This is a genomic window from Ruegeria sp. CDSC045 (genome assembly GCF_059610725.1).
The window spans coordinates 225,735-452,813 of record NZ_JBXWOE010000001.1 but is presented as its reverse complement, the minus strand read 5'-3'; the positions used below and the strand labels follow the sequence as shown (position 1 = coordinate 452,813).

Here is a 227,079-nt window from a genome sequence, read left to right as displayed (position 1 = left end):
ACCGGACTTCTGGGCATTAAGGCCTTCGCCGCTGCGGTCATTGGCGGATTCGGAAGTTTACCTGGAGCATTGGCTGGAGGTTTGATCGTTGGCGTAATCGAACCGTTTGCCAGTCGCTATATCGCTGCTGGGTACAGTCAGATTGCACCTTATGCGCTGTTGTTGGCTGTCCTAATCTTTCGCCCCAATGGGCTGTTCAGCCAAGTTAGGGTCAAAAAGGTTTAAGCCATGCGGATCATTTTCAAGACCAGTTACATGCAAGATATCCGGCCTTGGAAAGACCGGTATCAACTGAGCCTATACCTGATCCTTCTAGGCGTCGTGATCGCCGCTCCATGGTGGTTGGACGCATTCTATCTGGGTGAGCTGACAAATGTTTTGATCTGGGCGATTGCAGGTCTTGGGTTGATGATACTGACCGGCCATACCGGACAGGTCAGCCTTGGGCATGCGGCTTTTATGGCTTTTGGGTGCTATGCGAATATCATCTTGATAGAGGCAGGCTTGCCATTCCTGCTGGCCTTCCCGATCGCCGGTATCCTGACCGGGATAGCAGGGGTGACCGTTGCTATCCCGGCCCTGCGCCTTCACGGTATCTACCTGGCAATCTTTACCATGGCCCTATCGATCCTGATGGATGACGTGATTGTCCTGGCCGAGCCGATCACCGGCGGGGTCGCCGGTAAATATATCGGCGGGGTCGAGATATTTGGATTCATGGTCGATCGCTGGGCTACGCCGGTCCAATTCTTCTGGCTGGTGCTTGCAGTCGCGGTTCTGGTCACTCTGGGCTATATCAACCTGCTGCGCGCACCGCTTGGGCGCAGTTTCATCGCCGTGCGAGATTCTGAGGTCTCGGCCCAGGCGATGGGTGTTGATATTGCGCAAACCAAGATGATCTCATTTGCCCTGTCCTGCGCTGTGACCGGCTGGGCAGGTGCTCTGATGGGTATGTTCTCGGGCGCGTTCAATAACGAGACATTCAGCGTCCTAATCTCAATTCAGTTGCTGATGATGATCGTGATCGGTGGTCTGGGCTCAATCCACGGGGCATTTCTGGGCGCTGTCGTCATAGGGTTTCTGCCGCAATTTTTGTCGATCGCAAAAGAGTATGTCGGCGCAGTTTTCGGGGGCAGCACCGTCGCAATTCCGGGATTGGAATTTGGAATCTTCGGCATGATCCTGATCGCCTTTATCCTGTTTGAGCCCATGGGGATGTATGGACGTTGGCTGAAAATCCGGACATGGTTCGAACTGTTTCCCTTCTATCGCAAGGACATGTTCAAACGTCAGAAATCCTATCTCAAGACGGAGCGTCTGAGATGAGCCTGCTTAAATTTAAGAATGTCACCTTGAAATTTGGTGGCGTCACGGCTGTGAACGACCTGTCCTTTTCAGTCGAAGACGGCGAGGTTTTTGCCATAGTCGGCCCCAATGGCGCGGGTAAATCGACCGTTTTCAATCTGATCTCGCGCTTTTATGAACCAATAGAGGGTTCAATCCGGTATGACGGGCATGACTTGCTGCAGGTGAAACCGTCCGGCGTTGCAGCTTTTGGTGTTGCGCGGACGTTTCAGAATATCGAACTGTTCGAACACGCCACTGTTCTGCAGAACCTGCTGGTCGGGCGTCATCGGCACCGCAAGACAAAACTTTTATCCGAGGTGCTGTTCCTGCCGTCGGCCCGGCGGCAAGAGATCGAAAACCGTGAAAAGGTTGAAGAAATCATCGATTTTCTTGATCTGCAGGCCTATCGCGACAAGATGATATCAGGCCTACCTTACGGTGTGCGCAAAGTGGTTGAAGTTGCCCGCGCCCTGGCCACCGATCCCAAGTTGTTACTGCTGGATGAACCGGCCTCGGGGCTGTCGGTCGAGGAAACGACCGATATGCGCTGGTGGATAGATGATATCCGGCGGCAGATGGGGATTACGGTGCTGATGGTCGAACATGACATGGCTTTGGTCTCGGGCGTCTCGGATCGGGTCCTTGCAATGGCGGATGGGGCAATGCTCGCACTGGGAACCCCTGCGCAGGTGCAGTCACACCCGGCAGTGGTTGAGGCCTATCTGGGGAAAGTGTCATGAGCGATCCGATCCTGACCATTCGCAATGTCGAAAGTTTTTACGGGCCAATCATGGCAATCCGGGGCGTGTCGCTGGATGTGCATCCTGGTAAAATCGTGTCGATCCTTGGGGCCAATGGGGCCGGCAAGACCACATTGATGAAAACCGTGTCCGGCGTAATGGACCCGGAAAAGGGCAAGATCAGCTTTGACGGGGTCGAAATTCAAGGGGCTGAGCCACATAAAGTTGTGCAGAAAGGCGTCGTCCACGTACCCGAAGGGCGCGAAGTATTCCCCCTTTTGACCGTGGATGAGAACCTGAGTCTCGGGGCCTATACCTCGTCGGACCGGGGACAAATTGATCATGATCGCGATCTGGTTTTTTCATACTTCCCGATCCTGAAAGAACGCCGCAATCAAGAGGCGGGGACCTTATCCGGAGGCCAACAACAGATGTTGGCAATCGGGAGGGGGTTGATGGCAAATCCAAGGATCATGTTGCTGGACGAGCCGTCTCTGGGCCTGTCCCCTTTGCTTGTGCAAGAGATTTTCGGCATCCTGAAGCGCCTGAATGATGAGCAGAACATGACGATGATGCTGGTTGAACAGAATGCCAATGCTGCGCTGGAACTGGCGCATCACGGCTATGTCATGGAGGTCGGGCGCATCGTCATGGATGGCCCCGCGGATGAGCTGATGCAGTCTGAAGACATCCAGAACTTCTATCTGGGCGTGCAGGAAGAAGGTGCGCGTGAAAACCGCCGCTGGAAACGCAAGAAGACGTGGAGGTGAGCGCATGAATATAAGCACCCTGCCCTCTCAGATCATGATTAATGGTGTTCAGTACAACGCAAACCCCGGTCAGCGACCTGTCTATGTGGATGAATGCACAACCATCGGCCAGCTGTTTCAAAAGCGCTGCGCCGATTTGGGCACGCGTACTGCACATCGTGAGAAAGATTTCGGTATCTGGAAATCCTATTCATGGGCAGATTACTGGCAGCACGCAAAATGGATCGGCCTCGCCCTGCAAAAACTGGGGTTGAAACGTGGTGAAGTCGTTTCGATCCTGTCCGAGGACCGAAAAGAATGGGCTTGGTTCGATATGGGCATTCAGGGCGTCGGTGGGATCGCCTCGGGCATCTACACGACGGATGCGGCCGCCCAGGTGAAATACCTGATCAATGACAGTGACAGCCGGTTTCTGGTGGTCGAAAACGAAGAACAGCTGGACAAGTTCCTTGAGGTCGAAGTGGATTTGCAGACCCTTTTGAAGGTCATCATCCTCGAGGATGAAGGTCTGCATGATCTGGACCATGACCGCTGCATGATGATCAGCGATCTTTATGAGCTGGGTCAACAAGTCGAGATGGAAGAGCCCGACCGTTTTGATGCGGAAATCGCGCTGGCATCCCCGCAGGATACCGCCCTGCTGGTCTATACATCGGGCACCACGGGCAAGCCAAAAGGCGCAATGCTGAGCCATGAGAACATCCTTGCCGCAATCGAGGCCGGGGCCCATGCTCTGCCCGCATTGGAAACTGATGAGCAGCTGTGCTTTTTGCCGCTCTGCCATATCCTCGAACGCGATGTTTCCATCTATTTCCCGCTGGCGACGAAATCCGTCGTCAACTTTGCCGAAAGCCCCGAGACGGTGTTCGCCAATCTGCAAGAGGTCTCGCCCTCGACGTTCACGGCGGTTCCGCGGGTCTGGGAGAAGATCTATTCGCAGGTTCAGATCCTGAGCCAGGACGCCACCGCAACCGGGCGCGTGGCCTTTGGACTGGCGGTCAAGGCGGGGCTGGCACGGGCCGAATACATTCTGGCGGGCAAGCCGGTTCCGGCAGGTGTTGCCGCGCAATACTGGCTTTGGGACCGTCTGGTTCTGCGCAATCTGCGCCGGATGCTGGGGTTGGACAACATGCGACGCGGTGGCAGCGGCGCGGCCCCGATCTCGGCTGATTTGCTGAAATGGTATTGGGCCATTGGCGTGCCTCTGGTCGAAGGGTTCGGTATGACCGAAACCTCGGGTCTGGCGACGCTGAATACGCTCGGCAATAACAGGATCGGAACCATTGGAAAGGCTGTGCCCGTTAATGACGTCCGTATTTCCGAAGGCGGAGAGATTCAGCTTAAAGGGCTGAACATCTTTCAGGGCTACTGGCGCAACAACGCCAAAACAGCCGAGACTTTCACTGCCGATGGTTGGTTGCGTACTGGTGATATGGGCCAGATCGACCAAGACGGTTTCGTGACCATTACGGGTCGCCTCAAAGATCTTATCATCACGGCGGGCGGCAAAAATATCGCCCCGGCCGAGATTGAAAGCCGTCTCAAGTTCAGCCCCTTTATCTCGGACGCAGTTGTAATTGGCGATAAGCGCAAGTTCCTGACTGCACTAATCATGATTGATCAGGAAAACGTGGAGAAATTTGCGCAGGATCGAAAGGTCCCCTTCTCGAATTTCGCCTCTCTTTGTGCCTCCGCCGAGGTTCGGGACCAGATCAAAGACGAAGTGGGTGCCGCAAACAAGGATTTCGCAAGGGTTGAGCAGATCAAGGATTTCCGCCTGATAGATGTTCTGCTGACGGCAGATGATGACGAACTGACGGCCACAATGAAGCTCAAGCGCAGCTTTGTGGAAAAGAAACACGAACATCTTATTGAAGACATGTACAATTAGACAAAACGTTATCCAAAGGGAGGATTGTAATGAGGAATCTGATTAAACGGCTGTCCGCTGCCACAGTTTTGACGGCTGTCGCGACACTCTCCAGCGCCCAGACACAGGGTGTTACGGATGATGAGATCGTAATCGGCTCGGTAAATGATCTGAGCGGTATCTTCGCCGCTGTTGGTGTCCCAGCCACCAAAGGCGCCAATGTGGTGTTCGACCGCGTGAACGCTGCAGGTGGTGTTCACGGTCGGACCATCCGTTTTGTGGTTGAGGATAATGGCTATCAGATGCCGCGCGCGATGCAGGGCTACAACAAGTTGCTGAACCGCGACAAGGTGTTTGCGATGTTGCAATCTCTGGGTACGCCGATGAACCTGGCCGGATTCAAACTGCTGGATCCCAAGGGCATTCCGAATGTCGCGCCTTTGACGTCGTCGCAGAAAATGCTGCAAGAACCAGTGCGCAACAAATTCACGTCCTTTTCCACCTATTTCGATCAGGCGCGTGTCGGCGTGAACTATCTGGCCAGCGAATTCGGATCGCAAACAGTCTGCACCATGTATCTGCCCACCGATTTCGGCGAGGAGATTCTGGAAGGCAGCAAGGCGGGTGCCGAAGAGGCTGGGATCGGTTTTGGCACAGAAACCACCCACAAGCCCGATGAGACCGATTTCGTGGGCTCTCTGAGCAAGCTCAGAGATGAAGGCTGCGACATCGTCACCATGGCCCTTGGGGTTCGGCAGGCGATCACTGTGGTTGGCACCGCCAAAAAGATGGGTCTAACGGATATGAAATTCTTGGGAACATCAGCCAGCTTCCTGACCGTCGTTGCCCAGGTGCCGGGTGGCGTGACGGATGGTTTTTATGCCGCCGCCTCATGGCTGGACTTGTGGGCCCGCGCGGATCAACCGGCCCCTGCAGCCTTCATCGAAGAGTATAAGGCTGCAACAGGCGAAGACCCCGTTGGATTTGCGATGTTGGGCTATTCTGCGGCTGAAATGATGGTTAAGGCGCTGGACGCCGCCGGCCCCGATCTGACTCATGACAGCTTTATCGCTGCGATGGAGACACTCGACTACAACGACGAACTGGTTGGAAATCACATCTCGTTTTCTCCGGACGACCACCAAGGTGCTGACACGGTGTTTGTGAGCGTTGTTGAAAACGGTGCTTGGAAGCTGGTCCACGAAGAGTAACGTCTGAAAAACAGAGTTTGATCAGCATTCAGGCGTTAGAAACCACGAGCCGTCCGTTCCAATACGGACGGCTTTTTCATTTTGTTTTGGGCTATCCACCTGCGGATAATTGGTTCCAATGCAAAACCGCTATAGTTAGGCGAAATGGAAAAAACTCGAATCGAAAATCTGTTGTCGTTGAAAGATCGTAAGATCATCGCGCAGGGTAATCGGCAATTTGTCTATCAACACCCTGATCTGCCGGACACTCTTCTGAAGATCCCGCAACCTCAGACGATAGATGACGAAGCTCATCTTGTGACGGATACCTGGTTTGATCGGATGTTTCGACGCTCGACGGCGTTCAAAGGATTTCTGCGCGAGTTTCACGAGTCGTTTGATCTTATGGTGCGTCACCAGAAATCCGCTGCTCCTATCCCCGTATGTGAGGTGCGAGGTGTGGTTCAGACGGACCTTGGTCTGGCGCTCATGTACGAGCGGATTTCCGAGCCTGACGGACAGCTATCGCCCAGCCTTATTGGTTTGGTCCAAAGCCGTCGCCTTATGCCGCATCACTTGGATTCTTTGAACGCGCATTTTGACATTTTGGTCAAAGAGAACGTTTTGGTCAGTAACCAGAACCCCGGCAACATCGTCTATCAGACGTTGGCCGACGGCTCAGGACGATGGGTCTGGATAGACAGTTTCGGAAATAAGCAGGCGATCCCAGTTCGCAGGTGGTTCCCAAGCCTGAACAAACGAAAGATCGACCAGACTCGGCAGAAATTCCTTGCTTTGGCTCAACAGGCTTTAGGACGTGAAGCGGACTGACAAATCCGTGTTGGAGTGACTTTCTTTTCGTCTCACGCTTGACGTGTGCGGGCTGTTAATCTCAACATTCAGAAATGTTTTTTGTGCGTCCTCGTCATTACAACGATAACGGGACCAATTCGGTAAATGGTATTCTAGGTAGTTAGATAAAAAATGCGGTCAAAAATTCTGAACTTTCTGATCATCGTGATGATCTCTGCAACGCTTCTTGCTGGTGTGGAGCTGGGCATCCGTTGGCTGTCACCACAAGGCGTTCTGACAACATATCCAGAGGGTGGTCCACTTGGATTAAAGGACCCGGTCGTCGGGCATACGAACAGGCCAAACACTGTCGTCGCCATCAATGCACCAGAGTTCACGGTCGAGTATAAAGTCGACGAAAACGGGTTTCGTGAAACCCGCTTTCCAGCCAGTGCATTAGACGATGGAAAAACCATCAAGATCCTGTTGCTGGGAGATTCCTTTACCTTCGGCGCATCAAATGAGCTGGGCGATATCTGGCCAGAACTCTTGGCCCAGAAGTTCCTGGATCAAGGCATGCCTGTTCAGCTGATCAACGCAGGTGTTCCGGGATATAACACATCTCAACAGGCGCTGTATCTCGAGCGGTTAAGCGAAAAATATGACCCTGATATCGTGCTGGTTACCTTTCTTCCCAATGATATGTTCGCAAATGAGCCCATTCGGACCGTTGATGGCGTTGATGTCGCCTTTAGCGATGTCAGCTCGGTTGTAGGCTCGGGGAATATCAAGAAATCCTCGCTACACTCGGTTACGCTGTTAAAGCGAATGCTGATGGCGAACGATCAGACCTATACCCAACTGTACCTGATGACGCCGCGAAAGGCCTTTTTCACCACCCCGATGAGCGATCTGTTTCAAGCCAAAGTCGAGACGACAAAGCAGGTGTTTTCCCGCATGGCAGCCTTCACTCAGTCGCAGGGATCCGAGCTTGTGGTCGTGTCTGTCCCACAGTTGTTTCAGGTTCTTCAGGCCGCGAAAACATCTTCCGATCCCGAGGTCGATCCCGGCCTACCCGACCGCCTAATGGAGGGTGTGGTGGCCGAGCAAGGATTTCAGTGGCACGAAGCGCTGCCCTACCTCGCCGAGGAATACGGCACCAAGGGTGAAGACCTGTATTTCCGATACGATGGCCATCTGAATGCGGACGGCAACAGGGTTCTGTCCGAATTCATGTTCCAGATTCTGGCCCCGCTGATCGAAACCAAAACAGCCGGCTGAGTTCGACAACAGATTCGGCACCCCAAATCCTTATCAACAAAAGAAAAACGGCCGCAACATTGTGCGGCCGTTTGAAACAGTCTTAAAAGTTCGTACGAGCGATTAACGCTTGGAGAACTGGAACGAACGACGCGCTTTGCGCTTACCGTATTTCTTACGTTCCACAACGCGGCTGTCGCGGGTCAGGAAGCCAGCGGCTTTCAGTGCGCCACGCAGGCTGGGATCGTACAGCTGCAGCGCTTTCGACACGCCGTGCTTGACCGCACCGGCCTGACCGGTCAGGCCACCGCCTTTGACGGTTGCGACAACGTCGAACTCACCTTCTACGCCGGCAACCTGGAACGGCTGGCGCAGGATCAGCTGCAGAACGGGGCGTGCAAAATATACGTCCTGGTCTTTGCCGTTCACGGTGACCTTACCGGAACCCGGCTTGATCCAAACACGGGCAACAGCGTCTTTACGCTTGCCGGTGGCATAGGCACGACCCAGTTCGTCGCGTACGGGTTCACGCACGATGACTTCTTCGGCCACAACTTCAACGCCTGCTACGGCGCTCAGCTCTTCGAGAGTATTGATCTGATCAGCCATGGTCATTAGCTCCGGGTGTTTTTCTTGTTCATGGATGCAACATCCAGAACTTCGGGCGCTTGCGCCTCATGGGGATGCTCGGCACCGGCATAAACACGCAGGTTGGTCATAACCTGACGCGATAGGCGGTTGCCCGGCAGCATGCGCTTGACCGCCTGGGTCACGACGCGCTCGGGGTATTTGCCCTCGAGGATCTGCTGCTTGGTGCGCGACTTGATGCCGCCCGGGTGGCCAGTGTGCCAGTAGAAGTTCTCTTCGCGCTTCTTGCCGGTCATCTGGATTTTGTCAGCGTTGATCACGATGACATTGTCGCCCATGTCCATGTTCGGGGTGAACGACGCTTTGTGCTTGCCACGCAGACGCATGGCGACGATCGAGGCAAGACGGCCCAGAACAACGCCCTCGGCGTCGATCAGGATCCATTTCTTGTCGATGTCTGCAGGTGTTGCAGAAAAGGTTTTCATGGCAGGATAGTCCTGTTTGATGTGAAAGACCGCCCCCATACGGAGCGGTCCGAATTCGATGGATGGGGTTTAAACCCACGCGAAAGGCGGGTCAATACACGCAAATCAGTTTTAACTTAGCAAAAACAATGTATTACAAAATAGGTATTATTTTACCCCATGTTTTTGCCAATCTTTTTCCGTCAATACCCAACGCATCCACTGCCCAGCCCCGGTACCAAGAACAAGTTGCTGGGTATCAACGTACCGCGCCCCAAGTTTCGCGGTCCCTTTTTGTGATCGCAAGTTGGTTGGGTCGATATGAAACCAGACCTCATCCAGTTCGCCGAACACCTGATTTACCATCAGCGATTTGATCGCCCGATTGCTGGCTCCGCCCCAGTGATCACGGGTGATAAAGCTGTATCCGATGCCGATGCCCCCGGGAACTTCGGGAGGCTCATAATAGCGAGAGCACCCGATGACCCGGCCTGTCGCCTCTTCGCGTACTGTCACTGACCCACCTGCGCTCAACAGAAAATCGAAATAAGGGGCGAAAACTTCTTTCTGATGGCGGGATTTGGCGGGATGCCCGGCCCAAATCAACGGATCGCTGGCTGCAAGGTGCAGGTCTTCGAAGTCACTTTTGAGCATCGGTGTGACGACAAATCCCCTGCCCCGCATTTCCCGAATATCCATTAAGCGTCCCCTTACACCGAAATCTGTTCGGGTGGATTATCCAGCAGACGCCTGAGACGCTGCATCGCGTCCTCGAATTGATCCAACGATACATGCCCGTTCATGGCTATGCGAACCGCATTGGGTGCGCGCCCGTCACGCAAAGCAAACTCATCGGCAGACCGCAGTTGAATTCCCTCTCGCTCGGCTGCGCGGCTGAACGCAGCTGCTCGCCAACCAGAAGGCAAGTTCAGCCAGACAAAAGGTACATCTGAGGCCCAGTTCAGGTCGAACCCACCCAGGGCGTTTACGGCCACGCGCACATATTCCCCCATCCGGGTCCGGACATCTTTTGCGATTTGGCGCGTCCGCGGATCAGACAACATCAGCCGCGCCAGTTCGGCAAGCGGCTGAGCAAGGCCAAAATAGCCATATTCCGCTGAACGGCGCAGATCAACGCTGCGCTCGCGCGGCGCTATGGCAAACCCGACACGCAGTGCGGGCGTCAAGATCTTCGAGATCGACGACACATGCCATCCCCTTTCCGGCGCCAGGGCGCGATAGCTGGGCGCTCTTGCATCACCCATGCGGTAGCAGTCGTCCTCGATTATCTGGACGCCGAACCGCCGCGCGATTTCCACAACTTCTTTGCGGCGTTCCAGCGGTGTATGTGAGCCGGTCGGATTTTGAACCTCGGGTGAGACACATATGGCCTGCGCCGCCGACTGGCGAAGGACATGCTCCATAGCGTTTGGATCCACGCCCCATTTGTCCATCTTTACGCCAATGACCTCTGCACGCATCAACTCACCGGCGCGTCGGAACCCTGCGTATGACAGATCCTCGACCAGAACGATCGGCTTTGGTCCTCGTAATATGGTCTGAAATACAAGGCAAAGGCCGTTTTGTCCGCCGTGGGTCAGAACGATATCGTCCTGCGAAATTGGTCCCAATGGCAAATCGGAAAGCCAATCTACAACAGCCTGTCGCATAGGTTTATACGCATCGCGAGTTGGATAGTTCATAAACAGGCGTGGATCGGATTGTGCCACTTTCTGCATACATTCGCGGATCAGGGCCACCTGCCCCATATCGGCAAGCCTCGGGCTGAACAGGCTGACATTGGCGTCATATTTGTCATCTCTGAGATGAAGTTGCCGAGCCCAGACATCATCGAGCAGAGGCGCCTTGGGCGGGGCCACAAATGTACCACGTCCTACTTCGGCACTGAGCAGACCTTCGTCTGTGAGTATCGTATAGGCGCGCGCAACGGTGCCCGGTGTGATTTGTAACCTATAGGCAAGTTCCCGCACCGGCGGCAGCTTTGTACCGACTTCCAAAATATTGTTATCTATAGCTTTTCGAATTGTATCGGCGACCAGTGTATATTTTGGCCCTTTGGATTTAGGCAGTGACTCTGGCCAAATTGTATCCATTACAATTCTTCCTTTGATTGCAGCACAATTCTGAATGTATCAAGTGTTCATACCGAACATATTACGTTTGTGTCAATACAATTTGAAAGGAACCCGAAGATGACACGCGCAATGCACAACCCCGCCCTGATAGCGCTTAACGACAGCCCCCGGCTGCCGCTGATTGCCGCACTGGCCGTGCGGTTTGCGGCGACGGTCACAAAATGGGAGCGGCAACGCCGCAGCCGAATTAACTTGTCCAATCTCGATGACAGGCTGCTGAAGGATGTGGGCCTGACTAATTATCAGGCCAGACGAGAGATCGAACGCCCTTTTTGGCAGGGCTAGGTAATCCCCAGTCCCTATATGGGACCTCTTCCTTGGCCGGGTTTATCCCGGCCATTTTTTCACCCAAAAGCTGCCGCAGCTGACCCCTCTGGTGGTAAAGAATAGGTCATCGTTGCGCGAGCGACGGGTTTGTCTGACCCTTCCGAAAATATTAGAACGTCACCTACGGCAAGGGTTTTTCCTAGCTTCAGCAAGGTGCAGCGCGCAATCAAATCTGCATTTCCATCCGGTTTACGCATGAAGTCCATTGAACAACCGGTTGTCACGGCCAGAGATTGCTGGCCCCTGCGCGCCAGGATCAGTGCGTAAACGCTTACATCAGCTAATCCAAACATAGACGGCCCCGAGACAGTCCCACCGGGGCGCAAATGACGATCGCCAACGGCAAGTCTCATGACGATGGACTCTTCGGTCAGATCCTGGACCGAATAGTCCTGACTGACCTGGGGGAAGATTTGGCTCATATAATCCTCCAGTTCCTCCCGATTCATTGCCAATGACATACTTCCCCTCCTGGATTTGCCGACCTAGAGTTGGCCTCACATCAGATCGGAGGGCAAGATGGGAATTCTGGAACGAAATGACGCAGACGCCGTGGCTAGGCTTACAATGAATGCGCCAGACCGACTCAATGCCCTAAGTGACGAAATGCTGGCTGCGCTACAGACTGAACTTGATGCCCTGCGCGAAGACAGTTCCATCCGGGCGGTGATCCTTTCTGGTAAAGGCAAAGCTTTTTGTGCGGGTCATGATCTGAAACAGATGACAGCTGGGCGCCAATCTGAAGACGGCGGCAAAGCCTATTTTCAGGACCTTTTCAATCGCTGTGCGAAAATGATGCTTTCAATTCAGTCGCTTCCGCAGCCGGTTATAGCCCAGGTGCACGGCATTGCTACGGCGGCCGGATGCCAGTTGGTTGCAACCTGCGATCTTGCTGTAGCTGCTGAAGGGACGCGGTTTGGCGTAAACGGTGTGAATATCGGGCTGTTCTGTTCGACCCCAATGGTTGCTCTTAGCCGAAACATTCCACGCAAACACGCCTTCGAGATGTTGACGACCGGGGATTTCATTCCGGCGTCACGAGCTGCTGAGCTGGGTCTTGTCAATCGCGTGGTGCCAGAAATGCTGTTGGAGCATGAGGCTGTTTCACTGGCCGAGCAGCTTGCCTCCAAACTGGGATCTGCCGTGAAAGTCGGAAAACAGGCCTTCTACCGCCAGTTGGATATGCCATTGGATCAGGCCTATTCCTATACCGGCGAGGTAATGGCTCAGAATATGATGCATCGGGATACCGAAGAAGGAATATCTGCATTTATCGGAAAAAGAGATCCAAATTGGAGCCAATAAGGAATTTGTCATGCATATTTTTCCGCAATGTCGCCATTTTTGGACTTTTCAAATGGGCGTTACTGTGGCAATGCTGAGACGAGGCTAAGGCCTTGAACACTTTTTGGGTCGCCGTGGGCGGAAGGTCCCTCCGAGCTGGTTTCTCTCACTGGCGCAGACATTCCCGCATCGGCGACCCCAAAAATCCCTTGAAAACATGATTTCCCGTGCGCCATCGCTGCTGTGTTGCGTTGCGATCTTCTGTGCCCTATGTGGCAGCTTATGACACAGAAATTGCATATCGTGGGCGGCGGCATGGCCGGGTCCGAGGCTGCCTGGCAGGCAGCGGAAATGGGCGTCGAGGTCGTGATTCACGAAATGCGCCCAAAAGTCGGAACTTTTGCGCATCAAACCGGCAACTTGGCCGAGATGGTCTGCTCGAACTCATTCCGGTCGGATGATGACGAACAGAACGCCGTTGGACTGCTGCATTGGGAAATGCGCGAGGCCGAAGGGTTGATCTTGAAAACGGCAGATGCGCACCGACTTCCGGCCGGGGGCGCATTGGCTGTAGATCGCGATCCGTTTGCGGAATCTGTGACGGCCAGGTTAAAGGCTCACCCCCTTGTCGAAATCACTGGCGAAGAAGTGACCGCCCTGCCCGATGACGGCCAGTGGATATTTGCCACCGGCCCGCTGACCTCTGCCGCTTTGGGTGACGCAATCCGCGCGGAAACCGGCGCCGAGTCGTTGGCGTTCTTTGATGCCATTGCACCAATCGTATATGCAGACAGCATCGACATGAGCAAAGCGTGGATGCAATCGCGGTATGACAAGGGCGAAACCGAAGAAGAGCGGACCGCTTATCTGAATTGCCCGATGGACAAAGACCAGTACGACGCCTTCATCGACGCCCTGCTGGCCGCCGATAAGACCGAGTTCCATGAGGGCGAAACCGCTGGTTACTTCGACGGCTGCTTGCCGATTGAGGTTATGTCGGAGCGCGGGCGTGAAACGCTGCGCCACGGGCCGATGAAGCCGGTTGGCCTGACGAACCCGCATCAGCCCGAGGTGAAACCCCATGCGGTGGTGCAGCTGCGCAGGGATAACGCCTTGGGAACATTGTTCAACATTGTCGGCTTTCAGACCAAGATGAAATACGGAGCGCAAACCGACGTGTTCCGCATGATACCCGGGCTAGAGAATGCCAGTTTCGCGCGGCTGGGCGGTATTCATCGCAATACGTTCATCAACTCTCCGACATTGCTGGATTCCCAGATGCGGCTGAAATCAAAGCCCAATATCAGGTTCGCTGGTCAGATTACCGGTGTCGAAGGTTATGTGGAAAGCGCCGCGATGGGTCTTTTGGCCGGACGCCTGGCTGCTGCCGAGTTGTTGGGCCGTACCGTTCCCGAAATTCCACAGGACAGTGCCATGGGCGCTTTGATCCACCACATCACTGGCGGTGCCGAGGCGAAGACATTCCAGCCTATGAACGTGAATTTCGGTCTGTTCCGCCCTGTCGATGGGTTGAAAGGCGGTCGGCGTGGCCGAAAAGACCGCTACAAGGCCTATACTGACCGGGCCAAGGAAGAATGGACCAAGTGGTTGGCGCATTGGTGACTGGACGGGTCCGGCCCCGACGTCCTAACATATCGGTATGAGCGATAAATTCCTAAAGGATGTCTATGGGCTGGATTCGCCTCAGGCGACCAAAGCACATTATCAAAAATGGGCCTCGTCTTATGATGATGAGGTTGGGTCAAACGGTTATGCGACCCCGGGACGTATCGCCCGGGCTCTCTGGTCGCAACTGCCCGAGCCCAAAACCCCAATTCTGGACTATGGCTGCGGTACCGGCCTGTCAGGTGTCGCGCTGAACGCGGTCGGGTTTGAGGTCGTCGATGGAATAGACCCCACCCCGCAGATGTTAGAGGGCGCCAAGGCCAAAGGGGTTTATCGCAACCTGATTAGCTTTGACATCGCAGATCCCAATCCGCTGCAGGCTGGCGCGTATAAGGTCATCACGGCGATCGGGGTTATCGGCGTCGGCGCCGCGCCACCTGAGACTTTGGATATGCTCATCAACGCTCTGCCGTCAGGTGGGGTTATTGCTTTTTCCTTTAATGATCATACACTTGAAGATCACAGCTATACCGTTCGCCTCAGTGATTGGCTGGATATGGGCGCGGCACGATTGCTATTCCGCGAATACGGCCCGCACCTTCCGGGAATGGACATGAAGTCTGACGTTTATATTGTTGAAAAAGTGTGACTTTAGTAACCAGATTTGCACCATCACCTACAGGACCGCTGCATCTTGGCCACGCTTATTCGGCAATGTTGGCCCATGATTTTGCAAAGTCGAAGGATGGCCAGTTTTTGCTGAGGATCGAGGATATCGACCGCTCACGCTCGCGTCCAGAATGGGAAACTCAGATTTACGATGATTTGCGCTGGCTTCGCCTGTCGTGGCCGGAACCGGTGCTCTGCCAATCCACGCGAGCTGCCGCCTATGATGCCGTGCTGGATAATCTGTGGTCGCGAGGGTTGCTGTACCCCTGCACCTGCAATCGAAAAGACATCGCTAACGCAGCCAGCGCCCCTCAGGAAGGGGCCCCGCTTCATGGACCAGATGGGCTTATCTATCCGGGGACCTGTCGTGTACGCTGGGGACAGCTGGGTTCAACGGAGCAACCGCGCCCTCTGGATGTTCCGTTGCGATTGGATATGGCGGCAGCTGTAGAACAAGCTAAAAGTCTGTTTCAGAACGATAATAACACCGCATCGTTTCAAGAGATCGGAGAAGGCCCGAGCGCGGAATCCGGTAAAGTCCGGTTCACCCAGGCCGAGATGTTGGACACGATCGGGGATGTCGTTCTGTCGCGTCGGGATATGGGGACGTCATATCATCTGTCGGTCGTTCTGGATGACGCTGCACAAAAAGTTACGCATGTGGTTCGCGGTCAGGATCTGTTCGAAGCCACACGTATCCACGTTCTGCTGCAGGCGTTGTTGAAGTTGCCGACGCCCATCTACCTGCATCACTGCCTGATACGCGATCAGGCCGGCAAACGGCTGGCTAAACGCGACGATGCGCGAGCCATTGCCAAGTTCCGCGAGGAAGGTGCGACGCCCGAAGATATTCGGGCGATGGTGGGGCTTTGACCGATCAAGCCATAGGGGTCATGATTTCGACCTCGTCCCCGTCTCTGACCGCTGTGTAGAAACACGACCGACGGTTGGTGTGGCAGGCCGGGCCGGTCTGGCGCACAAGGACAAGCAGGCAATCCCGGTCGCAATCCACGCGGAGATCAACCAATTCCTGCACATGGCCCGAGCTTTCACCCTTGATCCAGAACGACTGACGCGAGCGGGACCAATAGGTAACGCGTCTGGTTTCGAGCGTCTTTTCAATGGCGCTCTGGTTCATCCAGGCCATCATCAATACCTCGCCCGTATTTTCGTCCTGAGCGATGGCTGGAATCAGCCCAGCCTCGTTGAATTTCAAACTCGATGCATCGAACGCGACTGAGGAAGACATGACAAAAACCTTTTGCATCCCGGTGGATGGCCACTATGTATTGGGAACATTCAACGAGGGAAAGCCATGTCCGGCGAGAATGACCTGATAAAGCTATACTCTGGCCGAATTCTGGCCCTTGCTGCTGACATCCCACACCTATGCCGGCTTGATGATGCTGACGCTACGGTGAAAAAACGCTCGCCCCTATGCGGGTCGACCATCACGGTTGATGTCAAAGTTCAGGATGGCAGAATTTCAGAGTTCGGTCAGGACGTGAAAGCCTGCGCTTTGGGACAGGCCTCCGCTTCGGTTGTTGGCGGGGCAATCGTCGGAACAACGCGTGCTCAGGTCGAAAAGGCGCGCGAGCAACTGTCCGCGATGCTGAAAAAGGATGGATCGGCACCCGAGGCCCCATTTGATGGGCTAGAGGTTTTGATGCCCGCACGGGAATATAAGAACCGTCATGCCTCGATCCTGCTGGTTCTTGATGCAACCGCAGAGGCATTTGAACAGGCGGAACGTGCAAATTGCGCCTAAACATGGTTTTGACGGGCGAAACGTTATAGCCTTTCGGAATAAACGAAGGGAATTCCAGTTTTGAACGGTTTACTTGAGCATTTTGTCACGCTTTGGGTTGTTATTGATCCGATTGGAACAATCCCGGTCTTCATCGCTGTTACCGCAGGGCTTGGGGCCGCCGCACGCCGCAAAATGGCGCTTGTGGCCTCGCTTATCAGCGCCGGGATTCTGTTGTTTTTCCTGGTCTTCGGGCAACTGCTGATCGAGGCGCTGGATATCGGCCTGAACTCTTTTCAAGTCGCTGGCGGCATTATCCTTTTCCTGTTCGCGCTGACCATGATTTTTGGCGAGCCCAAACAGGAAGTCGAGCAGCGCGCTGCTGAGGACGACATCAAAGACGAACTCCACAAACACAACCCAGCGATCTTTCCTCTTGCCGTCCCCTCGCTTGCCTCACCAGGTGCGATGCTGGCCATCGTCATCTTGACCGATAACAACAGGTACAGTGTTGCTGATCAGGGGATCACTGCTTTGGTCATGCTGTCGGTTGTTGCGATTGCCTTTGTCCTGATGTTGCTGGCCGAACCGATCATTCGGCTGATCGGCCATTCAGGCGCCGCCATCATCAGCCGTGTCATGGGGATGATCCTGGCATCGGTCGCAGTAAACTCGGTTCTGTCGGCGTTGTTGGAAATTATGAAAACCGGCCAGCTTTAAAAAAACCGCCGCTCCTTTCGGGCGGAAAGGGCGGCGGCAGGTAATGCGTTTCTCATGTGGGGTCCGGATATCCGCGCGGGGCCGAGGCATGGCCCTTCAAGGGTATTGGGACAGGCAGGTCACCCTTGATTGAAATGGGGATGACAAGCGCGGCGTGATCGGCACGAGATCGCAGGCAGAAAGGCTTAATACGTTCCGGGAAGATGAAGTGCGACCATAAGTATGACCACTAGTGCAACCGCACCTGCTGCGTCCTGCAACAGCGTCGACTGGGAACGACTTAGGGTGGTCTTGATCTGGGTCAGCATATGGGTTCCTCCGGTCAGGGTTTTAATCCTTTGTTGACCTTTTGTTCTCATATTTTGCTGTCTTGGTAAAGAACTTTTTGAGAACATTTGTGAACTAATGTTCCCACTTTCGCCTAACCAACTGATATCAAACGAATTGCCTGATCCTGTTTCATCAGCCACAAAAGAACACGAGCCGCCTTGCCCCTTTGCGTTTCAAGTTTAGCGTCCACGCCCAGCAGAGCCCTTGCGTCAGACTGCGCAACTGCCATCAAACCGGCCTGCCTTTCCAAATCGGCGATACGGAACTTTGGCAGACCTGACTGCGCGGTACCGATCAGATCGCCCGCTCCACGCATTTGCAGATCCGTCTCTGAGATTCTGAACCCGTCTTCTGTTTCGCGCAGAACTTCCAGCCTTTTGCGCCCCCCTTCGCCGAGGGGTGGCTGATACATCAGCAGACATGTCGATTCTGCCTCGCCTCGCCCAACACGACCGCGAAGCTGATGCAGCTGCGCCAGGCCAAAAATCTCGGCCCTTTCGATGACCATGATCGAGGCATTTGGAACATTCACGCCAACCTCGATTACCGTGGTCGCCACCAGAACTTTGGTTTGCCCCTGCTGAAATGCCTTCATCGCTGCGTCTTTGTCGGCGGGCGGCATTTGGCCGTGAACCAGCCCCACTATCCCGTCCCCCAAAATGGCACGCAGCCTTTTGAACCGTTCCTCGGCAGCGGTCAGATCCGATACTTCGGATTCATCGACAAGCGGGCAGACCCAATAGCATTGGCGGCCCTCAGCAATAGCTTTTTGCAGATGCGAGACAACTTCTTGAATCCGTTCAGTGCTCACAACCGCTGTTTTGACACGTTTTCGCCCCGGCGGCTTTTCATCAAGCACGGACACGTCCATGTCACCGTATTGAGTCAGGGCCAGACTGCGTGGGATCGGCGTTGCTGTCATGACCAAAACGTCCGCCCCCCTGCCTTTTTCCGACAGCTCCATGCGTTGACGGACCCCAAATCGGTGCTGTTCGTCGACGATTGCCAGCCGTAATTCCTGAAACGCTACATCGCTTTGAAATACGGCGTGAGTGCCCACCAGAATGTGAATATCCCCCCGTTGAAGCGCCAACAGCTTGGCACGCCGATCCGCCCCCTTGTCGCGACCGGTCAGGATTTCCAGAACCACGCCCGCCTCTTCGGCGAGGGGGCGCAACCCTTCCAGATGCTGCTGAGCGAGTATCTCGGTAGGGGCCATCATGACGCCCTGCCCGCCCGCCTCGACCGCGACCAGCAGCGCCATGAACGCAACCAGAGTCTTGCCGGACCCAACATCCCCCTGAAGCAATCTGTTCATGCGCGTATCGGAGGCCATATCCCCTGCGATCTCTTGAATTGCGCGCTGTTGGGCGTTGGTGGGCTTGTATGGCAGGTTCGACAACACACGGGATTGCAGCTTGCCCGTACCAGCGCTGGCGATCCCCTTGACCCTGCGCTCTCTTTGGCGGGCCAATGCCAACGTAAGTTGATGCGCGAACAGCTCATCATAGGCCAAACGCTCATGCGCTGGAGAAAAAGACGCTACATCATCCGCACCCTGCGGATTATGCGCTGCTTGTACAGCGCTCAGCCAGTCTGGCCAGTTCTCTTTTGCGACCTGCGCGGGATCAATCCATTCCGTCAATTCCGGCGAGAGTGCAACCGCGCTACGCGCGGCCTTGAAGGCAGTTTTCTGGGTCAGCCCCTGGGTCAAATGATAGACAGGCTCAAACTCAGGGATATCCTTCGCATCCGCAGGCGGCAGCATGTGATCCGGGTGGACCATCTGAGCGATCCCGTCGAACAGCTCTAACTTGCCAGAAATCACCCTGCGCGCGCCCTGAGGGAGCACTTTTTGCAAGTAATCGCCGCGGGCATGAAAGAACACCAACTGAAATTCAGTCTGGCTGTCTTCAACATGGACACGATACGCACCTCCCTTGTTTCTAGGGGGGCGATGGATGCCAACGGTGACTTCTACGGTCAGCGTCGAGGGCAAATCGACGCCTTGAATGGTATCGCGCCTGCGCCGATCAATCACCGCATAAGGCAGCCCGAACAAGACGTCGCGCGGGGTCTCGACACCTGACTGCGCCAAGACCTGAGCCGTTTTCGGCCCCACGCCGTCAAGCGTTTCCAGCCGCGAAAACAGCGGGAACAGAGATTCGGGCCGACCACTCATTTGCCGTCGATCAGCTGCAACCAGCCATCTTCGTCGAGCGTCTCGATCCCAAGCTCAGCCGCCTTTTTCGCCTTTGATCCAGCGCCCGGTCCTGCAACCAAAAGATCGGTCTTTTTGCTCACTGACCCCGACACTTTAGCGCCCAGTGCCTCGGCACGTGCTTTGGCTTCGGCGCGGGTCATCTTTTCAAGCGTTCCCGTAAAAACCACTGTCTTTCCTGCAACAGGGCTGCCCGAGGTATCGGGCCGTTTCGCGTCTTGGACATCAAGCTGAGCCACAAGATCGTCGATGCTCTGCCGTTCGGCAGGTTGGGCGAAGGCTGAAACCAATGCGCGGGCCATAACCTCACCAACACCGTCAACGTTCAGCAGCTCATCCCATTCTGACCCGGTCTGACTATGCGCTATGGTAACCGCTTTTTCCAGCTCATCCCATGATCCGTAATGCGTTGCGATTAGGTTCGACGCTGCCTCGCCGACATGTCGAATGCCCAGTGCAAACAGCAACCGACCCAGTGGAATAACTCGTTTTTCATCAATCGCTTGCCACAGATTGGTGGCGCTCTGCGCCCCCCATCCCTTGCGATTAGCCAGCCTGTTCAGGTTTGCACTATCTCGTTGTTTCAGAGTAAAAATGTCAGCCGGGGTCCGAACTGGCAGATCGGGATCGTCATAGAACATCTCAATCTGCTTTGCTCCAAACCCTTCGATATCAAAGGCCTTGCGTGAGACGAAATGCTTCAATTTCTCAACGGCTTGTGCAGGGCAGATAACGCCGCCGGTACAGCGACGGACCGCGTCACCTTCCTCGCGGATCGCATCGCTGTGACATTCAGGGCATTTTTCCGGGAAGATGAACTTTTCGGCATCATCCGGACGTTTCGAAATGTCGACATCGGCAACCTTCGGGATCACATCGCCGGCGCGATAAACCTGAACCCAGTCGCCGATCCGAATGTCTTTGCCTTCGCGTATCTCGCCGCCTTTTGCGTCTTTACCAGAAATGTAATCTTCGTTGTGCAACGTTGCGTTCGACACGACCACACCGCCGACAGTAACCGGGTGCAGCCTGGCCACCGGGCTCAGCGCGCCGGTGCGGCCAACCTGAATGTCGATCGCTTCAAGACGGGTCCAGGCAAGCTCGGCCGGAAATTTATGCGCAATTGCCCAGCGGGGTGTGCTGGACCGGAACCCAAGCCGTGATTGCAGCGCAAGATCGTTTACCTTGTAGACCACACCATCAATGTCATATCCAAGCGTCGCACGCTGCAGCTCGATGCTGCGATAGTGATCCAGAATCTGCTTTGTATCCGCGCATAAACGGGTTAGCGGGTTGGTTGAAAATCCGAATTCCTTCAGGCGCTGTATGGCTTCGTATTGGGTGCTTGCCAAAGGCTCAGACAGCTCCCCCCAGGCATAAGCAAAAAACTTGAGGGGACGAGAACGGGTAATTGCGGAATCCAACTGACGAAGGGATCCTGCGGCGGCATTTCGCGGGTTGGCGAAGGTTTTTTCGCCTTTCTTGGACTGGCTCTCATTTAGACGATCAAAGTCGTCGTGAGACATATAGACCTCGCCGCGAACCTCAAGGATGTCTGGTGCGCCGGTGATTACCTGTGGAATATCCGAAATAGTCAGCGCATTTGCGGTAACATTTTCCCCGACTTCTCCGTCTCCCCGCGTGGCCGCCTGGACAAGCCTACCCCTCTCATACCGAAGCGAAAGGGAGAGACCGTCGATCTTGGGCTCAGCCGTATAGCTCAAACTCGTCTCGTCATCCAACCCTAGGTATTTTCGGACGGACCGATCGAAATCAGAGACGTCTTCGTCTTGAAAAGCGTTGCCCAAAGACAGCATGCGCACGGCATGTGAAATCTTGGAGAACCCATCGGCGGGGCGGGCACCAACGATATCCGATGGGCTGTCAGATCGCTTGAGTTGCGGAAATCGCGACTCGATTTCTGAGTTTCTGAGTTTCAGCGCATCATAGTCGGCATCAGAAATCTCGGGGGCGTCTTTCTGGTGATACAATGCGTTCGCATGATGTAAAAGCCCAGCCAGCCGCGCCAATTCATTGCGTGCCTGATCTTCCGTCAGGTCTGATACAGAAATGGAATTGCTCATGCCCTCGCCCCGTCAATTGTTCTTGGAGTTCAGTGATAGGGCGAGGGCATGGCTAGGTCCAGATGTGCTGTTCAGTGAGCGAGGGTGTCGCCCCGGACCCTTGGCGACGAAAAACTTGCGCGCCTAGGCGCCAACCGCAATGCGAGGTTCATCGACGCTGTTCTTCTGAGGATCGCGCAACACATACCCCCTGCCCCAGACGGTCTCGATATAATTTTCGCCGTCGGTGGCATTGCTAAGTTTTTTGCGCAATTTGCAGATAAAGACGTCAATGATCTTCAATTCGGGCTCATCCATTCCCCCATAGAGATGGTTAAGGAACATCTCTTTAGTCAGGGTTGTTCCCTTTCGAAGGCTCAGAAGTTCGAGCATTTGATATTCTTTGCCGGTCAGGTGAACGGCCTTGCCTTCCACTTCGACGGTTTTCGCATCCAGATTCACTGCAACGCGCCCGGTGTGGATTATGGATTGAGAATGCCCTTTTGAGCGGCGAATAATGGCGTGAATACGTGCAACCAATTCTTCTCTATGGAACGGTTTGGTCAGATAATCGTCAGCACCAAATCCGAAGCCTTTAATTTTACTTTCTGTATCGTCGGCCCCCGACAGGATCAGGATCGGCGTTTCCACCCGCGCAACCCGCAACTGGCGCAGCACTTCATGCCCGTTCATATCCGGAAGGTTGAGATCAAGAAGGATCAGATCGTAATCGTAAAGTTTTGCGAGGTCGATCCCTTCTTCGCCTAAATCTGTCGCATATACGTTCAGATTGGCATGTGTCAGCATCAGTTCGATGCTTTTGGACGTGGTTGGATCATCCTCGACAAGAAGTATACGCATTTACTGCTCCAATTCAGCTCAATTTACCAATTAAAATCGAGCCTGCTCAAAAATGGTTAATCTGACGTTACCGTTGAATCATTTATTCACACTCTCCTTTAGGTTGTCGATATTTTTTTATCGTGGTGACCTTTAAAGCGTCCGTTCCGTGTTCTGCGACCGCAGAAACCCAGGAATTAAATTCTTCATCGCTGAGGCCATATTGGTTTTTGGCTTCCGAAAGCGTGATCAATCCGTAAAGAACGCCACGGACTACAATCGCTTTACGGGATGCCACCCAGCGGGTTGTCTCTTTTGGCGGCAGATCAGCCCGGGATAAAACCGTTCCATCCGGCAGGGTTACCGACCTGGGCCCCTCTACTTTGTGCAAATACATCTTTCGGTCCTCTTCGTGCTGCGACAAAGCTGACACCATGCTACTTAATGTGTTGTGAAACCGCCCCTTGAGAGTATCTAGAATTTTCCTATATTCTGCCGGTCTTTCTTAACCCGTACTGGAACCGTCATGGCCCTCGACACCGAGACACCGCTGAACTCTCTTGGCTTTGCCAAGCCCCCGTCTGAAACGCGGGTGGTAGTTGCCATGTCCGGAGGCGTGGACAGCTCGGTCGTGGCCGCGCATTTGGCGGATCAGGGGTATGACGTCATCGGCGTCACCCTGCAGCTGTATGACCACGGTGCTGCGCTGGCCAAAAAGGGGGCCTGCTGTGCAGGTATCGACATTCACGATGCGCGCCGCGTGGCCGAGGAACGCGGGTTTCCGCATTACGTTCTGGATTATGAGAACATCTTCAAGGACGCCGTGATCGACGAATTCGCCGACAGCTATCTGGCCGGTGCGACGCCGGTTCCCTGCATTCGCTGTAACGAACGGGTGAAATTCAAGGACCTGCTGGAAACCGCCAAGGATCTTGAGGCTGATTGCATGGCCACCGGCCACTATATTCAGCGCAAGACAGGCCCCAACGGGCCGGAATTGCACAGCGCCGAGGATGCCAACCGCGATCAATCCTATTTCCTGTTCTCGACGACACCGGAACAGCTGGATTTCCTGCGCTTTCCGCTGGGCCACCTGCCTTCCAAGGACGCGACGCGCGAAATGGCTGCGCAATATGGGCTGGCTGTTGCCGACAAGCCCGACAGTCAGGACATCTGTTTCGTGCCCAACGGCAACTATGCCAGCGTAATCGAAAAGCTGCGCCCCGGCGCGGCGGAACCGGGTGAGATCGTTCATGCGGATGGTCGTGTGCTGGCCCAGCATAACGGGGTAATCCACTATACCATTGGTCAGCGCCGCGGGCTTGGTATCGGAGGCCTCAGCGATCCGCTTTACGTGGTGAAACTGGATGTCGACAAAAAACAGGTTGTGGTTGGCCCCAAAGAAATGTTGGCCACCCGCACCATTCCGGTGCGTGAGATCAACTGGCTGGGTGATGAGCCGTTTACGTCACGCGATGAATGGCACGTCCTGGTCAAGGTTCGCTCGACCCGCCCCCCGCGTGAGGCCATCATCCGCCCGCTTTCGGACACCACGGCAGAGGTCGAGTTGCTGACCCCGGAAGAAGGTGTGTCGCCCGGTCAGGCCTGTGTTTTCTATGCGTCCGAAGGCAGCCGCATCTTTGGCGGCGGCTGGATTTGGCGCGGATATTAAACTGCGTCAGTCCACGAGTTGCTGAGAATATAAAGGCCAGCGCAGATCATCACGTAAGGAACAAGCATCTCAAGCTTGCGCGCGATGCGACCACTGATGAGCGGAGATTTGGCGCCCAGCAGCGCCAGCGTGGCCAATCCTACCACGGCAAGCCCTGCGCCGAAGGCTCCGGCGATCCGAAAGCCTGGCGTTGAATCCGCCAATAACGGCGCCAGAACGGCCAAAGTGTCCATCGACAGGCTGGTAAACAGTAAGGTTGTCACCAAAATTGATGCTCCGGCTTCGAGATGCGCAGGAGTGTCGACGCCCTGCCCGCGCCATTGGCGGATGGCGGCCAGACAGCCCAGTGTCAGCGGGATCATCCCCAGATACCCGGCCCAGCCCGGTATTACGCCCTCGATCCCCATGGCGAACAGCAAGGACGCCGAAATCACCAAGCCCTGTGCGAACAGAAAGCCAAAGACGGCCCGCTTGTCCCCTGACACCAAGATCAGCGCCACCAAGGCGGCAAGATTATCCAGATTGGTCAGTATCAATGCCAGAAAGGCTGAAAAACCAAAGAGGATGAACTCGGCCATCAGGACGGCATTCTGGCCAACACGGCCTTTGCAGCTCTGAAACCAGGGGCGTCGCCGCCACGGCCCAGGCGCTCCATTGTCAGATCCATCGCGCTGCGCTGCGCGTCAGGTTTCAGGGCGACCTCTCGTAGCGCTACGGCAATCTTGTCCGGCAGGCAGTCATCCAGCAGGCATTCCGGGATGGAACGCGTTTCCGAGACAAGATTGACCAATGTAACCGTGTCCAGATTGACCATACGTACTGCCAGTTTCTGGGTCAGCCAGCTGAGGCGGTAGGCAATCACCATGGGTGTTGCCTGGGCTGCAAGTTCAAGCGACACGGTACCCGATGCCGCCAGAGCAAGGTCCGCTGCGGCAAAGGCTGCGCGTTTCTGCTGAACCGCCTCTTCGGTCGGAACATTGCGCGGGTCGATCACGACGGGATTGCCTGGCCATGTCTGCAGATGTTCGGTTACGGCCTCGACCATATGCGCAACCGCCGGAACAATAACCCGCGTACCCGGCCGGTCGGCTAGGAACTGCCCCAAGGCCTGACCGAATACAGGGGCCAGACGGTCAACCTCACCCTTGCGCGACCCCGGCAAGGCAAGAACCAGCGGAGCATCCCCAAGATCATAGGCGGCGCGAAACTCCTGGATATCGCGATCAGACGCGATGGGTTCGCTTGCAACCGGATGGCCAACAAAATCACATTCCATCCCGGCGCGTTCCATATAGGGCGGCTCAAACGGAAGCAACGCCAGCACATGGTCGATGACCTTGGCCATCTTATCCGCACGCCCCGGTCGCCAGGCCCAAACGCTGGGGGCCACATAGTGGACGGTTCGAGTATCGCTTGCTGCTTTGACCAACTTGGCAACGCGCAACGAGAAGTCCGGACTGTCGATGGTGATCAATATGTCAGGTTTGGTGTCCAGCACGGCCTGCGCTGTCTCAGATATCCGGCGCTTGAGGTGAAAGAATTTTGGCAATACCTCGATCAGGCCCATCACTGACAATTCGGACATCGGAAAGCGGCTGTTCAGACCCTGGGCCTGCATCAATGGTCCGCCGACCCCGTCGAATGTAACATCTGGGACAAGGGCACGTAGCCCTTCCATCAACGCGCCGCCCAATCGATCGCCCGAAGGTTCGCCGGCGACCAGAAACACCCGCATCAGTTGGTTCGCTCACGCACATAAAGGAACAAACCCAGGCGATCGCACTCAGCAATTACACGTTGTCGCTGCAATACAAGCACCCCGCCCTTTTCGATCACGATCCCGGACAAACCAGCTGCGACGGCGCTGGAAATGGTTTCAGGTCCAATAGCTGGCAGATCCGCGCGAAAGTCCTGATCAGGCTTTGGACCCTTGAAAAGCACCCCACCCCCCGCATCGGGCCGTTGAGTCAGAGACTCGAGCATCCATGCGGTGCCAAAAATCCCTTCGATCGCCAAAGCCTGCCCTTTGGAAACTGCACAGGCCTGGCCGATATCAGCTGCCCCCATGGCACGCAGGATACTGGATGCCCGATCCGCATCTGCGCGATCCGCGTCTGAGGGCTGTGCTTCTGTCAAACAACCAAGCGGAGGCAGCAGTTCAGGCGCAATCTCATGCGCGGCACGGACATTCAGGCCTGAGTTTTCGAATATCCCAATGACAGCCCGTAATGCGCCGTCATCGCCGGATTGAATCGCCTGCACCAGAATAGGCACCAACGGCATCGTCGCGGCATCAATGCGCGACGGGTCAACGGCGGGACGTTTAACCGCTCCGGCCATACAGATTTCAGTTACGCCACGGGTTTTGAGATCCGCGATGAATGATCCAAGCTGTTCCAGCGGGAAAACGATGTCAGCAGACAGAGTATCCGGGGCAAAGCCTTCCATCGCGCAGATCAAGGGCCGTTCAGCCAGACAGGAAACCACTTCGTCCGGCAACACACCTGTTCCCGCGATCAGTGCCAACATGATGTTACTTCCTCGGTGTCAGAAAGGACCGATCCGAATCGCCGGTTACGAAATTGACGATTTCGCGGACATATTCGCTTTCGGCATCTTCACCCAAGCGCTTGGCGCGGTCCATAAAAGTTCCGTCACCATCGGACAATTCGCGAAACGCTGCGCGTAAAGCTGAAATATCAGCCCGTGCGACTCCGCGCCGTTTGAGGCCAACAAGATTCAGGCCGTCCAGCTCGCCGCGAGGCGCTTGAACAAGCCCATAAGGAATCACGTCGTTGGGCACCATCGTCAGCGCGCCGATAATCGCCCCTCGGCCCACACGAACCCATTGATGCAAACCCGAAATCCCACCGACGATAACATCGTCTTCGATAATGCAATGTCCCGCGGCACCAGAATGGTTCACCATGATCACGCGATTGCCAATCTGAACGTCGTGAGCCACGTGAACACCAGCCATCAGCAAACAGTCATCGCCAATCCGGGTTACACCGCCACCGCCGTCTGTTCCAGAATTCACTGTTACATGTTCACGGATACGATTTCGTTTGCCAATTTCCAGCCGCGTATCTTCACCGCCGAACTTAAGGTCTTGCGGGATTTCACCGATGACCGAAAAATTGAAGATTATGGTGTCTTCATCCACCTCGGTGTCACCGGTAACAACAACATGCGATTTCAGTTCTACCCGGTCTTTCAACCGCACCCTTGAACCAACAAAACAAAAAGGGCCGATGACACAGCCCTCTCCGATCTGAGCACCGTCTTCGATGATTGCGCTAGGGTGAATGCCACTCATGTTGTCTTTTCCATGTCCCAATCAACATAGGCTGAGAACTCAGCTTCGGCTGCGACCTCTCCATCAACCGTGGCCCTGCCAGAGAACTTGAAAATCTTGCCACCCTTCTTGCCGCGCACAGTTTCAACATGCATCTCGAGCACGTCACCGGGCACGACTTTGCGGCGGAACTTGCACTTGTCGATATTCATGAAATAGATCAACAAGTCGCTGTCGATGACATCCATCCCAACGCCAAGCATAACACCTGCGGTCTGCGCCATTGCTTCAACAATGGTCACACCAGGCATGATCGGTGTACCAGGAAAATGGCCCTGGAAATGCGGCTCGTTCATAGTGACGTTCTTGATGCCGACCGCTGACTGATAGCCTGAAATCTCGACCACCTTGTCGACCAGCAGAAACGGATAGCGGTGCGGCAATATCCGTTGAATCAGCTGAATGTCGGCGCTTTTGGTGTCCGTGCTCATAGTTCTGATATCCTGTTCTGGATTTCTCTTTTCAATGTGGTTAGCAACACCGCGACCCGAGGGCAAGCAAACCTATTCGCCTGTACCTTCGTCAAGTGTTGTTCCATCACCAATGGCTGTATCAATTCGGGTGATGGCGGCATCTGTCACATCGGACAGATCCGAACTGAGAAACACGCTGGAGCGTTGAATAATGACCGAGGCGCCAGATTCGCGCAAAAGATCGATCAATACTGGGCGGGCGAGTTCAAAAAACATCTGTTGTGCATCTTCACTGCGACGCGCAAGGGCATCAAGCTTGGCGCGCTGCCCTTCTCGGTGGTTCTGAACCTTTCTGTCGAACGCCTCTGCGAGGGGACGAAATTCTTCAGCAGACAGAGAGGCGCGCTTTTCGGTGAGGTCCTTCTCCTCCGCGCTGAGCTCTGCAACGATCCGCTCGTTCTCGGCAGCCAGCAGAGTCCCCTCTGCTTCGATCTCACTGAGAATGCGACGTCCAAACGCCGAGTCAGAAAACAGCCGTTCGCTGGAGATTGTCAGGACGCTGGCTTGTGTCACGCCAAGCTGCTGTCCGGTAACCGGTCCTGCCAGGGTTAAGGTCAGAAAAAGACACAGGGCCCGAATGGGGCCCTGCATATAGGTTTGAAGACTACCTCGCATCCGAGATCAGAACCTCGCCTGAATGGTCAGGTCGAAATTCTGTTCCTTGTCAAAGTCCTCTTTCTTGAGCGCTTGCGAAAAGTTAAAGCGCAGTGGGCCAAACGGTGTTTCCCATAGGACTGCAACACCCAGAACATGACGGATAGACCCATCCGCACCAACAATGTTGGCACCCGAAGTGTTTACATCGTCGATATTGTACAGGTTACCGAAATCATAGAACACGCCTCCACGCAGGCCCAATTCTTCGGGCAGGCCCAGAGGAAAGTCCGACTCCAGACGCGCGACCCAATAGTAATTCCCGCCGATAGCGTCATCCTGACCATTTGACAGATCCCGTGGCCCCAAACCCGCTGGCTCGAACCCGCGGAATTTATTGGGGCCCAACACAAAGCGATCCAACGTCCGGCTGAAATCGTTGCCAGTCCAGTGCATTGCACCCATTTCAAGCGATGCACGAAGAACGACTTCTTCACTCAGAACGCGTGTTTGGGCAATCCCGCGTGCGCTGGTTTTGTAGAACTTGTTGTCCCCACCCAGCCCAGCGGCATCCAGGCCAACCTCAAACAAAACACCGGCATTGGGGTTAAGCCCACCAAGGCGGCTGTCATATACATAGGACACACCCAGAGAACTGGTCGTGCGTTCACCCTGATCAATCTCAGAGGCGATGACCGCGCCGTTTGCCTCGTTGTCCTGCTGCTTCATCTCGCTGTTTTCCCAGGCATAGCGTACGCGCAACGAAGACAGCTCTCCGATCGCATAGCTCAACTGAGGGTTAAAGAACACACGCTCGGTGTTATAGCTGGCAAAACTGGAGTCGGTCGACGCCAAACCCAGACCAAGATCAAAGCGAAGCTTGCGGCCCAAAAGATAGGGTTCGGTGAAATTCAGGGAGTACTCTTCTGAATCCTGCGCGGTCGAAATCGTAACCCCGACGGTCTGTCCACGGCCTAGGAAGTTTGACTCACTTAGGCCGATCGCAATGCCGAAACCGTCAGAGATCGAGTAGCTACCACCGAGGCTGAGCGAGCCTGTTGGCTGTTCTTCGACGTCGACATCCACGATCACTTGGCTGGGCGTCGAACCCTCGCGCGGTTCAACATCAGCGACGGCGAAATAGCCCAATGCCCGGATACGTTCAGCCGCCTGCCGGATTTCACGCGGGTTGAAAGGATCACCCTCGACGGTGTCGAATTGACGACGGATCACGCGGTCAAGCGTGGTGGTGTTGCCCTCGATGTCGATACGCTCGACAAAGATACGCGGTCCTTTGGTCAGAACGAATTCAACATCCAGCGTCAGATCACGTGCATTGCGCGTGACGCGCGGCTCAACCCGCAGAAAGTCCACCCCTTGCCGAATGCCCAAACGCTCTTGCCTGGCGATAGAGTTTTCGACCAGTGAAGGAGAATAGGTGACACCCGGCTTGACCTTGAGTGCGGCCTGATATTCGGCCGCATCCACACCGGGTATTTCGCTCACGGTGGTGATCTTGCCGAATGAGAATTTCTGACCTTCGGTTACATTCATCACCAGGAAAAACGCGTCGCGCTCACGCGTGAATTCAACATTGGCGCTGTTGACGCGGAAATCGACATAGCCACGCGACAAGTAGAAATCACGGATGACTTGTTTGTCGAACTCGATCCGGTCAGCGATAAAAGTATCGCCCCGCAGGAACGTACGCAGGAAATTGGCTTGCTTGGTTTCAAGCACACGGCGCAGACGCCGGTCGGAATAGGCCCGGTTGCCAACAAAGCTTACGCGCTCAACCTCGATCGTCGTACCTTCGGAGATTTCAAAAACGAGGTCTACCCGATTGTCGCTGCGGCGGATGATTCTGGGGATGACGGTTGCTGCAACACGTCCTTGAGCCAAATAGATTTCGGCAATCATGTCTGCGTCAGCTTCAGCGACCTGAGGTGTAAAGACCCGGCGGGGCTGAGACGAAACGGCATTGAGCAACAGCTCATCCTTAAGCCTCTTGTTACCCTCGATGCTGATCTGGTTGATCGTAGGATATTCCTGAACTTTGATGACCAAAGTGCTGCCACGAGGGGTCAAATCGACTGTTTCAAAAACACCACTGTCAAGCAGCCGTTGGAAGGCATCGTTGAGTTGTCCAGCTGTCACCGTCTGCCCAGGTTCGATTCCCGAACGTGCAATGATTGTCGATGTCTCGATGCGCCTGTTCCCCTCAACTTCGAACGAGTTGATGGTGTAGCTTTGCGCATGAGCAGCCTGCGGCAGTGACAGCAAACTAACTGTGGCAAATAAGAAAAAGAATGTTAGGGCCTGCCACAAAATCTTGTTTACCGGCTTTTGCCCCCCGCAGGATGTGCCTGCGCCTCGCCTGTCGGTCATATTTTTCTCTACCCAGAATTTTAAGACTTTAAAGCTGAGTAACGGGATTGTCTGGCCTTGTCAAAAGCCGAAAAACAGAAAGCGGCCCAATGGGCCGCTGTTCAGCAAATAAAAAGAAAGGAACAGAATCACATGGTGATCAGATAAGCGCATCCACCCATAGCCAACGCAGTCGCGCCGAAAAACAAGATCGAGTCCCAGTTCAGCGCAAGCAGGAAGCTAAAGCTGCGATATGATTTTTTGATAGCATTCGCCATGATCGCCTCTGACAGACAAAATTATGAAACGAACACATCCTATGAGGGAATTGGGGCGGAATTGCGACTAGATTGTGCAAGCTCCGCCCAAATCAACAGAACAGGTCATTTGAGACGGAAAACAGCATCAGAGCCAGAATGATTGACACTCCGATGCCCATCAAAATCCGCAGCGCTTTGTCGCTGGGTGGTTTCCCCGAGATGGCCTCATATGCGTAAAATACCAAGTGCCCTCCATCCAAAGCCGGAATCGGAAACAGGTTCAGCAAACCGACAGCAGTTGACAGAACGGCGATAAAGAAGATGAAGTTCTGCGCCCCCTGGCTGGCCATCGCACCCGAGGTTTCGGCGATTCCGATCGGGCCGGACATGTTGCAGGTGCTGATCGCTCCGGTCACCATGTGCCAGATACCTGAAAGAGACCCGTCAATGATACGCAATGTTTGTCGCACACCACCGCCGAGAGATGTCAGGAAGCCCGCCCTTTCGGTTGCAGGTTCTAGCATCATGCCGCCGACGATCCCGATCCTCCAATGCGTTACAAAACCACCATCAGACTGCGGCTCATCCGTGCGGCGTGGAGCCAGGGCAAACTCCAGTTCCGCTCCGTCACGCCAGACATTCAACAGCAGTGGCCGCCCATCAGAGCCTTCCACATGGTCCTTGAGCTGTTCAAAGGCATAAACCGGTTCGCCGTTAACCGCTGTTATGACATCCCCCTGTGCCAGGCTGATATCCATTGCTGCACTGCGCGGAACAACCTGTTGAATCAGGGGGGGGAACAGCCAAGGTGCGGAAACGTCCAATGTGTCACCGTCACGAAGAACTGTGTAATCAAGAACGGGGTCAACGGGCAAAGAGTCTACGAACTCGCTCCACGATCCTTCTTGCTCGAAATCTGGCAGGTCAATACCTGCAATCGCGAGGATTTCATCACCTTCACGCAGCTCTTGAACTGTCCCCGGCAAAGGATGCAGAGACCCAACGGTCAGAGGGTCTCTGGTTGCGCCTTGCGTAAAGAAAATTAGGGCAAAGACCAGTATCGACATTGCGAAATTAAAGATTGGCCCTGCCGCAACAGTTGCCGTCCTGGCCCAAAGTGGCGCGCCATGCATTGTGCGGCGCAGCTCCTCCGGGCTTTGCTCAGAAATTTCAGACATAGCCGCTTCGTCTTTGCCGGATGCTGCATTGGCGTCACCCAAAAACTTGACATACCCGCCAAATGGAAGCGCTGCGATCTGCCAGCGCGTTCCTCTTTTGTCGATACGGCTCCAGAGTACGGGACCGAAACCGATTGAGAACACTTCGGCGTAGATGCCGGACCAACGGCCAACGATGTAATGCCCGTATTCATGTACGGCTACGATGGCGGATAACGCGATCACAAAGGCGAATATGGTGTAAATCAAATTGCCGAACTGTGGGATCAGTGAGAGTACGTCCAATTTATTTTCCTGCTCGTTGCGCAACGGCGTTATCGACCCATATACGTGCCAGATGGTCGGTTTGCAGCACGTTATCAAGGGTCATTGGGGCGTCAATATGGTTGTCTTGTGCATCGAAACGATCCAAGACGGCGGCCACGATGTCTGCCATATCAAGAAAACCAATGCGACCTGCAATGAAATGGTCGAGTGCACATTCTTTGGCTCCGTTGAAAACCGCTCCGGACAGCCCGCCCCGCTCCATGACGTCGCGCGCTAACCGCAAAGCCGGATATCGGTTTTCGTCTGGTTCCTGAAATCGCAACTGTCCCAGCTTTGCAAGGTTCAGCCTTTCGACCGGAAGGGTCTGACGTTTTGGCCAATTCAGGGCATATCCGATCGCGTGGCGCATATCTGGCGCGCCCATATGGGCCATAACCGCTCCATCGTTAAACCCGACCATCGCATGAACGATGGATTCCGGATGCACAATCACTTCGATCATATCCGGGGATATTCCGAAGAATTCGCGTGTTTCGATCACCTCGAGCGCCTTGTTAAACATCGAAGCGCTATCAATCGTGATCCGCTGCCCCATATTCCAGTTCGGGTGGCTCGAGGCCTGCTCAACCGTGGCCGAGGCCAATTTGCTCAGTGGCCAATCCCGGAAGGCGCCGCCGCTGGCAGTGATGATGATACGCTCGACCGATGCCATATCTTCACCGACCAGAGCCTGAAAAACGGCAGAATGTTCGCTGTCCACTGGTAGCAATCGGGCATTGTGCTTTCGGGCAGTATCCAGAACCAAAGAACCCGCGCAGACAAGCGTTTCTTTATTCGCCAAAGCCAGCGTCGCGCCCTGTTCAAGCGCCGTCAGCCCTGGTTGCAACCCCGCAGCCCCAACGATGGCAGACATGACCCAGTCAGCCGGTCGCGCCGCAGCTTCGGCCAGAGCATTCGCCCCGGCGGCGACCTCGACATCAGAACCGGCCAAGGCCACTCGCAGGTCCTCAAGCCGGTCTGGATGGGCTGTAATCGCGATATCCGCCTTCAAACGTTTGGCGTCACGCGCAAGTTGTTCGATATTGGCTCCACCGGTCAGGGCGACAACATCATACGCTGATGGATTTCGGTCAATCAGATCTATCGTGTTTTGCCCGATAGAACCCGTCGCGCCAAAAACAGAGATTTTGCGCATCACATGGCTCCGGGGGAATAAATCAACCCCACAAGCAGAACGAACAGAGCGGCCCCCATCATCCCATCGAATCGATCAAGGAAGCCGCCATGGCCGGGAATCAGGTTCGAACTGTCCTTGACGCCGAATTTTCGTTTGGCCGCGCTTTCGACAATATCGCCGGCCTGGCTGGCCATTGACGCCAGAACCGAGATCACGATGAACCAAGTTCCGAAGCCGCCGTAAGCCGCAAAGGCTAAGCCAACAATGGCAGCCGCTACCCAGCCTCCTGCTGTTCCCGACCACGTCTTTTTCGGGCTGACTCGTGGCCAGAATTTTGGTCCACCCAATGCCTTTCCGACAAAATATCCGGCGACATCCGTGGCGACGACGACCGATATCAGCCAGACCATCCAGACAAATCCCATATTCGTCCGGATTGAGATAAAGCCCAGTCCCGCGGCAGCGATCCACAGCGCGAAGAGAGTATAGATACCCCGGTACCGGCTGACCTGCCCTGCCCCGACCAGCGCCGGAGCAAGCAAGAAGGGAAGTTTATAGAGTGCCGGAAGATGGTAACTCAGCACCACCGCAAAACCGGTCAATATGGCAAGCTGGATCGCAACAGCTTTCCTGCCCGGGTCGATCATACGGACCAGTTCCCAGGTCATCAGCCCGCAAGCAATGGAAATGAAGGCTTCGAACCACAGACCGCCCAGCCAGACCTCGACAGCGCCAACGGCAACAAGGACTCCCGCCGACAATACGCGGGCAGTCAGGTCGGACCAGCGCCCGTCACTCATGCCGGTACAGCTCCGAACCGTCGGTCGCGGCTGCCATAGCTCAGGCACAGGCGCTCAAGCTCAGCCGCAGTGAAATCTGGCCAGAGCGTGTCGATGAATTCGTATTCCGAATAGGCGGATTGCCATAGCAGAAAATTGGAAATTCGCGCCTCGCCGCTGGTTCGGATCACCAGATCAGGATCAGGAAGAACATGTGTGTCCAGATATTTCGGCAGCGTTTCTTCGTCTACATCATCAGGATGCAATCGCCCGTCAGCGACATCCTGTGCCAGACGTTTGGTAGCCCGCGCGACTTCATCCCGACCGCCATAGTTCAACGCAATGGTCAGGTGAACCAGATCATTTCCCTGGGTCTCGGCCTCAAGCGTATCCATCAATTCGATCAGTTTGGCATCCAACCTGACCCTGTCTCCGATGAAACGCACCCGAACACCCGAGTCTCGGAGCGTCCGGGTTTCCTTGATAATATAGCGCCGAAACAAGCTCATCAGACCGGCAACTTCGACCTGAGTGCGTTTCCAGTTCTCGGTCGAAAACGCAAAAACAGTCAGATACTTAATACCAAGCCTTGGGCAGGCCTCGACCACATCGCGCACACGTCTTGCCCCGGCGTGGTGGCCAAACAGGCGAGGTCGCCCGCGGGCCTGCGCCCAGCGACCATTGCCATCCATGATGATCGCGACATGCTGGGGCCCTCTTTCGGGCATGGTATGCGAGGAAGAGGGCATCACCCGGTCTCAGACCTGCATGATTTCTGCCTGCTTGGTCTCAAGCGCGGCATCTACTACCTTGATCATCTGGTCGGTTAGATCCTGCACTTCGCTTTCCCAGAACTTCTGGTCATCTTCGGACATACCGTCAGCCTTGGCCTTCTTGATCTGATCCATCCCGTCGCGGCGCACATTCCGGATCGAGACGCGTGCGTGTTCGGCATATTGCCCGGCGACTTTGCCCAACTCGCGACGGCGTTCTTCGTTCAGTTCCGGGATCGGTAGCATGATGATCGTTCCGTTGAGCTGAGGGTTGATGCCCAGCCCACTTTCGCGGATCGCTTTTTCCACTTTGCCGACCAGCCCTTTATCCCAGACATTGACCGTAACCATACGCGGCTCGGGCACATTGACCGTTCCCACCTGGTTGATGGGCGTCATCGAACCATAGGCATCGACCATCACCGGCTCGAGCATCGAGGCCGAGGCGCGCCCGGTGCGCAGCGATGCAAATTCGGTTCTGAGGTTTGACATTGCGCCGTCCATACGGCGCTTCAGGTCGTCTGTGTCCAGTTCGAAATCGTCAGACATTCTGCTCACTCCCCGTCTTCAGGTACTGTTTGCATGGCTCATAAGCCATTCAATTTGGGATGTATAGCAATGATGATCCGTATTTACGCCATTGACCAGAGGTGTTTGCCGGATTTTCGCGAACCTGCAGCTACAAAATTAACCGACCGCAAATCAATGCGGTCGGTCAGACATATTCATTCCGGATCAGGCGTTTACGTCTACGACAACACGACCTTTAACCTGACCTTGCAGGATATCCGCCCCTAATTGGGGCAGATCGCTCAGCTTTGCGGGATGGATCATCGCCTCAAGCTTGTCCATCGGAAGGTCGGTTGCTATCCGCTGCCAGGCCCGCAGCCGATTTTCATAAGGCTGCATCACGCTGTCGATCCCCAACAGGTTCACACCGCGTAAAAGGAACGGGATAACAGTTGCCGGAAGGCCCGCGCCGCCAGCCAACCCCACGGCCGAGACCGAGGCACCGTATTTCATCTGCCCCAGAACGCGTGCCAGCATTGCGCCGCCAACTGCGTCCACACAGCCAGACCATGCCTCGCTTTCCAGGGGGCGCTTAGTTGTCTCGTTCAACTCTTCGCGTGGCACAATGGTCGTGGCGCCCAAAGACTTCAGGTAATCGCGGGTTCCCGGTCGTCCGGTGACGGCTGCCACTTCGTATCCCAAATTGGCAAGAATCGCCGTCGCGACCGAACCAACACCACCTGCTGCCCCTGTGACCAAAACCGGACCCTGCCCCGGTTTCAGCCCATGATCCTCAAGTGCCATAACTGCCAGCATCGCGGTGAACCCAGCGGTTCCGACGGCCATGGCCTGGCGGGGCTCCAACCCATCGGGCAGCGGAACCAACCAATCGGCACGGGCATTAGCTTTTTGTGAGTACCCACCCCAATGCGCCTCACCGACACGCCAACCGGTCAGGACCACTTTGTCACCCGGTTTATATCGCTCATCCGAAGACGATTCGACCGTCCCCGCATAGTCGATGCCAGGAACATGCGGATAGCTGCGTACCAGCCCCCCGCCTTTGGGCGACAGGCAAAGACCATCCTTATAATTTACCGTTGAATACTGAACCGCCACGGTAACCTCACCCTGCGGCAGATCCCCTTCCGAAAGCTGTTGAACCGAGGGGCTGGCCAGCCCGCTTTCCTCGTCTTTTTCCATCACCAGTGCGTTGAACATCAAAATGTCCTCCTGTTTTGGACGTCAGAGTACAGCCCCGACCCCGTGTAATAACCTGTTTCTGAACCCGATACGCCGCTTGCGATCATATCCAGAATTTTTCCCTTACAGTCGCCTCACGCATACCGTCGGGCGTTTCGACCTCTATCTTCGTGCCTTCGTCCCAATGGCTGAGCTTGAGCATCCCAATGGAAACATTGGTGTTGAAATCCGGAGACCAAGCGGCAGAAGTGATTTGACCAACCCGTTTCCCCTGAGCGTATACCGACCATGGAGCAACGCAGGCACCCACCGCCGGCCCAGCGATTTCAATCGGACGGATTTGCTGGATCGGCCCTTCTTTTGCGACCCGCAACAACGCGTCCCGGCCAATGCACCCAATCGCCGTGTGTGTGTTACAGAACTTGCCCAGGCCACATTCATGTGGGGTGTTGTCGTCGGTCATATCGTTTCCGTAGGACAGCAACCCAGCCTCAATGCGTTCGATCAGGTTGGGACAACCTGCGCGTACGTTCAAATCCTCGCCTGCCGAAAACAGCGCATTCCACAGCGGCATTCCGATATCGCTGCCTTCGACATAGATCTCGAACCCGCCCTGTTTGGAATAGCCCGACCTTGCGATGGCCAGATCACGGCCCGCAAACTCGAACATGTCGAACTTGAAAAACCGGATGTCTTTGACGCGCTCGCCAAATACGCGAGACATCAGTTCATCCGCCATGGGCCCCTGTACCGCCAAGGGTGAGACGTCTGGCTCATCCACCAGAATATCCAGCCGATAGCCGTTCGCGATTCCTTTGACCCATAACAACAAATCGCTATCCGCGATTGAGATCCACCAGCGGTCCTCGGACAGTTTCACCGCAACCGGATCATTCAACATGCCACCGGTCTCATCAACGATAGGGACGTAATAGCATTGGCCGGGCAACATGCCTCTCAAATCGCGTGGCGTCAGCATTTGCATAAGGCGTGCCGCGTCGGGACCTCTGAGTTCAACCTGTCGCTCACACGAGACATCCCAGACCTGAACATGCTTTTTTAAGTGCCGGTAATCAGCCTCGACGCTGTCGAATACAGTTGGCAATAGCATCCGGTTATAAACCGTGAATGCCTTTACGCCTGCGGCTTCGACCCCTTCAGAAAAAGGTGTGCGCCGCAACCTGCGAGAGAAGGAAATATTGGCCACTCAAGCCTCCTCGGGCATAATGCCAGATCACAATTCGAAGCCTGCGGTCCCGTCAGCATCTGGTGCAACAGGCCGCGAAGGCGTGTCTGGCGATTGAAAATTAAGATCACGTATTGCGCGTAATCTTTTGTGATTTCGTATTATTTCGGCCCTTGCCAATCGATTGGGCAGATTTCGGCGGATTTTCCACCGAAATCCCAGACCCGACCGTAATCGCGGACCTTGGATTTGGTGCCGCGCGCCACGATAATGTCCGGTCCCATCCAGTATTTCGAGTTTGAGACCATCACCGGATGCTCGGGGTCTTTGCCCGCCAACATCTCGATTTCGCCCTGGATTTTCCGACCAATCATGATGCGGCGCTTGGTCCCGTCGCGTTCGATCTGAACCGGGGCACGTTCGGCCCCGATAATTTCGCTGACCAGCATGGTAAACAAGCCGGTCGTGCCCCCGGCCTGACCGCTGAATATCTGGAGCAACCCGTTATAGGCCTTACCGCTGGCCCGTTCGTCGACATAGGCGGCAACTTTCCACTGCCCCTCACCCATGCGACCCGGAATATCGACCAGAAGGCCAACATTGAGGCCCGACAGATCTTCGCCCTCGTAATGGCCCTCATCGATGACAATCCCCATCCAGGCATGACAATGACCCTCGGTCGGAGGATGCGCGCCAAGCGATACGACACAGGGGCAGAACAGATCGCACGAGCAGTTAAGGATCAGCTCTCCCTTGATCGCCCAATTCGTCGGGCTCATCTCACGCCGCTTGGGGTTGGGCATGCGGCTGTCGATACGTTGGCTGATCGGCAGGCGATCTGCCTCTGGTTTTTTGTTCTTAGCCAATAGCTTATCCTCCATAGATAAAGGGGTATACGAGCAAGGCACAGCCGCCCGCGATAAGAGCAAATCCCAGCGGCCGTGTAATCACGTGACCGATCTGGGGTAGTTTTTCGAGAACCATAAAAAAGGTCGCCAGACCCATCCACAGCAGACTCATGACGCCGCCCACAAAGCCGAGCGCCATAAAGCCCCAGCAGCATCCGACGCAGAACGCACCAAGGCCAAGCCCCATGCGAAAACCGCCTGAAAAACCGGTTTTCCAATGGCCGAGAAAATAGGTCATTGGGGCATGGCAGACCCCATGGCACAGCTCTTTGGCGCGGGTGAATTGAAAGGCGCCGACGGCGATCATCAACCCGCCCGCAACAAGCCCGGATTTCGCAATGCCCAGCATGTCGACAACGCCGCCAAACAGCAGAACCAGTTGCACCCCGGTAATGAGCGCGGCAAACCCGACCCAGACCACGAAGTAGCCAATCAAGACACCAATCCAGCCGGAGCGTGTGCCATTTGCACTGCGGATTAGATCGTCGTAGCTGCGCAGAGTTGGAATAATGGTCGGCAACATCATTGCGGCCATCATGATGGCCCACATCCAAAACAGCGGGCCGAACTCTGCCATGGGCATATACATGTCCATCCTGGGGTCCATGGCGCGCATCGCCTGCCCCATTGCTCCGGGACGGCCGATCCAATCCAGATCCATGGCGCGGTTCATCACGAACATCATCCACCACGCCCACAGGATCAGAGCGTAGAATCCCAGCCAAAACCCATTACGTAGAACTGCGCGACTCACTTGTTCCTCCCGACTCAGTCCTTGCAATTCAAATGTCAGACTTTTAAATGTCAGACAAATGAAAATTTGCCTGCGGCCCTGCTCAAAATGAAAATCGACCCCAAGAAACCTGCTGATCTTTCGGTTCAGATCGCCCAATCAATCCGAGATGCGATCATATCGGGTCGGTTGATTGTAGATGAACGCCTGCCTTCTGAGGCGGAACTGTCCGACCAGTTTCAGGTGTCCCGACCAACCGTGCGTGAGGCCCTTAAACGCCTTGCGGCACAGTCCCTGATCCGCACCCAACGTGGCGCGACGGGCGGAGCATTTGTCAACCGGCTGAGCTATCAGGATGCGTATTCCCAACAGATCACCACATCCACGTTGCTGCTGTCCATGAACGCGGTCAGTTTTGAAACGGCTTGCGAGGCTCGGTATTCGCTGGAACGCGCCTGCGCAACTTTGTCAGCCGAACGCAGGACGGCGGATCATCTGGCGACGATGCGTGCCGAGATATTTCGGCAGGCTCAACCCGGGCTGACAGACGAAGCCTTTTGCGCCTCGGATGTGACCTTTCACCGGGCATTGGTCGATGGGGCCGGCAATCCGGTGTTGTCCTATCAACTGGCCGGCGCCGTCGAGGCGATGCAGCCTTTGATGAACATGATCACGTTTACGGCGCGGTCCCGAGAAGAGATCATCGTATTGCACAACCAGATTGCCGATGCTTTGGATCGGCGGGACGCTGCTGCGGTAGATTCAGCACTGGTGGATCTCGAAGCTTATACCCGTAAGCTTGCCCTGGACGTCGCCAAACAGCGGCGCAAACCAACCGAATGAGGGTACAATGACGTCGATTTTGAATATTGCCGCGGCGGTTCTGACAATCGGTTTCGGCCTCTTTGGGTTTCTAGCACCCGCTTGGACCGCGGCCTCGCTGGACCTGGCGCCTACGAACAGCACCATGGGGTTAAGCGAATTGCGCGCTTCGGTCGGTGGGCTTTTTGTTGTCACCGGAATTGCGGTCATTTGGCTGAACACTCCCATGGCCTATGCGATGTTGGGCGTTGTTTATGCCGGCGCAGCCTTGGGCCGGTTTGTTTCCGTCATTCTGGATCACCCCCCTTTGATCAAAGCGATGACATTTGGGGGAATCGAGCTGATATTGGCGCTGTGGCTGATCCTGGCAAACATTAACCGAACAAGCTAAGACGTTATTATATAATCCGTCTTTTCGTTGAAGTATGGGGTTTGCTTTCCCCTTGTGGCTCACCTATATAAGGGATGTCCTTCGGGACTATGGACATAAACGCGCTCGTAATAAGCGGATCGGACCCGGGGGCGGTACCCGGCGGCTCCACCAACATCCTTCATTTGAGGATCGCGGGGCCGAAATAGGATCGACGAACGTCTAAAGGGGTTAGCTTTGTCTCGGCGGGGTGCCACCGTACCGGCCCAAACAGTACAATTGCAAATGACAATCGTGCTCCGGTTGCAGTTGCTGCGTAAGCAGTAGCAAGACCGAAACTTAAGCCCTTGCGCCTAGCAGCGTAAGGCGGGGTTCGCAGGTACCTGGCAACAGAAACCTGCATTTTCCCTTAAATGTCTGCTGTTTAACCCTGTCTGTGTTCACGTTCAGAGTTTGTTCACTCATTCGCGTCATGCTCGGCCCGTGAGGAAAAGGAGAGCTGGGATGTCACACGCAGATATACTCAGAGAATGGTATTCAGAGGTTTGGGAAAACGGAAATACCGATGCGATTGATCGGTATTTCGCGCCGGAAACGACAGCCGAAGGACTGATTCCGGAAATGCAGGTGGGGGCCGATGATTTTCGGGATCTGGTCATGGCGTTTCGCCACATTCTGGGCGATATCCATGTTGAGCTGCCCAAAATCATCGAAAATGGCGATTGGGTATCGGCGATATTGCAGGTCAGCACAACACGCGCCGATAACGGCGCACCACTGCAGGCCTCTGGCAGTATGATTGGCCGCATTAAAGAAGGTCGTATTGTCGAGGCGTATAACCAGTTTGACTTCATTTCCTTATTTGAACAGCTTGGTCAGTTTCCCAAGGACACCCTGCCCGTATGCATGACTGGTCAACGGCTGGACTGGGCCTAGGAAATGAGCTCGCAATCTTGACCCCGACCGGCCTGTCGCGGTAGCAAAGCCTATGGGGTAAGATTGCGAACGCCCCGTGAGGCGACAGCCCAAGTTTCGCATGTATCCGTCGATCACAGGAGACATGCCATGCCTGCGCCTAATGCTATCACACCGAAACAACTGTTACGTCTGATCGGAACGTCCCGGGCGCCTGTTCTAGTGGACATCTGCACTGACACCGATTTTGAACAGGATCCTTATCTGATACCTGGCTCGTTTCGTCATCCGGCGAAGGATCTGGATGGGCTAAAGGGGATCATAGAAAACGTTCCGTGCATCATCATTTGCCAAAAGGGCAAAAAGCTGAGTCAGGCCGTTGTTTCCTGGCTGAGGAGTGAAGGCGTGGCCGCTGAGTATCTGGAAGGCGGCATGTATGCTTGGCGCGAGACGCCCGATGCACCGCGCATCCCATTTGCAGATATACCAGCGTCTCCTTCACTCTGGGTAACGCGCCATCGGCCTAAGATTGACCGCATCGCTTGCCCCTGGTTGATCCGGCGGTTCATCGACCCCAACGCACGTTTTCTGTTTGTTGCCCCATCCGAAGTGGCAAAGGTATCCGAAGTCTTTAACGCCACCCCGTTCGATGTTGAGGGCGTCTGCTGGAGCCATCGAGGGGATAACTGCACATTTGATGCTTTGGTAAAAGATTTCCAACTCGCCACGCCCGCAATGAACAGGCTTGCGACAGTTGTCCGGGCCGCGGATACGAACAGGCATGATCTGGCGCCCGAAGCAGCCGGGCTTCTTGCGGTTTCAGTGGGGCTATCGCGCCTATATAAAGACGACCATCAGGCCATCGAGGCCGGGATGCATCTGTACGATGCCTTGTATCTCTGGGCCCGCGACGGGTTTGACGAGAAACATGATTGGCCGGCAGTCGAGAAATGAGCACACCAACATATCCTGAACTCATCCGAGTGTTTGGCCGCATTGGATTGCTGTCCTTCGGCGGCCCGGCAGCCCAAATATCATTGATGCATCAGGAACTCGTCGAAAGGCGTCCCTGGCTGGACGAAGAAACCTATCTTCGGGCTCTGTCGCTGTGCATGTTGCTGCCTGGCCCTGAAGCGATGCAGCTTGCAACCTATTCCGGCTGGCGTCTGCGCGGCGTCTCGGGCGGTATGATCGCAGGCAGCCTGTTTGTTCTGCCCGGTGCGATCATTATCTCAGCATTGGTGGTACTATACGCGGCCTATGGCGCGCTTCCTCTGGTGCAGGCCGCGTTTCTGGGCGTGAAAGCTACGGTGATCATCATCGTGCTACAGGCCCTGCGAAACCTGTCCCGCAAAGCGCTGTCGGACGTCTCACATCGTGCGATCTCGGGCCTTGCGTTTCTGGCAATCTTTCTGTTCGACCTCCCCTTCCCCGCGATCATCGCGGCGGCAGCCCTTTGGGGATATCTGAGCTTCAACGGCGTCGCCGCCCGACCGGTCGACACCCCCACCCCGCGCCTAAGCGAAGTGCTGCGGAACGCGTCGATCTGGTTGGTTCTGTGGCTTGGCCCGTTGTGGCTGTTAAGTCTTTCTGGTCAGAAACTTCTCAGCGATCTTGGCTGGTTCTTTGCCCGCCTCGCAGTTGTGACATTTGGCGGGGCCTACGCTGTTCTAGCTTACATGACGCAGACCGTTGTGGATCAGTATAACTGGATATCCACAGATCAGATGATCGACGCGCTTGGTCTGGCGGAAACGACACCGGGGCCTTTGATTTTGGTAACACAATTTGTCGCTATGCTGACCGGTCAGATCTCGGGCGGATCGATGCTGGCCATCGCCGCAGGTATCGTTGCACTTTGGGCAACATTCGTTCCCTGCTTTCTGTGGATATTCCTCACAGCCCCCTATCTTGACCACATCGCTGCGCGGCCCCGGTTATCGGCGGCCCTGCAAGGTATTACCTCTGCTGTAGTTGGGGTGATTCTCAACCTATCCGTGTGGTTTGCCCTGAATGTGCTGTTTTCAGAACTGCCAAATAAAACCTTTGGACCAATCAGCCTGCCCTGGCCTGAATTGACCTCATTGGATGTGAAAGCCGCTGTGCTGACTGTCTTCGCCGGAGCGTTGATTTTTAAACTTAAATTCGGCATGGCGCTTACGCTAATGGTTATGCTAGCTGCTGGCACCGGCCTGTTTTTTCTCTGAACAGTCAGCGTGTAACCGGCCTTTCGTTTCCAAAGGAATCCCTTATGCTGAGGGAAGCCACTTTTGAGGATGACACATGTCGCAAGACATCGACTATGGGAACCTGATGCACACCGCCATGCGCGGGCTGATCAAGACGGTTCTGACCAGCGTTTCAGAAAATGGCCTGCCGGGTGCGCACCACTTTTTCATTACGTTTGACACCAGGTGTGACGGCGTGGAAATTGCCGACTGGCTGCATGATCGTTATCCGGAAGAGATGACTGTCGTGATGCAGCATTGGTTCGAAAATCTTGAGGTCGGCGAAAGCGGATTTGCCATCACGCTCAACTTTGGCGACGCGCCGGAACCATTGTACATCCCCTATGCCTCGATCAAAACATTCGTCGACCCCTCTGTGGAATTTGGCCTGCGTTTTGAAAGCCCGGATGAAGAGGATGACTTTGATCCGATGGACGATGAGATAATCGAGGTCGAAGAAGAACCGCAACAGCATGACGCTGATGTCGTGTCGCTGGACAGCTTCAGAAAATAGTATATGCGCTCGTAAGCCTCGCGGTTTGCGGGGCTTACTCTTTCGTCAGGAACGTCTCTACGGAACGTGATTTGGTACCGTTGCGGAAACGGGAAAATGACAGGTTCAGACCGCCTTCTGCCAGCGTTCTGTCATATTGCTGCAGCTCATAGCCGCCATTTTCTGCAATGAACAACGAAAACACGGTCAGAGTTTGACCCTCAATCCGGCCCCAGACGAACGGTTCCCCCTGCATCGGGTCAAGCGGAACTTCATGGCCGAATACATTGCGCTTCATGGCCGCGGAAAAGATGTCCGATCTGTCCGAGGTCTGAAAATCAATCGAGAATGCCTGTTCCTTGACGCGGCCATTCAGTTTGTAAGTTGTCGTCTTCCAACTAACATTGAACCCGTTCTTCAATTCCTGGATTGACACACTCATATCACGAGGTGTTTCGGTCCCGTTTGCATCGACAACATTGGCAGACCCAACGTAGCTGCCAACAAAGGGCTCAATATCTGCCGCATGAAGCGGATTTACCGCCAAGGAGGCCCACAGAACGGTGGCAAAGGAATAGATAATGAATTTCAGGCAAGTGGTCGGGTGATTCAGACGCATTGCGGCCTCCGGCGTGCTCTGACTCTATAGTAGCTCACCCACCGGCGCGTACAATGGCGGTGATGGCGATTGCGACGAGAAAAATGACGCAGCTCTGCGCCTATACCTTTGTCAGGCATAAGTTTATGGTGCGCGCAACTGGCCGATTGCACCGCGACGCTGCTGACTGTAATTGGCATGCAATGGTATACATGACGGAGTGACCGATGTCTCAAACCCGCACCGAATCCGACAGCTTTGGCCCGCTGGAGGTTCCCGCAGACAAATACTGGGGTGCACAGACCCAGCGTTCGATTATGAACTTCCCGATCGGATGGGAAAAACAGCCTGTGGCCATCGTGCGGGCATTGGGTGTGATCAAAAAAGCCTGCGCCATGCAGAACAAGTCGACAGGGAAACTGGACGCGCGGATTGCGGATGCGGTGATTCAGGCCGCGGGTGAGGTTTTTGAAGGTAAGTTCGATGACAACTTTCCGCTGGTCGTCTGGCAAACAGGATCCGGCACCCAGTCGAACATGAACTCTAACGAGGTTATTGCGAACCGGGCTATCGAAATCCTGGGTGGTACAATCGGCACAAAAGACCCGGTTCATCCGAACGATCATTGCAACATGGGCCAGTCCTCGAACGACACGTTCCCGACAGCCATGCATATCGCCACAGGTATGAGCGTTCGGGACGTTCTGCTGCCGGGTCTGGAAAAGCTGGCCTCGGGGCTGGAGCAGAAGGCCGAAGAATTCAAAGACATCATCAAGATCGGCCGGACCCATACGCAGGATGCCACGCCGCTGACACTGGGTCAGGAATTTGGCGGCTACGCCCATCAAATTCGTCAGGGTATCGCACGGGTCAACGCCGCGATGCCTGGAATTTACGAGCTTGCCCAGGGCGGAACTGCTGTTGGTACTGGCCTAAACACTCAATCCGGGTGGAGCGAAGCGGTCGCTGCGAATATGGCAGATATCACCGGCCTGCCCTTTGTTACCGCTCCGAATAAGTTCGAGGCGCTCGCCGCCCATGATGCGATGGTTTTCCTATCGGGTGCTTTGGCGACCATTGCTGGCAGCTGTTATAAAATTGCAAATGATATCAGACTTTTGGGATCTGGACCGCGTTCCGGTCTGGGCGAATTGATCCTGCCTGAGAATGAGCCCGGATCGTCCATCATGCCAGGCAAGGTAAACCCAACACAAGCCGAAGCACTGACACAGGTCGCAGCACACGTCATGGGCAACGATGCCGCCATAAAATTCGCCGGCAGCCAGGGGCATTTCGAACTGAACGTCTATAACCCTATGATGTCCTACAATCTTTTGCAGTCGATCCAGTTGCTTGGTGATGCCACAGACAGCTTTACCGAGCGGATGTTGCTAGGCATTCAGGCCAACGAACCACGCATCGAAAAACTGATGAAGGAATCGCTGATGCTGGTCACCGCGCTGGCGCCAACCATTGGGTACGACAACGCAACGACTGTTGCCAAGACCGCGCATAAAAACGGCACCACCCTTAAGGAAGAGGCCATCGCGCTTGGCTTTGTCGACGCCGAAACCTTTGACGCGGTTGTGCGCCCCGAACAAATGATTGGACCCAAGGACTGATGGCAAAGCCGGTCAATCTGAACCGGTACAGAAAAGACAAGGCGCGGGCCGAGAAAAAGGCCCGCGCGGACCAAAACGCCGTGTCATTCGGGCGCAACAAAGCCGAGAAAGACGCCAGCAAAAAGCATCTGGATAAGTCGCGGCGCGATCTGGACGGACATGAGATCGACAAATGAGCGGACGTCCCATCAAACGCTCATTGACGCTTAAGGGCCATCGAACCTCGGTATCTCTTGAGGACGAGTTTTGGAAAGCCTTTCGTGCCATTGCAGCTGATAAGGATATGGCAATCAATGCCTTAGCTGCGGAAATTGATTTTAACCGTGACCCTGAGGTCGGATTGGCTTCGGCAATACGCGTTTATATTCTGAACTGGTATCGCGGCTGACTTTCCGTTCTTGATTTGGCCTCTGGAAAATGCCTATGCTCATACCAGAACAAAAAGGGAACTTAGTGATGAGCGAAACAGTTACCGGCCTAGACGGTCAACCGCGTTGTGCATGGTGTCAGTCTGCGCCAGAGTTTTTCGACTATCACGACAATGAATGGGGCTATCCGGTCAGCGACGATCAGCGTTTGTTTGAGAAGCTGTGCCTTGAAAGCTTTCAGTCCGGCCTCAGCTGGCGCACCATTCTTTCCAAACGCGAGAACTTTCGAAAAGCATTTAAACATTTTGATTACAACGCAATAGCGAAGTTTGATGAGGCCGATGTCACCCGTCTTTTGCTGGATGCAGGCATTGTCAGGCATCGCGGAAAGATCGAAGCAGTCATCAACAACGCCCGGCGCGCCCAGGAGCTGGTGGCAGCTGAGGGGTCGATTGCAGCTTATGTCTGGCGCTATGAGGCCAGTTCACCGCCAGCGCCACAAACAGCCTCAACTTCGGCTGAATCTATTGCCATGTCCAAAGACCTTAAAAAGCGGGGATGGAAGTTTGTGGGCCCGACCACGGTTTTTGCATTCATGCAGGCCATGGGTCTTGTAAACGATCATGCGACCGAGTGCTCTATGCGGGCAAAAGCGGCGCAGATGCGCCGCGATTTCACTAAACCGGAATAGCGCAGCTTAGGCAGAGGCGCGAGAAATCTTATCGATATTGCTGCCTAGGGCCGTGTTGAATTCGGCATCTGACTGCTTTTTCGACAGTCCTTCGGTCAGCGCACGAGAGAAAGACGCAATCATCTTGCTATTCTGCGCCAGCAGATCACAGGCTTGTTCGGTCGAATATCCGCCGGACAGGGCTACGACCCGCAAAACTCTGGGGTGGTCAGCCAGATCGTCATACAGATTAGCCTGGCTGGGGATGGTAAGCTTAAGCATGACATCCTGACCATCATCCAACTGATCTAGGTTCTGCAAGATTTCCGATTTTAGAATTGCTTCAGCTTCGGCTTTGGTGGTCGAGTTGATGTTCACCTCGGGCTCGACAATCGGAACCAACCCGGCGGCAACGACTTCACGCGCCACATCGAACTGCTGCGCGACAACGTTTGCGATGCCTTTGGCGTTGGCCTCATGGATCACGGAACGTTCCTTAGTGCCGAAAACGCCTTCGGCTTTAGCCAAAGTATCGGCCAGACCGGGGATCGGTTTCATGACCTGAACGCCATCGGCCTCATCCTCGAGGCCCTTGTCGATCTTCAGAAACGGAACAATGCCTTTTACGTTCCAAAGAAAATCTGCGACTTTACGGCCATCAATCTCTTCACTGAGCGTGCGTTCGAACAGGATCGCGCCGATGACTTTGTCGTTTGTGAAGCCATCCGCCAGAATGATACGCGCGCGCATCTTCTGGATTTCGCCGAACATCTCTGCGTCCGAGCCGTATTCTGACGCGTCTACCCCATAAAGCGCCAGCGCCTTGGGGGTCGAGCCGCCACTTTGGTCCAGTGCAGCAATAAAACCGGCACCGTTGGACATCTGCTCGCGCTGTTGTGTTTTGGACATATGACTTTCCCGTTCGAAATGATTCCGCGTTTTTCAACCGCATACAGCATGGAGCATGCCGATGGTAGTTTGTTAGCGCTCAACCAGGCGCAACCAAATTCCATCTTTGGATCTGACGGTCAGATGAGCCACCGGAACCGGCTCTGGCATGTCCGAGATTTCGAACCTGAACTTCCGCAGTAGTGACGACAGCAATAACGGACCTTCGACCATTGCAAATCCGGCACCGATGCAAATGCGCGACCCGGCCGAGAATGGGATGAAAGCCTCTCTGGGACAGCTTTCCTCATTGCCCTTGGCCCAGCGGGCCGGGTCGAACCCGTCGGGGTCTGCCCACAGACGTTCGTGCCGATGCAGGTGCCATGGGCTGATGACTATCTGCGAGCCCGGTTTAATCGCCCGGCCCCTGAAGTTTTCGCGGCATGTGGCCTCTCGCACCATCATCGGGACCGGAGGGTACAGGCGCAGCGTTTCGCGAAACACGTCGCGGCTGAGCTTCAACAGCGATACGGAGGTAAAATCGGATAGGTCCAGCCCTTGCGCCTCGGCCGCCAGCTTGTCCTGCCAATCCGGGTGGGTCGCCAAAAGGTACAATGCCCAAGCCAACGCAGAAGCGCTGGTCTCGTGGCCTGCCAGAAAGAAGATCGCCACCTGATCAGCCATCTCCTGCGTGTCAAAACACTTGCCGGTCTTGGGATCAGCCGTTGTCATGATCTTTGTCGCCAGATCATGCGGCGCCTGCCCGGCCTCAATCATCCTCGCGCGTTGAGCGGTCATTTCGGTGATCAGCATCCTGATTTCACGCGCGGTCTTGCGAGTTTTTCTGGAATGTAGCCGCGGCATCCATTTGGGCAGAGGCAGAAACGCCGCCAAATTCAACAGCGGTTGCTCTCTTTGATAGGTTCGGAATTTCTCAAAAACCTGAGACGCAACGCGGTCTTCAATCGGTACAGAAAAAAGCGTTCGAAAGATCACATCCGCGGCGACGTGACTGGTGACCTCTTCGCACTCGATGACAGAACCGGCCTGCCCGCGCAGACGCGCGACGCAGGCCTCTGCCGCCTGGACCATGGCCGGATAGGTATCTTTCAGGCGCCCGCCCTCAAACGCCGGGTCGATAACCCGGCGCTGGCGTTTCCAGTTTTCACCATTGGTCAGAAAGACCGAATTCCCCAGCAACGGCCGCAGACCCTCGCCAATACGGTCTGATTTCGGAAAATCATCGGGGCGTTTTTTCAGAACGGTTTCAACAAGTTCTGGTTGGTTCGTCAGATATGATCGAAAGAACGGCGTCTTAAACTCGGCCATCCATGCGCGGTACAATCGCTGCGGCTGTGCCGAGAGGATGTCCTTGCGAAACAACCTGAAATAGCGCCACAGCGAAACCCTGTCTGGCCGCGATGTGGGCTTTGGCGGGGTCATGCTTGCACCGAAACATACTTGGATACAGATCGCACAATCCGTGATCCCGAGGGTTTACGCCCTGCGAACCGATGCCCAAGCGACAGAGACCCGGCAGTCACGCGGAAATAATCGTACCTGTCCGGGTGATCAAAGGCGCAGAGATATTGGAAATGCAGTCTGAAAAACCGCCACCTCAGGGCGCGCCACCGTTCTGCTGACAGCGTTTGCGTAAACGCAGCAGATAGCACCAAAGGCCAGCGCTGATCGGCATCCGCGACCCCGCTTACAGCGACAGGATCACACAGAGCGAATGCGCAGCCGTCCCCGGGTGCAGAAATGTCGACCCAAGCCAAGTCTTCGCGTTTCGAAAGAAACCTCAGGTCCGCGCGCAAATCATATGCGTTGGGTAGGAACGAGACCATGGGAACCACCTGCCCCAATGTCAGAAAGGACAGCTCTGGCCCGTCTGTGCCCACCCGTCCGGATCGGATCAGATCGGCCAGAACCGTGACACCCAGATGAGCGCCGGAACTGTGGCCGACGATCAGAACCTCATCCGTTTCATCGGTAAGAGCTGCGGCAATCGCATTTGTGAACTCCGATAGGCGTCCGGCCAATTCAGGAGGCGTTTTTCCGCCTGAAGCCGCTGAATAGGCGTAATCGTGCATCAGGTAATAGACGAACAGCTTGTTGTCGATTTTCCGGAACCACAGCATCAGCACATAGGCAACACCAATAGACAGAACCAACGCCACCAAAGACAGGACCGGCGCAAGCAGAACCGTCAATCCGATGACCACAGCCATTGCGACCAAAAGCTGTGCGATCAGCATCACGATCGGATAAAGCGCGGCAATCACCGGTCCTTTGCGCAATCGCATCAGGCGCCATAACACGCCGGTCGAGATATAGATCCATGCCGTACGCAGCATCTGCAGATAGGTGGCCGCAATCGAGTTCGACATGCTGGAGCGTACGATGTCGGACCAGACCAGCACCTCGACATCTGTGTGAACTTCAGCCCCGTCCTGAACCGAATGGACGTGCCATCCATACAAGCCCTCTCCGGTTTTGGGTGAGACCGAGATTTCATACCCTGAAATAGCCGCCTGTCTTGCGCTTTCACTGCGGTAAAGCTCGCGATAGCGCCGTGGGGGGATCGGGTCATATCCGGGAATATAGAATACCCTACGCCGTTTCACCCGAGGCTGATTTGTCTGACTGCTCATGGTCTTACCTTCTGCGACGCAGGTTAGCGCAGCATTACAGCCAAAGTAAGTCAGATAAGAGGGTTACCCAAAGTTTGCCAGCGCGGGGAAGGCTTCCAACAGCCACCAACTGAACTCAGTGAACAGGCCGGTGATCAGCATGATACCAACAAACAGCAACAGGCCACCCATGATCCTCTCGATCAGTGCCATATGGGGCTTTATTCGGTTCATCACCGACATGGATCGGTTCAGGAACATTGCGGCGAGCAGGAAAGGTATGCCAAGACCCGCTGCATAGACGCCCAGCAACAATGTCCCACGTGCGACGGATGCCTCGGAGGCAGCCAGCGACAGGATCGCACCCAGTTGCGGGCCGATACAGGGCGTCCAGCCAAAGGCGAACGCCAGACCCAGAATATAGGCCCCAAAGACAGACCCACCGCTGTCGCCGGCTTCGATCCGGGCCTCACGGTCAAGGAATGGGATGCGGAAAACGTTCAGGAAATGCAGGCCAAAGACTATGACAACCGCGCCCGAAATCTTGGCGAACAGCACCTGGTTCTGCAGCACGAACGCCCCAAACGCAGAGGCTGTGAAGCCAAGCAACAGAAACACCGTGGACAGCCCCATAACAAAGAACAGCGCCGAAAGTGTCGCCTTTCTGCGTGCACGGGCCTCATCCTGCATCTCGTTGATCGTGACGCCACTCATATAGGCGAGATAGGGCGGCACAATCGGCAGCACGCAGGGCGATAAAAAGCTAATCAACCCACCGAGCAATGCGATGAACATGGCGGGCAACAGCCCTGCGTCAATGATATCAATTCCGAACATGTTTCAGCACATATGTCATGAAGTCGCCCGCGTCACGGGGCCATTCGGTCACATCCTCGTGGTTGCACGCTGGACACCGTCTGAAAGTGGAAATATCTCAGGTACATGTCAAACCAAACCGAGACACTGGACGCGTTGGGGCTGCTGTGCCCGCTGCCCGTCCTGAAGGCCCGTAAACGGCTCAAGTCAATGCCCGCGGGAGCGGTCTTGAAAGTGCTAGCGGATGATCCCGCTGCAGTCATTGATGTTCCACATTTCTGCATGGAAAGTGGACATCGCTTGCTGTCACAGGAAGAATCTGATGGGCATCAGGTCTACACCATCCAGAAGTCCGTTTGAGACCTATCAAATAAAAAGGCGGGCTCTGAGGCCCGCCTTTTCAAGTTACTGGCCCAACGACCACCAACCGCGCCGTTTTGGCTTGGCAGGCTCCGATGGCGTTTCCGGTTCATCCGCAACCACTTCCAGCACAGGCTCTGTGACTTCTACTGCTGGTTCCTCAGTGGCTTCAACCGCAACAACCTCTTGAACAGGCTCTGCCGCTTCCGGCGTTTCTTCTGTTGGCACGGCAGTTTCCGAAACCGTTTCCTGTTTCGGTGCTGCTTCGGCTTCGACAGTTCCGATTTCTGCCGGAGCTTCCGTTTCAGCTTCGACCTTGGCCTCTGGTTCAGCTTTGACGACCTGTTCGGTTATCGTCTCGGCATCTTCGGCGTCCTTCTTCTTGCGACGCGGAGCCCGGCGGCGTTTAGGCTTGGCAGGCGCTTCTTCCTGTGTCTCTTCCACCGCTACTACGGCATCTGTTGCAGGCTCTTCCACAGCTTCCTCGGACGCTTCAGCTGTATCTTCATCAGCCTCTTGCCCGTTAGAATCCTGCCCCTCGGCACCACCATTGCCCTTCTTGCGACGACGCCGACGGCGCTTGCGCTTGGGTTTGGTTTCATCTTCAGCCTGCGGCGTTTCTTCCTCGACGGTCTCTTCTTCAGAGGCGTCGACCATTTCCATCAGCGTGGCATCAACCGATACAACCGGCGAACTGGCTTCTGGAACAATCCGGCTGGCGGTCTTGAACTTCTCCATCGAGAAATCAGGGCTTACCAGATGCACATCCCCTTCGATGCGAACCGACAGACCATAGCGCGCTTCAATCTGTGCGATATGCTCGCGCTTTTGGTTCATCAGGAAGTTGGCGATGCTGACCGGGCAGCGCACCAGCACCTCGCGTGAGCGACGGCGCGTGCCTTCTTCCTCGATCTGGCGCAGAATGCTCAGCGCCATGTTGTCATCCGAACGGATCAGGCCGGTGCCATGGCATGCCGGACAAGGCTGTGTCGTTGCCTCCAACATACCGGGACGCAGGCGCTGTCGGCTCATTTCCATCAGACCAAAACCAGATATACGACCAACCTGGATGCGCGCACGATCTGTTTTCAGCTTTTCTTTCAGGCGTTTTTCGACAGCGGCGTTGTTCTTCCGCTCGTCCATATCGATAAAGTCGATGACGATCAGACCGGCCAGATCACGCAGGCGCAACTGGCGAGCCACCTCTTCGGCGGCCTCAAGGTTGGTCTTCAGTGCCGTTTCCTCGATCGAACCTTCTTTGGTTGCCCGACCCGAGTTCACATCGACCGCGACAAGCGCTTCGGTTACGCCGATCACGATATAGCCACCCGATCTCAGCTGTACTGTCGGGTTGAACATCCCCGCCAGATAGCTTTCCACCTGATAGCGCGCGAACAATGGCAGCGCGTCTTCGTACCGCTGCACATTCTTGGCGTGCGACGGCATGATCATTTTCATGAAGTCCTTGGCGATGCGATATCCGCCCTCGCCTTCGACCAGAACCTCGTCGATGTCGCGATTATAGAGATCGCGGATCGACCGTTTGATCAGGTCGCCTTCTTCATAGATCTTCGCAGGCGCGATGGATTTCAACGTCAGCTCGCGGATCTGTTCCCACATACGTTGCAGATATTCGTAATCGCGCTTGATTTCGGATTTGGTGCGTTTCGCCCCGGCGGTCCGAATGATAAGACCGGCCCCTGTCGGAACGTCAATCTCAGCCGCAATTTCCTTAAGCTTTTTGCGATCAGGCGCGTTGGTAATCTTACGGCTGATGCCGCCGCCCCGCGCGGTGTTCGGCATCAAAACACAATATCGGCCAGCAAGTGACAAATAAGTGGTCAGAGCTGCACCTTTGTTGCCACGCTCTTCCTTGACGACCTGCACAAGCAGAACCTGGCGTACTTTGACGACTTCTTGAATCTTGTACCGGCGCGCGCGCGGTTTGCGCGGTGGACGGATGTCTTCGCTGTCATCTTCGTCGGCAACCGACTCAATAGTCTCGTCTTTTGCGGTGGCGTCCGTACGGGTGTTTTCTTCTTCGTCGTCGCCAACCTCGTCAGGGGCGTCATCGGCGTTGGCTTCAGCGCTTGTCGCGTCATCCGCGTCCGTCTCAGTCGCGGCGCTTTCCTGCGCCCCGGCCTCTTCGTCCGTGCCGACTTGATCAGCGCTAGCATCTGATTGGTCGACTTCTTCCGCAGGCGCGTCTTCAGTTTCTGCGGTTGCTTCTTCCGCCTCCGGTTCCTCCGTCGGCTCTTCTACCGGAGTTTCTGCCACATGATCGGCCGGAGATGTTCCTTCTTCTACAGAAGGATCATTGGCCTCATCGCTCTCATCTAGGTCAATCGTTTCCATGCCTGTGGGTTCGGACGAGACCTCGACCGATTCCACTGCATCATCCGATTTGATATCGGCGGCCTTGGCGCGCGAGCGCGAACGGCGTCTTTTGGGCTTGGTTTCCTCAGCCTCATCACGCGCACGCATTGCCTCGGCATAGGCGCGCTCTTCTTCCATCAGAGCTTCGCGATCAGCGACGGGAATCTGATAATAGTCGGGATGAATTTCGGAGAACGCCAGGAATCCGTGGCGATTTCCGCCATAGTCAACAAAAGCTGCCTGCAGCGAGGGTTCGACCCGTGTAACTTTTGCTAGATATATGTTGCCAGCAAGCTGACGTTTGTTTTCGGATTCAAAATCAAATTCCTCGACCTTGTTTCCGTCAACCACCACGACGCGGGTTTCTTCCGCGTGGGTGGCATCGATAAGCATTTTCTTAGCCATGTTTCCTTGGTGCACCGCGCCAAACGCGTTGTCCTAACCCGTCCAGGAGGACGGGTGCTTTTGGGGTGGTGTCTTGTCAGGGCGATTTCAGACGGCGCGCTGCAGGGTCTGGCACTGTGGCCCCCTGCCCGTACACTCAGTCGTTGCGCGCGCGTCATCGCGGTTCTTCTCCGACAGGCGCGAACGACCGCTGCCTGCCCATTTATTCCTTTCGCCCGCTTTTCTGCGGGCTCAGGCGTTCAATCACCCCGTTAAGGGGCACAATCGGTCTGCTTGGCCAGTGTGGGACCTGGTCTCCACCAGTGGCGTTGCAGCGAATCTCAAAGATCGGGACTTTTCGGCGTCAAATCCGCCCGGCCCGTCTGGTTACAATAAAAGCAGTCCTGTGGAAAAGACAATGGGCAAACTGCATTGAAGACCCCGACCACCGGTCGGGATCTCGTTATCCAGCTAAAAACATTACTTGGTATCACCCAAAGGGCGACAAAGGCATCGCCTCAAGCCCGTCACAGGTAATCGGAACGTTGCAGGCCATATTTGGCCATCTTCTCATTCAATGTCCGACGCGGCAGGCATAGTTCATCCATAACCGAGGCAATCGACCCCTTATGCCGCCGCATGGTATTGTCGATCAGCATCCGCTCGAATGCCTCGACATATTCCTTGAGCGGCTTGCCTTCGGTCGTCATCACGGGCTGCATTTCTTCGTGATCAGACATCAACAGGGACGCGATCGTCCCCGATCCGCGACGGGATTGCAGCACGGCACGTTCCGCGATGTTTATCAGCTGCCGTACGTTTCCGGGCCACGGCGCTTGCAAAAGCTGAGCCGCCTCTTGCGCACTGACCTGAGGTGCATCGCAGCCGTATTCTTCGGCGAATTGCTCGCTCAGCCGTGTGAACAGGGTCAGAATGTCTTCACCGCGCTGACGCAGCGGCGGCATTGTGATCCGCAATGCTGCAAGCCTGTAGAACAGATCAGGGCGCAGAACGTCCTCGCTGGTTTTCCCAGCTTCCTGCAGGTTGGAAATGGCGACGATGCGGGTTTCTGCAGGCGTGCCCTGATCATTCATGACACTCAGCAGTTTCGCCTGAAGCGTATCGCTGAGCGCCTCGACATCCTCCAGAACCAGGGTTCCACCCCGGGCTTCCTCAATCGCGGGCAACTGGCTGTCTTCTGGCATCATCGGGCCGAACAGACGCTTTCCCAAGGCCTCTTCTTCGAGGGCAGCACACGAAACCAGAACAAATTTTTTGCCTGCGCGACTGCCAACAGCGTGCAACGCATGTGCAACCAGGGTTTTCCCGGTGCCGGTTTCTCCATCGATCAGAACATGACCGTCAGCCTGCCCCAGATCCAGAATATCCTCGCGCAGGCGCTCCATCACGGGGCTGGCACCGATGAGTTTGTTCATAATCTGAGTGCCACCGGACAGCTCGCGGCGCAGGGCCCGATTGTCCAGCGTCAACCGGCGGGCATTGCTGGCACGTTTGGCCAGTTCGGACATCCGATCCGGGTTAAACGGCTTTTCGAGGAAATCAAACGCACCCACGCGCATGGCCTCAACCGCCATTGGCACGTCACCGTGGCCGGTAATCATGATGACCGGCAAGGTGCTGTCCGCGCCCATCAGCTTTTTCAACAGCTGGATCCCGTCCATACCAGGCATCTTGATGTCCGATATGACGATACCCGGATAATCCGGACCCAGAACTTTCAGTGCATCCTCGGCACTGGAAAAGGTTTCAGTGTCATATCCCGACAGTGCCAGCCATTGGCTGATCGACTGGCGCATGTCCTGTTCGTCATCAACAATGGCGATTTTCATGGCCTGTGCCATATTCATTCCTCGTTATTCAGCGGCCTCAAGGCCATCGCTTCCAAGTATCGGCAGTTGCATCTCAAACACCGCGCCACCGTGCTGGCTGTTGCGCGCGGTCAGCCGTCCCCCATGGTCGTTCACGATACCGGATGAGATGGCAAGCCCCAGACCGACTCCATCGCCGGGTTGTTTGGTCGTGTAGAACGGCTCAAACAGGTTTTCGATGTCTTCAATCCCATAGCCATTATCGCGTACAGTCAGCACCGCTTGGTCACCCGCGGCCAGTATGATTTCAACATCCGGTTCCGATACAGACTTGGTGGCGTCCAAGGCATTACGCAAGAGGTTCACCATCACCTGTTCGATCCGCATGCGGTCGCCCATGACCAATACGGTTTCTTCCGGCAGTATCTGCGTAATCTTGACGTGCCTCTGACGCAGTTGCGGCTCCATCATGGAGAGGGACGAAGCGAGCGCTTCGCCAAGGTTAACTGGTGAAAACGCATCCGCACCCTTGCGGGCATAGGACTTGAGCTGGCGTGTAATTGCGCCCATCCGTTCAATCAGGCCGTCGATGCGGCCAAAGCTGGCCAGCGCCTCTTCGGGGCGGTTCCGTCGCAGCAGCAAACGCGCGCCGGCAAGATAGGTCTTCATTGCAGCCAAAGGTTGATTCAGCTCGTGGCTGACAGCGGCCGACATCTCGCCCAAGGCGGCGAGTTTCGAGCTTTGGGCAAGCGTCTGTTCGGCCACTTCCAGCGTCTTTTCAACCCGTTCCCTCTCAGCGATTTCCCGCTGCAGCCTTGCGTTCAATGCGCGAAGCTCTGCCGACTCGCGCTGGAACAAGGCCATTCTGAACGTGGCCCTACGGCTGAGCGCATAGAAGGCAAGCGCCAACAGAATCGCAAAACCCATGATTTCCAATGCAAGAACGCTGTTTACCTTCTCACGGATCGAGGCGTAGGTCGTGAACGAGGTCATGGTCCAGCCGCGGAATGGAATGCGTGTCTCCATGCGGATCACCGCCTCGCCCTGTAAATAGGCGTCAGGGGGCAGAGCCGTCCAATCGGTCGTGGCCCTGATAGCGCGCTGGATGGCACTTTGCGGCGGCTGCCGCAGCATGGCGGCCCCCTCCTCTACTCCGCGCCATTGCGGTTCAGTCGACAGAATAATGGTGCCCGTACTGTCAGCGACCAGAACAGCATCGGAGATCCCTGCCCAGGCGCGTTCGAATTTCTGCAGATCAACCTCGACAACGATGACACCAAGGATGTCCGACGAGGCCTCCATCCGGCGCGAATAGATAAAGCTGTAACCACCGGATTCCTTTTCAATCACGGTGAAGATGGTCGAGTTTGACCGAATGGAATCTACAAAATACGGCGCGTTTCTGTGCGTCTCGCCCAACCGGTTGCGATCAGTTGCGGCAACAGATCGGCCATCCCGATCCAAAAGCATCAAGGATGCGGCGCCTATCTCTTCGACAAAAGAAATAAGTCGCTGCGTAGACAGTGTAAAATCGCTGGATTGCAACGCCGAGATCAGCGTCGGATCCCGCGCCAGCAGCTGCGGTACAATCGCATTTCTGCGCAGCTCGCTCAGCAGGTTTCCGGAATACAGCGCAAGGCGCAGCTCGGCCCGGTTTCGCGTGGATTCAGTAAACCGATCCGTCAGCAGACTGTTGGTTATCCATATCGTCGCAACCGTTGCCAGCAAAAGCACCAGAACAGCCGCGCGCAAAGGCCAGCCAAGAGGCGCAGCGCGGAGCGGTTTGAACAGTGCAGACCAGGTAGAGCGTGTGTCGGAACTCATCCCCGAAAGTTACGCGGGCTAAGATGCAAGCTCAAGTCACGCAGGTGCGACAATGCCCGACAATGCGCGAAACAATGCCGTTCCATCGGTGCCACCATGCCCTTCGTCTGCCGCTCGTTCGGGATGCGGCATCATACCAAGAACACGGCGGTTTTCAGACAGAATGCCCGCAATGTCGCCAACCGAGCCGTTCGGATTCTCGGTATAGGTGAATGCGATCCGGTCGTGATCCCTGAGCGCGGACAATGTAGCCTCATCCGCGAAATAGTTTCCATCATGATGTGCAATCGGAATGCCGATCACATCGCCAGCGTTATAGCCTTGGGTAAAGGCGCTGTCGCTGGTTGCGACCTTCAGGCCTACGGTACGACAGATATATTTCAGGTTCGCATTGCGCAGCAGAGCGCCGGGCAGAATGCCCGTTTCTGTCAGGATCTGAAAACCGTTACAGATACCAACCGCATACCCACCCCGTTCGGTGTGGTCGACCACGGCCTTGCAGATCGGGGATTGTGCGGCAATCGCTCCGCAGCGCAGGTAGTCTCCATAAGAAAACCCGCCGGGGACACCGACAATGTCCACGCCCTTGGGCAGAGCGGCATCTTTATGCCAGACCATGTCTACCTGGAACCCGGCCTGTTCAAAGGCAACGGCAAGATCCCGATCACAGTTGGAACCGGGGAAAACGATGACAGCTGCGCGCATGGCTAGCCCTCCTGCAAGCGGTTCAGACCAGTTCGATCTCGTAGCGTTCGATGACCGTGTTAGCCAACAGTTTTTCGCACATCTCGGTGACGTCCGATTCCGTCGCACCCTCGGCGAGTTCAAGATCAATCACCTTGCCCTGACGGACGCCTTCGACCTGATCAAAACCCATGGCACCCAATGCGTGGCGCACCGCTTCACCCTGCGGGTCAAGTACCCCGGTTTTCAGCATCACATGCACACGTGCTTTCATTTACTGCAACTCCAGCTGAGGGCCGGTATTTGAGGCCCGTTCCGTTGTGCGCGGGGATAGCGCGACTGTCGGCGTTCGACAACCCTTGTCAGCACCTACCCGGAACCCTTTAGCGCGGGATAATGCGTATCTATTGCGTTGAAGGTCCCTGTCAGAACCATTTCAACCGCTACGGCAACCAAAATGATGGCCATAACACGGGTGATCACATTGATCATTGTCGGCCCAAAGAACCTGGAAATAGGGTCAGCGAATAACAATCCCAGCCCAACAATAGCGCAGGCAATCAAAACGGCCGCCCCCAAAGTTACTACCTCGGCCCCGTCGGGCAAACTATGCGCGAACACAATGGTTGTCGCGATAGTGCCGGGCCCAATCGTCAACGGGATAGCCAGGGGAACAACCGCAATGTTCTTCTTCTGCGCGCCATCTTTAACGGCTTTTTGATCGCTTTCTGACCGGTCAGACGCGTTCAGCATCGACATGCCAACCCCTAGAATAATCAACCCACCGGCGATGCGAAAAGACGGAATGTCGATACCGAAAAGCGCCAGAATTTCTTCGCCGATCAGTACCGAAATCAGTGATACAATCACCACCGTGGCTGTCACAACCATTGCAACGCGTTTACGTTCTGGCGGGCTGTACCCCTCGGTCATGCTGAGGAAGATCGGGATGCCGTATAGCGGGTTGAAAATCGCCAGCAGCGCAGCGAGGAACTTTAAAAAAACTGCCTGATCAAATAGCTCGGCCATTTTTTTTCACCCGATTACGCTTGTTCAACAAACAATGCCGGACAAGCTGCGGCCCTGTCAAATACCCGATCTCAAATAAAAACGCCGCCCAATATCGGCGGCGTTTTTGCGTTGTTCTTCGGCGTTCGATCAGTTGATCAAGGTCGGTTTGGACACATTGCTTTTCGGCAGAACGCCTAGGCGACGCGCAACTTCCGAGTAGGCGTCGGTCAAGCTGCCCAGGTCGCGGCGGAATACGTCCTTGTCCAGCTTCTGGCCGGTTTCAATATCCCAAAGACGGCAGCTGTCTGGGCTGATTTCATCCGCTATGATCAGGCGCTGGAAGTCGCCTTCATAGACGCGACCGATTTCAATTTTGAAATCGACCAGACGAATGCCAACCGCCAGCATCACACCGCTCATGAAATCATTCACCCGCAATGCGAGGCTAAGAATGTCTTCCATGTCCTGCTGGCTGGCCCAGCCAAAGGCGGCGATATGTTCTTCGGTGACAAGAGGATCACCCAACGCGTCGTCCTTGTAGCAGTATTCCACTATCGGGCGCGGCAGCTGTGTCCCCTCGGCAATGCCAAGGCGTTTGGACATCGTGCCAGCCGCGAAATTGCGAACAATAACTTCAAGCGGTACGATTTCGCAGTTGCGGACCAACTGTTCGCGCATGTTCAGGCGACGGATGAAATGGGTCGGCACACCGATTTGATTCAACCCGTTCATGAAGTATTCGCTCAGGCGGTTGTTCAGCACACCTTTCCCGTCGATCACGTCCTTCTTTTCAGCGTTGAAGGCGGTGGCGTCATCCTTGAAATACTGCACGATTGTACCCGGTTCAGGGCCTTCATACAAAATCTTGGCCTTACCTTCGTAAATTTTCTTGCGACGCGCCATGAGCGACCTTTCCAGACTGTCGCGAGGGAAAAAGTTCCTTCGCCTTGGCGCTCTCTTAGTCCAACCCCCACCTTCCCGCAAGTTCCGAGGACCGAGAGGCTTTGACGCAGCGCAAATACCTTGCACCCGGATCGTCGTATCGTCATATCATTAAGGAAAGAACTACCAACCCAAGGGGTCCAACTGATGACTACGTTTGACGAGCGCGAAAATGCATTCGAAGCAAAATTCGCCCATGATGAAGAAATGCAGTTCAAAGCACAGGCGCGTTGCAACAAACTGCTTGGCCTTTGGGCGGCCGAAAAACTGGGCAAAACCGGTAATGAAGCCGATGAATACGCAAAATCCGTTGTGATTTCAGACCTGGAAGAAACCGGGCACGAGGATGTCGTGCGCAAAGTTTCCGGCGATCTCGGGGATCTGTCTTCGGATGACGATATCCGCGCAAAAATGGCCGAGTTTCTGGTCGAGGCCAAAGCACAGGTTCTCAACGAAACCAACTAAGGTCTCCCCGCAATATTCATGATCTTCATGAGATTTATGAATTTGATTTGACGCCCCGGTCATGAGACACGGGGCGTCTCGCATTTTTAGCGCGGCTCGACAGTTTCGGAATATTCTTATGACAAATGCGCTCAGCAAACTTCTGGACTCCAACACGACTCTTTTGGCGGATGGAGCAACAGGTACAAACCTATTCAACATGGGCCTGCAGTCGGGCGACGCGCCCGAGCTTTGGAACGTCGATGCACCGGATAAAATCCGCGCGCTGTATCAGGGTTCGGTGGACGCAGGCAGCGACCTTTTCCTGACCAACACATTCGGCGGGACATCTGCGCGTCTCAAACTGCACGAGGCTCAGAACCGGGTCGCTGAACTGAACCGCGCAGGCGCAGAACTTGGCCGTGAGGTTGCTGACAAAGCCAACCGTCCGGTTATCGTCGCGGGATCGGTCGGACCAACCGGCGAGATCATGCAGCCTGTTGGCGCTCTGTCCCATGCCGATGCCGTGGAAATGTTCCACGAACAGGCGCAGGCATTGAAGGACGGCGGTGTCGATGTTCTTTGGGTCGAAACAATCAGCGCCCCAGAAGAGTTCAGGGCCGCGGCAGAAGCCTTTGCGCTGGTCGATATGCCTTGGTGTGGCACGATGAGCTTTGACACGGCTGGCCGCACCATGATGGGTGTCACATCCGCCGACTTTGCTCAGTTGGTTGAAACGCTCCCTAACCCGCCGGTTGCCTTTGGCGCAAATTGCGGGACTGGCGCGTCTGATATTCTGCGCACTGTCCTTGGATTTGTCGCACAAGGTACGGAACGGCCGCTGATATCAAAAGGCAATGCCGGTATTCCGAAATATGTGGATGGACATATTCATTATGACGGCACGCCGGAACTGATGGGCCATTATGCGACCATGGCGCGAGAGGCCGGCGCAAGCATTATCGGCGGATGTTGCGGCACAATGCCCGAGCATCTGCGGCACATGAGAGCTGCGCTTGACGGTGCCCCGTCCGGTATACGCCCAACCCTTGATCAGATCACGGACGCGCTGGGCCCGTTCTCATCCGCAACTGACGGGACTGGCGAGTCCGCCCTTCCGGAACGGCGCGTGCGTAAACGCCGCCGCGCCTGAAAACCTCAACGCCCTTCGAATTTCGGGGGGCGTTTTTGCATGAAGGCAACGACGCCTTCGGAAAAGTCTCGGCTGCGGCCACATTCACCTTGCAGATGCGCCTCTGCCTCGAGCTGTTGCGGCAGAGTGTTTTCATAGGTGCCGCGAATAGCCTTTTTGATGGCGCCAAACCCTGAGGTTGGACCTTTGGCCAGATACATGGCCCGCTTGCGCCAATGCGCTTCGAATTCCGCGTCGGGAACGGCTTCCCAGATCAGGCCCCAGTCGTCGGCCTGACGAGCACTGATCTTATCGGCAAAAAGAGCAGCGCCCATGGCTTTGGCGAACCCCATCTGGCGCGGCATAAACCAGGTGCCTCCAGCGTCGGGCAACAGGCCGATACGGGCAAAAGCTTGCAGGAAGTAAGCACTCTCCGTCGCGATCACGATATCCGCGCATAGCGCCAGATTGGCCCCTGCCCCCGCAGCAGCGCCATTTACTGCGGCGATTGTTGGAACCGGGCAATTATAGATTGCTTCAAGCATGGGCTCGTATTCGTCGCGCAGCGTGCGCTCAAGATCAATCTTCCCGGTGCTTGAGGCATCACCTAAATCCTGACCCGAGCAAAAAGCGTTTCCCTTACCGGTCAAAACAATCGCGCGGGCATGGGTGGCAGCGTGTTTCATCGCGTGCGTGACTTCGGCCCGCAACTGAGCGGTCATTGCGTTCAACTTCTCTGGGCGGTTCAGTGTTACCACTGCCAGATCATCCGCAATGTCCAACAGGATCGCTTCGTATTCCATCCACCCCTCCAAGGTTCGCTGCGCCTGCGACCCTGCCTCAATTTCCAATGAAGGAAAAGGTGAACCGAAGGTCAATCTTTGAGGATTTCGCGTAATCGTTCTTTCTCGGCATCGCTAAGGAGGCCGTCACCTTCCCTTCGGTCCTGTTCCGCCGATCTTTTGCGTAAAAAGCTGAAACCAGTCGCCACAGCGATCAAAAGCATGATCGGACCGGCCAGCCACAAAAGGATGTTCGATCCTGACGTTGTTGGCCTTAGCAAAACATATTCGCCGTAGCGATCAACGATAAAGTCAATCGCCTGTCCATCTGTATCGCCGGCCACAAGGCGTTCGCGCAATAACAGGCGCAAGTCACGGGCCAATCCTGCATTGCTTTCGTCTATGCTTTCGTTTCGGCAAACCAGACAGCGCAAGCCGGCACTCAGATCCCGCGCCCTCTGTTCCAGGATCGGATCATCAAGCACCTCGTCAGGTTGGACAGCCATGCTTGGCGTTGCCAATAAAAGCAGTATCAGTAGAAACCGTTTCATTCCGCCGGAACCCCCTGCGTCGGCGTCTTGCGCGCGCCTGCCGCAACTCGAAAACGTCTGTCGCACAGGCTAAGAACGCCTCCGAGCGCCATCAGTAGGCACCCACCCCAAATCCAATTCGCTAAAGGCTTGATATAAGTCCGCACGACCCAGCCACCATTTGCCTGCTGATCTCCAATGACGACGTAAAGATCCCTGAAAAACCGATAGTCAATCGCAGCTTCAGTCGTTGGCATCCTTGAAACTGGGTAGTCGCGTTTTTCCGGATGCAGTGTTGCGATTGTTCGACCGGCCTGTTCGACCTTAACATCGGCTGTGGTTGAGAAATAGTTGGGCCCCTCGACATTCCGAACCTGTTCAAGTGTCAGGGTGAACTGGCCAACCTCGAAAGGCTGCCCCGTCTGCGCAACGCGGATATCCTCGACCTCCCATGCGGTCAGCCCGGCGATGGCAAAGATCGTAACCCCCAGTCCGGTATGGGCTGCAGCCTTGCCCCAATCGGCACCGGGCAGTCTGAACAGACGCTGCAGGTTGTTTTTTCTTCCAGTACGGCTCCAAAGGTCCACAATAGCGCCAAATGTGATCCAGGCCCCCAGAAACAGCCCTACGGGTCCCAATGCGCTGCGACCGGTCTGCATGACCCAAACGAGCAAGCCAAGCGCAACCGCCAGAAGGAATGCGAACCGCAACGAATGCGCCGCCTTGCCAAGCTTTCCACGTTTCCACGGAAGCATTGCACCAAGCGGTAATACAATCCCCAGCGCAACCATGAACGGTGTGAACGCCGCATTAAAGAACGGCGCGCCGACCGAGAGTTTGCGATCAAATGCCATCTCGGCCACCATCGGCCACAAGGTTCCGAAGAACACCACGAAACAGCTGACCGCCAGTAGAATATTGTTCAACACCAGGGCGCTTTCGCGGCTGACCATACCAAACACGCCCTTGGCCTCCATCGCTTGCGCGCGTGCCGCATAGAGTGTCAACGCACCTCCAATGAAGACCACAAGAATGATCAGGATAAACACGCCGCGTTCAGGATCATTGGCAAAGGCATGTACCGAAGTCAAAAGCCCCGATCGCACAATGAACGTCCCGATCAGCGAAAAGCCAAAGGCGATGATCGCCAGAAGGATGGTCCAGCTCTTCAGCGCTTCACGCTTTTCGACCACGATAGCAGAATGCAACAGGGCTGCCGCCAATAGCCACGGCATGAAAGAAGCGTTTTCGACCGGATCCCAGAACCAGAACCCGCCCCAGCCCAGCTCGTAGTAGGCCCACCAGGATCCAAGCGCGATCCCAATGGTCAGAAAAATCCATGCGGCCAGCGTCCAGGGACGCACCCACCTCCCCCAAGAGGCATCCACGCGCCCTTCGATCAGCGCGGCCACTGCAAAGCTGAATGCCATGCTCAGGCCGACATAGCCCAGATACAGAAACGGCGGGTGGAATGCCAAACCTGGATCTTGCAATAATGGGTTAAGGTCCCGCCCATCGAACGGGGCGATAATCAGACGGTCAAATGGGTTCGAGGTGAGCAGGATAAAAGCGTAAAACGCCACCCCTACGGCCGCCTGAACCGCCAGCACGCGCGCTTTGAGCGTCGGAGGTAACCCTGCGCCAAAAAAAGCGGCCATGGCCCCGAAAACTGCGACGATCAGGACCCACAGTAACATTGACCCTTCGTGGTTGCCCCACGTGCCGCTGATTTTATACAGCATCGGTTTGGCGGAATGGCTGTTTTCAACCACTATCCGCAATGAGAAATCAGAGGTGGTAAAGGCCCAGACCAACGCCGCGAAAGAGAAGGCGACTAACAGAAACTGTGCAATAGCGGCGGTTTCTGCGAAGGACATCCAGCCAGTCCACCGTTTCGCCGCCCCTATCAGCGGAATGACCGTCTGAACGATGGCGACGAGAAAGGCGAGTATCAGCGCGAAGTGACCAAGTTCTGTAATCATGGTCCCGCATATATTCCTGTTGAGGGACAATCACCAATCACTTTCGCCTCTGCAGGACGCACATAGTGTCGCGGGTCAGGCGGACCGACCCCGCCGCCAATCCTCGAGCGCAGGGTTGAAATCGGGCTTTAGGACCTCATCGGCTAAGCCTGCATCTGTCCCAGTATCAGCGACCCCAATCAATCGTTCCCGCATCTCTGCCAGTGTTTCGATGTTTTCCATAACTTTCGGAGTACGTGTCATCGTTGCCGAAATTTCACGCTGCAGATCCTGCACCTTGGTCTGGTGTCTTGCGCCGAAATAGAACGAGACGACCACGCCCAACAACCACCACAAGGGCTCAGGCACCAACGCAATCCCCTGCATCCGAGCGGCAAACCAAAGCGGATCTACCATAGCGGCGACAAACAGTCCCAATGTTCCCAAGGCCATGGCGGGGCGCGGCAGCCGGTTGAGCCCATCCATAAAACGGTCAAATGCACCTTTTTGAACCCGCTCGAACTCAGCCCTATACTGTTCCAGTACTCCCTGTTGTCGCGTCAGGTCGCGTTTAGCGCCCTGCTCAGCATTTTCACGAAAGACTTCGGTTGTTTCACGCACGACATTCCGACCCTCGCCAAACAAGAACGCAAATATCCCCGAGATCAGCCCCATTCAGAAACCCTCCTTTGAAATTCTGCGTCGCTAAGATGATAGGTCGGTGACAGGAATTCCTCAGCGCGTCGTATCCAGCCACCTTTTGCCCCAGACCGGGACCGAGCATATTTGCGAGAGGCTGGACGCCGTTCCGCTATCCGGAAATAATAGTTTCTCCTGGCAACGCCATAGGCATCCCGCAGCGCGACAGGGTCCGGTTCAGACGCAGCACTACAAGCCTGCGCCGTCTGCGGGCCTACAACGCCATCTACGACGACATGATACCCCATTTCACGCAGCAAATGTTGCATAATTTTAACAGCTTGAGCGCCTGAATTCACGTACATGTCGAAAACAGATGGCTGCAGAATGTTAGGCAGTAGGTGTAATCGTGGTTTTGAGAAATAGTGGCGGATAAAGATTTCAACGGCCTGCGGCCGGCTCAGCCGCCTTACATCGGATACATCAACCATCCCGTCCTGCGTCAGGTCCAGTTGCAATCTGCGCATGGTATGGATTGTTACGCCGAATTTTGTCGCTCCACCCGGATCGTCGGGGTCATCGACAAAACCACCTTCACGCGTAACTATCTGTTCCGCGATCTGCCGAACCGTCTGCATGTACTGTTCTCCAACTTGGGACAGACAGACGCTCGGACAATTCTGTTAATACAGCTAAAATAGAAAGGGCGCTGCATGTCGATCCACGCAACGCCCGAATTCCGATCTCAAAGCCTATGGCTCAGCTCTCGCCGGCCTCCTTGTAAATACCTTGTTCTTTCAACGCGTCCACAACCTCTTTTGGCATATAGGTCTCATCGTGTTTCGCAAGAATTTCTGAGGCTTCAAAGACTCCGTTTACGTAGCTTCCGGTGCCAATCATACCCTGGTTTTCCGAGAACAAATCAGGCAAAACTCCAGTGAACGTGACCGGCACACTTTCGCCTCCGTCCGTCACCACAAAACGCACGGTTTCCCCTTGCCCCCGCACGATCGAACCCTCTTCGACCAGACCACCGATCCGGAATACTTCAGTCGGTTTTGGCGGCTCTGCCATTACTTCACTGGGCGAGCGGAAGAAATTGATGCCGTCCTGCATAGCGTATCCGATCAACGCCGTAGACACTGCCAAAGCAACGATTGACAGAAGGATGATTTGAACGCGACGACGTTTCTTGAGCGTTTTCATTTGTTCCTCATGGGAAAAGTGGGGCCATCATCAGACCCGCAGTTTCAGCTTCACCTAACATCAGGTTAGCGTTCTGCAAGGCTTGGCCACTGCTACCTTTTGTCAGGTTATCCAGTGCTCCGATCACAATGGCGCGCCTCTCGATCCGGTCGCTGGCCACGCCGATATGGCAGAAATTCGAGCCGCGCACATGGTGGGTCGAGGGTGTTTCGCCAAATGGCAGCATCTGGATAAATGGTTCGCTTTCATAGGTTTTCACAAGCGCTTCATAAACGCTCGTGGGGTCACCTTTGACATATGTAGTGGCTAGGATACCACGGTTTGCTGGAACCAGATGCGGAGTGAACTGAACATTGACCGGGCGCCCTGCAAGGGCAGAAAATTCTTGATCGAATTCCCCCAAATGCCGATGCGTACCGCCAACAGCATATGCGTTATACCCTTCGCTAAGTTCGGCATGCAGCAGGTTTTCTTTCAGCGACCGCCCGGCACCAGACACCGCGCATTTGAGGTCCAGAATGATGTCATCCAGATCAATGACACCGGCCGAAATCAAGGGGCGCAAAACATATTGTCCGGTGGCGGCGTTGCAGCCTGTTCCGGCAACCAAGCGGGCCGTGCGAATTTGATCGCGATAAAACTCGGTCAGGCCGTAAACGGCCTCCTCCTGCTGCTCCAAAGCCGCATGAGGGTTGCCATACCATTTTTCATATTCCTCAGGGTCGCGTAGCCTGAAATCGGCGGACAGGTCGATGATCTTCAGGTCCTTCGGCAGATCGCGGATAACTTCCTGGCTGGTTTTATGTGGCAGCGCGCAAAAGCACAGGTCGATCCCTGAAAAGTCGATTTCCGAAATCTTGCAAAGAACCGGTAATTCCAGGTGCCGCAAATGTGGAAATACCTGCGCCATCGGCTGTCCGGCTTTCCGCTCGGCAGAAAGTGCAGCGATTTCCATATTCGGATGCTCGGCGATCAACCGAACCAGTTCAGCGCCGGTATAACCCGAAGCGCCCAGAATTGCGATTTTGTGGGTCATCTTGGACCTCTTGAAACTGTATGTCACTGTTCATGCCCGCCACTGTGACGGTCATGGGATTACGGGTTCTTTCAGGCCGCGTCTTTGACCAAAGTCAGACAGCCTCAAAAGTAATTTGTCGTCGGAGGAACTGGGTGGCGCGATCACTGACAACGCCTGGCTTACCAGTGGTCAGATAACCGCCCTTCGCCGCACCCTGCATGTTCGGGTGCCGCTGCAAATAGTCTGCCAGACTTTCGGCAACCAGATCACCCTGGCTGAACACCTCAACGTCGGGTCCCAAGGCCTTCTGAAACGCCTCAGCCATCAAGGGATAGTGCGTACAGCCCAGAATTGCGGCCTGAGGCTCTGGCATCTTGCGTTTCAGGGCGTCCACATGGCTTCGTACCAGCGCTTCGGCCAGGATCATGTCGCCTTCCTCGATTGCATCAACGACCCCACCGCAGGCCTGCGCCTCAACATCTACGCCAATCGCACGAAAGGCCAACTCGCGTTGAAACGCGCGACTGGATACGGTGGCCGGGGTCGCAAACAAAGCGACATGTTTGACCGCGACTTCACGCGGCGGGCTGTTGTCACCCCATTGCCGCTCAGTCAGCGCTTCGATCAATGGAACAAAAACGCCCAAGACGCGCTTGCCTTGAGGCACGCCCTCTTCCTGCATCCGCCGCAAAGCAGCAGCGCTGGCCGTATTGCAGGCCAGAATCACCAGATCACAACCCCGGTTCCAGAGGTCGTTCACCGCACCCCGGGTCAGCTCATAGATATTCTCTACATCACGCACCCCGTAAGGCGCATGTGCGCTGTCCGCGTAATACAGGAAATCAACGTCGGGAAGACGTTTCTGCGCGGCGTTCAGAACGGTCAGACCGCCCAAACCAGAATCAAAAATGCCTACTGCCATTTGCCCCTTTAGGCGCGATGCCGTTCCTCAAATTCATAGCCATAGTCATAAGACTTTAGTGGCTTTGGAGACAGCTCATACGTTGCTTTGCGCAAGAAATCCATCATCTTGCGCGTATCCTTGGCCAACGGGTCCAGAACGTCGCGGCCGATGGGCTCTCCGATCACCACCTGGACCGGGGTATCAACGCGTTTTTTGAATTCCTTGATCAGCAATCCCATGCGCAATGTATTGTGCAGATGGCTGGCAATCTGAAACAGGCGTGAGGTATGACCGTCAAAAAAGACCGGCACAACTGTCGCGTCTGATTTGGCAACCATCCGCGCTGTGAAGCCACGCCAGCCCGGGTCCATCGGGTACGAGAAAGGCTTTGCCCCTGTGCTGACGGTACCGCCGGGAAATATGCCAATCGCGCCGCCCTCGCCCAGATAGTTCAAAGCTTTCTTGCGGGTCTCGAGGTTCTGCTTCATCGCAGCTTTTGTATCGTCGAATGAAATCGGCAGAACGACCCGATTCAGATCCTCTGCCTTACGAAACACATGGTTGGCCAGAATACGAAAATCCCCACGCGTACTGGACAACATGTGCCCCATCATCAACCCATCCAGAATTCCATATGGGTGATTGGCAATCAAAATCAGAGGGCCATTACGGGGAATATTAGACAATGACCCGCCAACCACATCCAGAGACAAACCGTATCTCTCAACCATGACCGACCAGAAATCTCGCCCGTTGGCCACGTCTTTTTCGTACCCATCAGCACGCCTGATAAGGCGCAGGCGGCCTGTGGTGTTCTCCATAAGCTTGATGACCATCCGTCCGCTTTTGGTTTCGGCGGAATAGGCATAAGAAATGTCACGTGCAACATGGCGTCGCGAGGGCATGGAAGTCTCCGGTTTTGTACCTGCATTTTAAGTGCAAGTAACAATTTTGCCTAGCTGTCGTGACACGGTTGTGACAAATTACTCGGCGGCGGCCTGTAATTCAGGTCCTCCGTTCCGTATCGTGGTCAACAATTCCTCTCTGCGTTTGGCGGCGCTCGCCTCATTCGCCTTAAGGACGGGTCCAAAACCTTTGATATCCAAGGGCAACTTAGCGAGCGAAATTACGGCATCCTTTGTTTGGATGGAAATCAGCGGAGTGATCTCTCTGAGATCACGCTCATATTGCTTGATCAGCGCGCGCTCCATTCGACGTTCGACACTATAGCCAAAGATATCCAGCGGAGTACCTCGAAGAACTTTTAGCCGAGACATGAATTTCAGCGGCTTCAGCATCCATTCGCCGAAACTCCGTTTGCGGGGTCGGCCATCTGGTCCTTTGCCACCAAGCAGCGGTGGGGCAAGGTGGAAAGTCATTTTGAATTCGCCATCAAATTCAGCGGCGGCTTTCTCCCGACTGGACAGTAACAACCGGGCCACTTCGTATTCGTCCTTGTAAGACAACAGCTTATGATACCCTTTTGCGACAGCATCACGAATTTCTGCATCCTCAAACGAGTCAACAATTTTGCGGTAGCGTTTCGCCAAACGAGCGCTTTGATACTGGGTCAGATGATCTGCGCGGAACGCGATGACCTGCTCTGGTGATTTCGGGAGGTCGGAAACACCTGGCCGTAGAATCTCATCGACTTTTTCCGGGTGTAAAACCGCCCAACGACCGATCTCAAAGGCTCTTTTATTGCGTTCTACCGCCGTTCCGTTCAGATCAATGGCTGCAATCACCGCATCGAGGCTGACGGGTATCAGCCCGCGCTGCCATGCGGCCCCAAAAACCATCATGTTCGAATAGATTGAATCTCCCATCACTGCGCGCGCAAGCTCAGTGGCATCAAACAGGGAAACATCTTCTTTCAATCGTGCTTGCAGCGCTAGTTCTAGCCTCTCACCAGGAATCCTAAACTTAGTGTCGCGCGTGAAATCGCCGGTAACGGTTTCGTGGCTGTTGACCACCGCTCCGGTCTGACCCAAGCGTGTCAGGCCAAGTGTTTTGGCCCCGGCGGACACAACCAAATCACCACCGATCAATGTGTCGGCTTCACCCGTTGCCACACGTATTGCACTGATATCATCTGGCCGGTTGGCTATACGGCAATGAATATGAACCGCACCGCCTTTCTGAGCCAAGCCTGCCATCTCCATCATTCCGGCGCCTTTGCCGTCAATCTGGGCCGCCTGTGCCAGAATCGCTCCGAGCGTGACAACTCCGGTCCCACCGATGCCGGTAATGACAACATTATGTGTGCCTATGATTTCAGGCAGCTCGGGCATCGGAAGATCGGGCAGATCAAGTTCGGTTGTCGCTTCTTTGCGAATCTTCGCGCCTTCCAGCGTTACAAAGGAGGGGCAGAACCCACTCAGACACGAAAAATCCTTGTTACAGCTCGATTGGTCAATCGCGCGCTTCCGGCCAAGTTCGGTTTCCTTGGGAACAATCGAAACACAGTTCGATTGGATGCCGCAGTCACCGCAGCCCTCACAGACATCTGTATTGATAAAGACCCTTTTGTCCGGGTCGGGAAAGGTTCCGCGTTTACGGCGACGGCGTTTCTCAGCGGCACAGGTCTGGACATAGACGATGACCGAGACGCCCTCATAGGTGCGGAATTTCTCTTGCACAGTCATCAGTTCGGCGCGCTCAAAGCTCTCTACCCCTGCGGGTAAGGCTTTGAAGTTTACATCTTCTTTTTCGTCATAGACCAGCGCGACATGTGTGACGCCCATAGCCTTGACCTCGGCCGCGATCCTTTCGGCGGTCAGATCACCCTCATTGCCCTGCCCGCCCGTCATTGCGACTGCATCGTTGAACAGAATCTTGAAGGTGATGTTCGTACCCGCCGACAAAGCTGCCCGGATCGCCTGAACACCGGAATGGTTATAGGTGCCGTCTCCGAGGTTCTGGAACACATGATTGGTGGTCGAGAACGGCTCTTCCCCGATCCAGTTTGCCCCTTCGCCACCCATCTGAGTAAAGCCGAATGTGCTTCGATCCATCCATTGAACCATGTAATGGCATCCGATGCCTGCATAGGCCCGGCTTCCGTCTGGTACCTTGGTCGAACTGTTATGCGGGCATCCAGAACAAAAATACGGAAGGCGCGAGGCTATTTCCTCGGCATTGTCCGCCCGGCGCGCTTCGGTCAACTTGGTCAAACCTGCGCGGACCCCGTCGGTATCACGGCCTTCTTCAATCAGGATACCGCCCAGCTTTTCTGCGATCATGTTCGGATCAAGGGCACCGCGGGTGGGAAACAGCTCTTCCCGATGCAGCGTCCCAGCACCGCCCTTGTACCAGCCATAGACTCGTCGACCACGGCGGTCGTCAAAGATCGCTTCTTTGACCTGAACCTCGATCAGCTTGCGTTTTTCCTCAACGATTACGATCAGGTCCAGACCCTCTGCCCAGTCGTGAAATCCGGCCATGTCCAGTGGGAACGTCTGTCCGACCTTATAGGTCGTGATGCCAAGGCGCTCGGCTTCGGCCTCATCAATATTCAGCAGGGAAAGCGCATGGGCGAGGTCCAGCCAGTTCTTGCCAGCGGCCACCAGTCCGATCTTTGCACCGGGTTTGCCCCAGACACGTTTGTCCATCCGGTTGGCCCGTGAAAACGTTTCAGCCGCAAAACGCTTGTAATCAATAATGCGCTCTTCCTGCAGATGAGGCGTATCGCCAAGCCGGATGTTCAGCCCTCCTTCGGGCATATCAAACTCGGGCACCACGACTTTCATGCGATCGGGGTTGCCATCAACGACCGAAGTCACCTCTATCGTGTCCTTCATGGTCTTGAGGCCGACCCAGACACCGGCGAACCGACTGAGCGCGAATCCGTAAACGCCGTAGTCGAGTATCTCCTGTACTCCGGCCGGGCTGACCACTGGCATGTACATATCAACCAGCGACCACTCGGACTGATGCAGCACGGTCGAGCTTTCGCCCGTGTGATCATCCCCCATGGCCATCAGAACGCCACCATGTGCCGCCGTCCCTGCCATATTGGCATGGCGCATCACGTCGCCTGACCGATCTACACCAGGTCCTTTTCCGTACCACAGACCAAAGACGCCATCGAACTTGCCGTCACCCCTTAACCCGGCCTGCTGACTGCCCCAAAGCGCGGTTGCCGCAAGATCCTCGTTCAGACCGTATTGAAAAGTGACATCGCTTTCTGTCAGCTGTTTTTGCGCGCGCATCATCTGCTGGTCGACCGCTCCAAGAGGCGATCCGCGGTATCCCGTCACCAATCCTGCAGTGTTCAGACCCGATTTCGTGTCGCGCGCCCTTTGCATCAGCATAAGGCGCACAAGCGCCTGAGTGCCGTTCAATAAAACCGTGTTTTTGCTTAGGTCGAAACGGTCGTTCAAAGAAATTTGTGGCTTACTCATCAAACGCCTCCCCTCGTCAGATCAGTGTGCTTCATCTGCTTCCATATTAGGTCATAATAACTGACCTGCCTAGAGCTTATCCTCTGAAACGCAAGGATTTCGCCGTTTGAATGTGGAAGTTGTCACCTATTTCATATAGGCGTTCGGCAGGATAACGAAAGTTGCGGCGATGGATTGGGACAAGCTTAGGATATTTCACGCGGTTGCAGATGCGGGCAGCCTGACACATGCAGGCGATAAGCTGAACCTATCTCAATCGGCAGTCAGCAGACAAATTCGGGCATTGGAAGAGTCACTTGATTCGACGTTGTTCCATCGTCACGCCCGCGGTCTAATTCTGACCGAACAGGGTGAGCTGCTGTTCGACGCCACCTCGGCAATGTCCAAGCGACTGGACGCGGCAGCGGCGCGCATACGAGACAGCGAAGAAGAAGTCTTTGGTGTGCTACGGGTCACAACCACATTTGGGTTCGGGACCCTATGGCTCGCTCCGAGGTTGCCAAAGCTGTATGAACAATACCCGGACCTAAATATCGACCTCATGCTTGAGGAACGCGTTCTTGACCTGCCAATGCGCGAGGCCGATGTCGCCATCCGTATGAAAGAGCCTAGCCAGGCAGATCTGGTGCGCAAGCGCCTGATGACAGTACAGATGCTGCTTTATGCTACCCCGGAATATCTAAAGGAAAGCGGTCAACCTGCCTCCCTCGAAGAAATCTCGAGCCATCGACTTATCTGTCAGACCCCCTCAGCCCCCCAAGTAGGGGCCAGTGCGGCAATGGTACGGCATCTGATGACCTATAACCCGGCGTCGTTGCTGACAGTGAACAACTATTTCGGTGTCTTGCAGGGCGTACTGCACAATCTGGGAATTGGCTTGCTGCCCGATTATGTCACGCATGATTTCCCGCATCTGCTGCCGGTACTTTCAGACATCGAAACGGCTGACGTTCCTGTTTATCTCGCCTACCCCGAAGAGTTACGCCATTCCAAACGCGTGGCAGCCTTCCGCGATTTTGTGCAGGACGAGATCATCGCGCAGCGTAAACACCTGAAGAAAATGGGGAAACTATAGCTATGCGTCAACGTCATAGCGGACATGACGGACTATCACACTGAAACGCCTTGATCGTTATCAAACTGATGCCTAAATGAGCACTCGAAGGCGGTGATGCTGTAACGCTCATCATCTTCATACCTCCCTGTTGGACTACGGCCGAGCTTAGTGCTCGGCCTTTTTTTTGGTCCTGGCTTAATCGGTGACACCGAACAGCCGAAAACTGCTGGGAAATTTCCACCTCCGCGCCTATGATCCCGTAAAAGATCAAAAATTCGTGTTCGAGGGAAAATTCATGCACCATCCACTCCGCCTATTACTGGCGTTGATTTCCGCCATTCTTCTTGCGGTACCAGTATACGCACAAGACAGTGGGACCGCGTCGTCTACGGTCACAATTCCAGAGGACCTGACGCCCGATCAGGTTGATGGCTTGGTGGCACGTATGTCCGACGATCAGGTTCGCACCATTTTGCTGGAACGGCTCGACGCGGTTGCAGAAAGGCAGGCGGCAGCAAACGAAAACCATGAAGATCCGCTTACCGAAATCAGTGAAATCTGGGCCGAGATGGTTACCTCTTGGACGCAGGTTTTGACCACATTGCCAAATATTGTCAGCGCCCAGGTTGAAGCGTTCAGCAATTTCTCAGCGAAATTCGGATCTACCGGGGTGTTTGGCCTGTTTGGGCTGATCCTAGCAGTTCTGGTGGCCGGATACGCTGCTGAAAAATTGTTTGGGTTTCTCACCCGCAAATGGCACGAAGAGCCCGATGGGAATTCCGATGCTGATCTTTGGAGCGCGGTACGTTACTTGTTCCGCCGTTTCTGCCGGGAAATCGCAGGACTTGTTGTGTTCTATGTTGTTATCCGGGCGATTGGACGGGGCTTGCTGACGACAGAACAGCTTACCTATGCCGCCCCATTCGTTTTCTACCTGATTTGGATTCCGCGTCTGGGCGCAGCCGCCTCACGCTTTGTACTGGCGCCCAAAAAGCCACATTACCGGTTGGTCAACATAGACGATCATTGGGCCAAATATCTGCATCGCAACCTGATTGGCCTTCTTCTATTGATCGGCCTCACGCTCTTTATCGTACGGTTCAACTTGCTTAACGGTATCACCCCGGCCGATACGCGTATCGGTTTCTGGCTGAACGCTGGCATCCATATATACATTGGGATCATCGCCTGGACCGCGCGCGAAGGGTTGTCTCAGATGATGTTGGGCACGGACCCGGATCACACCAAATTCGATGAAAAGGTCGCTCATTACTATCCCTACTTCGCTATCGGCGTTTCGGTGGTGATATGGTTCCTGGTCGAATTCCTGATCGCACAGCGTGATCCCAGAACACTTGCCCTGCTTGGCAAAGGGCCACATTTCACGACGATGTTCTGGCTGCTGATCGCACCAGCGCTTGATACGCTGATCCGTGGCCTCGTGCGCCATCTTCAACCCCCAATGTTGGGCGACGGACCATTGGCCGAACGCGCCTATAAATCAGCCAAGCGCAGCTATATCCGGATCGGTCGCGTGCTGGCGGGCCTGTTTGTGGTCTTTATGATCGCGCGGGTCTGGCAGCTTGATCTTCGACATGTCGCCTCTGCCGGGATCGGAACCGACGTTGGCGGTACGGTTATCGAATTCCTGATGATCATCGCTGTCGGATACATCTTGAACGAGGTCGTCTCACTATGGATCAACCGTCGTCTTGCCAAGGAACAGACAACGGCAGAAGAGCTGGATGAAGAGGCCGGTGGCGAGGGTGGCGGTGCAGGCGGCTCACGTCTGGCGACGGTTCTTCCCCTGCTGCGGATCACGGCGCAAGTCACGATTGCGGTCATCTTCGGCCTGCTCGCATTGGGCGCGCTGGGCATCAACATCACCCCACTTCTGGCAGGTGCCGGTGTCCTTGGTCTTGCGATCGGTTTCGGCGCTCAGAAGCTGGTGGCTGATATCGTCGGTGGTGTCTTCTTCCTTATCGACGATGCGTTTCGCGTAGGTGAATATGTCGATGTCGGCGGCACCATGGGCACCGTCGAGAAAATCTCGATCCGTTCGATGCAGCTCCGCCATCACCGTGGGCCCGTTCACACGATCCCCTATGGCGAGATTCAGAAGCTGACCAATTTCAGCCGTGACTGGGTGATCATGAAGCTAAAGTTCACCGTGCCGTTTGACACTGATCCCAACAAGGTCAAGAAGATCTTCAAGAAGATCGGCGCCGAGATGATGGCGGACGAAACCCACAAAGAAGGCTTCTTGCAGCCCTTTAAATCGCAAGGTGTTTTCGACTTTGACGATGTTGGCATGATCATCCGCGGCAAGTTCATGGCCAAGCCGGGCAAGCAGTTCACGCTTCGCAAGGAAATCTTCAACCGGGTGAAGGCCGAGTTCAATGCCAATGGCATCGACTTTGCCCGCCGCGAAGTTCGCGTAGCAATTCCTGGTCTGGAAGAGGCCGAGAACCTTACCGAACAACAAAAAGCTGCTGTTGGGGCCGCTGCGGCGGACTCGATCAACAAGGGAGAAACCCCAGCTTAAAGACCAGATACAGACGCCACGCGGCTTTTGGGCCGCCTGGCAGGAAGTACTATAGACGGAACCGGCCACTGGCGCGGTTCCGTTTCTTTTTCTGGGTACACAAAGCGCAGAAAAGCTCGAAATTGGCATATGCCGGTTACGTTATTCGACCCTGCGCTGACTTGGCCCTTCCCACAGACGCGCCCTTGCCCTACAAGGCCCGCAATCTCGGCCACCATGGATACAGGACAAACGATGCAAGAGCCCGCCATCACACCGGATCTGATTGCCGCGCACGGGTTGAAACCCGAAGAATACGAGATGATCCTGGAGATTATCGGGCGCGAGCCAACCTTTACCGAGTTGGGCATTTTCTCGGCCATGTGGAACGAGCATTGTTCCTACAAATCCTCCAAGAAATGGCTGCGCACCCTGCCCACCTCTGGACCCCAGGTGATCTGCGGACCGGGTGAAAATGCAGGTGTGGTCGATATCGGCGATGGTCAGGCCGTGGTCTTCAAGATGGAAAGCCACAACCATCCGTCTTACATCGAACCCTATCAAGGTGCGGCCACCGGGGTTGGAGGTATCCTGCGCGACGTTTTCACCATGGGTGCGCGCCCAATCGCCTCGATGAACGCGCTGTCTTTTGGTGAACCCGGCCACCACAAGACCCGTCAGCTGGTCAATGGCGTGGTCGAAGGTATCGGCGGCTATGGCAACTGTTTCGGCGTCCCTTGCGTTGGCGGCGAAGTGCGCTTTCACCCGGCCTATAATGGCAACTGCCTTGTGAATGCCTTCGCAGCCGGGCTGGCTGACAGTGACAAGATTTTCTACTCAGCCGCATCGGGCGTCGGCATGCCGGTTGTCTATCTTGGGGCCAAGACCGGACGCGACGGCGTGGGCGGAGCCACCATGGCCAGCGCCGAATTTGACGACACGATCGAGGAAAAGCGCCCCACCGTTCAGGTTGGCGACCCGTTCACCGAAAAACGCCTGATGGAAGCGACGCTGGAGCTGATGCAGACCGGCGCGGTGATCTCGATCCAGGATATGGGCGCGGCGGGTCTGACCTGCTCGGCCGTGGAAATGGGCGACAAAGGCGGTCTGGGCGTGCGGCTTGATCTGGAAAACGTCCCCCAGCGCGAAGAGAACATGACGGCCTATGAGATGATGCTGTCGGAATCCCAGGAACGCATGCTGATGGTTCTCAAGCCCGAGCTTGAGGCCGAGGCTCGCGCCGTTTTCGATAAATGGGATCTGGATTTCGCCATCGTGGGTGAAACCGTCGCCGAAGATCGCTTTCTAATCATGCATAATGGTGAGGTCAAAGCCGATCTGGTTCTGTCCAAACTCTCCTCAACCGCGCCCGAATATGATCGCCCGTGGGAGCCTACACCGCAAGCAGAAGATCTGGCCGACGTGCCTCAGATCGACCCAATCGACGGTCTGCGCGCCCTGCTCGCTTCGCCCAACTATGCGGGCAAGCAATGGGTTTACGAGCAGTATGACACCATGGTTATGGCTGATTCCGTGCGTACGCCTGGTCTGGGCGCCGGCATGGTTCGTGTACACGGCACCGACAAGGTTCTTGCTTTCACCAGTGACGTGACCCCACGCTATGTGCGAGCTAACCCTGTTGAAGGCGGCAAGCAAGCTGTTGCCGAAGCCTACCGCAACCTGACCGCCGTCGGGGCATTGCCGCTGGCGACCACTGACAACCTGAATTTTGGCAACCCGGAAAAGCCCGAGATCATGGGCCAGTTCGTCGGTGCCATCCAAGGCATTGGTAAGGCCGTCGCAGCATTGGATATGCCCATCGTGTCCGGCAACGTGTCGCTTTACAACGAAACCGACGGTCAAGCGATCCTGCCGACTCCGACAATCGGAGCGGTCGGCCTTCTGGCGCACACGGACGAGATCATAGGTAATGAGGTCCGCGACGGCCACGTGGCTCTGGTCATCGGCGATACGCAGGGGCATCTGGGCCAATCCGCCCTTTTGGCCGAAGTGTTCAACCGCGAAGATGGCGACGCGCCGCATGTCGATCTGGACGCCGAAAAGCGCAACGGAGAGTTCATCCGCGCAAACCGAGAGATGATCAAGGCTTGCACCGATCTTGGCGATGGTGGTCTGGCATTGGCAGCCTTCGAACTGGCCGAAGCAACCGGCGTCGGCATAACGCTTGACGACGCCTCGACCGAATTCCTGTTTGGCGAGGATCAGGCCCGTTATCTGGTCGCCTGCAACTTTGACCAGGCCGAAGCCCTGATGATTGCCGCAGGTCAGGCTGGCGTTCCACTGGTATCGGTCGGGCGGTTCACGGGCGACAGCGTCCGCATCGGCTCTTCTGAGGCCTTGCTTGATGAACTGACTGCCACTTTCCGCAACAGCTTCGCCGAAGCCGTCGCCTGATTTTGGGGCCTGCGCTTCTGAAAACCTGCACTTTGACAAGTGCAGGTTTTTGTCATTTCGGGGCGTCTATCTGACCCTTGCGCGCCCCGCCCCGGCGCACTACATCTTGGGAAAGACTTTCAGGAGAAACCTACATGCCGATGAGCGCCCACGAGATTGAGAACCTGCTGCGCGACGCGTTTCCCGATGCGGACATTCAGGTCGGCGGCAGCGACGGCGTACATATGTCGGCCATGGTCGTGGATGAGAGCTTTCGTGGCAAAAACCGGGTGCAACAACAGCGAGCAGTTTATGCAGCCCTCAAAGGCAAGATGGACGGCCCGGATGGCGACTTGCACGCGCTGGCTCTGACGACGAAAGTGCCTGAGTGAGCACGACTTTCTGGATTTACGGGATTTGCTCTTTGGTGGCGCTGGTTGGGTGCATATTGGTTGTTCGATCAGCTTTTTTGCCCGGCACCAATAAGAAAGCTCGCGGAAGCGAACCCGGCCAAGGAGATCAACTAATAACTCATGGCGTGCATACGGGCGGCCCGGGCGGTGGACACCCGACTGTGGCGAGGGTGACCCGAGATCCGCAGCAATACGCTAAAGCCATGGCTCCAAAAAAATGAGTACATGGCTGGCTTGGATATCAGCAATCGCGGCTTTGATAGTTGCCGCCGCGCTGATCGAGGCCTATGTGAAGCGAAACAGAAAGCGTAAACTGGTCGACATGCGTCCAAACCCGGACAAAATCAGCAAGGTTGACGGCATCGAGAGATACGGGCTGAATCCGCTGGCCCTGGCGCAGGCCGAACACCGACGGCTGGAAAAGGAAGGATGGGTCGCCGCCCCATCACAGGATGAAACGACCGCCCCGGATGCGGATGACAAGGAAAAGTAACATGACCGACGTGAAAACCCAGATCGACGAGACCGTCAAAGCCAATGATGTGGTGCTATATATGAAAGGCACCAAGGAAATGCCGCAATGCGGATTCTCCTCGCGCGTGGCAGGCGTGCTGAACTACATGGGTGTAGAATTTGCTGACGTGAATGTACTGGCCGACGAGGGCTTGCGTCAGGGGATCAAGGACTATTCTGACTGGCCGACTGTTCCGCAACTCTATGTCAAAGGCGAGTTCGTAGGCGGATGCGACATCATCACCGAGATGACCCTGTCGGGCGAATTGGATACGCTGTTTGACGAAAACGGTGTCGGCTACAACAAGGAAGCCGCTGATAAAATCAGGGAAGCAAACGCCTGATCAGCGACTGACGCAATTTCCCAATAAGACCTGCTCGCTGGCGGCATCTGCACCTGTCGCCAGAAAGCTCACCGTGGCGTCCCAGCCTTTGGAGCGCAGGATGTAAGTGCCAGTTGTTCCGTCGGATTCATAGCGGATACCAGAGCCGCTCTGAGCTTGGTGCAAAGTCACCAGCTTATTGTCGACCATCATGGCTGCCGCGCTGGATCCATCCTCGGCATTGAAATAGGCAACCTCAAGAGGCACGCCGTTATCACAAGTAAATGTGACGGGCAGAATATCGATCCCAGCCCAGGAAACCTGCGCTGACACAGACATGAAAGTTGCAATAGCAATAGTACGCATATTTATCATTTCGTTGACTTTTCTTCTATGAATGCCGCCATTGCCTCGGCCCGAGCAGCCAATTCTGCCAAGGTGTCAGTGACCGAAGGTGGAACCACGGCAACTTCAATTCTTTCCGGCTCGGGCTGTGGCATGCTACGCAGGTTCCGAAGCTCGGCTTCGGCCTCCGCCAGCTTATTTTCCAGCGAGTTGATTTTGTCACCTGTGGCGGCGGCTTTGTCTGCCAACATCAATCCAGCCATCAAAAGCATCCGGGATTCAGGCATCCGACCGATCTGATCCGACAACACCTGCGCTTCATCATCCAGCAATTTTGCAGCAGCTTGCAGGAAAACCTCTTCGCCTTCCTGGCACGAAACCTCAAAGCCGCGCCCCCCGATTTGAATGGTCAATTCAGGCATTATTCCACCTCTCCTTCGGCCAGTTTCGCCTGAGACAGCAACGGTTCCAACCGGGCCAGCACGGCATGTGCTTCGGCCGCATCGGTGGCCTGCGCTGCGCGCGTTGCCTCAAGCTCGGCAGCTGTGGCACGGTTCAACAGATCCGCATCGGTCATTCCGTCTTCTGCAGCTGCGCGCAGCTCTTCGACCGACATTCGTAGTTGTTCGTTGGCTTTGCGCATGCGCTGCAGATCATCATCCAGACGCGACATCGCCGAGCCATGGCTACTGCGTTCGGCGCGCAGCATTTCTAACTCAGCGCTGAGTTCCGCCACGCGTTCACTATCCGCCAATTCCGAACGAAGACGGGCATTTTCGGCTTTCAGTTCTTCGACAACATCCTGATCTTCCAATGCTGCCTTTGCGCTTGCCAACTCGGCCCGTGCGGCTTCGACCGAGGTAAGCTGTGCCTTGGCATCGTCGAGTTGCTCGCGCAGCGCGGCACTTTCCTGACTATCGGACGGGGTATTACGCAAGCCTTCGATTTCTAGGCGCATGGCATCGACTTCGGAATCGTGCCTTTCTTTTAATGATCTGAGACGCTCTTCAAGTTGAGCATTCGCAACCCTCTCATCATCCAGAGCTACACGCAGAGTGTTATCTTCTCCACCGCTGCCTGCGCCAACTTCCGCCATTGTCGCAATGCCGGATCCAATCCGATCCATCGCGGCCACAATACGGCGTTGTAGTTCTTCGATCTGGCTCATGCCCCTGCCACCTTTTTATCAAGGTTCCTTGTTTCGCGAGGTTATCCGAATCAACCTTGTACGCGTCTTGGCCTAGTCTAACCCAATGGCATCGAAAATACCCACTGTTTGCTTTCAACGACTTGGGTCACATTCTTGATCCAGCAAAACCCTGCAGCACCCAGTTCTACTTGCACTTTGAGGGCTGAATGGTATTGAGCGGCCATCTGCCTGTAATCCAAAGGAACAACACCCGTGGACCTGACTGCGCTGCGCAATGCCAACCCCGAACACTGGGACAAAGCTGCGGCCATCCGCACATTGACCCTCGACGCCGTCGCCGCCGCCAATTCCGGCCATTCCGGTATGCCAATGGGCATGGCCGATGTCGCGACCGTACTGTTCGAAAAGCACCTGAAATTCGACGCCTCGGCCCCAAGCTGGCCCGACCGCGACCGGTTCATCCTGTCCGCCGGTCACGGCTCGATGCTGATCTATTCGCTGTTGTATCTCACTGGGAACGCTGACGTTACGCTGGAACAGATCAAGAATTTCCGTCAGCTGGGCGCAAAAACTGCAGGTCACCCCGAGAACTTCCTTGTCAACGGGATCGAAACCACAACCGGCCCGCTGGGTCAGGGGATCTCGAACGCTGTTGGTTTTGCCATGGCCGAGGAAATCCAGCGCGCTCATTACGGCAAGAAGATCGTAGACCACTATACATATGTCATCGCGGGCGATGGCTGCCTTATGGAAGGCGTTAGCCAAGAGGCCATCACGCTGGCCGGCCGTCACGAGCTGGGTAAGCTGATCGTGTTCTGGGACAACAACAACATCACCATCGACGGCACGGTCGACATAGCTGACCGGACCGATCAGGTGAAACGTTTTGCCGCCTCGGGCTGGCAGGTCATCGAGATTGATGGTCATGATCCGCAGGCCATCGACGAGGCCATCACCAAGGCGAAATCGTCAAACAAGCCGACCATGATCGCCTGTGAAAGCCATATTGCTTTGGGTCACGCCGCGCAGGATACCTCGAAAGGCCACGGCGCCCTGACCGATCAGGAACAGCTGAAAGCGGCCAAAGAGGCCTATGCCGCCCCGCATGGCGCCTTCGAAGTCCCGGCAAATGTCAAATCAGCCTGGGAAGCAATCGGTTCGCGCGGCGCAGCCGAGCGTTCTGCGTGGGAGGAGCGTTTCGCGCAGATCTCTGAACGCAAACAGGCCGAGTTCAACCGCTCTTATGCGTTCGAGGCACCCAAAAAGCTGGCCGGGGCCATCCGCTCGTTCAAAAAGCAGATGTCGGAAGATCAGCCCAAGTTGGCCACCCGTGCCTCGTCCGAGAAAGTTCTGAACGCGGTCAATCCGATCATGCCGGAAACTATTGGCGGCTCTGCTGACCTGACCGGTTCGAACAACACGAAATCGGCCGATATGGGCGTGTTCCTGCCGGAAAACCGCAAGGGTCGGTACATCCATTATGGTATCCGCGAACACGGCATGGCCGCCGCGATGAACGGTATGGCGCTGCATGGCGGCATCCGCCCCTATGGCGGTACCTTCATGGCGTTCACCGACTATGCGCGGCCCTCGATGCGGCTTGCAGCGCTGATGAAGATACCCACGGTCTTTGTGATGACCCATGACTCGATCGGTCTGGGCGAAGACGGCCCGACCCACCAGCCGGTCGAGCATCTGGCGATCTCACGCGCGACACCGAATACCTATGTTTTCCGCCCGGCGGATGCCGTTGAAACAGCGGAATCCTGGGAACTGGCGCTGACCTTCAAGGACAGCCCTTCGGTCTTGTCTCTGACCCGCCAAGGCGTGCCGACCGTACGCAAGGATCACAAAACCAAAAACCTGACTGCACAAGGCGGCTATGTTCTTGCCGAAGCCGAAGGCAAGCGTCAGGCAATCCTGATCGCAACCGGTTCGGAAGTGTCGCTGGCGATGGAAGCCAAGGCGATGCTCGAGGCCGAGGGCATTGGCACGCGCGTCGTGTCGATGCCATGCATGGAACTGTTCGCCGAGCAGGATGAAGCGTATCGCAAGCGGGTTCTGCCCGGTGGAGCCGTCCGTGTCGGCATCGAGGCCGCCGTCCGCGCCGGAGGCTGGGACCGCTGGCTGCTGGGGGAACGCGGCCGTGACGCCAAGGCGGGCTTCATCGGCATGTCGGGCTTTGGCGCGTCTGCGCCCGCTGATGAACTGTATAAACATTTCGGCATCACTGCAGAGGCCACAGTTGCAAAGGTCAAGGAATTGCTGGAGCTGTAATTCCCAATTTCAAACATCAAGCGAAGGGCGGCCATGCGCCGCCCTTTTCGTTTTCTGATTAATGCGTTTCAGATTTCCGAGACAAAATCGGCGCGACCACTTTGGTTGCAATCGGGATAAGCACGAACCCCCAGGCCAGTCCGAATATGCCATCCATCGTGGCTTTGGAAATCCACTCCACGGCACCTTCCCATTGCGCCGAAACCGCATGCCCGGCTGCATAGGCCATGTCATGGATTTGATGCCCCAACCAGCCAAAACCCAGAACCTCAAGCCCGTGAATGATGATCGAGCCGCCAACCCACAGCATCGCAGCTGTGCCGACAATCGACAGCACTTTCATGACAACCGGCATCGCCTTGACCAATCCACGCCCCAATCCTCGCCCGATCGGCGTTGGTGCGTTCTGCGCCAGGAAAAGGCCCACATCGTCCATCTTCACGATCAAGGCGACCGAGCCATAAACGGCCAGAGTCACACCTAGTCCAACAACGGCCAGCGTTGCCGCCTGCATCCAGATATTCGGTGCCTCGATGGCGGCCAGGGCAATTGTCATGATCTCGGCGGACAGGATGAAATCGGTTTTGATCGCACCCTTGACCTTCTGCTCTTCCAGATGGCCCGGGTCTTTGACCTTCATATCTTCGTCTATAACGTGGCTGCCATGAGGGAAAAGCAGGTGAAATATCTTTTCTGCCCCTTCGAAGCACAAATAGGACCCGCCAAGCATCAACAAGGGCGTTATCAACCAGGGTGCAAAATTGGCCAGCAACAAAGCGACTGGCAACAGCAGGATAATCTTGTTGAAAATCGAGCCGCGCGCAATGCGCCAGATGATCGGCAATTCCCGCGCCGGGGCAAAGCCCTGCACATATTTCGGAGTAACTGCTGCATCGTCGATGATCACGCCCGCAGTCTTGGCCCCGGCCTTGCCGGCGGCAGCGACCACATCGTCCACTGACGCCGCAGCAACCTTTGCTATGCCAGCAACATCATCCAACAGTGCCAACAAACCACTCATGCGTGTTTCCTCTCATCTCACCTGTCGCCAGGGGACCCTACCCGATCCGACGGCTAGCGCAAGCGTTAGCGCAACCGGCGAAGGTTTGCGCTAACACGTTAAGAATATGTCACTTTTGCCCTTTTGAGAAAGCGTCTGTGCCGCTATATGCCCCGCAGAGCAAGCGCATTTTTGGAGACGTCAGATGACCATCAAGGTCGGCATCAATGGATTTGGCCGTATCGGCCGCTGCACCCTGTCGCATATTGCGGCATCGGCCCGCAACGACATCGAAGTGATCAAGGTCAACGCGACCGGCCCATTGGAAACTACCGCCCACCTGCTGAAATACGACAGCATCCACGGCCGCTTTCCCCGCGATGTTTCGATCGAAGGCAACACCATGGATTTGGGCCGCGGCCCAATGGAGGTGTTCTCGACTTACGATATGAACGAGCTTGACTGGGAAGGTTGTGACGTCGTTTTGGAATGCACCGGAAAATTCAACGATGGCCTGAAAGCCAAAACGCATCTGGAACGCGGCGCTCAGAAGGTTCTTTTGTCTGCGCCAGGCAAGAATGTTGATAAAACCATTGTCTATGGCGTGAACCACAACAGCCTGGTTACTGAAGATAGAATGGTTTCGAATGGCTCTTGCACTACGAACTGCCTTGCTCCGCTTGCCAAGGTGCTGGACGAAGGTATCGGGATCGAACACGGTATCATGACTACGATCCATGCCTATACCGGCGACCAGCCGACACTGGATCGCCGTCATAGTGACCTGTATCGCGCGCGCGCTGCGGCAATGTCCATGATCCCAACTTCAACAGGTGCAGCCAAAGCTCTGGGCGAAGTTCTGCCGAACCTGAAGGGTCGTTTGGACGGCTCAGCTATCCGTGTACCAACACCAAACGTTTCTGCTGTCGACCTGACTTTCCATGCGGCGCGTGACGTGACTGTCGAAGATGTTAATGCCATCGTTCGTGAAGCATCACGGGGATCAATGCAGCGCGTCGTGGGCTATGAGCCTGCGCCGCTGGTCTCGACCGATTTCAATCATACCGAAGAAAGCTCGATTTTCGCACCAGACCAGACACGGGTCGTTAACAACCGCATGGTTCGTGTTCTGGCTTGGTATGACAACGAATGGGCCTTCTCGGTCCGTATGGCAGACGTCGCCGTTGCCATGGGACGGCTTAACTAAAACGCCGTAGAAATGTTGTACCTTTACACCCGCTCAGTTTATCTGGGCGGGTGTTTTCATTCGGGGCCAACATGACCAATCAAATTGCTATCTGGCTTGGCCTTCTAATACTTGGCTGTCTGCTAGTCGATTACGCAATGTTCGACTCTGAGAACCTGATCTTCCTGGGAAAGAAACTTTACACCTTCCTGGACTGGCTCGCCTTCTGGCGCTGACAGAGGTTTTTCTTGACTTTTTCCTTGATCTAGCTTTGTTAGCGCTAACTTTGCAATAACAGACACCCAGACGGAGCAGACCATGACACTCAAGTTGGCAATCAATGGATTTGGACGGATCGGGCGCGGTGTTTTGCGGGCCTTGATGGAATCTGGGCGGACCGACGTTCAGATCGTGGCCATAAACGATTTGGCCAAGCCCGAAATTAACGCGCATCTCTTTGAATTCGACAGTGTGCATGGACGTTATACAAAGCCCGTTTCCCTGACCGACGCCGGTTTGGATGTCGGTGCAGGCCCGATCCGCCTAACCAGCGAACGTGAGCCTGAGAAACTCGATTGGTCCGATATTGACGTTGTTCTCGAATGCACAGGCGTGTTCCGCACGCGCGAAGCCGCGGCGCGCCATTTTGACAACGGGGCCAAAAAAGTTTTGATTTCTGCTCCTGCCCGTGGGGATGGTGCGGTCAAAACCATCGTCTTCGGGGTAAATGACCATGAGCTGACCGTCGAGGATACGATCGTTTCGAACGCATCCTGCACGACCAACTGTTTGTCGCCCGTTGCTGCGGCGCTGGACGAGGGTTTGGGCATTGTCCACGGAAACATGACAACCGTTCATGCCTATACAGCCAGCCAACCAGTTCACGATACCGCCGGAAAAGACCCGTATCTGTCACGCGCGGCTGCGTTGTCGATGATTCCCACCACTACGGGGGCAGCCTCGGCCGTAGGTCTCGTATTGCCCCAGTTGGCAGGTAAATTGACTGGACAGGCAATCCGTGTTCCCACTCCGAACGTCTCGGTTGTGGATCTGGTGGCCGAAGTGTCGCGCCCAACAACCGAAGAAGAGGTCAACCAGTTGTTCATTGATGCCGCGGCCAATATTCCCGGTGTCCTGGCTGCGGAAAACCGCCCACTAGTGTCGATCGACTTCAATCACGACGCACACAGTTCGACCGTCTCTTTGGCTGAAACCAAGGTGACAGACGGCACGTTGGTCCGGGTGCTGGCCTGGTACGACAATGAATGGGGCTTTTCTAACCGGATGCTGGACACGGCGGCCGCGATGGGCGCGCTATCCTAGGCGCGCACGCAGCGCGTCATTTACGCGGGGCGTGACGAAATTCGACACGTCCCCGTTCAATCGCGCGATCTCTTTCACCAGTTTCGAAGCAATCGCCTGATGGCGGGCCTCAGCCATAAGGAACACCGTCTCGATCGAGTCGTCCAATGCGCGGTTCATACCGACCATCTGGAACTCATACTCGAAATCCGCAACAGCACGCAGGCCTCTGACAATGACCTGAGCACCTACGTCGCGGGCACAGTTGATAAGCAGGTTTTCAAAAGGATGGGCGACAATTTCAGTTCCGGTCTGTTCGGAAAGAAAGGAACATTCGGCTTCGATCATCTCGACCCGTTCTTCCAACGAAAATAACGGCCCCTTTTCCCGATTGATCGCCACCCCAATCACGAGCTTGTCAACCAGAGCAGCCGCGCGACGGATGATATCAATATGACCCAGGGTGATCGGATCAAATGTTCCGGGATACAATCCAACCCTCATTGCCGCCTCCTGCGCAACGAAATTTCTGCGCAAGCAAACATAACTTGGCTATGGGTGCAAGTAGTTGCGTCGCGTTTCTATGGGCTTAATGGCCCATGATCATGCCTTCCAATGCGTCTTTTTCCATTGCCAGTTCGGAAAGCTGTGCTTTTACAACGTCGCCTAGGGTAACAATGCCAACGAGGTTACCGTCCTCAACAACCGGCATATGGCGAAAGCGCCCTTCGGTCATCCGCGACATTATATCCTGGACAGTATCCTGTTGCGTCGCTGTCACCAGCTCGCGGGTCATATACGCGCTTACGGGTTTTGATAGGCATCCGCTGCCGCTTGCGGCCAGTTCGCGCACAATATCACGCTCTGATAAGATGCCTGATGCGGTCTTGCCGCCGTCTTCTGATACAACCACCGTTCCGATGCGCTTTTCCGCAAGGATTCCTGCAACCTCTGAAACTGTGCGCGAAGGAGCAACTGTCACCACGCCTCCGGTGGCTTTGGATTTCAGAATGGCCTGAACAAGCATTGACGTAACCTCCGAAATAACTTCGTGTTTTCCAAAGCGTTGCCGGAATGAAATAGCCTGTCAAGGTGAAGCTTCAGCCTCAAGCCGCTCAACTTCATCGCGAATCCCTTGGGACAGGGCCTGCGCGAATCGATTCAGCCGCTCGTTTCGTTGGTCACCTTGATGTCGGACCAGATGAAAACTGCGTGTCAAACTCACTTGATCAACCAATATTTTCTTCAACTTCGGGTGAAATGGCAGTGTGAAATCATGCGCAATGCAGATCCCTGATCCCTGCGAAACCTGCCGCAGTTGGACAGAGACCGAATTCGAGGCCAGCGCGACTCGGTCAACACCCAGATCGACCAGATAGTCCAGTTCGCGGTCGAATATCATATCAGGTATGTATCCGATCATACGATGCCCCCCTAACGTGCTGATGGAATAAACCGCAGGGTGATCGGCAAGGTATTCCTGCGTTGCGACAAGATGAAGTTTGTAATCGGTAATTTTCTGTACAAGCAGTTTTCCAGCGGTCGGTGCACTAACGGTCACGGCCATATCGGCTTCACGGCGCGAAAGGTTGATGACGCGCGGCAAGGCCAGAATTTGTATGTCCAGATTGGGATTGGCGTCACAAATCTTGCCACACACCTGCGGCAACAAGTAGTTCGCACACCCGTCCGGTGCGCCGATCCGGATTTGCCCGCTCAACCTCTCAGATGGTTCTGCCATGGCGCCTGCCGCAGCGCGCATCGCCTCTTCGGCTTTTAGACCGTGGTCCATCAAACGCTCACCAGCTGAGGTCAGCACATATCCCTGCTGCGATTTGGTGAACAGCGGCGCATCCAGAGACGCTTCCAACCGCGCAACACGGCGTCCGACCGTAGCCGGGTCAATCCGAAGTAATCGTCCCGCCGCCGAAAGGCTTTCTTCGCGGGCTACGGCCAGAAAGACCCTCATATCATCCCAATTAGGTGTCACGCTTCACCTTTGCAATTTTGCAAAACACCTTTGGGACATTGCCTCTGTTCAAGCCATTTATGCAAGCCTATTCTGCGCGCAGACCTTCGGAGGAATTCGCAATGAACGAACTGTCCCATTTCATCAACGGTGAGAATGTCGCCGGCACGTCCGGCCGATATGATGACGTGTTCAACCCCGCTACCGGCGAGGTACAGTACAAATGCCCGATGGCAAGTGCTGCCGAGACCACAGCAGCCATTGCTAGCGCCGCAGCCGCACAACCGGCCTGGGGTGCAACGAACCCGCAAAAACGCGGGCGCGTGATGATGGCGATGGTTCACCTGATGAACCGCGACATGGACAAGCTGGCCGAAGCGCTCAGCCGCGAGCACGGCAAGACGATCCCTGACGCGAAAGGCGATCTGCAGCGCGGTCTGGAAGTGATCGAATACTGCATCGGTGCGCCGCAGATGTTGAAAGGCGAATTCACCGACAGTGCGGGCCCAGGCATCGACATGTATTCTATGCGCCAGCCTTTAGGGGTTGTGGCCTCGATCATGCCGTTCAACTTCCCGGCCATGATGCCTCTGTGGCATGTGGGCCCTGCCCTGGCCTGTGGCAACGCTGTTGTTCTGAAACCGTCCGAACGCGATCCCTCAGTGCCTTTGATGCTGGCGGAACTGTTCGTTGAGGCTGGTTTGCCCAAAGGTGTGTTCCAGGTGGTCAATGGCGACAAAGAGGCCGTGGACACGCTGTTGGACAGCGAGATCATTCAGGGCGTTTCCTTTGTAGGCTCGACCCCAATCGCGCAGTACATCTATTCGCGCGCCACGGCCAACGGCAAACGCGCGCAGTGTTTCGGCGGCGCCAAGAACCACATGATCGTCATGCCCGACGCCGATCTTGACCAGGCAGCAGATGCCCTGGTTGGCGCCGGTTTCGGCGCGGCCGGCGAACGCTGCATGGCCGTATCGGTTGCCGTCCCGGTCGGAGAGGATACCGCCGACGCGCTGATCGAAAAGCTTATTCCGCGTATCGAGAAACTGAAGGTCGGCCCCTACACCGCTGGGGATGATGTCGACATGGGGCCCGTCGTGACCGGTGCCGCCAAGGAACGCATTCTGGGCCTGATCAGCTCGGGCGTGGAACAGGGCGCCAAACTGGTTGTCGATAACCGTGACTTTAGCCTGCAAGGCTATGAGGACGGTTTCTTCGTCGGCCCGCATCTGTTCGACCACGTGACGCCCGAAATGGACATCTATAAGCAAGAGATCTTTGGCCCGGTTCTGTCGACCGTCCGCGCCGGGTCCTACGAAGAGGCGATTGGCCTGGCCATGGACCACGAATACGGCAACGGCACCGCGATCTTTACCCGTGACGGCGACACCGCGCGTGATTTTGCCAGCCGGATCAATATTGGCATGGTCGGTATCAACGTTCCGATCCCGGTTCCGTTGGCCTATCACACCTTTGGCGGTTGGAAGAAATCCATGTTCGGTGACCTGAACCAGCATGGTGCGGATAGCTTCAAATTCTATACACGCACAAAAACGGTCACCGCGCGTTGGCCTTCAGGCATCAAAGAAGGCGGCGAGTTCAACTTCAAAGCCATGGACTGATCCAAACGAAAGCGGCGGATCCACACAGCCCGGCCACCACTGGCCGGGCTTTTTTCAATACACGGCCAAGTTTCGCTTGTGATGTTCGCTTCACAATAAATTCACTCAACACTCCCTAGGAAATCTGATCAGCAAAACATAAGTTACACGCAGTTTCGCGCGAGCAGTTCCTGAACCGGAGGCCAATTTGTCAGATCCCCGCATGACCCGTCGCTCTGCATTGTTAGGTGCAGCGTCTCTGTTGATGACACCTGCACTGGTGCGCGCACAAAGCAGCGCCGATGCTTTCCCGCTTGACGAAGAGGCGATCAGCACACAGCTAGCTGTGCGGCGGAATGTCTCTTCATTCTCGCACCAGAATTGGCAGGATCACTTCGATGAGTTAGGTGTCGGCTGCCTGCTGGCAGATATCACAAGCCGCGCTGTACACTATTGGGGGGCTGACGGGACGTACAAACTGTACCCCAGCTCAGTCCCTATGAGCGAAGAACTCACAAGGCGTGGTTATACCGAAGTAGTACGCAAGCGCGAAAACCCAAGCTGGACCCCGACCGCCTCAATGCGCGAGCGCGACCCGAACCTGCCCATCCGAATAGAAGGTGGCGAGTCCGGAAATCCGCTGGGTACGCGGGCGATGTATCTGGGCTGGCCAGCATATCTGGTGCACGGCACGCACGATACACGCAAGATTGGTCGCCAAAGTTCTTCTGGATGTATTGGCCTTTATAATCAGCATGTTGAAGAGTTATATCCGCTGGTTCAGGTTGGCACCAAGGTCAGATTGGTCTGACAGAATTCCCCGGCCATAACGGCCGGGGTTTTTGCTTGATCACGGTGGTTGCCAATTATTCCGGCAGGATCACCGCATCGACGACGTGGATCACGCCATTGCTGGCCTCGATATCGGCCTGTACAACCTTGGCGCCATTCACTTTGACGCCGTTTTTACCATTCACACTCAGGCGATCACCCTGCACGGTCAGAACTTTGGCGCGCTTGCCAGCGATGTCACCTGACATGACCTTTGCAGGAACCACGTGATAGGTCAGGATTGCGACCAGTTGGTCTTTGTTCTCGGGCAGTAGCAGCGATTCCACCGTCCCTTCGGGCAGTGCGGCAAAGGCCTCATCCGTGGGGGCAAAAACGGTGAACGGACCGTCCCCTTTCAGCGTATCGACCAGACCCGCCGCTTGAACCGCCGCGACCAGAGTGGTGAATGATCCGGCAGATACGGCGGTATCCACGATATCGGCGGCCTTCGCTTGAACCGGCAAGGTAAGTGCGATTGCGGCGGCGGCGCTCAGGAAAGTACGGCGAAACATATTTGAGATCTCCTATCCAGGTTGTTATGGAAAGGGGTACGGGCGTTTCGCTGCACCGGATCAATTTGGTGTCAGATTTATTTGACCTGAACCCAAATACTTTGAGCGCGCCCATCTTTCAAAAACGGTAGCGCTTCGACCGCATCTTGGCGATCCTGTTGCAAGAAGTATCCAGGCCAAAGCATTGAATATGCACTAGATTGCAACAATGCATGCAACATATATTGCTCGCCCCATCCCGGGCAGTCATAGAAGAACCGCTTGGGGTATTCGTAGGGTAGAAAAACATCGTGCACATGGATCACAACGCCCGGTTTTAAGGCCGGTATGATGCGACAGAACAGATGCGCGACATCATTGCTCATCCGGACAACATGGCTGGAATCGATGAACAGGATGTCACCCGCTTCAAGCTGTTCGAAGAGGGCTGGATCGACCTCTTCCAACCGTTTCTGTTCGAATTGATCGACTACATGCGCGATGTCCGCGCGCGGATAGGGATCAATCGCGGTGATTTGCGTCTGCAGCCCGCCATCCAATACAGCCTGCCGTGTCACGCGCGTTGAATTACCGCAGCCAACCTCAATCACCCGCTTGGGTTTGAAACGACGGACCATAAGATACAACGCATCCGCATCTGGGCTGTCATAATACCCGTTGCCGATCCTATACCCGGTTTGATTGCGGGACGGATCTTTCAATGCAGCCAAAGCGGCGGCATGTTCACCATATTCGGCTACCAGCTGCGATATGTCGAAATCGGCCATTCCCGGTGACAACGAATAAGCCGGACGGGTCAGCCCGCCTGCCCTTTCGAACGCCTCTAGCCGGGCGCGTTCGTCCCGTTCGGTAACCTTGTCGATTAGCTTGACGCCAAACCGGTCGAGAACGGCGTTTAGCCGGGGGAATTTCCTGGGTTTCACACAAAGGCTCCGGGGTTCGTCTGAACTTTGACCCGTTCCTTACCGCTGCTTGCCCAAAGACCGCAAGGACTCTGCCGGTAAACACTTGGCAAAAAGCGTATTTCCGTATTCACTGTTTCGCATAAAGCTAGAAAGAGGGCCGCCATGCAGCAGGAATACACGCTGGGCATTGAGGAAGAGTATCTTCTGGTCGACCGCGACAGCCTTGAACTTGCCCAAGCACCCGCTGCACTGATGGAAGCCTGCCAGGCCGATTTTCAGGGCCAGGTCAGCCCTGAGTTTCTGCAGTGCCAGATCGAGGTTGGCACCCGCCCCCATGCGACGATCCGCACGGCCCGAGAAGATTTGAAACGCCTGAGGGCGGGTGTGGCAGATCGGTCCGCCGAATACAATCTGGCCCCGATTGCTGTGTCCTGCCACCCCTTTGCGGACTGGAAGAAACAGCACCACACGCGCCGAGAGCGCTATGATGCCTTGCAGCATGCCCTGGGCGGTGTCGCGCGACGGATGCTGATCTGCGGGATGCATGTGCATGTCGGTGTTGAAGAACCATCCTTGCGGGCCGACCTGATGCCGCAGCTTTCCTATTTCCTGCCGCATCTGTTGGCGCTGTCCACATCCTCGCCCTATTGGAACGGAGAGGATACCGGCCTGTCTTCCTATCGCCTGACTGTATTCGACAACCTGCCCCGCACCGGATTACCACCGGTTCTGGCCAGCTGGTCGGAATATGAACGTACGACAGGCATTCTGGTCGAACTTGGCGTGATCGAGGATACCTCGAAAATCTGGTGGGATTTGCGCCCCTCGCATCGCTTTCCAACGCTTGAAACACGCATCATGGACGTGCAGCCGAGGTTGGAACACACATTGTCGCTGGCCGCCATGGTGCAGGCGCTGGTTCGAATGTTGTGCCGTCTGAAAGACCGCAATTTGCGTTGGCGGCAATATGACAGGTTCCTGATTGGTGAAAACCGGTGGCGGGCGCAGCGTTACGGTGTCGGCGAAGGCATGATTGATTTCGGGGATCGATCCATCAAGCCCATGCCGGAACTTATGGGTGAACTGATGGGGATGCTGGCCGAAGATGCCGAAGCACTGGGCACCATGACTGAACTTGCCCGGCTACAGCAAATCGCACAAAACGGCACATCTGCCACGCGGCAACGACGTGTTCACGCCGAAGCGACGGCCAAAGGTGCGGATGCAGGCAGGGCTGTGGTTCAGCATCTGATCGAAGAATTCCATCAGGATTTATGACCTGCCTCAAAGTATGATCTAATCGTTTTCGCAATATCCCTGTCAGGAATTGCTGGGCGTGCAAAATTTCTGTAAGAATCAGGAAATAAACACTCGTTCAATTCATCCGGCGACGTGGGAGGAAACCAATGGATTTTGCACCAACCGAAGAGCAAACTGCTATCTTCGATATGGCCTATGAGTTCGGGCAGGAGCATATCGCACCCTTCGCCCGTCAATGGGAAGCAGATGGCACTATTCCCAAAGACCTTTGGCCCCGTGTAGGAGAGCTTGGTTTTGGCGGTCTCTATGTGTCCGAAGATAGTGGCGGTTCCGGTCTTAGTAGGCTGGATGCGACGATGGTGTTCGAGGCCCTTTCGATGGCTTGTCCTTCAGTCGCGGCCTTCCTGACGATCCACAACATGTGCGCCAAGATGTTGGACACATTTGCCGCGGATGAGCTGAAATCGCGGATCATGCCGGATATTCTTAACCTGAACACAGTCCTCAGCTACTGCCTGACCGAACCCGGATCAGGCTCGGACGCCGCCGCGCTGAAAACTCGCGCCGAACGCACGAACGAAGGTTATACGCTGAACGGAACAAAGGCCTTCATCTCGGGCGGCGGATACTCAGATGCTTATGTCTGTATGGTGCGCACCGGACAGGATGGCCCCAAAGGGATTTCAACTCTGTATGTCGAAGATGGCACTCCAGGTCTTAGCTTTGGCGCGCTTGAACAAAAGATGGGCTGGAAAAGCCAACCAACGGCGCAGGTTCAGTTTGACGACTGCAAAGTTCCGGCGGGCAATCTTGTGGGTACAGAAGGTGACGGATTCAAATATGCGATGATGGGCCTGGATGGCGGTCGCTTGAATATTGCCTCATGTTCTTTGGGGGCGGCACAAGCAGGTCTGAACATGACGCTTCAGTATATGTCCGAGCGTCAGGCATTCGGGAAGTCGATTGATCAGTTTCAAGCGCTGCAGTTCAGGCTTGCGGATATGGAAATAGAATTGCAGGCGGCCCGGACGTTCTTGCGTCAGGCAGCCTGGAAACTGGACACGGGCGCACCGGACGCCACCAAGTTTTGTGCAATGGCCAAGAAATTCGTGACTGAAACCGGATCAAAAGTGGTCGACCAATGCCTGCAACTGCACGGCGGTTATGGGTATCTCGCCGATTACGGTATCGAAAAGCTTGTCCGCGACTTGCGCGTTCATCAAATTCTGGAAGGCACAAACGAGATCATGCGCGTCATTGTTTCTCGTCAGATGCTTGCCCAACGCTGAGACCCCGATGTCAGATATTGAAATTCACACTACCGGCCGCGCTGGACGCATCACTCTGACACGCCCCAAGTCTTTGAACGCGCTGAGTTATGACATGTGCATGGCGATAGATACGGCCATGCGCAACTGGCGCGAGGACGAGTCAGTTGACCTGATCATACTGGACGCCGTTGGCGATAAAGCATTTTGCGCCGGGGGAGATATCGCAGAGCTTTATGATACCGGGTGCAAAGGCGACTTTGCCTATGGGCAGACTTTCTGGCGCGATGAATACAGGCTGAATGCACTGATTTTCGAATACCCCAAGCCCGTGGTCAGTTTCCTACAAGGGTTTACTATGGGTGGCGGCGTCGGAATTGGGTGCCATGGAAGCCACCGCATAGTCGGTGAAACATCTCAGATTGCCCTGCCCGAGTGCTCTATCGGTTTGGTGCCGGATGTTGGTGGCTCTCTGATGCTCGCGCTGGCTCCGGGTCGACTGGGAGAATACTTGGGCACAACAGGTCACCGAATGGGCCCTGCGGACGCCATTTATGCGGGCTTTGCCGACCATTTTATCCCCATTGAAGAATGGCCCGGCCTGATCGAACTGCTCGAAGCTTCCGGGAACACAGACCTGTTGGTCGAGCATTCCCAGACGCCACCCACAGGTAACCTTGAAAAGGTCCAGGCGGAAATCGACGTGCTTTTCAATGGCGAGGGGTTGAACGACATCCTCAACGCGTTGCGCTTCTCCGAAACCCCGTTCTCTGACGCGGCGCAAAAGTTGATGGGCCGCAACTCTCCACTATCGGTGGCTTGTACCATTGAAATGATTCATCGGCTTAAGGCGCTGGATCTGTCGATCCGAAAAGCCCTGGAGATGGAGTACCGTTTTACGGCGCGCGCCATGGAACACGGAGATTTTCTGGAAGGTATCCGCGCGCAGATCATAGACAAGGATCGCTCTCCTAATTGGCGTCACCATGGCAAACCTGTTCCCGCCGTGGATATTTCCGCAATGCTGCGGCCCCTGGGCAGCGTCGCCCTGACATTCGAGGAGGATTAAAGAATGAAAATCGGGTTTATCGGCCTTGGAAACATGGGCAATCCAATGGCAGTCAATCTTGCCAATGCCGGGCATGAAGTCGCTGGGTTTGATATGGCCGAGGTGTCGGTTTCCGGTGTTACTTTGACTGGGTCAGGGGCCGACGCTGCAAAAGACGCAGACATCGTCATCACCATGCTTCCGAATGGCCAGATACTTCGATCCGTCGCAAATGAGATCATTCCAGCGATGAATGAAGGGGCCGTCTGGGTCGATTGTTCGACAGTGGATGTCGACAGCGCTCGAGCTGTTGCCGATATGGCATTGGCTGCGGGAGTTTTGGCCGTCGACGCGCCCGTCTCGGGCGGTATCGGAGGCGCCTCGGCTGGGACGCTGACATTCATGGCAGGTGGAAGCGCCGAGGCATTCGAAAAAGCCCGGCCCTTGTTCGACATCATGGGGCAAAAGGCAGTGCATTGCGGAGACGCGGGCGCGGGTCAGGCGGCCAAGATCTGCAACAACATGATTTTGGGCGTCACCATGATTGCAACCTGCGAGGCCTTCGCGCTGGCCGACAAGTTGGGGCTGGACCGGCAGAAAATGTTCGACGTTGTCAGCACCTCCTCGGGCTATAGCTGGACGATGAACGCATACTGCCCTGCCCCAGGCATCGGCCCGCAAAGCCCGGCCGACAATGGTTATCAACCCGGCTTTGCCGCCGAACTGATGTTGAAAGACCTGCGCCTCAGTCAGCAGGCGGCGGAAAGCACGGATGCCGACACCCCAATGGGGATGATGGCGACCGAGCTGTATCAGCAATTCGTCGAAAGCGAAGATGGGCTGGGGCTGGACTTCTCGGCCATGCTTCCGCGATTTGAAAAGCGCGGTCGGAACTAGGATGCCCTTGGGCGGCTTCCTGCCCATAGGGTTGACCCCTTTCCTGCCGATGTCCATCTAATGGAGAGGTTCAGCATCGATTCTTGGGGCTACGATGACGCATAATTTGGTCAAAGCGCTTACTGTTCTTGCTCTGGTCGTGACCCCGGTGGCGGCCATGGCCGGTAACGGGAAGGGAAACGGCAAGAACAAGAATAGCAATAAGGTCATCCGCATTGCGCCTCAGGGCGGTATTGTTGCAACTGGAAACGCCGTCCACTGCCCGCCGGGGCTGGCCAAGAAAAACGTACCCTGTGTCCCTCCGGGACAGGCCAAAAAGCTGTACAGAAATGGCGAGTTTATCAATGGCGACTATCGCTGGATTGATGATCCGTTTCGGTATGGGCTGAATAGGGGAAGCTATGTCCGCGCAGGCGACTACGTGTATCGAGTCGACCCAAATACACGCAAAGTTCTGAACCTGATCGGCGCGGTTGCAGACATCCTGAACTGACAAGCGCGGCCTGAATTCAAGCGGGCGAAAACCAACCTCAGTCGATTTGAGAAAGTAAGCAGGCTCGGGCATTTTCCGGCCTGTTTAAAATTTTGACGCGATCTAACATCACCATAAACCTCGCTATTTCGCGGTTTTATTATGAATACTGAATACGTGCTATTTGAACTCCGCGGCCCATGGAACGTACCGATACATTTCAGCCAAAGCCTTATTTTTCTGGTTTTGATCGTTGTTGGAATTAACGCCGATCCGGTCAACCTGCCCTATGCGCTCGCCTTCGTGGCGATTCTGTTGATTTCGATTCTTCTGCACGAGTTGGGCCACGCATGGGGCTGTCTTGTGCAGGGCGTGCCCGTCAATCGAGTCGTCCTTTATGGGGGCGGCGGATTCTGCGAACATCGCCGGTCGACCTCGGCATATGAAGACGAATTGATTGTGGCCATGGGGCCGATTGTGAACCTGACCCTGTGGACCGTGTGTTCATTGCTGGAACCGTTTCCAACTCGTCCGAAATTGGCTGGGTTCTGGTGGTGAGGGTAGAGCTAAACCTGTGGCTGGCGTGTTTAACATGCTGCCCCTGATGCCGCTGGATGGGGGGCGTCTGCTCTTTGCTTTGCTCACGCGCATTATGTCGGCGAACTCAGCCGCGCGTGTTTCCGGGATTATTGGGCTGGTTGGCGTTCTGCTATGGATCCCGATGATGATTTTTGCCCATGTCAGCTTCGGCTTCGGCTTCGTGTTACTGTTCTTTCCGCCAATACTGCGCCACTGGCAGACGCTGCGATACGCCAGATACTGAAGTTGCCGCGACGGAGGTTATTCCGCCGCGACCCGCTCGGGGTTCAGCAACTGTTTCAAATACCTGCCCGTATGGCTGCGTTCCACAGCAACAACATCTTCGGGCGTTCCCGTGGCGACAATTTCACCACCACCGTCACCGCCTTCTGGCCCGATATCAATGATGTGGTCGGCCGTTTTGACAACATCCAGATTGTGTTCAATCACAACAACCGTGTTACCCTGATCAACCAATTCATGCAGCACTTCCAACAGCTTGCGGACGTCTTCGAAATGAAGACCGGTCGTCGGCTCATCCAGAATGTAAAGCGTCCGACCAGTTGAGCGTTTGGAGAGTTCCTTTGACAGCTTCACCCGCTGCGCTTCACCGCCCGACAGGGTCGTCGCCTGTTGCCCGACCTTGATATACCCCAGACCGACCCGCGCCAGCGCGTCCATCTTATCGCGGATCGACGGCACGGCTTTGAAGAACTCTTGTGCATCTTCCACTGTCATATCAAGGACATCCGCGATGGACTTGCCTTTGAACTTGATCTCGAGCGTTTCCCGATTGTACCGCGCGCCTTTGCAGGTTTCGCAGGTTACATAGACATCGGGCAGAAAGTGCATTTCGATCTTGATGACGCCGTCGCCCTGACAAGCCTCGCACCGACCGCCCTTGACGTTAAAGCTGAACCGGCCAGGCTTGTACCCTCGCGCCTTGGACTCGGGCAGACCGGCGAACCAGTCACGGATCGGCGTGAACGCCCCCGTATACGTGGCCGGGTTCGAGCGTGGTGTACGCCCGATGGGCCGCTGGTCGATGTCGATCACCTTATCCAGATGCTCGAGCCCCTTGATCGTCTCGCACGGCGCAGGTGTCTGCCGCGCGCCGTTCAGCCGCATCGAGGCTGTCTTGAATAGGGTTTCAATCGTCAGGGTCGATTTGCCACCGCCGGATACGCCGGTCACACAGACGAACTTGCCCAGAGGGAAATCAGCGGTCACTTTCTTCAGATTGTTCCCGGTGGCCTTGACCACAGTCACTTTCTTTTTGTTCCCCTTCCGCCGCTCGGACGGCACCGGGATTTCGCGGGTGCCTGACAGGTATTGGCCGGTGATCGAGGCTGCATCGGTCGCGATCTCGGACGGGGTACCATGGCTAACCACCTGCCCACCATGCACACCCGCACCCGGACCGATGTCAAAGACATAGTCGGCCTCGCGGATGGCTTCCTCGTCATGTTCTACGACGATGACCGTGTTCCCCTGATCCCTCAGGTTTTTGAGAGTACCCAGCAAGCGGTCATTGTCGCGCTGATGCAACCCGATCGAAGGTTCGTCCAGTACATACAACACCCCGGTCAGACCCGAACCGATCTGGCTGGCCAGACGGATACGCTGACTTTCCCCGCCCGAAAGCGTTCCACTTGAACGTGACAGCGTAAGGTATTCCAAACCAACGTTATTCAGGAACCCAAGCCGCTCACGAATCTCCTTGAGTATCACCCGCGCGATTTCATTTTTCTGAGCACTCAGATGGTTTGGTGCATCCTCAACCCACGCCAGCGCCTCGCGGATCGACATCTGCACAACCTGCCCGACATGCAATCCGGCGATCTTGACGGCCAGCGCCTCGGCCCGCAGTCGATAGCCTTCGCAACTGCCGCAGGACCGGTTGTTTTGATAGCGTTCGAATTCTTCGCGTATCCAGGCGCTGTCAGTCTCGCGATAGCGGCGCTCCATATTCGGGATAACGCCTTCGAAACTGCGGGTTACCTGATATACCCGGCCACCCTCGTCATAGCGGAACTGGATTTCTTCCTCACCCGACCCGCGCAGGAAAACCTGCTGCACCTTTTCGGGCAAATCTTTCCACGGCGTGTTTTTGTCGAACTCATAATGTCGCGCGATGGCTTCGATAGTCTGCAGAAAATACGGCGACTTACCTTTGCGCCACGGAGCCAAGGCGCCGTCATACAGTTTCAGTGTCTGGTCCGGAACGACAAGGCGTTCATCAAAGAACAGCTCGACACCCAGCCCGTCGCAATCCTGACAGGCCCCAAAGGGTGCATTGAAGGAAAACAAGCGCGGTTCAATCTCGGGGATGGTGAAGCCACTGACAGGACAGGCAAAATTCTCGCTGAACGTAATCCGTTCCGAGTCGCCTTCACGCGGTGCGGTTTCCAAAATCGCAATGCCATCGGCCAAATCAAGCGCCGTGCGCAAGCTGTCCGCCAACCGCGTTTCCATACCTTCGCGCACGACCAACCGGTCGACCACAACGTCGATGTCATGGCGGAATTTCTTGTCCAGTGTCGGCGGCTCGTCCAGCTCATGAAACGCGCCATCAACCTTGACGCGTTGAAACCCCTGCTTGCGCAGCTCCAGAAACTCTTTCTTATACTCGCCCTTTCGGTCCCGAACGATCGGGGCCAGGAGATACCCTCGCGTGCCCTCCTCCATCGTCATGATCCGGTCGACCATATCCTGCACCTGCTGGGCTTCGATCGGCTTGCCCGTGGCAGGGCTGAACGGTGTACCAGCGCGGGCAAACAGCAGGCGCAGATAGTCGTAAATCTCGGTCACGGTTCCCACGGTAGACCGTGGGTTCTTTGAGGTCGTCTTCTGTTCGATGGAAATAGCCGGAGATAGACCACTGATATGGTCCACATCTGGCTTTTCCATCATATCCAGAAATTGCCGGGCATAGGCCGACAGGCTTTCGACATACCGGCGCTGCCCTTCCGCATAGATCGTGTCAAAGGCAAGCGACGACTTGCCCGAGCCTGACAGACCAGTGATGACCACAAGCTGGTCACGCGGAATATCCACGTCAATGCCTTTGAGGTTATGTTCGCGCGCGCCGCGCACCTCGATATTCTTCAGCTCAGCCATGTTTGGCCCCCAACACATAAGTGTCCTAGAGATAAGCGAGCCACACTGAGTCTCCAACAGAAAAGTTAGAACAAAATGTGAACGAGAGAGATGTTGCCGCCACCTACTGACAACAAAACCAATAGAGTCACCCGGTAAACGGTATGATTTCTGAAAACTAGTGGAAAATGGCGCGGTTGACGGGGCTCGAACCCGCGACCCCCGGCGTGACAGGCCGGTACTCTAACCAGCTGAGCTACAACCGCGCATCTATTTCGTGGCCTTTACCCTGGACCAAGGATGGCAGCGATGGCGCGGTTGACGGGGCTCGAACCCGCGACCCCCGGCGTGACAGGCCGGTACTCTAACCAACTGAGCTACAACCGCCCGCTGCCCGTTCGTTGCTGAACGTTGGGGTGTATTATGGCCACGCCCGGACATCGTCAAGCGGCGAATTGAAGTTTTTTCTCAGAACGTAATTTTTGTTAGAGATGTTTTCTCGTCACACGACGAATGGCCAAACAGAAACCAGCCGATAATTCACAACCCGCTGCCTTTGGCCAGACAAAAATATTCTGAAACCTTGAGCAGCAAATCACCTGGAATGGGTCCGCTAGATCCAGATCTCAGGACAGCCCCCAAACTCTTCCCAAAGCTTATTCTGGCATAAACCCAAAGTGAACAGTCATATCAACTTGCTGGCAGAGAGTTACCCAAAGCTTGCCGCGTTCTGCCTCATTTCAACCACAAATGGTCTGCAAGACGATTACAAACACCTCTGCCAAAAGAGACTTCATACGCTCGGTTGATCCTCGGGCCAAAACGTTGGAAATTTCTGATGCCAAAGGAAGAATTACCGATTCTAGAACCGGTCAATATATACGGCGCCAATTTTGTATTCCGGAAAAACCGGGAACAAACGGCGTGTTAGACAAGGAAGAAATTTAAGATGTCAGTTGCCAGCACAACTTCTCCGGGTGCAAATGTTACCGGCCATGTTTATGTAGACAGCCTGATTTGGGGCACGTCTTGGGACACCAGCGCCGGAGGCGTCAGTGCTCCGGGCACAATCACATACTCCTTCGATGATGGATCGTTAGGTCGCCGTGGCTTTGCCTCCTACATGAAGGAAGCAATCCGCAAAGCATTTGCAATTATCGAAACGATCATTCCGATCGAGTTCAACGAAGTCGGCTTTCTGACACCAGCAGGCGAGATTAATGACGTTAACATCACCTACGCTTTGCTGACCCAAAACGATCTTGGCGGACCCGGATCTCTTGGTGTCCATCAAGTTCCGGGTGACGACCCCCTGCTGCAGGATTCTGGCATTGACGCCCTGTTCGGCATCTTTGCCTATGATACGCCTCTGTTTAGCAAAGAGGCCTTACGCAAAGGCGGTGAAGGCTTCGCGACAATCATTCATGAGATTCTTCACGGCCTTGGCCTAGCCCACCCACATGATGAAGGCGGCAGCTCGACTATTTTTCCGGGGGTTACGCAGCCCTTCGACGACTACGGGACAGATGGGCAGAACCAGGGTGTTTACACCATCATGTCCTACAACTCGGGCTATCCCGAAGTTGTTCCTCTGAAGACATATAAGGCTGGCGGCACTGCCTCGCCTATGGCCCTTGATATAGCTGCGTTGCAGGCCATCTACGGAACGACGGACCACAACACCGACGACAACGTCTATAAAATCAAAGGAAAGAATGGCGCCGGAACATTCTGGACATCCATCTGGGATACAGATGGAATCGATACAATTTCGGCAAAGGGTGTTGATCGCAGCGTCACGATCAACCTCAATGACGCGGATCTTGATGGCAGCGATGCAGGTGGCACTCCTTCCCATGCCAAAGGCGTAACCGGTGGATTTACGATCGCAAATGGGGTCGTCATTGAGAAAGCGCAGGGCGGCAACAAGGGCGACATCATCGTCGGGAATGAAGTTGATAACCGGTTGGAAGGATTTGGCGGTAGCGATGTTATTTCTGCTGGCGAGGGTAATGACATTGTTCTTGGGGGTGGCGGCAATGACACCCTGACCGGAGGTCTTGGAAACGACGAACTGTACGGCCACAAGGGCACGGACAACTTTGTAGCCGAGGACAGCGACGGCGACGATATCATTGACGGCGGAGAGGGCCTTGATTGGTTGCGTTATATCGGCACAAGCGCCGTAACCGTTGATTTGTCTGACACCAATGCACAGGCAACCGGATACGGAACCGATACCATTACGGGTGTCGAAAACGTCGATGGGTCCGAGCAAAATGACGACATTACAGGTACGGACGGTCGAAACATCCTGCAGGGTAATGGAGGGTCTGACCGCCTGGACGGGGGCCTTGGCAAAGATACCCTGAATGGTGGCGCAGGCAGCGATACTTTGATCGGTGGTGCCGGAAGGGACACCATGACCGGCGGCGAAGGGGCCGATGAGTTTGTGTTCACGTCAACAACCGAAAGTTCGCGCAAAGCAAAATATGCCGACCGGATTACCGATTTCACTCAGGGTGAAGACAAGATCGACCTAAGTGCGATCGACGCAAGCACCGTAATTGACGGCGATGATTCATTTGTCTTCAACGGTACAACACCGGCCCAGACGTCGGACGAAGGCGAAATCTATTACGTCAAGAAAAACAACGCAGGCACCAAGAACGACTTCACACTTGTTCTTGTGGATACTGACGGCGACAAAAATCCTGAGATGGTTATCAAGATCTCTGGCTTGCACGATCTGACCCAGGACGATTTCATTCTTTGACATCAAAAAAGTGAAAGGGCGGCCCCACAAGGCCGCCCGTTTATGGGCACCTCGACTGGGCATTTGCGGGGTAATCCCCGGGGCCCAAAAGGCGCAAAGACCTCTTGCGGCTTTGCTGAACTCCTTATAAGACCCCTGCTCACGGGTGATTAGCTCAGTGGTAGAGCGCTTCGTTCACATCGAAGATGTCAGGAGTTCAAATCTCTTATCACCCACCATTTCACAATCTGCGATCCGACATGCAAAGCCAGTAATTGGCTGACTATTTGGTCTGACCAAAGAAAAAGGGCGAGGTGCTAACCCCGCCCCTAATTGTCATATTCTGACCTTTAGTGCGCCCTGGCGGACGGGGACGTGTTCTCAGCCGTTTTGGCCGCAGCCGCGGCGGCCTCTTCTGCGGCTTCGTCCCATTCGACAGGTTCAGGATCCCGAACCAGAGCGTGTTTCAGAACTTCCGAAACATGCGTGACCGGGATGATTTTCAGCCCCTCCTTCACGTTGTCAGGAATTTCGGCCAGGTCTTTCTCATTCTCTTCCGGAATCAGAACAGTCTTGATCCCGCCGCGCAGAGCCGCCAGCAGCTTTTCCTTCAAACCACCGATGGGCATCGCATTGCCGCGCAAGGAAACCTCTCCTGTCATGGCAATATCCTTGTGCACCGGGATACCCGTCAGAACCGATACGATTGAGGTCACCATTGCCAAACCGGCCGAAGGACCATCCTTGGGCGTTGCCCCGTCCGGTACGTGGACGTGGATGTCCAGGTTGTCGAATTTGGGCGGCTTCACCCCGATCTTAGGTGAGATTGACCGCACATAAGATGAGGCCGCATCGATGGATTCCTTCATCACATCGCCCAGCTTCCCCGTGGTCTTCATCCGCCCCTTACCGGGCAGTTTCAGCGCCTCAATATGCAGCAGATCGCCGCCAACGGAGGTCCAGGCCAGACCTGTTACAACCCCAACCTGATCGTCTTGTTCAGCCAAACCATAGCGGAACTTGGGCACGCCCAAGAATTCATCCAGATTGTCCGGCGTCACCGAAACCGACTCCGCCTCTTTCTTGATGATCTTGGTCAGCGACTTCCGCGCCACCTTGGCGATTTCGCGTTCAAGGTTCCGCACGCCAGCTTCTCGGGTGTAGGTGCGGATAATCGATTGCAGCGCCTCATCGGATAGTTCGAACTCTTTGGCTTTCAGACCGTGGTTCTTGATCTGCTTACTGATCAGGTGCTGCTTGGCGATCTCGCTCTTTTCATCTTCGGTGTAGCCCGCCAGAGGAATGATCTCCATCCGGTCGAGCAAAGGCCCGGGCATGTTATAGCTGTTGGAAGTAGTCAGGAACATCACGTTGGACAGGTCATATTCAACCTCAAGGTAGTGATCCATGAACGTGCTGTTCTGTTCCGGGTCCAACACTTCCAGCATGGCCGAGGCCGGATCACCGCGGAAATCCTGCCCCATCTTGTCGATTTCATCCAACAAGATCAGCGGGTTCGTGGTTTTCGCCTTTTTCAGCGCCTGGATAATCTTGCCGGGCATTGAGCCGATATAGGTCCGGCGGTGACCGCGGATCTCGGACTCGTCACGCACGCCGCCGAGGCTGATGCGAATAAACTCGCGCCCAGTGGCTTTGGCAACGGATTTACCCAGCGACGTTTTACCAACGCCCGGAGGGCCAACAAGACACAGGATCGGGCCTTTCAGCTTTTTCGAACGCTGTTGAACCGCCAGATATTCGACGATCCGTTCCTTGACCTTCTCAAGCCCATAGTGATCGTCATCCAGAATTTCCTGTGCGCGGCCCAGATCCTTTTTAACGCGGGACTTGGTGCCCCAAGGCAGGGCCAAAATCCAGTCGAGGTAATTGCGCACGACCGTGGCCTCAGCCGACATCGGGCTCATATTGCGCAGCTTCTTCAGCTCACCTTCGGCCTTTTCACGCGCCTCTTTCGACAGCTTGGTTTCGGCGATTTTCTCTTCCAGCTCGGCCACTTCGTTCGAGCCGTCTTCGCCATCGCCAAGTTCCTTCTGAATGGCTTTCATCTGCTCATTCAGATAATATTCACGCTGTGTCTTCTCCATCTGGGTTTTGACACGGGTCTTGATCTTTTTCTCGACCTGCAGAACCGACATCTCGCCCTGCATCAGGCCATAGACCTTTTCAAGCCGTTCGCTGACCGACAGTGTTTCCAGCAGTTCCTGCTTTTGCTCGACCTCGATACCTAGATGCCCCGACACAAGGTCGGCCAACTTGGCGGGTTCGGCGGTTTCGCCAACAGCGGTCAGTGCTTCTTCGGGAATGTTCTTGCGGACTTTGGCATAGCGCTCGAACTCGTCGGCAACGGTGCGAAGCAACGCTTGTGTAGTGGTCACATCACCCGGAATCTCGGTCAGATATTCTGCACGAGCCTCAAAAAACTCTTCGTTATCAAGGTATTCTGTAATCTGTACGCGCGCTTGCCCCTCGACCAGAACTTTCACGGTTCCATCTGGAAGCTTCAGCAGCTGCAGCACATTTGCCAGCACGCCCGAGCGATAGATTCCGTCGATTTCCGGATCGTCATCACCTGGATCAATCTGGCTAGACAGCAGAATTTGCTTATCGTCCTGCATCACTTCCTCAAGTGCGCGGACAGACCTTTCCCGACCCACGAACAAAGGCACGATCATATGAGGAAAAACCACAATGTCGCGTAGCGGAAGTACTGGGTATGAGGAATTCAGGGGCTCTTGCATGCTCAATCCTTATCTTTGGCAAGACGGCACTGGTCCCTCATCTAGGCAACCCCCGGCCGTCTCCTGTCTGGAAGGTAAAGGTGGTGCGCCAAGCGTCCTATTTCAACCTTACCTGTAGTGGACCTAACAATGACCGGAAGGTTGCGCCTCTGCAAGACGATAACATGATCGGTCTTGTCAAATTCTCAATTTGACCCCGCTTGGTTTCTTCGGCGATTGCCTGCCTGGAAATTCAGAAACCAACAGCAAAAGTACAACACTATCTAACAGCCAGCTGCCCAAAGCCTGCCATCATTGCAAACAATATGATTGCATACCCCAACTTCTGATCGATTACTGTGAGTCGTAGAGATGACAAATCCAAAAAATATCAATGCTGCGGAATCCGACCATCAACGGTACTTATCTGCCCGCGACTCCGATCATGCGACTCTTTTAGCGCATGCCGCCAAAAGCTCTGGGCGCTCAGTTTTACAAGTCCAACGGAGCTTCAATCAAATGGCAAAGCCTCCCAGCCGTTTGAATATGGTCGAGTATGTGCGCAATGGCCTTCATCACGAAGACCGCTTTACCGACGCCGAACGCGCGGCATACATCTCCATTGGCCCATCGCCCACAAGTGTAACCATCATGGTTGGAACAGTGCCGCAGAAGACAAGATACTGGCTTCTACTTTGCTTGAAACAGCGGGTGTACCTGTCCCGGAAACCGTTGGCGTCATCGACCGTTCGAACCGACACTACCCCGGGGTTACGAAAATCAACACTCCTGAGGCGTTGCGCGATCTCGTTTGCAACCATCTGGAAGGTGGTCTTTTTGGAAAGATCGTCGAGGGGATGGTAAGCTTTGGGGCCTTTTTGATCGAGGACGCGGATCAATCCACTATCACTTGTGCAGGCCAACCGCCGATCACCTATGAGGCATTCCTAGACGAGTTCGTTGGGCAGAATTCATATGTCGTGCAACCTTTGCTCAAAAATCACTCTGCAATCCAAGACTACGCTTCAGCCCTTGCAACGGTGCGAATGGTTACTCTGGTAAGAGAAAACGACGTCTTTTGCCCAGTCGCCGTTATTAAACTTCCGCAGGGCCCCAATATTGCGGACGCCTTCTGGAGACCGGGGAACCTTGCTTGTTCGATCAATATCGAAACCGGTGTTATCGAAACCGTCGCGCGCCGCGCCAAGATGGAAACAGAATTCCTGGATGACCATCCTGACAACCCCGGTTTAATGGGCTTGAAACTGCCTTTTTGGGACGAATTGATCGAAATAAATGACCGTGCTGCAAGAACCTTTCAGCCAATTCGATATCAGTCGACCGACATTGCTATAACCGAGTCTGGTCCGGTCGTTGTCGAGCTGAACTATGGCGGTGGCTTCGACCTGCCTCAATATGCAAGTGGCCGTGGGATGTTGACCCCAGAAGTTCGTAGCTTTTTCGAAGGGTTTGGCTACGACCTCGATGCAAAACCACAAAAGAAGCGCTGGCTGTTCGGTAAACGCAGATAAAGCGCCCTCAATCTGGTGTCTTGTTAGGTCGACTGAAAAGGCGCTGAACCTAAATCTGTTCAATATCCCCTTGCGCGCGCTGCGCATGGAAGGTCGCCTGCCAGACATCGAATGTGCCAGCAGCAATGGCATCGCGGATACCCTGCATGATTTCCTGAAAATAGTGCAGATTATGCCAGGTCAGCAGCATGCCCGAGATCATCTCGTTCGAGCGGAACACGTGGTGTAGATAGGCGCGAGAGTAGTTCGAACAAGCCGGGCATGAGCAGGCCTCATCCAGCGGGCGCGGGTCATCTGCGTGGCGGGCATTCTTTATGTTGACCACGCCGTAACGAGTGAACACCTGTCCTGTGCGACCGGACCGTGAGGGTAAGACACAATCCATCATGTCGATCCCGCGGGCGACAGCTCCGACAATGTCGTCAGGCTTTCCAACGCCCATCAAATAGCGCGGTCTGTCGGCTGGCAGAAAGTCAGGAGCGTAGTCGAGGCAACCAAACATTGCCTCCTGACCTTCGCCCACGGCCAGACCGCCAACCGCGTAACCCTCAAATCCGATCGCTTTCAGCGCCTCGGCGCTTTCTTCGCGTAAATCCTGTTCCAGCCCGCCTTGCATGATCCCAAACAACGCATGTCCAGGACGGTCGCCGAAAGCCTGTCGCGATCGATCGGCCCATCGCATCGACAAGCGCATTGATTCAGCAATTCGATCCCGATCTGCGGGTAGGGCCGGACATTCGTCAAAACACATCACGATGTCCGACCCCAACAGGCGCTGTATCTCCATCGAGCGTTCCGGGGTCAGCTCGTGCTTGGACCCATCCACGTGAGATTTGAAGGTCACGCCCTTTTCGGTCAGTTTGCGCAGACCAGCCAGGGACATGACCTGAAATCCACCGGAATCCGTTAGGATCGGGCGATCCCAGTTCATGAACTTGTGCAACCCGCCCAAACGGTCGATGCGTTCAGCCGTTGGGCGCAGCATCAGGTGATAGGTGTTTCCCAACAAGATATCGGCACCGGTTGCACGCACACTCTCCGGCATCATCGCTTTGACCGTCGCAGCAGTCCCCACTGGCATGAACGCCGGAGTACGCACCTCACCGCGCGGCGTGTGGATCACCCCGGCGCGGGCCTTGCCGTCGGTGGCCTTCAGGTCAAATGAGAAACGGTCTGTCATTGGGCATCCTCGGGTCGCTGAACCGGGCAGGATTTGCCCGATCTGTTCAGCCATTGCAAGTTGTCAGGGTAAAGAGGCAACCTGCCGGGTAAACAGATCAACAACCCCTGCCCCGTCAACATCCCGGCATACCAGCACAGCCGGTCGCGTCGAGTCCGGACGCGTAGCACCGGATTCCGTACCACCCACAATTACCTCAACCCCGGTTTCGACCATCTCGAACATCGTGCCATGGGTGCAGGCGATCACAGCAGTCGAGTCATGCAGGCCGCAGCCCTCCAACCCGCCGATATCCTTGTAGAATTTCAGGTAAAATACCGAGATGTCGCGCAGGAAAGCCCCCATATCGGGCGAGCGTTGGGCCAGACCGTCAAAATCCGCACTTTTGTACAGCGTTTTCAAGGTGACATCCAAACCAACCACAACGGTCGCCGGCGGTGCTGCAAACACTTCATTTGCGGCAAGGGCATCGTGATAGATGTTTGCTTCGGCATGTTCCGTGATGTTTCCTGGGCAGAAAACCGCCCCACCCATGATCACCAACTGTTTGATGTTCTGCGAAAACTCAGGATCCAAACGCATCGCCGCAGCAATATTAGTCAAGGGTCCGATTGCACAAACCGTCAGCTCTCCCTTGTGGCGGCGCGCCATTTTCACCAGGAATTCCGTGGCATTCAAATCATGGTTCGCCCCGATTTCCGGGATATCGGTAATATCCCCAAAACCTTCGGGACCGTGAACATGTTCGGACGGTGCGTGGTGCCCTGTTCCCTGTGGGTAGGCAGCGCCTTGGGCGACGGGAATGTCCAACCCAAGTTTATCCACCAAAAACCGTGCATTGCGGCTGGATTGATGAACGTGGGTGTTGCCAAAAACGGTCGTCAGGCCGATCAAGTCAATCTCGGGGGCTGCAGCGGCATATGCAATGGCCATCGCATCGTCGATGCCGGGGTCTGTATCAATAATCAGTTTCATCCCAGCCCGATAGCGCAAACGCGAGGGGATGCAAAGCGGTCACAATAGCAAAAACTAACCAAAATCCATGGATCAGCGTTTTGAATCCAAGCACAATCCCTCCATACCAGAGTTGAAAAAGGGCGATTCAACCCCCAAATGTATACTATCGTACACAATAAAAGAGGACAGATATGACCGAAGACCAAATCATTGGATTGCTTTCTTCGAACATAATTTACCTGCTCGCGGCGGCATTGATCGTCATCATCACGCTAAAAGGCATTAAAATCGTGCCGCAATCAGAAAAATATGTGGTCGAACGGTTCGGGCGCTTGCATTCGGTGCTTGGCCCTGGGATCAACTTTATCGTTCCTTTACTGGATGTTGCGCGGCACAAGATATCCATTCTGGAACGCCAGCTTCCCAATGCAACGCAGGATGCAATCACCAAAGATAACGTTCTGGTCCAAATCGACACTTCGGTCTTTTACCGCATCCTAGAGCCGGAAAAGACAGTCTACCGCATCCGCGATGTAGATGGTGCTATCGCGACGACCGTTGCCGGTATCGTCCGGGCGGAAATCGGCAAGATGGACCTGGACGAAGTTCAGTCGAACCGTGCTCAACTGATCACTCAGATTCAAGGAAGCGTCGAAACCGCAGTGGATGACTGGGGGATCGAAGTGACGCGCGCCGAGATTTTGGACGTTAACCTCGATCAGGCGACCCGTGACGCGATGCTGCAACAGTTGAATGCTGAACGCGCGCGCCGCGCGCAGGTAACCGAGGCCGAGGGCAAGAAACGCTCTGTTGAGCTTCAGGCCGACGCCGAACTCTATGCAGCCGAACAAACGGCCAAAGCGCGCCGCATTCAAGCCGAAGCCGAAGCCTATGCAACCAGTGTTGTTGCCCAGGCGATAAAGGAAAACGGTATCGAGGCGGCTCAGTACCAGGTTGCATTGAAACAGGTTGAGGCATTGAACACGCTGGGCACCGGCAATGGCTCGCAGACTATCGTTGTACCTGCCAATGCGCTTGAAGCTTTCGGAAACGCCTTCAACATGTTGAAAGGACGTACATAATGGCTGATCCCTTTTGGTTAACATGGTGGCTATGGCTGGCTGGCGCGTTGGCTTTGGGCATCCTCGAAATAGTCCTACCTGGGTTCATCTTTCTGGGTTTCGCCATCGGGGCCGGGCTGACGGGTATTCTGCTGGCAATCCCTGGTATAGTACCGTCGCTGCCGATCCTGCTTATGATCTTTGCGACTCTGTCGCTGATTGCCTGGCTGATCCTGCGCCGCGTCTTTGCTCTGCCCCATGGCCAGGTGAAGAAGTTCAGGCATGACATAAACGACTAAACTCGTATGGCACCCCTTAAGGGGGTGTCATTGTGCCTCTGGACGCTGCCCGAGGCTTTCCCTATATAATTCGTCAGGTAACAAACCCGAGGCACGAATGACTCATCCGAGCGAACAGTTTGAAGGCACACCTCTTATTGCCCCTTCAACGATTGAACACCCTCTTTATGAGCCGGTGGTCGACGCCTGCCGAACAGTTTATGACCCCGAAATCCCTGTAAACATCTATGATCTGGGTCTGATCTATACGATCGACATCACCCAGGAAAACGCGGTCAAGGTCATCATGACACTGACCGCGCCCGGCTGCCCGGTTGCCGGCGAAATGCCTGGGTGGATCGTCGAGGCAATCGAACCCGTGGCCGGCGTAAAAGAAGTTGACGTGGAACTGACCTGGGAGCCCCCCTGGGGCATGGAAATGATGTCAGACGAAGCACGGCTTGAACTTGGGTTCATGTAGCACAGCCCGGTAAATACCGGGCTATCGCAGACGTTATTTTATCCCACAGGTCGATTTAATCTCAGCTGACCTTTGATCGAGCTTTTCAATGTAATCACCTGATAGCATTGAGAGTCTTTCCTTTTCCTTACCCGTCACCAGCCCCAAAAGCGCCCCGGCCGGAGTGATGGCGATAACGCTTTCAGCCTGCTGTTCCTCTGCATGTTCGCGTTCTGCCGCAATCGCCCTGAGGTCGCCCTCGGCCGTTGCGCAATTCACGGGGTGCTGCTTTTCTTCGGCACTTGCCACCTGAGCAAAAATCATCGTCAGCAACGTAGACGCAATGGCAAGATTTTGTGTTTTTTCAAAAGCTGTTATCTTCACCTTAATGCCTCAGTCCCTACCTTTATGAAATCCATTTTAAGCTATGCGGATGCCCTTCCCAGTGCAACAATTTTGAGGCAGAGCCTTCAGATGTACAGATCGCGCGGAAGCAAGGGTTGATGCCAAGAGGACACAGGCGCAGTGGCGCAGGTTGGGGGATCCGGCCTATGTGGGTGACCGTAAAGCAACGAAGTAACTATGGCCTTTGAGAAAGCGGGGCGAAATTACTCTGAATCGGCCAGGCAACTGAGAATAGATCGCGCGACGGTAACTAAGAGATAGGGAACGGTGAAGTGGCGACTAGGAGCCTTGATCTTGCGGGTCACCCTTGCAATCTAAAGAAGATTCAACGCACCTCCCACTATCGTAGCAATACCCTAGCATGAAAAATAGAAGACCAACGATTCTTGGACAATGTGAGCGAAACCTAAGACATGACTAACATGAATATCTTGGTAGTGGTTATGTATATAACCTTTTTTCCGTTTCTGGTGTGGGCAGAGGTGCCGCTTCCAAGCTTCCCAAAGCAAAAGGTTCCCGATTGCGCAGTGCTTTGGGAAGAATCCGAACCTATTCCGAATGATGTAACATGCGTGGATTTGGAAGGGTTTATTATCGAGAATATAGATGGGCAGGTAATGATTGATCGCGTCGAGACGCTAGGACTTGGAGGTACACCTATCGTCGGATTGCCAACCTTTACGGTCGAGATCCCCGAACCCGTGACTTCGTTGATTGATGCAATCAAAGATTGCACTGCTAAATGCGAATGCCCGAAACTCTTTGAAGACAAAAAAGTACGAGAAATTTCGAATGTAAACTTGGAAAAAGGCAGCTGGAAATGGACGAATAACTATCGCCGGGGTTATGACCTCACGAGATCGTTCGCCTACTTTTTTGAAGCCGAGAATAGCTTAGTGGTAATCTACGGAACCGGATATGTATCTTGGGAAAACCAAGGCACCCGAGTTTTTCGTGTTTTTGTGATATCACTCGACGGCTCTTAGAGAAGCAATATCGCAGAAAGATTTATGGAAACGATCAAGTGAACGGCAAAAGGCGAAACGGCATTAGTCAGTTTCGGGATACTCTAGGATGCAGGCACACGGGGCAGATAATCTAATCCGACAGTAAAAGTTAGGTAAGAAAACCTGCTATGTCTTGAGCCTGATGCCTCGGGGCACTACATTGGCAGCAACGAACAACGACGGAGATCATGATGTTCGGCATCCCCGGCAAACAGGCCGTAACAATGACACCAAAGGCTGCAGAGCAGATTGCCCGCCTGATGACTTCGGGCGGCCATGCTGGTTTGCGTATTGGCGTCAAGAAAGGCGGCTGTGCCGGGATGGAATACACCATGGACTATGTCGACCAGCCTGACACCAATGATGAAGTGGTCGAGCAGGACGGCGCGCGGATCATGATCGCCCCGATGGCACAGATGTTCCTGTTTGGAACAGAGATCGACTATGAGGTCTCGTTGCTTGAATCCGGTTTCAAGTTCCGCAACCCGAATGTTGTAGATGCCTGCGGTTGCGGAGAATCCATCAAGTTCGACGAAAGCATTGCAACTCAGCCTTAAGACGCTGCCTGCAAGTGCATATAGGTCTCGTTGAAACGACGCGTCAAGTGCTCTCCTGCCTGGATGACATTCTCTGAATGTGGCGGGGCAACATTGGTGTCATAAGACGGGTTGAAGAACAAAGGAACCGACAGCCTTTCAGCAGATCCACCGATCACACGGTGCAGAGTTGCCTTGACCGCCCCTGCCGTCCAGAACTCCAGCATCTCCCCAAAATTGATAATGAATGTTCCGGGCTGCGCTTGGACCTGAGCCCAACTCTGGTCCGGCATCTGTACCTCTAGCCCTGCTCGACCATCGGTGGCCAGCAGGGTCAGACAGCCATAATCAGTGTGCGCTCCGATACCGAAATCCTTTTCGCCTGCCCAGACTGGCCTTTGCGGGTAATAATTGCCGCGCAACAGGGCCATGGGCGTGTCGAAGGCAGTGTCAAAGCTGTTGGCATCCTTGCCCAATGCCACCGAAATGGCGCGCAACACCCGCTTGGCAACCGAACAAGCGTCACCATAATAGGTCTCGATGATTGATCGAAACTCGGGCACAGTCTCCGGCCATTGGTTCGGGGCATAAACCGAGAGGTTCTTGCCAAAGTACCTATTGGTCTCAGCTAGCTCGTATCCGCAATCGAACACCTCTTTGAAGTCAGGATTTGCAGCTGGATCTACCTGTTCCGAGCGCGAGGCGCCCCACCCGCGGTTGGACCCGGTCACAGCCATATCAACACGCCGTTTCTCGGCCTCTGGCAGCCGGAAGAATGCGTGATATGCCGAGATGACCCGTTCCACCCGACTGGCGGAGATACCAGTATTGGACACGGTCAGAAACCCAACTTCACCGACGGCGCGGGTCAATTTGGCCAATTCCGCCGTGTCGCACCGATCCAGTTTTTCAAGATCAAGATGTTCGATCATATTGCTCATTCCTCATCGCAGCGGAAACTGCCGTTTTGCAACGGGCTCTGCAACCGGAATTGTCAGACCTGACTGGCAATGATATCCGGTCACCAGAAAACCGATTTATTTCAAGGGGACGCGATATGCGGTGCAAACTGGCGGCTGGAAACTGGAAGATGAATGGAAATGCTGCCGACTTGAGCGAGCTTCAGGCCCTTTCTCACATGCATGCTGCCCCGGCAGTTGATATTCTGATCTGCCCACCTGCCACCTTGATCCATCGGGCCAAAGAGAAGGTCCCGGGCGGAAACATCCAGATAGGCGGTCAGGATTGCCACGCGGCAAACTCGGGCGCGCATACAGGTGACATTAGTGCCCAGATGCTGGTCGACGCCGGAGCGTCAGCCGTCATTCTTGGCCATTCTGAACGCCGCGAAGACCATGGTGACCAGAATGAAGATGTTCGTGCTAAGTCTATTGCCGCTATGAACGGTGGGCTAAAGGCAATCATCTGCGTCGGTGAAAGCCTGGAACAGCGCGAGGCCGCCAATACCCTGGATATAATCGGCGGTCAGATGTCTGGCTCGATCCCGGATCAGGCAACGGGCGAAAACCTAATAGTCGCCTACGAACCGATCTGGGCCATTGGCACGGGCAAAGTGCCCACTCTGGATGAAATCGGTCAGGTGCATGACTTTATCCGCGCGCGGCTGGAACGGCGCTTTGGCGAAGGCGTTGGGCGTTCGGTCCGGCTGCTTTATGGCGGCTCGGTCAAGCCATCGAACGCCGCCGAGATTTTCGCCGTGTCGAACGTGGATGGCGCATTGGTGGGCGGGGCGAGCCTGAAGGCTGACGATTTTTCGGGCATCATTCAGGCTCTGGAACAGGCCTGATCAGGCCAGTTTCATCGTCACCATCCCGGCAATGATCAAGACTGCCGCGCAGATCCGCGTGGCGGTCAGGGCTTCGCCCAAAAACAAGATGCCGACGGTAAACGCGCCAACCGCTCCTATTCCCGTCCAGATGACATAGGCTGTTCCCAAAGGCAGCGTCCGCATTGCCAGTGCCAGCAAGGTGAACGAACCCAGCATCGAAACCGCCATCAGGGCGGTCGGCCAGAACCGGGTGAACCCGGCAGATTGTTTCATCGCCACGGCCCAGACAATTTCAAGCAGGCCGGCAAACAACAGGATAATCCAGGGCATAAAAGAGACCTCTGATCAGGCCGGGTCGTCCCGGATACTGTCCCGTGATGGGGAGGTCGTCCTCTGCCCTTTAGATAATCCCCTTGGCGCCCCGTTCAAGACGCAGAGACCGGGCAGAGATCCCCTGCCCGGTTTTTTTCTCAGCGGTTAGACCCGCTAGTTTGTTATGATCTCCGGCCCCATGAAGGTGTTGGGCAGGAAGGTGGATATCCACGGGATATAGGTCACCATGATCAGGAAGACGAACAGGACCGCCAGGAATGGCAGGGCCGCCCGGACAACGCCCATCATCGGCATGCCCGCCACGCCCGAGGTCACGAACAGGTTCAAGCCGACCGGCGGGGTAATCATCCCGATCTCCATATTTACCACCATGATGATGCCCAGGTGAATCGGGTCGATGCCCAGCTCGATTGCAATCGGGAACACCAGTGGTGCTACGATCACCAGCAGGCCCGAAGGCTCCATGAACTGGCCGCCGATCAGCAAGATCACATTGACCACGATCAGGAAAGTCACCGGTCCCAGACCTGCCGACAGCATGGCAGTTGCTATGTGCTGCGGAACCTGCTCATCGGTTAGAACATGTTTCAGGATCAAGGCGTTGGCGATAACGAACAGCAGGGTAACGGTCAGTTTCCCAGCTTCAAACAACGTCTGCTTGGTGTCGGGGTGAAAAATCGCCGTGATCAGCGCATAAGGCTTTCTGAGCAAAGAGATATTCTTTTCCTCACCCTCGGTGCTGAGGGGGCCCATGTCCTTGTAGACGAAGCTGGCAATCAAAAATGCATAGACTGCGGCCACCGCAGCGGCCTCGGTCGGGGTAAAGATACCCCCATAGATGCCACCCAGAATGATCACGATCAGGAACAGACCCCAACCTGCTTCGCGTGCAGAGACTAAGATTTCGCCCCAGCCTTTCCATTCACCCTTGGGTAGGTTCTTGACCTTGGCCATCACATAGATGGTGATCATCAACATCAGCCCAGCCAACAGGCCGGGGATCACACCGGCGAGGAACATGCGCCCGACAGAAACTTCGACAGCGGCGGCATAGACCACCATCACGATCGACGGCGGAATAAGAATACCCAGTGTTCCTGCGTTACAGATAACGCCAGCGGCGAATTCCTTGGAATAGCCAACCTGCCGCATACCAGCGATCACAATCGATCCAATGGCCACCACCGTAGCCGGAGACGACCCCGACAGGGCCGCAAATAGCATACAGGCGAACACGCCCGCAATCGCCAGACCTCCGGGCAAGTGCCCCACGCAGGCAATCGAGAAACGGATGATGCGCCGGGCCACGCCGCCCGTGGTCATGAAGGACGAGGCCAGAATGAAGAAAGGGATCGCCAGCAGGGTAAAATGCCCTTCGAAAGCCTCAAACAAGGTACCTGCGACCGAGGCGAGCGAACTGTCGGAATAGATCAGCAGAAACAGGGTCGAACTGAGCCCCAGCGCCACCGCAATCGGTACACCGATCAACAGTAAGCCTACGACCATCGAGAACAGAAGAATGACATCCATCAGTTGTGCTCTCCTTGCTGAGCGCGGACTTCTTCAATCTCGTCCTCGACTTCGTGGCTAGCGACCATCCGATCGGCTTCGCCGCGCCAAATCTGTACCGCAACCTGCGCAAAGCGGATCACCAAAAGCAGCATCGACACGGGCAGAACCAGATACGGCACCACCTTGGGCAGTTTTTCATAGCCCTCGCCATAGTTGATCAGATCCTCCAGAAACCGCAGCGGGGCAACCATCGGAATGTCGTCGACCTCATAAAAGCTCTGACTGCGCGCATCGAAGTTGAACCCGGTAGGGAACCATCGCCCCGATGTGGGCGGCAGATCCGCGAACACGGCCCAATAGTCATATGCGCCTTTTAGCATCAGCAGAGAAAACACCAGACAGCAGACTACAGCGATCAGAGCCAAAATCCGTCGAGGCGCCGGGCTGAGCATGTTCAGGATGGCGTCCACTCCCAGATGAGCGTGTTTCTTGACGGCATAAGACGCCCCAAGCAGCACCAACCAGCCGAAGGCGAATACCGTCAGCTCTAGTGCCCATAGGATATTGGAATTAAAGAAATACCTTGCGATCACATTGGCAAATGTCACAGCCGTCATCAGGCCCAGCAACGATGCGATCAAGGTTTCTTCGATATGGTCGACCAGCCCGCCTTGGCCGGATTGCGCACCAGACATCTATCTGTCCCCACATTTTTTGAGATAAGTGCTGTTTGGGCGGGCCAAATCGGCCCACCCTGCCTGCGCGTCGAATACTCCCCAGTCCCCGGACGCGCGGCGTATACCAGGATCAGAACCCGGCGTTGATAGCCTGTGCGGCGTCGATCTTTTCTTGACCCACGTCACCGGCGAACTGTTCCCAAACAGGTTTCATGGCGTCGATCCAGGCCTGACGCTGTTCTGGGTTAAGTTCACGGATGATACCGCCCGCATTTGTGATCGAGACCTTGGCTTCCTCGTTCACCGAGAAGGATTCTTTGTTCCGCTGTTCTGTCACTTCGCCCAGAATGGTCAGGAACTGTTCGCGCACCGCAGGATCCAGGCTGTCCAGCCAGTCAACCGATGTCACGACCAGATAGTCGATGACACCGTGGTTGGTTTCAGTGATACCGTCCTGAACCTCAAAGAACTTCTTGCCGTAGATGTTGGACCAAGTGTTTTCCTGTCCGTCGACGACACCTTGCTGCAACGCGCCATAAACCTCTGAGAAAGCCATTTTCTGCGGGCTTCCGCCAATCGCCTCCATCTGCGCGACCAGCACGTCAGAAGATTGGACGCGGAATTTCAGGCCATTGGCATCCGACGGATCGACCAGCGGTTTGTTGGCCGACATCTGTTTCATGCCATTGTGCCAGAATGCCAGCCCCTGCAGGCCACGGCGCTGCATGCTGTCTTTCATCGCCTGACCGTCGGCCGAAGCCTGAAATGCGTCTACCGCATCAATGTTCTTGAACATGAACGGCAGGTCGAACAGGCGGAATTGCTTGGTGAACTTCTCGAACTTGGACAATGACGGGGCCGCCAGTTGCACATCGCCCTGCAACATCGCCTCAAGGACTTTATCGTCGTTATAGAGCGTGGAGTTCGGGTAGACCTCCATGCACATCACGCCGTTCATCTCATCATTAACGCGCTGTTCCAGCAACGAGGCTGCAATACCCTTGGGATGTTTATCGGTATTGGTCACATGCGCGAATTTCACGACGATTTCGCCGTCTTCACAAGCGGCCATGCCTGCGGTTGCTGTTACGGTTAGAGCGACGGCCGTCGCTGCCGTTGTCAAAAATTTCATCAGTCGAGTTCTCCCAGATACTTCACTACGTCTCCGGACGCGCAGAAGCCGTCCCATGGCGGCGAGTGAACCGAATCGGGGTCAAGCCCTCAACTTATTGTGGGCTTCACTATCGGGTAGTATTTTATCATTTATTTACTGAGTGTTACGCACTTTCTGCCTGGTATCCATTCGAGCCATTCGGGAAGCCGTGCGAGAATCCGCACATATATATGCGCCATTGTGTGGATTTCCGCACAAATATCGATTCGCCGAACGCGAATCGTTTACCAGGCTTTGGCTCTTCCCACGGTCCGCGTCAGCGGACTGCTACACCCAACAGCTTAACCGCATGACAATGCGGGAAAAGCTGGCAGGAGCTTTCACCTACGGTAGTCTTCCGGACGAATGTGATATCGCGCCAGTTTGTCGTAAAAGGTCTTGCGAGGCAGCTTTAGCGCCTTTGCGGCTTCTGATGCTTTGCCGTTATGCCGGCCAAGGGCAGCAATCAGCAGAGATCTTTCGACCCGTGCCATCTGCTCGCTCAACCCCAGTTCTGCGGCCTGCGAGACATCTTCGGGCATTCCCAGCACAAACCTCATTGCGGCTGACATCAGCGACCGTGCATTGCCCGGCCAGTCTCTGGTCATCAGCGATGCCAGATGGTCCGACGTGATTTCCGGTTCCTTTATCCCGGCCTGTTCGGCTGCCTGTGCTACATAGTGGCGGAAGATTACAGGTATATCCTCGGGGCGCTCGGCAAGCGACGGTATGCGAACGCGCATCACATCCAAACGATAGAACAAATCCGCAAGGAACCGTCCATCCGAAGACAATTCGGCCAGGTCAGTGGTCGTGCCCGCCAGAATTCGGGCGCCTACACCCTGTTCAACCATCTCCAGTGCGGCATATTGCGTGGCCTCGGGCATGGCCGAGATTTCGTCCAGAAAAAGGGAACCACCGGCTGCATCTTCGCAGACATGAACCAGATCGCTGGTCGACAAACCGGCGGATGGACGTTTGACAAATGGGCCCTGACTTTGCGGCGACATTAGGTGAACGACCTCGGCAACTTTGGACACTCCGCTGCCAGCCGGTCCGGTGACCAAAACTTCGGCCCCTGTCTGGGCTACTGTACGAACCCTTTCCCTCAGTTCTTCGGCCTTTGATGAGAGACCGAACAGCAGGCGTGCCGCTGGATCGCCGCGTTCGAGTTCGCTTTTCATTGCGCGTTGTTGCAGGACATGTTCTCGCGCTTCGGATGCCTTGCCCAACACCTTTAGCAGATCTGCCGCGGCGCAGGGCTTTTCCAAAAAGTCGAATGCACCCTGCCCCATGGCCTGCACTGCCATTGGTATGTCGCCTTCTCCAGTCAACAGGATGACAGGCAGATCAGCATCCATATCGCGGGTGTAGGTCAACAGGTGAAACCCGTCCCGACCAGGCATCCGGATATCCGACACGATCACTCCCGCGAAATCCGCCCGGATATGATCCTTCGCCGCCACGAAGGACCCTGCTGTCACAGGTTCGTAATCGGCAAGCTCTAACGTTTGGGCCAGCGCTTCGCGCACTGCCGAGTCGTCATCGACCAAAAGCACTTTGCGGGTCATGCTGCCCCTACGTCCTTGAAATGTTCCAGTTCCACAGTGAATACCGCACCTGTCGGAGCGTTGGTGCCCCGAATATTACCACCAAAGCTTTGAACCAGACCATAAGAGATCGACAACCCCAGCCCCATGCCCTCAGACGAACCGACAGCTTTGGTGGTATAGAACGGCTCGAACAGCTTCTCCGAGTTCTCGATCCCCGGACCTGTGTCGCTGACCGTGACCGTCAGGGTCTTGTCACTGTTTATCGCGATCTTGATCATGCGTTGTTGTTGCTCACTCATGGCATCGGCGGCGTTGTTAATCAGATTTACGAACACCTGCACCAATCTCACTTCGCCACCCCAAGCATAGATAGGGACATCTGGAGCCTGCCATTCCATACGAACGTTTTCCGAATTCAGCCGGGCCTCGGTCAATTCCAACGCCGTTTCTATTACCTGAACCAGATCAACTCTGCCCATGGGCTCGTTTTCATTGCGGGCAAAAGCCCTGAGGTTCTTGATAATTCGCGCCATTCGCGCGGCCAAATCGGAAATTCTGGTGAGGTTCTCGGCGGCTTTTGACTCGTCACCTCTGGTCAGAAAAGCCGTTCCATTCTCGGCGAATTGGCGAATGGCCATCAGCGGCTGGTTCAACTCATGGCTAATGCCCGCCGACATCTGCCCGAGCGCACTCAACTTCCCGGCCTGTATAAGCTCTTCCTGCGCATGTTTCAGCGCCACCTCTGCCTCTTCCCGTTCATGGACCTCGCGCCGCAGGGCGGAGTTCGCGGCGGTAAGTGCATGGGTTCTGCGCGTCACGCGGCTTTCCAGCACCGCATTGGCCTCAGCAAGCGCGCGCCGGCGTTCGGTTGCCATAAACAAAAGCGCCCCGAAGGCCAGACAGATCGCAGCTACCGCCGCTGCTTGCAAATTCGCCAGACGGCGCGCCGGGGCCACATCCACCAGCACCTCGGCTGTCATGTCTATCACCGGTAGATCAAGTGTAAGGTGTAACGCACGCTGTGGCAGATACCGGCCCCAATTCAAGGTCCAAAGCTCGTGTCGTCCGATCAGATTCGACGAGAAATCGACCGTCTGCCCCTCGGGCGGCACCAGCCCCGGTTGACCTTCGGCCCGACGCCAGAACAACAAGTCGGAACGGTTCGAGATGAACACCACACCTTCCCCATCAATAAAGAAAATGGCCTCGGTACTGCCCCGCCAAGTCTGTTCGACATCCTGCACATCGGCTATAACCATCAATGCGCCTTCGACTATACCGGTGGGACCAAAGGCAGGAGCTGCATAGGAATAGGTTCGATCGCCGCTTGTGGACTCAACCCCGTGGGCACTGCCCATAGCACCCTGCATGGCGCGCCTGAATGCGGGATGGTCTGCCATCGTCAATTCAGGCACCGGGTGGGCGGCTGCAAGTACCCTGCCCAGACGGTCCAGATAGACAATGTTAACGGCGGCAGTTTTGTCTGCCACGTCCAGCAACACAGCCTGCGCGATGGCGCGATCGCTCGGCGTGACAAGCGTTCGAACAGCCGGGTGGCTGGCCATCAAGACAGCCAGTTCCTGATAGACCTGCATTTGTGTGCTAAGGCGGTCGGCGGCCAATTCCAGATCGGCCTCAGCCTTATCGCTCAGCGGCGACAAAGCCTGACGAAAGCCGTATGACCACACTCCAACAGAGAGCAGCCCAACAGCAATCAGAAATGTCGAAATTAACCATACCCTTTGCATGACATTGGGTCTTGCATTCAACGCGCCTCATGGCAAGTGTGCCCGCCATGAAGACTTTGCATCAATCCCCTGTTGACCCGAATTTTGTCCAGAACCCTTATCCGTTTTATGATGCGGCCCGCGCGCATGGCGACCTTGTGTATTGGGCCGACTACCGGATGCACGCTGCTGTATCCCACCGGGCGGTTCAGGCCTTGCTGAAGGACCGTCGTTTCGGTCGCGAAGTACCGGCGGAAATGCAACGTCCAGGTCCTGCGCATCTAGCCCCCTGGCTGATGGTCGAATCTCATTCGTTGTTAGAAGCAGAGCCGCCGCGCCACACCCGGCTTCGACGCCTGGTCATGCGCGCCTTTACGTCACGTGCCATTGCGGCACTGGAACCAACGATCCAAGACCTCAGCCACAAGCTGATCGACGCCTTTCCGGATGCGCCCTTCGATCTTCTGGACACCTATTGCACGCAAGTTCCGGTCGTTACGATCTGCCGCCTTCTAGGCGTTCCCGAAGAGATGTCGCCCGAGCTTTTGCGCTGGTCCCATGACATGGTGGCGATGTATCAGGCCAGCCGCACACGCCAGACCGAGGATGCGGCGGCGGCCTCGGCAAAAGAGTTCACCGACTTTCTCTCGTCTTACGTCGAAAAGCGCCGGTCTGACCCTCGGGATGACCTGATTACCCGGTTGATCGCCGCTGAAGAAGATGGTGAAAAACTGTCACGTGACGAGTTGGTTGCAACTTGCATTCTGCTGTTGAATGCCGGTCATGAGGCCACGGTTCATTCTCTGGGAAATGGGCTTAGGACCGTATTGCGACAAGGTGTAAAAGCCGATGCCTTTCAGCCTGAAACGATTGACGCCTCCGTCGAAGAAATCCTGCGCTTTGATCCCCCGCTGCATATGTTCACGCGCTATGCCTATGAAGAGATCGACCTGTTCGGGCACAGTTTTAAACGCGGTGACGAAGTCGCTTTGTTGCTTGGAGCCGCGAACCGTGATCCCCAAGTCTGGGCCGAACCTCATAAGTTCGATCCAACCCGCCCCATCCTGACCAACAGCAGCTTTGGCGCAGGTCTGCATTTCTGCGTCGGAGCACCGTTGGCCCGACTCGAAATGCGAGTAGCGCTGGCGGCACTGTTCGAACGCTGTCCCAACCTAGCGCTCAGCGCGGAACCGGAATATTCCAACAGCTACCATTTTCACGGGCTAAAGCGGTTGATGGTTCAGGTCTGACCGCTAGTTCTCGATCAGGGCATTCAGCGGCAGCATGGTCGTCGACTTGATCTCTTCCATCGACAGCAGAGCCGTCACATTGTGGACGCGCACCTCGGAAATCAGAGTCTGATAGAACACGTCATAGGCGCGCGCGTTCTTAACCCGCACCTTGAGGATATAGTCGATATCCCCCGCCAGCCGGTGCGCCTCTTGTACTTCGGGGCGGTCCCGCAGGGCTTTGAGGAACTTTCGCTGCCAATCCGCCTCGTGTTCAGAGGTGCGGATCAGCACGAAGAACGTCGCTTCAAAACCAAGCGCCTCGGCATCCAATAATACCGTCTGCTGACCGATCACCCCGGCCCCTTTCAGCTTGCGGATACGATTCCAGACAGGCGTCTTGGAACTGCCGACGCGGGCTGCTATTTCGTCCAGCGATTGGCTGGCGTCGCGCTGCAGCTCAACCAGAATTTTCCTATCCGTGTCATCAATCCGCACTGACATTCCAATTTCTTCCTCGTTTCGAAACTTTCGTATCGCTTGACCAACACAGCGAAACATTTGTTCTTATTTATGCGCACATATGGCGCAATACCGGGAATATTTCCTATATTGAGGGTCAAGTCAAACCAACCCGGACCGAAACATGCAAGTGACGCAAACATATCAGGACGCAGGCCATGTCGACTTTGTCGGCGCAGGCCCCGGTGATCCCGAATTGCTGACGCTCAAGGCCCTGCGCGCATTCGAGCGCGCGGATGTTGTCCTGCATGACCGGCTGATCAGCGCCGAGGTGCTGGCCCTTGCCGGGCAAACGGCCGACCTGGTCGATGTTGGTAAAGCCGGGTTTGGCCCCTCGTGGAAACAGGAAGACATCGACGCGCTGCTGGTAGAGCACGCCCTGAAGGGTCTACGCGTTGTACGCCTGAAATCCGGTGACCCCACCGTATTTGGTCGTTTAGACGAAGAAATCGACGCCGTCGAAGCAGCTGGCATCTCGTGGCAGATTATCCCCGGCATCACCGCAGCCTCGGCCGCAGTTGCGGGCATCGGGCAAAGCCAGACCCGCCGCGGGCGCAATTCTTCGATCCGTTTCCTGACCGGGCACGACATGAAGGGGTTCGCCGATCACGATTGGAGCGCCCTGGCGCAGCCCGGTTCGGTGGCGGCGATCTATATGGGCAAAAAGTCTGCCCGGTTTATTCAGGGCCGCCTGATCATGCACGGCGCCGACCGGGCCACACCTGTGACGCTGATCGAAAACGCGTCGCGTCCCGATCAGCGCATATTGACCACGACGCTGGATCACATGTCCGCCGATCTGAACGCCTCGGACATGGACGGCCCCACCCTTACTTTTTACGGCCTTGCCCCCCGCCAGGCAGCCAAGGCCCTGACTGAATTCAAAAAGGAGCACGCCTGATGGCCCGCGCTTTTACCCCCAAAGTGGTAACCGCCAACGATCTGTTGGAAGGTGACGTCATCTATCTGACCGAGGACGACCGCTGGTCGCGTGAATTATCCGAGGCAGAGCTGATCACAGACGAAGCCCACGCACAGATCCGCCTTCTGGATGCCGAACGTCAGGCAGGCAAGATTGTCGGTGCCTATCTGGCGGATGCCATAGCTGGCGACGAAGGCCCAGAACCAACTCATTTTCGGGAAGACTTCCGCCGGACTGGTCCGTCCAACTATGCCCACGGCAAACAGGAAACTTCCCCGCAGCCCCGGGCCTGATCCCTGGCCCTCTCTCTCCCCTACATTGGCCCCAGGATCGGGGCTGCACTTAAGGACAGCTAATCATGTATCGCTACTCCGAGTTCGACACAGCATTTTTGGCAGAACGCAACAGACAGTTTCGCGCCCAGGTCGAGCGCCGCATTGACGGATCGCTGACCGAGGATGAATTCAAGCCGCTGCGGCTGATGAACGGCCTGTATCTGCAGCTGCACGCCTATATGCTGCGGGTCGCCATTCCTTATGGCACGCTGAACAGCGCGCAGATGCGCCAACTGGCCCTGCTGGCCGAGAAGTGGGACAAGGGCTATGGCCATTTCACTACCCGTCAGAACATCCAGTACAACTGGCCCAAGCTGAATGACGTGCCGGATATGCTGGACGCGTTGGCCGAGGTTGGCATGCACGCCATCCAGACCAGCGGCAACACCATTCGTAACGTGACCGCCGACCATTTCGCCGGTGCCGCCGCAGATGAGGTCGCCGACCCGCGCCCCTATGCCGAACTGCTACGCCAATGGTCGACCGACCACCCGGAATTCCAGTTCATGCCGCGTAAATTCAAGATCGCCATCACAGGGTCAGAGAACGACCGTGCCGTTATCAAGGCGCATGACATCGGCCTGCAACTGGTCGAGCGTGACGGCGTACTGGGTGCTCGCGTCATCGTAGGCGGCGGTCTGGGCCGTACGCCCATGATCGGCAAGGAACTGTCTGACTTCGTCGCGTTTGACGACCTGCTGGCGTATCTCGAAGCCACCGTTTCTGTGTGGAACCAGATCGGTCGCCGCGACAACAAGTACAAGGCGCGCATCAAGATCACCGTGCATGAGCATGGCATCGACGCTATCCGCGCCAAGGTCAACGAACGCTTCCTGCAGGTCCGCCCGCAGTTCAAAGGCGCGGATATGAACCTGCTGGAAGAGATCAAGAGCCACTTCGCTGCACCCACCTTCCGCGAAGCGTCGGTTGCGTCGTTTGAAGGTGCATACACCAACGATCCGGTCTTCCGCTCGTGGGTCGATACCAACATCGCGCCGCACAAGAATGCAGACCACGCGATTGTCACCATCTCGATCAAGAAGCACGGCGCAACGCCGGGTGATGCAACTGCCGAACAGATGCGCGTGATGGCCGATCTGGCAGAAGAGTTCGCCTATGACGAGCTGCGCATCAGCCATGAGCAGAACGTGATCCTGCCGCATGTCCACAAATCGGACCTGCCCGCGATCCATGCCAAGCTGAAGGAATACGAACTGGCGACCGCCAATATCGGCCTGATCAGCGACATCATCGCCTGCCCCGGCATGGACTATTGCGCTCTGGCAACGGCGCGTTCGATCCCGGTTGCACAGGAAATCGCCACCCGGTTCGAAGACCTCAAACTGGAGCATGATATCGGCCACCTGAAGATCAAGATCTCGGGCTGCATCAACGCCTGTGGTCACCACCATGTCGGCCATATCGGCATTCTGGGTCTGGATCGTGCGGGCGTCGAAAACTACCAGATCACTCTGGGTGGCGACGGCACGGAAAACGCCACAATCGGCGATCGTACGGGTCCGGGCTTTGCCTATGATGAGATCGTTCCGGCCGTTGAGCGCATCGTCGAAACCTTTCTGGAGCAGCGTGAGGGCGCCGAAGAAACCTTCCTCGAGACCTATCGCCGTGTCGGAATGACTCCGTTCAAGGCGGCCCTCTACCCCGAGGCGCGAGCGAATGCCGCTTGATCTGATCCAGACTGAACTGGGCCGGGATAGACGTGAACTGACCGAACGGGTCAGTGAGTTGAACGCCCGGTTCCGCCACCACAGTGCGCATGACGTGATGCACGGAGCAATGGAAGAGATCGATGATCTGGCTCTGGTCTCAAGTTTCGGTGCGGAATCGGTGGTGTTGCTGCATATGGCGGCCGTGGTCGACAAGATGACCCCGGTGCTGTTCATCGACACGCAGATGCTGTTCACCGAAACGCTGGAGTATCAGCAGGAGGTGAGCGAGCGGTTGGGGTTGCGAAACGTCAAGATCATCCGCACGGATGAAGAGGATGTTCAACGCGACGACCCCTATGGCGCGCTGCGTCTGCGGGACATGGATGCGTGCTGTAACCTGCGCAAGACCTTCCCGCTACAACAGGCATTGTTGGGATATGATGGCTGGATCACCGGGCGCAAACGGTTTCAGGCCGGGTCCCGCGCCACGCTTGATTTCTTTGAGGTCGAGGACGGCACAGGCCGGATCAAGGTCAACCCGCTGGCCCATTGGGCGCCCGAAGATGTGCGCGCCTATATGGAAGAGAACAACTTGCCCAGGCACCCGCTGGTGGCCAAAGGATACCCTTCGATCGGCTGTGCACCCTGTACTTCGCCGGTCAAACAGGGTGAAGACCCCCGCGCCGGACGCTGGCGCGATCAGAACAAGGAAGAATGCGGCATTCATTTTGTAGATGGCAAGATGATGCGCGCCGGAGAGAACACATGAACGTTATCGTAACCGATGAGGGGTTCGCCCCCGATGATTGGACTGATGGCTATGTCACGCTGGAAGACGCGGCCAATGATGTGGTCGCGCTGGATGTCAGCTCGGACACGGATCCGGATGAACTTGCCGAACGGCTGGGCAGCGCCAAGATGGTGCGCGTCGATTTCCCGTCCTTTGCGGATGGGCGCGGCTTTACCATCGCGCGGACCCTGCGCCTGAAAGGCTATACCGGTCGCTTGCGCGCCAAAGGCCATGTCTTGGCCGACCAGTATGCCATGGCGCGGCGCAGCGGCTTTGATGAGGTCGAGATTGAAGACACTCTGGCCGATCGTCAGCCCGAAGATCAATGGGTGGCTCGCGCCAACTGGCAGGACAACAACTATCAGGCCCGCCTGCGCGGCTAAAATCGCCTTTTGCAGCCTCAAATAGGAACGTAGGGGCAAGAGCCCCCTTTTCCTGACTTGGATCAAAGATTAAACGGAGATGTCGGTTTACTCCACCGGCAGTGAAACGATGACAGAGATGAAACCCGTGACCGAAGCAACCGCCGTGAAGGCCCCCGTTCTGCCGGACGCCCAGACTGTGACAGACGTCAAGCATTGGACTGACAGCCTGTTCTCATTCAAAGTGTCGCGCCCCGCGTCCTTGCGGTTCCGCTCGGGCGAGTTTGTGATGATCGGCCTGTTGGGTGACAACGGCAAACCCTTGCTGCGCGCCTATTCCATCGCCTCACCGTCCTGGGATGAAGAGCTTGAGTTCTATTCGATCAAGGTACAGGACGGCCCGCTGACTTCGAAACTTCAGCACATCAAACCAGGCGATCAGATCATCCTGCGGCCCAAGCCGGTTGGCACGCTGGTCCATGACGCCCTGCTGCCCGGTAAGCGCCTGTGGTTCTTTGCCACCGGCACCGGCTTTGCACCCTTCGCCTCACTGCTGCGCGAACCACAGACCTATGAGGATTATGATGAGGTCATAATCACCCATACCTGCCGCGAAGTGGCCGAGCTGGAATATGGTCGTCAGCTGATCGAAGACATTCGCCAGGACGAAATGCTGGCTGAGCTGATGGGCGAAGGTTTTGCGGACAAGATTCGTTACTACCCGACCACCACACGCGAACAGAGCCCCAAGATGGGCCGCATTACCGAGCTGTTGAAAGACGGCACAGTATTTGCCGATCTGGCGATTGAGGGCGGCATCAAACCGGAAACCGACCGTGCGATGGTCTGCGGGTCTTTGGCTTTCAACCTGGATATCAAAAAAATCCTCGAGGATTTCGGACTGCGCGAAGGCGCAAATTCCGACCCCAAGGAATTCGTCATTGAAAAGGCCTTTGTTGGCTAATCCGGTTTGCCGGTCTGATATGCGACATCAGATCGGCAAAAACGCGGGAATATCATGGGAAATTCACGCTGGTGGTCACTTATGCCGCTTGAATCGTCCCGCAGCCCAGTCTAAATTCCGGGCTTGAAATTCTGCAATCATCAAAGGAATGAACCCATAGCTCGCAGACCTCACAACGCGCCGCCTCAGAGAGACACCGGCCCGCGCGTCAATGATAAGATCCGTGCCCCCGAAATTCGCCTTATCGGCGCCGAAGGTGAAAATGTCGGGGTGGTTCATCCCGCCAAAGCCATGCAACTCGCGGACGAAGCCGGCCTGGATCTGGTCGAGATTTCGCCGAATGCAAACCCTCCGGTTTGCAAAATCATGGACTTTGGTAAATTCAAATACGAAACACAGAAACGCGAGGCCGAAGCGCGCAAAAAGCAAAAAGTCATTGAGGTGAAAGAGGTCAAGTTCCGGCCCAACACCGATACTCATGACTATGAAGTCAAAATGCGCAACGTGTTCAAATTCCTTGAAAACGGCGACAAGGTAAAAGTGACTCTGCGCTTCCGTGGTCGTGAGATGGCACACCAGAATCTGGGCCGTGAGCTGCTGGAACGTGTTGCCGTGGACACCAAGGAAATCGGCAAGGTCGAGAACATGCCCAAGATGGAAGGCCGTCAGATGATCATGATGATCGGCCCGCTGCCGCAGAAGTAAGCCCTGCGACAACTGCGTTATTCGAAACCCCCTCGGATTGAGGGGGTTTTATTTTGCGCTTCGGCTTTTGAGCCAGACCCTTGCGTCATTCACATCAAATGCCAGCGAAATCAGGTCAATAACCAGTAGAAACACCAGAAATTTCGCATATTCGGTCGCCAGTTCAGCCTCGCTTGCAAATGCTGCAATCACGACGAAAACCATTGGCACCCAACATATTAGATGCGGAAATGCCATCGCTTTGCTCATCCCTCGTGTCGCCAGCATGATCGGAAGATTCAATGCCATCCCACCGATTGAGAGTGCTGCGATTAGAATACCATTTGGCTGATCCAGATACGCCAGAGGTGCCAGATTGGTCGGGATGAGCAGCACCACCAACCAGATCTGTACCCAGGCGGGCAAGTCACGAAAACTCTTCCAGATGTCGACAATCATCATCGCTCCTTCAGGAATTAACCTTTTGTCGATACCCTATTGAGTAAAAAGAGAAGGTCAGATCAAAAGAGCGTCAGATCGCGGCTTTGAGTGCAACCCCCAGCTTTTCAACCAATTCATCAATCTGTGCGTCTTCGATAATGAAAGGCGGCGCCAACAGAATATGGTCGCCACTTCGACCATCGCGCGTGCCAGACATGGGGTAACAGATCAGACCAGCGTTTAACGCCGCCTTCTTGATCTTGCCCGCGAGACCAAGTGAGGGATCAAACGGTGTTTTTCCGGCCCGATCCGAGACCAGCTCGATACCGCGGAACAGCCCGCGGCCCCGAATATCGCCGACATTAGGGTGCTCGCTGAACGCAGTTTCCAGCGCATATTGCAGTCTATGCCCCATAAAATCGGCGCGCTGGGGCAGTTGTTGGCTCGTCAATTCCTTCAGCACCGCCAATGCCGCCGCAGTTGCCACCGGATGGCCGACATAGGTATGCCCGTGCTGGAAAAACCCTGACCCATTTTGGATCGCCTTATATATCCGGCTCGTACACAACATTGAGCCGATGGGTTGATAACCCGCCCCCAAACCCTTGGCGATGCACAGAATATCCGGGGCAATTCCATCGTGATCGCAGGCAAACAAATGCCCGGTGCGCCCCATACCGCACATGACCTCATCGAGGATCAGCAAAACGCCATATTGATCACAGATTTCACGTATGCGCCTAAAATACCCTTCGACCGCCGGGACCGCCCCCAGCGTTGCCCCCACGACTGGCTCGGCCATAAACGCCATGACGGTTTCAGGGCCAAGACGCAAAATTTCGGCCTCCAACTCGTCGGCCACCCGTTGACCATAGGCGTGGCTGCTCTCACCATCTTGCTTTTCGGCATATTCGTAGCAGGGCGCTATATGGGTCATTTCGATCAGCATCGGTGCGAATTGCGCACGGCGCCAGGCATTTCCCCCCGCTGACAAGGCCCCCAAAGTGTTTCCATGATAGCTTTGGCGGCGCGCGATGACGTGGCGGCGCTCGGGCTGACCGATCTCAAGAAAATACTGCCGCGCCAGTTTGATGGCGGCCTCTGTTGCTTCGGACCCTCCGGATACGAAATAAACGCGATCCAAATCCCCGGGCGCATGATCAATCAGAAGGTCCGCAAGGGCTTCGGCAGGTTCGGACGTCATAAACCCGGTATGCGCAAAGGCGATCTTTTCAACCTGGCTTTGAACCGCCTCGATCACCGCCCGGTTTGAGTGGCCAAGACAGGACACAGCAGCATCACCGCAATCCAGATACCGCTTACCGTCAGCATCGATCAGATAGCAGCCTTCGCCGCCAACCGCGACTGGCAGCTGAGATTTCGTATGGCGTGGGAAAACGTGGCTCATGATCTATCCTCTTTCAATCTGGCGACAAGAGCCGCGACTGAGGCGGCGTTATTGTCCCAAGTGTCTCCGTTCCGATCTGCGATGCTGTTTTCAAATCCGACCCGGACATCACCGCCCAAGGACGCCGCATGTACCAGACAGTCATGCTCTTGTTTTCCAAAGGCACAGATCATCCAGGGCGAATCCCCGTCCGGAAACGCATCCAGATCCGAGGGCTTTGATTCCTGATCAGTCCGATAGCGCCCCAGAACAAGCAAACGGTCGGATTGCTGTTCGCGCACAACACCACGCTTTTGCCACCTTGTTAATAGGGCCGCATCTTCAGCGTCGTAAAGAATATGCTGAACCCGCGTCCCCTGATCCGCGCAAAGACCATAGATCCGGTCAGCCAGATCGTTATCGCGCGCGATTTCGCGGACCGAGATCGACGCCCAAGCCGGTCTAACCTTCCTCAGACATTCGAACTGGCTGCTTACATCAAAAATCCCTGCCGCCTCGGTTGTGATCTGGATGTCCAGGGCAGGAACCCTCCGCCGAAGTTCGGCAAGTGTTTCCAGATACTGTCCCGCGTCCAAAGAGTGACGGCCTTCTGTGTCCCGAATGTGCAGATGAAGACCGGCCGCACCGGCCTCATGGCATGCTCTGGCCGCTTCAAGAATTTGCGAGGTTGTGACAGGCAGGGCTGGGTGATCTGCCGCACCTCGGCGCGCACCATTGGGCGCCGCCAGAATGTAGGGTTCAGATTTCGACCGATGCTGTGACATTCCCTGCCCCCGATTACCTGTTGCCGCATCTATGCAAGCGGCCTATGTTTTACACTTCCTTCTTTCATAACATATGTTTTTTCATGACAGAGACCCAACGCCAGCTGACAGATAACTTGAGGAAAAACATCGACCAGATGCCGCCCAGACTTCAGGCGGCAGCCAAATACATCGTGGATCACCCCGCGGATTTTGGCCTCGACCCGATACGGGTAACTGCCGAGAAGATCGGTGTCAGTGCAAATGTCCTTGTCAGGCTTGCCCAGTATATGGGCTATGGTGGGTTTCAGGCCTTTCGCTCTCCGTTCCGTCAAAATCTGGCGACGGATAACGAAGAATTCCTTGGCCCTGCCTGGCAAACCCACATGCACGCTGAAGGAGCCCATGGTCAACTTCAAGCCAAGCTTGCCCGCAACGAACAGAATGTCGTTGTCAGGTCGCTGCGATTGATGAGGCCCGACACAGCGCATCTGGCCATTGAACATATACTCGGGTCCCGCCGATGCTTCGTAACAGCCACTCGTGCGAGTTACGCGCTGGCCTATTATTTCTCCTATAACGGGCGCATGGCGCACCCGGGCATTCAGTTGATCCCCCGCCACATTGGCTCGGCCACTGATGATCTGCTGGACGCGGATGACAAGGATTGCCTGCTGGCAATCACCGTAAGCCCCTATTCGGCCGAAACGATAAAATCCGTGAGGTACGCCCGGGAAAAAGGACTTCGGGTCATCCTGATCTCGGATAGCGAAGTCATTGCGCCGGGTGTCGACCCGGATGTCGTCTTTACCGTCAGCACAAGGTCACAACATCACACCTCGAGCTTTGCCGGTGTCATGGCTGTGTTGGAATGTCTCATCGGCCATTTATTTGACGCTGGTGGCAAAACAGCAGCGCACCGCGTTGAGGCCTATCAAAAGGCGCGCGAAGATACCGGGGCCTATTGGCAGCCAAACAAGCTTCCGAAAATTCGCCGAAAATAGAAAAAGCCCCGAGGGACACACCCCGGGGCTTTGCGACTAAAAGCCGATTTAATTACATGCAGGCCAGCACAGCCCGCTTGGTCATCACACTGACCAGATGCGCGCGATACGCTTTGCTGCCATGAAGATCGCCGATCATGTTGGCCGGGTTGATGTTCAGCCCCATCAACGCGTCCGGTCGGAATTCAGTATTCAGCGCCTGTTCTGCTTCGGACCAGCGGAACACCCCATCCTCGCTGGCGCCCGTGACCGCCACACGCACACCGTCGGCGAACCGGGCCAGATAGACACCCACCAACGCAAAGCGCGAGGCTGGCTGCAAGAACTTCTGATAGCTCGCGGCCTGTGGCACCGGAAAGCGGATGGAAGTGATGATCTCACCCTCATCCAGTGCGGTCGAGAACATGCCATCAAAAAACGCATCCGCCGCAATCTGACGGGCGTTGGTCACGATCGTGGCCCCGGATCCGAGCACACCCGCCGGGTAACAGGCCGCCGGATCGTTATTCGCAACCGAGCCGCCAATCGTGCCGCGGTTGCGCACCGCCGGATCACCGATCTGACCGGCCAATGCGGCCAGCGCCGGGTATGATCCCGCTGCCTCTTGAGCAACAAATGCATGCGGCGTTGCGCCACCAATAGAAACCGACCCGTCATCCCCAACACAGACGCCCTGCATTTCGGGAATTCCGCTGAGCGAGACGAGTGCCGATGGCGCCGCCAATCGTTGTTTCAGCGTCGGGATCAGGGTTTGCCCACCACCCAACGCCTGCGCATCCTCAGCCCCTAAAGCGGCAACCGCGTCGGCTATGGTCGAGGGTTTCTCAAATTCGAAATTGTACATTTCGTCTTCCTTTCCGAAAGGCGCTGATCCGCCCTTCATCTGGCTATAAATATCTCGGGGAGCGCGAGGGGTTGACCCCTCGCACCCCAACCTCTCACCCGTGCATCGCGGTCCAGACACGCGATGGACTCACCGGCATATCGATATGATCGATGGCTTTGCCGCCTGAATTCAACGCATCCAGCACCGCGTTGACCACCGCAGGTGGTGAACCGATTGCCCCGGCCTCACCACAGCCCTTCACACCCAACGGGTTATGCGTACATGGCGTCTGGCTCGAGTGGTCCACCGCATAGAACGGCACATCATCGGCACGCGGCATCGCATAGTCCATGAAGGATGCGCTCAGCAGCTGACCGTTTTCGTCATAGGCACAGTTTTCAAGCAATGCCTGACCGATGCCCTGACCGATGCCGCCATGCACCTGACCATCCACGATCATCGGGTTGACGATATTGCCAAAGTCATCAGCGGCAGTGAAGGCTTCGATGGTGACCCGGCCGGTTTCGGGGTCAACCTCGACCTCACAGGCATAGGCGCCAGCCGGGAAGGTAAAGTTGGCTGGGTCATAAAAGGCGGTCTCCTCCAGCCCGGGCTCGACCTCCAGCGGAAAGTTATGCGGCACATAGGCCGTCAGGGTGACATCACCCCAGGCCACCGACTTGTCGGTCCCTGCCACGCTGAACTGACCATCCTTCAGCTCGATATCAGCCTCGGACGCCTCCAACAGATGCGCCGCGATCTTCTTGGCCTTGTCGATCACTTTCTCAGTTGCCTTTACCATCGCCGATCCACAGACCGCCAAAGACCGCGAGCCATAGGTGCCCATGCCAAACGGAATCTTCGACGTGTCGCCATGCACGATCTCGATCATCGACTCGTCGATACCGATCATGTCCGCCACAACCTGCGGGAAGGCCGTTTCATGCCCCTGCCCGTGGCTATGGGCACCTACCATGACGCTGATCGAGCCGGTGGCATTCACCCGCACAGTCGCCGCATCATACAGACCCGCACGGGCCCCCAGCATGCCAACGATGTTCGACGGCGCGATGCCGCAAGCCTCGATATAACAGTTGACGCCCAGACCCCGCAGCTTGCCCTTGGCCTCGCTTTCAGCGCGACGCGCGGCAAAGCCCGCCAGATCAGCAGCGGACTCAAGCTTGTCCATCGTCCCATTATAATCGCCTGTGTCATAGGTCAGCGCCACCGGTGTGTCATAGGGGAACTGGGTGATGAAGTTCTGCCGTCGAAGGGCGATCGGATCGACACCCAGTTCACGCGCTGCCTTGTCCACGACCCGCTCCAACTGGAACGTCGCCTCAGGACGGCCCGCGCCGCGATAGGCATCCACCGGGACCGTATTGGTGAACATCGCCTTGACGTTGACCTGAATGACCGGCGTCTTGTAGTTGCCCGCCATCAGCGTCCCGTGCAGCCATGTCGGAACCGAGCTGGAGAAGGTCGACAGATACGCACCCATATTTGCATAGGTGTTGGTGCGCAGACCGATAAAGTTATTGTCCGCATCCAGCGCCAGTTCGATCTGTCCGACATGGTCGCGCCCATGCGCGTCAGACATGAACGCCTCGGACCGGCTCGAGGTCCATTTGACCGGGCGGTTACAAGCCTTGGCGGCGAAGGTGCAGAACGCCTCTTCGGCATAGTGGAAGATCTTGGTGCCAAAGCCGCCACCCACATCCGGCGCGACCACGCGAACCTTGTGTTCGGGCAGGCCCAGAACAAAGGCACACATCAACAGGCGGATCACATGCGGGTTCTGCGACGTGGTATAAAGTGTGTATTCTTCGGTGCCGCGGCTGTACTCGCCCACCGCCACACGCGGCTCCATCGGATTGGCAACCAGACGGTTGTTCACCAGATCCAGCGTGGTGACATGGGCCGCATTGGCAAAGACCTCATTGACCTTGGCATCATCGGTTTCGCCCAGCTGCCAATCATAGCAGATGTTGTTTTTCAGATCGTCATGGACCAGCGTCGCGCCTTCTTGCGCGGCGGCCTTCATGTCGATCACGGCGGGCAGCTCCTCGATATCAAGCTCGATCGCCTCAGCCGCGTCGCGGGCCTGTTCCAGGCTGTCGGCGACCACAGCAGCAATCGGATCGCCCACATGGCGCACTTTGCCCTGTGCCAAAATGGGATGCGGAGGTTCCTGCATCGGTGCGCCGTGCTTGTCGGTCACTTCCCAGCCACAGGGCATGCCGCCCACGCCTTCGAAATCCTTGCCGGTAAACACTTTGACCACGCCCGGCATGGCCTCGGCAGCAGAGGTGTCGATGCTTTTGATCCGGCCATGCGCGATGTCGGACCGCAGAAAATGCACATAGGCCTGGCCATGCACGTTGATATCGTCGGTGTAATTGCCTGCTCCGGTTAAAAAGCGCACGTCCTCGCGCCGTTTGGAACTGGCTCCGATGCCACTGTCTTTGGGCATTGCTTGTTCTCCTCCCTGAAAAAGAATTTTCGTCGAAAATTCTTTACGTCGGTATTACTCGGCAGCGATGCCGCTTACGTCCTGGCCCGATGCGGCCATGATCGCTTTGACAATGTTGTGATAGCCTGTGCAGCGGCACAGGTTGCCTTCCAGATACTTTCGAATCTCGGCTTCGCTCGGGCGCGGGTTCTCTTTCAGCAAGGCGGCGGCGCTCATCACCATGCCCGGCGTACAAAACCCGCATTGCAACCCGTGATGATCCTGAAACGCCTGCTGAATCACGTTCAAAGACCCATCCTCAGCGGCCTGGCCCTCAATCGTGTCGACCTCGGACCCGTCCGCTTCCAGCGCAAGCATGTTGCACGACTTCACCGCCGCGCCATTCACATGAACAACACACGCCCCACATTGCGCCGTGTCACATCCAACATGCGTTCCGGTCAGCGACAGATGATCACGTAAAAATCCAGACAACAACGTCCGACCCTCAACCTCACCGCTAACAGACCTCCCGTTCACGGTCATGGTGACCTGTGTCATAAGTTCCTCCCATGTCATATTTTTCTCTGTCGAGTTAAACACGGGACTTATTGTTTGAGAACAAAAATTTCGCAGGGCGCCGTTTAGGACAGATCACAATGCCGAACAAAGCGGCCTGATCTGGGTCTTAAATTGATGTCAAACGCCTTACCGCTTGATAGATGCGCGTGGCTGTGGCCGGGTCGGGATTTCCTTGAGCAATCCACCGACCCCCATGCCTGCAATATGCGCCGCTTTCGTTTCAATCCCGCAAGCCACGCGCGACAAAACCCAATCCGCACCGTTCAGTGCGGGAGAGCGCGCACACCCCGGCAAACCGATTACAGGTCTGGCGTCCAGCAGACCGGTGAACAACAGGTTGCCCGGATCTACTGGCATTCCAAACCGATCCACCTGACCGCCTGCAACACGAACAGCCTGCGGCGCAACATCATGCGCATCCGAAGTTGCTGAGCCCGTCAAAATCAGGATAATATCCCCTTTGACGCCCGTCAATGCAGCAGACAGCGCCTGAATCTCATGTGGCACCACCCGAATGTCATCCAAACCCATACCCAGGGCTTCGACACGCCCTCGGATTGCGGCAATACCCTTGTCGTTCGAAACACCTCCGGGGATGTCTGTGACGATCAGGCCAGCACTGCGAAACACCGGGCCAGACAGGCGCACCGCCCCTTGTGCCAGCGCCGAGGCACGCACCACATCTTCGCCGGGAACGGCATAAGAAATGACTTTGATCGTCGCCACCATCCCGCCTGATCCCATCTGTTGATATTGGGGAACTGTGGCCACGGTAATCATTGGGTTAACCAAGTTGAACGCTTCCAGCGCCTGTACGTCCAGAACAGTGACTCCGGGGCCTCTCGCCAAGAGGTTAACGCGCCCTGTGAACGGCTCGGTGACGCGCAATCCCACGGTTGCCGGGTCCGGGGCCAAAGCCTCTGCCAACCTCCGGGCAGCGTCGTTTTCGTGACAATCACCGGGTTCCAGCTGCGCAACAGTGACCGAGGTCAACCCGGCGGCGGCCATTTCATCCAGATGAGTTTGCGTGAGCAAGAGGCCCTTACGCAGCTTTGTGTCTTGGGCTTTTACTGAATGCGCCAGAATTGCACCGGCGGCCTCGCGCAGAGGAACCGAGCCAAACTTCATGCTTTGCCCCGCAACACCGCAGTCATTTCGGCCAATATTGAAATCGCAATTTCCGCGGGATCGGCGGCGCCGATATCCAAGCCTACGGGACCGTGAATCTGTGAAATCTGCTTTTCAGTAAATCCGGCTTCTTTCATCCGGGTGACGCGTTTCGCATGCGTTCGATTAGACCCCAGCGCCCCAATATAGAACACACCGGCTCTCAGGGCTGCCTCTAACGCGGGATCATCCAGTTTTGGATCATGGGTCAGCAAGACAACAGCCGTTCGCGCATCCATTCCAAGCTTTGCAACGGCCTCATCCGGCCAATCCGTCAGCACGGTTTCCTGAGGGAATCTTGCGGCGGTTGCAAACGCATCTCGCGGATCCACAATCGCAGGGTCGTACCCCGCAATTCGCGCCATCGGGACCAGGGCCTGAGCAATATGAACGGCCCCGACCACTATCAACCGCAAGGGCGGATTGTGGACCGAAACAAATGTCTTCGCATCCTCTTCGAAACCGGACCGGTCCATGCGCATGCGTTCGGGATAACGATCGCGCTGCAACGCACGATGGCCGGATTCGATATTCACCTCATAAGCCACAGGCTCGCGCTGCGCGCGTGCAGCGACCAGATCGCGCAATATGCTTTCAGGAAGGACCGATCCAATAGGTTCGACCAGTACCCGAATTGTTCCGCCACAGGCCAGCCCGACCGCAAAAGCATCTTCGTCACTGACCCCGAATTCAAGTAGGCGCGCTTCACCCTCTTCGATCGCTTCCAACGCCTCGACGACAACCGCACCTTCGACACAGCCACCCGATACTGACCCCTCAAAGCGGCCATCACCTGCTATCACAAGCTGAGCACCAACACGTCTGGGGGCACTGCCCCAGGTCTGAACAACCGTAGCCAGCGCAACTGGCTTTCCCGTTTCATACCAATCCAGAGCAGTCTCGGGGCTGTTGTCGAATCTGTCCATATCGCCCTCCTGGCGTTTCCCGCACCAACATAGGCAGGTTTGGCAGGATGAAAAGTAAGCCATCTGGCTAACTCATGGGCCTTGAAAGAAAATCCAAATGCTATGCAAAGCCCCGCGGGTTTCAGCCGAACATCCCAAGCATTGATTGCCAGCCCTCCCGATTCTGACCTAAACGCGGATCATGCGCAGCTGTGACGCAGATTATTTTCAAAAGGAGACAGAGACTTGAAACACATTATTACACTCGGATCAGTATTGGGAATGCTAGCGGCGACAGTGGCCAGCGCAGATACCTTCCTTCGCTATGGCGAAGTGGACGGATGGAAAATCTTCATCGACGAAGACAAGAAATCCTGCCTGATCGAAGCGGTCGATGACGCGGAAAACGTGGTTCAGATGGGCCTGACCGAAGACCGCGGCGTGGGATATGTTGGCGTATTCACCAAAGCTGAAACCAACATCAAGCGTGGCGAAACCGAGGCTGTGGCGATCCTGCTGGGCGAAAACCTGTATCTTGGAGAAGCCACCGGCATGAAGGGCAACATCACCAAAGGCTATTCGGGTGGCTATGTGCTGTCGGATGACCCCAAGTTTGCCGAAGACCTTGCCAAACAGAAAGTTATGGTCGTGTTCCCCGAAAAGGAATTCGCCTTCACCGTTGATCTGACCGGTACGTACAAAGCGATGGAAATGGCGCGTAAGTGCAACGAAGAACAGCTTGGTTGAGACCTACTTCGAAAGCGCGGCCATCAACCGCGCTTTCTCACCCATGTCATCCGGTTTTGAGATGACTTTGGCCAGATCTTCCAGCGACGCAATGGAATGACCGGCCCGAAAGCTGTCAACATGGGGAAGCATCGCCGCCACCCCCTGCGCTTTTGGCGCAAAGCCATCCCAACGCAACAAAGGGTTCAGCCAGATCAAACGGCGGGCTGACAGATGCAGGCGCTGGATTTCTTTTCCAAGCACCTCGGGTTCGCCCCGATCCAGACCATCCGTAATCAACAACACCACCGCACCCTGCCCCAGAACCCGACGCGACCAGTCACGGTTAAAAGCGTGCAGGCATTCCCCGATCCGCGTGCCACCCTCCCAATCTTGCGCCTCGGCCCCTGCCGCCGACAGGGCAGCATCTACATCGCGTTGGCGCAGGTGCCGGGTGATATTCGTCAACCTCGTGCCGAAGGTAAACGCATGAACCTTGGCCCACCCCGCGCCCTTGACGTTTGAAACCGCATGCAGGAAATGCAGGATGATACGAGAGTACTGGCTCATAGATCCTGAGATATCGCAGAGAACGACAAGGTTCGGCCACCGTTGTTTCGGCTTCAAATACGCGATGTCCCGCAGTTCACCACCCTGCCGCACGGATGCGCGCAGCGTGCGGGCGCGGTCGATCCGATGCCCAAGATGGCTGGCTTGGCCTCGGCGCGACTCGATTGGTTTTACCGGCAATTTGAGCTGTGCCAGAATGCGCTTGGCCAAAGCAATTTCTTCGGTGCTCATTTGCTCAAAGTCTAGATTGCGCAACCGTTCTTCCGAGGACGCGGTCCGCGACGCATCTATCTCCAGCTCAGTTTCTTCCTCGATGTCAGTGTTGTCAGGCAAGTCCCGTTCGACGCCGTCCAGCAGAGCCTCGGCCGCGCGTTTCTCTGCAGCTTCGGCCTTGCGCTCTTCCTGAACGCCGCGGATCGCGGGCAGCATCATGGACATCATGTGTTCCATGTAACGTGGGTCGCGCCAATACATGCGGAAAATCTGCGCAAATACTGCCCGATGTTCGGGTCGGGTCACGAAACAAGCGTGCAACGTCCAGTAAAAATCCCGCTTTTCCGAGAAGCCCGCAACCTGAACCGCCCGGATCGCATCCACAACCCGCCCGGTGCCAATCGGCAGCCCTGCCTTGCGCAAAGCCCGCGCGAAATGAGTGATATTCTGCGCCAGTTTTGGGTTGTCGGGGATTTCGAGAGGGAGCTGTTCAGCCATCAGGCAGGTTCCAGCGACGCCTTGGCTTCATCCAGAATGCGTTTCGCCTCGGACCCTTGCAGTTGCTGGATATCGTCCTGATATTTCAGGATCGCTCCCAGCGTGTCGCCGATCACTTCGGGGCTAAGGTTGATGACGTCCAGCGCCAGCAGGCATTTGGCCCAGTCGATCGTCTCGGCCACGCCTGGTTTCTTGAACAGATCCTCTGTGCGCAGGTGTTGGACAAAGGCGACGACCTCTCGGCTTAGCGCCTCGGCGACCTCGGGTGCGCGGGCGTTCAGAATTTCAATTTCACGGTCAAAATCCGGGTAATCGACCCAATGGTACAGGCAACGGCGTTTCAGGGCGTCATGCACCTCTCGCGTTCGGTTCGATGTAACGATGACAATCGGTGGCTCCGGCGCTTTGACAGTGCCCAATTCGGGGATGGTGACCTGAAAATCGCTGAGCGCTTCCAGCAGGAAGGCCTCAAACGGTTCATCCGTGCGGTCAAGTTCATCAATCAACAGGACGGGTGCCCCGTTTTCATCCGGACGCATGGCCTGCAACAACGGACGCTCGATCAGGTAGTCGTCAGAAAACAATTCGGTCTGCAACGAACCCCGGTCAGCGCCGCCCGAGGCTTCGGCGGTTCGGATCGCAACCATTTGCGCCGGGAAATTCCATTCGTAAACCGCCGAGGAGGCGTCCAGCCCTTCATAACACTGCAGGCGGATCAGGCGACGGTTCAGACCAGCGGCCAGTGCTTTGGCGATTTCTGTTTTTCCGACGCCTGCCTCACCTTCTAGAAATAGCGGGCGGCCCAGTTTAAGCGACAAAAACACCACTGTCGCCAAGGCCCGACCGCAAACGTAACCCTGTGAGCCCAGCATTTGCTGCACGGTATCAATGGAATCTTGCTGCGTCATGGAACCCTCTTTCTTTCGTTGCTTAACAGGTCATGCAAGCGCGGGGGCGTCAAGGCCCCGGCCCCGCCACCCAGACGCCATCGCGGCAGAGAGGTGAAGTTTTTGCACCAGATCCTCACGGTTTGGTTGGTCTTTGGCCGAGGCTGTGCTAGCGGGTGCGCATGACTGATACGCTGACCATTCGCCGCCCCGATGACTGGCATCTGCATTTGCGCGATGGCGCCATGTTGCAGGCCGTTCTGCCCGAAACCGCACGCCATTTTGCCCGTGCGATCATAATGCCGAACCTTGTTCCGCCAGTTGTGCGCGGCGATCAGGCCGCCGCATATCGCGACCGCATTCTGGCCGCCCTGCCCGAAGGCATGCCGTTCGAGCCGCTGATGACCTTGTACCTGACCGAAGACACCGACGCCGAGGATGTCGCCGCAGCCTATGCAAGCGGGCTGATCAAGGCCGTAAAGCTGTATCCCGCAGGCGCAACCACCAATTCCGCCTCGGGCGTGCGTGATTTCGACAAGGTCCGCCCGGTGCTTGAGAGAATGGCTGAGATCGGTCTGCCGATGTGTGTCCATGGTGAAGTCACCGATGCCGAGGTCGACATTTTCGACCGCGAAGAGGTTTTCATCGATACGATACTTGATCCACTGCGCCAGGCGACTCCTGGTTTGCGGGTCGTGATGGAACACATCACGACGGCTCAGGGTGCGATTTATGCGCAATCCGGTGGAGATGATCTTGCTGCAACAATCACGGCCCATCACCTGATCATCAACCGCAATCACATCCTGGTGGGCGGGATCAAACCGCATTACTTCTGCCTGCCCGTGGCCAAGCGCGAGACCCATCGCCAGGCTTTGTTGAGCGCCGCAACTTCTGGGATGTCTTGCTACTTCCTTGGCACCGACAGCGCGCCACACACAGATGCAAACAAGGAAATGGCCTGTGGCTGTGCGGGATGTTTCACCGCCACAAACACCATGTCCCTGGTGGCCGAGATGTTTGACAAAGCGGATGCGCTGGACAAGCTGGAAGGGTTCACATCATTGAACGGACCTGCGTTTTATGGCCTGCCGGTGAATAAAGAAACCATCACCCTTACCAAGGGCGACCCCGTTGAATATCCCGACAAGATCGAAACTGACGACGGCCCGGTAACAGTATTCGAACCCGGGTTCCCCTTGCACTGGCGCGTCGTCTAACGCGCCAGCATTTTCGCCAGATCACGGGTGCGGCCACCGGTACGCAGCATCGACCAGATCGCGTCTGCGTCCTCGGCACCGATCAGCTTGGCCGCCTTGCTTCTGACCCGGTCTTCCCGGTCGGCCAATGTCATAGGGCCAAGCAAATCGTGGCTGGCCTGTTTACGTGCCCCATCGCGGCGCAGCAAAGACAGATCCGCTTGAGTTTCAGACAGCGACTCATCGGCTTCGACTGAAATCCGGTCCCGCAGCGATTGCAGGCGCCTATCCGCACATACCTTATCCGAAAAACTGTCTGGCAAGGCTGTGTCATATCCCAGCGCTTGCATAGCAATAACCGTCCGGTAGGAAAACTTGGCCCCCAACTCGGTGGTCGGAGAGGTTTGATTACACACTGTCATCCAGCGCGGGTGGGTCCTGATCCTGATCTCGGCTACTTCGGGCTCTGCAATATCCAGGTCACGTGCGGCCTCTAATGCGGCGTGCAACCCATGACAGCAGGCATGAAACTTATGGCTTACATCTTTGAACAGCCACGTCTCTCCGATTCCATCCAGAGCAGCGGCCTTTTCGGACTGACCCATATGGGTTGCACCAAAACCATAGGGCCCCTCAAGCGCATCCGAGTTGGGATCAAACCCCTTGGACACCAACAGCGCAGCCTCAACCCCTGCAGCGGCAGCTAGCCCGGCATTATAGGGCTTTCCCATCGTGCCGAAATGAGCTTTCAGCCCTGCGGCGCGGGTGGCAGCCAGACCAAGAACCCGGCGCATCTTTTCCGTATCGAACCGCAGCACCCGGCCAGCGGCGACCGCCGCACCAAAGGCACCTGACGTCGCGGTCTGATGGAACCCGCCCTGGTAATGCGCACGCCCCAGCCAAAGCCCTACGCGGATCGAAACCTCCATCCCGACAAGAGCGGCCTCAAGGACATCGACAAGAATCCGGTCGTCCCAATCACAAAGGGCAAAGGCCGCAGGCATAACCGCGACCGAAGGGTGCCCGATATGCGCAAAATGCGTGTCATCATAATCCAAAGCGTGGGAAATGGTTCCGTTAACCAAACCTGCTGCTCTGACGGGAGCCAGCCCCCCACCAAACAGATGGGCCTGCGGGTTGCCTCCTTCATCCAGAACCAGTGCGCGCACGGTCTGAGATACGGGTTCGCTAACACCGACGCGGCCAACAGCCACCCAATCCAGCGCAGACAGAGAGGTTACAAGACGGGCCTCTGACGAGGTCGCAACAGGCCCCGAGGCAAAATCGGCCAATGCTGTGGTAAAATCAGTCATGTGGCGCAGTCTAGCAAGCGCCGCTTTCGGGTAAAGACTTAGCTGTACAATTCCTCTGCCCGGCCCTCGAACGCCCTCACGATCCTGTGCATCGCCTCATTGAAGACCACTCCGATGATACCCTGAAGAATGGCATTCTTGAATTCAAAATCAACATGGAACGAAACGTTGCACCCGCCTTCTGCCGCGTCCTCGAAATGCCAGTCCGACTTCATGTATTTGAAGGGCCCATCCAGATATTCCGTGTCGATCCGGCGTTGTTCGGCAAACAGGGTAACCCGGCTGCCAAAGCGTTCGCGGAACACTTTGAACGAAATGATCAGGTCAGCTTCCATCACCTGTGCCTCTCCTGCTGCATATGAGCGTCGGATACGTGCAGCCGCACACCAGGGCAAAAACTCGGGATACTTTGCTACATCGGCAACCAGATCGTACATCTGTTGCGCAGTGTAAGGCAGGTGTCGCGTTTCCGAATGTATAGGCATGGCGTCCGGTTTTTGCAGGTGACAATGGCGCGTCATGTCGTATGTTGCGCGCCAAAGATCAAGGGGGCAGTGATGAGCCAGCGCGGATATGTGATTGATGAGATGATCTCGGCAAAGGCCATTGCCGCCAGGATCGAAGAACTTTGCCGCGAAATCACTGCCGAATTCGACGGAACCGACAAGCTGGTTGTTGTCGGCCTGCTGCGTGGTAGCTTTGTCTTTATCGCCGATCTGGTGCGCGAATTGGACTTGCCCATTGAAGTGGATTTCCTTGAGGCGTCATCCTACGGGGATGCGATGGAAAGCAGCCGGGAAGTCCGCATTCTAAAAGACCTGCGCGGCGCTATTGAGGGTCGCGACGTTCTGGTAGTCGAGGATATCGTCGACACCGGGCACACGCTGAACCATGTTACTCATCTGCTGCAAAGCCGCGATCCTGGAAAACTTCGCTCGATCGCACTACTGGACAAGCCCAGCCGACGCGAAGTCGATTTCCGTTCGGACTGGATCGGGTTTGAAATTCCTGATGAGTTTGTTGTGGGTTACGGGATCGACTACGCACAGCGCAATCGCAACTTGCCATTTATTGGTAAGGTTCGTTTTATCGAAGACTGAGAAGGGTAAAAATAGACCCAGATTCCAATAGTCAAAGTTGCTGCGCACCTTTGCATTCACTTAATTGAATACCATTGGACAACGCCCTCAACAACAGATTACCCTCCAATCATCTTGGGAGGATTCTGCTTATGAAAGTAATGTCTATTGGGCTTCTGGCGACTTGCGCAGTCGTCGCAACGGTTGGTCTTGCGGACGCAAAAGACAACAAGGGCAAAGGGAAAGGTCCAGACAAGTCGAAAATCGAAAAGTCGATAAAGACCAATAATGGCGTTGGTGTACCGCCCGGACAGATCAAGCGTTATACGCGAGGTCAGAAACTCCCTAACGATCTGAATTTTGACTATCTTGATGACCTGGACGGCTGGAAGTTGAAGCCCCTACCCGCCGGTCAGCGATATATCCGCGTGGATGACGAAATCCTGTCGATATCTGATGAAACTAAGACAGTCATTGATGCCGTTGGAATAGTGAGCGATCTCGTAAACTGAAGTTTCAGCCATTAAGTGATCGAATTGCGGCAACAAATACGTCTACTCCTACCGAGATAAGTGCGTCTGGGAAATCATAGTCAGGGTTATGCAATTGCGGATGATCCTGCCCCGACCCCAGCCAGAACATGGCCGTTTTTGCGCCTTTCCCAAATTGCCCGAAATCTTCTGAGAACTTTTGCGGCGTCTCTGTTGAATGGCACGGTACTCCACGCTCGGCGCAGGCCGTTGCGATGATGCTCACCGCGTCGCTGTGATTGACGCAGGCCTCGAAGACATCGTCATAGGTGATCTCAACCTCCAGACTGTCGGCGGATGCGGCGCGGCGCGCCAGTGCCTCGGCCTCGGTCATCAGCGTCTGCATCCGGGCATCTGAAACGGTGCGCAAGGTTACCCAGATCTCGGCCTGTCCCGGAGCGACGCCGAAAGTCGGCTCTCCCAAACGGGCATGCGTCACAGTTGTCAGCGCAAAATCGGCATCCAACGCGCCGCCTGCGCCCAAACCCGCCAGTTGCAACATCAATTCAGACATTGCCCGAGCCGGAGAAACCCCATCCTGAGGCGCAGCCGCATGGGACGTCTTGCCGGTCAGGATGATTTTCATCCCGCGCGAGGCGCAGTTAGCCGAACTCTGACACAACTCAACAGCGCCAAGTTCCAACCCCGGCAGGTTGTGCAAAGAGAACACGTAATCCGGCGCGATCTTCGCGAATTGAGGGTCCGCGCGAAAGGCGATGGCGCCCTGCCCGGTTTCTTCAGCCGGTTGAAAAATCAAAACCACCCGACCCTTTTGGGGTCGGTGACGCGCCAGGTCTTCGGCAACGCCAAGCACCATCGCCATGTGCCCATCATGGCCACACAGATGCCCTTTGCCCGAAACCTTCGACACATATAGGTGCGTGCCAAGTTCTTGAATCGGCAGCCCATCCAATTCGCCTCGGATACCAACGGTTGGCCCAGCCTGCCCACTGTCAAAAACCGCGGCAACGCCATGCCCTCCCAGTCCGGTAAGCACATGGTCCGCACCGAACCCCCGCAAAAGATCTGTTATGCGGGCAGCGGTCTCACGCTCGTGCCCGGATAGTTCGGGATATTGATGCAGGTCGTGGCGCAGGCGTGTCAGCCGCGCATGCGCTTCGGGTGTCACCCCTGTTCCAGCTTTTTCTGGCGTGCCTCACGCAACCGGGCAAAATCGTCTCCGGCGTGATAGGACGACCGGGTTAGAGGTGTCGCGGACACCATCAGGAACCCTTTGCCAAATGCCGCCTTTTCATAGGCTGCAAATTCTTCGGGCGTCACAAACCGATCGACTCCGTGGTGTTTGGGCGTGGGCTGCAGATACTGACCGATGGTCAGGAAATCAATTTCAGCGGCGCGCATATCATCCATGACCTGCCGGACCTGCTGACCATCCTCACCCAAACCGACCATGATCCCGGATTTGGTAAAGACCGACGGATCCAGCTCTTTCACGCGCTGCAATAGACGCAAAGAGTGAAAATACCGCGCGCCCGGGCGCACTTCGGGATAGAGGCCGGGTACGGTTTCAAGATTATGATTAAAGACGTCTGGCTTTGCCTCAACGACAACTTCTAGAACGGACGGATCGCATTTCAGAAAGTCGGGCGTCAGAATTTCGATCGTCGTACCCGGAGACCGGTGACGCACGGCGCGAATGGTCTGCGCAAAATGCTCTGCCCCGCCATCTGCAAGGTCATCGCGGTCGACAGAGGTGATGACCACATGGTTCAACCCCAGCTTTTCAACCGCATGAGCAACGCGACCCGGTTCAAACGCATCCAGCGAATCCGGGCGACCGGTGGCGATGTTGCAAAAGGTACAGCCGCGGGTACAAATCTCGCCCATGATCATCATGGTCGCGTGGCCCTGGCTCCAACATTCACCGACATTGGGGCATCCGGCTTCTTCGCAGACCGTAACCAGATTGTTGTCACGCATGATCTTGCGCGTGTCAGCATAACCCTGACCACCGGGCGCTTTGACGCGAATCCAACTGGGCTTTTTCGGCTGCGAATTGTCGGGCCGATGAGCCTTTTCTGGGTGTCTTTGTTCGGGAATGTTCAGATCGCGCACGGCCTGTCTTTCTGACTTTGGGTCAATTCGGTTTACCCATAACATAAACTGACCTCTGCTATTACACCACCCATGCATAGCCGCTATGCATCAGGGTGAAAGACTTTGACGTCTCAGGGCCAAAATTCTAAATAATTTCCTATCATTAACTGCAACTTACGCGTTGTCAGGTAAATTCTGACGCACCTGGAACATCCGCCATTGAAGCGGATTTGGAATCCTTTTAAGTCCACGAAAACCGTACGTGATTCACAGGAGTTCGATCATGAAATCTGGCACCAAACTGCCCGAAGTGACCTTTCACACCCGCGTCCGAGACGCCTCTGTCGAAGGACCAAACCCCTTCCGCTGGGAAGACAAGACCACGGCGGACTATTTCGCAGGAAAGCGCGTGATTCTGTTCTCACTGCCTGGCGCATTCACCCCGACATGTTCGACCTATCAGTTGCCCGGTTTTGAAAACGGCCACGCAGATTTCAAAGCCGCAGGTGTGGACGAGATCTATTGCATGTCCGTGAATGACAGCTTTGTCATGAACAAATGGGCACAGGATCAAGGCCTGAAAAACGTCAAGGTCATCCCTGATGGCTCAGGCGAATTCACACGTAAAATGGGCATGTTGGTCGACAAGGACAATCTGGGCTTTGGTATGCGGTCCTGGCGCTATGCGGCCATCATCAATGACGGCGTCGTCGAAGCCTGGTTCGAAGAGCCCGGACTGATGGATAACTGCCCCGAGGACCCCTATGGCGTTTCGTCACCGGAAAACCTGATGAAACATCTGAACGAAGTCAAAGAGCCGGAACTGGCCTGAGTTCGTCCTCAACAGAAAAGCCCGCTTCAGGCGGGCTTTTTTGTGACTAGCGCGTTTGCGTGACAATGCTCTCGCCGACGGTGCGAATGGTATCCGCCAGGCTTTCGAACCAATCTTCCTGCGAAGTAGAAGATCGACGAACTAGCCCCACTGTCCTTGCGGGCTGCGGCGAGGCAAATCGCATCAGCTCAAGACCCGGTACCGCGTCGGATTCGGAACGGGCGGCAAGCTCTGGCATGAGCGTCAATCCGAACCCTTCGGCAACCAAACGGGATAATGTCGCCAAAGACGAGGCACCCATGTTAATCAGACCGCTGCTGCGGTCCTGACCACAAACCTCCAGGGCCTGATCCGTCAGGCAGTGCCCATCATCCAGTAGCATAAGCTGTGCATTTTGAAGGTCCAAAGGGCGCAAACGCTCTGTATCGCTGGAAAAATTGCGCAACCGTGCCGAACTTCCAGCCAATAAGAACCGATCCTCGAACAAGGGAAGTTCGAACAATTCGCTTCCCACGGAGGGCAGCGCGACCACACCTGCGTCGATCTCACCAGCGCGCAGCATCGTCAACAGGCGCTCTGTCCGCGCTTCGCGTATCTGCACTCTCAAAGAAACATCGGCCGCCCTTAACCCCGCCAGAACACCTGGCAGAACATAGGGCGCAATCGTCGGGATTATTCCGATCGACAAAGACCGATGCCCGCTTGAGTGATCTTTGGCAAACTGGTCGAGCCTGTCCGAGGCACCAAGTATCTGACGCGCATATTCAAGCACATCCCGCCCCAAAGGGGTAAGCAATATGTCACGGGCCTTACGCTCGAACAGGGCACCACCGAGGGTCTCTTCTAACGCCTTGATCTGAACCGATAATGCCGGTTGCGAAACGTTACACATCTGCGCCGCCCGCCCAAAGTTGCGCTGCTGCGCAACGGCGTTAAAGTATAGGAGCTGTCGAAGGGTAAAATTCATAACCCCTAGCTATCACTCCACCCTGAAACCGCAACCAAAACCGATCAAAGTGTTATCCGATCATACGGCTGCGCTCTTCCTGATCCTGGTAGTGACGTTTCAGGCGCTGTAATGCGATACGCAAAACGATTTTGCCGGACCGCGCTGACCACCCCATTCGCTTTTCCGCCAATTCCAACCCTTCCAGATAGCAACAGCAGCGCAAAGCCACGTCGCTCAGCCCCGGTCCAAGGTCAGACAATGCACGCTCTACGCGGTCGCGCGCTTCTGAAGAACCCCGGTTGCCAGTGTCGCCGCTTCCAAAATTTCCGCGCCCACCGGCAGTCAGGAAATGGTCCCAGTTCTGTGCAACCTGAGGTCCGATCTGAGCCAGTTCGAAATCCTCGCGCAGGCGCTCTCCTGCCCCGACAAGTGCTTCATCTAAAAACGGCTTTCCATCCCGATCCCGACGCCTTGCCAGGGCGATCAGCGGGCTTTCTGCGGCGCTATAGCGCATTCTTCTGGGACGTTCTGGATGGGCGCGATTTGTCGTCGCGTGAGAGGGCGCCCCATGAAACGAAGCAGGCGCGTCTGCCATTCCATGTTCGTTGCGAGACCTTGCCTGGTTCTCGAAATCGGCCATTAACTGGCTCAGTGCCGTACGGCCCGCGCTAGTAATCCGGTAGCGCGATATCCGGCCTGGGTTGTCGCAGGAAATCCAATCCTTCAACGCCAATGCCTGTGCGATTCTGCAATCAACCACTGCAGTCCTGGTCGCAGCGGCGTCGCCGGTATCGCGCACCACCACTGCTTTGTTCATTTCTTCAGCGACAGCCAGGACCGAACCGGTCTCACACAGTCTGCGCAGTACCCTTAGGGCCTCGTGGTTGAATTCCTCTTCTTTTTCGACGTGTGAATCATGACTGAACGCTGAAACCGTGCGATCAGAAGCATCATTGACCGAAAAATGTTCTTCGGCCAACGACTGCAAAGCCGCATCCACCAATGGATCGTCACGGCGCATCTCAATTCGGCGGATTTGTCTAAGAATGGTCGAAGCATGGCACCCCACAGATCGCGCAATATCGCGGATCGACTGGCCGGTTTCTGTGTGGGCCAGGTATCGTTGTGCCCCCTCAGGTACCCAAGCCGGAATGGTGAAAGCCATGTTGTTTTCCATAGTTCTGTGCCCTCATCGACGAAACAATCTGTTCTCTATCGCCCCCGGTGACTTTGTTAACCAATTCTAACTAGAGTCGCTTTCGTTACTCGTTCGTTAACTGCCGGAGGTGATGACCAGATTTCATTCAAATTCATAAACACTCATGAAGCGAGAGTTCGGGGAGAACCCGATTAAGGCAACACCCGCTTAGGTTGTGTAACAAATTGGGCAACATTAATCCGACACGTGGAGCCCAAAGATGCAGGACCTGATGACCATGATTTCCGCCCTCCGCCGCCCCCGCCTATTGGCGCGGGCAGCCAAACACGGCGCGCAGGACTATGATCGGGACCGCCACCTGCAACGCATACTTGGGTACGGATCGCTGCCTGGGTCGGGCGCGGCGCTGATGCGTTTGATGGATATTGAACGAGAGGTTAACGCGCAGAGACTGGCAGAAGATGCAGGCTATTCGCTGGTCCGTCATTTGGACCTTCTGATCGCGCTATTGGGTGAGGCGCAGCTGTACAAAGCCAGCCGCGCCTCACAGTTTTCAGTTATCAGCTGAAAGCGTCCGGCATAGAGGCCTTTTTCTTTTCAACATATTCGGTCAAAGCGCTGTGAATTCCCGGGTCGAGTTCCGGTTGCTTGTAGTTGGCAATCAAATGCTCGACCCGAGACGAGGCCAACTGCCGCGTATCGCGCGCGCCCTCGTCTTCCCAGGTTTCGTAAGGTTTGTAGTCCAGCAGGTCGGACTTCCAGAACGCCTCTTTGAAGTTTGCCTGCGTATGGGCACATCCCAGATAGTGGCCACCCGGGCCGACCTCGCGGATTGCGTCCATGGCCTGAGCGTTCTCATCATAGGCCACACCCTTGGCCAGACCGTGCAGAACGCCAAGTTGATCTGCGTCCATGACGAACTTTTCAAAGTCCGCAACCAGGCCACCTTCAAGCCAGCCGCAGGAATGCAGCATGAAGTTCACACCCGCCATCAGCCCCATGTTCAGCGAGTTCGCGGTCTCATAAGCGGCCTGCGCATCGGGCAGTTTCGAGCCACAGAACGACCCGGCTGAGCGGAACGGCAGACCCAGACGCCGCGCCAGCTGTCCCGCGCCATAGGTAACCATTGACGCCTCGGGTGTGCCAAAGGTTGGCGCGCCTGAGTTCATGTCGATCGACGAAACGAAAGCACCAAAGATAGCAGGCGCTCCCGGGCGGATGATCTGACTGTACGCGACACCGGCCAAAACTTCGGCCAGAACCTGTGTCAATGTCCCCGCTATCGAAACCGGCGCCATCGCACCACCGACGATGAACGGCGAGATGATGCAGGCCTGATTATTCCTGGCGTAGACTTCCAGCGACCCCATCATCACATCGTCGAAGGTCATCGGCGAGTTGATGTTGGTCAGCGAAGTCATGACCGTGTTTTCCTGAACAAACTCTTTGCCGAACAGGATCTCACACATTTCCACCGAATCCTGAGCGCGACTGGGATCGGTGACCGAGCCCATGAATGGCTTGTCCGATAAGGTCATATGCGCCATCAGCATGTCCAGGTGACGCTTGTTCACCGGAACGTCTGTGGGTTCGCACACAGTACCGCCCGAGTGGTGCAGCCACTTTGACATGTAAGCCAGTTTCACGAACTTGTTGAAATCGTCCATGGTCGCATAGCGACGGCCACCTTGCGCATCACGCACGAACGGAGGGCCATAGACCGGCGCCAGAACCAGATTGCGACCGCCGATGACCACGGACTTTTCAGGGTTTCTTGCGTGCTGCGTGAACTCGCTTGGCGCAGTTTTGATCAACTCGCGCGCAAGGCCGCGTGGGATGCGCACCCGTTCGCCATCCACATCGGCGCCCGCGTCTTTCCAACGTTCCAGCGCCGCAGGGTTGTCGACAAAATTGACGCCGACTTCGGCCAGAAGCGTTTCCGCATTTGTTTCGATGATCTGCAACGCTTCTTCGTTGAGAACCTCGAAATTCGGAATATTGCGTTCGATGTACTTTGCGGTCTCGATACGAACCGCTGTACGTTCGGCCCGGCGGGCAGCGCCACCGCCACCTCTCGCCCTGCGCCGGGTGTTTGCCTCTGTCATGAGAAAATCCCGTATCAGTTGTTGAATTTACATGTGTGTTACAGGAACCCGCCGCAATGGCAGTCGTGGATAACGGCGCTATAGGGGAAAAAGCGACAAAATGTCGGGGACAACCGCCACAAAATGACCCAGCACATGTTTTTGAAGTCGCGCGGCTCTTCGTCATTCGCTTCGGGACCGTCCACCAGACAAGCGGGCCCTAACCGCGACCAACTGGCGTGTCTATACCACTTGAAATCCCTTGCGCTTATCATCTTCGCAACCTAGTAGCAGACCTATGACCCAAGACACCCATGACCGCCTTCTGATCATCGACTTCGGCAGCCAGGTAACGCAACTGATTGCGCGCCGCCTGCGTGAGCTGAATGTTTATTGTGAAATCCATCCTTATCAGAATGTTACGACGGACTTTGTTCGGAAAATGGCCCCAAAGGCCGTTATTTTCTCGGGCGGTCCCGATAGCGTGACACGAGAAGGGTCTCCGCGGGTCCCGCAGGAAATCTTTGACATTGGCGTTCCTATCCTTGGTATCTGCTATGGGCAGCAAGTGATGATGCACCAGTTGGGCGGCAAGGTCGAAAGCGGCCATGGCACCGCAGAGTTCGGCCGCGCCTTTGTGACCCCCAAAAGCCAACTGGATATTCTCGATGGCTGGTTCACTGACGGCGATGAACAGGTCTGGATGAGTCACGGCGACCATGTCAGTGAAATCGCGCCGGGGTTTCAGGTTTATGGCACCTCGCCCAACGCACCGTTTGCGATCACCGCAGACACGTCCCGCCATTTCTATGCTGTACAGTTCCATCCCGAGGTGCACCACACACCAAAGGGCGCCAAGCTTTATGAGAATTTTGTAAAGCTCGCCGGGTTCAGCGGCGATTGGACCATGGGTGCCTATCGCGAGCAGATGATCGCGACGATCCGCGAACAAGTGGGCGATAAACAAGTGATTTGCGGTCTGTCCGGAGGTGTCGATAGTTCGGTCGCGGCGATCCTGATCCACGAGGCGATTGGCGACCAGCTGACCTGTGTGTTCGTTGATCACGGCCTGTTGCGCAAGAACGAGGCAGACGAAGTCGTCGGCATGTTCCGCGACAACTATAATATTCGGCTGATCCACGCGGATGAAAGCGATCTGTTCCTAGGTGAGCTTGAGGGGCAAAGCGACCCGGAAACCAAGCGCAAGATAATTGGCAAGCTGTTCATCGACGTATTCCAGAAACATGCCGACACGATCGACGGGGCGGAATTCCTGGCCCAAGGTACCCTCTACCCTGATGTGATCGAATCCGTTTCGTTCTCGGGCGGGCCTTCGGTCACGATCAAAAGCCACCACAATGTTGGTGGTCTGCCAGAGAAAATGGGCCTGAAACTGGTTGAACCGCTGCGCGAACTGTTCAAGGACGAGGTCCGCGCATTGGGACGCGAGCTGGGTCTGCCCCAAAGCTTTATCGGCCGCCACCCCTTCCCCGGCCCTGGTCTGGCAATCCGTTGCCCCGGTGAAATCACCCGCGAAAAACTAGATATCCTGCGCGAAGCCGATGCGATCTATATCGACCAGATTCGCAAACATGGGCTTTATGATGATATCTGGCAGGCCTTCGTGGCGATCCTGCCGGTTCGAACCGTCGGTGTCATGGGCGATGGCCGCACGTACGACTATGCCTGCGCCCTGCGGGCAGTTACCTCAGTCGACGGAATGACCGCCGACTATTACCCGTTCAGTCATGAATTCCTGGGCGAAACCGCCACCCGGATCATCAATGAGGTCAAAGGCATCAACCGATGCACCTATGACATCACATCGAAGCCTCCGGGCACAATCGAGTGGGAATGAAAACAAGCCGGGCCAGCGCCCGGCTTTTTTGTTTCTGCAACACAAATATTTAGTTACCAATCAACATCGTAGAACTCCTAATGCGCGGGCAACTCAATGGAAAGCAGCAAACCCCAAATCGGCAAAGCCGCGCTGTGGATGATCGGGGCAATCGCATCTTTTACGTCTATGGCCGTGGCCGGACGTGAGCTGAGCGTCACCCATGACACCTTTGAAATCATGTTTTATCGCAGCCTGGTCGGCATGTGCGTGGTCAGCCTTGTCCTGACGGTTACCGGAAAGTGGCATCAGGTATCGACCGAACGGATTGGCCTTCACGGGGTAAGAAATACCCTGCATTTCACCGGTCAGAATCTCTGGTTCTACGCTGTTTCCGTGGCACCACTGGCACAGGTCTTTGCACTTGAGTTTACGCAACCGATCTGGGTGATCCTGCTGTCCCCGATGCTGCTGGCCGAGCGGTTGACAGTCGTGCGGGTCCTTTCAGCACTTATCGGTTTTGCTGGTATCCTTATAGTCGCACGACCGGGGGCTGTTCCGTTAAGCGCAGGAATTGTCGCCGCCGCGATGTCGGCGGTGTTCTTCGCTTTGACTACAATTTCCACCAAAAAACTCACGCGTTCTGCAAGCATCGGGTGCATCATGTTCTGGCTGACCGTTATACAGGCCGGTCTTGGGCTGGCAGCCTCTGCGATCGACGGAGAACTTGCGTTACCAACGATGGCAACCGCGCCTTGGCTTTTGCTTGTAGGGCTTGCGGGCCTATTAGCGCATTTCTGCATTACGAATGCACTCTCAATCGCACCGGCTACGGTTGTGATCCCATTCGATTTTGCGCGCCTTCCTACAATCGCGATTGTCGGTTTGCTTTTCTATCATGAGGCTCTCGATCAGTGGACGCTCGTGGGGGCTGCTGTCATTTTTGTGGGTATCTTCCTCAACGTTCAGTCGGAAAACCGTAACAGTTTAGCAACAGATTCGCGCAACACTCACTAAGGGTAACGTTCAGTCACCCGTTGACCAGCTATTGTTGAGAGAGTGAAATCCACCTGTAAGAATAACTCGGTTGTGCGCAGACACCACAAATTCGCGCAACTTAGCGATATAATTGGGAGGAATGGATGAAGAAGACGCTTCTACAGGCGTGTGCTTTGTGCGTGGGCGCAACAAGCATTCAAGCCGGTGGTCTGGACCGTAGTGGACAGGGAATCAATATCATTTTCGAAGAGGGATCCGTGGTCCAACTTCGTCTTGGATATGCGTCACCCGACGTAAGCGGTGAACAAAATGGCGTAGAATCAGGTGATGTGTCGAATGCTTTCTTCTCACCGGGCCTGGCTTACAAACGTTCATTTACTGACAAACTGGACTTTGCGCTGATCTATGATGAACCATTCGGTGCGGATATTGGGTATTCCGCCGACTATCCCCTGTCGCAGAATCCAACTGCAGCGTTTGGAGGACGCAGCGGGATTCTGAGGGCCAGCGCTGATGTCGACTCCCTCACCGCATTGTTGCGCTACAAGCTTGACGGTGGCTTCAGCGCCATTGGCGGTATTCGCGCGCAACGTGCTAGCGCAAAAGTCGTTGTACCGGCAGCAGCCGGATACGAATTTGATGCGGATGCCGATACTGACTTTGGTTATCTCGTCGGGGTTGCCTGGGAAAAACCTGAAATCGCAGCTCGGGTTTCGCTGGTCTACAACTCCAAGATCACTCACGATCTGTCGTCGACCGAGTCGTTCAACGTAGTGCCGCCCGTCCCCGCCGGGTTGCAAACAATCGATGACACGACCAGGGTCGAGACACCGCAATCCATCAACCTGGATTTCCAGACCGGGGTTGCCCCAAAAACGCTGGTGTTCGGATCGATCCGCTGGGTTGACTGGCCTCAGACAGTAGTGGCACCTGCCGCCTATGTCGGGATCGTTGGGGACAACCTCGTCGACTTTGACGACGACACATTCACCTATACTCTTGGAATGGGATATCAGTTCTCAGAGGCTTTTTCTGGCGCGATATCCACATCTTACGAAAAGTCGAATGGTACCGAAGTATCAAACTTGGGGCCGACTGACGGTTTCTGGAGCATTGGCGTAGGCGGTACTTACACCGTGGAAAATGCTCAGATCTCGGGCGGTGTCCGTTATACGGACATTGGCGATGCGACAACCACCACGGGTGGTGAATTCAGCGGCAACTCTGCCTGGAGCGTCGGCCTTCAGTTGACCTACTCTCTGAACTGATCAGCGGCAAAACTGTTCACAAGGCTCCGCCCTCCGGCGGAGCCTTTTTTGCATAGATCCGCATGATCACGAATTGAGATGATGCGGTCCTGCGTGGCAAGGAACAGATATCTACTCCCATTCTGGCATAACGAAACCTGTGCCCAAGACTGTTGGTTCTAAACAACCGCTGCACGCGCGATTGACGCCGCCCCCCGCCCGTTTTAGCAAGGTCGGAAAAGGGATAGTGGACAATGATCTACAACTCGGCAAAAGACTGGCGGGAAGCCGCGCGCAAAAAGGTGCTGTTTTTTGGCATGTCAGGCCTGGGAAAGACCTATGTGTCCAACGTTCTGCGCGATTCCGGGGACTGGTTCCACTATTCGGTCGATTACCGGATCGGCACGCGATACATGGGCGAGTATATCATCGACAACGCCAAGGCCGAGGCCATGAAGGTCCCTTTCCTGCGTGACCTGCTGTTGTCTGATTCCATTTACATCGGATCAAATATCTCGTTCGAGAACTTGACCCCTGTCGCCGCTTATCTGGGAAAACCGGGCAACCCGGCACAGGGCGGCATGGAGCTGACAGAGTATAAACGCCGTCAGGAACAATTCCGTTTGGCAGAAATCCACGCTCTGCTGGATACCGAGTATTTCGTGGATCGGGCGCAGAGATTGTACCAATACCCGCATTTCATTTGCGATACTGGCGGTTCGATATGCGAATGGGTTGACCCCAATGATCCGCGGGATCAGGTCCTGACTGAGCTGTCGCGCCAAACGCTGATGATTTGGATCAAAGGTGATGACGACCACACGTCCGAGCTGGTCAGACGCTTTGACCGGGCGCCCAAGCCTATGTCCTATCAGCCCGAATTCCTGACAGGTGTCTGGGACGAATATCTGACCCAACAAGGCTGTTCCGCCGAACTGGTCGATCCCAACGCATTCATTCGCTGGACCTATGCCAAAGCTCTTGCGCACCGGCAACCGAGATACAGGGCGATGGCCGACAACTGGGGTCTTACGATCGCTGCCAGCGACATGCACAGCATTCGCGACGACGGTGATTTCGATGAGTTGATCGAACGTGCCCTTGAGACCCGGCCAAAGCACGATTAACTACGGCACTTACACTCTTAAACCAAAGGCTTGCATCCGATGCCGATCAAGATTCCCTCTGACCTGCCCGCATATGACGTTCTCACCAATGAGGGCGTCATGGTCATGTCCGAGGATCAGGCAATGCGTCAGGATATTCGCCCCCTTCGGATTGGGTTGCTGAATCTGATGCCCAAGAAGATTCAGACCGAAAACCAGTTCGCGCGACTCATCGGTGCAACCCCTCTGCAGATCGACCTGTCGCTGATCCGTATGACCGAACATCGGACCAAGAACACCGCAGCCGAGCATATGGCCGAGTTCTACCGCCCGTTTCAGGAGGTAAGGAACCAAAAATTTGACGGCCTGATCATCACCGGCGCCCCGATCGAACATCTTGAATTCGAGGATGTCACCTATTGGGAAGAAATCAGCGAAGTATTTGACTGGACCCAGACAAATGTCCATTCGACCTTTGGCGTGTGCTGGGGCGGAATGGCGATGATCAACCATTTCCATGGGGTGCGTAAGCATATGTTGGACGCCAAGGCTTTCGGATGTTTCCGGCACCGCAATCTGGCTCCCTCCTCACCGTTTCTGCGCGGGTTTTCCGATGATTGCGTAATCCCGGTCAGCCGGTGGACCGAGATGAAGCAGGCCGAAATCGACAACGCTACCGGCCTGACCACCTTGCTGGGAAGTGATGAGGCAGGCCCCTGCTTAGTCGAAGATAAGGACCATCGTGCGATCTATATCTTCAACCACTTTGAATATGACAGTGATACGCTCAAGCAGGAATATGATCGCGATATCGACAACGGCACACCGATAAACGTGCCGATGAACTACTATCCAGACGACGACCCCTCGTGCCGGCCTCAGAACAGATGGCGCAGCCATGCGCACCTGCTCTATGGCAACTGGATTAACGAAATCTATCAGACAACACCGTTCGATATGGATCAAATTGGTTCTTAAAACCATCATAGCTCTTGCCCTGCTGATTGCTGGCCTGGCCACCGTAACAACTTGGCGCGTGTCACGGAACGAAGCTGTAGCCGAAGCCAGTTTCCCACCCGAGGGTCAGCTGATCGACGTCGATGGAGTCAGCGTTCATGCCGTAGTCATGGGGCACGGGCCCGATGTCGTGCTGATCCACGGGTCCAGTGGCAACACTCGGGACATGACTTTTGCCCTCGCCCCAATTCTGGCAGAAGATTTCCGTGTCATTGTTTTTGACCGGCCCGGATTGGGGTATTCCGACAGCTTCAATCCGGACGGCGAAACCCTTGAAGAACAATCCGAAATTCTGGGTCGTGCCGCAATCAAATTGGGTGCGGACAAACCCATCGTCGTCGGTCAAAGCTATGGTGGGTCCGTGGCGCTGTCATGGGCGGTTACACAGCCCGAAAATATCTCGGCCCTGGTTTTGATTGCTCCGGCCGCAATCCCATGGGAGACGCCGCTGGACGGTTTCAACCGAATGGCCGCGACCAAGCCCGGAAATGCGCTGGTGCTGCCCCTGATCAATGCCTTTGTTCCCGATTGGTATGTCGAACAGGCGATGGATAGTGTCTTTGCTCCCCAAAAAGCGCCCGAAGGTTATGCCGAACATTTCGGTCCGGGATTGACCATGCGCCGCGCTTCGATGCATGCCAATGCCAAGCAGCGGTTTAATTTGCTGAACGAAGTTCGTGCGCTGCAGCCGCGCTATAAGTATATTTCGGTCCCGACCGAGGTTGTGCATGGCACCGCCGACACAACGGTCGGGTTGGAATGGCATGCGGAACCCCTGATCGACCAAATCCCCGGCGCTGAACTGATCGAATTGCCGGGAATTGGCCATATGCCACAGATCGTTGCCGCACCCGAAGTAGCGGCCGCAATCATCCGGGCTGCTCAGCGGGCGGGTTTGCGTTAATTCCGAGGCTAATCCATAGTAAGATATGGATTTTATCGCGAGGTGACTCATGACACGAACTGGCAAAGGCACCATCGAGGAATATTACAAAAAACGTGCACCAGAAGAAGTCCGGAACGAGATCAAAGAGGCCGATAAGGATGACATTCTGAACCCTACATACCCCTATGACGAACGCATGAAGCGTAAGGCGTATGAGAAACAAATGCAGTCCCTGCAGATCGAGCTTGTGAAAATGCAGCTTTGGGTGAAGGAAACTGGCCAGCGTGTCGCTGTTATCTTCGAAGGCCGCGATGCCGCTGGAAAAGGCGGGACAATCAAGCGGTTCCGTGAGAACCTGAACCCGCGTGGGGCTCGGAACGTTGCGCTCAGCAAGCCATCGGATCAAGAGCGCAGCCAATGGTATTTTCAGCGCTATATCCCACATCTGCCCGCAGCCGGAGAAATCGTGTTCTTTGACCGCAGCTGGTATAACCGCGGCGTGGTGGAAAATGTGTTTGGGTTCTGCAACACAGAACAGCGTGAACGCTTCTTCCGACAGGTTCTGCCGTTAGAGACCGGCCTGTGTGACGATGGTATCCGCTTGTTCAAGTTCTGGTTGAACGTCGGACGGGCCGAGCAGTTGAACCGGTTTCTTGCGCGCGAAACGGACCCGTTGAAACACTGGAAACTAAGCCCAATCGATATCGCTGGTTTGGACAAATGGGATGAATACTCTGCTTCGATTTCCGAAACCCTTACACGCAGTCACAGCGAAGCCTGCCCCTGGACCATAGTTCGTTCCGACGACAAGAAACGGGCAAGGCTGGCAGCAATCCGAACCGTGCTTCATGCGCTGGACTATGATGAAAAGGACAAAAATGCGATTGGCGATATCGACACCAAGATATGTGGCGGGCCAGATATCTGGGATGCCTGATCTTTCTTGCCGGCCAATATCATCACAAAGATTGGACGAATACGTGCTACCGGTTTATGTCTTAGTTCCTCAAGAATTGTACAAAAAAGGCGTCTGAATCAGGGATGACAAAACGCGGGTATCACCACGGCAACCTGAAACAGGCTCTGATCGACGCAGCTCTGTCCCTGATCGAGGAAAAGGGTCCGACCGGGTTCACCCTGTCAGAGGCTGCAAAAGCGGCAGGCGTCACGCCTGCAGCTGTTTATCGCCACTATCACGGGCGCGAGGACCTGATCGCCGAGGCGGCGCGTCAGGGGTTCGAGATGTTCGCCGATCTAATTCAATTCGCTTATGACAAAGGCCAGCCTTCGGCGCTGGCTGCATTCGAAGCAACCGGGCGCGCCTATCTGGCCTTTGCTCGCAAGAATCCTGGCCACTATATCGCGATGTTCGAAAGTGGGATTTCCGTCAACCGCACCCCAGAACTTGCCCTGGCTGCAAACCGGGCCAGAGATGTTCTAGAAAAAGCTGCAGCCGATCTGTCGCAACATATTCCGCCGGAAAAACGTCCGCCGGCTTCAATGTTCAGCGCACATATCTGGGCGCTGAGTCACGGTGTAGTCGAATTGTTTGCCCGTAACACCGGCGCCACCGCACCCTTCCCGCCCGAAGATCTTTTGGAAACGGGGATCGGTATTTATTTGCGGGGACTAGGGCTGGTGCCTCCGGACGAATAAGGCCGTCAGAACACCGGTTTCCGTTGCGGTATGCTGAGACCGGATGTGACATTAATCAGATCCATCTCACCCATACCCTTGATGTCCACTCGCCCGATATCAGAGACCTGAAACTCGTCAATCAGGGCGTATTTCATTTCTTCAGGCGCAACAATATTCATTGGGTTTGCAAAGACTTGTAGCCGGGAAGCGATGTTCACGGCGGGCCCGAAAACATCATAGACATATTTCTGAATACCAACCACAGATCCTACCGCTGGCCCCATACCCAGCCCCACACGTGCCTGCCACTTGTGCGGATGGCTTTCATTTCTCCGCTCAAGATAGCGAAGGAACCTGACTGCACAATGGGCAGCAGCAGTCGCATGATCTGGCGTAGCATCCGGCATGCCTGACACCGCAAGATAAGCATCGCCAATAGTCTTGATCCGCTCACATCCGAACTGTTCGACGATCCGGTCAAAGGCCGTAAAGATGTCATTCAACTCGCTTAGGGTAACCGTCGGGTCCGTCTTGGCGGCAAAATCCGTGAACCCCACAAAGTCCAGCATCACAACTGACACCTGATCGTAAAGCTGCGGCGTGACCACACCGAATGTCTTGAATTCTTCATAAACAGCGCGCGGCATCAGGTTCAGCAACAGCCTTTCAACCCGCTCCTTCTCACGCTCCAACTCGCGCGTGTTGCGTTCGACCATAGTCGAGTAGCTGTCAATCATGCTTTCAAGTTCGCGGATTTTGGTGATGTTCTGAAACTCGATGACCAGAACCTGTTCCGAAAGACCGTTTGCCAGAGAAACTGCCGTTGCGAAAACCAGTGTCCTGCGTTTCGGCTTGATCTGCAATTCGACCGAGTATCTGAGCCCAGATTGCTTTACGTCTTCAAGTTCACGCGCATCAAGGTCAGGAAAAATATCCAACAATGTCTGTCCATCAGCCGGAGGGCCAAACCATTCCTGAAAAGGGCCGTTGCAGAATACGAATGTAAGATCCGAAGCCCGAACCACTGCGACACCAACACCGATCGCGCGCAGCAGTTGTTCATTGATCGCAAGAATGCTCATGCCGCATCGCGCGTAACAATAATTGCACGTTTGGATTCGATCGCTCCCAAGGCAATCTTTACGTGCCGATCTTCCATTCCATGTAACGCCAGCGCTTCACCAAACAGATCTGCCATTTCGTCGAAATCTGCGTGCGAGATGTTCAGATTTCTGTGAACCGCTTCAATTCGATCATCACTAAAAGATGTCGGGCCACCGATCAGAGACGATACGAACTTGGTCTGGTGATCAATCAGCCTTGGCATGTCGATATCTTCGAAATGGTCACCGATCTGATCAGACTCCAGTGCCATTTCGTAAAAGGTCATAACGATCCGGCTGATCGTTTTGAAACCGCCATAATGCTCATAGATTGTCTGACCCACACCAACCCCAAACCGGAAAAACACCAACAACACTGGAAGATTATATCAATTTGACAGTTTTGTTAACGCTTATCGAGAATTACTATTTTTGCTTGGTTGGAAAGCCGTGATCAGCCCATGATATAAACTAAACCCTCAGGTCTTCGGCACAGGGGATAAATCCGACATACCCCCCGCTTTCAAGCAATCGGGCTTCGCCTCTCTGGCGCCAATACAACTTGCGTTTCGCGGCCTGCAATTCGCGACGAATGCGAAACCACAGGGGTCCCTTATCCAGACCGCTATTGGTCTTTCTGTTTTGTGAACGTTCACTGACTTTCACGGAATCTTCAGCCTGATCTTGCTGTTTCGACCAGATCATTTGAACGCCGACTGCTGGAAAACACTGATACATTTGCCAATCCGGGCGGGGGATAGATACGAAATCATCCAGGTGATCCGAGTATTTCTCGGACCACTTCAGCAATTTACGGCAGGCCGCCTGCGACAGGATATATGCGGCCGCGCTGGGTGCCATTTCCAGCATCGGGCGAACCGGTACGCCGGATATCTGCTGTTCCGGGCCAAACCTCAGCGACCGAGGGGAATAGTCCAGCTTTAGGAAGTCGAACCCTGACCCTGCTTCGAGCAATCTGGCAATCACACCGCCAGCTTGGGTCGACATTTCAACATCGTCTTCAAAGATCGCAACAGCCTTCAGGTCTTGCTGAACGGCACGCTTCCAAACGGCGCGATGGCTTTCGAAACAAGCGACTTCACTTTGTTTCAGACCCCAGCGGCTGCCAGAACCGGGAACATAACCATTTCCAACCAGAGCGCCCTCTTGTTGTGCATCGGTCGCACTAAAGCGTTTGGCCCCAATCAATCCAGTATGCGCAAACTGCGCCTCCATAAAGTTACGCCGTTCGGGTACCCGATCCAGATTGATATAGTAGACGCCCGTTCCCGGTGGCAGTTCATGATGGCCCACGGCTGTTCCTTTTTAATGCCTGCACCAGATACACATCGCACAATCGGACAATCAAGCCCACAGCCCCCACCTATCGCAGCTTTGAATTCCTGTCTAAGCTGCCGTTGAACAGCAAGAAACGGGAAACTCGCCATGTCATCACATGGGTATAGCGGTGGGCGGCTTAATCTGCCTTTCGTCGGCATTTCGACCTTCGGCAAAGCGCCGTATGTCGAGGATTGGGACAATATCGACGCGGATGTCGCAGTCATAGGGGCGCCTTTCGACTTTGGCACTCAATGGAGGTCCGGCGCGCGCTTTGGGCCGCGTGCGGTGCGCGAGGCCTCGACCCTGTTCAGCTTTGGCCATGCCGGGGCCTATGACCATGAGGATGACGCTACCTATCTGGATGGATCGGTGCGGATGGTCGATATTGGGGATGCCGATATTATCCACACCAAGACAGATGAGAGCCACGCCAATATTCAATACGGCGTCGAACGCATTCTGTCTGCAGGCGCCCTGCCCGTCACCATCGGCGGCGATCATTCGGTGAATATCCCCTGCATCAACGCCTTTGCCACAGATTGCGCGCAGAACGGTCCGATCCATGTGGTCCAGATCGACGCGCATCTGGATTTCGTTGACGAGCGTCATGGCGTCACTGCTGGCCACGGCAATCCGATGCGGCGGGCGATTGAAAAGCCTTATGTCGCCGGCATGACCCAGTTGGGGATCCGAAACGTGTCATCAACCGCCAAGGAAGGGTATGAGGATGCCCGCGCTCGCGGCTCGGACATCTTGTCCGTACGACAGGTGCGCAAACTGGGCACCGAGGGTGTATTGGAGCGCATCCCCGAGGGCGCGCGGTATTACGTTACGATTGATATCGACGCGTTTTGCCCCTCAATCGCACCTGGCACGGGTACGCCCAGCCATGGCGGGTTTTTGTATTACGATGTGCTGGAAATTCTTCAGGGGCTGGCGAAACGCGGTGACGTGGTCGGGATCGACCTTGTTGAAGTCGCCCCAAGTTACGACCCAACCGAAAGCACGCAGATTCTGGCGGCACAGCTGCTGTTGAACTTTATCGGCTTCATCTTTCACGAACGGGGCAAGAAGGGCTAATCGCCTCTCCTGCCCATGTGATCAGGCGTTGATCGTGTTGTGCTCAGGCCCATAGGGGAAGCCGGTGATGTTCTCGGCACCGGCCTCTTCGACCACCAGAATGTCGTGCTCACGGTAGCCTCCGGCGCCTTTCTGACCTTCAGGTATCCACAGCATCGGCTCGATGGACACGACCATGCCGGGTTCCAAAACCGTGTCGATATCCTCGCGCAGTTCAAGACCCGCTTCACGACCGTAGTAATGGCTGAGTATGCCGAAGGAATGGCCATAGCCAAAGGACCGGTATTGCAGCAGGCCTTCGTCGGCAAAGAAACGGTTGATCTCAGCCGTGATCCCCGAGCAGGTCGCGCCCGGTTTGATCAGGCTCAGCCCCAACTCATGCGCGGCGACGTTTGCCTTCCAGATGCGCAGGCTGTCAGCGTCGGGTTCGCCCAGAAACAAGGTGCGTTCCAGCGCAGTGTAATAGCCCGAGATCATCGGGAATGTGTTCAGCGACAGGATATCGCCCTTTTCCAGCGCCCGCTTGGTGACCGGGTTATGTGCGCCATCAGTGTTCAGGCCGGATTGGAACCAGACCCAGGTGTCGCGGTACTCGGCTTCTGGATAAGCACGAGCAATCTCGGCCTCCATCGCGTCACGGCCCGCCATGGCGATTTCGATCTCGGTTGCGCCTTCGCGGATCGCCGCGTGAATGGCTGCGCCGCCCACATCTGCAGTGTGTGCGCCGCCTTTGATAAGCGCGATCTCTTCGGCGGATTTCACCATGCGTGCGGCCATTGTGTCAGGTGCGATATCAACCAGTTCAGGCTGGCCCAGCATATCCAGTGCGGTGTCGCGCATTGCCAGGGTCATGTGATCGCCTTCGATCCCGATCCGCCGTGCAGATCCGATCAGATCAGCCACCGCGCGCCAGTAATTGTTCCGCTTCCAGTCGGTATAGATCACGTTGTCTTCAACCGAGCGACGCCAAGGCTGGCCGGCGTCGATATTGGCCGACACGGTGGTGCATTTGTCCTGAGTGACAACGCAACCGTAGGGACGCCCGAACGAGCAATACAAGAAGCCCGAGTAATAGGCGATGTTTTGCATGGAAGTAAGCAGAACTGCTGGAATATCGCGGGCGGCCATCGTGGCGCGCAAACTGGCCAGACGGCGTGCATATTCCGCCTTACTAAAGGGCAAAGGCGCCTTGTCACCGTTGTGGCAGGTAAAGAATTCGGGGCGATTGTTTAGATCATTCATCTTGGTCTCTCCTCGATGCCGGACAGGCAAAGCCCGGCCACAAGTCCCGGCGTTCAGGACAAGCGGCCTCGGGAACCGAGAGCCATGCACCCGCCTAGATGTCACGACGCCATCGTGACCGGGGTGCATGGTGAAATCGCTAAATCACCTTGTGAGTCGCGTCAAGCGGGACTGAGCCCCCGCAGGCGTTCAGACCGCCGCCGCAGCAGCTCTACCGTGGTCAACAGCGCAATCGAGATCACCACAAGGATGGTCGCTACTGCCAGAATGGTCGGGCTGATCTGTTCGCGCAGGCCGGTAAACATCTGCCATGGCAGTGTCTTCTGGCTGGCAGAGCCAACGAACAGCACCACAACCACCTCATCGAACGAGGTGATAAAGGCGAAGAGGCCGCCCGAGATCACGCCCGGCAGGATCAGGGGCATCTGAATCTTGAAAAACGTCCGCACCGGGCCCGCGCCCATATTCGCCGCCGCCCGCGTCAGAGAGCGATCAAAGCCCACCAGCGTCGCAGTCACGGTGATGATGACGAAAGGGATGCCCAGAACGGCGTGGGCAAGGACAACTTTCACATAGCCCACGAAGTTCTTGTTCATGCCCAGCGTGCCTTCCATGAAGCGACCGATATCGCTGTAGAAGAAGAACATGCCGGTGGCCGAGATGATCAACGGCACGATCATCGGCGAGATCAGGACGCCCATGATGACGCGGCGGCCGGGTACGTGGCTCTGGCTGAGGCCGATGGCCGCCAACGTGCCCAGCGAGACCGAGATGATCGTCGCAATCGGCGCGATGATCAGCGAGTTCTTGAAGCTGCGCTGCCATTCATTGTTGGTGAAGAAATCGCGGTAGTGCTTTAGCGAATACCCTTCGGGGTCCAGACTCAGCATCTCAGGGGTGAAGGTAAAGAAGTCCTGCGCGTTGAACGACAGCGGCAGAACCACAAGGATCGGGGTGATCAGGAACACGAAGATCGCACCGCAGATAACCCGAAACAGATAGTGATAGAACACCTGTTTTGGCGTCAGATAGCTGAGCAGTTTGCGGCGATACCGGCCTTCATAGAGCCAATAGATAAAGAAGATGAAAAACCAACCGCCCAATAGGCCCAGAATGCCACCCATCGGACCTGACAACAGGAAACCGATGATGCCGAAACCCAGGATATTGATCCAGCGCGCCAGTTTTTCGTTCTTCAGAACGTTGATGTAGACCCAGGCCAGCGCGGCGATCAGAGCTGCGCCACCCAGAATGCCCAAAAGGATCGAGCCGTTGCCCGCGCCGACAAAGACACCGGCGAAGGCACCCGCCAAGGCGACACTGGGCAGAACCATGGAGAGCGGTTTGCGGGATATCGGTGTAAGTGCAGCCATGTCGATTATCCCAACTTCACGTTATCAATGCCCACGATCTTGTCGTAGACCCAGTAGAGCAGCATGACGACACCCAGCAGGATCGTACCCAAGGCCGCAGCCAGTCCCCAGTTCAGCGAGGACGAGATGTGATAGGCGATCCGGTTCGAGATGAAGACACCCTTTGTGCCGCCAACGATTTCAGGCGTGATGTAGTATCCGATCGACAGAATGAATACGAGGATCGAGCCCGCTCCGATACCCGGAATGGATTGTGGGAAGTAGATGCGCCAGAACGTCGTCCAGTTGGTCGCGCCCATTGATTTCGCCGCGCGCGTGTAAGTCACCGGGATCGTCTGCATCACTGAATACATCGGCAGGATCATGAACGGCAGCAGGATATGCGTCATCGCAATGATCGTGCCGATCTGGTTATTGATGATCACCAGTCGTGCATCATCGGCCACAAGTCCAAGCCAGACCAATGTTTCATTAATCACGCCCTGCTGCTGCAACATCACTTTCCACGCCGAAGTCCGCACCAGAAGTGAGGTCCAGAAAGGCAAGAGGACAAGGATCATCAGCAGGTTCGACACCCGCATCGGTAGGGTCGCCAGCAGGTAGCTAACCGGATAGGCCAGCAGGATACAGGACACTGTAATCACCAGCGACATGAACAATGTGCGGCCAAACAGCTTGATCAGAATCTGCTTGTCTTCAGGCTGCGACTGCGCGCCTTCGGGCGTGCGGCGCATATCGACCGCGTTCAGGAAATAACCATTGGTAACCGTTGGCGAATGGGTCTTGATCACTGCCCACGTCTTAGGATCGCCCCAGCCCTCGTGAATCTCTATGATCTGGTCCTTGAAGGGTCCATCGGTTTCAGGGTCAAGCTTGCCCATTTTCCGGCCAGAGCGGCGGAACAAAGAAGACATGCCAGTCTCTTCGTAGTTCAGACGCGAGCCAAGGCGGGTGTGGGTTTTGCTATCAACGGCAACGACCATGTCGCGAACGAATGCGTCGTATACTGCTTCGTCCGGAAGCTCACCGCTTTGGGCGTCCCAGCTTTGCAGGGCTTCCACAGTAAGCGGGAGGGTCTCCGAAACCATGCTGTTTTCAACCGAGCGGAACAGCATTGAAGCAATCGGCACGATAAAGGAAAACATGACAAATAGCAGAAGCGGAGCGACGAGCATCAATGCTCGTAACTTCTGCCGCCGCAGTGAACGTGCCAGCGATTGCTTGAGCGGCGTTCCGTCCGCTGCCAGCATCGGCCCCGCATTTTGGCTTGCGTCAGTCATCTGTGCCCCTTGACTCTGCTTGGGTCTGGGGGCGGCGCACCGCCCCCGACTGTTTCATGAAATCAAACGATTATTTCGCAAGCCAAGCCTGGAATTTCGCTTCGATGTCATCGCGGTAATCCGCCCAGAACTCGTAGTTATACAGGAACGTGTTCTTGGCGTTTTCCGGATCGGTCGGCATGTGCGGCGCCATGTCGATGCCAAGCTCGGCATGCTGACCAACCAGCGGAGCCGACGAGGCACGGGCCGGACCGTACGAGATGTACTTGGCCTGATCCGCCAGACGCTGCGTGTCCGTTGCGAACATGATGTAGTCCAGCGCACGCTGCTGACGCTCTTCGCTCAGGCCGGCGGGGATGATCCAACCGTCCAGGTCAAAGATCTGCGCGTCCCACAGCATGGCAACGGGCTGCTTCTGCTCTTCGATCACGCTGAACAGACGACCGTTATAGGTCGAGCCCATGATGATCTCGCCATCGGCCAGAAGCTGCGGCGTGTCGGCACCCGCGGACCACCAGACGACGTTGTCCTTGATGGTTCCCAGTTTCGCCAACGCCTGATCCTGACCTTCTGGAGTCGCCAGAACGTCATAAACGTCATCTTTGGCGACGCCGTCACAGATCAGCGCCCATTCCATGTTGTTGATGGCGCGCTTTTCCAGTGAACGCTTGCCCGGATAGGCCTCCAGATCAAATACGGCGCAGACATCGGTCGGAGGTGTGTCACCTACCAAGTCTGTACGATAGCCGAATGTAGTCGAATACACGATCTGCGGGATAAAGCACTCGCTGACCAGCAGGTCACCGAAATCATCGGCAGCCGAAGTGCCGTCGGGCGCCGGGGCCAGCATGGTGTCGGGGTCGATCTCCATCGCCAGACCCTCGTCACACAGACGAATTGCGTCCGCAGCAACAACATCCACTACGTCCCAGGTGATGTTGCCCGCTTCGTTCATCGCGCGCAGCTTGGCAACCGCTTCGGCCGAGCTGTCATCGTTAAGGATAGTGATGCCGCTCTTTTCAGAATAGGGCTCGTGATACGCCTTCAGCTGTGACTTGGAATAGGCTCCGCCCCACGAGACAATCGTCATCTCCTCGGCCATGGCGCCTCCGGCCACGGCAACAATGGCGCTTGCCATCAAAGTGGTCTTAACTTTCATTGTTAACTCCCTGTTATACCCGTAAATTTCTGAACAGACCGGATCACGGGGCAACCCGGCCGCCATTTACCCCCCAGCGATCCACCAGGGGACGTTCTTCATCAGGCGTCAAGTGCCCGGCAATCATGGGCCAACCAACCGATTTCAACTTCCTGGCCGGGCGACAACCGAACCGCATCGGGAGCGTTTCGGGTCTTGATGATAAAGTCTTCATTGCCCGCCACAGATAGACGGAACCGGAAGACATCACCCATATAGATGAATTCTTTGACAGTCGCCTTTAGCGTATGCGCATCGGCATGCAGGCGATCTTTGTTGAACTCCACCCGTTCGGGGCGGATTGAAACTTTGGTCCGTTCACCTGCAGCGCTGACATTGACCGGTTTGGCGTCAATTTCTGATCCATCATCCAGTGCAACCACGCAGGAGTCGCCGCTGATTGATTTAACAACGCCTTCCAACGTGTTGTTTTCGCCAATGAATTGGGCAACAAAGCTGTTTTCGGGCTCTTCATAGAGCAGATCCGGCGGCGCAAGCTGCTGGATGCGTCCGTCGTCGAACACGGCCACGCGATCCGACATCGTCAGCGCCTCTGTCTGGTCGTGGGTCACGTAAACTGTCGTAATCCCCAGCTCATGCGCCAGACGGGTAATCTCGAACTGCATATGTTCACGCAGTTGCTTGTCCAGCGCGCCCAGTGGCTCGTCCATCAAGACCAGCTCGGGCTCGAACACCAAGGCACGGGCCAAGGCGATCCGCTGTTGCTGACCGCCGGACAGTTGCGCCGGACGGCGGCTGCCAAAGGCGCCCATCTGGACCATATCCAGCGCACGCTTCACTTTTTCTTCCCGATCGCTTTTGCCGATGTTGCGCACTTCAAGCGGGAACGAAAGGTTTTCAGCCACAGTCATATGCGGGAACAATGCATAGTTTTGAAACACCATGCCGATCCCGCGTTTATGAGGTGGAATATTGTTGATCGGGCGCCCGTCCAACATGATTTCGCCATGGGTAGCGGTCTCAAAACCAGCCAACATCATCAGGCAAGTCGTCTTGCCAGACCCAGAGGGGCCCAGCATTGTCAGAAACTCACCCTTTGGCATTGAGAGGTTAAGATCTTTTACAACGAGTATCTCGCCGTCATAAGATTTTTGAACACGCTGAAATTCGACGAACGCTGCGTCATTTGACATTACCAACTTGGCTCCCCTGTGCGGTCTTTGCTTGCCCGGTTCATCCGGATCTCAAAGACCAGTCCACCCTATTTAAGGACATGGGGGACCAACCACGCAACCATAAATGTGACAGCTAGGCGACAAAGAATCCTGAAATTCACTTCTGCTCAACTGATATTTCGATATTTCGCCCGCAACGCAAGGCCTTGAATCGCGTAATTAACTTGCTTCATTCGCCTCTATTCAACTTCCTAACCCACAAAATTAAAATAATATTTTTAATGGGTTATAATTACAACCTAAACCACCACATCTCACAGCCCAGACCTCGACATCGATACTGAGTTGCTGAGAGATTTGCATGTCGAAATTCCTCGACCGATTGGAAAACGCCAAAATTATCTGGTGCAATCCAATCTAAAAACCGCGCTTTGGGGGGCAATTAATCTCATTTTGATAGGGCGGAGGTGCGGATTTGCGCACCTCCCGTTTTCAGGCGCAATCGGATTCTGCCTTTGGGGGCAGTTGCACCCTCTTAGCTTGCCGCTTCCTGCGCTTATTCCGGGGCAGGATTCAGATGTTTCTTGACCTTCTTCAATCCGGCACTTCGGATAAAATGCACAGAACTTGGGCATCGCTCCCAATGTTCAGGGCCTCGCAGACATCTGCATTCATCGCTGCTGCGACGCCCGCCCCGCCCGAAGCAGTTGTCGCCAACCCAGCCTCTGCCATAGCAGGTAAATACCGCACCACGTCGTCATCCGAGAGCGTCAGAAAACAGTCTGCATCCCGCGCCAGACCATTCAGCGCGATCAGCGAGGGTTCTTTACAGTCCAGCCGCCCCATGATGCTGTCAGGCCCATCCGCAAAGACGCAGGTACCTGCTTCGATACTGGCTTGCAACGCAGGGGCCGCTTCGGGTTCCACGACAATGATCTTGGGTCCATCACCCCAGGCATGGCGCGCATAAGCTGCAACCGCCCCTGCCAACCCACCTACCCCGGCCTGCAAAATGATATGCGTGGGCGCATTTGGGCATTGGCGCACCGCTTCTGCAGCCATCTGCAGATACCCCTCCATCAGGGTGTGCGGCAGCTCGTAATACCCGTCCCACGAGCTGTCAGATAGCAATGTCCAACCGTTATCCTGCGCCGCTTTGCCAGCAGCCTCCATACTGGCAGCATAATCCGTACCTTGACGAACGACCCTGGCTTTTTGCGCACGAAGGCGTTCCGCGAAACTTTCAGGTACGGTTTCGGCGATATAGACCACTGCATCAGCCCCAAATATCCGTGCACCTGCTGCTACACTCATCCCGTGGTTACCCGCGCTAGCGGTGACATAGGTTTTCCCGCGTAAAGTAAACTCATCCGGTGTCTGCGCCAGATCAGCAGCGTGACGGGCGATGACATAGGCAGCCCCCAAAGCCTTGAATGACCCGAGGTTCATGCGCCCACGCTCATCTTTGACCCATAGATCGGCGACATTGGCCAAATCCTTGGCTTCAACCAGATTGGTTTCCGCTGCTGCAGGGCAAACTGTTAACAAATCAGCTACGCGAGCCGCGTTTATCGAAGGAAATGGAGCATTAGGAATCAATTTTTCCTTGCCGCGGTGTGGGTTTGAACTGAGTTTCAACAGTATTTCCTTCCTGAGTTGTCCATTGACGTGATCGGATTCGTAAAGTTCTGTCAACACGTCTCTAATCACGACACGAGGATCCGATGAGCCAAGTGAATCCGGCATTCATGCGGGGGGAATTTGACCGTCGGCTGTCCAAAACACGAAAAGCCGTGACCGAGGTCGGGCTGGACGCGCTGTACTTCGAAGACCCTTCGAACATGACGTGGCTAACCGGATACGAGGGGTGGTCGTTCTACGTCCATCAGGGCGTTTTGGTCTTTCATGACGCAGACCCGATCTGGTGGGGACGCAATCAGGATACGAATGGGGAACGACGTACAGTGTGGATGCCAGATTGTCAGATACGTCCACATTGAACGCCGCGCGTGCTGCGGCTATCCAGTGGGTCTGAGCTATCTCCCGGACTGGGGTGAGCGCACGATATCTCTGCGTCCCGAGGATGAGACAATCCTGGAACCTGGCAAGACGTTTCACTTTATGCCTGGCCTCTGGTTGAATGACTGGGGGTTAGAGATCACCGAGTCGATCCTGATCACCGATACCGGTCCTGCCGAATGTTACTGTAACCGCCCAAGAAAGCTGTTTGTAAAGCCATGCCCCTGCAAAGAACCCAAGATATCCTCGCCGATCTGATCGCGTTTGAAACGGTATCTGCAGACAGCAATCTTCAGATCATCAGCTATCTAAGGGACAGGTTGCAGGCCTTGGGTGCACGCTGTATCGAAACCCGAGATGATACTGGCACCAAGGCCAATGTATTTGCTTCCTTAGGCCCAGACATTCCCGGCGGCATCCTGTTATCCGGCCACACGGACGTAGTTCCCGTCGCGGATCAGAACTGGACATCAGACCCGTTTTTGATGACCGAGAAAGACGGCAGGCTTTACGGACGTGGCACCTGTGACATGAAGGGCTTCATCGCCGCCGCACTTGCACTTGCCGAAACGCTGGATGTCAGCAAGCTGACCCAACCGCTGCATTTTGCCTTCACCTATGACGAAGAAACCGGATGCCTGGGCGCGCAGAACATGGTCAACGACCTGTCTGAACGCGGCATCGTGCCGGATATTGCCATCATCGGCGAGCCCACCGAAATGCGCCTGATCGAGGGGCACAAGGGGTGCTATGAATACACTACCCGATTTATCGGGCTCGAAGGACACAGCTCGGCCCCGGATGATGGGGTGAATGCGGCGGAATACGCGGCACGCTATGTAGGAAAACTTCTGGAACTGCGCCAGATATTGAAATCCCGCGCGCCAACAAACAGCCCCTTCGAGCCACCCTGGACCACTATAAACGTGGGGTTCTTCAATAGCGGCGTCGCCCATAACGTCATTGCCAGCAAAGCCGATGTCGGCTGGGAAATGCGCCCGGTTCAGGCCAGCGATGCAGATTTCGTCAAGCAAACCCTGACTGACTATGTGACGCACAGCCTGCTGCCCGAAATGCAGGCCGTCCATAGTGAAGCCAGCATCACGCAGGATATCACGGCCGAGGTTGCAGGCCTTGAGCCCATGGAAGAAAACGCCGCCCGCAAACTGGTTGCCGAGCTGACCGGGGCGAACGGAACAGGTGTTGTGTCATTCGCCACTGAAGCTGGCCTGTTTCAGCAGCTTGGCACCCACGCGATTGTCTGCGGTCCCGGCTCGATCACACAGGCCCATAAAGCAGATGAGTACGTCGAGATCGAACAGCTCGACCTATGCTGTCGGATGCTGGACCGGCTTGGGCAACGCCTGACCTCTTAACCTGCCCCATGAGTGCGATCATAAGCAGATCGCTTGGGCTGAATATGCGCGTTTCGGATGTCTTCACCGGGGTCATAGGCTTCCATAACCAATGGATAACAGGCGGCTGCGTCCGAGGAATGCTCGGACGAGCAATCGCCCCCGGGACAAGCTGAAAGGCCGACGATCAGGTCAATCTCGGCGTAGAATTCCAGATAATCACCCGGACGCACCGGGCTTGCCTTCATGAAGTATTGGCCTGTGTCCTGCGTAAATCCGGTGCACATGAAGACGTTCAACACGTCGTGGACGTGCATTTCGGCCTCATGCAGCGGCAGGCCACAATGGCTGGCCAATGCCCGTGTCAGGTTGGAATGGCAGCAATAATGGTAGTCATCGCCAGACAGCAGTCGCCCGGTATATGGGTCACAGCGGGTCCCGATTACGTCATGCACGGATCCGCCGTATGAATCGAACCCATACCAATCCAGAGTATCCGTAACGATGGTCGCCATGGGCCGCATATTCGGAAAACTTGACCACATCCGATCCCCGGTCGACAGATGCGTGCCATGCAGCGCGCGGGTTTTGCCGGAATAGAACCGTTCGGTCAGGTCGTGCTTGTACCACATGTTAAGATCACCGACCTGCGCGCCATCGACCGACACCACCCGAATAAAGGCCCCCGCGGGCACTTCAATACAGGCCGCATCACGCGGGGCTGCTATGACTTCGGCGGTTTTCACCGCGCGCTGCCTCAGGTCAGTCAACGCAGCCAGATCAGGTTGCGGTACCGTTTCGGGCGGATAGCAAATGACCGGAGGGATCGCCCTCCGGTCATTTGCGTCTGCCGGAGGTTCAAAATTCGGATGTTTCAACTTCATGACCGCGCTCCGATATCTTCATGACAACAGACCTAGCGCATCACAAACGGGTTCGCCATCGGCTCTTGCGAGGTGCTGATCCAGGTGGTCTTGGTCCGGGTGTAATCCAGGATCGCCTCAACCCCGGCTTCACGGCCATACCCTGATTGATTGAACCCGCCAAACGGCGCGATAGGAGAGATCGCGCGATAGGTATTAACCCAACAAATCCCAGATTTGATCCGCTTGGACACCCGATGCGCCCGCGCCAGGTTCTGCGTGAACACACCTGAACCCAGCCCAAAGACTGTGCTATTGGCCAATGCGATGGCCTCTTCTTCGGTATCGAAGGGCAGCAGAGACATAACCGGGCCAAACATCTCAACTTTCAACGTCTCGGTCTCGGGCGATATGCACTCAACCAGTGTTGGGTTCATGTAATTGCCGGGCCTATCCGCAGGTTGCCCGCCGAAATGGACCACGGCCCCCTGCTCCGCTGACTTGGCCAGAGTCTCTTCGATCTTGTTCACTTGCGCCAAGGTACATAGCGGTCCGACATGGGTACCGGCCTCCAGCGGGTCACCCAGAACGATTGCACCCGCCTTTTCTTTGATGCGGCCGATCAGATCTTGCAGAACGGATCGCTGCACCAGCCCGCGCGTGCCCGCAACGCAACTTTGCCCCGACGCGCCAAAGTTTCCGGCGATCAGGCCATTTGCGGCCCCATCCAGATCCGCGTCTTCAAAAACAAGTATCGGCGACTTGCCACCAAGCTCCAGCGAAGTGACGGCGAAGTTTTCGGCGGAATTCCTGACCACATGGCGCGCTGTCTCGGGGCCACCGGTAAAGGCGATGCGATCCAGATCGGGATGGCGGGTCAGTGGAATTGCACAGTTTTCCGCATCCCCGGTGATGACCGAGACAACGCCCGCGGGGAATCCGGCCTGTTCAATCAAACGCGCGAACTCCAGCATCGGGGCCGGCGCAATTTCGGATGCCTTCAGCACGACGGTACACCCAGCCGCAAGCGCCGGGCCCAACTTAGTCGCCGTCAGGAACATTTGTGCATTCCAGGGCACAATAGCCGCGACAACACCAATGGGTTCGCGCGTGGTAAACACATGCATATCCGGCTTGTCGATGGGCAGAACCGTCCCTTCAACCTTATCCGCAAGCCCTGCGAAATAGCGGTAGTAATCCGCGACATACCCAGTTTGCGCCGAGGTTTCTGCCAGCAGTTTACCGCTGTCTGTTGTCTCAAATTCTCCAAGCCGTGCAGCGTTTTCGGCAACTAGGTCGGCCAGGCGATAAAGAAGCTTGCCGCGCGCGGTGGCCGTCATGTCGCGCCATTGCGGATCATCAAGCGCACGTTTGGCGGCGGCGACTGCCCTGTCGACATCCTCAGGTGCCGCACAGGAAAACGTAGCCCACCCCTGCCCAGTTGCGGGATTTGCAGATGTCATAACCTGAGACGTCGCCCCCTCAGACCAGGCGCCATCAATGAAAAGCTGAAAATGCGGTAGATTTCCCATAGTGTTCCTCACTGAAAGGCTGGCATGACATCGTCGATGAACCGCGCCAAAGAGGCACGTTTTCGCTCGTTCGTCATCCCGCTGTCGACCCAGAACGAAAACTCATCATAGCCCAAATCTTCATAACGTTTGATCCGGTCAATAACCTGCTGCGCTGTACCAACCGTCAGGTCGCGCGCCAGCTTATCACTTGTGTACATCTGGTTTGCATCCATCTCGTCCTGGGTGATCCGTTGGATCAACCCTTGCTCGACCGGGCGTTTATTCATGAACCAGGCACCGAAATAGTTGTAATACCGGCGCAATTCCTGAACGCCTTGCGCAACATCGTCTGCGTCTTTGCCGACATATGTGTGATGCAACAGCATGATTTTGGGGCGCGGTCCGGTATGGCTGTCGCAGGCTGCATTGAAGCGGTCCATCAGCGTTTCAATCTCTTCCATGCCCTGCCACAGGGGAGTGACCTGGATGTTAAACCCGTTGTGGACACCGAATTCATGACTATTGGGGTCCCGCGCCGCGATCCAGATCGGCGGACCGTTTTTCTGAAACGGTTTCGGCGCAGAGGTGGTGGCCGGGAAGGAATAGAACTCTCCCTCATGCGCGCAATCGCCCTGCCAGATTTGCGGAAGCAAAGGGGTTGTTTCGCGCATCCGTTGGCCCGCTTCCCAGGCATCCATCCCCGGCATCAAGCGCTCATATTCGTAGGAATATGCGCCCCGTGCGATCCCCAGTTCAATCCGGCCTTTGGTAATCTGATCTGCCGCCGCCGCCTCTCCGGCCAGTTTGATCGGATGCCAGAACGGAGCGACTACCGTACCCGTCCCCAGCCGTACATTCCGGGTGTGATGAGCCAGATCGACTAGCGAGATAAAGGGGTTGGGCGCGATGGTGAACTCCATCCCGTGATGCTCACCCGTCCAGACGGCGCGCATCCCGCCCTCGTCCGCCATTTTCACAAGGCTGACGAATTCGTCATACAGAACGTCATGCGGCTGATCTGGGGACAAACGTTCCATATGGGCAAACAGGGAAAATTCCATTGACCTGCTCCTTTATCGTAAGCTGTGAATGTCGCCCTGCGAGGCGTCACCAAGGTAGAGAGCAAAATCCCCCTCTTTGGCTTCCATCGCATAGCGGGTCATCATATGGCGGACACCGCCGGACACGTATTTCAGGTTCGGAAGGTCATCCGTTCTGATCCATTCGGCGCCCTCAAGCGGCGTTGGTCGGGGGCAGCTGGCCAGAAAATAGGTGTAATGCTGCTTTGTTTCCGCATCGTCGAATGAGGAATAGACCTGTTCGACCTGCACCTTCAGCCCGCGTTCGGACAGGCCCTGGGTCAACCGGTTTCGCTGCCCACCGCGTTCAACCCCGGCGATTTGAATGGGACGATAGGCACCGTTGCTCTGCTCAAGCAAAACGCTGTCGCCATTGCGGATGATCGCACCGCAGATCGTGGGCACCATGGCGTCTATTTCACGTTCGAGCCCCAGACTGAAATACGACCCGCCGACATATCCAAGACCCTGCCCGACCGAGTGCGAAAACTCTGCCACTTCACCGATCAATAAGGTATGATCACCGGCGGGAAGGACCCGATGGGTTTTGCAGCAAAACTGCGCCAGCGCACCGTCGATCAGGGGCAGATCATAAAGACCATTGCTGTGCGCGACCTTTGCAAACCGGTCCCCTTTATACCCAGCGAAAGTATTCGATATCTCTTGCTGTCCATCTGCAAGCACATTCACCGCAAACCGGGTGCAGTTGGCGAAAATATCGTGGCTGGACAGAAACTTCCCCGGACACACCAGCAGCAATGGCGGGTCAAGCGATACGGACGAAAACGAGTTTGCGGTGAACCCAACTGGCGCGCCCTGCGGATCCCGTGCCGTCACCACTGTCACCCCGGTCATAAAGCTGCCAAAGGCGTCACGCAAAGCTCGGGGGTCCATACTTGTCATGGCTGGCACCCCCCCACAAATTCCAACAGCTGTGCGTTTACTTCGGCGGGATGAGTCATCGGCAACATATGTGCGGCACCTGCGATGATTGCCGCTTGTCCCGAGGGAACCAAACGCGCCATGTCCCGAGACATTTCAGGCGTCGAATTCGGCTCATCCGCGCCGGTCATGAACAAGGCGGGACAAGCGATACGGGCCAGTTCATCATCGGAAGGACCGTCCGTTTCGGCAAAAGCGGTATACGCGGATTTGTAGGCCGCCGGATCAACCTCAGTCAGCCAGCGCATGCAGGCCAGTCGCTCGGCGGACGAGGCTTCGCCAAACCAACGTTGCAACGTGACAGTGGGATCATTTGGCCCCGATACGTCCAAGGCCGAGGCACGTGCGACGACGGCCTTGCGCGCGGCAGCCGGACGCCGATGGATCGCATTCAATGCCGCAACGCCAAGAACGCTATCTGGCACATCCGCCGCCAGTCGGAGCGCAATCAGGGCGCCCATTGAATGGCCGATCAAGACAGCGGGCTCTGTTAGCACGGACGCCGTGCGGTGCACGTATGCCTCCAAGCCAGTCGGATGATCAAAGCTCGACTGACCATGTCCTGACATATCCGGGCACAAGACACGATACCCCGCCGCGACCAGAGCGTCGATCTGCGCACCCCACGCCTCGGCTCGCAGACCAACCCCGTGCAGCAGAATAACCAGCGGCCCTTGGCCCTGATCAATCACCGCCAGGGTGCTGAGTTCAGACCGAGGCCGGGTTGTCCACGTCATGGCCCAAATCCTTGAGGTCCTGATAACGGTCGCCGATCCGATGATGGGGACGGCCCGAGGTTGCGCCACCCAGCACGACCACAATTTCATCCGCGCGCGGTGCGTCGGGGATTGCAAACTGCAGCGTCAGATAATGCGATCTACGCCCGGCATCATTCTTGTCCATCATGGGCACCATGATCGGAGTGTTCGCCGGACCGCGGGTATTGGTGAAGGACAGATAGGACTTGGCCCCAACCGCTTGACGATAGTAATTCCCGAAATGCAGCGTGTGGATCAGGCCCGAGGCATGTTCGACCTCGCCATCCAGCCCTACAACCGCCGCTTTGCCATAGGCTTCGATCACCTCGCCGCCACCTGCAAGCGTGACCATCCGGTCAGTCAACATTTGCCCCAGCACAGGCCCATAGGCCAGAATTTCCGGTCTCAGATCCTCGACATACCGGCCAGCCCAAGGGTTCGACACAACCGCCGCAACGGCAAACATGCGCCACGGGCGGTCGGCGGCACGAAATCCTTCAACCAGAACCTCTTCGTCGAAAGTCACTATTTTTCTGATATTTGGCTGCACTGCCGTCTCCCCAAATCTGCTTGAGGAAATATCACCGTTAGAAACATCTTTTGACAAACGAAAGAACTTGAGCCTTAGGTATTAACAACACTAATAGGTTGGTTACCGATGGCAAAAACACTCCCTCCCCTGACGTGGTTCCGGTCGTTCGAAGCAGCGGCGCGGCGGCTTAGTTCAACTGCTGCAGCGGATGAAATCGGGTTGACGCAATCCGCAGTCAGCCAACAAATCAAAGCCTTGGAAACCCGTCTGGGCGTCGTTCTGTTCCACCGCCACGCGCGCGGTCTTTCTTTGACGGATGAAGGGCGGAAGCTGCTGCCACAGGTCGAGGCAGCCTTGGACATGCTGCATTCCGCCGCCTCGCCCTATTTGGCCGAGGAAAAGGCACGCCATATCACGGTCGCAGCCTCTATCAGTATTATCGAATGGGTCATCTCTCCGGCTTTGCCGGAATTTCAGGCCCAGCACCCCGAAACCTCACTCCGATTTGTCAGCACGATCTGGCCTGACGAATACGCAGCATCGCGCGCCGATATCGAGGTCCGCTTTGGCTCGGAAAAACAAGTCGGGAAGAATGCGAAACCGTTGAAACCCAATCGCCTTGTTCCGGTGATGTCTCCAAATCTCGGCGGCGATTGGGTGGACCTGCCCCTGATCGAATCCGTCGGCACATCGGACAGTTGGGCGTCGTGGGGGGAGGCCACCGGCCAGAAACCGCGCAAACCTTCTTATTTTGTGGATTCCTATGGCCTGGCCCTGCAACTTGCCGTGTCAGGCAGCGGCGTTGCGCTGGTGAATTCTATCATCGCAGAGCAAGCCCTGAAATCGGGCAAAGTCCACCTTGCCAGCAAAGATTCCGCACCCGCCAGTGAGGGTTATTTTTTATCCGTCCTTCGCAACTCAGCCGAGGTATCGGATTTCACCGATTGGTTTTCCGGCCTTATTTCTTGTGCCTGAGGGTCTGATTCAGACACACCCATGTCGCATATGGGGATATCGCCGCGCCCGAAAATAATGAAGTTTGGAAGAAAAGGTCCGATTCATGAGATATTCCGGCTTTCGAGTTATCAAAGAGGCGTTAACCGGCCACAAAGGGTGGAAACCGGTTTGGCGTGAACCTGAACCTAAGGCCCATTACGACATCATCGTAATCGGTGGCGGCGGGCATGGTCTGGCAACCGCGCATTACCTTTCCAAAATCTACGGCCAACGAAATGTTGCCGTAATCGAGAAAGGCTGGATCGGTGGCGGAAATGTGGGCCGAAACACCACGATCATTCGCTCGAACTACCTGCTGGATGGGAATGAGCCGTTCTATGAGTTCTCGCTGAAGCTGTGGGAAGGGCTCGAGCAGGACCTGAACTATAACGCAATGGTCAGTCAGCGCGGTATCGTCAATCTGTTCCATACAGACGGACAGCGTGACGCCTATACGCGACGTGGCAATGCGATGATCCTGAACGGGGCCGATGCCGAATTGCTGGACGCAGATCAGGTGCGGCGCGAACACCCTTATCTGAATTTCGACGACGCTCGCTTTCCGATCAAGGGCGGCCTTGTTCAACGGCGCGGCGGTACCGTGCGCCATGATGCAGTGGCCTGGGGCTATGCCCGGTCAGCCGACCTGCATGGCGTCGATATTATCCAGAACTGCGAAGTTACCGGGCTGCGGATCGAAGATGGCAAATGTCTTGGGGTCGAAACGACTAAGGGCTTTATCGGCGCCTCCAAAGTCGGATGCGCCGTTGCGGGCAGTTCGGGGCGCGTTATGGGGATGGCCGGACTGCGCCTGCCTATCGAAAGCCACGTTCTACAAGCCTTTGTATCTGAGGGGCTAAAGCCTGTCCTGCCCAGTGTCATCACCTATGGCGCGGGGCATTTTTATGTCAGTCAGTCCGACAAGGGCGGGCTGGTGTTTGGTGGCGATCTTGACGGCTATAACACCTATGCCCAACGCGGCAACTTGCCCGTGGTCGAGGATGTTTGCGAAGGTGGCATGGCATTGATGCCGATGATCGGACGCGCCCGGTTGCTGCGGATGTGGGGTGGCGTGATGGACATGTCGATGGATGGCTCTCCGATCATTGACCAAACGCCGGTCGAGGGCCTCTATTTCAACGGGGGCTGGTGCTATGGCGGGTTCAAGGCAACTCCGGCTTCGGGCTATTGCTTTGCACATCTGCTTGCGAAGGACGAACCGCACCCTGTCGCAACGGCCTATCGGTTGGACCGGTTCCGCACCGGCCGGATGATCGACGAAAAAGGCGCGGGCAATCAGCCCAACCTGCATTAAAGGGGACAGCAGACATGATAATCAACCACCCCCTTCTTGGGCCTCGCGACGCATCGGAATTCACCTATCTGGGCGACGCCGCGCTGATTGACCGCCCCGATTGGCAGGCGGAAAATGCCGCCGAGGTCTTTCACGACTATGCCTATCTGCGTGACAACCCGGCAGGCGAGCACCGTGAACTTTGGTACCACGAAACAGGTGACCGATCCTGGCTGGTAGTCACGCGCAACACGCTGACCCACGAGATTTCAAAGGTGGAACTGGCCCGCGATGTGGCCCGCGAACGGGGGCGCTCCAAATGACGCAGGTGAACCGGCTGAATGGCGGACAGATCGACCGCAATACAACGCTGAACTTCCGCTTTGACGGGCGCAGCTATACCGCCCATCCCGGCGACACCTTGGCATCTGCCCTGCTGGCCAATGATGTGCGTCTGATCGGGCGGTCTTTCAAATACCACCGTCCGCGCGGATTGCTGACCGCAGGATCCGAAGAGCCGAACGGCCTGGTCGAACTGCGCTCGGGCGCCCGCAAAGAGCCCAATACCCGCGCAACAACCATCGAGATGTTCGAGGGGCTTGAGGCGCGATCACAGAACCGCTGGCCCAGCCTGAAATTCGACGCGCTGGCCGTGAATGACATGTTTTCCAACTTCCTGTCTGCGGGTTTCTACTACAAGACTTTCATGTGGCCTGCAGCCTTCTGGGAAAAGCTGTACGAGCCTACAATCCGTCGCGCAGCCGGGCTTGGATCGCTTTCGATGCAAGAGGACCCGGACGAATACGACAAGGGTTTTCGCCATTGCGATCTGCTGATCATTGGTGCCGGACCAGCCGGTCTTATGGCGGCATTGACCGCGGGTCGTGCGGGCTCGGATGTCATTCTGGCGGATGAGGATTTCGCCCTGGGCGGTCGCCTGAACAGCGAAACACTCACCATAGACGATGCTGCGGCGTCTGACTGGGCGGCGCAGGCCGTGGCCGAACTGTCCGCGCTGCCAAACGTTCGCTTGATGCCGCGCACCACAGTGATTGGCGCGTTTGACCACGGCATCTATGGCGCGGTCGAGCGTACGGGCGATCACCTGCCCAGCCTGCCCGCAGGCAAACCCCGGCAAGTCCTGTGGCGCATCTATACCCAAAAGGCGCTGCTGTGCGCAGGCGCGACCGAGCGGCCAATCGCGTTCGAAAACAATGATCGCCCCGGCATCATGACAGCCAGCGCCCTGCGGACCTATGCCAACCGGTTTGGAGCAGCGGCATCGCAGCGCGTCGCGGTCTTTACCAACAATGATGACGGCCACCGCACCGCAGCTGATCTGCACGCCAAAGGTGTCAAAATCACTGCGGTGATCGATGTGCGCAAAGACGCCCCCATCAGCCATGACTACGAAGTTCTGCAGGGTGCTCAGGTCACAAATACCAAAGGCCGACTGGAGCTGAGCTTTGTCGAAGTCGCCCTGCCCGATGGCTCAACCCGGACATTGGAATGCGGTGCCTTGGGCGTCTCGGGCGGTTGGAACCCCAACGTCCACATGACCTGCCACCAGCGCGGCCGCCCCGCATGGGATGAGACGCTGGCCGCCTTTGTTCCCGGCGCGGACCTGCCGGTAGGCATGTCCGTTGCCGGCGCGGCAAACGGCGATATGTCTACCCACGGCGCGTTGCGCTCTGGCGCCGAGGCCGCAATCGCCGCTTTGGACCTGACCAACGCCAAACCCGATCTGCCCGAGGCCGAGGACACACCCATCGCGCAGACCCCATTCTGGTACGTTCAGGGCTGCAAACGCGCATGGCTGGACCAGCAGAACGATGTGACGGTCAAGGATGTCCGTCTCAGCTATCAGGAGGGCTTCCGTTCGGTCGAGCATCTGAAACGCTATACCACGCTGGGCATGGCCACGGACCAGGGCAAGACCTCGAATATCGGCGGGCTGGCGATCATGGCCGAGCTGGCCGGTAAGTCGATCCCCGAGACCGGTACCACCATCTTCCGCCCGCCCTATACCCCCGTCCCGATTGCCACTTTCGCAGGCCGGATGAAGGGTAAAGAGTTTCACCCCACCCGCCTGACGCCCTCACACCACTGGGCCGAAGAACGCGGCGCGGTGTTTGTCGAGGTTGGCAACTGGCTGCGTGCGCAGTGGTTCCCCCTGCCCGGCGAGACCCATTGGCGCGAGAGCGTGGACCGTGAAGTGCGTCAGACGCGTGCCTCGGTCGGGGTGTGCGATTGTACGACTTTGGGCAAAATCGACGTGCAGGGCACCGATGCGGCAGCGTTCCTGAACCGCGTCTATGCCAATGCTTTCGCCAAGCTGGCAGTCGGCAAAACCCGCTATGGCCTGATGCTGCGCGAAGATGGCATAGCCATGGATGACGGCACCGCCGCGCGACTGGCCGAGGATCATTTCGTCGTCACTACCACGACCGCAAATGCCGTAGTCGTCTATCGCCACATGGAATTCGTGCGCCAGTGCCTGTGCCCGGACATGGATGTGCAGCTGATATCCACCACAGAAGGATGGGCGCAATATGCAGTTGCCGGGCCCAATTCCCGTAAGCTGCTGCGAAAAATCATCGACCCGGAATTCGACATCTCGAATGAGGCCTTCCCCTTTATGGCCTGTGGAACCATCACCGTGTGCGGCGGCCTTCGGGCGCGGCTGTTCCGGATTTCGTTCTCTGGCGAGTTGGCATTCGAAATCGCGGTTCCCTCTCGCTATGGCGACGCGCTGATGCGGCGGCTGATGACCGAGGGCGAAGAGTTCGACGTTGTCCCCTATGGCACCGAAGCACTGGGCGTCATGCGGGTCGAAAAAGGCCATGCTGCAGGCAGCGAGTTGAACGGCACCACAACCGCCCTGAACCTGGGAATGGGCCGCATGGTGTCCAAAAAGAAGGACAGCATCGGATCAACCCTGTCGGAACGCGAGGCACTGAACCAACCGGATGCACTGATGCTGGTGGGGATCAAACCGTTGGAGCCTGAAAACAAGGTAACCGCCGGTGGCCACCTGATGAACACTGACGGCCCGGTCGATGCAGCCCATGATCAGGGCTATGTCACCTCAGCCGTCTACTCACCCATTCTGAGCAGCAATATCGGGCTGGGATTGTTGAAAAACGGCGGCGACAGGCTGGGCGAGAAAATGCGCCTTGTCTCTCCGCTGACGGACCTGACGGTCGAGGTGGAAATTGTCTCGGCCCATTTCGTTGACCCGGAAGGAGAACGTCTGCGTGGATAATCTGGTTGCGATAACCGCCCTCGGCGCGGCTGACCCTCGGGTAGACACGGTTGGGCCTGTCACCTGTTCCGAGATACCGGGCGTGGCGTTGGCATCAGTCGCGGCGCGGCTCGGTCAGGAAACAGCGGCCAAAGCCGCATTGAAGAAACTGATTTGCGCTGAGGCACCAAAGGTCCAGAGGTTTGAAGGAACCGCAATCACCGCCTTTTGGGCGGGGCCGGAGCAATGGATGGTTGAAGCACCGCATGACACGCACGAGGACCTTGCTACGCAAGTAAAATCTGCCATTGGGTCTGCGGCCTCTGTCACTGAACAGACCGATGCCTGGGTGCGTTTCGACCTGGCTGGTACGAACATTCAAGCAGTGCTGGAGCTTTTGTGCCAGTTGGATCTGCGCATATTGACTAAGGGAACGGCGGCGCGCAGCTCGATCCACCATATTGGCTGTTTCGTGCTGTGTCGTGGTTCGGATCACTACAGCCTGTACGGTCCGCGCTCGTCCGCCAAATCTCTGCACCATGCGATGCTGACGGCGATGCGATCAGCGCTTTAGTCAGCGCCTAGACCGAGGGCAAAGGGGCGTTATCCTCAACCCGGAAACGGTTGATGCGGCGCCTGTCCTCGCTGGGGCTCAGGCCAAAAGCCGACCGGTAATGCGTCACCAAGGGCGCGACAGATCCATAGCCGACAGCGGCCGCGATCTGGGAAATGGGGTCTTTGGTATAAACCACCATCTGACGCGCCGCCTTCATCCGCATTGCGCGGTAATAATGGCTAGGGCTGTGTCCGGTTGCCTGTTTGAATGCCCGCTCGATCTGACGAGGCGTGACGCCCATTTGTTTCGCGACTTCGGCAATCGAGATCGCTTGACCTATATTGGCGGCAAACATTTCAACGCTGCGTGAAACAAGCGGTGGAAGGCGGTCTCCCGTTTTCGGCGCTGTCGCATTGGGCACCTGCTGACGCACTGCCGCACCGCGCATCATCGGATGTTGAAACCAGCACGCAACCTCATGCGCAATGTCACCGCCCAAGCGGTCGTGAACCAAATGCAGTGCCAGGTCGAACCCTGCCGCTGCACCGGCGGCGGTATAGCGCGTCACGGTGCGCACGATCACTTCGCTCCGGGCGTCCATATCGGGAAACTCGGCCTCAAAAGCCGCCTCATAGCACCAGTGGACCGAGACCGGCTGACCTGCCATTGCACCGGATCGCACAAGAGGGAATACGCCACCGCTGATCCCGCCCAGAACTGTTCCGTGCCTCCCAAGACCACGCAGCAAGGCATTGCCGCTAACAGCGTTGCCAAAGACCGAAGACGGGCTGCTGAGCAGGAATAAAATGTCGATATTCCTGCAGTCCGCCAACGCGCGATCTGCTTCGAACCCAACCCCTGCGCTTGACTGAACCTTTTGACCACGTTCAGAAACCAGCGACCATCTAAACGCTTGATGACCTGCGATTTCATTGGCCGCCCGCAGGGGTTCGATCACCGATGTCAAACAAGCCATCGGAAAGCCATCGAACAGCAGAAAGCCGATATCGATTCTGTCCTGATCCGTCATAGATCCGTCCTAACAAGTTCCTGGCAGCAACCCTACACCAAGTTTATGCCCAGCGGATCAGTCCAATAATGGCAGAGGTCGCATAGAACGCCTGCAACAGCAAAAACGTCCAGCGCCGATCAATCAATGCCCATGCGGCAAACAGTGCCGACGACACCAACAGTAGAGAGAATCCAAGAATCTCAGCGCCAATATTCGAAGCAATCAGCAAGGCATAAGCCATAGCCAGAACTGATCCGGTCATCTCAAACAGTGTTGTCAGGCGGCGGTTAGCTGTTCTTTCTTCCGTCATCAATTACACTTACCTTTGCCGAAAGAAGAAGACAGCGTCAGCGGGCCAGATTTGCATTCCGACTGATGTTCGAAGTCTGTGATATCCTCCGAGTATAGATTGTTCATTTCGAAGCTCCGCGTACATTGTGTTCGCGATACCTAATCTGACATTTGCCTTTGCCGCAAATGAATGATTATCATTCAATGATCAAAATCTGTCATGGAAAATCATGAACGAACGTTTGGAAATAGACGCCTTGCGCGCGCTGCTCGCAATCGCGACCTATGGTGGTGTAACCCGTGCGGCCCGACATCTGGCGCTTTCGCAATCGGCAGTCAGCCATAAGATCGGCCGTTTAGAGCGCGCACTGAATTGCAAGCTGCTGACTCGTCGCAAAGGTGCCCCCCTGTTCACAGAAGACGGGCTGCGTCTTTGTGAATACGCCCGTCGAATTACCACTCTGCATGACGAAGCGGTGGCCTCACTTGGTAACAGGCCGCTCACCGGCCACTTGCGGCTTGGCATGACCGAGGATGCGACAACCAGCGGGATCGCTCAAATTCTTGGACGTTTCACGCGGCTGTACCCCGATGTTCGCGTACGAACCCGCACTGGTCAAAGCCTGAATGTTCAGGATTGGTTGAAGGCCGGTGAATTAGACTTGGCGGTGATTCAGATATTTCGCAACGACGTGCAGCCCGAAGATCTGATCCTGTTTCAGGATTCCCTTCATTGGGTCAAATCACCCGACTATCGTCTGAATCTGTCAGAACCGGTTCCGTTTCTGTCCTTTGACACACAGTGTTTCTACCGAAGATGGGGAATGGAAGACAGTCAGCAACAGGACCACCGTTTTGACAATATCCTGGAATGTCCAAGTGCAGCAGGAATCCAGTCGGCTGTTCGATCTGGGCTGGGCATAGCGCTATTGAACGGGATGCACATTACACCAGACATGGAAGTCATCAACGATGTCTTTCCTACCCCTCCAGAGCTTGCCTATGTCGCACGGGTTCAGATGAACAACCGCAACGCCGTGACAAAAGCGCTGATTGCGGAGATAGCAAAAGAGGTCGAACGCGCGTTTCCCTTGCGCGTAGCAGTTTAGTGGTCAGGTCTTCATTAAACCAAAGCCACTCGACATCCTCTGTCGCCGACGATCGATTGACTTGCGGAACGCTGTTTCGCTGACCAGTGACAGCGGAAAAAGAACCCTCTCGCCAACGCCGTCAATCACGGTCAGCTTGCCACCTCTTTCCTGCGCACGAACGATGTTTTCGAACCCCATGTCACCCACAATGATCCGGCCGCTTTCGAGATCGTCAAACAGTTCCATCAATTCAGCATGAAGACGTTCACGTCCGGCTTGATCCTTGGCCAGCGCGACGCGTTCCGAATGCAGGGTTGGCGCAAGATCTCCGTCTGGGCCGGTCAGTTTTTCCACCACTATCGCCGGGCCCGCTGATGTTGGCGCATATCCCATGAATTGCGCCAACCTCTCGATCTCGGGGCATCCACGGTTGAGCGCCGCCAGATATTCGTTTGCTTCGCGGTTCCATTGGCGCAGATTGCCATAGCGCCATTCGGCATAACGCGGCAGAAAATGGCTACGCACAGGTTCGTCCACCCGCACTTTCAGCAGCGCCCCTTCGACCTCGGGGTGCTGATAAATCAGATAGTTGCGACTTTTTCGCAGGGGTTTGTGGTCGCTCAGGTCAATCATGTCCGGGTGTTCCAACAGGGGTTGGGGTCTGTGTCCTTGAATGCCGGACAGCCCAAGTGGGCGCATTCATAGAATTTTCTCAAACCTGTTACAACTCACCTTTTGATCAGGGCCCCAGATTGGGACGCGGCAAAAGGATAAAGGCCTGGTCACCAGTTGATGCGACAACAGGCGTCGAGACCCAGTCGCCTGGATCGAACGGAGGTGTAATCCCATCGCATCTATCGGGCTGCTTCCAGCACATGATGATCTCGGCCCCGGTCAGATAGTTTAACCGCAACCGCAGCCCCCGTTCGAATTGAACCCTGGCGTCTGCCGCACCATTCACGCCAAGAAAATGTCCATAAATATACACGGTTTCGGCCTGTTTAGGCAGGCTTTGCGCCAATGCGCGCGTTGCTTTTTGCCAAGGCGGGATGAACATAAACGATGTTTTTCCAATGAGCATCAAATTGATCATCAACACGCACATCAACAAGATACGCGAAACACTTAACCATCTTTTTGAAGACTGCAGAAACTGAACCCCACACGTGGTGAGCACGACCCCAAACAAGATCCAAAGCCAGTTCAATGCCCGGACAGGGACCTGCACCCCCGACATCATCGCCTTGAGGATAAGCGGTGCCAGGCCAGCAATTGCAGCCATCAGGATCGCGACGGCAAACAGCCGTCTTCGGGTAAACAGGAACCCCCAGGTGCCTGCAAATAGGGCCAAGAGCATCAAGCCATAGCTGATTGTCCCTCCGCCCATTGTATAGATGATGGATCGGAGGAATACTTTGACCTTGGTAAGGTTCAGCAGCAGGTCATCGACCGAATTTACTTCGTTCGGCCCACGCCATTCAGCAACCGGAATACCGAATATGCCATGGTAGAAGTAGTTCAGGGTGTAAACACACAGGAGCGCCAGAACCAGGCTGACAAAGAAAATGATCAACGTAACAGCGACGTTTGTATAGGTTTTTGGTGCCTTGTTTGACAGCAGGATCAGTGTCAGCAACAGGAACGGATAGGTCGTGTAGGCCATGAAGGATAAGGGCACTGCTAGAACCAACAGGGCCAGCGACACACGATGCGGAAGAAACAGAACTGCCAGGCTGTACAAGGTGATAACCCAGATCCCCGGCAGCAACGTGTTGAACCAGTATGAAATCAGGAATGCTGGAACCGAAAACGCAATGAATAGCGCAAGATAACCTTTGTACCAGATCGGGTCCGAACGCTCCATGATCGCGACTGCCGCCGCAGCCGAGAACAAGCCCCAGGCTATGTTATAGAGATACATGCTTATTTGTGAGGGCCATAGAAATGGCCGGAACTGCCACCAGTAGTTCAACCAACGACCTTCATCCAAGGCCTTGTGGTAGGCAATCTCGGTCCAGCCCAGCAGCGCCGGGAAATCATCATGACGTACGAAAGGGTCGAAAAGCTGTGGCCAGTTGATCAGGAACAACGCAGCGGTGCAAAGCAGGGACAGAAAAAGAAACTCCTGCCGAGGTGTTTTTTCCGTCATGATTTGTCGCCATATGACCTTGCAATAGCAGAGGCCCGGACCTGAGCGATAGCGGTGACAGCCGACCGGGGCAAGGCACGCACAACCAGCTTGCGTAGGGTCCAGCCTAAACTGCCGACCTCTTTCAACGCGCCGGGCGCGACTTTGGTATCCAGCACGTCCTGAGACAGCCGGACTTCCCCTGATTGGTTCGCATAGAGGACAGAATTATACCGATACCAGGGTTCGATCGATTGATCCCCGAACATCTCAGGCCGCAAACAATCATAGGCTGTGTATCCCCGTTCAGCGAACAAACCCTGCCAAAAGGACAGGCGCTGTTCATTTATGTGAAACTCGCCGCCCTGCCCCGGAACGGCGGCTGAGAACAGGACCAGATCGCTATGTGTGGTCAGGCTCTGAACCAGGCTGGCCGACGCGTCATGCGGCAAGTGTTCACCGACCTCAAGCGACTGAGCCAAATCAAACTGGCGTCCAAGCTCGACCGGTTCGGACAGATCTGCACCGATAAACGCCTCAGCCGGTATCGCAAGCTTGTCACGATCCACATAGTCGCCATCGACACCGGCAATATCCTTGCAACCCGCGGCCTGCCACTCGGACAGCCACACACCCCTCCCGCAGCCAAAGTCCACGACACTGTCCGCAGAGATTTTTCCTAGAAGGCAAGCAATTAGCCTGTTTGCGGACCGCCTGGCGCCCTGGTCAATATAGTCAAAGAACTCGTTTGAATAGATATGCGACATTGCCAATCTCTAGGTTGAATTCTGCGGTTTATAGACCCACAGCCGTAGGAACGCGAAGTTGATCACAGGTAGAACAACTACAACGACAGCGGCCGAGACAACTTCGCTCAGGCCAAAACGAGGGCCGGCCAGTCCGGTAATCGCAGCTGAAACCAGCAGCCCAATTCCGACCATGCAAAGAAACCGCCCAAACTGTGCAGGAACCACCAGCGCCTGCCCGAAGGTCCAGACTGTTTGCCCAATATATTGGATCAGGATTGCGGACCCAAAAGCCAATGCATTGGCGATCCAGGGCGAATGAAACACGCCCAACAGGCCCAGATAAGCCAGCATATAGTAACCAGCCACGCCTAAGCCCACGATGGCAAACCGGATTATGCGGCGCCGTTCGTTCATTTCTGCGCGGTCTTCTCTTCTACTATGGTGTCCGAAATCTCTGAGGTCTCTTGATCTACAAAATAGAGTGGTCGGTTTTTGGCCTCGATATACAGACGTCCGAGATATTCCCCCATGATTCCAAGCGTCAACAGCTGGATACCCGAGAAGAAACTGATCACCAGAACCGTCGACGCCCAACCCGCAACCGCGTTGTAAAGGATCAAGGACCAAAAGACGTAGACCGCCATCAGCGCGGCGATAATCAGTGTCAGAAAGGCCATTCGTGTGGCGATCTGCAGCGGTTTGATCGAAAAACTCGCCAGTGCATCAAGCGCAAAGCGGATCATCTTGGACATCGGGTATTTGGTCTCGCCCGCGATCCGTGGGTCGCGGATGTATTCGATCCCGATTTGACGGAAACCAACCCAAGCGAACATGCCCCGAACGAACCGCGCGCGTTCCGGCATACTCAGAACCGCATCCAGCGCCCGACGGCTGACAAGCCGGAAATCGCCCGTGTCATTTGGAATGGGTACGTCCGAAAGCCGGTTCAATATGCGGTAGAAACCATGAGCTGTTACTTTCTTAAACCAACTTTCGCCTTTTCGCTCACTCCGACGCCCGTAAACCACATCATAGCCCTGATCCATCATCGCCATCATGTCCGACAAAAGCTCCGGCGGGTCTTGCAGATCAGCATCCAACATGAAAATCCGCTGCCCTAGGGCTGCATTCAGCCCCGCTGTCAGAGCGATCTGGTGACCGCGGTTACCCGATAGCTTCAAACCGCGAATACGCGGGTGAAACTCGCTTTGGGCACAGATTGCGCGCCATGTTTCGTCATTAGACCCATCATCCACCAGAATAATCTCGGATTCGGCGTTCCACTGTTCAGTCGCAGCGATCAGGCGCTCCACCAGTAAGGGGATCGACTCCTCTTCGTTCATGCATGGAATGACGACAGACAGTAACATCTAACCTCCGGGCGCAATTTTGCTGCGCACCTATCGCAAAACGGACCAGCCAAGGAATAACGTTCACTTGGCGTTGTAGATGTATTGATATCTCAACACACGCATCAGCGAACAAGCCGGGCGCCGAGTTTTCACCTGTAGTTACCCAACCGACACAGGAATAGGCCCTAACCAACAGTTTGACTGCCTCGCATCCTGAAATTCCCTTGCCTGCAAGAAACAGTAATTCTGGGCCATCTAAATTGGATGAATTCGCTCAACATGGGTTATGTGAATCGCTTACCGAGCCTTTTTTGCTGGGGGGCTCGAAAACAATGTCTGAGATGTGAAACACCTAAGCGTCCAAGACAAGAGCTGGTGTTGTGGCGGAGAGACAGGGATTCGAACCCTGGAGACGGTCTCCCGCCTACACACTTTCCAGGCGTGCGCCTTCGACCACTCGGCCACCTCTCCGTGCGGGCGTTATTTGGACTATCGCCTGGGGATTTGCAAGGCCCGATTAGTGTAAAATTCTCTGGCTCGTTTCAGGCCCGAACTTGCCTCAGGGTTCGTCACCATCACCGTCGGAAAGATCAGCCTCGGTCAATTCGGCGGGCGAAGAGGCCGGGGGCGCTTTTGTCTCTGAAACAGGCTCAGATGGGGGCATTTGCGCGTTACCTGACGATTGAAGGGCCTCGGGGTTTCGCAGCCAGACATCACGCTGAGCAAACGGTATCTCGATCCCCTCTTCGACAAAGCGGCGATTGATCTCATGGTTCATGTCGGACTTCACCGAAAGAACCCAATTCACATCCCGCAAAATGGCGCGGATTTCAAAGTCCAGAGAATCCGCACCGAACCCCTGAAACACTACGCTGGGTGCCGGATTCGCCAATACCATCGGATGTGCGTTGGCGATTTCGCCCAGGATTGCCTCAACCACGCGGGTATCGGTACCATAGGCCACCCCGACCGGGACAATGACGCGTCCGATCGTGTTTCCACGGGTATAGTTGGTGACAACACCGCTGATCAGGTCCGAGTTCGGGACAATGACATCTGTTCGATCGAAGGTCTCAATCCGGGTCGAGCGTACCGAGATGTCGCGCACATAACCCATCATCCCGTTTACGTCGATCCAATCGCCTTTTGAGATCGGACGTTCGACCAAAAGGATAATGCCGGACACAAAGTTCGAGACAATGGTTTGCAGACCAAATCCGATCCCGACAGAGAGCGCCCCGGCCACGATGGCCAGAGATGACAGATCGAAACCCGCAACCATGATAGCGACCAAGGCTGCCAGAAAGATACCGACATACCCCGTCCCTGAAACAATCGCGTTTTGACCACCGGGATCAATGCTCGTCTTTGGCAACAAAGAGGTCCGCAACCCACCCTGCAGGGCGCGTGTCAGTCCGTATCCGATCAGGAAAACCACCAGAAAAGTAAAGAAATTACTGGGCGAGACGGTCACGCCCCCAATGTCGAACCCCAAAAGGAGCCGCGACCATGCCTCTAACAAATCGGTCTCGCGTGCGCCCCAGATCAGCGCCAGAACCGGCAGGGCCAAAATGGCCATGGCAAAGCCAATCAGAACCGAAAACAATGTGTCCCGGGCTGCCTCACCCTTGCGGGTTATCAATCCATAAACCGAAGTCAGGAATCGTTGAAGGATGATCAGTGCGGCAATCAGGATCAACGATTTTACCGCTGGAAAAACAATGGCCTCAGCCGCGTTGTTATAACCGATGGCAGCCAGAACTGGGCTGACAACTCCCAACAGGAACAATGCTCGGCGCAAGAATTCGACCAGCTGGATGACCCCGGTTCCACGGGCATTGCCATCAGGTTCTGCCTGCACCTCGGCAAGCCGTATCTGCCGCGCACGCAACAGTACCAGAGCAGTTGCAAGAATAACTGGGAAGCCCACAACCGCGCGCGTCGCATCCGAAGTATTCTCGATCTGTTCGAAAAGGTTCCCAAGATCATGCAAAATGAGAAAAACGGCAAGCAGATCCAGGTAGATTCGAAGCTCGGTGATCCGCTTTGGCGAGAGCTTTCTGAAACCCTGCGCCTGCTGCATTACATAGACCTGACGACCAATCCAGTCGTAGTACAGAACAATGGCCGCCCAGAACGGTACGTTTTGTATCAGAAGGGTTCCCCGCAATCCCAATATCCCCGTCAAGACGACGGCTTTTACCAGCAACAAAACACCCAGCCATGGCAGAATTATCCGAAACAGCGATGTCAGGAATGTCCATACGCCAGTTCCCTGCCCCCCTATGGTACGCAGATAGTTCCCAGCAGCCTCGGACCAACGTTTTCCATAGCCCAGCAAAACAATGGCCACGAAGACCAGCAAAAGAATTCCAAGCCCCTGTTTGCGAAGCTGCTCATGCACCACGTCTGTTTGGTAGTTCTGCACAGCCTCGTTGAAAAGGCTTCGGCCCGCTTCAGTCAGGTCAACCCAGGCTGGTCGCCAATAGCTGGGGTTCAGTGGCGATGGGCCGCGCTCCAACAGCTCTTTTTTCTGCCTATTTCGCAGGATCTGGTCAATTTCTGCGATCAGTCCGTTGGCGCGACTGAAGGCCTCGTCGGAAATGATATGCGGCACCCGCAGCGCGTTCAGTTGGTTTTCAAGATGTGAACGCAGCGTAGCAATGTCTTCCGGTTCGGTTGCATCACCTTCCGGTCCGGGACCCAAAGCCTTGATCTGGCTTTCAAGGGTCTGAATACGTTCGGTATTTGCACCACGCGCGCTGTTGAAAACATCTCGATAGGTATGAATTTCCGATCGCAGATTTTCCAGCGAAGCGTTCGAGGCCCGATTGGCCTCGATCACATCTTCGGCCCGATCCGCCGTTTTTACCCAACCCTGATAGTAGTCACTTTGCCGATCCGAAAGCTGGGCCGTTGCAGGGCCAGACAGAACTGCAAACAAAAGTGAAACAAGGGCCAGAAACAGGCGGACCTGCCGCAACATCATACGTCCTCGAAAACGCCCGGAATGCTACGCGGCGCCTCGGTCATCCAATCAGGAACAGGCAATTCTTTTTCGCGCAGGAATTCCGGGTTGAACAGCTTGGATTGATAGCGCGTGCCATAATCACACAGGATGGTAACAATGGTATGGCCCGGACCCAGATCCTTGGCCAGGCGCACGGCGCCAGCCATGTTGATAGCGGTCGATCCGCCCATGACCAGACCTTCGTCACGCAGAAGGCCAAAGATATAGGGCAACGCTTCGTTATCCGTCATCTGATAGGCGAAATCCGGTTTGAACCCCTCAAGGTTCTTGGTGATCCGCACCTGGCCAATACCTTCCGCGATCGAGCTTCCCTCCATCGCGATCTCACCGGTTTTGTAATAGGAATACAACCCGGCCCCCATCGGATCGACCAATGCGATCTTGACGCCTTTGGGCTGCAGGGCCTCGGCCACACCGGCCAACGTGCCACCTGAACCAACCGCACTAACAAAGCCGTCGACTTTACCGCCGGTTTGCTCCCAGATCTCGGGGCCGGTGGTCTCGACATGGCTCTGACGGTTGGCGACGTTGTCGAACTGATTGGCCCAGATTGCGCCATTGGGTTCCGTCTGCGCCAGTTCTTCAGCTAGACGGCGAGAGTAATGTACAAAGTTGTTCGGGTTGCGATACGGCGCCGCCGGGACCTGAACCAACTGTGCACCCGCAAGACGCAGCATGTCTTTCTTTTCTTCGGACTGGGTCTCCGGGATCACGATCACGGTCTTGAAGCCCATCGACGCCCCGACAAGCGCCAGACCGATACCGGTGTTTCCAGCGGTGCCTTCAACGATGGTGCCCCCCGGTTTCAGGTCGCCCCGTGCTATGGCATCGCGAATGATATAAAGAGCGGCACGGTCCTTGACCGATTGACCAGGATTCATGAACTCGGCCTTGCCAAGAATTTCACACCCGGTTTCCTCACTGATACGGCGCAGCCGGATCAACGGAGTTTTCCCTACTGCGTCGGCAAGGTCTTTCGCAATGCGCATGGCGCCCTCATTTCTTTACGTATCAACGAAGATTTACAGATGCTACGCAACAACCACAAGCCGCGATCACGCCCCACGCAACCTGTCTCTGTTCCGAGCTAGCCAATGCGCCAGTGACAATAGCGGCAAATCCTTGAACCCATGCCCGTCGACTTGATCCATGAACTGAGCATAGGGAATGATTTTGGTGCGGATATCCTCACCTTCTGAGGCCAACCCGCCATCGTCTATCGTTTTCTCAAGATCGGCCAACCCTACGTAAAGATAGACGTATTCGGTGGACGATCCGCTGGACGAATAGGCCTCTCCGGCAAATTCAAGCGACTTGAGGTTGATCTGGGCTTCTTCCATCGCCTCACGCCGCGCAGCCCGTTGCGGCGTTTCACCGGGGTCAATCATGCCTGCAACGGGTTCCCACATCCACGGCTCGGGGTCTTCGATCAGGAAAACCGGCGTCCTAAATTGTTCAACCAAAAGCACCGCATCACGCCCCGGATCATATGGCAGAACCACCACAGCACTGCCCTGCATCAATCCATTGCGGTTCAGCACCGACCCCATCGTGCCGTCATTCCTTCGGTGTTGAAGCTGAACCTCCTGCATGCCGAAATAGTCAATATAGGCATGGGTATGCTCGTGTACGATCACATCCTTCTTCGGATCACGCGCGTCACCGGTTCCGCGTTTGCGTGCAGCCAGCTTGGCCCAGGCGCGGGTTCGGATCGACGGAAAACTGCGCGCGATCTTGAGGGCATCGGCCTTGCCGTAATAGCCCATGACCTCTTGCGCGGCGGTTAGGGTCAGATCCGCCCACGCGTCTGCCCAGTCCTGCAAGGACCATAGCTCACCGGGCGACCACAGGTCAGGCTCGGGAAAGAACACGCTGACTTCGACAACAGAGCCATCGGGCAATTCAACGGGCTGCCGCTGCAGATCATAATCAAACCCCCCTTCATAGAAAATCAGTCGCCTGAAATCCTCGGGTTCGAGGCCCTGAACCAGAAGGCCATCCGCAACGCCCCCACGTTCTGGCTGGATCATCGGAAATGCCTCGTCGCGCACGCTGTAAACCGCGTGATCCTTCAGCTTGGCCTCTGACAAAGTCAGGCGTGACAGCGGACGGCCAAGCACCAGTTGCAGCAGTGGCAGATGCCGAAGCGTGCCATAGAAAAACAGATCGTTCACAAGGGTATCTCGCGTTGGTATTTGGGTGCTAGCGCCAGCGGCGGCTTGCTTCTTCCGTCGCCAAACCGGCGATAAGAGCGCCAATAGCCAAAGTCCACAGAATTTCCGGAGCTAACAACTGTTCGCCATATCCAACGCCAATCTTGAATATCGCCATAAGGGCCTCGAACGGGCCGTCATAGCGGTGGCGCATGGCCAAGCGGAACATCTCATAGGTGCCCTGAACGAAAAGACCCCAAAACACCAGCGAGGCAATGCCTGTCAATCCGTTATTGACGGCAGCGGTCCACCCTTTGCCGGTTCGCTTACCCATGATTTTCCAACCACACGCGACCCCAAGGGCCATGTTGACGACAGTGAAGTAGCCATAGCTTTTGCCTTCTTCACCATTTGCTATGATCATGCTGGAAACCAGAAATGCCACCACCGCCAGACAAAGGGCTGCGACAAGACGTGAGGCGCTGGGCATTCTAAAGGTCCGTTTACTAAGTAGGTTTCGCTATGGTGATCTGTGTCACATCACAGTTGCCGGTGTCAAAGGCCGCGCCGCAAGCGGTCAAATAATAATTCCACATGCGGCGAAAACGCTCATCAAACCCCATTCCCGAAATCTCGTCCCATTTGTCATTGAACGTCTCGTACCAGCGGCGCAGTGTCAGATCATAGCTTTTGCCGAATTCTTTTGACTTCACCACGGTCAGACCCGCATTCTCCACCTGCTCCTGCAGAATTGTCGGAGCCGGAAGCATCCCCCCCGGAAAGATATATTTCTGAATGAAATCAACACCATTCTTATACACATCCCAGCGATGATCGCCGACGGTAATGATTTGCAAGGTTGCCTGTGCGCCAGGTTTTAAGCGATCACGGATAGTGTCGAAATAGACCGGCCAATATTTCTGACCAACCGCCTCGAACATCTCAATAGAGGCGATCCCGTCATATTGGCCCCGTTCGTCACGATAATCCTGCAGCTTCAGATCAACTAAATCTGTAAGTCCTTCTTTTTCAATGCGTTGACGGGCAAAGCTCAACTGTTCCTTGCTGATCGTCAAGCCTGTGACCCGCAGGCCACGCTCTTTTGCTGCATATTCGGCGAAACCACCCCATCCGCAGCCAATTTCCAGAATATGGTCACCGGGTTTGGCACCCATTTCATCAACCAGACTGGCGTATTTAGCGGTTTGTGCCTTTTCCAAGCTTTCCTGTCCGGTTTCGAACAAGGCACTGGAATAGGTCATGGTATCATCTAGCCATAACCCATAGAATTCATTACCTAAATCGTAATGATAAGAGATATTCTTTTTAGCCTGTCGACGGTTGTTTCGATGCAACCAAAAGCGCAGGCGTTCATAGGCCTGTACCAGAAATTTCCCGGTGAAATCGTCGTACACGGTCTCGGTACCCAGATGCACTAGATCCATGAAGGCACGCAGATCTGGTGTGCTCCAATCGCCTTCCAGATATCCGTCTGAAAACCCCAGCTCACCCTCCCGGATAAGTCGTGCAAATACGTCCGGATTGTGAATATCGACCCGTGCGACAGGCCCAGGGCGTTTGCCTTCGGTTCGAAATACACGACCGTCTGGCAAGGCAATATCAAGCTGCCCCTGCTCCATCTGGTTCAGCATATTCAGAACATGTGCAAAATATCTTGGCAGGTCTGTCTGCCCTTCGATTGTAGTTAGAACCATCCGCTCTCCCCTGTGCGGTTGTTGTAGAAGGCTAAAACGAGTTTGTGTTTCTGGCAAGTTTTCAGTTCTTTACCGGCTTTTTCGGCCCTCGTAGGCCGACAAGGCGCGCGCGCGCCCTTCGGCCAAACCCACAACAGGGTTTGGGTATGGCGCGGACGGATCAAGACCCCACTTGCAGGGAATGGCTTCAAAATAATCAAGTGCGCTTGAGGGCGGGTTTGATTGTCCTTCGGCCACCCATTTCCGCACATAGTCGCAATAGGGATCATATTTTTTTTGCTGCGCCTCGGGGTTAAAAATACGGAAAAACGGGGACGCATCTGGGCCGGACCCAGCAACCCATTGCCAACCCATCGCATTTGAGGCCGGATCCCAATCGGTCAGGCAATCGGAAAACCAGCCCATACCGATTTTCCAGTGCGCCATCAGATGTTTGGTCAAATAACTGGCGACAATCATCCGTGCGCGATTGTGCATGCGACCTGTGACGTACATCTGTCGCAACCCAGCATCGACCACGGGAATGCCTGTCCTTGCCTGCTTCCAAGCAATGATCTCGGGGCTAGAGACGTTCTGGCCCCAAGGGAACTGATCCCATTCCGGTTTCCAGTTGTTGCTTAACAAATGAGGCGTATGGAACATCAAATGATAGGCAAATTCACGCCAAACCAACTGTCGCAAATAGGCTTGGGTACCGGACATGCCGAACATCTCTGCGCCCTGGAGGGCGTGCCAGACGCTACGCGGTCCAATCTCACCCAGCGATAAATATTCGGAAATGCCCGACGTTCCATCCTCGGCCAGTTGATCCCGGGCTTCGGGATACCCCGAAAGCCGTTCCAAGAACCGATGGAGCGTTTTGAACGCTGCGTCTTCCCCTGGCTGTACATAGCGGGCGCAAACTGATGCACCGCGATTCATTCCCGCGGCCATTCCCCACGACTCCAGAGTATCTGTATGCGGCCATTCCTTCGGCGGGGCCAGCGCGGCGGGTCGCGCATGTGGAAATGGAACCTCGCGTCTCTGTACCGATCGCCACATTGGTGTAAACACGCGAAAAGGCGTTCCGGTCTTGGTCTGGACGGTCCAGGGCTCAAAAAGCAGGTGCCCGGAAAACGATTTGGGCTGTACGCCCAGTTTGGTCAGAGCCGTCTTGATCCTTGTATCTCGGGCAATCGTGTCCGGATCGTAAGCCCGAGACCAATAGACCTCTGTGGATCCGGTTTCCTTGATCAGGTTTTGCAGAACCTCCAACGCATCCCCGCGTCGCAAGATCAGACGGCTTCCCAACTGCGCCAACGCACGGTCAAACACCTCGAGGCCCTTGCCGAGGCGCCATTTAGGAGCCGCACCCAAGGCCTGCCCGAGATCGTCGAAAATATAGACCGGAATGATTGGCCGCCCCGTTGCCGAAGCAGCGCTGAGTGCAGGATGGTCCGACAGTCGCAAATCCTGTCGAAACCACATAACTATCGGCGGGCTCTTGGGTCCCATGACTGCTCCGTATTGTTTACCTTTCTACGCAGCAGTGCCAGAACTGGATCACAAAACAGCGTCCAACGCATTCAAAAGCTGATCAATTTCCCGTTTCGATGTGTAATGCGTAAAGCTGACTCGCAAAACACCTTGATCCAGATCCACACCCATGGCCTGTAAAGGACGCACGGCATAGAAATCTCCGCCACCGGCCATAACCCCATGCGATGCAAGACTGGCAGCAACAGATTCAGCATTTCGGTTCAGCGCCAGCGCGACCGTTGGCGCACGCCGCGAGGCATCAGAGGTTCCGATCAGACGGACTGCATTGCGATCTTTAACCGCATCCAGAACCGGTTGTAGCAGGGCGATTTCGTGCCCGCGCATCAGGTCGTGGACAAACGCCCCCCGCGCTGCAGCACCAGTTCCGGGTCCGTCATGATGTTCGCATAAAAGATCGACGTAATCCGCCATCCCCGCACTGGCGGCGATCTGTGCGTGATCCGGCCCTGCAGGGGTAAAGCGTTGATAAAGAACATCGCCGTTGAAATAGTGCCCCTGATTGGGCAACAGCTCACCCAATGCCCGGCGGATCACCATGCATCCCTGATGAGGACCATAGGTTTTATACGCCGAAAACAGATAGATATCCGGTCCCAGATCACCGACATTCGGAAATCCATGCGGCGCGTAAGAGACACCGTCGACGCAGACAAACGCGCCTGCCGCATGTGCAATCGCAGTTATCTCGGTAACCGGATTGATTTCCCCGACCACGTTCGAACAATGCGGAAAACAGACCAGACGCACCTTTTCGTCCAGAATGTCCTCAAGATCCTGCGGGTTCAGAGACCCGGATTCGGGGTCTATCTGCCATTCGCGAACCTCTATGCCTTCATCAGCAAGACGGCGCCAAGGCCCCGAATTGGCCTCATGATCTTGATTTGTCACGACAATCGCATCACCCGGCTGCATCCACTGTCGGAATGCCTGCGCCAGAACATAGGTGTTCTGCGTGGTCGACGGGCCAAAGCTCAGTTCATCTGCATCCACACCCATGATCGCAGCCATTCGGGCGCGGGCCTCGTCCATTTCCTCTCCGGCCAGACGGCTGGCATCATAGGGGGCATAGGGCTGTACCTTGCGCTGGGTGTAATAGCGCGTCAAACGATCAAGCACCGGCTTGCAAGTATATGATCCACCAGCATTTTCGAAAAATGCCTGTCCCTGCAGGCTGGGTTCGGAAAAAGCCGGGAACTGCGACCGAACAAGATTGATATCCAGAGTGCTCATGGCACGTGCCTCCTTGATCATGCTTGCCTATCCAAGAGGTGCCCGAGCATGATTTCGGAACCCTCAGAAATCATGGCAGGTCTTCCAGCCCAGCCGACACGTTCAGGTGCCCGCAGAACCTGCGCCTTTGCCGCGCAAGTACGCCGACAAATTGCCCACAGCTTTTGCCATCGTCAAGAACACTGTGCCCTGAACCAAAGAAAAAGCCGGGCAATTATGCCCGGCCTTGAAAATGAGTACCGTTCGGGTGTCTAGCCCTGAACTTTTGTGTAGGTTCCCTCACCGGCTAGGATACCGCGGAAACCGCCCGGCTCATCCAATCCGAATACGATCAGAGGCAGGTTATTGTCGCGCGCTAGCGCAATGGCCGATGCATCCATGACTTTCAGCCGCTTTGCCAACACGTCATCGTAGCTGACCGAGTCATAACGCACCGCATCCGCATGTTCTTTGGGGTCTTTGTCATAGACACCGTCCACGCCGTTCTTACCCATAAAGATCGCCTCGCAAGCCATCTCATTGGCGCGCAGTGTCGCTGCGGTATCTGTGGTGAAATACGGATTCCCTGTTCCAGCAGCAAAGATGCAGACCCGTTTCTTTTCCAGATGCCGCACAGCGCGGCGGCGGATGTAAGGCTCGCAAACCTCATCCATACGAATGGCCGAGATCACACGAGTAAACACGCCAACCTCCTCAAGCGCCGATTGCATGCCAAGCGCATTCATGACCGTAGCCAGCATACCCATGTAATCCGCCGTAGTCCGTTCCATCCCCTGAGCTGAACCGCTGAGACCGCGAAAGATGTTGCCACCACCGATGACCATACAAATCTCGACCCCTAGATCGTGAACTGACTTTACCTCTTGCGCGATGCGCTGAACGGTGGGCGGATGCAGGCCAAAACCCTGATCTCCCATCAGCGCCTCGCCCGAAATCTTCAGCATCACTCGGCTGTATTTCGCCTTGGTTGTATCGACAGTGTCGGTTGTGGGGGAAAGGGTCATGTTGCGCTCCGGGCTGGCACGGGTTTAATTCCGGCGCAAAATGAAGCAAAAGCTCCGCGGGTTCAATGCGGATGATGAGGAATGAGGCAACCTGAATGGCCAATGCCAAGATGACGCAGTTTTGGGACAGCCTTCCCCCTATTCCTGACGACAAACCCGTCTTGATCGCCGGGCCTACCGCATCGGGGAAATCAGCATTGGCGCTGAAGATCGCCGAAACGTTCGGCGGCGTGATCGTCAATGCAGACGCAAGCCAGGTTTATGATTGCTGGCGCGTGATCTCGGCGCGTCCCTCCGCCGAGGAAGAAGCCCACGCGCCGCATCTGCTTTATGGTCATGTGCCTTATGATCAGAACTATTCGACTGGCCACTGGTTGCGCGAGGTCAAGCCATTGCTGTCCGGCGGAAAGCGCCCCATCATTGTGGGCGGTACAGGTTTGTATTTTTCTGCCCTGACCGAAGGTATGGCCGATATCCCGGCGACTCCGACCAAAGTTCGGGCTGCCGCGGATCAACTGGACCTAGCTACACTGATTGATGGGGTCGATGCCAAAACCCTGGCCGGGATTGACACCCGGAATCGCGCCCGCGTTCAACGTGCGTGGGAAGTTCAGCAAGCCACCGGGCGCAGCTTGCGGGACTGGCAAGCCGACACCCCACCTCCGGTTCTGAACCCGCAAGACGCCGTGCCCATTGTGTTTGATGTCGACAAAGAATGGCTATTGGATCGGATCAGGCGCCGGTTTGACCTGATGCTGGAAAGTGGTGCTTTGGAAGAAGTTGAGGCGATGCGAAACCGGTATGACGCCTTGCTGCCGTCTTTCAAGGCCATCGGCGTTCCCGAGTTGATAGCCTATCTTGAAGGCCGTATCACACTGGATGACGCGCGCGAGCGTGCCACAATCTCGACCCGTCAATTTGCCAAACGTCAGCGCACGTGGTTTCGCGCACGCATGAAAAACTGGATTCGCGTTGATTTATCAAAGTGATACTTAACGTAGTTACAAACCCATTTTCAGGACACCAACCGCAGATTCCAAGTGATCGAATCTGATTGGCGGTCACTATTCGAATTACCTAGAGCACAGATTAAGCATCCGCGATGACGGAAACTTCGGCCGCAACATGTCGCTTTTGTGCAGTTGATGACGATTTCCGACATTGACCTCATGGGAAATCTGGTGCCGAATGACGCCATGGGGATGCTGCATATCCAAAAAAGAACACACGAACCTGCTGCCTGGCACCAACTGGTCTGAGCGGTTCAGAGCTACTTCATCAAAATCGATGTCACAGGGAGAGACATTAATGAAACACCAAACCATTACCGGAGCGCCGATCCATCGTGCCGCGGAAATGCACGCGCAAGAGTACCGCGACGGGCAACTAAGCCGCCGCGAGTTTCTGGCGCGCGTGACGGCATTGGGGGTTACCGTCCCCGCCGCCTATGGAATGATCGGCCTGGCGTCTCCGGCACAAGCACAAGAGCCACCGCGCGGTGGAACTATCCGCTATCAGATGGAAGTGCGCGGCCTGAAAGATCCACGTACTTATGACTGGACGCAAATTGCGACCTTCACGGCTGGCTGGCTGGAATATCTGGTCGAATACAACAATGACGGTTCGTTCAAGCCGATGTTGCTGGAAAGCTGGGAATCCAACGATGACGCGACTGAGCACACGCTGAACGTTCGCAAAGGCGTCAAGTGGAACAACGGTGATGACTTCACCGCAGCGGATGTCGCCCGCAACATCGAAATGTGGTGTGACGCGGCAGTCGAGGGGAACTCGATGGCATCGCGCATGTCATCCCTGGTTGACGAGGCAACCCAGAAAGCGGGTGAAGGTGCAATCACTGTGGTCGATGATCACACGGTCAAGCTGACCTGCAACACGCCCGATATCACGATCATTCCTGGTATGGCCGACTATCCGGCAGCCATCGTGCACAGCAGCCACGATCCCAACAATATGCTGGCCAACCCGATTGGCACTGGCTTCATGATCCCTGAAAGCCACGAAGTGGGCGTAAAGGGTGTACTGGTCCGCAATGAAGAGCACGACTGGTGGGGATATGCTGCGGGCAAGGGTGGCTATATCGATCGGATCGAATTCATCGACTACGGCACCGACCCTGCGGCCTTCCTGGCTGCTTATGAGGCCGAAGAGATCGACATGAACTGGGAGTCGGTCGGCGAATTCGTAGACATCTTTGACAGCATCGGTCTGACACGCTCCGAGATCCCATCGGGCTTTACAATCGTCATCCGCCCGAACCAGCTGGCCGAAGATGCCGACGGCAACAAGATCTACGCCGACAAACGTGTGCGGCAAGCCCTGGCCATGGCCGTCGACAACGCCGTCTGCCTGGAGCTGGGCATGTCGGGATACGGCATTCCTGCCGACAACTGCCACGTTGGTCCGATGCACCCGGAATATGATTCCGCTGTGACCCGCCTGCCCTTTGATCCCGCAGCGGCCAAAGCGCTGATGGACGAGGCCGGAATGGGTGACTTCGAGCATGAGGTTCAGTCCATCGACGACGACTGGCGCCGCAACACGACCGCGGCCGTGGTCGCTCAGTTGAACGATGCCGGCATCAAGGCACGTCATACGGTTCTTCCGGGTTCGACCTTCTGGAACGACTGGACGAAATACGCCTTCTCCTCGACCAACTGGAACCACCGCCCGCTGGGCACGCAGGTTCTGGCGCTGGCCTACAAATCGGGCGTAGCCTGGAACGAGGCTGGTTTCGCCAATGACGAGTTCGACGCGCTTCTGGCCGAGGCAAACTCGATCGCGGATGTCGACAAACGTCGCGAAGTCATGGCCAAGCTGCAGGCGATCATGATCGAAGAAGGCGTGACCATCCAACCCTATTGGCGGACGGCGATGCGTCACCACCGGGACAATATGGTTGGGGTTGAAAAGCACATCGCCGACCTGCCACAAATCTATAAGTTCGGCATTCTTTCCTAAGCCGACATATACAAGCCGCGCCGATTGGGCGCGGCTTTTTCGTCCGTATCGTGGCGACCAAAAAACAGCGAAGTGTGGGGCTTTTGACACCTGCACTGGCCACCAACAGGGGCTAATATGGGACTATTCATTCTAAAGCGTGTCGGCATCATGCTCATCACAGCTTTGTGCCTGACATTCTTGGTCTTCTTCCTCACCAACCTGTATCCAAACCTCGAAAAGCTTGCGAAAACGCAGGGCAATTTTCGGATGTCCGACGAACAGGTTGAAAGCTATCTTCTGAAAAACGGGTATCTGCAGCCGACGCCGATCAAATACGGCGAGTGGTTGGGCGTGCTGCCATCCTATCGGCACACCAACGAAGACGGCAGCGTACAAGGAAGATGTATCCTGCCCGGTGAAACCGCAGAAAGCTCGCCAAGCTTCTGTGGCATCCTGCAGGGATACTGGGGATACTCGTCCGTTTTCAAAGAGGAAGTTTCGAAAGTTGTTGGCACCCGGTTGGCTCTGACCGGTCGGTTGATGCTTTGGGTTATGTTGCTGATGGTCCCTTCGGCGCTGATCCTTGGGGTGCTTGCGGGTATGAAGGAAGGATCGGCCACCGACCGGACCCTTTCAACATTCGCCATCACGACGACAGCGACCCCGGAATATGTCTCGGGCGTGATCTTTATCGCGATCTTCACTTCGTCCGCCGTTGGCCTGAAATGGTTCAAAGGCACCGCGACACAGGCGATGGAGAACCCAACCTTTGAAAACTTCTTCCTACCGGTACTGACTATTGCTCTCTACGGGATGGGCTATATCGCGCGTATGACCCGCGCCTCGATGACCGAGGTGATGACGGCGCAATATATCCGTACCGCGCGGCTCAAAGGTGTTTCCTTCCCGAATATCGTTATGAAGCACGCGCTGCGAAACGCGCTGATCGCACCGTTCACAGTCATCATGCTGCAGTTTCCCTGGCTGCTGAACGGCGTGGTGATCGTCGAGACCCTGTTTAACTATAAAGGTTTCGGCTGGGCGCTGGTTCAGGCAGCAGGCAATAACGACATCCAGCTTCTGCTGGCGATTTCGGTAGTGTCGGTCTTTGTGGTGCTAGTAACGCAGCTGATCTCGGATATCGGCTATGTCTACCTCAACCCACGCATCCGAATTTCGTAAGGAGGGACAGAACATGGAACCACTTACCTGGACCGGCTCTATCGCCATTCTGAACCCCTTGCTAATGATCGCATTGGTGGCACTAGGGGTATCAATCATCGTCTGGATCTTGGGCAGCATCGTGTTGCCCGAAACGCCGGTCGTCGTGAATATCGACGGCACAATCAATGCAGATACCGGCCTGCGCGGCCTGACGCAGATCGCGCTGAGATACAGCTTTTTCGCCTGCGTTGCGCTGTGTCTGGCATATGTGGTGCTTGGCATTTTGATGGGGACAAGCGCCGGGATTATCGGAGCGATCTCTCGGCAGTTTTTACCTGTCTGGATGTCGCTGATCATCCTGTTTGCAATGTCGATCGCCTTCAAGCGCAAGCTTGGCCTGTACGGCAAACTGTTTGACAGCCCCATCGGCATGATCGGTTTTGGCCTTGTGATGTTCTGGGTATTTACAGGCATTTTTGGTGCGCTGGACCTGATCGTCACGCATGATCCGCTGGCGCAAGTTTCAGGTATGAAGAACAAGTTGCCCGGAACTCCAATGCCCAGCACTGAGGACGGAACATATTCCTGGTATCTACTGGGTGGGGACAATCTGGCCCGCGATGTGTTCAGCCGGATGGTCAAAGGGGCATGGATCGTGGTGCAGATCGCACCGATGGCAACCATATTTGCCTTCATGGTCGGGATTACTCTGGGCCTGCCTGCGGGGTTTTATGGCGGACGTCTGGACACGTTCCTGTCCTTCCTGGCGAACCTGATCCTGGCCTTCCCAGTAATCCTGCTGTTCTATCTGCTGGTCACGCCCGAGATCGTGGCAACCGGTGTGCCGAACTATATGGCAGCCGTGTTGTTCGTCTTTCCGATCCTGTTTCTTTGCGTCCTGCTGAATTCGCGATTCTATACGCGACCCAATTTCCGCACACCTCTGCTGATCGGAGTGTTGGGCATCGCGATGTGGCTCTATCTGTCTCTGATTTCAACAGACGGCTACATCATCGAAACCAACAGCTACAACATCTGGGGACTGCCCACCTATCTGGACCTGTTCAATATCCCCGGCGGCATTCTGGTCGTGTTCGTTTCGGTGGTTTTCGTGAACTCACCCACAGTATTCCGCATCGTGCGTGGCCTGGCGTTGGACATCAAAACCCGCGACTATGTCGCCGCAGCGCAGACCCGTGGTGAGGGTCCATGGTACATCATGCTTTGGGAAATCCTTCCCAATGCGCGCGGGCCGCTGATCGTCGATTTCTGTCTGCGCATTGGCTATACGACCATCCTATTGGGAACTTTGGGATTCTTTGGCCTCGGGCTACCACCCGAAAGTCCCGATTGGGGGTCGACGATCAATGAAGGGCGCAAGCTCTTGTCGATCTATCTGCACCCTGCCCTGCCACCTGCGCTGGCGCTGTTGACACTGGTTCTTGGGTTGAACCTGTTGGCTGATGGCCTGCGCGAAGAAAGTCTGAAGGACTGATGTATGAGCGGCCGGGGGCCCTGCCCCCGGACCCCCGAGGTATTTTTGGCCAGATGAAGGGGATCCCCGGGATCTGGTGAGGAGCAACACAGATGACCAAACTTGCGTCCTATGAGGGCCCGATATTGGAGATCGACAAGCTGTCGATTTCGTTTTTCACGCGGTTGCGCGAGATCCCTGCAGTGATGGATTTTTCGGTCAGCGTGCAGCCTGGTGAAGCTGTGGGGCTGGTTGGGGAATCGGGGTGCGGGAAATCCACCGTTGCGTTGGGCGTGATGCAGGATCTGGGCAAGAACGGGCGTGTTGTTGGCGGATCCATCAAGTTCAAGGGTCGTGACCTATCCGAGATGACGGCCGAAGAACTGCGCGATATTCGCGGCAATGAAATAGCCATGATCTATCAGGAACCTATGGCCAGCCTGAATCCCGCGATGAAGATCGGTCGGCAGCTGATGGAAGTACCGATGATCCACGAGGGCGTCAGCAAGGACGAGGCCTATGCCCGTGCGCTGGAAGTGGTCACCGATGTACGCCTGCCCGACCCTGAACGGATGCTGAATTCTTTCCCCCACCAGCTGTCGGGAGGCCAGCAACAGCGCATCGTGATCGCGATGGCGCTGATGTCCAAGCCATCGTTGCTGATCCTGGACGAGCCCACCACCGCGCTTGACGTGACCGTCGAGGCCGCGGTGGTCGAGCTGGTCAAGGATCTGGGCAAGAAATACGGCACCTCTATGCTGTTCATCAGCCACAATCTGGGGCTGGTGCTGGAAACCTGCGACCGGCTGTGCGTAATGTATTCCGGCGAAGCGGTCGAGCGCGGCTCGATCAAGGATGTGTTCGACGAAATGCAGCACCCCTATACGCAGGCGCTCTTCCGGTCGATTCCACTGCCGGGTGCGGACAAGAACGCGCGCCCGCTGGTGGCCATTCCGGGCAATTTCCCCCTGCCACATGAGCGCCCTCCGGGCTGCAACTTTGGCCCACGCTGCGACTATTTCGAGGAAGGTCGCTGTGACGCGCAGAACATTCTGATGGAGGCCGTGCCAGGCAATGACCGGCATCATACCCGCTGTCTGAAATTTCAGGAGATCGACTGGAACGCGCCCATCACCCTGGCCGAGCAAAAGGAAAAAGGTGAGATTGGCCGCGTTGTTCTGAAGATGGAAAATCTCAAGAAATACTATGAGGTTGCGGCAAATGCACTGTTCGGCGGCGGCGAAGCGAAGGTAGTCAAAGCCAACGAAACGCTGAGCTTTGAGGCGCATGAATCCGAGACACTCGCCATTGTGGGCGAATCCGGCTGCGGCAAATCCACCTTTGCCAAAGTTCTTATGGGGTTGGAGACGGCAACGGACGGGCAGATCCTGCTGGACAACCGCAATATCGAGGACGTGCCCATCGAAGAGCGCGACGCCAAGACAGTGGGCGAGGTTCAGATGGTGTTCCAGAATCCGTTCGACACGTTGAATCCTTCGATGACCGTGGGCCGTCAGATCATCCGCGCTCTGGAAATCTTTGGCGTCGGTAAGTCCGAGGCCGAGCGCAAGAAGCGGATGCTCGAACTGTTGGACTTGGTGAAACTGCCCCGCGCCTTTGCCGAGCGGATGCCGCGACAGCTTTCGGGTGGTCAGAAACAGCGTGTCGGCATCGCCCGCGCCTTTGCCGGGGATGCGCGGATCGTGGTGGCGGATGAGCCGGTCTCGGCGCTGGATGTATCGGTGCAGGCGGCGGTAACCGACCTGCTGATGGAGATCCAACGCGAGCACAAAACCACACTGCTGTTCATCAGCCACGACCTTTCGATCGTGCGCTATCTCAGCGACCGGGTGATGGTGATGTATCTGGGCCATGTGGTCGAGCTGGGCACCACTGATCAGGTGTTTGCGCCGCCCTATCACCCCTATACAGAAGCCCTGCTGAGCGCGGTCCCCATCGCCGATACATCGGTCGAGAAGCAGCACATCGTCTTGGAAGGCGACATCCCATCAGCGATGAACCCGCCTCCTGGCTGTCCGTTTCAGACCCGCTGTCGCTGGAAATCCGAAGTCCCCAACGGTCTTTGCGAAAGAGATGTCCCACCCGTGAAAACCCTGGCAGACGGTCATCAGGTCAAATGCCATCTGGCAGACGACATCCTGGCACGTATGGAACCCGTCATAAAAATCGCCGCTGAGTAATGGGATTGGGTACGCAACAAGGGCGTCGGTAAGGTGGTTCCGGCGCCCTAATTAAGCGACACGACCTCGAGCAGCCTGTCACTGAACGCGCTGATTTGGCCAAGCCGCATCACCTGTTGATCCGGCAATTCAACGGGCGGCCTAACCGCCCCAAATCACCTTCACGTAATTCTGGGTTTCCTTGTAGGGTGGTACGCCACCGTGTTTTTCAACAGCCTGAGGTCCGGCATTATAGGCGGCCAGCGCAAGCCGCCAGGATTTGAACTTGCGGTATTGCCAGGACAAATACCGGGCCCCACCTTCAAGATTCTGTTTCGGGTCGCGCGGGTTTACGCCCAATAATTGCGCGGTCCCGGGCATCAACTGGGCCAGACCCAACGCGCCTTTATGTGACACGGCATGCGGATTCCATCCACTTTCCTGCTGAACAAGGCGCAGGAACAGCTCTTCGGGAACATCGTGTTTACGAGCCGCTTGCCGCGCCATCGTCAGGTACTCACCCCGATAGTTGCCGGAATATCGCTTACTGAATTGTGGTTGAGGCGTCTTAGGCTTCAACCGATCTGAATCGCGGTACTGGGTGGCCGCACGGCCGTCCAAATATTTGGATTGCTTCAGAAAAATGTCCTTACGGCTTTTGGTAGACAGCGTATCCGCCGCAGCGAGTCCACAGGTCAACGCAAAGCATAGAACCGATAAAAAACAAAATCTGAAACGCATTAATGCCTGTCCCGCACTGTCACGAACCCGAGTGAGTATATGTATTTCAGCCAATAATGAAAGCATGGTAAATTTTCTCTGTGCAAACTCCCGACCAGTTCATTTCTCATGATCCATGTTCCAACCATGGTTCTGGGCGTATAGGGTCTCAGAAATACACAGCGCCAGATTCGGGCGCACTCAAGTCAGTTAAGAACGGGGAAATACATGGCGGGTTCTGTCAACAAGGTCATTCTGGTGGGAAATCTGGGGCGCGATCCCGAGGTACGGTCGTTCCAGAACGGTGGCAAGGTCTGCAATCTGCGCATCGCCACTTCCGAGACCTGGAAAGACCGCAACACCGGCGAACGCCGCGAGCGGACAGAATGGCACTCGGTCGCGATTTTTTCAGAACCATTGGCCCGCATTGCCGAGCAATATCTGCGCAAGGGCAGCAAAGTTTATATCGAAGGTCAGCTGGAAACCCGCAAGTGGCAGGATCAGTCCGGTCAGGACCGCTATAGCACTGAGGTGGTTTTGCGCCCCTATCGCGGCGAGCTGACTTTGCTGGATGCGCGTGGAGAAGGCGGCGGCGGTGGCGGTGGTCAATCCGGCGGTTACGGTGGCGGCCAGGCAGGTGGTGGCTATGGTGACCCCTATGGCGGACAATCCAGCGCCCCGGCACCCGCATCTGGTGGAATAGACGACGACGAGATTCCGTTCTAGGCACACCGGAGACACATCATGACATGGTCCTTCTCGCTCGGCCGACTATTGGGGTCGGAACTGAAGGTCCATGTCACTTTTTTCCTCTTGTTGGCATGGGTTGGATTCGCTGCCTATTCTACCGGAGGGATGCAGGCCGCGATCGGGAACCTGATTTTCGTGCTTGCCCTTTTTGCATGTGTGGTCGCGCATGAGTTTGGTCATGCGCTGATGGCGCGGCGCTATGGCATAAAAACTCCGGACATTACTTTATTGCCGATCGGCGGTCTTGCCCGATTGGAACGGATGCCAGAGAACCCCATGCAAGAGGTATCGGTGGCTTTGGCCGGTCCTGCGGTAAACGTCGTCATCTGGATCACCCTCGTCTTTTTGGGCGCAGGAATGCCATTTGAAACACTCGCCAATATTGATTCACCCGAGACCGGGCTTTTGAACCGCCTCGCCTATGTGAACCTTCTTCTGGCTGCCTTTAATCTCATCCCCGCATTCCCGATGGATGGTGGACGCGTTTTTCGCGCACTGCTCTGCCTGAGGATGGATCGGGTCAAGGCCACGCGCATTGCCGCATTTGCCGGTCAGATAGTGGCGGTAGGATTGGGGTTTCTGGGGCTAAGCACAGGCAATCCGTTGTTGGTTCTGATCGCGGTTTTTGTATTCGTTGCCGCCAATGCAGAAAGCCAGGACGTCGCAATGCGATCAGTGGCGCGTCAGGTTCTGGCCCGCGACGCCATGATCACCGAGTTTCACGCCCTATCGCCAACCGACACGCTTGCGACCGCCGCTCAAGCAGTTATTCACACCACTCAGCATGAATTTCCATTGCTGGATGCAACAGGGAAACTGCAGGGCTTTGTCACGCGCGACCGGCTGTTTGCTGCTCTCGCCAAAGATATTCCCCGGTCAGAATTGGCCAGTTCAATCATGGTTGAGGATATCCCGACAGTGACCCTGAGCAGCGGGTTGGAAGCGGTTCTGAAACAGTTCCACGGGGGTGCCCCCGCAGTTGCCGTCTGCACGCGGTCAGATCAAATGGTCGGCTATATTACCCGTGAAAATATTGGCGAGTTAATGATCATTCGCGGGCGTTGATCAACCCAGCGCGTCCTTGAGGACACTCAAAACCGCATCCCGCGGAACATCCGACGTGACAAATGCCTGCCCGATGCCTCGGGCCAGAATGAAACGCAGCTGGCCATCGATAACCTTCTTGTCCTGCGCCATCAGCTCGACCAGCGCTTCGGCGTCGGGCAAATCCCCGTGGATATCGGAAATGTCGGTTTTCATGCCCATCGCACGCAGATGTGCCCGAACCCTGCTTGGGTCCTCTTGCGAACATAAACCAAGTCGCGCCGACAGTTCGAATGCCAGTGCGCATCCAATCGCAACGCCTTCACCATGCAGCAAACGATCAGAATACCCGGTCGCAGCCTCAAGCGCATGACAGAACGTATGCCCGAGATTCAGCAGGGCGCGATCCCCCTGTTCGGTCTCATCACGAGCGACGATGTCGGCTTTCATCTGAACGGATCGGGTGACGGCCCGAACCCGCGCGGCCATATCCCCGCCCGAGACATCGAGGCCATTGCTCTCGAGCCATTCAAAGAATGCCGCATCCCCCAACAGCCCGTATTTTACGACCTCACCATAGCCGGACAGGAAATCCCGGTCGGTCATTGTGTCCAGAACCGAAGTATCCGCCAGCACCAGTGAGGGTTGATGAAATGCGCCAATCAGGTTCTTGCCCTGCGGTGCGTTGATCCCGGTTTTGCCGCCAACCGAACTGTCGACCTGCGCAAGCAGCGAAGTTGGTATCTGAACAAACCGTACGCCCCGGCGCAAAACGGCCGCGGCAAATCCGGCGAGATCACCTATAACCCCACCTCCGAACGCAACCACCACGTCACGCCGCTCGATTTTCTCGGCCAACAGCCATTCGACCGCACGCTCAAAATGCGGCCAGCTTTTGGTCGCTTCGCCCGCGGGCAGCGCCAATGCGGACATTTCGATCCCTGCGCTGGCCAACCCATCCCGCAACGCGTCAAGATGCAGGCTCGCCACATTTTCATCGGTCAGAACCGCTACTTTGGGTCGCGGCAGCAAAGGCGCTATGCGCTGACCGGCCTGCGTAAGCAGATCGGGGCCGATCTCGACATCATAGGACCGATCCCCAAGCTCAACATGTACGGTTTGGTGCATCTATTTCCGTTCCAAAACATCAGGTCGCGTCATCAGAGCTTTGACGACACGCTCTACCATATCTTCAATCGAGACATCCCCGTCGGACGAAACCGCCAGATCGGCGCGTTCATAGATCGGAACACGCTGATCGTACAATGCACGAAGGGTCGCAAACGGGTTTTCGGTGCGCAAAAGCGGGCGCGTATCCTTGTGACGAACGCGGTTCCACAACACACCCAAATCGGCGCGCAACCAAACGGACACCCCGCGTTGAGTGATCATGTCGCGGTTTTGTTCGGTCATAAAGGCACCGCCGCCGGTAGAAAGGATACCTTTTTCCTCGACCAAAAGCCGCCCGATGACCTGGCTTTCCTTGCTGCGAAAAAAGGCTTCGCCATCACGCTCGAATATCTCGGGGATGGTCATGTTGGCCGCTGATTCGATTTCGGCATCGCTATCGAGGAAAGGAACCCGTAACCGAGCGGCCAAAGCGCGGCCTACGGCGGTCTTTCCGGCCCCCATCATACCTACAAGCACCACTGTTTTGTGCAGTGTATAGTCCGAAACGGCAGATGCCGCATGGGTGTTATGCTTAATTTCGCTCATTTCATCGTGAATGACGTGATCTTAGGAAAAATGCCAGTTATAACTTGGTCAAAAGAGAAAATTGAGGCAGCGTTTGACCATGGGCCGTCTGATCAAGTTCCTGATATATCTGATTTGCCTGTGTTTCATCGGGCTGGTGGGATATGTCTACCTGGGTGAGTTTTTTGGTGCAGATTTCTCTGCGCCGCAAAGCGAGGTCAGGGAGCCGGTAATACTGAATGTCGAATAAAGTGGCGGTGGTTGTGCTGTTTCTTGCAGGAACAGCGCAGGCGCAGCAGGAACCCCTTTCTGTTATTGAATGGCTGGCCAATCCTCCGGAAAACCTTCCGGGGACGGTTTTGCTTGAGCCACCCGTGGCGCAGCCCGGCGGTCAGCCCGATGTTCTTGTGACCCCGCTTCAGGCATTGTCACAACCCCTGGGCCTGGTTGCTTCGACTGTCACAGGATTGCCTGTCGACATGTGGCAGAACAGCGATCCCCAACGCTTGTCCGAACTGATCGAAAGCGTCCCGGTCAAGTATAACCCTGCAATGCAGCGTTTGCTGTTCACGTTGCTTTTAACCGAAGCTCGGGCACCGACGTCCAGTAAAGGGGAAGAGATTTTGCTTTTGGCGCGGCTCGACCGCCTCATGCATCTTGGCGCTGCAGACCCCACGCAATCATTGGTACAGCTGGCAGGCCCGACGAACAGTCTTGACCGATTTCAACGCTGGTTCGACGCCACCCTTCTGACCGGGGATGAAGATCGCAGTTGCACGGCGCTGATTGCTCAGCCGCATTTGTCACGGGACTATGCCGCTCAGATTTTCTGCAAGGCCCGGCGTGGGGATTGGGACTCGGCCGCTCTCACGCTTGAGGCAGCCCATGCCCTACAGGTTCTGGCACCACAAGAGCTGGAGGTTCTGGACAGGTTTCTAAGCCCCGAACTGTACGAAGATGCCGAGTATCTGCCGCAACCGGACGACCCGTCGCCCCTGATGTTCCGCTTGTTCGAAGCTATTGGCGAACGTTTGCCCTCGGCTGCTTTGCCTCGCGTCTTCGCAAATGCGGATCTGCGGGATGTTGCGGGCTGGAAGGCTCAGGTCGAAGCCGCAGAACGGTTGACCCGCGTTGGGGCGCTTACGCCAAATCAACTGCTGGGGCTCTATACAGAACGGTCTCCGGCTGCGTCTGGAGCCGTATGGGACCGGGTATCGTCGATACAGCGGTTCGAAAAAGCACTGGATTCTGGCAATTCGGCAAAGATCGCCAAAGCTCTGCCGGTGGTTTGGAACCAGATGCGCAATATCGGCCTGGAAGTGCCATTCGCTGAACTTTTCGCCGGGCGCCTCTCTCAGGTCAAACTACAGAAACCCGCGGCCGAGGATCTGCGGTGGCGCATTCTGTTGCTGTCAGATCTATATGAAACAGCGGCGTTGTCGGCTCCGGACAATTCTGAAGAAAGTCAGTTTCTGGCTGCGCTGGCTCAGGGTGATCCGGGGCGCGCGCCCTCCCCTTCGCCGCTGGCGGATGCCGTTGCAGAGGGGTTTGCATGGGCGGCGCCGGTGCCAACCGATATTGGCAACATGCTGGACGAAGGCCGCCTCGGTGAGGCGCTTCTGGAGACGATGGTCCTGTTTGCCCATGGATCGCGGGGAAATCTGGTCGACCTGACAGCTGCCATGGCAACCCTGCGCCGGGTCGGTCTAGAAGATACCGCGCGCCGCGCCGCGCTGAACCTGCTGATCCTGCAGGGCAAGTGATCATGACGTCTCCGGGCTCTAACGAAATCTGGATTTCGACCTTTCTGGAAGCACAGGCCGCCGAGTTAGGCGCTGCCCAAAATACGCTTGTTGCCTATGGCCGCGATCTCAAGGATTTTGCGGCCTGGCTGCGGCGCCGGAAAATTGGGTTTGCCGAGGCCGACGCCAAGCAGGTTGAGGATTACCTGATCAGTTGCGACGCACAGGGATTGGCTCAATCCACCCGCGCCCGCCGTTTGTCTGCCATAAAACAGATTTATCGGTTCGCATTCGAGGAAGGCTGGCGTTCGACAAACCCCGCGATCAAGATCAAAGGCCCAGGACGGCCAAAGCGGCTGCCGAAAACTCTGGATGTATCCGAGGTGGACCGGTTATTGGTTGCTGCGCGCGAAAGCGGGCGAAACAACATCGAAAAGCTGCGCAATACCTGCCTGATGGAAATCCTGTATGCCACCGGGATGCGTGTCACTGAACTGGTATCGTTGCCGGTGTCATCGGCGCGCGGCGATCCGAGGATGCTCTTGGTATTGGGAAAAGGCGGCAAAGAGCGGATGGTTCCACTGTCCCCTCCGGCTCGACAGGCGCTTTCGGCATGGTTGGCGGCTCGGGATGAGACTGAGGAAAAGCGTGTTACAAAGGGTGGGCAGAGTTCCCGATTTCTTTTTCCCTCACGTGGCAAGGCCGGGCATCTGACACGGCATATGTTCTATCATCTGATCAAGGAACTGGCGGTTCACGGTGGGGTTTCGCCCGAAAAGGTTACACCGCACACCTTGCGTCACGCTTTTGCGACACATCTTCTTGCCAACGGTGCCGATTTGCGATCGATCCAAACATTGCTTGGTCACGCGGATGTGGCGACCACAGAAATCTATACTCATGTCCTGGAAGAACGGCTGGCTGAACTGGTGTTGCAGCATCACCCATTAGCTAAAGATCCAGTTGAAAAGGGCTAACTCCTTGATCCAGTCAAGCCGCGCCCCCATAACAGACGCAGAAACACAAGCAGCTAAGGACCGATGGAACCCTCAACTTCTCTGATCGACGGCACATTCTGGCTTACGTCCGGTGCCATATTGCTATTGCTCTTCTTATCGGGGTTTTTCTCGGGTTCTGAAACGGCTCTGACGGCCTCGTCACGCGGCAAGCTGCGGGCGCAGGCGGACAAAGGGTCGCGCGGGGCGCAGAAGGCGCTGGACATCACCGACGACAACGAACGGCTGATCGGATCGGTTTTGCTGGGCAACAATCTGGTCAACATTCTTGCGGCCTCGTTGGCCACAGCGATGTTCACGCGCCTCTTTGGCGAAAGCGGCGTAGCGTTGGCAACCCTGGTCATGACCTTGCTGGTTCTGATTTTTGCTGAAGTTTTGCCCAAGACTTATGCCATAACCAATTCGGAAAAAGCGGCATCCGCCGTTGCTCCGATCATCAGCGTGGTTGTCACCCTATTCTCACCGGTCGTTTCGGCCGTACGCCTATTGGTACGGGGAGTTTTACGCCTCTTCGGTGTACAGATCGACCCGGATAGCAACATTCTGGCCGTGCGCGACGAAATCGTTGGGGCCCTGCATTTGGGCCATTCCGAAGGCGTGGTCGAGAAGGAAGACCGTGACCGCATTCTGGGCGCTTTGGATCTGGGTGAACGTGCGGTTGAAGAGATCATGCTCCATCGTTCGAATATCGAGATGGTTGATGCGGATGACGCTCCCGAGGCGATCCTGAAACAATGCCTTGAAAGCCCCCATACACGCCTGCCTGTCTTTAGGGACGAACCAGAAAACATCGTTGGGGTTGTTCACGCCAAAGACCTGTTCCGCGCTATGTATGCTCATGCAGGAAGCAGCGAACGTGAAAACAACCGACTGAAAGAGTTCGATGTCTCAAAGGTAGCGAACGCCCCTTATTTTGTGCCTGAAACGACCACTCTGGACGATCAGATGCGGGAATTCCTGCGGATGCATAGCCATTTTGCGCTGGTGGTCGACGAATATGGTTCACTCAGGGGTCTAATCACGCTTGAAGATATCCTCGAAGAAATCGTCGGCGAGATTGCTGATGAGTTTGATATTGATGAGGACGTCCCGGTAACGCGAACCGAAGACGGCCAGTACCTTGTTGAAGGCGCCATGACGATCCGCGATGTAAACCGCGCGATGGAATGGTCTTTGCCCGACGAAGAGGCCAATACCGTGGCCGGTCTGGTCATCCACGAAGCGCAGATGATTCCGATTACAGGTCAGGTATTCTCGTTCCACGGTTTCAGATTCGAAGTCGTCGCGCGCGAAGGCAACAGGATCACAGAGCTGAAGATCCGTCCCCTCTGATCCTCTCGCCGCGACAGCCTATGTCGTGAACGGAACAGTATCCCTGGTTCTGCGATTGCAGGCTTTGACTATATCGCAAGGGGAGTCTGTGACGTGAAGACAACAACTCAGGTAGCTGTAATCGGTGGCGGCGTTGTCGGGTGTTCGGTTCTTTATCACCTGACCAAGCTGGGCTGGTCGGATGTGATGCTGCTGGAGCGGTCCGAATTGACCAGTGGCTCGACCTGGCACGCGGCGGGTGGTTTCCACACATTGAACGGCGACACTAATATGGCCGCACTGCAAGGCTATACGATCCGGCTGTATAAAGAGCTGGAAGAGATCACCGGCATGTCCTGTGGCCTGCACCACGTTGGCGGCATAACGTTGGCCGACGACCGCGACCGGTTTGACATGCTCCTGGCCGAACGTGCCAAGCACCGCTTTATGGGGTTAGAGACCGAAATCGTAGGCCCTGAAGAGATAAGGAAAATCGCACCGATCACCAATACCGACGGCATCATCGGCGCGCTCTATGATCCGCTGGACGGGCATCTTGATCCGTCCGGAACCACCCATGCCTATGCCAAAGCGGCGCGGATGGGCGGCGCAACAATCGAAACCCATTGCATGGTGCACGAAACAAATCAGCGCCCCGATGGCACCTGGGATGTGGTCACCAACAAGGGCACGATTCATGCCGAACATGTGGTCAACGCTGGTGGGCTCTGGGCGCGCGAGGTTGGCGCCATGGCCGGTGTCTATTTCCCGCTGCATCCGATGGAACATCAGTACCTGGTCACCGACTCGATCCCCCAAATCGAGGCAATTATCGACGCAGGTGGCGAACATCCCCATGTCATGGATCCCGCCGGCGAAAGCTATCTGCGGCAAGAGGGACGCGGTCTGTGCATCGGCTTTTATGAACAAACCTGCAGGCCCTGGGCTGTCGACGGCACCCCGTGGGATTTCGGTCACGAGCTTCTTCCCAACGATTTTGACAAGATCACCGATAGTATTGAATTCGCTTATCGCCGCTTTCCTGTTCTGGCCGAGGCTGGTGTGAAATCGGTGATCCACGGGCCGTTTACCTTTGCACCGGACGGCAATCCTCTGGTCGGGCCGGTTCCGGGGTTGCGCAACTATTGGTCGGCCTGCGGCGTGATGGCCGGGTTCAGCCAGGGCGGCGGCGTTGGTCTGACACTGGCGCAATGGATGATTGAGGGTGAGCCAGAGCGCGACGTCTTTGCGATGGACGTGGCGCGGTTCGGGGATTGGATCAGCCCGGGCTATACCCGTCCTAAGGTCATCGAGAACTATCAGAAGCGGTTCAGCGTCTCTTATCCGAACGAGGAATTGCCGGCAGCCCGCCCAGCCCGCACAACGCCGATGTATGATATCTTTACCGATCTTGGTGCTGTGTGGGGTCAGCAATACGGGCTTGAGGTGCCCAATTACTTTGCCCAAGGGGATGAACCGGGCTATGAAACGCCCTCGTTCCGCCGATCCAACGCATTCGATGCCACCGGGCGCGAGGTTCGGGCCGTGCGATCAAGTGTTGGCATCAACGAAGTGCACAATTTTGGTAAATACCGCATTGTTGGACCTGCTGCCCGTGATTGGCTGGATCGGATCATGGCGGGCCGAATCCCGAAACCGGGCCGCGTGTCGCTAACCCCGATGCTATCACCAAAGGGCAAGCTGATCGGTGATTTTACCGTTTCCTGTCTTTATGAGACCGAGTTCAGCCTAACCGCCTCCTACGGCTCTCAGGCGTTTCACATGCGCTGGTTCCTGCAAAATGCGCAGGATGGCGTAGCTGTCGAAAACATCAGCGATCGGCAGAACGGGTTCCAGATCGCCGGCCCAAAAGCCACGCAGGTTCTGGCGGCCTGCACCCGTGATGACCTGAGCGGATTTCGGTTCCTCGATCTGCGCCGCATGACCGTTGGGATGGCCGAATGTATCGTCCAGCGCGTCAGCTATACCGGCGATTTGGGGTACGAGATCTACTGCGATCCCATGGCACAAAGGCAGGTGTGGTGGACATTATGGCAGGCCGGGCAAGAACACGGCATCGTCCCCTTTGGTATGCGCGCGATGATGAGCCTGCGACTGGACAAATTCTTTGGCTCCTGGATGCGAGAGTTCTCGCCCGATTACACGGCCGCAGAGACCGGTCTGGATCGGTTCATTTCATTCTCTAAGAACGCCGATTTCATTGGCCGCGCAGCTGCCGAGGCGGAACGCACCTCAGGCCCTGCCCGTCGGCTGGTCGCGTTCGAGGTCGATGCCGAGGATGCTGATGTCAACGCGTATGAGCCGATTTGGCTGGGCGGAAAGGTCGCCGGGTTTTGCACTTCGGGTGGCTATTCGCACTATGCAGGCAAGTCCATTGCCATGGGGTTTCTGCCAACAGACCCCGCTGTGGACGGGCTGGAAGTAGAAATCGAAATACTTGGCCAGTTGTGCAAGGCACGCGTGATCTCAGAACCGTTATTCGACGCCGATGGCGCGCGTATGAGGGGATGACACAGCTTTCATACGTCTGCATTGTCGGCGCATGACGCGAATACCCATCATCCTTCTGGCCGCCGGACAATCCCGGCGTATGCGAGGCGCAGATAAGCTGCTGCAAGAGATTGATGGCTGCCCGCTGCTGCTCCGTTCCGCCCAGACAGCACGGGCCGCATCGTCGGTTATTGTTGCCCTGCCGTCCAAGCCTCATCCCAGGTACGACGTGTTGCAGGGGCTGGACCTGCATCTGGTCGAAATCGCAGATGCGGAGGAAGGTATGAATGCAAGCTTACGAGGGGCTCTGTCCGCTGTTGGGCCAGAGGCCGAAGCCGTCATGGTTCTGCTAGCTGACCTGCCTGAAATCACTCTGGATGACCTTCAGACGCTGATCAAGGCGACTAAGGCGTATCCGGATAAGCTGATCTGGCGCGGGTCGACCGCGTCAGGACAGCCTGGCCACCCTGTGATTTTCAGCCGTCTCCTGTTTGATCAAATCAGCCGCCTAACCGGAGACGAAGGCGCACAATCTGTGGTTCGGGACCATCGGGACAAGGTCCATCTATGTGTGCTCCCCGGCCAACATGCCGTGCTGGATCTGGA

Annotated in this window: 222 protein-coding genes, 4 tRNA genes, 1 other RNA gene and 1 pseudogene (2 of these 228 running past the window's edge); 104 read left to right on the top strand and 124 right to left on the bottom strand. The window is 55.8% G+C overall.

Going from position 1 to position 227,079, the window contains the following annotated elements; translation table 11 throughout:
- The 8 genes from AC2FH6_RS02260 to AC2FH6_RS02225 all read left to right on the top strand — a co-directional run.
- A protein-coding gene (locus AC2FH6_RS02260; protein WP_282027411.1) for a branched-chain amino acid ABC transporter permease crosses the window boundary here: on the top strand, positions 1-225 show its 3' portion. 651 nt of this gene lie to the left of the window's left edge; only the last 225 of its 876 coding nucleotides appear in the window; its start codon lies off the left edge, out of view; its stop codon occupies positions 223-225.
- 3 nt (positions 226-228) lie between these two features.
- Complete coding sequence (locus AC2FH6_RS02255; RefSeq protein WP_496701007.1) at positions 229-1,326, top strand: branched-chain amino acid ABC transporter permease; 1,098 nt, start codon at positions 229-231, stop codon at positions 1,324-1,326.
- Positions 1,323-2,087, top strand: coding sequence for an ABC transporter ATP-binding protein (locus AC2FH6_RS02250; protein WP_496701005.1), 765 nt, complete (start codon positions 1,323-1,325; stop codon positions 2,085-2,087). Before AC2FH6_RS02255 ends, AC2FH6_RS02250 begins: the two co-directional genes overlap by 4 nt.
- Positions 2,084-2,857, top strand: a complete 774-nt coding sequence (locus AC2FH6_RS02245) for an ABC transporter ATP-binding protein (protein WP_496701004.1) — start codon at positions 2,084-2,086, stop codon at positions 2,855-2,857. Before AC2FH6_RS02250 ends, AC2FH6_RS02245 begins: the two co-directional genes overlap by 4 nt.
- Before the next feature lie 4 nt (positions 2,858-2,861).
- Positions 2,862-4,748, top strand: a complete 1,887-nt coding sequence (locus tag AC2FH6_RS02240) for an AMP-dependent synthetase/ligase (RefSeq protein WP_496701003.1) — start codon at positions 2,862-2,864, stop codon at positions 4,746-4,748.
- A gap of 29 nt (positions 4,749-4,777) precedes the next feature.
- Positions 4,778-5,938, top strand: a complete 1,161-nt coding sequence (locus AC2FH6_RS02235) for an ABC transporter substrate-binding protein (RefSeq protein WP_281994628.1) — start codon at positions 4,778-4,780, stop codon at positions 5,936-5,938.
- A gap of 144 nt (positions 5,939-6,082) precedes the next feature.
- Positions 6,083-6,748 carry a YrbL family protein gene (locus AC2FH6_RS02230; RefSeq protein ID WP_496700272.1) on the top strand — a complete coding sequence of 222 codons (666 nt, stop codon included), beginning with the start codon at positions 6,083-6,085 and terminating at the stop codon, positions 6,746-6,748.
- Positions 6,749-6,901: 153 nt separating this feature from the next.
- Entirely contained in the window at positions 6,902-7,990 is a 1,089-nt protein-coding gene (locus AC2FH6_RS02225; RefSeq protein ID WP_496700271.1) for an SGNH/GDSL hydrolase family protein, read from the top strand.
- Positions 7,991-8,092: 102 nt separating this feature from the next.
- On the opposite strand, the gene rpsI is transcribed toward AC2FH6_RS02225, so the two are convergent.
- The 4 genes from rpsI to AC2FH6_RS02205 form a co-directional block, all read right to left on the bottom strand.
- Complete coding sequence (rpsI, locus tag AC2FH6_RS02220; RefSeq protein WP_271947073.1) at positions 8,093-8,578, bottom strand: 30S ribosomal protein S9; 486 nt, start codon at positions 8,576-8,578, stop codon at positions 8,093-8,095.
- 5 nt (positions 8,579-8,583) lie between these two features.
- Positions 8,584-9,042, bottom strand: coding sequence for a 50S ribosomal protein L13 (rplM, locus tag AC2FH6_RS02215; protein ID WP_113790645.1), 459 nt, complete (start codon positions 9,040-9,042; stop codon positions 8,584-8,586).
- A 147-nt stretch (positions 9,043-9,189) separates the two neighbouring features.
- Positions 9,190-9,720 (bottom strand): GNAT family N-acetyltransferase, encoded by a 531-nt coding sequence (locus AC2FH6_RS02210; protein WP_496701000.1) that lies wholly within the window; start codon positions 9,718-9,720, stop codon positions 9,190-9,192.
- Between the two features lie 11 nt (positions 9,721-9,731).
- Positions 9,732-11,135 carry an aminotransferase-like domain-containing protein gene (locus tag AC2FH6_RS02205; protein ID WP_496700998.1) on the bottom strand — a complete coding sequence of 468 codons (1,404 nt, stop codon included), beginning with the start codon at positions 11,133-11,135 and terminating at the stop codon, positions 9,732-9,734.
- A 99-nt stretch (positions 11,136-11,234) separates the two neighbouring features.
- Here AC2FH6_RS02205 and AC2FH6_RS02200 point away from each other — a divergent pair, with 99 nt between their 5' ends.
- Positions 11,235-11,462, top strand: coding sequence for a DUF1127 domain-containing protein (locus AC2FH6_RS02200; protein ID WP_142633870.1), 228 nt, complete (start codon positions 11,235-11,237; stop codon positions 11,460-11,462).
- 59 nt (positions 11,463-11,521) lie between these two features.
- Here the strand turns inward: AC2FH6_RS02200 and AC2FH6_RS02195 are convergent, their stop codons facing one another.
- Positions 11,522-11,965, bottom strand: a complete 444-nt coding sequence (locus AC2FH6_RS02195) for a PaaI family thioesterase (protein WP_142633872.1) — start codon at positions 11,963-11,965, stop codon at positions 11,522-11,524.
- Positions 11,966-12,023: 58 nt separating this feature from the next.
- On the opposite strand from AC2FH6_RS02195, the gene AC2FH6_RS02190 reads away from it, so the two are divergent.
- From AC2FH6_RS02190 to gluQRS, 4 genes are all read left to right on the top strand, one after another.
- Positions 12,024-12,809, top strand: coding sequence for an enoyl-CoA hydratase (locus AC2FH6_RS02190; protein ID WP_282021264.1), 786 nt, complete (start codon positions 12,024-12,026; stop codon positions 12,807-12,809).
- 261 nt (positions 12,810-13,070) lie between these two features.
- Positions 13,071-14,411: a methylenetetrahydrofolate--tRNA-(uracil(54)-C(5))-methyltransferase (FADH(2)-oxidizing) TrmFO gene (trmFO, locus tag AC2FH6_RS02185; protein WP_496700997.1), complete on the top strand. Its 1,341-nt coding sequence runs from the start codon at positions 13,071-13,073 to the stop codon at positions 14,409-14,411.
- Positions 14,412-14,448: 37 nt separating this feature from the next.
- A complete protein-coding gene (locus AC2FH6_RS02180; protein ID WP_496700995.1) occupies positions 14,449-15,063 on the top strand; it encodes a class I SAM-dependent DNA methyltransferase in 615 nt (204 codons plus the stop codon).
- Entirely contained in the window at positions 15,060-15,956 is an 897-nt protein-coding gene (gene gluQRS, locus AC2FH6_RS02175; RefSeq protein ID WP_496700993.1) for a tRNA glutamyl-Q(34) synthetase GluQRS, read from the top strand. Before AC2FH6_RS02180 ends, gluQRS begins: the two co-directional genes overlap by 4 nt.
- Before the next feature lie 4 nt (positions 15,957-15,960).
- Here gluQRS and hisI read toward each other — a convergent pair whose 3' ends face one another.
- Positions 15,961-16,350, bottom strand: a complete 390-nt coding sequence (hisI, locus tag AC2FH6_RS02170; protein ID WP_496691259.1) for a phosphoribosyl-AMP cyclohydrolase — start codon at positions 16,348-16,350, stop codon at positions 15,961-15,963.
- A 48-nt stretch (positions 16,351-16,398) separates the two neighbouring features.
- Here hisI and AC2FH6_RS02165 point away from each other — a divergent pair, with 48 nt between their 5' ends.
- Both AC2FH6_RS02165 and AC2FH6_RS02160 read left to right on the top strand, forming a co-directional pair.
- Positions 16,399-16,851 carry an iron-sulfur cluster assembly scaffold protein gene (locus AC2FH6_RS02165; protein WP_281972123.1) on the top strand — a complete coding sequence of 151 codons (453 nt, stop codon included), beginning with the start codon at positions 16,399-16,401 and terminating at the stop codon, positions 16,849-16,851.
- 60 nt (positions 16,852-16,911) lie between these two features.
- The gene (locus AC2FH6_RS02160; RefSeq protein ID WP_142633886.1) at positions 16,912-17,550 is read left to right on the top strand and encodes a MarC family protein; all 639 of its coding nucleotides are present in this window, start codon (positions 16,912-16,914) and stop codon (positions 17,548-17,550) included.
- Positions 17,551-17,971: 421 nt separating this feature from the next.
- Here the strand turns inward: AC2FH6_RS02160 and recG are convergent, their stop codons facing one another.
- From recG to sciP, 4 genes are all read right to left on the bottom strand, one after another.
- The gene (recG, locus tag AC2FH6_RS02155; protein WP_496700991.1) at positions 17,972-20,062 is read right to left on the bottom strand and encodes an ATP-dependent DNA helicase RecG; all 2,091 of its coding nucleotides are present in this window, start codon (positions 20,060-20,062) and stop codon (positions 17,972-17,974) included.
- Entirely contained in the window at positions 20,059-22,185 is a 2,127-nt protein-coding gene (ligA, locus tag AC2FH6_RS02150) for an NAD-dependent DNA ligase LigA (protein ID WP_496700260.1), read from the bottom strand. Before ligA ends, recG begins: the two co-directional genes overlap by 4 nt.
- Positions 22,186-22,308: 123 nt before the next feature.
- Positions 22,309-23,025, bottom strand: a complete 717-nt coding sequence (gene ctrA, locus AC2FH6_RS02145; protein ID WP_496691262.1) for a response regulator transcription factor CtrA — start codon at positions 23,023-23,025, stop codon at positions 22,309-22,311.
- A gap of 82 nt (positions 23,026-23,107) precedes the next feature.
- A complete protein-coding gene (sciP, locus tag AC2FH6_RS02140; RefSeq protein WP_281994636.1) occupies positions 23,108-23,401 on the bottom strand; it encodes a CtrA inhibitor SciP in 294 nt (97 codons plus the stop codon).
- Positions 23,402-23,530: 129 nt separating this feature from the next.
- Between sciP and mnmA the strand changes: the two genes are divergently transcribed.
- Positions 23,531-24,676: a tRNA 2-thiouridine(34) synthase MnmA gene (gene mnmA, locus AC2FH6_RS02135; protein WP_496700989.1), complete on the top strand. Its 1,146-nt coding sequence runs from the start codon at positions 23,531-23,533 to the stop codon at positions 24,674-24,676.
- On the opposite strand, the gene AC2FH6_RS02130 is transcribed toward mnmA, so the two are convergent.
- The 17 genes from AC2FH6_RS02130 to AC2FH6_RS02050 form a co-directional block, all read right to left on the bottom strand.
- Entirely contained in the window at positions 24,673-25,254 is a 582-nt protein-coding gene (locus AC2FH6_RS02130; RefSeq protein ID WP_271947048.1) for a hypothetical protein, read from the bottom strand. The two genes, mnmA and AC2FH6_RS02130, sit on opposite strands and share 4 nt — an antisense overlap.
- Positions 25,254-26,411: a lipid-A-disaccharide synthase gene (lpxB, locus tag AC2FH6_RS02125; RefSeq protein ID WP_496700987.1), complete on the bottom strand. Its 1,158-nt coding sequence runs from the start codon at positions 26,409-26,411 to the stop codon at positions 25,254-25,256. Before lpxB ends, AC2FH6_RS02130 begins: the two co-directional genes overlap by 1 nt.
- Positions 26,411-27,205 carry an LpxI family protein gene (locus AC2FH6_RS02120; RefSeq protein WP_142633903.1) on the bottom strand — a complete coding sequence of 265 codons (795 nt, stop codon included), beginning with the start codon at positions 27,203-27,205 and terminating at the stop codon, positions 26,411-26,413. The genes lpxB and AC2FH6_RS02120 overlap by 1 nt, the downstream gene beginning before the upstream one ends.
- Positions 27,206-27,209: 4 nt before the next feature.
- Positions 27,210-27,995 (bottom strand): acyl-ACP--UDP-N-acetylglucosamine O-acyltransferase, encoded by a 786-nt coding sequence (gene lpxA, locus AC2FH6_RS02115; RefSeq protein WP_271947043.1) that lies wholly within the window; start codon positions 27,993-27,995, stop codon positions 27,210-27,212.
- Positions 27,992-28,465, bottom strand: a complete 474-nt coding sequence (fabZ, locus tag AC2FH6_RS02110) for a 3-hydroxyacyl-ACP dehydratase FabZ (RefSeq protein ID WP_496691266.1) — start codon at positions 28,463-28,465, stop codon at positions 27,992-27,994. Before fabZ ends, lpxA begins: the two co-directional genes overlap by 4 nt.
- Before the next feature lie 72 nt (positions 28,466-28,537).
- Positions 28,538-29,122, bottom strand: coding sequence for an OmpH family outer membrane protein (locus tag AC2FH6_RS02105; protein WP_496700985.1), 585 nt, complete (start codon positions 29,120-29,122; stop codon positions 28,538-28,540).
- Positions 29,123-29,128: 6 nt separating this feature from the next.
- Positions 29,129-31,489, bottom strand: a complete 2,361-nt coding sequence (bamA, locus tag AC2FH6_RS02100) for an outer membrane protein assembly factor BamA (RefSeq protein ID WP_496700983.1) — start codon at positions 31,487-31,489, stop codon at positions 29,129-29,131.
- Between the two features lie 128 nt (positions 31,490-31,617).
- A complete protein-coding gene (locus AC2FH6_RS02095) occupies positions 31,618-31,746 on the bottom strand; it encodes a hypothetical protein (protein WP_271947040.1) in 129 nt (42 codons plus the stop codon).
- Positions 31,747-31,838: 92 nt separating this feature from the next.
- Positions 31,839-33,191 (bottom strand): RIP metalloprotease RseP, encoded by a 1,353-nt coding sequence (rseP, locus tag AC2FH6_RS02090; RefSeq protein WP_496700981.1) that lies wholly within the window; start codon positions 33,189-33,191, stop codon positions 31,839-31,841.
- Between the two features lies 1 nt (position 33,192).
- Positions 33,193-34,368: a 1-deoxy-D-xylulose-5-phosphate reductoisomerase gene (gene dxr / locus AC2FH6_RS02085; RefSeq protein WP_496700256.1), complete on the bottom strand. Its 1,176-nt coding sequence runs from the start codon at positions 34,366-34,368 to the stop codon at positions 33,193-33,195.
- The gene (locus AC2FH6_RS02080; protein WP_281972132.1) at positions 34,368-35,150 is read right to left on the bottom strand and encodes a phosphatidate cytidylyltransferase; all 783 of its coding nucleotides are present in this window, start codon (positions 35,148-35,150) and stop codon (positions 34,368-34,370) included. The genes dxr and AC2FH6_RS02080 overlap by 1 nt, the downstream gene beginning before the upstream one ends.
- Positions 35,147-35,878, bottom strand: coding sequence for an undecaprenyl pyrophosphate synthase (uppS, locus tag AC2FH6_RS02075; protein ID WP_496700979.1), 732 nt, complete (start codon positions 35,876-35,878; stop codon positions 35,147-35,149). Before uppS ends, AC2FH6_RS02080 begins: the two co-directional genes overlap by 4 nt.
- Positions 35,879-35,887: 9 nt before the next feature.
- The gene (frr, locus tag AC2FH6_RS02070) at positions 35,888-36,451 is read right to left on the bottom strand and encodes a ribosome recycling factor (protein WP_142633921.1); all 564 of its coding nucleotides are present in this window, start codon (positions 36,449-36,451) and stop codon (positions 35,888-35,890) included.
- A gap of 186 nt (positions 36,452-36,637) precedes the next feature.
- Complete coding sequence (acuI, locus tag AC2FH6_RS02065) at positions 36,638-37,633, bottom strand: acryloyl-CoA reductase (RefSeq protein ID WP_496700977.1); 996 nt, start codon at positions 37,631-37,633, stop codon at positions 36,638-36,640.
- 85 nt (positions 37,634-37,718) lie between these two features.
- Positions 37,719-38,822: a dimethylsulfoniopropionate demethylase gene (locus AC2FH6_RS02060; protein ID WP_496700975.1), complete on the bottom strand. Its 1,104-nt coding sequence runs from the start codon at positions 38,820-38,822 to the stop codon at positions 37,719-37,721.
- 140 nt (positions 38,823-38,962) lie between these two features.
- On the bottom strand, positions 38,963-39,667 hold the full coding sequence (locus tag AC2FH6_RS02055) for a DUF1326 domain-containing protein (RefSeq protein ID WP_281994647.1): 705 nt from the start codon (positions 39,665-39,667) through the stop codon (positions 38,963-38,965).
- Positions 39,668-39,671: 4 nt separating this feature from the next.
- On the bottom strand, positions 39,672-40,463 hold the full coding sequence (locus AC2FH6_RS02050; protein WP_496688004.1) for a DUF2182 domain-containing protein: 792 nt from the start codon (positions 40,461-40,463) through the stop codon (positions 39,672-39,674).
- 87 nt (positions 40,464-40,550) lie between these two features.
- On the opposite strand from AC2FH6_RS02050, the gene AC2FH6_RS02045 reads away from it, so the two are divergent.
- The 7 genes from AC2FH6_RS02045 (at position 40,551) to AC2FH6_RS02015 (ending at position 45,291) form a co-directional block, all read left to right on the top strand.
- The gene (locus AC2FH6_RS02045; RefSeq protein WP_142633929.1) at positions 40,551-41,285 is read left to right on the top strand and encodes a FadR/GntR family transcriptional regulator; all 735 of its coding nucleotides are present in this window, start codon (positions 40,551-40,553) and stop codon (positions 41,283-41,285) included.
- Positions 41,286-41,292: 7 nt separating this feature from the next.
- Entirely contained in the window at positions 41,293-41,655 is a 363-nt protein-coding gene (locus AC2FH6_RS02040; RefSeq protein ID WP_496688002.1) for a DUF4345 family protein, read from the top strand.
- A gap of 37 nt (positions 41,656-41,692) precedes the next feature.
- Positions 41,693-42,038: a transfer-messenger RNA gene (gene ssrA / locus AC2FH6_RS02035) on the top strand.
- 100 nt (positions 42,039-42,138) lie between these two features.
- A complete protein-coding gene (locus tag AC2FH6_RS02030) occupies positions 42,139-42,570 on the top strand; it encodes an ester cyclase (protein WP_142633933.1) in 432 nt (143 codons plus the stop codon).
- 129 nt (positions 42,571-42,699) lie between these two features.
- Positions 42,700-43,503, top strand: coding sequence for a chromate resistance protein ChrB domain-containing protein (locus AC2FH6_RS02025; RefSeq protein ID WP_496700252.1), 804 nt, complete (start codon positions 42,700-42,702; stop codon positions 43,501-43,503).
- Positions 43,500-44,756: a chromate efflux transporter gene (gene chrA, locus AC2FH6_RS02020; protein WP_496700973.1), complete on the top strand. Its 1,257-nt coding sequence runs from the start codon at positions 43,500-43,502 to the stop codon at positions 44,754-44,756. Before AC2FH6_RS02025 ends, chrA begins: the two co-directional genes overlap by 4 nt.
- 76 nt (positions 44,757-44,832) lie before the next feature.
- Positions 44,833-45,291: an SspB family protein gene (locus AC2FH6_RS02015; protein ID WP_281972137.1), complete on the top strand. Its 459-nt coding sequence runs from the start codon at positions 44,833-44,835 to the stop codon at positions 45,289-45,291.
- A gap of 34 nt (positions 45,292-45,325) precedes the next feature.
- On the opposite strand, the gene AC2FH6_RS02010 is transcribed toward AC2FH6_RS02015, so the two are convergent.
- Positions 45,326-45,889 carry a hypothetical protein gene (locus AC2FH6_RS02010; RefSeq protein WP_281972138.1) on the bottom strand — a complete coding sequence of 188 codons (564 nt, stop codon included), beginning with the start codon at positions 45,887-45,889 and terminating at the stop codon, positions 45,326-45,328.
- Positions 45,890-46,095: 206 nt separating this feature from the next.
- Here AC2FH6_RS02010 and fumC point away from each other — a divergent pair, with 206 nt between their 5' ends.
- The 4 genes from fumC to AC2FH6_RS01990 all read left to right on the top strand — a co-directional run bounded on the left by fumC (position 46,096) and on the right by AC2FH6_RS01990 (position 48,549).
- On the top strand, positions 46,096-47,490 hold the full coding sequence (gene fumC / locus AC2FH6_RS02005; protein WP_142633942.1) for a class II fumarate hydratase: 1,395 nt from the start codon (positions 46,096-46,098) through the stop codon (positions 47,488-47,490).
- The gene (locus tag AC2FH6_RS02000) at positions 47,490-47,666 is read left to right on the top strand and encodes a DUF4169 family protein (RefSeq protein ID WP_281972139.1); all 177 of its coding nucleotides are present in this window, start codon (positions 47,490-47,492) and stop codon (positions 47,664-47,666) included. The genes fumC and AC2FH6_RS02000 overlap by 1 nt, the downstream gene beginning before the upstream one ends.
- Positions 47,663-47,878 (top strand): ribbon-helix-helix domain-containing protein, encoded by a 216-nt coding sequence (locus AC2FH6_RS01995; protein WP_271947000.1) that lies wholly within the window; start codon positions 47,663-47,665, stop codon positions 47,876-47,878. The genes AC2FH6_RS02000 and AC2FH6_RS01995 overlap by 4 nt, the downstream gene beginning before the upstream one ends.
- 68 nt (positions 47,879-47,946) lie before the next feature.
- Positions 47,947-48,549 carry a DNA-3-methyladenine glycosylase I gene (locus tag AC2FH6_RS01990; RefSeq protein ID WP_496700971.1) on the top strand — a complete coding sequence of 201 codons (603 nt, stop codon included), beginning with the start codon at positions 47,947-47,949 and terminating at the stop codon, positions 48,547-48,549.
- A gap of 6 nt (positions 48,550-48,555) precedes the next feature.
- Here AC2FH6_RS01990 and AC2FH6_RS01985 read toward each other — a convergent pair whose 3' ends face one another.
- The 4 genes from AC2FH6_RS01985 to AC2FH6_RS01970 all read right to left on the bottom strand — a co-directional run bounded on the left by AC2FH6_RS01985 (position 48,556) and on the right by AC2FH6_RS01970 (position 52,886).
- Positions 48,556-49,437: a fructose bisphosphate aldolase gene (locus AC2FH6_RS01985; RefSeq protein WP_496700969.1), complete on the bottom strand. Its 882-nt coding sequence runs from the start codon at positions 49,435-49,437 to the stop codon at positions 48,556-48,558.
- A 72-nt stretch (positions 49,438-49,509) separates the two neighbouring features.
- Positions 49,510-50,859, bottom strand: a complete 1,350-nt coding sequence (locus tag AC2FH6_RS01980) for a cytochrome P450 (protein WP_496700967.1) — start codon at positions 50,857-50,859, stop codon at positions 49,510-49,512.
- A complete protein-coding gene (locus AC2FH6_RS01975) occupies positions 50,856-52,070 on the bottom strand; it encodes a hypothetical protein (protein ID WP_496700965.1) in 1,215 nt (404 codons plus the stop codon). The genes AC2FH6_RS01980 and AC2FH6_RS01975 overlap by 4 nt, the downstream gene beginning before the upstream one ends.
- Positions 52,071-52,133: 63 nt before the next feature.
- A complete protein-coding gene (locus AC2FH6_RS01970; protein WP_271946989.1) occupies positions 52,134-52,886 on the bottom strand; it encodes a cytochrome c biogenesis CcdA family protein in 753 nt (250 codons plus the stop codon).
- A 105-nt stretch (positions 52,887-52,991) separates the two neighbouring features.
- Here AC2FH6_RS01970 and AC2FH6_RS01965 point away from each other — a divergent pair, with 105 nt between their 5' ends.
- The gene (locus AC2FH6_RS01965; RefSeq protein ID WP_271946987.1) at positions 52,992-53,225 is read left to right on the top strand and encodes a sulfurtransferase TusA family protein; all 234 of its coding nucleotides are present in this window, start codon (positions 52,992-52,994) and stop codon (positions 53,223-53,225) included.
- A 45-nt stretch (positions 53,226-53,270) separates the two neighbouring features.
- Here the strand turns inward: AC2FH6_RS01965 and AC2FH6_RS01960 are convergent, their stop codons facing one another.
- The 7 genes from AC2FH6_RS01960 to purC all read right to left on the bottom strand — a co-directional run bounded on the left by AC2FH6_RS01960 (position 53,271) and on the right by purC (position 62,236).
- On the bottom strand, positions 53,271-56,006 hold the full coding sequence (locus AC2FH6_RS01960) for an Rne/Rng family ribonuclease (protein WP_496700963.1): 2,736 nt from the start codon (positions 56,004-56,006) through the stop codon (positions 53,271-53,273).
- A gap of 506 nt (positions 56,007-56,512) precedes the next feature.
- Positions 56,513-57,847: a sigma-54-dependent transcriptional regulator gene (locus AC2FH6_RS01955; RefSeq protein WP_142633961.1), complete on the bottom strand. Its 1,335-nt coding sequence runs from the start codon at positions 57,845-57,847 to the stop codon at positions 56,513-56,515.
- Positions 57,848-57,859: 12 nt separating this feature from the next.
- A complete protein-coding gene (locus tag AC2FH6_RS01950) occupies positions 57,860-59,638 on the bottom strand; it encodes a sensor histidine kinase (RefSeq protein ID WP_496691283.1) in 1,779 nt (592 codons plus the stop codon).
- Positions 59,639-59,674: 36 nt separating this feature from the next.
- Complete coding sequence (purQ, locus tag AC2FH6_RS01945; RefSeq protein ID WP_142633965.1) at positions 59,675-60,343, bottom strand: phosphoribosylformylglycinamidine synthase subunit PurQ; 669 nt, start codon at positions 60,341-60,343, stop codon at positions 59,675-59,677.
- Positions 60,344-60,365: 22 nt separating this feature from the next.
- A complete protein-coding gene (gene purS, locus AC2FH6_RS01940; RefSeq protein WP_142633967.1) occupies positions 60,366-60,596 on the bottom strand; it encodes a phosphoribosylformylglycinamidine synthase subunit PurS in 231 nt (76 codons plus the stop codon).
- A 95-nt stretch (positions 60,597-60,691) separates the two neighbouring features.
- Positions 60,692-61,351, bottom strand: coding sequence for a MarC family protein (locus tag AC2FH6_RS01935; protein WP_271946972.1), 660 nt, complete (start codon positions 61,349-61,351; stop codon positions 60,692-60,694).
- Between the two features lie 129 nt (positions 61,352-61,480).
- Positions 61,481-62,236 carry a phosphoribosylaminoimidazolesuccinocarboxamide synthase gene (gene purC, locus AC2FH6_RS01930; RefSeq protein WP_271946969.1) on the bottom strand — a complete coding sequence of 252 codons (756 nt, stop codon included), beginning with the start codon at positions 62,234-62,236 and terminating at the stop codon, positions 61,481-61,483.
- Between the two features lie 186 nt (positions 62,237-62,422).
- Between purC and AC2FH6_RS01925 the strand changes: the two genes are divergently transcribed.
- Positions 62,423-62,740, top strand: a complete 318-nt coding sequence (locus AC2FH6_RS01925; protein WP_142633973.1) for a DUF1476 domain-containing protein — start codon at positions 62,423-62,425, stop codon at positions 62,738-62,740.
- A 118-nt stretch (positions 62,741-62,858) separates the two neighbouring features.
- The gene (bmt, locus tag AC2FH6_RS01920) at positions 62,859-63,872 is read left to right on the top strand and encodes a betaine--homocysteine S-methyltransferase (protein ID WP_271946964.1); all 1,014 of its coding nucleotides are present in this window, start codon (positions 62,859-62,861) and stop codon (positions 63,870-63,872) included.
- A gap of 5 nt (positions 63,873-63,877) precedes the next feature.
- On the opposite strand, the gene AC2FH6_RS01915 is transcribed toward bmt, so the two are convergent.
- From AC2FH6_RS01915 to AC2FH6_RS01870, 10 genes are all read right to left on the bottom strand, one after another.
- The gene (locus AC2FH6_RS01915; protein ID WP_142633977.1) at positions 63,878-64,654 is read right to left on the bottom strand and encodes an enoyl-CoA hydratase-related protein; all 777 of its coding nucleotides are present in this window, start codon (positions 64,652-64,654) and stop codon (positions 63,878-63,880) included.
- Between the two features lie 71 nt (positions 64,655-64,725).
- Positions 64,726-65,184, bottom strand: coding sequence for a cytochrome c-type biogenesis protein (locus AC2FH6_RS01910; RefSeq protein ID WP_496691288.1), 459 nt, complete (start codon positions 65,182-65,184; stop codon positions 64,726-64,728).
- Positions 65,181-67,145 carry a heme lyase CcmF/NrfE family subunit gene (locus AC2FH6_RS01905; protein WP_496700960.1) on the bottom strand — a complete coding sequence of 655 codons (1,965 nt, stop codon included), beginning with the start codon at positions 67,143-67,145 and terminating at the stop codon, positions 65,181-65,183. The genes AC2FH6_RS01910 and AC2FH6_RS01905 overlap by 4 nt, the downstream gene beginning before the upstream one ends.
- 75 nt (positions 67,146-67,220) lie before the next feature.
- Entirely contained in the window at positions 67,221-67,799 is a 579-nt protein-coding gene (locus AC2FH6_RS01900) for a holin family protein (protein WP_496700958.1), read from the bottom strand.
- Positions 67,790-68,401, bottom strand: coding sequence for a holin-associated N-acetylmuramidase (locus tag AC2FH6_RS01895; protein WP_496700956.1), 612 nt, complete (start codon positions 68,399-68,401; stop codon positions 67,790-67,792). Before AC2FH6_RS01895 ends, AC2FH6_RS01900 begins: the two co-directional genes overlap by 10 nt.
- Before the next feature lie 121 nt (positions 68,402-68,522).
- Positions 68,523-68,969: a cytochrome c maturation protein CcmE gene (ccmE, locus tag AC2FH6_RS01890; RefSeq protein WP_142633987.1), complete on the bottom strand. Its 447-nt coding sequence runs from the start codon at positions 68,967-68,969 to the stop codon at positions 68,523-68,525.
- Between the two features lie 7 nt (positions 68,970-68,976).
- The gene (gene argC, locus AC2FH6_RS01885) at positions 68,977-70,005 is read right to left on the bottom strand and encodes an N-acetyl-gamma-glutamyl-phosphate reductase (protein ID WP_496700954.1); all 1,029 of its coding nucleotides are present in this window, start codon (positions 70,003-70,005) and stop codon (positions 68,977-68,979) included.
- A 94-nt stretch (positions 70,006-70,099) separates the two neighbouring features.
- Entirely contained in the window at positions 70,100-70,909 is an 810-nt protein-coding gene (murI, locus tag AC2FH6_RS01880) for a glutamate racemase (protein ID WP_271946944.1), read from the bottom strand.
- A gap of 8 nt (positions 70,910-70,917) precedes the next feature.
- Positions 70,918-71,796 carry a lysophospholipid acyltransferase family protein gene (locus tag AC2FH6_RS01875; protein WP_142633993.1) on the bottom strand — a complete coding sequence of 293 codons (879 nt, stop codon included), beginning with the start codon at positions 71,794-71,796 and terminating at the stop codon, positions 70,918-70,920.
- A gap of 78 nt (positions 71,797-71,874) precedes the next feature.
- The gene (locus AC2FH6_RS01870) at positions 71,875-75,294 is read right to left on the bottom strand and encodes an indolepyruvate ferredoxin oxidoreductase family protein (protein ID WP_496700952.1); all 3,420 of its coding nucleotides are present in this window, start codon (positions 75,292-75,294) and stop codon (positions 71,875-71,877) included.
- A 169-nt stretch (positions 75,295-75,463) separates the two neighbouring features.
- Between AC2FH6_RS01870 and AC2FH6_RS01865 the strand changes: the two genes are divergently transcribed.
- The 6 genes from AC2FH6_RS01865 to grxD all read left to right on the top strand — a co-directional run bounded on the left by AC2FH6_RS01865 (position 75,464) and on the right by grxD (position 82,539).
- Positions 75,464-76,369 carry a LysR family transcriptional regulator gene (locus AC2FH6_RS01865; protein WP_142633997.1) on the top strand — a complete coding sequence of 302 codons (906 nt, stop codon included), beginning with the start codon at positions 75,464-75,466 and terminating at the stop codon, positions 76,367-76,369.
- Positions 76,370-76,646: 277 nt separating this feature from the next.
- On the top strand, positions 76,647-78,896 hold the full coding sequence (locus AC2FH6_RS01860) for a mechanosensitive ion channel family protein (protein ID WP_496700950.1): 2,250 nt from the start codon (positions 76,647-76,649) through the stop codon (positions 78,894-78,896).
- A gap of 234 nt (positions 78,897-79,130) precedes the next feature.
- Positions 79,131-81,290 carry a phosphoribosylformylglycinamidine synthase subunit PurL gene (purL, locus tag AC2FH6_RS01855; protein WP_496700435.1) on the top strand — a complete coding sequence of 720 codons (2,160 nt, stop codon included), beginning with the start codon at positions 79,131-79,133 and terminating at the stop codon, positions 81,288-81,290.
- A 134-nt stretch (positions 81,291-81,424) separates the two neighbouring features.
- Complete coding sequence (locus tag AC2FH6_RS01850) at positions 81,425-81,661, top strand: BolA/IbaG family iron-sulfur metabolism protein (protein WP_142634001.1); 237 nt, start codon at positions 81,425-81,427, stop codon at positions 81,659-81,661.
- Between the two features lie 238 nt (positions 81,662-81,899).
- Positions 81,900-82,175, top strand: coding sequence for a hypothetical protein (locus AC2FH6_RS01845; protein WP_282021284.1), 276 nt, complete (start codon positions 81,900-81,902; stop codon positions 82,173-82,175).
- 1 nt (position 82,176) lies between these two features.
- On the top strand, positions 82,177-82,539 hold the full coding sequence (gene grxD, locus AC2FH6_RS01840; RefSeq protein WP_142634005.1) for a Grx4 family monothiol glutaredoxin: 363 nt from the start codon (positions 82,177-82,179) through the stop codon (positions 82,537-82,539).
- On the opposite strand, the gene AC2FH6_RS01835 is transcribed toward grxD, so the two are convergent.
- The 3 genes from AC2FH6_RS01835 to AC2FH6_RS01825 are packed head-to-tail and all read right to left on the bottom strand — an operon-like array spanning position 82,540 to position 84,031.
- A complete protein-coding gene (locus tag AC2FH6_RS01835) occupies positions 82,540-82,884 on the bottom strand; it encodes an MliC family protein (RefSeq protein ID WP_496691294.1) in 345 nt (114 codons plus the stop codon).
- A 5-nt stretch (positions 82,885-82,889) separates the two neighbouring features.
- The gene (locus tag AC2FH6_RS01830) at positions 82,890-83,285 is read right to left on the bottom strand and encodes a cell division protein ZapA (protein ID WP_281994664.1); all 396 of its coding nucleotides are present in this window, start codon (positions 83,283-83,285) and stop codon (positions 82,890-82,892) included.
- Positions 83,285-84,031, bottom strand: a complete 747-nt coding sequence (locus AC2FH6_RS01825) for a hypothetical protein (protein WP_496700948.1) — start codon at positions 84,029-84,031, stop codon at positions 83,285-83,287. The genes AC2FH6_RS01830 and AC2FH6_RS01825 overlap by 1 nt, the downstream gene beginning before the upstream one ends.
- A gap of 234 nt (positions 84,032-84,265) precedes the next feature.
- Between AC2FH6_RS01825 and tkt the strand changes: the two genes are divergently transcribed.
- Positions 84,266-86,290: a transketolase gene (gene tkt / locus AC2FH6_RS01820; protein ID WP_496700235.1), complete on the top strand. Its 2,025-nt coding sequence runs from the start codon at positions 84,266-84,268 to the stop codon at positions 86,288-86,290.
- 58 nt (positions 86,291-86,348) lie between these two features.
- Here tkt and AC2FH6_RS01815 read toward each other — a convergent pair whose 3' ends face one another.
- Positions 86,349-87,311, bottom strand: a complete 963-nt coding sequence (locus AC2FH6_RS01815; protein ID WP_496691297.1) for a DUF808 domain-containing protein — start codon at positions 87,309-87,311, stop codon at positions 86,349-86,351.
- 184 nt (positions 87,312-87,495) lie between these two features.
- Between AC2FH6_RS01815 and gap (AC2FH6_RS01810) the strand changes: the two genes are divergently transcribed.
- From gap (AC2FH6_RS01810) to gap (AC2FH6_RS01800), 3 genes are all read left to right on the top strand, one after another.
- Complete coding sequence (gene gap / locus AC2FH6_RS01810) at positions 87,496-88,497, top strand: type I glyceraldehyde-3-phosphate dehydrogenase (RefSeq protein ID WP_142634017.1); 1,002 nt, start codon at positions 87,496-87,498, stop codon at positions 88,495-88,497.
- A 71-nt stretch (positions 88,498-88,568) separates the two neighbouring features.
- Positions 88,569-88,712, top strand: a complete 144-nt coding sequence (locus AC2FH6_RS01805; protein ID WP_496679620.1) for a hypothetical protein — start codon at positions 88,569-88,571, stop codon at positions 88,710-88,712.
- A gap of 82 nt (positions 88,713-88,794) precedes the next feature.
- Complete coding sequence (gap, locus tag AC2FH6_RS01800) at positions 88,795-89,799, top strand: type I glyceraldehyde-3-phosphate dehydrogenase (RefSeq protein WP_281994667.1); 1,005 nt, start codon at positions 88,795-88,797, stop codon at positions 89,797-89,799.
- Here gap (AC2FH6_RS01800) and coaD read toward each other — a convergent pair.
- From coaD to AC2FH6_RS01785, 3 genes are all read right to left on the bottom strand, one after another.
- Positions 89,791-90,282 (bottom strand): pantetheine-phosphate adenylyltransferase, encoded by a 492-nt coding sequence (coaD, locus tag AC2FH6_RS01795; RefSeq protein WP_142634021.1) that lies wholly within the window; start codon positions 90,280-90,282, stop codon positions 89,791-89,793. The genes gap (AC2FH6_RS01800) and coaD overlap by 9 nt on opposite strands.
- 85 nt (positions 90,283-90,367) lie before the next feature.
- Entirely contained in the window at positions 90,368-90,805 is a 438-nt protein-coding gene (locus AC2FH6_RS01790) for a CBS domain-containing protein (RefSeq protein ID WP_142634023.1), read from the bottom strand.
- Positions 90,806-90,865: 60 nt separating this feature from the next.
- Positions 90,866-91,768, bottom strand: a complete 903-nt coding sequence (locus tag AC2FH6_RS01785; RefSeq protein WP_496700946.1) for a LysR family transcriptional regulator — start codon at positions 91,766-91,768, stop codon at positions 90,866-90,868.
- Between the two features lie 101 nt (positions 91,769-91,869).
- Between AC2FH6_RS01785 and AC2FH6_RS01780 the strand changes: the two genes are divergently transcribed.
- Positions 91,870-93,369 carry a CoA-acylating methylmalonate-semialdehyde dehydrogenase gene (locus tag AC2FH6_RS01780; RefSeq protein WP_142634027.1) on the top strand — a complete coding sequence of 500 codons (1,500 nt, stop codon included), beginning with the start codon at positions 91,870-91,872 and terminating at the stop codon, positions 93,367-93,369.
- A 202-nt stretch (positions 93,370-93,571) separates the two neighbouring features.
- On the top strand, positions 93,572-94,159 hold the full coding sequence (locus AC2FH6_RS01775) for a L,D-transpeptidase (RefSeq protein WP_185956612.1): 588 nt from the start codon (positions 93,572-93,574) through the stop codon (positions 94,157-94,159).
- A 55-nt stretch (positions 94,160-94,214) separates the two neighbouring features.
- On the opposite strand, the gene AC2FH6_RS01770 is transcribed toward AC2FH6_RS01775, so the two are convergent.
- The gene (locus tag AC2FH6_RS01770) at positions 94,215-94,691 is read right to left on the bottom strand and encodes a fasciclin domain-containing protein (RefSeq protein WP_496695341.1); all 477 of its coding nucleotides are present in this window, start codon (positions 94,689-94,691) and stop codon (positions 94,215-94,217) included.
- A 77-nt stretch (positions 94,692-94,768) separates the two neighbouring features.
- Positions 94,769-95,614: a class I SAM-dependent methyltransferase gene (locus tag AC2FH6_RS01765; protein ID WP_496700943.1), complete on the bottom strand. Its 846-nt coding sequence runs from the start codon at positions 95,612-95,614 to the stop codon at positions 94,769-94,771.
- Positions 95,615-95,758: 144 nt separating this feature from the next.
- Between AC2FH6_RS01765 and AC2FH6_RS01760 the strand changes: the two genes are divergently transcribed.
- From AC2FH6_RS01760 to AC2FH6_RS01730, 7 genes are all read left to right on the top strand, one after another.
- Positions 95,759-96,874 carry a carboxylate-amine ligase gene (locus tag AC2FH6_RS01760; protein ID WP_142634035.1) on the top strand — a complete coding sequence of 372 codons (1,116 nt, stop codon included), beginning with the start codon at positions 95,759-95,761 and terminating at the stop codon, positions 96,872-96,874.
- Between the two features lie 128 nt (positions 96,875-97,002).
- Positions 97,003-98,145, top strand: a complete 1,143-nt coding sequence (locus AC2FH6_RS01755) for an acyl-CoA dehydrogenase family protein (RefSeq protein WP_142634037.1) — start codon at positions 97,003-97,005, stop codon at positions 98,143-98,145.
- Positions 98,146-98,152: 7 nt separating this feature from the next.
- On the top strand, positions 98,153-99,193 hold the full coding sequence (locus AC2FH6_RS01750; RefSeq protein ID WP_496700941.1) for an enoyl-CoA hydratase/isomerase family protein: 1,041 nt from the start codon (positions 98,153-98,155) through the stop codon (positions 99,191-99,193).
- Between the two features lie 3 nt (positions 99,194-99,196).
- Positions 99,197-100,069, top strand: a complete 873-nt coding sequence (mmsB, locus tag AC2FH6_RS01745; RefSeq protein WP_496700233.1) for a 3-hydroxyisobutyrate dehydrogenase — start codon at positions 99,197-99,199, stop codon at positions 100,067-100,069.
- A 94-nt stretch (positions 100,070-100,163) separates the two neighbouring features.
- Positions 100,164-100,562: a hypothetical protein gene (locus AC2FH6_RS01740; RefSeq protein WP_496691303.1), complete on the top strand. Its 399-nt coding sequence runs from the start codon at positions 100,164-100,166 to the stop codon at positions 100,560-100,562.
- Between the two features lie 141 nt (positions 100,563-100,703).
- On the top strand, positions 100,704-101,099 hold the full coding sequence (locus AC2FH6_RS01735) for a site-2 protease family protein (protein ID WP_496700939.1): 396 nt from the start codon (positions 100,704-100,706) through the stop codon (positions 101,097-101,099).
- Positions 101,100-101,133: 34 nt separating this feature from the next.
- Entirely contained in the window at positions 101,134-101,364 is a 231-nt protein-coding gene (locus AC2FH6_RS01730) for a hypothetical protein (protein WP_496700937.1), read from the top strand.
- A 17-nt stretch (positions 101,365-101,381) separates the two neighbouring features.
- Here AC2FH6_RS01730 and uvrA read toward each other — a convergent pair whose 3' ends face one another.
- The 3 genes from uvrA to AC2FH6_RS01715 all read right to left on the bottom strand — a co-directional run bounded on the left by uvrA (position 101,382) and on the right by AC2FH6_RS01715 (position 104,606).
- Positions 101,382-104,240 carry an excinuclease ABC subunit UvrA gene (gene uvrA, locus AC2FH6_RS01725; protein ID WP_496700935.1) on the bottom strand — a complete coding sequence of 953 codons (2,859 nt, stop codon included), beginning with the start codon at positions 104,238-104,240 and terminating at the stop codon, positions 101,382-101,384.
- A 168-nt stretch (positions 104,241-104,408) separates the two neighbouring features.
- Positions 104,409-104,485 (bottom strand) — tRNA-Asp (locus tag AC2FH6_RS01720).
- A gap of 44 nt (positions 104,486-104,529) precedes the next feature.
- Positions 104,530-104,606, bottom strand: a tRNA-Asp gene (locus tag AC2FH6_RS01715).
- 562 nt (positions 104,607-105,168) lie between these two features.
- Between AC2FH6_RS01715 and AC2FH6_RS01710 the strand changes: the two genes are divergently transcribed.
- On the top strand, positions 105,169-106,995 hold the full coding sequence (locus AC2FH6_RS01710) for a M10 family metallopeptidase C-terminal domain-containing protein (protein WP_496700934.1): 1,827 nt from the start codon (positions 105,169-105,171) through the stop codon (positions 106,993-106,995).
- Positions 106,996-107,138: 143 nt separating this feature from the next.
- Positions 107,139-107,213: transfer RNA gene (locus AC2FH6_RS01705), tRNA-Val, on the top strand.
- A 111-nt stretch (positions 107,214-107,324) separates the two neighbouring features.
- Here the strand turns inward: AC2FH6_RS01705 and lon are convergent.
- A complete protein-coding gene (gene lon, locus AC2FH6_RS01700) occupies positions 107,325-109,733 on the bottom strand; it encodes an endopeptidase La (RefSeq protein ID WP_496700932.1) in 2,409 nt (802 codons plus the stop codon).
- 338 nt (positions 109,734-110,071) lie between these two features.
- Between lon and AC2FH6_RS01695 the strand changes: the two genes are divergently transcribed.
- Positions 110,072-111,244, top strand: a complete 1,173-nt coding sequence (locus tag AC2FH6_RS01695; RefSeq protein ID WP_496700930.1) for a sugar-transfer associated ATP-grasp domain-containing protein — start codon at positions 110,072-110,074, stop codon at positions 111,242-111,244.
- A 49-nt stretch (positions 111,245-111,293) separates the two neighbouring features.
- On the opposite strand, the gene tgt is transcribed toward AC2FH6_RS01695, so the two are convergent.
- Both tgt and AC2FH6_RS01685 read right to left on the bottom strand, forming a co-directional pair.
- Complete coding sequence (gene tgt, locus AC2FH6_RS01690) at positions 111,294-112,424, bottom strand: tRNA guanosine(34) transglycosylase Tgt (RefSeq protein ID WP_496700928.1); 1,131 nt, start codon at positions 112,422-112,424, stop codon at positions 111,294-111,296.
- 63 nt (positions 112,425-112,487) lie between these two features.
- Positions 112,488-113,399, bottom strand: a complete 912-nt coding sequence (locus AC2FH6_RS01685; protein WP_496700227.1) for a nucleoside hydrolase — start codon at positions 113,397-113,399, stop codon at positions 112,488-112,490.
- 173 nt (positions 113,400-113,572) lie between these two features.
- Between AC2FH6_RS01685 and AC2FH6_RS01680 the strand changes: the two genes are divergently transcribed.
- The 3 genes from AC2FH6_RS01680 to AC2FH6_RS01670 all read left to right on the top strand — a co-directional run bounded on the left by AC2FH6_RS01680 (position 113,573) and on the right by AC2FH6_RS01670 (position 115,201).
- Complete coding sequence (locus AC2FH6_RS01680) at positions 113,573-114,463, top strand: SPFH domain-containing protein (protein WP_142634059.1); 891 nt, start codon at positions 113,573-113,575, stop codon at positions 114,461-114,463.
- The gene (locus tag AC2FH6_RS01675; RefSeq protein ID WP_142634061.1) at positions 114,463-114,741 is read left to right on the top strand and encodes an NfeD family protein; all 279 of its coding nucleotides are present in this window, start codon (positions 114,463-114,465) and stop codon (positions 114,739-114,741) included. Before AC2FH6_RS01680 ends, AC2FH6_RS01675 begins: the two co-directional genes overlap by 1 nt.
- Before the next feature lie 97 nt (positions 114,742-114,838).
- A complete protein-coding gene (locus AC2FH6_RS01670) occupies positions 114,839-115,201 on the top strand; it encodes an SUF system Fe-S cluster assembly protein (protein WP_142634063.1) in 363 nt (120 codons plus the stop codon).
- Positions 115,202-115,234: 33 nt separating this feature from the next.
- Here the strand turns inward: AC2FH6_RS01670 and AC2FH6_RS01665 are convergent, their stop codons facing one another.
- A complete protein-coding gene (locus AC2FH6_RS01665) occupies positions 115,235-115,564 on the bottom strand; it encodes a hypothetical protein (RefSeq protein WP_496700225.1) in 330 nt (109 codons plus the stop codon).
- 443 nt (positions 115,565-116,007) lie between these two features.
- Between AC2FH6_RS01665 and AC2FH6_RS01660 the strand changes: the two genes are divergently transcribed.
- Both AC2FH6_RS01660 and AC2FH6_RS01655 read left to right on the top strand, forming a co-directional pair.
- Positions 116,008-116,571 carry a hypothetical protein gene (locus tag AC2FH6_RS01660; protein ID WP_496700926.1) on the top strand — a complete coding sequence of 188 codons (564 nt, stop codon included), beginning with the start codon at positions 116,008-116,010 and terminating at the stop codon, positions 116,569-116,571.
- Between the two features lie 212 nt (positions 116,572-116,783).
- Positions 116,784-117,149: a HesB/IscA family protein gene (locus tag AC2FH6_RS01655; protein ID WP_142634067.1), complete on the top strand. Its 366-nt coding sequence runs from the start codon at positions 116,784-116,786 to the stop codon at positions 117,147-117,149.
- On the opposite strand, the gene AC2FH6_RS01650 is transcribed toward AC2FH6_RS01655, so the two are convergent.
- Positions 117,146-118,060: an isopenicillin N synthase family dioxygenase gene (locus AC2FH6_RS01650; protein ID WP_496700924.1), complete on the bottom strand. Its 915-nt coding sequence runs from the start codon at positions 118,058-118,060 to the stop codon at positions 117,146-117,148. The genes AC2FH6_RS01655 and AC2FH6_RS01650 overlap by 4 nt on opposite strands.
- A 125-nt stretch (positions 118,061-118,185) precedes the next feature.
- Here AC2FH6_RS01650 and tpiA point away from each other — a divergent pair, with 125 nt between their 5' ends.
- Entirely contained in the window at positions 118,186-118,935 is a 750-nt protein-coding gene (gene tpiA, locus AC2FH6_RS01645) for a triose-phosphate isomerase (protein WP_496700922.1), read from the top strand.
- Here the strand turns inward: tpiA and AC2FH6_RS01640 are convergent, their stop codons facing one another.
- From AC2FH6_RS01640 to AC2FH6_RS01615, 6 genes are all read right to left on the bottom strand, one after another.
- Positions 118,936-119,247: a DMT family transporter gene (locus AC2FH6_RS01640; RefSeq protein ID WP_281994682.1), complete on the bottom strand. Its 312-nt coding sequence runs from the start codon at positions 119,245-119,247 to the stop codon at positions 118,936-118,938.
- Between the two features lie 156 nt (positions 119,248-119,403).
- Positions 119,404-120,780 (bottom strand): TRAP transporter large permease, encoded by a 1,377-nt coding sequence (locus AC2FH6_RS01635; protein WP_271946870.1) that lies wholly within the window; start codon positions 120,778-120,780, stop codon positions 119,404-119,406.
- On the bottom strand, positions 120,780-121,457 hold the full coding sequence (locus AC2FH6_RS01630) for a TRAP transporter small permease (RefSeq protein WP_496691312.1): 678 nt from the start codon (positions 121,455-121,457) through the stop codon (positions 120,780-120,782). The genes AC2FH6_RS01635 and AC2FH6_RS01630 overlap by 1 nt, the downstream gene beginning before the upstream one ends.
- Before the next feature lie 112 nt (positions 121,458-121,569).
- A complete protein-coding gene (locus tag AC2FH6_RS01625; RefSeq protein ID WP_142634078.1) occupies positions 121,570-122,571 on the bottom strand; it encodes a DctP family TRAP transporter solute-binding subunit in 1,002 nt (333 codons plus the stop codon).
- 362 nt (positions 122,572-122,933) lie between these two features.
- Positions 122,934-124,163 (bottom strand): sigma-54-dependent transcriptional regulator, encoded by a 1,230-nt coding sequence (locus AC2FH6_RS01620; RefSeq protein WP_271946867.1) that lies wholly within the window; start codon positions 124,161-124,163, stop codon positions 122,934-122,936.
- Positions 124,160-125,893 carry a sensor histidine kinase gene (locus AC2FH6_RS01615; RefSeq protein WP_496691313.1) on the bottom strand — a complete coding sequence of 578 codons (1,734 nt, stop codon included), beginning with the start codon at positions 125,891-125,893 and terminating at the stop codon, positions 124,160-124,162. The genes AC2FH6_RS01620 and AC2FH6_RS01615 overlap by 4 nt, the downstream gene beginning before the upstream one ends.
- A gap of 47 nt (positions 125,894-125,940) precedes the next feature.
- Here AC2FH6_RS01615 and AC2FH6_RS01610 point away from each other — a divergent pair, with 47 nt between their 5' ends.
- Entirely contained in the window at positions 125,941-127,122 is a 1,182-nt protein-coding gene (locus AC2FH6_RS01610) for a cytochrome P450 (protein ID WP_496700919.1), read from the top strand.
- 3 nt (positions 127,123-127,125) lie between these two features.
- On the opposite strand, the gene AC2FH6_RS01605 is transcribed toward AC2FH6_RS01610, so the two are convergent.
- Positions 127,126-127,605, bottom strand: coding sequence for an Lrp/AsnC family transcriptional regulator (locus tag AC2FH6_RS01605; protein ID WP_142634084.1), 480 nt, complete (start codon positions 127,603-127,605; stop codon positions 127,126-127,128).
- 142 nt (positions 127,606-127,747) lie between these two features.
- Here AC2FH6_RS01605 and cobA point away from each other — a divergent pair, with 142 nt between their 5' ends.
- The 7 genes from cobA (at position 127,748) to infC (ending at position 133,371) form a co-directional block, all read left to right on the top strand.
- Complete coding sequence (gene cobA / locus AC2FH6_RS01600) at positions 127,748-128,524, top strand: uroporphyrinogen-III C-methyltransferase (RefSeq protein ID WP_496700917.1); 777 nt, start codon at positions 127,748-127,750, stop codon at positions 128,522-128,524.
- Positions 128,524-128,838, top strand: a complete 315-nt coding sequence (locus tag AC2FH6_RS01595; protein ID WP_142634089.1) for a DUF2849 domain-containing protein — start codon at positions 128,524-128,526, stop codon at positions 128,836-128,838. The genes cobA and AC2FH6_RS01595 overlap by 1 nt, the downstream gene beginning before the upstream one ends.
- A gap of 65 nt (positions 128,839-128,903) precedes the next feature.
- Positions 128,904-130,568: a nitrite/sulfite reductase gene (locus AC2FH6_RS01590; RefSeq protein WP_496700915.1), complete on the top strand. Its 1,665-nt coding sequence runs from the start codon at positions 128,904-128,906 to the stop codon at positions 130,566-130,568.
- Positions 130,558-131,319, top strand: coding sequence for a phosphoadenylyl-sulfate reductase (locus AC2FH6_RS01585; RefSeq protein WP_496700913.1), 762 nt, complete (start codon positions 130,558-130,560; stop codon positions 131,317-131,319). The genes AC2FH6_RS01590 and AC2FH6_RS01585 overlap by 11 nt, the downstream gene beginning before the upstream one ends.
- On the top strand, positions 131,316-131,723 hold the full coding sequence (locus tag AC2FH6_RS01580; RefSeq protein WP_496691318.1) for a DUF934 domain-containing protein: 408 nt from the start codon (positions 131,316-131,318) through the stop codon (positions 131,721-131,723). Before AC2FH6_RS01585 ends, AC2FH6_RS01580 begins: the two co-directional genes overlap by 4 nt.
- A 109-nt stretch (positions 131,724-131,832) precedes the next feature.
- Positions 131,833-132,666, top strand: coding sequence for a ferredoxin--NADP reductase (locus AC2FH6_RS01575; RefSeq protein ID WP_496700434.1), 834 nt, complete (start codon positions 131,833-131,835; stop codon positions 132,664-132,666).
- A gap of 123 nt (positions 132,667-132,789) precedes the next feature.
- Complete coding sequence (gene infC, locus AC2FH6_RS01570; RefSeq protein WP_246097134.1) at positions 132,790-133,371, top strand: translation initiation factor IF-3; 582 nt, start codon at positions 132,790-132,792, stop codon at positions 133,369-133,371.
- 48 nt (positions 133,372-133,419) lie between these two features.
- Here the strand turns inward: infC and AC2FH6_RS01565 are convergent, their stop codons facing one another.
- The 3 genes from AC2FH6_RS01565 to AC2FH6_RS01555 form a co-directional block, all read right to left on the bottom strand.
- Positions 133,420-133,812 carry a hypothetical protein gene (locus tag AC2FH6_RS01565; RefSeq protein WP_496700911.1) on the bottom strand — a complete coding sequence of 131 codons (393 nt, stop codon included), beginning with the start codon at positions 133,810-133,812 and terminating at the stop codon, positions 133,420-133,422.
- Between the two features lie 70 nt (positions 133,813-133,882).
- Entirely contained in the window at positions 133,883-135,199 is a 1,317-nt protein-coding gene (locus AC2FH6_RS01560; RefSeq protein ID WP_496700909.1) for an aspartate aminotransferase family protein, read from the bottom strand.
- Positions 135,196-135,963, bottom strand: a complete 768-nt coding sequence (locus AC2FH6_RS01555) for a beta-keto acid cleavage family enzyme (protein ID WP_496700907.1) — start codon at positions 135,961-135,963, stop codon at positions 135,196-135,198. Before AC2FH6_RS01555 ends, AC2FH6_RS01560 begins: the two co-directional genes overlap by 4 nt.
- Positions 135,964-136,007: 44 nt before the next feature.
- On the opposite strand from AC2FH6_RS01555, the gene AC2FH6_RS01550 reads away from it, so the two are divergent.
- A complete protein-coding gene (locus AC2FH6_RS01550) occupies positions 136,008-136,946 on the top strand; it encodes a MurR/RpiR family transcriptional regulator (protein ID WP_496700905.1) in 939 nt (312 codons plus the stop codon).
- 52 nt (positions 136,947-136,998) lie between these two features.
- On the opposite strand, the gene AC2FH6_RS01545 is transcribed toward AC2FH6_RS01550, so the two are convergent.
- From AC2FH6_RS01545 to AC2FH6_RS01525, 5 genes are all read right to left on the bottom strand, one after another.
- Positions 136,999-137,790 carry an FAD binding domain-containing protein gene (locus AC2FH6_RS01545; protein WP_496700903.1) on the bottom strand — a complete coding sequence of 264 codons (792 nt, stop codon included), beginning with the start codon at positions 137,788-137,790 and terminating at the stop codon, positions 136,999-137,001.
- 94 nt (positions 137,791-137,884) lie between these two features.
- Positions 137,885-140,245, bottom strand: coding sequence for a xanthine dehydrogenase family protein molybdopterin-binding subunit (locus tag AC2FH6_RS01540; RefSeq protein WP_496700901.1), 2,361 nt, complete (start codon positions 140,243-140,245; stop codon positions 137,885-137,887).
- A 54-nt stretch (positions 140,246-140,299) separates the two neighbouring features.
- Positions 140,300-140,785: a (2Fe-2S)-binding protein gene (locus AC2FH6_RS01535; protein WP_496700899.1), complete on the bottom strand. Its 486-nt coding sequence runs from the start codon at positions 140,783-140,785 to the stop codon at positions 140,300-140,302.
- A 147-nt stretch (positions 140,786-140,932) separates the two neighbouring features.
- Positions 140,933-141,934 (bottom strand): molybdopterin-binding protein, encoded by a 1,002-nt coding sequence (locus AC2FH6_RS01530; RefSeq protein ID WP_496700897.1) that lies wholly within the window; start codon positions 141,932-141,934, stop codon positions 140,933-140,935.
- On the bottom strand, positions 141,931-142,899 hold the full coding sequence (locus AC2FH6_RS01525; protein ID WP_496700895.1) for an XdhC family protein: 969 nt from the start codon (positions 142,897-142,899) through the stop codon (positions 141,931-141,933). Before AC2FH6_RS01525 ends, AC2FH6_RS01530 begins: the two co-directional genes overlap by 4 nt.
- Before the next feature lie 225 nt (positions 142,900-143,124).
- Between AC2FH6_RS01525 and AC2FH6_RS01520 the strand changes: the two genes are divergently transcribed.
- Complete coding sequence (locus AC2FH6_RS01520; RefSeq protein WP_246097135.1) at positions 143,125-143,625, top strand: hypothetical protein; 501 nt, start codon at positions 143,125-143,127, stop codon at positions 143,623-143,625.
- 3 nt (positions 143,626-143,628) lie between these two features.
- Here the strand turns inward: AC2FH6_RS01520 and AC2FH6_RS01515 are convergent, their stop codons facing one another.
- Together AC2FH6_RS01515 and AC2FH6_RS01510 are read right to left on the bottom strand one after the other, a co-directional pair.
- The gene (locus AC2FH6_RS01515) at positions 143,629-144,885 is read right to left on the bottom strand and encodes a vWA domain-containing protein (RefSeq protein WP_496700893.1); all 1,257 of its coding nucleotides are present in this window, start codon (positions 144,883-144,885) and stop codon (positions 143,629-143,631) included.
- Positions 144,885-145,793, bottom strand: coding sequence for an AAA family ATPase (locus AC2FH6_RS01510; protein ID WP_271946832.1), 909 nt, complete (start codon positions 145,791-145,793; stop codon positions 144,885-144,887). Before AC2FH6_RS01510 ends, AC2FH6_RS01515 begins: the two co-directional genes overlap by 1 nt.
- A gap of 161 nt (positions 145,794-145,954) precedes the next feature.
- On the opposite strand from AC2FH6_RS01510, the gene pyrC reads away from it, so the two are divergent.
- Entirely contained in the window at positions 145,955-146,992 is a 1,038-nt protein-coding gene (gene pyrC / locus AC2FH6_RS01505) for a dihydroorotase (RefSeq protein WP_496700891.1), read from the top strand.
- Here the strand turns inward: pyrC and AC2FH6_RS01500 are convergent.
- Both AC2FH6_RS01500 and AC2FH6_RS01495 read right to left on the bottom strand, forming a co-directional pair.
- Entirely contained in the window at positions 146,989-148,284 is a 1,296-nt protein-coding gene (locus AC2FH6_RS01500; RefSeq protein WP_496700889.1) for an MmgE/PrpD family protein, read from the bottom strand. The genes pyrC and AC2FH6_RS01500 overlap by 4 nt on opposite strands.
- Before the next feature lie 38 nt (positions 148,285-148,322).
- Positions 148,323-148,769 (bottom strand): type II toxin-antitoxin system RatA family toxin, encoded by a 447-nt coding sequence (locus AC2FH6_RS01495; protein WP_142634123.1) that lies wholly within the window; start codon positions 148,767-148,769, stop codon positions 148,323-148,325.
- 72 nt (positions 148,770-148,841) lie between these two features.
- Between AC2FH6_RS01495 and hpt the strand changes: the two genes are divergently transcribed.
- Positions 148,842-149,384, top strand: coding sequence for a hypoxanthine phosphoribosyltransferase (gene hpt, locus AC2FH6_RS01490; RefSeq protein ID WP_142634125.1), 543 nt, complete (start codon positions 148,842-148,844; stop codon positions 149,382-149,384).
- A 131-nt stretch (positions 149,385-149,515) separates the two neighbouring features.
- The gene (locus AC2FH6_RS01485; RefSeq protein WP_496700887.1) at positions 149,516-149,875 is read left to right on the top strand and encodes a hypothetical protein; all 360 of its coding nucleotides are present in this window, start codon (positions 149,516-149,518) and stop codon (positions 149,873-149,875) included.
- A gap of 4 nt (positions 149,876-149,879) precedes the next feature.
- Here the strand turns inward: AC2FH6_RS01485 and AC2FH6_RS01480 are convergent, their stop codons facing one another.
- Both AC2FH6_RS01480 and lipA read right to left on the bottom strand, forming a co-directional pair.
- The gene (locus AC2FH6_RS01480; protein ID WP_496700885.1) at positions 149,880-151,022 is read right to left on the bottom strand and encodes an amidohydrolase; all 1,143 of its coding nucleotides are present in this window, start codon (positions 151,020-151,022) and stop codon (positions 149,880-149,882) included.
- Positions 151,019-151,969 carry a lipoyl synthase gene (lipA, locus tag AC2FH6_RS01475; protein ID WP_496700883.1) on the bottom strand — a complete coding sequence of 317 codons (951 nt, stop codon included), beginning with the start codon at positions 151,967-151,969 and terminating at the stop codon, positions 151,019-151,021. The genes AC2FH6_RS01480 and lipA overlap by 4 nt, the downstream gene beginning before the upstream one ends.
- A gap of 265 nt (positions 151,970-152,234) precedes the next feature.
- On the opposite strand from lipA, the gene AC2FH6_RS01470 reads away from it, so the two are divergent.
- Complete coding sequence (locus tag AC2FH6_RS01470; RefSeq protein ID WP_496700881.1) at positions 152,235-152,783, top strand: peroxiredoxin; 549 nt, start codon at positions 152,235-152,237, stop codon at positions 152,781-152,783.
- A gap of 46 nt (positions 152,784-152,829) precedes the next feature.
- On the opposite strand, the gene AC2FH6_RS01465 is transcribed toward AC2FH6_RS01470, so the two are convergent.
- A complete protein-coding gene (locus tag AC2FH6_RS01465; protein ID WP_496700879.1) occupies positions 152,830-153,750 on the bottom strand; it encodes a hydrogen peroxide-inducible genes activator in 921 nt (306 codons plus the stop codon).
- Between the two features lie 52 nt (positions 153,751-153,802).
- Entirely contained in the window at positions 153,803-154,909 is a 1,107-nt protein-coding gene (locus tag AC2FH6_RS01460) for a DUF6456 domain-containing protein (protein ID WP_496700877.1), read from the bottom strand.
- A 241-nt stretch (positions 154,910-155,150) separates the two neighbouring features.
- On the opposite strand from AC2FH6_RS01460, the gene AC2FH6_RS01455 reads away from it, so the two are divergent.
- Complete coding sequence (locus AC2FH6_RS01455; protein ID WP_142634139.1) at positions 155,151-155,459, top strand: DUF6477 family protein; 309 nt, start codon at positions 155,151-155,153, stop codon at positions 155,457-155,459.
- On the opposite strand, the gene AC2FH6_RS01450 is transcribed toward AC2FH6_RS01455, so the two are convergent.
- Positions 155,452-156,996: a trimethylamine methyltransferase family protein gene (locus AC2FH6_RS01450; RefSeq protein ID WP_142634141.1), complete on the bottom strand. Its 1,545-nt coding sequence runs from the start codon at positions 156,994-156,996 to the stop codon at positions 155,452-155,454. The two genes, AC2FH6_RS01455 and AC2FH6_RS01450, sit on opposite strands and share 8 nt — an antisense overlap.
- Before the next feature lie 277 nt (positions 156,997-157,273).
- Between AC2FH6_RS01450 and guaA the strand changes: the two genes are divergently transcribed.
- The 8 genes from guaA (at position 157,274) to AC2FH6_RS01410 (ending at position 165,723) form a co-directional block, all read left to right on the top strand.
- Positions 157,274-158,833 (top strand): glutamine-hydrolyzing GMP synthase, encoded by a 1,560-nt coding sequence (guaA, locus tag AC2FH6_RS01445; RefSeq protein WP_281994698.1) that lies wholly within the window; start codon positions 157,274-157,276, stop codon positions 158,831-158,833.
- Between the two features lie 96 nt (positions 158,834-158,929).
- A complete protein-coding gene (locus AC2FH6_RS01440; protein ID WP_496700874.1) occupies positions 158,930-159,829 on the top strand; it encodes a DMT family transporter in 900 nt (299 codons plus the stop codon).
- Between the two features lie 125 nt (positions 159,830-159,954).
- A complete protein-coding gene (locus tag AC2FH6_RS01435; RefSeq protein ID WP_142634147.1) occupies positions 159,955-161,079 on the top strand; it encodes an OmpP1/FadL family transporter in 1,125 nt (374 codons plus the stop codon).
- Positions 161,080-161,312: 233 nt separating this feature from the next.
- Positions 161,313-162,185 carry an ATPase gene (locus AC2FH6_RS01430; RefSeq protein WP_496700872.1) on the top strand — a complete coding sequence of 291 codons (873 nt, stop codon included), beginning with the start codon at positions 161,313-161,315 and terminating at the stop codon, positions 162,183-162,185.
- Between the two features lie 39 nt (positions 162,186-162,224).
- The gene (gene metA, locus AC2FH6_RS01425; RefSeq protein WP_496700870.1) at positions 162,225-163,142 is read left to right on the top strand and encodes a homoserine O-acetyltransferase MetA; all 918 of its coding nucleotides are present in this window, start codon (positions 162,225-162,227) and stop codon (positions 163,140-163,142) included.
- A complete protein-coding gene (locus tag AC2FH6_RS01420; RefSeq protein ID WP_496700433.1) occupies positions 163,126-164,085 on the top strand; it encodes an alpha/beta fold hydrolase in 960 nt (319 codons plus the stop codon). The genes metA and AC2FH6_RS01420 overlap by 17 nt, the downstream gene beginning before the upstream one ends.
- Before the next feature lie 49 nt (positions 164,086-164,134).
- Entirely contained in the window at positions 164,135-165,004 is an 870-nt protein-coding gene (gene ppk2, locus AC2FH6_RS01415) for a polyphosphate kinase 2 (protein WP_281994702.1), read from the top strand.
- A 104-nt stretch (positions 165,005-165,108) separates the two neighbouring features.
- Entirely contained in the window at positions 165,109-165,723 is a 615-nt protein-coding gene (locus AC2FH6_RS01410; protein ID WP_142634158.1) for a TetR/AcrR family transcriptional regulator, read from the top strand.
- 5 nt (positions 165,724-165,728) lie between these two features.
- On the opposite strand, the gene AC2FH6_RS01405 is transcribed toward AC2FH6_RS01410, so the two are convergent.
- The 3 genes from AC2FH6_RS01405 to AC2FH6_RS01395 all read right to left on the bottom strand — a co-directional run bounded on the left by AC2FH6_RS01405 (position 165,729) and on the right by AC2FH6_RS01395 (position 168,122).
- Complete coding sequence (locus tag AC2FH6_RS01405; RefSeq protein ID WP_496695256.1) at positions 165,729-166,787, bottom strand: adenylate/guanylate cyclase domain-containing protein; 1,059 nt, start codon at positions 166,785-166,787, stop codon at positions 165,729-165,731.
- Positions 166,784-167,152, bottom strand: a complete 369-nt coding sequence (locus AC2FH6_RS01400; RefSeq protein ID WP_271946797.1) for a group I truncated hemoglobin — start codon at positions 167,150-167,152, stop codon at positions 166,784-166,786. The genes AC2FH6_RS01405 and AC2FH6_RS01400 overlap by 4 nt, the downstream gene beginning before the upstream one ends.
- Before the next feature lie 127 nt (positions 167,153-167,279).
- Positions 167,280-168,122, bottom strand: coding sequence for a glycosyltransferase family 25 protein (locus tag AC2FH6_RS01395; RefSeq protein ID WP_496690643.1), 843 nt, complete (start codon positions 168,120-168,122; stop codon positions 167,280-167,282).
- Between the two features lie 132 nt (positions 168,123-168,254).
- Here AC2FH6_RS01395 and speB point away from each other — a divergent pair, with 132 nt between their 5' ends.
- Positions 168,255-169,229 carry an agmatinase gene (gene speB / locus AC2FH6_RS01390; protein WP_496700868.1) on the top strand — a complete coding sequence of 325 codons (975 nt, stop codon included), beginning with the start codon at positions 168,255-168,257 and terminating at the stop codon, positions 169,227-169,229.
- Positions 169,230-169,250: 21 nt separating this feature from the next.
- Here the strand turns inward: speB and AC2FH6_RS01385 are convergent, their stop codons facing one another.
- The 6 genes from AC2FH6_RS01385 to AC2FH6_RS01360 form a co-directional block, all read right to left on the bottom strand.
- Positions 169,251-170,471, bottom strand: coding sequence for an aminopeptidase P family protein (locus tag AC2FH6_RS01385; protein ID WP_496700866.1), 1,221 nt, complete (start codon positions 170,469-170,471; stop codon positions 169,251-169,253).
- Positions 170,472-170,632: 161 nt separating this feature from the next.
- Entirely contained in the window at positions 170,633-171,844 is a 1,212-nt protein-coding gene (locus AC2FH6_RS01380) for an ABC transporter permease (protein ID WP_281972192.1), read from the bottom strand.
- A gap of 5 nt (positions 171,845-171,849) precedes the next feature.
- On the bottom strand, positions 171,850-173,124 hold the full coding sequence (locus AC2FH6_RS01375; protein WP_142634170.1) for an ABC transporter permease: 1,275 nt from the start codon (positions 173,122-173,124) through the stop codon (positions 171,850-171,852).
- Between the two features lie 70 nt (positions 173,125-173,194).
- Positions 173,195-174,283, bottom strand: coding sequence for an extracellular solute-binding protein (locus tag AC2FH6_RS01370; protein ID WP_142634172.1), 1,089 nt, complete (start codon positions 174,281-174,283; stop codon positions 173,195-173,197).
- Between the two features lie 101 nt (positions 174,284-174,384).
- On the bottom strand, positions 174,385-175,476 hold the full coding sequence (locus tag AC2FH6_RS01365) for an ABC transporter ATP-binding protein (RefSeq protein WP_496700864.1): 1,092 nt from the start codon (positions 175,474-175,476) through the stop codon (positions 174,385-174,387).
- 576 nt (positions 175,477-176,052) lie between these two features.
- Positions 176,053-177,096 (bottom strand): pyridoxal-phosphate dependent enzyme, encoded by a 1,044-nt coding sequence (locus AC2FH6_RS01360; RefSeq protein ID WP_496700862.1) that lies wholly within the window; start codon positions 177,094-177,096, stop codon positions 176,053-176,055.
- An 86-nt stretch (positions 177,097-177,182) separates the two neighbouring features.
- On the opposite strand from AC2FH6_RS01360, the gene AC2FH6_RS01355 reads away from it, so the two are divergent.
- The 3 genes and pseudogenes from AC2FH6_RS01355 (at position 177,183) to argE (ending at position 178,853) form a co-directional block, all read left to right on the top strand.
- On the top strand, positions 177,183-177,458 hold the full coding sequence (locus AC2FH6_RS01355; RefSeq protein WP_496700195.1) for an aminopeptidase P family N-terminal domain-containing protein: 276 nt from the start codon (positions 177,183-177,185) through the stop codon (positions 177,456-177,458).
- Positions 177,454-177,735: pseudogene (locus tag AC2FH6_RS01350) on the top strand (M24 family metallopeptidase); the annotation flags it as partial. The gene AC2FH6_RS01355 and the pseudogene AC2FH6_RS01350, both read left to right, overlap by 5 nt.
- Entirely contained in the window at positions 177,696-178,853 is a 1,158-nt protein-coding gene (argE, locus tag AC2FH6_RS01345) for an acetylornithine deacetylase (protein ID WP_496700860.1), read from the top strand. The pseudogene AC2FH6_RS01350 and the gene argE, both read left to right, overlap by 40 nt.
- On the opposite strand, the gene AC2FH6_RS01340 is transcribed toward argE, so the two are convergent.
- Genes AC2FH6_RS01340 through AC2FH6_RS01315 form a run of 6 tightly spaced genes read right to left on the bottom strand, consistent with a single transcriptional unit; the run spans position 178,850 to position 184,538 of the window.
- Positions 178,850-179,716, bottom strand: coding sequence for an urea carboxylase-associated family protein (locus tag AC2FH6_RS01340; protein ID WP_142634180.1), 867 nt, complete (start codon positions 179,714-179,716; stop codon positions 178,850-178,852). The genes argE and AC2FH6_RS01340 overlap by 4 nt on opposite strands.
- Positions 179,717-179,748: 32 nt before the next feature.
- Positions 179,749-181,227: an aldehyde dehydrogenase gene (locus AC2FH6_RS01335; protein WP_496700859.1), complete on the bottom strand. Its 1,479-nt coding sequence runs from the start codon at positions 181,225-181,227 to the stop codon at positions 179,749-179,751.
- A gap of 8 nt (positions 181,228-181,235) precedes the next feature.
- Complete coding sequence (locus AC2FH6_RS01330) at positions 181,236-182,270, bottom strand: LLM class flavin-dependent oxidoreductase (RefSeq protein WP_496700857.1); 1,035 nt, start codon at positions 182,268-182,270, stop codon at positions 181,236-181,238.
- Positions 182,271-182,282: 12 nt separating this feature from the next.
- Positions 182,283-183,191 carry a flavin reductase family protein gene (locus AC2FH6_RS01325; RefSeq protein WP_496700855.1) on the bottom strand — a complete coding sequence of 303 codons (909 nt, stop codon included), beginning with the start codon at positions 183,189-183,191 and terminating at the stop codon, positions 182,283-182,285.
- Entirely contained in the window at positions 183,188-183,967 is a 780-nt protein-coding gene (locus AC2FH6_RS01320) for an alpha/beta fold hydrolase (RefSeq protein WP_496687824.1), read from the bottom strand. The genes AC2FH6_RS01325 and AC2FH6_RS01320 overlap by 4 nt, the downstream gene beginning before the upstream one ends.
- Positions 183,939-184,538, bottom strand: coding sequence for an amino acid synthesis family protein (locus tag AC2FH6_RS01315; protein ID WP_496690654.1), 600 nt, complete (start codon positions 184,536-184,538; stop codon positions 183,939-183,941). The genes AC2FH6_RS01320 and AC2FH6_RS01315 overlap by 29 nt, the downstream gene beginning before the upstream one ends.
- A 108-nt stretch (positions 184,539-184,646) precedes the next feature.
- Between AC2FH6_RS01315 and AC2FH6_RS01310 the strand changes: the two genes are divergently transcribed.
- The 5 genes from AC2FH6_RS01310 to AC2FH6_RS01290 all read left to right on the top strand — a co-directional run bounded on the left by AC2FH6_RS01310 (position 184,647) and on the right by AC2FH6_RS01290 (position 190,628).
- Positions 184,647-185,495, top strand: a complete 849-nt coding sequence (locus AC2FH6_RS01310; protein ID WP_496700188.1) for a LysR family transcriptional regulator — start codon at positions 184,647-184,649, stop codon at positions 185,493-185,495.
- Positions 185,496-185,580: 85 nt separating this feature from the next.
- Positions 185,581-186,831 carry a sarcosine oxidase subunit beta family protein gene (locus tag AC2FH6_RS01305; protein WP_496695231.1) on the top strand — a complete coding sequence of 417 codons (1,251 nt, stop codon included), beginning with the start codon at positions 185,581-185,583 and terminating at the stop codon, positions 186,829-186,831.
- A gap of 14 nt (positions 186,832-186,845) precedes the next feature.
- Complete coding sequence (locus tag AC2FH6_RS01300) at positions 186,846-187,133, top strand: sarcosine oxidase subunit delta (RefSeq protein WP_496690657.1); 288 nt, start codon at positions 186,846-186,848, stop codon at positions 187,131-187,133.
- Entirely contained in the window at positions 187,130-190,075 is a 2,946-nt protein-coding gene (locus tag AC2FH6_RS01295) for a sarcosine oxidase subunit alpha family protein (RefSeq protein ID WP_496700853.1), read from the top strand. Before AC2FH6_RS01300 ends, AC2FH6_RS01295 begins: the two co-directional genes overlap by 4 nt.
- Positions 190,068-190,628 (top strand): sarcosine oxidase subunit gamma, encoded by a 561-nt coding sequence (locus tag AC2FH6_RS01290; RefSeq protein ID WP_496700851.1) that lies wholly within the window; start codon positions 190,068-190,070, stop codon positions 190,626-190,628. Before AC2FH6_RS01295 ends, AC2FH6_RS01290 begins: the two co-directional genes overlap by 8 nt.
- 7 nt (positions 190,629-190,635) lie before the next feature.
- Here the strand turns inward: AC2FH6_RS01290 and AC2FH6_RS01285 are convergent, their stop codons facing one another.
- The gene (locus AC2FH6_RS01285) at positions 190,636-191,640 is read right to left on the bottom strand and encodes a GlxA family transcriptional regulator (RefSeq protein ID WP_496700850.1); all 1,005 of its coding nucleotides are present in this window, start codon (positions 191,638-191,640) and stop codon (positions 190,636-190,638) included.
- A 43-nt stretch (positions 191,641-191,683) separates the two neighbouring features.
- Entirely contained in the window at positions 191,684-191,932 is a 249-nt protein-coding gene (locus AC2FH6_RS01280; protein WP_496700848.1) for a hypothetical protein, read from the bottom strand.
- Between the two features lie 211 nt (positions 191,933-192,143).
- Between AC2FH6_RS01280 and AC2FH6_RS01275 the strand changes: the two genes are divergently transcribed.
- Positions 192,144-193,022: a LysR family transcriptional regulator gene (locus AC2FH6_RS01275; RefSeq protein ID WP_496700846.1), complete on the top strand. Its 879-nt coding sequence runs from the start codon at positions 192,144-192,146 to the stop codon at positions 193,020-193,022.
- A 3-nt stretch (positions 193,023-193,025) separates the two neighbouring features.
- On the opposite strand, the gene AC2FH6_RS01270 is transcribed toward AC2FH6_RS01275, so the two are convergent.
- From AC2FH6_RS01270 to pyrH, 14 genes are all read right to left on the bottom strand, one after another.
- Entirely contained in the window at positions 193,026-193,703 is a 678-nt protein-coding gene (locus AC2FH6_RS01270; protein ID WP_496700845.1) for a YrbL family protein, read from the bottom strand.
- 40 nt (positions 193,704-193,743) lie between these two features.
- Positions 193,744-195,153, bottom strand: a complete 1,410-nt coding sequence (locus AC2FH6_RS01265) for a hypothetical protein (protein WP_496700843.1) — start codon at positions 195,151-195,153, stop codon at positions 193,744-193,746.
- Complete coding sequence (locus tag AC2FH6_RS01260) at positions 195,150-195,899, bottom strand: methyltransferase domain-containing protein (RefSeq protein WP_496700180.1); 750 nt, start codon at positions 195,897-195,899, stop codon at positions 195,150-195,152. Before AC2FH6_RS01260 ends, AC2FH6_RS01265 begins: the two co-directional genes overlap by 4 nt.
- 9 nt (positions 195,900-195,908) lie before the next feature.
- Positions 195,909-196,295, bottom strand: a complete 387-nt coding sequence (locus AC2FH6_RS01255; RefSeq protein WP_496695215.1) for a GtrA family protein — start codon at positions 196,293-196,295, stop codon at positions 195,909-195,911.
- Entirely contained in the window at positions 196,292-197,251 is a 960-nt protein-coding gene (locus tag AC2FH6_RS01250) for a glycosyltransferase family 2 protein (protein WP_496700840.1), read from the bottom strand. Before AC2FH6_RS01250 ends, AC2FH6_RS01255 begins: the two co-directional genes overlap by 4 nt.
- Before the next feature lie 363 nt (positions 197,252-197,614).
- Positions 197,615-197,704 (bottom strand) — tRNA-Ser (locus AC2FH6_RS01245).
- Between the two features lie 88 nt (positions 197,705-197,792).
- Positions 197,793-200,219, bottom strand: coding sequence for a DUF3772 domain-containing protein (locus tag AC2FH6_RS01240; RefSeq protein WP_496700838.1), 2,427 nt, complete (start codon positions 200,217-200,219; stop codon positions 197,793-197,795).
- Positions 200,219-201,253: a cysteine synthase A gene (locus AC2FH6_RS01235; protein ID WP_496700836.1), complete on the bottom strand. Its 1,035-nt coding sequence runs from the start codon at positions 201,251-201,253 to the stop codon at positions 200,219-200,221. The genes AC2FH6_RS01240 and AC2FH6_RS01235 overlap by 1 nt, the downstream gene beginning before the upstream one ends.
- A 66-nt stretch (positions 201,254-201,319) precedes the next feature.
- Positions 201,320-202,438 (bottom strand): NUDIX domain-containing protein, encoded by a 1,119-nt coding sequence (locus AC2FH6_RS01230; RefSeq protein ID WP_496700834.1) that lies wholly within the window; start codon positions 202,436-202,438, stop codon positions 201,320-201,322.
- A 28-nt stretch (positions 202,439-202,466) separates the two neighbouring features.
- Positions 202,467-202,907 (bottom strand): TrgA family protein, encoded by a 441-nt coding sequence (locus tag AC2FH6_RS01225; RefSeq protein WP_142634225.1) that lies wholly within the window; start codon positions 202,905-202,907, stop codon positions 202,467-202,469.
- 16 nt (positions 202,908-202,923) lie between these two features.
- Positions 202,924-204,132, bottom strand: coding sequence for a class I SAM-dependent methyltransferase (locus tag AC2FH6_RS01220; protein ID WP_496687748.1), 1,209 nt, complete (start codon positions 204,130-204,132; stop codon positions 202,924-202,926).
- A gap of 69 nt (positions 204,133-204,201) precedes the next feature.
- Positions 204,202-205,626: a cryptochrome/photolyase family protein gene (locus tag AC2FH6_RS01215; RefSeq protein WP_496700832.1), complete on the bottom strand. Its 1,425-nt coding sequence runs from the start codon at positions 205,624-205,626 to the stop codon at positions 204,202-204,204.
- 48 nt (positions 205,627-205,674) lie between these two features.
- Positions 205,675-206,901 carry an aminotransferase class V-fold PLP-dependent enzyme gene (locus tag AC2FH6_RS01210; RefSeq protein ID WP_496700831.1) on the bottom strand — a complete coding sequence of 409 codons (1,227 nt, stop codon included), beginning with the start codon at positions 206,899-206,901 and terminating at the stop codon, positions 205,675-205,677.
- Between the two features lie 251 nt (positions 206,902-207,152).
- Complete coding sequence (gene pyrH, locus AC2FH6_RS01205) at positions 207,153-207,905, bottom strand: UMP kinase (protein WP_271946712.1); 753 nt, start codon at positions 207,903-207,905, stop codon at positions 207,153-207,155.
- Between the two features lie 95 nt (positions 207,906-208,000).
- On the opposite strand from pyrH, the gene miaA reads away from it, so the two are divergent.
- The 5 genes from miaA to AC2FH6_RS01180 all read left to right on the top strand — a co-directional run bounded on the left by miaA (position 208,001) and on the right by AC2FH6_RS01180 (position 215,705).
- A complete protein-coding gene (gene miaA / locus AC2FH6_RS01200; RefSeq protein WP_496700829.1) occupies positions 208,001-208,894 on the top strand; it encodes a tRNA (adenosine(37)-N6)-dimethylallyltransferase MiaA in 894 nt (297 codons plus the stop codon).
- 319 nt (positions 208,895-209,213) lie between these two features.
- On the top strand, positions 209,214-210,884 hold the full coding sequence (locus tag AC2FH6_RS01195; protein WP_496690672.1) for an ABC transporter substrate-binding protein: 1,671 nt from the start codon (positions 209,214-209,216) through the stop codon (positions 210,882-210,884).
- 117 nt (positions 210,885-211,001) lie between these two features.
- Positions 211,002-212,048 (top strand): ABC transporter permease, encoded by a 1,047-nt coding sequence (locus tag AC2FH6_RS01190; RefSeq protein WP_142634237.1) that lies wholly within the window; start codon positions 211,002-211,004, stop codon positions 212,046-212,048.
- A 13-nt stretch (positions 212,049-212,061) separates the two neighbouring features.
- A complete protein-coding gene (locus AC2FH6_RS01185; RefSeq protein WP_142634239.1) occupies positions 212,062-213,525 on the top strand; it encodes an ABC transporter permease in 1,464 nt (487 codons plus the stop codon).
- A 92-nt stretch (positions 213,526-213,617) separates the two neighbouring features.
- Positions 213,618-215,705, top strand: a complete 2,088-nt coding sequence (locus tag AC2FH6_RS01180; RefSeq protein WP_142634241.1) for a dipeptide ABC transporter ATP-binding protein — start codon at positions 213,618-213,620, stop codon at positions 215,703-215,705.
- Between the two features lie 141 nt (positions 215,706-215,846).
- On the opposite strand, the gene AC2FH6_RS01175 is transcribed toward AC2FH6_RS01180, so the two are convergent.
- Complete coding sequence (locus AC2FH6_RS01175; RefSeq protein ID WP_142634243.1) at positions 215,847-216,425, bottom strand: lytic transglycosylase domain-containing protein; 579 nt, start codon at positions 216,423-216,425, stop codon at positions 215,847-215,849.
- 207 nt (positions 216,426-216,632) lie between these two features.
- Here AC2FH6_RS01175 and ssb point away from each other — a divergent pair, with 207 nt between their 5' ends.
- Together ssb and AC2FH6_RS01165 are read left to right on the top strand one after the other, a co-directional pair.
- Positions 216,633-217,130, top strand: coding sequence for a single-stranded DNA-binding protein (gene ssb, locus AC2FH6_RS01170; RefSeq protein ID WP_142634245.1), 498 nt, complete (start codon positions 216,633-216,635; stop codon positions 217,128-217,130).
- A gap of 18 nt (positions 217,131-217,148) precedes the next feature.
- A complete protein-coding gene (locus AC2FH6_RS01165; RefSeq protein ID WP_496700173.1) occupies positions 217,149-218,219 on the top strand; it encodes a site-2 protease family protein in 1,071 nt (356 codons plus the stop codon).
- Here AC2FH6_RS01165 and aroB read toward each other — a convergent pair whose 3' ends face one another.
- Together aroB and AC2FH6_RS01155 are read right to left on the bottom strand one after the other, a co-directional pair.
- Positions 218,220-219,326 (bottom strand): 3-dehydroquinate synthase, encoded by a 1,107-nt coding sequence (gene aroB, locus AC2FH6_RS01160; protein ID WP_496700826.1) that lies wholly within the window; start codon positions 219,324-219,326, stop codon positions 218,220-218,222.
- Positions 219,327-219,914: a shikimate kinase gene (locus tag AC2FH6_RS01155; RefSeq protein ID WP_142634251.1), complete on the bottom strand. Its 588-nt coding sequence runs from the start codon at positions 219,912-219,914 to the stop codon at positions 219,327-219,329. It abuts the gene before it with no gap.
- A gap of 79 nt (positions 219,915-219,993) precedes the next feature.
- Here AC2FH6_RS01155 and AC2FH6_RS01150 point away from each other — a divergent pair, with 79 nt between their 5' ends.
- The 6 genes from AC2FH6_RS01150 to AC2FH6_RS01125 form a co-directional block, all read left to right on the top strand.
- Positions 219,994-220,143 (top strand): hypothetical protein, encoded by a 150-nt coding sequence (locus AC2FH6_RS01150; protein ID WP_185956616.1) that lies wholly within the window; start codon positions 219,994-219,996, stop codon positions 220,141-220,143.
- Entirely contained in the window at positions 220,133-221,656 is a 1,524-nt protein-coding gene (locus AC2FH6_RS01145; RefSeq protein ID WP_496700824.1) for a hypothetical protein, read from the top strand. Before AC2FH6_RS01150 ends, AC2FH6_RS01145 begins: the two co-directional genes overlap by 11 nt.
- A gap of 2 nt (positions 221,657-221,658) precedes the next feature.
- A complete protein-coding gene (locus AC2FH6_RS01140; RefSeq protein WP_496700822.1) occupies positions 221,659-222,612 on the top strand; it encodes a site-specific tyrosine recombinase XerD in 954 nt (317 codons plus the stop codon).
- 63 nt (positions 222,613-222,675) lie between these two features.
- Complete coding sequence (locus tag AC2FH6_RS01135) at positions 222,676-223,983, top strand: HlyC/CorC family transporter (RefSeq protein ID WP_142634257.1); 1,308 nt, start codon at positions 222,676-222,678, stop codon at positions 223,981-223,983.
- Between the two features lie 93 nt (positions 223,984-224,076).
- Positions 224,077-226,494 carry a GcvT family protein gene (locus tag AC2FH6_RS01130; protein ID WP_496700820.1) on the top strand — a complete coding sequence of 806 codons (2,418 nt, stop codon included), beginning with the start codon at positions 224,077-224,079 and terminating at the stop codon, positions 226,492-226,494.
- Between the two features lie 31 nt (positions 226,495-226,525).
- A protein-coding gene (locus AC2FH6_RS01125; RefSeq protein WP_496700819.1) for a nucleotidyltransferase family protein crosses the window boundary here: on the top strand, positions 226,526-227,079 show its 5' portion. 46 nt of this gene lie beyond the right edge of the window; 554 of the gene's 600 nt are visible here — the first part of the coding sequence; its start codon is at positions 226,526-226,528; its stop codon lies beyond the right edge, outside the window.

What these genes read in the sequence shown, in the direction of transcription:
- AC2FH6_RS01335 (WP_496700859.1), bottom strand. Translation starts at nt 181,227, where the DNA reads ATGGGAAATCTACCGCATTTTCAGCTTTTCATTGATGGCGCCTGGTCT.
- AC2FH6_RS01310 (WP_496700188.1), top strand. Translation starts at nt 184,647, where the DNA reads ATGGCAAAAACACTCCCTCCCCTGACGTGGTTCCGGTCGTTCGAAGCA.
- AC2FH6_RS01280 (WP_496700848.1), bottom strand. Translation starts at nt 191,932, where the DNA reads ATGACGGAAGAAAGAACAGCTAACCGCCGCCTGACAACACTGTTTGAG.
- AC2FH6_RS01320 (WP_496687824.1), bottom strand. Translation starts at nt 183,967, where the DNA reads ATGACGTGGACAACCCGGCCTCGGTCTGAACTCAGCACCCTGGCGGTG.
- AC2FH6_RS01410 (WP_142634158.1), top strand. Translation starts at nt 165,109, where the DNA reads ATGACAAAACGCGGGTATCACCACGGCAACCTGAAACAGGCTCTGATC.
- AC2FH6_RS01300 (WP_496690657.1), top strand. Translation starts at nt 186,846, where the DNA reads ATGATAATCAACCACCCCCTTCTTGGGCCTCGCGACGCATCGGAATTC.
- AC2FH6_RS01980 (WP_496700967.1), bottom strand. Translation starts at nt 50,859, where the DNA reads ATGACCCCGCCAAAGCCCACATCGCGGCCAGACAGGGTTTCGCTGTGG.
- mmsB (WP_496700233.1), top strand. Translation starts at nt 99,197, where the DNA reads ATGAAAATCGGGTTTATCGGCCTTGGAAACATGGGCAATCCAATGGCA.
- AC2FH6_RS01575 (WP_496700434.1), top strand. Translation starts at nt 131,833, where the DNA reads ATGACAGAGATGAAACCCGTGACCGAAGCAACCGCCGTGAAGGCCCCC.
- AC2FH6_RS01900 (WP_496700958.1), bottom strand. Translation starts at nt 67,799, where the DNA reads ATGGGGCTGATCTCGGGGATATTTGCGTTCTTGTTTGGCGAGGGTCGG.
- AC2FH6_RS01275 (WP_496700846.1), top strand. Translation starts at nt 192,144, where the DNA reads ATGAACGAACGTTTGGAAATAGACGCCTTGCGCGCGCTGCTCGCAATC.
- AC2FH6_RS01955 (WP_142633961.1), bottom strand. Translation starts at nt 57,847, where the DNA reads ATGGCACAGGCCATGAAAATCGCCATTGTTGATGACGAACAGGACATG.
- AC2FH6_RS01825 (WP_496700948.1), bottom strand. Translation starts at nt 84,031, where the DNA reads ATGAGCCAGATCGAAGAACTACAACGCCGTATTGTGGCCGCGATGGAT.
- ssb (WP_142634245.1), top strand. Translation starts at nt 216,633, where the DNA reads ATGGCGGGTTCTGTCAACAAGGTCATTCTGGTGGGAAATCTGGGGCGC.
- AC2FH6_RS01870 (WP_496700952.1), bottom strand. Translation starts at nt 75,294, where the DNA reads ATGAGTAAGCCACAAATTTCTTTGAACGACCGTTTCGACCTAAGCAAA.
- purC (WP_271946969.1), bottom strand. Translation starts at nt 62,236, where the DNA reads ATGGCGCGTCGCAAGAAAATTTACGAAGGTAAGGCCAAGATTTTGTAT.
- mnmA (WP_496700989.1), top strand. Translation starts at nt 23,531, where the DNA reads ATGGCCCTCGACACCGAGACACCGCTGAACTCTCTTGGCTTTGCCAAG.
- AC2FH6_RS01495 (WP_142634123.1), bottom strand. Translation starts at nt 148,769, where the DNA reads ATGCCTATACATTCGGAAACGCGACACCTGCCTTACACTGCGCAACAG.
- acuI (WP_496700977.1), bottom strand. Translation starts at nt 37,633, where the DNA reads ATGTTCAACGCACTGGTGATGGAAAAAGACGAGGAAAGCGGGCTGGCC.
- AC2FH6_RS01285 (WP_496700850.1), bottom strand. Translation starts at nt 191,640, where the DNA reads ATGACGGATCAGGACAGAATCGATATCGGCTTTCTGCTGTTCGATGGC.
- AC2FH6_RS01235 (WP_496700836.1), bottom strand. Translation starts at nt 201,253, where the DNA reads ATGCGCATTGCGAAAGACCTTGCCGACGCAGTAGGGAAAACTCCGTTG.
- AC2FH6_RS01815 (WP_496691297.1), bottom strand. Translation starts at nt 87,311, where the DNA reads ATGAGTGGTTTGTTGGCACTGTTGGATGATGTTGCTGGCATAGCAAAG.
- dxr (WP_496700256.1), bottom strand. Translation starts at nt 34,368, where the DNA reads ATGCGCAAAATCTCTGTTTTTGGCGCGACGGGTTCTATCGGGCAAAAC.
- AC2FH6_RS01555 (WP_496700907.1), bottom strand. Translation starts at nt 135,963, where the DNA reads ATGTCACAGCATCGGTCGAAATCTGAACCCTACATTCTGGCGGCGCCC.
- pyrH (WP_271946712.1), bottom strand. Translation starts at nt 207,905, where the DNA reads ATGACCCTTTCCCCCACAACCGACACTGTCGATACAACCAAGGCGAAA.
- AC2FH6_RS02025 (WP_496700252.1), top strand. Translation starts at nt 42,700, where the DNA reads ATGCCTGCGCCTAATGCTATCACACCGAAACAACTGTTACGTCTGATC.
- AC2FH6_RS01675 (WP_142634061.1), top strand. Translation starts at nt 114,463, where the DNA reads ATGGCTGATCCCTTTTGGTTAACATGGTGGCTATGGCTGGCTGGCGCG.
- speB (WP_496700868.1), top strand. Translation starts at nt 168,255, where the DNA reads ATGTCATCACATGGGTATAGCGGTGGGCGGCTTAATCTGCCTTTCGTC.
- AC2FH6_RS01190 (WP_142634237.1), top strand. Translation starts at nt 211,002, where the DNA reads ATGGGACTATTCATTCTAAAGCGTGTCGGCATCATGCTCATCACAGCT.
- AC2FH6_RS01965 (WP_271946987.1), top strand. Translation starts at nt 52,992, where the DNA reads ATGTCAAACCAAACCGAGACACTGGACGCGTTGGGGCTGCTGTGCCCG.
- AC2FH6_RS01655 (WP_142634067.1), top strand. Translation starts at nt 116,784, where the DNA reads ATGTTCGGCATCCCCGGCAAACAGGCCGTAACAATGACACCAAAGGCT.
- AC2FH6_RS01845 (WP_282021284.1), top strand. Translation starts at nt 81,900, where the DNA reads ATGAGTACATGGCTGGCTTGGATATCAGCAATCGCGGCTTTGATAGTT.
- AC2FH6_RS02015 (WP_281972137.1), top strand. Translation starts at nt 44,833, where the DNA reads ATGTCGCAAGACATCGACTATGGGAACCTGATGCACACCGCCATGCGC.
- AC2FH6_RS01660 (WP_496700926.1), top strand. Translation starts at nt 116,008, where the DNA reads ATGAATATCTTGGTAGTGGTTATGTATATAACCTTTTTTCCGTTTCTG.
- AC2FH6_RS01560 (WP_496700909.1), bottom strand. Translation starts at nt 135,199, where the DNA reads ATGAGCCACGTTTTCCCACGCCATACGAAATCTCAGCTGCCAGTCGCG.
- AC2FH6_RS01455 (WP_142634139.1), top strand. Translation starts at nt 155,151, where the DNA reads ATGCAGGACCTGATGACCATGATTTCCGCCCTCCGCCGCCCCCGCCTA.
- AC2FH6_RS01910 (WP_496691288.1), bottom strand. Translation starts at nt 65,184, where the DNA reads ATGAAACGGTTTCTACTGATACTGCTTTTATTGGCAACGCCAAGCATG.
- AC2FH6_RS01375 (WP_142634170.1), bottom strand. Translation starts at nt 173,124, where the DNA reads ATGACTGACGCAAGCCAAAATGCGGGGCCGATGCTGGCAGCGGACGGA.
- argC (WP_496700954.1), bottom strand. Translation starts at nt 70,005, where the DNA reads ATGACCCACAAAATCGCAATTCTGGGCGCTTCGGGTTATACCGGCGCT.
- AC2FH6_RS01875 (WP_142633993.1), bottom strand. Translation starts at nt 71,796, where the DNA reads ATGCCCTCGCGACGCCATGTTGCACGTGACATTTCTTATGCCTATTCC.
- gap (WP_142634017.1), top strand. Translation starts at nt 87,496, where the DNA reads ATGACCATCAAGGTCGGCATCAATGGATTTGGCCGTATCGGCCGCTGC.
- AC2FH6_RS01985 (WP_496700969.1), bottom strand. Translation starts at nt 49,437, where the DNA reads ATGTCCAAAACACAACAGCGCGAGCAGATGTCCAACGGTGCCGGTTTT.
- AC2FH6_RS01640 (WP_281994682.1), bottom strand. Translation starts at nt 119,247, where the DNA reads ATGCCCTGGATTATCCTGTTGTTTGCCGGCCTGCTTGAAATTGTCTGG.
- AC2FH6_RS01220 (WP_496687748.1), bottom strand. Translation starts at nt 204,132, where the DNA reads ATGGTTCTAACTACAATCGAAGGGCAGACAGACCTGCCAAGATATTTT.
- AC2FH6_RS02045 (WP_142633929.1), top strand. Translation starts at nt 40,551, where the DNA reads ATGAAAATCGACCCCAAGAAACCTGCTGATCTTTCGGTTCAGATCGCC.
- AC2FH6_RS01215 (WP_496700832.1), bottom strand. Translation starts at nt 205,626, where the DNA reads ATGGGACCCAAGAGCCCGCCGATAGTTATGTGGTTTCGACAGGATTTG.
- lon (WP_496700932.1), bottom strand. Translation starts at nt 109,733, where the DNA reads ATGCAAGAGCCCCTGAATTCCTCATACCCAGTACTTCCGCTACGCGAC.
- AC2FH6_RS01865 (WP_142633997.1), top strand. Translation starts at nt 75,464, where the DNA reads ATGGATTGGGACAAGCTTAGGATATTTCACGCGGTTGCAGATGCGGGC.
- AC2FH6_RS01585 (WP_496700913.1), top strand. Translation starts at nt 130,558, where the DNA reads ATGCCGCTTGATCTGATCCAGACTGAACTGGGCCGGGATAGACGTGAA.
- AC2FH6_RS01510 (WP_271946832.1), bottom strand. Translation starts at nt 145,793, where the DNA reads ATGACGCAGCAAGATTCCATTGATACCGTGCAGCAAATGCTGGGCTCA.
- AC2FH6_RS02205 (WP_496700998.1), bottom strand. Translation starts at nt 11,135, where the DNA reads ATGGATACAATTTGGCCAGAGTCACTGCCTAAATCCAAAGGGCCAAAA.
- AC2FH6_RS01240 (WP_496700838.1), bottom strand. Translation starts at nt 200,219, where the DNA reads ATGTTGCGGCAGGTCCGCCTGTTTCTGGCCCTTGTTTCACTTTTGTTT.
- AC2FH6_RS01925 (WP_142633973.1), top strand. Translation starts at nt 62,423, where the DNA reads ATGACTACGTTTGACGAGCGCGAAAATGCATTCGAAGCAAAATTCGCC.
- AC2FH6_RS02165 (WP_281972123.1), top strand. Translation starts at nt 16,399, where the DNA reads ATGTCCGGCGAGAATGACCTGATAAAGCTATACTCTGGCCGAATTCTG.
- AC2FH6_RS01895 (WP_496700956.1), bottom strand. Translation starts at nt 68,401, where the DNA reads ATGCAGACGGTTCGGCAGATCGCGGAACAGATAGTTACGCGTGAAGGT.
- chrA (WP_496700973.1), top strand. Translation starts at nt 43,500, where the DNA reads ATGAGCACACCAACATATCCTGAACTCATCCGAGTGTTTGGCCGCATT.
- AC2FH6_RS01210 (WP_496700831.1), bottom strand. Translation starts at nt 206,901, where the DNA reads ATGAGCACTCTGGATATCAATCTTGTTCGGTCGCAGTTCCCGGCTTTT.
- AC2FH6_RS01265 (WP_496700843.1), bottom strand. Translation starts at nt 195,153, where the DNA reads ATGACGGAAAAAACACCTCGGCAGGAGTTTCTTTTTCTGTCCCTGCTT.
- aroB (WP_496700826.1), bottom strand. Translation starts at nt 219,326, where the DNA reads ATGCACCAAACCGTACATGTTGAGCTTGGGGATCGGTCCTATGATGTC.
- tpiA (WP_496700922.1), top strand. Translation starts at nt 118,186, where the DNA reads ATGCGGTGCAAACTGGCGGCTGGAAACTGGAAGATGAATGGAAATGCT.
- AC2FH6_RS01135 (WP_142634257.1), top strand. Translation starts at nt 222,676, where the DNA reads ATGGAACCCTCAACTTCTCTGATCGACGGCACATTCTGGCTTACGTCC.
- AC2FH6_RS01625 (WP_142634078.1), bottom strand. Translation starts at nt 122,571, where the DNA reads ATGAAATTTTTGACAACGGCAGCGACGGCCGTCGCTCTAACCGTAACA.
- uppS (WP_496700979.1), bottom strand. Translation starts at nt 35,878, where the DNA reads ATGCCCTCTTCCTCGCATACCATGCCCGAAAGAGGGCCCCAGCATGTC.
- AC2FH6_RS01225 (WP_142634225.1), bottom strand. Translation starts at nt 202,907, where the DNA reads ATGCCCAGCGCCTCACGTCTTGTCGCAGCCCTTTGTCTGGCGGTGGTG.
- AC2FH6_RS01615 (WP_496691313.1), bottom strand. Translation starts at nt 125,893, where the DNA reads ATGCAAAGGGTATGGTTAATTTCGACATTTCTGATTGCTGTTGGGCTG.
- AC2FH6_RS02180 (WP_496700995.1), top strand. Translation starts at nt 14,449, where the DNA reads ATGAGCGATAAATTCCTAAAGGATGTCTATGGGCTGGATTCGCCTCAG.
- AC2FH6_RS01260 (WP_496700180.1), bottom strand. Translation starts at nt 195,899, where the DNA reads ATGTCGCATATCTATTCAAACGAGTTCTTTGACTATATTGACCAGGGC.
- AC2FH6_RS02225 (WP_496700271.1), top strand. Translation starts at nt 6,902, where the DNA reads ATGCGGTCAAAAATTCTGAACTTTCTGATCATCGTGATGATCTCTGCA.
- AC2FH6_RS01365 (WP_496700864.1), bottom strand. Translation starts at nt 175,476, where the DNA reads ATGTCAAATGACGCAGCGTTCGTCGAATTTCAGCGTGTTCAAAAATCT.
- ppk2 (WP_281994702.1), top strand. Translation starts at nt 164,135, where the DNA reads ATGACACGAACTGGCAAAGGCACCATCGAGGAATATTACAAAAAACGT.
- AC2FH6_RS01960 (WP_496700963.1), bottom strand. Translation starts at nt 56,006, where the DNA reads ATGGCTAAGAAAATGCTTATCGATGCCACCCACGCGGAAGAAACCCGC.
- AC2FH6_RS01380 (WP_281972192.1), bottom strand. Translation starts at nt 171,844, where the DNA reads ATGGCTGCACTTACACCGATATCCCGCAAACCGCTCTCCATGGTTCTG.
- AC2FH6_RS01950 (WP_496691283.1), bottom strand. Translation starts at nt 59,638, where the DNA reads ATGAGTTCCGACACACGCTCTACCTGGTCTGCACTGTTCAAACCGCTC.
- AC2FH6_RS01525 (WP_496700895.1), bottom strand. Translation starts at nt 142,899, where the DNA reads ATGGACAGATTCGACAACAGCCCCGAGACTGCTCTGGATTGGTATGAA.
- AC2FH6_RS01685 (WP_496700227.1), bottom strand. Translation starts at nt 113,399, where the DNA reads ATGAAACTGATTATTGATACAGACCCCGGCATCGACGATGCGATGGCC.
- AC2FH6_RS01465 (WP_496700879.1), bottom strand. Translation starts at nt 153,750, where the DNA reads ATGAATTTTACCCTTCGACAGCTCCTATACTTTAACGCCGTTGCGCAG.
- AC2FH6_RS02190 (WP_282021264.1), top strand. Translation starts at nt 12,024, where the DNA reads ATGGGAATTCTGGAACGAAATGACGCAGACGCCGTGGCTAGGCTTACA.
- AC2FH6_RS01740 (WP_496691303.1), top strand. Translation starts at nt 100,164, where the DNA reads ATGACGCATAATTTGGTCAAAGCGCTTACTGTTCTTGCTCTGGTCGTG.
- metA (WP_496700870.1), top strand. Translation starts at nt 162,225, where the DNA reads ATGCCGATCAAGATTCCCTCTGACCTGCCCGCATATGACGTTCTCACC.
- AC2FH6_RS02200 (WP_142633870.1), top strand. Translation starts at nt 11,235, where the DNA reads ATGACACGCGCAATGCACAACCCCGCCCTGATAGCGCTTAACGACAGC.
- AC2FH6_RS01270 (WP_496700845.1), bottom strand. Translation starts at nt 193,703, where the DNA reads ATGCGCCCACTTGGGCTGTCCGGCATTCAAGGACACAGACCCCAACCC.
- AC2FH6_RS01325 (WP_496700855.1), bottom strand. Translation starts at nt 183,191, where the DNA reads ATGACAAGTATGGACCCCCGAGCTTTGCGTGACGCCTTTGGCAGCTTT.
- ctrA (WP_496691262.1), bottom strand. Translation starts at nt 23,025, where the DNA reads ATGCGTATACTTCTTGTCGAGGATGATCCAACCACGTCCAAAAGCATC.
- AC2FH6_RS01355 (WP_496700195.1), top strand. Translation starts at nt 177,183, where the DNA reads ATGAGCCAAGTGAATCCGGCATTCATGCGGGGGGAATTTGACCGTCGG.
- purS (WP_142633967.1), bottom strand. Translation starts at nt 60,596, where the DNA reads ATGAAAGCACGTGTGCATGTGATGCTGAAAACCGGGGTACTTGACCCG.
- AC2FH6_RS01540 (WP_496700901.1), bottom strand. Translation starts at nt 140,245, where the DNA reads ATGCCCAAAGACAGTGGCATCGGAGCCAGTTCCAAACGGCGCGAGGAC.
- AC2FH6_RS02080 (WP_281972132.1), bottom strand. Translation starts at nt 35,150, where the DNA reads ATGAGTGACGGGCGCTGGTCCGACCTGACTGCCCGCGTATTGTCGGCG.
- bmt (WP_271946964.1), top strand. Translation starts at nt 62,859, where the DNA reads ATGACAAATGCGCTCAGCAAACTTCTGGACTCCAACACGACTCTTTTG.
- AC2FH6_RS01435 (WP_142634147.1), top strand. Translation starts at nt 159,955, where the DNA reads ATGAAGAAGACGCTTCTACAGGCGTGTGCTTTGTGCGTGGGCGCAACA.
- AC2FH6_RS01195 (WP_496690672.1), top strand. Translation starts at nt 209,214, where the DNA reads ATGAAACACCAAACCATTACCGGAGCGCCGATCCATCGTGCCGCGGAA.
- AC2FH6_RS01710 (WP_496700934.1), top strand. Translation starts at nt 105,169, where the DNA reads ATGTCAGTTGCCAGCACAACTTCTCCGGGTGCAAATGTTACCGGCCAT.
- AC2FH6_RS02245 (WP_496701004.1), top strand. Translation starts at nt 2,084, where the DNA reads ATGAGCGATCCGATCCTGACCATTCGCAATGTCGAAAGTTTTTACGGG.
- fumC (WP_142633942.1), top strand. Translation starts at nt 46,096, where the DNA reads ATGTCTCAAACCCGCACCGAATCCGACAGCTTTGGCCCGCTGGAGGTT.
- miaA (WP_496700829.1), top strand. Translation starts at nt 208,001, where the DNA reads ATGGCCAATGCCAAGATGACGCAGTTTTGGGACAGCCTTCCCCCTATT.
- AC2FH6_RS02000 (WP_281972139.1), top strand. Translation starts at nt 47,490, where the DNA reads ATGGCAAAGCCGGTCAATCTGAACCGGTACAGAAAAGACAAGGCGCGG.
- AC2FH6_RS02120 (WP_142633903.1), bottom strand. Translation starts at nt 27,205, where the DNA reads ATGTTGGCACTGATCGCGGGAACAGGTGTGTTGCCGGACGAAGTGGTT.
- AC2FH6_RS01630 (WP_496691312.1), bottom strand. Translation starts at nt 121,457, where the DNA reads ATGTCTGGTGCGCAATCCGGCCAAGGCGGGCTGGTCGACCATATCGAA.
- AC2FH6_RS01775 (WP_185956612.1), top strand. Translation starts at nt 93,572, where the DNA reads ATGACCCGTCGCTCTGCATTGTTAGGTGCAGCGTCTCTGTTGATGACA.
- AC2FH6_RS01460 (WP_496700877.1), bottom strand. Translation starts at nt 154,909, where the DNA reads ATGGAAAACAACATGGCTTTCACCATTCCGGCTTGGGTACCTGAGGGG.
- gap (WP_281994667.1), top strand. Translation starts at nt 88,795, where the DNA reads ATGACACTCAAGTTGGCAATCAATGGATTTGGACGGATCGGGCGCGGT.
- AC2FH6_RS01760 (WP_142634035.1), top strand. Translation starts at nt 95,759, where the DNA reads ATGCAGCAGGAATACACGCTGGGCATTGAGGAAGAGTATCTTCTGGTC.
- AC2FH6_RS01905 (WP_496700960.1), bottom strand. Translation starts at nt 67,145, where the DNA reads ATGATTACAGAACTTGGTCACTTCGCGCTGATACTCGCCTTTCTCGTC.
- pyrC (WP_496700891.1), top strand. Translation starts at nt 145,955, where the DNA reads ATGACTGATACGCTGACCATTCGCCGCCCCGATGACTGGCATCTGCAT.
- AC2FH6_RS02030 (WP_142633933.1), top strand. Translation starts at nt 42,139, where the DNA reads ATGTCACACGCAGATATACTCAGAGAATGGTATTCAGAGGTTTGGGAA.
- AC2FH6_RS01185 (WP_142634239.1), top strand. Translation starts at nt 212,062, where the DNA reads ATGGAACCACTTACCTGGACCGGCTCTATCGCCATTCTGAACCCCTTG.
- murI (WP_271946944.1), bottom strand. Translation starts at nt 70,909, where the DNA reads ATGGCAGTAGGCATTTTTGATTCTGGTTTGGGCGGTCTGACCGTTCTG.
- AC2FH6_RS02010 (WP_281972138.1), bottom strand. Translation starts at nt 45,889, where the DNA reads ATGCGTCTGAATCACCCGACCACTTGCCTGAAATTCATTATCTATTCC.
- AC2FH6_RS02040 (WP_496688002.1), top strand. Translation starts at nt 41,293, where the DNA reads ATGACGTCGATTTTGAATATTGCCGCGGCGGTTCTGACAATCGGTTTC.
- AC2FH6_RS01255 (WP_496695215.1), bottom strand. Translation starts at nt 196,295, where the DNA reads ATGAACGAACGGCGCCGCATAATCCGGTTTGCCATCGTGGGCTTAGGC.
- AC2FH6_RS01430 (WP_496700872.1), top strand. Translation starts at nt 161,313, where the DNA reads ATGATCTACAACTCGGCAAAAGACTGGCGGGAAGCCGCGCGCAAAAAG.
- AC2FH6_RS01670 (WP_142634063.1), top strand. Translation starts at nt 114,839, where the DNA reads ATGACTCATCCGAGCGAACAGTTTGAAGGCACACCTCTTATTGCCCCT.
- AC2FH6_RS01385 (WP_496700866.1), bottom strand. Translation starts at nt 170,471, where the DNA reads ATGAATGATCTAAACAATCGCCCCGAATTCTTTACCTGCCACAACGGT.
- trmFO (WP_496700997.1), top strand. Translation starts at nt 13,071, where the DNA reads ATGACACAGAAATTGCATATCGTGGGCGGCGGCATGGCCGGGTCCGAG.
- frr (WP_142633921.1), bottom strand. Translation starts at nt 36,451, where the DNA reads ATGTCTGACGATTTCGAACTGGACACAGACGACCTGAAGCGCCGTATG.
- ccmE (WP_142633987.1), bottom strand. Translation starts at nt 68,969, where the DNA reads ATGAAAACGCTCAAGAAACGTCGTCGCGTTCAAATCATCCTTCTGTCA.
- AC2FH6_RS02230 (WP_496700272.1), top strand. Translation starts at nt 6,083, where the DNA reads ATGGAAAAAACTCGAATCGAAAATCTGTTGTCGTTGAAAGATCGTAAG.
- AC2FH6_RS01770 (WP_496695341.1), bottom strand. Translation starts at nt 94,691, where the DNA reads ATGTTTCGCCGTACTTTCCTGAGCGCCGCCGCCGCAATCGCACTTACC.
- AC2FH6_RS01580 (WP_496691318.1), top strand. Translation starts at nt 131,316, where the DNA reads ATGAACGTTATCGTAACCGATGAGGGGTTCGCCCCCGATGATTGGACT.
- AC2FH6_RS02195 (WP_142633872.1), bottom strand. Translation starts at nt 11,965, where the DNA reads ATGTCATTGGCAATGAATCGGGAGGAACTGGAGGATTATATGAGCCAA.
- sciP (WP_281994636.1), bottom strand. Translation starts at nt 23,401, where the DNA reads ATGTATTTGCACAAAGTAGAGGGGCCCAGGTCGGTAACCCTGCCGGAT.
- AC2FH6_RS01780 (WP_142634027.1), top strand. Translation starts at nt 91,870, where the DNA reads ATGAACGAACTGTCCCATTTCATCAACGGTGAGAATGTCGCCGGCACG.
- AC2FH6_RS01545 (WP_496700903.1), bottom strand. Translation starts at nt 137,790, where the DNA reads ATGTACAATTTCGAATTTGAGAAACCCTCGACCATAGCCGACGCGGTT.
- AC2FH6_RS01500 (WP_496700889.1), bottom strand. Translation starts at nt 148,284, where the DNA reads ATGACTGATTTTACCACAGCATTGGCCGATTTTGCCTCGGGGCCTGTT.
- AC2FH6_RS01535 (WP_496700899.1), bottom strand. Translation starts at nt 140,785, where the DNA reads ATGACACAGGTCACCATGACCGTGAACGGGAGGTCTGTTAGCGGTGAG.
- AC2FH6_RS01450 (WP_142634141.1), bottom strand. Translation starts at nt 156,996, where the DNA reads ATGACAGAGGCAAACACCCGGCGCAGGGCGAGAGGTGGCGGTGGCGCT.
- guaA (WP_281994698.1), top strand. Translation starts at nt 157,274, where the DNA reads ATGACCCAAGACACCCATGACCGCCTTCTGATCATCGACTTCGGCAGC.
- AC2FH6_RS01975 (WP_496700965.1), bottom strand. Translation starts at nt 52,070, where the DNA reads ATGAGCAGTCAGACAAATCAGCCTCGGGTGAAACGGCGTAGGGTATTC.
- AC2FH6_RS01935 (WP_271946972.1), bottom strand. Translation starts at nt 61,351, where the DNA reads ATGGCCGAGCTATTTGATCAGGCAGTTTTTTTAAAGTTCCTCGCTGCG.
- AC2FH6_RS01370 (WP_142634172.1), bottom strand. Translation starts at nt 174,283, where the DNA reads ATGAAAGTTAAGACCACTTTGATGGCAAGCGCCATTGTTGCCGTGGCC.
- hisI (WP_496691259.1), bottom strand. Translation starts at nt 16,350, where the DNA reads ATGCAAAAGGTTTTTGTCATGTCTTCCTCAGTCGCGTTCGATGCATCG.
- AC2FH6_RS01175 (WP_142634243.1), bottom strand. Translation starts at nt 216,425, where the DNA reads ATGCGTTTCAGATTTTGTTTTTTATCGGTTCTATGCTTTGCGTTGACC.
- rplM (WP_113790645.1), bottom strand. Translation starts at nt 9,042, where the DNA reads ATGAAAACCTTTTCTGCAACACCTGCAGACATCGACAAGAAATGGATC.
- AC2FH6_RS01835 (WP_496691294.1), bottom strand. Translation starts at nt 82,884, where the DNA reads ATGCGTACTATTGCTATTGCAACTTTCATGTCTGTGTCAGCGCAGGTT.
- AC2FH6_RS02130 (WP_271947048.1), bottom strand. Translation starts at nt 25,254, where the DNA reads ATGGCCGAGTTCATCCTCTTTGGTTTTTCAGCCTTTCTGGCATTGATA.
- AC2FH6_RS01750 (WP_496700941.1), top strand. Translation starts at nt 98,153, where the DNA reads ATGTCAGATATTGAAATTCACACTACCGGCCGCGCTGGACGCATCACT.
- AC2FH6_RS02255 (WP_496701007.1), top strand. Translation starts at nt 229, where the DNA reads ATGCGGATCATTTTCAAGACCAGTTACATGCAAGATATCCGGCCTTGG.
- AC2FH6_RS01595 (WP_142634089.1), top strand. Translation starts at nt 128,524, where the DNA reads ATGGCCCGCGCTTTTACCCCCAAAGTGGTAACCGCCAACGATCTGTTG.
- AC2FH6_RS01650 (WP_496700924.1), bottom strand. Translation starts at nt 118,060, where the DNA reads ATGATCGAACATCTTGATCTTGAAAAACTGGATCGGTGCGACACGGCG.
- AC2FH6_RS01305 (WP_496695231.1), top strand. Translation starts at nt 185,581, where the DNA reads ATGAGATATTCCGGCTTTCGAGTTATCAAAGAGGCGTTAACCGGCCAC.
- AC2FH6_RS01250 (WP_496700840.1), bottom strand. Translation starts at nt 197,251, where the DNA reads ATGTTACTGTCTGTCGTCATTCCATGCATGAACGAAGAGGAGTCGATC.
- AC2FH6_RS01605 (WP_142634084.1), bottom strand. Translation starts at nt 127,605, where the DNA reads ATGTCAGTGCGGATTGATGACACGGATAGGAAAATTCTGGTTGAGCTG.
- AC2FH6_RS01620 (WP_271946867.1), bottom strand. Translation starts at nt 124,163, where the DNA reads ATGACCCGCAAAGTGCTTTTGGTCGATGACGACTCGGCAGTGCGCGAA.
- recG (WP_496700991.1), bottom strand. Translation starts at nt 20,062, where the DNA reads ATGAGTGGTCGGCCCGAATCTCTGTTCCCGCTGTTTTCGCGGCTGGAA.
- uvrA (WP_496700935.1), bottom strand. Translation starts at nt 104,240, where the DNA reads ATGGCTGAGCTGAAGAATATCGAGGTGCGCGGCGCGCGCGAACATAAC.
- AC2FH6_RS01295 (WP_496700853.1), top strand. Translation starts at nt 187,130, where the DNA reads ATGACGCAGGTGAACCGGCTGAATGGCGGACAGATCGACCGCAATACA.
- AC2FH6_RS01180 (WP_142634241.1), top strand. Translation starts at nt 213,618, where the DNA reads ATGACCAAACTTGCGTCCTATGAGGGCCCGATATTGGAGATCGACAAG.
- AC2FH6_RS01565 (WP_496700911.1), bottom strand. Translation starts at nt 133,812, where the DNA reads ATGATGATTGTCGACATCTGGAAGAGTTTTCGTGACTTGCCCGCCTGG.
- coaD (WP_142634021.1), bottom strand. Translation starts at nt 90,282, where the DNA reads ATGAGGGTTGGATTGTATCCCGGAACATTTGATCCGATCACCCTGGGT.
- AC2FH6_RS01530 (WP_496700897.1), bottom strand. Translation starts at nt 141,934, where the DNA reads ATGAAGTTTGGCTCGGTTCCTCTGCGCGAGGCCGCCGGTGCAATTCTG.
- lpxB (WP_496700987.1), bottom strand. Translation starts at nt 26,411, where the DNA reads ATGCGGGTGTTTCTGGTCGCCGGCGAACCTTCGGGCGATCGATTGGGC.
- AC2FH6_RS01850 (WP_142634001.1), top strand. Translation starts at nt 81,425, where the DNA reads ATGCCGATGAGCGCCCACGAGATTGAGAACCTGCTGCGCGACGCGTTT.
- AC2FH6_RS01340 (WP_142634180.1), bottom strand. Translation starts at nt 179,716, where the DNA reads ATGAAGTTGAAACATCCGAATTTTGAACCTCCGGCAGACGCAAATGAC.
- argE (WP_496700860.1), top strand. Translation starts at nt 177,696, where the DNA reads ATGCCCCTGCAAAGAACCCAAGATATCCTCGCCGATCTGATCGCGTTT.
- AC2FH6_RS01145 (WP_496700824.1), top strand. Translation starts at nt 220,133, where the DNA reads ATGTCGAATAAAGTGGCGGTGGTTGTGCTGTTTCTTGCAGGAACAGCG.
- AC2FH6_RS01470 (WP_496700881.1), top strand. Translation starts at nt 152,235, where the DNA reads ATGAAATCTGGCACCAAACTGCCCGAAGTGACCTTTCACACCCGCGTC.
- AC2FH6_RS02240 (WP_496701003.1), top strand. Translation starts at nt 2,862, where the DNA reads ATGAATATAAGCACCCTGCCCTCTCAGATCATGATTAATGGTGTTCAG.
- AC2FH6_RS01440 (WP_496700874.1), top strand. Translation starts at nt 158,930, where the DNA reads ATGGAAAGCAGCAAACCCCAAATCGGCAAAGCCGCGCTGTGGATGATC.
- AC2FH6_RS01550 (WP_496700905.1), top strand. Translation starts at nt 136,008, where the DNA reads ATGTTTTACACTTCCTTCTTTCATAACATATGTTTTTTCATGACAGAG.
- AC2FH6_RS01155 (WP_142634251.1), bottom strand. Translation starts at nt 219,914, where the DNA reads ATGAGCGAAATTAAGCATAACACCCATGCGGCATCTGCCGTTTCGGAC.
- tgt (WP_496700928.1), bottom strand. Translation starts at nt 112,424, where the DNA reads ATGACAGACCGTTTCTCATTTGACCTGAAGGCCACCGACGGCAAGGCC.
- AC2FH6_RS01805 (WP_496679620.1), top strand. Translation starts at nt 88,569, where the DNA reads ATGACCAATCAAATTGCTATCTGGCTTGGCCTTCTAATACTTGGCTGT.
- AC2FH6_RS02105 (WP_496700985.1), bottom strand. Translation starts at nt 29,122, where the DNA reads ATGCGAGGTAGTCTTCAAACCTATATGCAGGGCCCCATTCGGGCCCTG.
- AC2FH6_RS02235 (WP_281994628.1), top strand. Translation starts at nt 4,778, where the DNA reads ATGAGGAATCTGATTAAACGGCTGTCCGCTGCCACAGTTTTGACGGCT.
- purL (WP_496700435.1), top strand. Translation starts at nt 79,131, where the DNA reads ATGCAAGAGCCCGCCATCACACCGGATCTGATTGCCGCGCACGGGTTG.
- AC2FH6_RS01635 (WP_271946870.1), bottom strand. Translation starts at nt 120,780, where the DNA reads ATGGATGTCATTCTTCTGTTCTCGATGGTCGTAGGCTTACTGTTGATC.
- AC2FH6_RS01915 (WP_142633977.1), bottom strand. Translation starts at nt 64,654, where the DNA reads ATGGAATACGAAGCGATCCTGTTGGACATTGCGGATGATCTGGCAGTG.
- AC2FH6_RS01995 (WP_271947000.1), top strand. Translation starts at nt 47,663, where the DNA reads ATGAGCGGACGTCCCATCAAACGCTCATTGACGCTTAAGGGCCATCGA.
- grxD (WP_142634005.1), top strand. Translation starts at nt 82,177, where the DNA reads ATGACCGACGTGAAAACCCAGATCGACGAGACCGTCAAAGCCAATGAT.
- cobA (WP_496700917.1), top strand. Translation starts at nt 127,748, where the DNA reads ATGCAAGTGACGCAAACATATCAGGACGCAGGCCATGTCGACTTTGTC.
- AC2FH6_RS01990 (WP_496700971.1), top strand. Translation starts at nt 47,947, where the DNA reads ATGAGCGAAACAGTTACCGGCCTAGACGGTCAACCGCGTTGTGCATGG.
- rpsI (WP_271947073.1), bottom strand. Translation starts at nt 8,578, where the DNA reads ATGGCTGATCAGATCAATACTCTCGAAGAGCTGAGCGCCGTAGCAGGC.
- AC2FH6_RS01730 (WP_496700937.1), top strand. Translation starts at nt 101,134, where the DNA reads ATGCTGCCCCTGATGCCGCTGGATGGGGGGCGTCTGCTCTTTGCTTTG.
- AC2FH6_RS01330 (WP_496700857.1), bottom strand. Translation starts at nt 182,270, where the DNA reads ATGGAATTTTCCCTGTTTGCCCATATGGAACGTTTGTCCCCAGATCAG.
- AC2FH6_RS02095 (WP_271947040.1), bottom strand. Translation starts at nt 31,746, where the DNA reads ATGGCGAATGCTATCAAAAAATCATATCGCAGCTTTAGCTTCCTGCTT.
- AC2FH6_RS01590 (WP_496700915.1), top strand. Translation starts at nt 128,904, where the DNA reads ATGTATCGCTACTCCGAGTTCGACACAGCATTTTTGGCAGAACGCAAC.
- AC2FH6_RS01735 (WP_496700939.1), top strand. Translation starts at nt 100,704, where the DNA reads ATGAATACTGAATACGTGCTATTTGAACTCCGCGGCCCATGGAACGTA.
- AC2FH6_RS01860 (WP_496700950.1), top strand. Translation starts at nt 76,647, where the DNA reads ATGCACCATCCACTCCGCCTATTACTGGCGTTGATTTCCGCCATTCTT.
- AC2FH6_RS01515 (WP_496700893.1), bottom strand. Translation starts at nt 144,885, where the DNA reads ATGGCTGAACAGCTCCCTCTCGAAATCCCCGACAACCCAAAACTGGCG.
- AC2FH6_RS01140 (WP_496700822.1), top strand. Translation starts at nt 221,659, where the DNA reads ATGACGTCTCCGGGCTCTAACGAAATCTGGATTTCGACCTTTCTGGAA.
- AC2FH6_RS01610 (WP_496700919.1), top strand. Translation starts at nt 125,941, where the DNA reads ATGAAGACTTTGCATCAATCCCCTGTTGACCCGAATTTTGTCCAGAAC.
- ligA (WP_496700260.1), bottom strand. Translation starts at nt 22,185, where the DNA reads ATGAGCAATTCCATTTCTGTATCAGACCTGACGGAAGATCAGGCACGC.
- fabZ (WP_496691266.1), bottom strand. Translation starts at nt 28,465, where the DNA reads ATGAGCACGGACACCAAAAGCGCCGACATTCAGCTGATTCAACGGATA.
- AC2FH6_RS01165 (WP_496700173.1), top strand. Translation starts at nt 217,149, where the DNA reads ATGACATGGTCCTTCTCGCTCGGCCGACTATTGGGGTCGGAACTGAAG.
- AC2FH6_RS01830 (WP_281994664.1), bottom strand. Translation starts at nt 83,285, where the DNA reads ATGCCTGAATTGACCATTCAAATCGGGGGGCGCGGCTTTGAGGTTTCG.
- AC2FH6_RS01790 (WP_142634023.1), bottom strand. Translation starts at nt 90,805, where the DNA reads ATGCTTGTTCAGGCCATTCTGAAATCCAAAGCCACCGGAGGCGTGGTG.
- AC2FH6_RS01405 (WP_496695256.1), bottom strand. Translation starts at nt 166,787, where the DNA reads ATGAGCATTCTTGCGATCAATGAACAACTGCTGCGCGCGATCGGTGTT.
- AC2FH6_RS01755 (WP_142634037.1), top strand. Translation starts at nt 97,003, where the DNA reads ATGGATTTTGCACCAACCGAAGAGCAAACTGCTATCTTCGATATGGCC.
- purQ (WP_142633965.1), bottom strand. Translation starts at nt 60,343, where the DNA reads ATGCGCGCAGCTGTCATCGTTTTCCCCGGTTCCAACTGTGATCGGGAT.
- AC2FH6_RS01150 (WP_185956616.1), top strand. Translation starts at nt 219,994, where the DNA reads ATGGGCCGTCTGATCAAGTTCCTGATATATCTGATTTGCCTGTGTTTC.
- bamA (WP_496700983.1), bottom strand. Translation starts at nt 31,489, where the DNA reads ATGACCGACAGGCGAGGCGCAGGCACATCCTGCGGGGGGCAAAAGCCG.
- AC2FH6_RS02250 (WP_496701005.1), top strand. Translation starts at nt 1,323, where the DNA reads ATGAGCCTGCTTAAATTTAAGAATGTCACCTTGAAATTTGGTGGCGTC.
- AC2FH6_RS01970 (WP_271946989.1), bottom strand. Translation starts at nt 52,886, where the DNA reads ATGTTCGGAATTGATATCATTGACGCAGGGCTGTTGCCCGCCATGTTC.
- AC2FH6_RS01485 (WP_496700887.1), top strand. Translation starts at nt 149,516, where the DNA reads ATGAAAGTAATGTCTATTGGGCTTCTGGCGACTTGCGCAGTCGTCGCA.
- AC2FH6_RS02210 (WP_496701000.1), bottom strand. Translation starts at nt 9,720, where the DNA reads ATGGATATTCGGGAAATGCGGGGCAGGGGATTTGTCGTCACACCGATG.
- hpt (WP_142634125.1), top strand. Translation starts at nt 148,842, where the DNA reads ATGAGCCAGCGCGGATATGTGATTGATGAGATGATCTCGGCAAAGGCC.
- lpxA (WP_271947043.1), bottom strand. Translation starts at nt 27,995, where the DNA reads ATGAGTGGCATTCACCCTAGCGCAATCATCGAAGACGGTGCTCAGATC.
- AC2FH6_RS01680 (WP_142634059.1), top strand. Translation starts at nt 113,573, where the DNA reads ATGACCGAAGACCAAATCATTGGATTGCTTTCTTCGAACATAATTTAC.